The organism is Cellulosimicrobium sp. E-16 (genome assembly GCF_049913115.1).
In the GTDB taxonomy this organism is placed as follows: Bacteria; Actinomycetota; Actinomycetes; order Actinomycetales; family Cellulomonadaceae; genus Cellulosimicrobium.
Window position 1 is genome coordinate 57,076 of the sequence record NZ_CP183974.1, and the last position, 225,380, is coordinate 282,455.

The following is a 225,380-nucleotide window of genomic DNA, read 5'->3' on the forward strand; positions in this document are numbered from 1 at the left end:
CACACGACCGAGACGCCCCTCCACCTGGCCTTCTCCTGCTACGTCCTGGACGACGCGGGCCGCCTCCTGCTCACGCGGCGCGCGCTCGCGAAGCGTACGTGGCCGGGCGTGTGGACCAACTCGTTCTGCGGGCACCCGCGCTGGACCGAGACCACCGAGGAGTCGATCGTCCGGCACGCGCGCCACGAGCTCGGGCTCGAGATCGCGGGCCTCGAGGTCGCGGTGCCGGGGTTCCGCTACCGCGCCGTCGACGCGTCCGGCGTCGTCGAGAACGAGATCTGCCCGGTCTACGCGGCGCGCGCGGTGGGCACGGTCGAGGCGAACCCCGACGAGGTCATGGAGACCGCCTGGGCGGACCCGCGCGACGTCGCGCGCGCGGTCGCCGCGACCCCGTGGGCGTTCAGCCCGTGGATGGTGCTCCAGGTCGCCGCCCTCGGGGCCGCGAGCACGGAGGGCGACGGTCCGACGGCGCGACTCGCCGCGGCGTTCGGACCCACCTCGGCCTGACGCCGGCGGTCGACCCTCCGCGAGCCGCTCAGCGCGTCGTCTGGGGGTGCCGCGCCCGGGCGCTGCGCAGGCGCTCCGGGACCGCGAGACGGTCCGCGCCCTGCGGCGAGACCTGCACGGGCTGCGCGGGCAGGGCGAGGGCCTCGACCTGCTCCGCGCCGGGCACCCCGGCCGCGCGCGCGGCGTCTCCCAGCGCGCGGACGACGTGCTCCTGGCGACGCGGGTCGCGGGCGGAGAAGACCCAGAGGTCGACGGCGGTCGCGGTCGAGAGGTCGACGTGCAGCCCCCGAGCGCGCGCCTGCCGGAGCTGGCTCGGCGCGACCCCGACGAAGGTCACGGCGCGGCGCGACCAGAGCACGGTGCGCGACGCCGTCGACACGCCGCGGTCGGTGAGCAGCAGGCCGAGCGTGCGCGGGCTCGCGACGGCGGCCCGCACGGTCCGGACGTCGAGCGCCGCGAACGGCACCGCGACCGGGCGCAGGAACGGGGCGAACGAGCCGACGAGGATCCCGTGGTCGAGCACGACCAGCTTCTCGGAGCCGAGGAACCAGAGGATGACGGCGGCGATCGCCGCGAACGACGGCAGGAGGTAGCCGATCGCGGCGGCGCCCGCGTTCCCCACGAGCGCCGGCCCGACGGAGAACACCAGCACCACGACGACGGTCACCGCCCACGCGGGACCGTTCGGCGTCGACGCCGACACGTGCCGGACCGCACCGAGGCCGGACCGCTCGGCGTGGTGCCGCACCTTGCGCGTCGCGCGCGCGCCGGTCGCCGGCGTCGGCCCGCTCATCGACCGAGCAGCTCGAGCGGGAGACGGCGGACCGTGGCCGCCCCGACCTCGGAGAGCGTGAGCGTCGTCGGGGCACCGTCGGCCCCGTGCTCGCCGCCGCGGACCGTGTACACGCCGTCGGGCGTCGCGTAGACGCTCACCTGCTCCAGGACGTCGGAGCCGGCGCGCACCGCGCCGATCGTCGTCACGGCCAGCGCCCCGGCCAGCTCGGGCAGGGTCGGCGCCTGGGCCGCGAGCTCGTCGGGCGTGAACGTCTGGGAGCGCCCGTCGAGCAGCGCCTTGGCGCCCGGGTCGACGAACACCGCGAGCCGGCCCGCGAGCTCGGCCAGCGGGTAGACGCTGAACGCGTGGTGGCCGCTGGGCGCGACCTCCTCCTCGAGCACGCGGTCGTCCTCGTGGAGGTAGACGTACACCCAGTGCCGGCCGAGCGACGTCGTGCGCTCGACGGACAGGATCGCGTTCGCCGTGCGGCGCAGCACGAGGGGACCTGTGATCTCCGGGACGGCCTCGATGCCGACGGCCGGGCGACCGTCCACGGGCTCCGCCGCGGCCGCGTCCTCGGTCGGCACGACCATGCCGCGGGCCAGGAGCGAGCGGAGCGCGACGCGGCCCACGAGCGCGCGGTCCGCGCCCTCCTGCGCGTCGAGCCACGGGACCGCCACGAGCTGGGGGTTCTGCAGGCCGTCGAGGATGACGATCTCCTCGTCGGTGAGCGTCACGACGTGCGTGACCTCGCCCGCGGTGGCTCGTGCCAGCGTGCGCTCGGCCGCGGCGATGTCCGACGTGGACCACCGCATGGTCTGCTGGGTCACGAGAAGAGCCCTCCGACGAAGTCACCGGCGGCGGAGAGCCCGTCGCCGATCGCGTCCCCGACGTCGGACGCGACGTCCCCGATCGTATCGACCGCGTCGCCCGCGAAGTCGGTCACGTTGTCCCACCCGTCCGCGAGGTACGGGCCGGGGTTGGTGGCGAAGCCCGAGATCGCGTCCCAGTTGTCGACGACGAGGTTCCCCAGCGCCCAGGCGCCTGCGACGACGCCGGCGCCGACCACGATCCCGATGCCCACCGGGTTGGTGAGCATGCCCGCCATCATGAGCATCGTCCCCGCGCCGCCCACGACGGACAGGCCGCCCATGACCCGGTCGACGCCGCCCCGGACGCCGTCGTACTCGGTGTTGAACATCTGGTTGACGCCGCCGATGACGCCGAACAGGCCGCCGACGCCGCCCGCGAGCCGGCCCGCCGTCCCGAGGCCGCCCAGCAGCCCCATGGCGTCGTCGAGGACCATGCCGCGCGCGAAGACCGACGCGCTCGCGGCGGCGTCGGACAGGTCGGCGAGGCGGCTGGCCTGCAGGAACGCGGTGAGCGACTGGCCCACCTTCCAGGTCTTCCACCCGGCGAGGCCGAACGAGATCGCGCCCCACGCCGTCTCGCCGACGTCCCAGATCGACCCGTCGAGCGGGGTGCCGCCGCCGAGCGGCCCGCCGCCGGGACCCGTGGGCACGCCCGGTCCGGGCACGCCGGGGGACGGGATCGCGCCGCCCTCGGTGCTCGTCAGGTACTGCTCGTCGGCGTTGCGCAGGACCGCCTGCGACGCCTCGGCGAGCGTCTGGCTCACCCCCCGCAGCAGCGCCACCGAGGACCCGGTCCACTCGCCCCGGAACTGGTCGGCGTCGCCGCCCTGCCACCTGCCGGCGGCCTCCACGAGGCCGCTGACCTCGGACGTCGTGCTCACGAGCTGGTCGGAGGCGGAGCGCAGCGACTGCGCGAGCCTCCTCAGCTCGGTGACGTCGGCGCCCCACATCCCGCTCACGTCGTCCTCGTCCCCTCGTCGGTCGGTAGGTCGCCCGTCGCGGCCCCGGGGTCCCGGAGCGCACGAAACGGGCATCCGGGAGGCTATCGCCTGCACCCGCCCCGAGGCGATGGGGAGGACTCCCCGTCTCCTCCGCGCAGGCTCGGCGCGCGTGTTCGGTGACGGCGTCCCCGCGGGTGACAATCGAGGCATGCCTGCCGCGGTCCCCGACACCCCCGCCACCTCCGACCGGGCGACCGACGTGCCCGTCCCCGCCCGGGACGCCTCGTTCGAGGAGCACGTCTCCTGGGCCCGCGCGGTGCCCGTGGTCGGGTTCGACCTCTCGCCCGTTGCGGAGCGCGTGGTCGAGGACCCGTTGCCGTGGGACTACGCCGCGCTCGCGCGCGAGCTGGTCGGCAGCGGCCGCGGCGCGGTGCTCGACCTGGGGACGGGCGGCGGGGAGCTCCTCTCGACGCTCGGACCGTTCCCCGCCGGGTCCGCGGCGACGGAGGGCTGGGCGCCCAACCTGCCGGTGGCCCGACGCCGGCTCGAGCCCCTGGGCGTCGAGGTGCGGACCGTGGAGGGGGACGAGGAGCAGCTCCTGCCGTTCTTCGACGGCCAGTTCGCGGTCGTGCTGGACCGGCACGAGGAGTTCGACCCCGACGAGGTGCTGCGCGTGCTCGAGCCGGGCGGGGTGTTCCTCACCCAGCAGGTCGACACCCGCGACGGCCTGCGCCTCAGCACCGCGCTCGGCACGGAGCTCCCGTGGGACCCGGACTCCGTGACGCTCGAGGCCGCGGTCGAGGTGCTGCGCGACGCGGGCTTCGTCGTCGACGTCGCGCGCGAGCACGAGGGACTGCGGCGGTTCCGTGACCTGTCCTCGGTGCTCTGGTACCTCAAGCTCATGGCGTGGCAGGTGCCGGACCTGGCGTCCCTGGCCCCCGAGGCCGTCGCCCGGTACGAGGCCCCGCTGCGCGCCCTGCACCTGCACCTCGCCGCGGGCCACGAGTTCGTCGACGAGGCCCCGCGCTTCCTCGTCGTGGCCCGCAAGCCCTTCTGACGCGCGCCCACCGCCCACCCGCTGAGTGCATGAAATAGCCGCGTCCCGACGCCGGCGGCGCGACTATTTCATGCACCCACCGGGGTGTCCGGGCGGGGTGGGGCCGTGGAGTCGCGGACCACGAGCTCGTGGTCGGTGCGCTTGCGGCGCGGCCGGCCCGACGGCGGCCGGAGCGCCAGCTCGAACGCCGTCGCTCCCATCTCGCTCATCGGGAGGCGCACCGTGGTCAGCGCGGGCGCGAGGTCCTGCGCGACCTGGATGTCGTCGAACCCGGTGACGGACATGTCGCGCGGCACGACGACGCCGCGCTCGCGCAGGAGCGAGAGCACCCCGGTGGCCATGGCGTCGTTGAGCGCGAGGATCGCCGTGGTGTCCGGGCGCTGCGCGAGGATGCGCTGCGTGGCGTCGCGCCCGCCCTCGCGCGTGAAGGGTGCGTGCACGACGAACAGGTCGTCCGGGTCGAGGCCGTGGGCCGCGACGGCGCTCCGGATGCCGGCGGTGCGGTCGGCGACGGTCGTGAGCCGCTCGGGCCCCGCGGCGATGGCGAGACGTCGGTGGCCCAGGCCGAGGACGTGGTCCGTGAGGCTCGCGGCCGCTGCCTCGCTGTCCGGGAGCACCGCGTCGCTGTGCAGGTGGTGCCGCCCGATGACGACGACCCGGCCCCCGGCCTCCTGGAACGCCGCGAGCTCGCGCGCGGCGTCGGCCTCCATCGCGGGGTCGACGTAGCCGGAACCAGCGACGAGGATCGCGCCGACGCGGTGCGCGCGCATGAGCCGGATCTGCGTGACCTCGGCGCTGGGCTCGCGCTCGGTGTGGCTGATCTGGACGCTCCACCCGTGCTCGGTCGCGACCCGGACGACGCCGCTCGCGATCTCGGAGAAGTACGGGTCGCCGATCTCGTAGACGAGCAGGCCGGCGACGGAGGTCGTGCCCCCGGCAAGCGTGCGCGCGTGCGGGTTGGCGATGTAGCCCATCTCCGTCGCGACCTCGCGGACGTGCTCCGCGAGCACCTCGGAGACGCCGTCGCTGCCCGACAGCGCGCGCGACGCGGTCGCGAGCGACACGCCCGCCCGCTCGGCGACGTCGACCAGCCGCAGCGCGCTCCTACCCTTCGTGGTCCGACCCTCTCGACGCACCCCTGCTCCGCTCGTCCGTGCGTCGCCCGGTCGGTGGCCGAAGAGCCCTCCCCGACGTGACGCTTGCCACATCCGCTGTCCGCACCGTACTCTAGCGGAAGCGCTTACGAAAGCGCTTTCGTAAACAAGCGGTCTCGTACGGAGCAGTACGGCCTCAGGTCTTCACTACGACGAAGTAGGGAGAGTCACGTCCATGCATTCTCGGTCGACTCCACGGATGTCCACCCGCCCCCGCTCACGCCGCGCGCTCGCCCTCGCGGCCGGCGTGTCCGCGACGGCGCTCGTCCTCACGGCGTGCTCCGGCGGGTCCGACGGCGAGGGCGGAGGCGGCGGGTCCGACGACCCGATCGTCATCGGTATCTCCCTCCCGCTCACCGGCGACTTCTCCGAGCCCGGCAAGGGCGTCCAGCGCGGCTACGAGGCCTGGGCGCAGTTCGTCAACGAGGACGGGGGCCTCCTCGGGCGACAGGTCGAGCTCAAGATCCTCGACGACCAGTCCAACGCGGACCGCGTCGTGCAGGACTACGAGGCGCTCATCGCCCAGGACGAGGTCGACCTCGTGTTCGGGCCGTTCTCCACGCGGCTCGTCGTGCCGAGCGCCCGCGTCGCCGAGGAGTACGGGATGCTCTTCGTCGAGCCGGCCGGCGCCGCGAACGAGGTCTTCGAGCAGGGCTTCGAGAACCTGTTCTACGCCGCCCCCGCCGTCGCCGACGACCACTACAACTACCTCGCGGACCACATCCTCGACATGCCCGAGGGCGAGCGTCCGCAGACGGTCGCGGTGGCCTCGATGGACGACCCCTTCGCCCAGGGCACGGCCTACGGCCTGCGCGACAAGCTCGCCGACGCCGGGCTCGAGATCGTCGTCGACGAGGTCTACCCGCCCAACACGACCGACTTCTCCTCGATCGCCGCGAAGATCAACGACTCGGGCGCGGACATGGTCATCGGCGGCACGCAGTACCAGGACGCGGTGAACCTCATCGTCGCGCTGCAGCAGCTCAACTACCAGCCGCAGCTCGCCGCGTTCTCCACCGCGCCGACCAACCCCGAGTTCTCGGCGGCGATCGGCGCCAAGACCGAGGGCATCCTCTCCCCCACGGGCTACACCGAGACCGCGAGCTGGCCGTCGAACGTCGACTTCGTCGAGCGGTACACGGAGCTGCACGGCAACCCGCCCGGCGAGGACGAGGCCAACGCGTACACGACCGGCCAGGTCGTCGCCGCCGCGGTCGAGGCCGTCGGGTGCGCCGAGCAGGGCGAGTGCCAGCAGGAGCTCATCTCGTGGCTGCGCAGCAACGAGGTCGAGACCGTCGTCGGGCCGCTGACCTGGGACGAGACGGGCAAGCCGCAGGGCGCCCACCTCATCCAGCAGTACGTGGACGGCGAGATCCAGATCGTCCTGCCGCAGGACGCCAAGGAAGCCGAGTTCGTCTTCCCCAAGCCGGCCTGGTGATCACCTCGTGACAGGAACGCTCCTCTTCCAGAGCCTCGTGCTCGGCGTGCTGCTGGGAGGGCTCTACGCCCTCCTGGCAGCGGGCCTCACCCTGTACTTCGGCGTGATGCGCGTCGTGATGATCGCCCACTCGGCGTTCCTCATCCTCGCCGCCTACCTCGCCTGGTTCTTCAACCAGCAGACCGGCATGGACCCGCTGCTGTCGCTCGTCATCACGGTGCCGCTGTTCTTCCTCGTCGGCGTGGGCATGCAGCGCCTGCTCATCACGCGCCTGCGACCCGCGACGCTCACGATGATGTCCGTCCTCCTCACGTTCGCCGTCGCGCTCTTCATCGAGGGCATGATCGGCTTCGTCTGGAGCGGCACCCAGCGACGGATCCAGCTCCCGTACTCCGGGGCGAGCATCGAGTTCTTCGGTGCCCGGATCGCCGTCGTGAAGCTCGTGGCCTTCGGGCTCGCGGCGCTCTCCCTCGCGCTGCTGTACCTGCTCATGAAGCACAGCCGGTTCGGCCAGGCCCTGCGCGCGACGATCCAGCACCGCGAGGCCGCGCAGCTCGTCGGCATCAAGACCGACCGCGTCGCGGGCTATGGCTTCGGCCTCGGCCTCGCGACCGCCGCGATCGGCGGGACCGCGCTGTCGCTCGACGCGACGATCTACCCGTCGCTGCACTGGCACTGGATCGGCCCGCTCATGGCGATCATCGTCGTCGGCGGCCTGGGGTCCATCCCGGGCGCCGCGATCGCCGCCATGGTGCTCGGCATCGGCCAGAGCCTGCTCCAGGTGCCGCTCGGCACCACGTGGGCGCAGACCATCTTCTACGTCGCCCTCTTCGCGACGCTGATGCTGCGGCCCCAGGGATTCTTCGGAGGTCGCCTTGCCCAACGCTTCTGACACCCGTCCCGCGAGCCGCCGCGGTGCGGCCGCCCGCCCGGTGCCCGACGGCGCAGGCACGGCCGCCGCTCCCGCCGCACCTCCCGCACGTCGCCCCTGGGGCCGCGTCGTCCGCCTCGCCGCGCTCGTCGTCCTCGCCGTGCTCGTCCTGGCCTTCCCGACGATGGCGCCCAACGCGTACATCCTGTCGGCCGGCATCGTCGTCCTTAGCTACGCGTGCACCGCGACCGCCTGGAACTTCATGGGCGGCTTCACGGGGTACGTCTCGCTCGGGCACGCCGCGTTCTTCGGGCTCGGTGCCTACGGCACGGGCCTGCTGATCCGCGACCTCGGGCTCCCGAGCTTCGTCGCGTGGCTCGTCGCGGGCGCGCTCGTCCTGCTCATCACCATCCCCGTGGGGATCGCCGCGCTGCGCGTGCGCGGCGCGTCGTTCGTCATCGTGTCGATCTCGTTCGTCCTCATCCTGCTGCTGGTCTTCCAGGCGTGGGGGTCCTTCACCGGTGGGTCCGACGGCCTCGTCGTCCCGCGCCCGTTCCCGGACCTGCTGCGGCCCGAGCACCACCGCACGTTCTTCTACCTGTTCGCCGCGCTGCTCGTCGTCATGCTCGTCGCGTGGTGGGCGATCGACCGCTCGCGCTTCGGCACCGGGCTCAAGGCGATCCGCGAGGACGAGGACAAGGCCCAGGCGCTCGGCGTCCCGACGCGCAACTACAAGCTCGTCGCCTACGTCGTCTCGGCGACGTTCACCGGCCTCGCGGGCGGCATGTACGCCCTGTGGTTCGGCGACCTCGACCCGATCTTCCAGTTCTCCATCATGCTCGGCTCCTACATGGTGCTCATGGCGCTGTTCGGCGGCGTCCGGCACCTCTTCGGCCCGCTCCTCGGCGCCGTCGTCGTCGGCACGGGCCTGGAGTACTTCAAGCTCGAGTTCGGCGACACCCAGTTCCACCTCGTCGCCACCGCCCTGCTGCTCGGCGTCGTCGTCCTCTTCATGCCGGACGGGATCATCCCCGCGGCCCAGGCCCTCTTCAAGCGCTTCGGCCCGCAGGACTCCTCGATCCGCGAGATGACCGCGGCAGAGCTCCTCGAGCGCAACCGCGCGGCCGCTGCCCCGGCAGAGGGTGAGCCGACCGCAGGACCCACCACCGCCGTCGTCCCGCAGGACGGCGACGGCGACGCGGCCCCTCGTCCTCGGACGGGCCAGGAGGAGGACCGATGACGACGACGACCACCGCACAGACGACACGCAACCTCGAGACCGTCGGCCTCACCAAGTCGTTCGGGGGCGTCCACGCCGTCCGCGACGCGACGGTCACGTTCCACCACGGCAAGATCAACGCGCTCATCGGCCCGAACGGGTCCGGCAAGACGACGTTCTTCAACTGCGTGACGGGCATGATCAAGCCGGACTCCGGCACGGTCACGTTCCGCGGCGAGGACATCACGCGGCGCGCGCCGCACAAGATCGCGCGCGCCGGGATCGGGCGCAGCTTCCAGCTCTGCCGCGTGTTCCCGCGCATGACCGTCCTCGAGAACATGCTCGTCGCGGTCCGGCGCACGAAGGTGCGCGAGCTGCTCGCCGGGGCGCGCAACCCCGAGGAGATCGACAAGGCGCGCGCGCTGCTCGTGCGCGTCGGCATCGACCACCTGGAGAACGTCGAGGCGCGCAACCTGTCCTACGGGCAGCAGAAGCTGCTCGAGCTCGCGGGCGTCCTCATGGGCGACCCCGACACGATCATGCTCGACGAGCCGGCGGGCGGCGTGAACCCGGCGCTCATCGGGCGCATCGGGACGCTCGTGCAGGAGCTCAACGCCGAGGGCAAGACGTTCCTCGTCGTCGAGCACAACATGGACATGGTCATGAGCCTGTCCCACCACGTCATCGTGTTCGACCGGGGCCGGCCGATCGCCGAGGGCACCCCCGCCGTCGTGCAAGCCGACCCGCGAGTGCTGGAGGCCTATCTTGGTGTCTGACCCGACCCCCGGGACGGGGGCGAAGCAGGAGTACCTCCTCGAGCTGGACGACGTCCAGGCCGGGTACGGCCGCGCCGCGATGGTGCTGCGCGGGCTGACGATCAAGGTCCCCGCGGCCACGGTCGTGTGCCTCGTCGGGCCGAACGGGGCGGGCAAGTCGACGGTGCTCAAGGTCGCGAGCGGGCTGCTCAAGCCGCGCTCGGGCCGCATCCTCGTCGGCGGTCGCGACGTCACGGGCCAGGGACCGCAGGAGATGCTGCAGTCCGGCCTGGCGCACGTGCTCCAGGGCCACAGCGTGTTCCGCGAGATGACGGTCGCCGAGAACGTGCTCCTCGGCGCGTACACCCTGCGCGACAAGCAGAAGATCGCGGAGCGCGTGGCGTTCGTGCAGAACCTCTTCCCCATCGTGGGCGAGCGGTGGAAGCAGCTCGCGGGCCTGCTGTCCGGCGGGCAGCAGAAGCAGGTCGAGTTCGCGCGGTCGCTCATGGTGAGCCCTGAGGTGGTGCTGCTCGACGAGCCGTCGATGGGCCTCGACCCGAAGACGACGTCGACGGTGTTCGAGCAGGTCGTGCGCATGCGCGACGCCGGCGTCGCGGTGCTGCTCGTCGAGCAGAACGCGCGCCGCGCGCTCGAGACGGCCGACATCGGGTGCGTGCTCGACCTCGGCCGCGTCCACATCACCGGCCCCGCGCCCGAGCTCCTCGCCGACCCCCAGCTCTCCGAGCTCTACCTCGGCGGCCGGCCCGCCGAGCGCTCGCTCTCGCAGAACGGATGACCGCCAGCATGACCAGCCAGACCACGGACGCCGCAGGGGGCGACCGACCGACCACCCGCACCGTGCGCATCGTCATGAACGGCGTGACGGGTCGCATGGGGTACCGCCAGCACCTCGTGCGCTCGATCCTCGCGATCCGGGACGACGGCGGCGTCGAGCTCGACGACGGCACCCGCCTCCAGGTGGAGCCCGTGCTCGTGGGCCGCAACCGCGCCAAGCTCGCGGAGCTCGCCGCGCGCCACGGCGTCGCCGAGTACACGACCGACCTCGACGCGGCGCTCGCGGACCCGACGGCCACGATCTACTTCGACGCGCAGGTCACGTCGGAGCGGACCAAGGCGATCCTCAAGGCGCTCGCGGCCGGCAAGCACGTCTACACGGAGAAGCCCATCGCGGAGTCCGTCGCCGAGGGCGAGGAGCTCGCCGAGGCGGCGCGCGCGGCAGGGGTGATCCACGGCGTCGTGCACGACAAGCTGTACCTGCCCGGCCTGCTCAAGCTCAAGCGGCTCATCGACGGCGGGTTCTTCGGCCGCATCCTGTCCGTCCGCGGCGAGTTCGGGTACTGGGTGTTCGAGGGCGACTGGCAGCCCGCGCAGCGCCCGAGCTGGAACTACCGCGCCGAGGACGGCGGCGGGATGGTCCTCGACATGTTCTGCCACTGGAACTACGTGCTGGAGAACCTGTTCGGACCGGTCGAGGCGGTTATGGCGAAGGCCGTGACCCATATCCCCGAGCGCTGGGACGAGCACGGCGAGCCCTACGCCGCGACGGCCGACGACGCGGCGTACGGGATCTTCGAGCTCGCCGGGACCGACGGACCGATCCTCGCGCAGGTGAACTCGTCGTGGGCCGTGCGCGTGGACCGGGGCGAGCTCGTCGAGTTCCAGGTCGACGGGACCCACGGGTCTGCGGTCGCCGGGCTGTTCGGGTGCCGCATCCAGTCGCGCGCCCGCACGCCCAAGCCCGTGTGGAACCCGGACCTCCCCACCGACCAGGACTTCCGCGCCCAGTGGGAGCAGATCCCGGACAACCAGGAGTTCGTCAACGGGTTCCGCGCGCAGTGGGAGGAGTTCCTGCGCGACGTCCACGCCGGGCGCCCGCACCCCTACGACTTCGACGCCGGCGTGCGCGGCCTGCGCCTCGTGGACGCGGGCTACACGTCGTCGCGCGAGGGACGGCGGGTCGAGCTCGGCGCCTCGCCGTACCCCGGGTCCGAGGCCCTGGGGGGCTCGGCGTCCGGGGCGGGGGCGTGAGCGGCGCGGACGGGGTGCGGATCCCGCTGCCCGACGGCGGCACGCGCCTCGTCGAGCTGCGCGCGCCTCGTCAGTGGGCGGACCACCCGGGCCCGTACGCGTCGCGCGTCGCGTTCGCGGCGGCGCACGTCGTCGCGGACCCGCGGGGCGAGAACGTGCCCGGCGCGCCGGCCGTCGTGGACTGGGACTCGACCCTCGCGTTCCGGCGGCACCTGTTCCGGTACGGGCTGGGCGTCGCCGAGGCGATGGACACCGCGCAGCGGAACATGGGTCTCGACTGGCCCGCGGTCCAGGAGCTCGTGTCGCGCAGCGCGGCGCAGGCCCACGAGCTCGGGGCGCGCATCGCGTCGGGCGCGGGGACGGACCACCGGTCGCCCGACGAGCTGCGGACCGTGGACGACGTGATCGGGGCGTACGCCGAGCAGGTCGAGTTCGTCGAGGGCACGGGGTCGCAGGTCATCCTCATGGCGTCGCGACACCTCGCGCGCGTCGCGACGTCCGCCGACGACTACGTGCGCGTGTACGACGCGATCCTGTCCCAGGTGCGCGAGCCGGTCGTGCTGCACTGGCTCGGCGAGGCGTTCGACCCGAACCTGCGCGGGTACTGGGGCTCCGGCGACGTCGACACCGCGACCGCGACGTTCGTCGACCTCGTACGGGCGCACGCCGACCGGGTCGACGGGGTGAAGGTGTCGCTGCTCTCGGCGGCGCACGAGGTCGGGTTGCGCGCGGTACTTCCCGACGGCGTCCGGTTGTACACGGGCGACGACTTCCACTACCCCGAGCTCATCCGGGGTGACGGGGAGCGGTACTCCGACGCGTTGCTCGGCGCGTTCGCGGCCGTGGCGCCCGCCGCCTCGGCGGCGCTGACGGCGCTCGACGACGGCGACCTCGACCGCTACGACGCCGAGATGGCACCGACGCTCGCGCTCTCGCGCCACGTGTTCGAGGCGCCGACGTACTACTACAAGACCGGGATCGCGTTCCTCGCGTGGCTCGCGGGTCACCAGCCCGGCTTCACGATGGTGGGCGGCCTCCAGTCGGCCCGGAGCGTCGTGCACCTCGCGCGCGCGTTCGAGCTCGCCAACGAGGCTCAGCTCCTACCGGACCCGGACCTCGCCGCGCACCGCCTCGGGCTCGTGCTCGCGGCCGCCGGGATCGAGGCGGGCGCCGACGCGGACGTCGCGGACGTCGTCGGGCTGGGGGCCGCATGAGCACCGAGATCTCGGAGTTCCCGTCCGGGGCGTCGCGGGCGAACTCGCCGGCCGACGAGGCGATCCTGCCGGCCGAGCAGGCCGTCCCGGCTCGTCCGGGTGGCGGGACGGACCAGGACCGCCTGACCGGCGGGGAGGTGGCGGGGGTGGACGTCCCGAGCGGGCTGCCTGCCCGGGTGCCGACGCCGCAGCCGGGCGACCCGCGGCTCGCGCGGCTCTCCCTGAACCAGCGCACGACGGCGCACTGGTCGCTGCGCGAGGCGATCGACGGCTGTGTCGCCGCGGGGCTCCCGGCGATCGGCGTCTGGCGCGAGCCCGTCGCGGAGGTCGGGCTCGACACCGCGGTGCGGTGGGTGCGCGACGCCGGTCTGCGGGTCTCGTCGGTGTGCCGCGGCGGCTTCTTCACCGCGAGCGACCCCGACGCGCGCGCGGCGGCCCACGCGAGCAACCTCGCCGCGATCGCCGAGGCGGCCGCGCTCGGGGCGCCGACGCTCGTCCTCGTCCCGGGCGGCCTGCCCGACGGCGACCGCGACCTCGTGGGGGCTCGGGAACGGGCGGCCGACGCGATCGCCGCGCTCGTCCCGGCCGCGCGAGACGCGGGCGTGACGCTCGGGATCGAGCCCATGAACCCGATCTTCGCGGCGGACCGCGGCGTGGTCTCGACGCTCGAGCAGGCCCTCGACCTGGCCGAGCCGTTCGCGCCCGAGGAGGTGGGCGTCGTCGTCGACACGTACCACCTGTGGTGGGAGCCGAAGGTCCACGAGCAGATCGCCCGAGCAGGTGCGGCGGGCAGGATCGTCAGCTACCAGGTGTGCGACTGGATCACGCCGCTGCCCGCCGACACCCTGCTCGGCCGCGGCATGATGGGCGACGGCCACGTCGACTTCACCGCGTTCACGCGCTCGGTCGCCCGAGCGGGCTACACAGGCGACGTGGAGGTAGAGATCTTCCACGCCGACGTCTGGGCCGCCCCCGGAACGGACGTCGTGGCCACCCTCGCCCGCCGTTACGTCGAGCTCGTGGAGCCCCACCTCACCACCCCGTGAGTGCATGGAATAGTCGCGATCCGGGCGTCCGGACGCGACTATTTCATGCACTCAGCGGTGGGGTCAGAGGTCCTGGAGCTCCGCCTCGCGCTCGTCGTAGGCGCTGCGCGCGGCGGCGATGCGCTCCTGGTGCGCTTCCGTCCACACCACCAGCGCCTTCGTCGTGGCGTGGAGCGAGCGGCCCATCTCGGTGAGGGCGTAGTCGACGCGGGGCGGGACGGTCGGGTAGACCGTGCGCTCGACGATGCCGTCACGCTCGAGCTGACGTAGCGTGCGCGACAGCATGCGCTGGCTGATCCCGTCGATCTCGCGCTTGAGCTCGGTGAACCGCATGACCCGGCGGTCGAGCAGAGCGATGGCGAGCAGCGACCACTTGTCCGCGATGCGGTCGAGGATCTGTCGCACCTCGCAGTCCTCGCGGGAGTCCCACTGCCAGACCTCGACGTCCGACTCCCACTTGGACGGCGTGCAGCCGTGGCGGTCCTCGGCCGGCGGGGGCGCGTCGCCCCGCTCCGCGGGGCCACCTCGCGCCGCCACGGTATCCGCGGTGATACCAGGTGCGCCGAATGTGCCGTCTTCCATGCCTCCTGATCCTGTCCCACGATGGGCTCGGTATCAAGAGGTAACCGAGTGCCGGATGGTGCTCAGGAAAGGGGACGCCATGACCGACCTGCCCACCACCCGGACCAGCGGGGGCGCACGGGCCGCCGCGCGCTTCACGCTGCGCGACTGGGGGCTGCTGCTCGTGCTGTGCGGGGCGATCTTCCTGGAGGGCAGCGACATCGCGATGCTGTCGGTCGCGCTCCCGGGCATCCGCGCCGACCTGGGGCTCGCGACGGGCGAGCTCGGCGGCGTCGTGACGGCCTACGTCGTCGGGTACGGCGGGTTCATGCTCCTCGGCGGGCGCGCGGCCGACCTCTACGGACGGCGTCGGATGTTCGTCCTCTGGCTGCTCGTCTTCCTCGTGTTCTCCGGGCTCGGCGGCTTCGCGACCGACGGATGGATGCTCCTCCTGTCGCGCTTCGTCACGGGCGTCGCGGCCGGGTTCCTCACGCCGGCCGGGATGTCGCTCATCACCACGTCGTTCGCCGAGGGCCCGCGCCGCAACCGTGCGCTGGTCATCTACGGCGCCGCGGGAGCGGCGGGCTTCTCGCTCGGCCTCGTCGTCGGGGGTCTGCTCGCCGCGATCCACTGGCGATGGGTCTTCTTCGCGCCGGTGATCCTCGCCATCGTGCTCCTCGTGCTCGCCCTGGCGACGGTCCCGCGCGACGCGGCGACCCGCGACCGCGGCAGGCTCGACGTGCTCGGTGCCGTCCTGGCGACGGGCGCCATGGTCCTGCTCGCCGTCGGCATCGTGCGGCTCGAGCACCCGGGCGAGGGGGTCGCGTGGACGGTCGCCGCGACCGGGGGCGGGGCCGTGCTCCTCGCGGCGTTCGTCGCCCGCCAGCGCCGGGCCCCGCACCCGCTCCTGCCGCTGCGGCTCTTCCGCTCGACCGAGCTCGTGCGGGCGAACGTCACGGCCGTGCTCTTCGCGGGCGGGTTCTACGGGTTCCAGGTGCTCCTCACGCTCTACCTCCAGGAGCTCCGCGGCTGGACGCCGCTCCAGACCGGGCTCGCGATGCTCCTCATGGCGATCGACGTCGTGCTGGCGCCCGTCCTCACGCCGCGCCTCGTGGAGCGCTTCGGCGTGCCGCGCGTGATCGTCGGGGGTCTCGTCGCCGGGACGCTCGCCGCAGCGTGGTTCCTCGCGTCCGGGCTCGACTGGACGTACGCCGTCATGGTCCCGTCGATGGCGCTCGTCGGGGTCGCGTTCGCGCTGGTCTACGGGCCGATCGCCATCGCCGCGACCACAGGCGTGACCGACGCGGAGCAGGGCGTCGCCGGCGGGGTGCTCAACACGGCGTTCCAGCTCGGCGCGGCGATCGGCATCTCCGCCGCGACGGCGGTCAGCGTCCTCGCGCTCGGGGACGGCACCGGTCCCGAGGCGGGCCTCGCCGCGTTCCACACCGCGCTCTGGGTGCCCGTCGCGGCGTTCGCCCTCGCCGCGGTGGCGATGGGCGCGCCGCGCCGCCGGCGCGTCCTGCAGGATCCGGCCTCGCCCGCCGTTCCGGTCGCCGCCGTCCCGGCCGCCGAGTCCGACCTCGCGGACCCCGAGCCGACCCCCGCCACCCGCTGAGTGCATGAAATAGTCGCGTCCGCCACGTCCGGACGCGACTATTTCACGCACTCAGCGCGGGGGTGGGCAGCAGGAAGCCCGCGGGCTGGAGGGTTCCTCCTGTCGTGCTGGACGAGGGCACGACACCCGCGGGCTCCGGTGGTTGCGTGGTACTCGCTCGCCGTCGGGCGCCTCCCCTCGGGAGACCCCGCCCGGTTCACGGGCTCACCGCATCCGGTCCGTTGCTGGATCGGTTGCGCGACGACTAGCGCGCAACCACCTCACGAGTCCGAAGAATCTTCACTTCCAGGACCACCTCCTTTCGCGTGTACGACGACGGTACGTCCGCCCCCGCGGACCGCGCCAGGGGTTTTCGCGCACGGCGTGGACCCACCGAGATCGGCCCGCCCGTCACCAGGTCGACCCACCGAAGGTCGATCTCGGACGCACGGGTCGATCTCGCGGGGTGCGCCGAGCGGCGGCGCGCCAGGTTCAGGCGGGACGCAGGTGCGCCCACTCCTCGGGGTAGTCGTCGAGCCACGCGGCGAACGACTGCGCGGGGCGCTCGACGAGCCGGGCGACGGTGTCGCTCACGTGCGCGAGCTCGCCCGCGGCGATCGCCGTGTACGACGACACCCAGCCGTCGACCTCGAACCGCGGCACCCCGTAGCGCTCGCGCGACGCGTACGCCTCCTCGAGAGTCTCGGCGTGGTAGGTGATCTCGCGACCCGTCGCGGCGGTCAGGGCCTCCGCGACCTCGCCGAGCGTCTGGGCCTCGGGCCCCGTGACGTCGTAGGTGGCGCCGTCGTGGCGGTGCGCGTCGGCGTCGAGCAGGACGACGGTCGCGACGTCCGCGATGTCGTCGTGCGACACGGACGCGACCCGGCCGTCGCCCGCGGGCCCGCGGATCACGCCGTCGTCGCCGACCATGAGCGCGAGCCCGCGGTGGTAGAGGTTGTCGCGCAGGAACGTGTGGCGCACCCCCGTCGCGCGGATGTACTCCTCGGTGCGCCAGTGGTCGCGCGCGAACGTGAAGACGGCGTCCGGCGCCGCGCCGACGAACGACACGTAGACGATGTGCCCGACCCCGGCGGCGATAGCGGCGTCGACCGCCGCGCGGTGCTGCGCGACGCGGTCGAGGTCCTCGCGGGCGGACACGAGGAACACGGTGTCGACGTCGGTGAACGCCGCGACCATGCCGCGCGTGTCGGTGTACCCGCCGACGACGGCGACGTCCGACTCCGGGAGCGGGTCGTCGCCGAGGCTGGGCGCCCGCGCGGCGTCGCGCACGACGAGGCGCTGCGTCGCGCCCTCGGCGGCGAGGCGGAACGCGAGCTTCGAACCCAGGAGCCCGCTCGCGCCCGTCACGGCGATCCGCCCCGACCCCGCCCCGATCATCATGTCCTCACGGTAGACGCGGCGGTCGCGGGGCGCCCGGCGACCGACCGCACGTGAGGACCGTGCGCGCCTCGCGCAGAATGGGCCCATGACCAGTGCCGAGGCCCCCGCGCCCTACCGCGTCATGACCGTCTGCACCGGCAACATCTGCCGGTCCCCCATGGCCGAGGTGGTCCTGCGCGACCGCTTCGAGGCGGCCGGGCTCGGCGACCGCGTGGTCGTCGACTCGACGGGGATCAGCGACGAGGAGCGGGGGAACCCGATCGACCGCCGGGCGCGCAGCGTCCTCGCCGAGCACGGGTACGTCGTCGACGGGACGCACCGTGCCCGCCAGGTGCGCGCGGGCGACCTCGCCGCGCGGGACCTCGTGCTCGCGATGACGTCCCAGCACGCCCGCGCTCTGCGCAGGCTCGACGCCGCCGGCCCGGTGCGGATGTACCGATCCTTCGACCCGGCCGCACCGCGCGTCGCACCGGGCGAGCCCGAGCACGTGCTCGACATCGCCGACCCCTGGTACGGCGGTCAGCAGGACTTCGAGGACTGCCTCGCCGAGGTGGAGGCCGCCGCGGACGGGATCGTGGACTTCGTGCGGGCGCAGCTCGAGGAGTGATCCTCACCGGGGTCCGTCGCCCGCGGTGTCCGGCTCAGTGCCGGTTCAGTGCCGCCGCGAGCCGTGGAGGCGTCGCTCTCCGCGCAGCCGCGAGCCCGGGTACCAGCGGAAGCGGTCGACGGCGGCCTCCACGACGGGCACGCGTGCGAGCACGGTGACCAGGGCGAAGCCGACCGCGCCGCCGACGACGTTGAAGACCAGGTCGTTGACGTCCGCGACGTGGCCGCCGCCCAGCAGGTGCGCGGTGACGAGCTGGGTCACCTCGATCGCCAGGCTGAAGGCCGCCGCCGCGGCGACGGCACCCCACCACGACACCTTCGCCGTCAGGAGCGGCACGAGCATCCCCAGCGGCACGAACACGAGGATGTTCATCATCGCGTCGGCGACCTCGTAGTCCCGCAGGGGCACGAGGGCCAGGTGGGCGCTCCAGGGAGCGCTGATCACCGGCTTGTCGAGGAAGATCGGGAACACCGTGTTCGCGACGACACCGCCGGTGTAGACCGCGAGCGCGAGCGCGACGGCGGCCCGTGGCACCGAGAGCCGGCTCGTGCGGTGCAGACGCCACAGCAGCGTCCCGAGCAGGGCAGCAGCCAGGGGGACCACGACGGGCAGGACCGGGACCTCGCGAAACACTCGTACCGCTCCTTCTGCTGGGCACCTCGCGCACGACGTCGCCGACGGTAGTGCCGGCCCGCCGTCGGGGTATCCACCGACGGGGCGAGCCCCGACCCGGCGCCCTCCCCCTGCGGTGGTAGACGACGTGTGCGCGACGCCCGGGGTGCGGCTGCCCTCAGTTGATGATCTCGCCCCGCTCGTCGGACCGGAGAGCCGCCAGCCGCGCGCGCCAGGCCGCCAGGGCTTCGACGCTCAGCCGGGGCCAGTCGGTGACCTCGCCGACGACCCGCAGCGGTGCGCTGCTCCGGTACGACCGCGTCGGGTTGCCCGGGAACTTCTTGTCGGTGACGTTGGGGTCGTCCTCGAACGGACCCGTCGGCTCGACCTGGTAGACCCGAGGTGTCGCGTCGCCGGCTGCGAGCTCGGCAGCGAGGCCGGCGCCGTCGACGAGGGCGGTGAAGTACACGTGGTTCATGGTGACCTCGGGGCGGTAGTTCGACCGGAAGCCCGCGGTCAGCAGGTCGCCCGCCCGGAGGTCGGCCTTGGTGCCGTGGAAGAAGGGCCCCTCGTCCAGCGTCTGGCTCACCTGCTCACCGTAAGGCCACAGGTGCGCGCGGCCCCGGGCCGGGTGCGGCGTCGTGAGCCGGTCACGTCAGCGCTCTGCTCCCCGGCGGTCGGCCCTCGTGCCCCGCAGCGTCCCGACGACGGAGCCGACCGTGCGCGCGACGGCCCGCCCCGCGCGGTGGGCGCCCGCGCCGAGGCGGGAGAGCAGCGGGACCAGGCCGCCCGACGCCGGTGGTGCGCCGCCCGGCGCGGGTGCCCGGTCGTCGTCGGGCACGACGGGCGCGGGGCGCGGGAGGTAGGCACCGACCCACTGCGCGATGCGCCCGTACGCGAGCGCGCGCACGGGCCGGGCCGAGAGGACGACGTCGTGCAGGGCGCCGTCGAGGCGCGCGACCGTGACGAGGTCGCCGAGCTGGACGGATCGCTGCGCGACGCCGTCCACGTCGATCGCCGTGTCCGTGTGCATCATCTCCGGTGTCCAGCGCGGGAGCAGCGTGCTGCGCGCGGAGAGCAGCACGAGCACCGGCGCCCCGATGGACAGGCCGCGCGCGACGGTCTGCTGCCCGCGGAAGACGGCGGACAGCCAGGCGGGCGTGGTCCGGAACCCGTGCTGGGGGCGCCACGCGAGTTCGTAGGTCCACTCGCCGTCGAAGTCCTTGCTCACCGAGCGCGTGTAGAAGCCGAGGTCGACGTTGGGCAGCGGCCGCGTCGGCGTGAGACGCGCCCGGGCCCCGATCACGGGCTCGAGCAGCAGTCGCCCCACCTCGCGCGTCTGGAACTCCAGCCACGGGCTGTTGAGGACGAGCGCGGCCGCCCGGCCGGGGTTCCGGGCGAGCCAGAGGCTGAGCGTCAGGCCGCCCGTCGAGTGGCCCATGAGCACGAGCTCGCGCGGCGAGCGCCCGTCGCCGTGGTGCCCCAGCGCGGCCAGCGCGGCCTCGATGTCCTCGTCGTACGTCGCGAGGTCGGTGACGTATCCCGGTGTCTGGCCGGGGCGCAGGCTGCGCCCGTACTTGCGCAGGTCGAGCGCGTGGAAGCGCGCGCCGTGCGCCTCCCAGAAGTCGGCGAGCTCGGTCTGGAAGAAGTAGTCGGACCACCCGTGGACGTACAGGACGTCGAGGTGCTGGCCGGTCCCGTCTTCGTCGTCTCCCCCGGCCCGACGGCGGCGCACGAGCGTGGCGACGACGTCGCCCTCGCCGTCGGGGGCGAGCGGCAGCGTGAGCTGCTCGTAGTCGTCCCCGAGGACGTCGGGCTGCCAGTCGACCATGCCGCCGACCCTAGGCGCGCGCGCCGAAGGCCGCTCGGTGCGGGCGGGGCGGCGACGTGCCCCGAGCCCGGCTCCGCGCGCGCCAGGAGGTCCGGGACCACCCGTACGCGGCGCGGCTCCGCGCCCCGGCGAGCGGTGCGGATCGTGTGGTTCCCCCTCATGCGCGACGCCGTCGAGCGCTTGCAGACTGGCGGGATCATCGGCCGACGGCGACCGCCTCGGCCGCCGCGCGACCGAACCCGAGGTGCCCCGTGAGATCTCGTCCGACCCCGCTGCTCGCCGGAGCGGCCACCGTCGCCCTGGCGGCGGCCCTCGTGGGCGGCGCCGCCGTCGTCCCGGGTGCACTCGCCCCCGCGGCCGCGGCCCAGTGCTCGACCGCCGTGTGGGCCGAGGGCTCGACGTACGCCGCCGGCGCCCAGGTCACGTACGGCGGGCGCACGTACACCGCGCGCGTCACGCACACGGCCTACGTCGGCACCGGCTGGAACCCCCCGTCGACCCCGACGCTGTGGACCGACGGCGGGGCGTGCGATCCCACGGACCCGACGGATCCCACGGACCCGACGGATCCCACCGATCCCACGGACCCGACGGACTGCGCGGTGCAGGGCAAGCCGACGGGCAAGGTGCTCCAGGGGTACTGGGAGAGCTGGGACGGCGCGTCCAACGGCGTGCACCCCGGCCTCGGGCACATCCCGGTCGACGACGCCCGGATCTCCGCGCACGGCTACAACGTCGTCACCCTCGCGTTCCCGGTGATCCGCGCCGACGGCACCGTGCTGTGGGAGGACGGCATGGACGTCGGGGTCGACGTGCCCACTCCCGCCGAGATGTGCGCCGCGAAGCAGGACGGTACGCGCCTGCTGCTCTCGATCGGCGGCGCGACAGCAGGGATCGACCTGTCCAGCCCGGCCGTCGCGGACCGCTTCGTGGAGACGGTCGTGCCGATCCTCCGCGACAACCACTTCGACGGCATCGACATCGACATCGAGACGGGGCTCTCGGGCAGCGGGAGCATCAGCACGTTGTCGACGTCGCAGTCGAACCTGGTCCGCATCATCGACGGCGTCCTCGCCGAGATGCCGGGCGGCTTCGGCCTCACCATGGCGCCCGAGACCGCGTACGTCACGGGAGGCAGCGTCGTGTACGGCTCGATCTGGGGCTCGTACCTGCCGATCATCAAGAAGTACGTCGACAACGGCCGCCTGTGGTGGCTCAACATGCAGTACTACAACGGTTCGATGTACGGGTGCAGCGGCGACTCGTACGGCGCCGGGACGGTCCAGGGCTTCCAGAAGCAGACCGACTGCCTGAACGCCGGCCTGACGATCCAGGGCGTCACGGTGAAGGTGCCCTACGACAAGCAGGTCCCGGGGCTCCCCGCCCAGGCGGGCGCGGGCGGCGGCTACATGGCACCGGCGCTGGTCACGCAGGCGTACCAGCCGTACGCGTCGCGCCTCAAGGGCCTCATGACGTGGTCGATCAACTGGGACGGCTCCCAGGGCTGGACGTTCGGCGACAACGTCCGCGCGCTCCAGGGCCGCTAGCGGGGGCGCAGGTCGCAGGGCCGGGCCTGGGGCTACGGGGTTCGCCCGCGCCGTGCGCGCCAGCGCGCGACCTCGTGGTCGACGTCGCGCGTCGGCGTGACCACGGGCGGCCCGCCCAGGAGCTGGCGGCGGGCGTCGACGACGCGCGCGTTGAAGTCCGTGAGGATCTCGCGGACGGTCGTCTCGTCGAGCTCGCGGTCGAGCCGGTCGTCGAGCTCCCGGTCCTCCTGCTTGAGCAGCATCGCCGGAGGGCCGAGACCCGTGAGCTGCTCGCGCTCGATGACCGACTTGAGCCACCAGTCCGGGTCGTGCGTCCCCGTGAGCCCGGGGATCGGCCTGCCCGCGAGCGGGAGGTCGTCGAACTCTCCTCGTCGGATGGCCTGCTCGATCACGGTGTCGACGTACATCGCGCGGTCCTCGGGTCGTACACGGCGTGGGCCGCGCGGAGCGGCCTCGTCGTCGGGGGCCGGGGACCCGGCGGCGGGCGCCTCGTACCCGGCAGGACCGGGCACGTCCGCGCGTCCCAGGTCGTCGCGCTCCGACTCCTCGCGTGCGGTCTCGCGGTCGACCCGGTACTGCGCGGCGCGCCGGACCGGGTCGTCGTCCGGGGCGCTGCGGGACCGTCGTCGGAACACGAGAACCTCCTCTGTCGGCGCTCCTCCACCCTAGGCATGCGCAGCGGCGCGGGACGAGCGGGCGGTCAACCGTCCAGGAGCGGGTGGTAGCGGCGACGCAGCCCGCGGTCGACGGCGGCGACCACCCCGGCCACGGACAGCACGGTGTTCACGGAGGCGGGCAGGTCGGGCACGAACGGCGGCGTCCAGCCGGTGAACCCGGAGACGAGGTCGAGAAGCTGGGGAACCTGGGTCACGAGCGCGACCACGAGCACGACCCACGCGGCGACGCCGACGGCGCGGCTCGCCGTCGGGCGCTCGCGGTCCATGCGGTCCCGCCACGCCTCGGCCGTCCCGGGCATCGGCGGGACGTCCCGGACGTCTCCCACGGCGTCGACGACGCGCACGTACCGCATCCCGTAGAGGCTCATCCGTGCTTCGATACGCGCACCGGGGAGGTCGAAGCGCGCCCGGGACCGCTGCTCGTCGACGAGGCGGCGGTCGCGGTAGAGCCGGATGCGCTCGTCCCAGTCGAGGAAGTCCACGTCCACGACGTACTCGTGCCCGCCGTGCCACAGCACGAACGCGCTGCGCCACAGGACGCCCCACCCCCGGACCGGCCGGAACGCCTCGGCGCGGCCGTCGCGCCCGTGACCGTCCCGTGCCTGGTCGTCCCGAGCGTGATCGTCCCCCGCCCGGTCGTCGGCGCCGTCGTCCCGCACGTCCTCGGTCATGCCGTCCATCCGACCCCGTCGCCCGACGACGGCGCGTCGCCCGGACGACCGACCCCGCGCGGTGAGGATCGCCAACATCCTTCGAACGGATGACCCGACGGGCGTCCAACCCGTGGTTGTGGGCACCTCGGCTGTCGAGTCCGGCCGCAACCCCGGGTTCGGCACCGTGGGGCGGCGGTCGAGCCCGGTCGACCCGGCATGATGGCTTCATGTCTGGGTCGATGAAGGTCTCGCGCCGCTCGCACGTGCCGCCGTTCGCGGTGATGGAGGTGCTCGCGGAGGCGAACCGCCTGCGCGACGCCGGGGCGTCCGTCCTCAACCTGTGCGCGGGCGAGCCGTCGACGGGAGCGTCCGACGTCGTCCGCCGCCGGGCGATCGAGCTGCTGGAGCACGGCGACCTCGGCTACACGGAGTCGCTCGGCGTCCCCGCCCTGCGACGGGCGATCGCGGAGCACTACGACCGCTGGTACGGCGTCGAGGTCGACCCGGCGCGCGTCGCGGTGACGACCGGGTCCTCGGGGGGGTTCCTCCTCGCGTTCCTCGCGGCGTTCGACGTCGGCGACCGCGTCGCGCTGGCCCGCCCCGGCTACCCCGCGTACAAGAACATCCTGCGCGCGCTGGGCTGCGAGGTCGTCGAGCTCGACTGCGGACCCGAGACGCGCTACCAGCCCACGGTGTCGCAGCTCATGGAGGCGTACTACGACGGCGGCCTCGACGGCCTGGTCGTCGCGAGCCCGGCGAACCCGACGGGGACGATGATCCTGCCCGCCGAGCTCGACGCCGTCGCGGCGTGGTGCGCCGACCACGACGTCCGGCTCGTGAGCGACGAGATCTACCACGGCATCACGTACGGCGACGCGTCCGACGCCACCCCTGCAGCGCTCCCGACCGCGGCGCGGTACGTCGGCGAGGGCGCCGTCGTCGTCAACTCGTTCTCCAAGTACTGGGCGATGACGGGCTGGCGCCTGGGGTGGCTCGTGCTGCCCGACGAGCTCGTCGGGCCGGTCGACGCGCTCGCGGGCAACGTCGCGCTGTCCCCGCCCGCGCTCGCGCAGCACGCGGGCGTCGCGGCCTTCTCGCCCGAGGGGTACGCGGCCGCGGCCGAGAACGTCGCGCGCTACGCGGCGTCGCGCGAGCTCGTGCTGTCGCGGCTCGACGACCTCGGGTGGTCGCGCGTCGCCCCGGCGGACGGCGCGTTCTACGTCTACGCGGACGTCTCCGGGGACGGGCTCGACTCCGTGACGTGGTGCGAGCGGCTGCTCGCCGAGGCAGGCGTCGCGCTCACCCCGGGCACCGACTTCGACGGCGTCCGGGGCGGCGACTGGGTGCGGCTCTCCTTCGCGGCGGCCCCGGCGACGGTCGCCGAGGCCGTGGAGCGCGTCGTCGCCTGGCGGAGCACCCTCTGACGCGCCTGGTCGCGACCGTCTCCCGCTCACGCGAGGATCGTGCGGTGCCGACCGACCCCACCGCTCCCGGACTGCTCCCGCGACCCGCCGGCGCACTGCGCCTCGCGACCTTCAACGCCCTGCACGGCGCCGCGCTCGACGGCACGGTCGACGTCGAGCGGTTCGCGCGCGCCGTCGCCCACCTCGACGCGGACGTGCTCGCGCTGCAGGAGGTCGAGCGCGACTCGCCGCGCTCGCAGCGCGCCGACCTCGTCGCCGTCGCGGCAGAGGCGCTCCGCGCCGACCACCGACACTTCTCCCCCACCCTGCGCGGCGTCTCCGGCGCGTGGGTGCGCGCAGGCCGACCCGGATCGGGGGTGCGGCGCGTGCCCGGCGTCGCGTCCTACGGGATCGGGCTGGTCAGCCGCTTCCCGGTCGCACGGTGGTCGCGGCTCGAGCTCGACCGGATGCCGTGGCGCTCGCGCGTCCGTCGGCGGACACCGCGGCCGACCAGCGGGGCCGCGCGCCTCGTCCCGTTCCGCGTCGTCCCGGACGAACCGCGCGCGGCGCTCGCCGCCGCCGTCGTGACGCCGTGGGGCCGGCTCACGGTGGTGACGACCCACACCACGTCCCGGCCCGAGTTCACGGCCGACCAGCTCGGGTCCTTCGCGGAGGCGTGCGCGCCGCTCCCCCGCCCGCTCGTGCTGCTGGGCGACCTCAACCTGCGGGCGCCCGAGCCCGCGGAGATCACCGGGTTCACGTCGCTCGCCGACGTGCTGACCCACCCCGTCGACCGGCCCGCCCGGCAGATCGACCACGTGCTCGTCGACGCGGCTCCCGGGACTGCGACGATCCGCGCGGTCGGCCCCGCGACCGCCGTCGACACGGGCCTGTCCGACCACCGCGCGGTCGTCGTGGACGTGGTCGTCGAACCGCAGGCGCACGCCACCGCCTGAGCGCTACGCTCCGAGCGACGGCGTCGACGCGAGGGAGCGGTCCGATGGTTCCGGAGATCAACTACTGGGCGGTGCTGGCCGCGACCGTGTCCAGCATGATCGTGGGCTCGGTCTGGTACACGCCGAAGGTGTTCGGCACCTACTGGATGCGCGTCGCGAAGGTCGACCCGTCCGGGGAGGGGCGCGACGCGGTCGTGCCGATCGTCGTGACGCTCGTGGTCAGCTTCGTCACCGCGTGGGTGCTCGCGGGCGCGACCTATCTCGCGTGGTCCTTCTACGGCGGCGGCTACCTCGGCAACGCGCTGCTGACCGCCGTCGTGCTGTGGGCGGGCTTCACGGCCGCGCGGTTCGTCACGCACGACGCGTTCGAGGGCCGGCCGGCCGGGCTCACGGTCCTCAACGCCGCGCACGAGCTGGTCACGGTGCTGGTGATGGGCCTGCTCGTCGGGCTCATCACGCCCGCCGGGGTGTAGGAGCGCGCGGCGTCGGACGCGCTCACTCCGGTGCGCCTCGGGCGGATGTCTCCTACCGTGGTGGTCGTGCGACCGCAGCGACGCGTCACCGGCTTCGCGACCCGCCTCGCCGGCGGCGTCGCGACGCTCCTGCTGCTCCTCGTCACCGCGACGGTCCTGGCGGCACCCCCCGCGACGGCCGTCACGACCGCCGGCTGGGGGGCCTGGGACCCGCTCGCCGGGACCGCTGGCGCGTTCACGACGACGGTCCGGCTCCCCGCCGGCGGCTTCCCCGCCGCGACGGTGACCTCCGACTCGCGCGGTGGACAGGTCGGCGTCCAGACCGGGGCGAGCACGTGGCTCAGCGCCGCGACGCCGCCCGGGGCGGTGTTCGGGTCGAGCCAGGGACAGGGATACCTCAACCTCCGGCCCCGCGCCGACAACGCGACCTCGCCGTCGGTGACGACGTACACGTTCGAGTGCCCGACTCCCGCGGGCGGTTGGGCGTTCGTGCTGGGCGACGTCGACGCCGACCGCGCGGTCGTCGTCGCGCGCGGCACCGACGGGCAGCTCCTCACCGGCGCGGAGCTCGGCTGGCAGGGCGGCTTCAACTACTGCGCGGCGTCGCCCGGGCCGTCGTGCGCAGGGTCGGCGGACGACGTCGCGACGTGGAACCCGGTCACGGGTGAGGTCCTGGGCAACGCGGCCGGTCTCGACACGTCCGGGGCCGCAGGGTGGTTCCGCCCGACCGTCCCGGTCACGAGCCTGACGGTGTACTTCTTCCAGCGCTCGGGCTTCCCCGTCTACCAGACGTGGTTCGCCTCGCTCGCCCGCGACGTCATGGGCACGGCCCGGCTCCAGGACCCCGACGACCCGGCGGTCGCCGGGCCGGTCGCGGGTGCGACACTCACGCTCTTCGGCCCGGACGGGGCGGCCCTGGCCACGACGACGTCCGCCGCCGACGGCACGTACGCGTTCCCGGGTTACGCGGCCGCCGACGGCTATACCGTCGAGGTCGTCGCCCCACCGGCCCCGTCCCCCGACCACCCGGGGTACGTCGTCGAGGGCCCCGCGCGCCAGCCGGTCGACCTGTCGGCGTACGACGCGACCGACGTCGACGTCCTCGTGCGGGTGATCGTCCCGGTACCGGTGAGCGGGTCCGTCCGCACGCCCGACGGCACGCCCGTGCCCGGCGCGGTCGTGACCCTCGACGGGCCGGGTGGACCGCGCAGCGCGACCACCGACTCGACGGGTGCGTACCTGCTCGACGACGTCCCCGTCGGGACGCACACCTTCTCGGTCGTGCCGCCGCCGGGGTACACCGTGTCGTCGGTGCCGGAGGCGGTCGAGGTCCCGGCGGGCAGCGAGGTGCCGATCGCCGGTCAGGACTTCGTCGTCCAGGCGCCGGCGGGGGTGTCCGGGGCTGTGACGGCGGGCGCCGCGGGCGTGCCCGGCGCCGTCGTGACGGTCTCCGGTCCCGGGGGCACCCTGACCGTCCCGACGGCTGCCGACGGGTCGTACACGGTCGAAGGCCTCGCGCCCGGCGAGTGGATCGTCAGCGTCGAGGTCCCGTTCGGCTACGTGGCCGACGGCCCGACGACCCGCACCGTCACCGTCGCCGCGGACGACGTGACCGGGGTCGACTTCCAGGTCCGACGGCCGGGGTCGGTCGGCGGCACCGTCCTCGACGCCGGCGGGACGCCGGTCGCCGGTGTGACCGTGGTCGTGTCCGGGCCCGGGGGTGACACGGCGCTCACCACCGACGCGGACGGGGTCTACGCCACCGGTGCGCTCCCCGCGGGCGCCTACACGGTGACGCTCACCGTGCCCGACGGGTACGCCGCCGGGGTGACCGAGCGCTCCACGACGATCACCGCGGCGGGCGAGAACCGCCTCGACCAGGACTTCCTCGTCGTGGCGGTCCCGGCGTCGCAGACCGTCGGCGGCACGGTCTCGGACGACGCAGGCGACCCGGTCCCGGGTGTCACGGTGACCATCCGGGACGCGGCTGGCGACGTCGTCGGCACCTCGACGAGCGGGGACGACGGCGTGTGGAGCGTCGACGTCCCGCCCGGTACGGGGTACAGGGCCGAGGTCGTCCCGCCGGACGGCTACGCGCTCGACGGCGAGGCGAGCGTGACGTTCGACGTGACGGACGGGGCGGTCACCGGCCTCGACTTCACCCTTGTCGCGACCGGCACGACGACCCCCGGTCCGTCGCCGTCGCCGTCGCCGTCGCCGGACCCGACCGGCCCGTCCGCTCCCGGTACGACCAAGGGATCCGGGGGCGGTCTCGCCGTGACCGGCGTGGACGCTGCGGCCGCGCTCGTGGCGGCAGGACTCCTGGTCGTCGCGGGCGTCGGCGCGCTCGGCGCACGACGGCGTCGCGCCTGAGCCTGAAGGGCGGCACCGGGGGGCGGCGTCGATTGACGTCCCCGACCTGAGAGCTGGTCGCGTCAGGCGGCGAGCCCGACCTCTCGGGGCGAGGGCTCGGCGTCGGGCACCGACGACGTGCCGACGACGTCGCTCAGACCGTCCGGCGCGACCGGGACCGCGACGGGCGCGGCGGCCGCGACCTCGGTGCCCGCGCGGCGGCGCGCCCGCGCGCGGACGATGACGACGATCGCCTGCACGCCGATGAGGATCCACACGATGTTGGCGGCCACCGACGGCCACACCCCGTTCGCGGCGGCGACCATGCCCATGAGGCCGGCGGCCGTGAGGTTGGTGAGCTGGAACGGGGCAGACGACGCGGCCCAGCGGCCGCGGCTGACCATCGCGTAGGCGACGACGCCGGCGGCGGCGCCGATCCAGCCGAGGAACATGACGAACGCGTCGAGGGTGACGGGCACAGCGGTACTCCGGTGACGAAGAGGGGTGGAGGGGGGTACCGCGACGCTGCGGTGGCTGTGCGCTCCGGGCCGGTGGCTGGTGGCGCGGGTGGTGCGGAAGCTCGGGCGCCGACCCGTAAGGAGGAGGAGGTAACCGACCGGCGCCACGACAAGTGTGAGGGTTCTCGGGCTTCAGCACAATCGAAGGATTCTGCACCGGCCGTTTAGCATCTCTACATGGCGACGGACCCACGCAGACTTGGTTTTCTCCTTGCCGTGCACCGCGGCGGGGGCATTCTCGCGGCAGCAGATCTCCTGCACGTCACCCCGTCCGCGGTCTCCCAGCAGATCCAGCGGCTCGAGGCGGAGGAGGGCGTCGTCGTGCTCGACCGCGGCCCGCGCGGCGTGACCCTCACGCCTGCCGGGCGCGTGCTCGCGGAGACGGCCGAGCGCATCGAGACCGAGCTGGTCGAGGCGCGCAAGGCGCTCGCGGCGCTCGGCGACGAGGTGAGCGGGCGCGTCGCCGTCGGCTCCTTCCAGACGGCGATCCGCGCCGTCGTCGCACCTGTCGCGGGGCGTCTGGCGGAGACGGCGCCCGGCATCGAGCTCGACGTGCAGGAGCGCGAGCCCACCGAGGCGCTGCGCCTGCTGCGCGCGGGCGAGCTCGACGTCGTCCTCCTGGAGCGCGACTACGAGGCCGACTCCCCCGCGCCGCGCGGGACGCGCGAGATCGTGCTGCTCGACGAGCCGTGGCGGCTCGTCGTCCCGGCCAGCATGCCCACCCCGACCCGCCTCGACGACGTGCGCGACGTCGTCTGGCTGGGACCCGAGCCCGGCACCGCCGCGGCACGCGCCCTGCGCCGACTGTCCCGCGGTCTCGGCGGGACCGTGCGCACACGGCACAACTACTACGACTTCGACGTCGCGCTCTCGCTCGTCGCGGCCGGGCTCGGGGTCGCGATGCTCCCGGCGCTCGCGGTCGAGGGCGGCGCGTCGGACGAGGTGCCCGACGGCGTCACGGTGGTCGGACTCCCCGGCCTCGGCTCTCGGCGGCTCGTGGCGCGCCACCGCGCGACTCGCCACGAGCCCCGGCCCGTCGTCTCCGCGGTCCTCGACGAGATGGTCGCCGCCGCCGCGGAGATCGCCTTCGCCTGACGCCGAGGTCTATCTCGGCGCGAGGTCGAAGCGCGTGGCGCCGTAGGGCTCGGCCGTGCCGAACGCGAACACCCGCTCGGGGAGCAGGCGGTAGACGGCCCACGGCGGCGGGCCGGCGGACGGTGCGCTGAACTCCGCGGTGAGCGCGTCGCCGTCGACGGTCGCGGGCCACCCGTCGGCGCGGAAGCCGGCCGCCGCGCGTTCCAGGGTCTCGGGGTCCGTGACGCGCTCGGCCCGCCCCTCGACGGTGAGGTCGAACGGCTCCGTCGCGACGGTGAGCGTGCACCGGGGGTCGCGGTGCAGGTTGCGGTTCTTGCGCGTGCCCTCGCCGGAGCAGAGGAAGATCTCCTCGTCGAGCACGAGCGCGCCGAACGGCACGACGTGCGGCTTCCCGTCGGGGTCGGTCGTCGCGAGCCAGGTCGTGTGCCGGTTCGGGCCGCCGGCACCGGGCTCCTGGGGGAGCCGGCCGAACAGCGTGTCGTGCACGCGCGCCCACTCGATCGGCGGCGTCCCGTAGCCGTCGAGGTTCTTCACCGTCGGGTCGGCGGTCGTCATCGTCCTGCTCCTCTCGTCCCCGCTGCGTCGCGATGGTCCACCCGTCCTCACCGGTCATGACCCGCCTCGGCGCCCGGACTCATCGGACGGGACGTAGCCTGCCGGGGTGGACGTAGCGGTGGTGGGGGCGACGGGAGACGTCGGCCGGCAGGTGTGCACGCAGATCGTCGAGCGACGGGTGCTCCCGCCGACGGCCCGGCTCCAGCTCGTGGGACGCGCGGGCGGGGCGTCGGGCCGGGCGGTGCACGGGCTGCGCGCCGACCTCGTGGACGCGTACGACGAGCACGCGCCCCTGCTCGACGTCGCGCACTCCCCCGAGGACGTCACGGCCGACGTGATCGTGGTCGCCGCGGGCCTGACGCCCCCGGCCCGGACGGGAGCCGACCCCGACCGTCGGGTCCTCGCCGCCACGAACGGCGCCGTGCTCGCCGAGTACGCCGACGCGATCGCGCGGCACGGCTCGGGGCACGAGGTGGTCGTCGTGGTGACGAACCCCGTGGAGCTCGGGGTCGCCGTCATGGCGGAGCGGCTCGGGCGGCACCGCGTGCTCGGGATGGGCGCGTGGCTCGACACGCTGCGGTTCCGGCGCGAGCTCGCGGTGGAGCTGGGCGTGCGGCGGCACCGTGTCGGCGGGTTCGTCGGGGGCCAGCACGGCGAGGACGCCGTGCCGCTGTGGTCGACGGTCCGGGTGAGCGGGCTCGACGCCGACGAGCGCGCGCGGGCCGTCGCGGCGCTGCGGCGGGGCCGCACGCTCGACGCGCTGCCCGACGAGATCGCCGCGGCGAAGACCGAGCTGGCGCGCGTCGCCGCCGAGGACATGGGGGCCGCCTTCGACCTCATCGACACGTGGCCGGCCGACCTGCGCCTCGTCACGCGGCCCTGGATGACGCACCAGTCCGGCGCCAAGACGCCCGCCGGGACGGCCAGCGCGACGGTGGACCTGCTCGAGGTCATCCTCGACGGTCGCGAGATCGTCGTCGCCGGGCAGGTGGCCCTCGACGGCGAGCTCGACGGACGGTTCGACGGGAAGCTCTCGGGGCCCGACGGCGCCCCGCACCGCGGCGTGCTGGGGGTCCCCGTGGTCCTCGGACCGGGCGGGTGGACGCGCGTGCTCCTCGACGACCTGCCTGACGACGAGGCGAGCGGTCTTGCGCACGCGGCGGACGGCGTCGGGCGGATGGTCGCGGCGAGCACGGTGCCGCGGGACGACGACCGGCCGGCCGGCCGGGAGCGGGCCGGGACCGGTGCGCCCGTCCCGGGTGCGTCGACCGCGACCGGCGACCGGGCGCCGTCGGGCCGGGCCGGTGCGGAGGCCGCGTGGGTCGCGACCGTGCACGGCCTCGACCAGCCGGGCACGCTCACGGCGCTGACCGGCGTGTTCTCGACGCGTGGGGTGAGCTTCGACTCGCTCGCGACGGAGCCGGTGGACGACGACGGCCGGGCCGGGCGGATCGTCGTGACCTTCCGCGCGACGCCGCGCCGCACGCGGGCCCTCGAGCGCGCGGTCCGGCGTCTCGCGACGGTCCGGTCCGTCACGGTCGAGCCCGCGCCGGGTACCGAGTTCTCACAGGGCGGCCCCGCGCGCTGAGCGACCCCGGTAACGAGGTCGCTCCCCCGCGGGAACGCGGTCGAAACCGCGGGTTCCTAGCGTGGGACGCGCCGTCGGGCGCTCCCCTGCCGCGACGTCGCCTCAGAGACCGGAGCCCGCCCATGTCCTACGTCAAGCCCGCCGAGCTCGTCCCGACGATCATCGACGCCGGCGCCAGCAAGGTCCTGCTGTCCACGCGCGACACGCTCGTGCGCTCGACGATGGGCGGCGCGATCCTCGCGATCGCCGCCGCGTTCGCGGTGACGGTCACGGTCACCACGGGCCACGCGATCCTCGGCGCCGTCCTCTTCCCGGTCGGGTTCATCCTGCTGTACCTGCTCGGGTACGACCTCCTCACCGGGATGTTCGTCCTCGGCCCGCTGGCCTGGCTCGACAAGCGGCCCGGGATCACGGTGCGTGGCGTCCTGCGCAACTGGGGCCTCGTGTTCGTGGGCAACTTCCTCGGCGCGTTCGCCGTCGCCGTGATGATGGCGATCGTCGTCACGTACGGGTTCGACACCCCGCCCAACGAGGTCGGTCAGGCGATCGGGCACATCGGCGAGGGCCGCACGGTCGGGTACGCGGAGCACGGGGCGTCGGGCATGCTCACGCTGTTCGTGCGCGGCATGCTGTGCAACTGGATGGTGTCCATGGGCGTCATCGGCGCGATGGTCGCGAAGGACGTGCCCGGCAAGGCCATCGCGATGTGGATGCCCGTGATGCTCTTCTTCTTCATGGCGTTCGAGCACTCGATCGTCAACATGTTCCTGTTCCCGTCCGGGCTGCTGCTCGGGGGCGAGTTCACGATCATGGACTACCTCGTCTGGAACGAGATCCCCACCGTCCTCGGCAACCTCGTCGGCGGCCTGCTCCTCACCGGCCTCCCGCTCTACCTCACCTACGGTCGCCCGGCGTCGCGCCGCGCGGCCCAGGAGCCCCAGCCCGGCCCGACGGCGGAGCGCGAGCTGGTCTCCGAGCCCGCCTGACCGGCGGCCGGGTCAGCGGCTGCGGTCGGCCTCGCGCTGCACGGCGCGGGTCCCGACGACGAGCCCGCCGACCGTGAGGGCGAGCGTCATGCCCGTCGCGACCAGCACGACGACGAGACCCGCGTCGTCGCCGACGAGGAACAGCACCGGCGCGGCGGCGACGAGCACCCAGCCCGCGGCCTCGCTCAGCGGCCGCGCCGCACGGTGGGCGGTCTGCCACGCCTCGTCGCTCGCGAGCGTCGTCGCTGTGCGGATCCCGGCGACCTGGTTGCGTCCCAGACGCCCGGACGCCGTCGCCCGGGCGCACCAGACGAGCAGGACCCCGGCGCCCGCGAGCACGAGCAGGAGTACGACGTCGGCGATCGTGTCGGCGGTCATGGCTCCACCCTGTCAGACGGCCGTCACCGGTAGGCGCGGGCCTGGAGCGCGTACATCTCGGCGTAGGCCCCGCCCGCGGCGGCGAGCTCGTCGTGGGTGCCGAGCTCGGCGACGCGGCCGCCGTCGAGCACGACGATGAGGTCGGCGTCGCGCACGGTCGAGAAGCGGTGCGAGACGAACAGCGTGACGCCGCCGGACGTCGTGCCGGTCCGCCGTGCCGTCTCGGTGAACCGCTCGAACAGCGCGTGCTCGGCGGTCGCGTCGAGCGCGGACGCGGGCTCGTCGAGCGCGAGCAGGAGCGGGTCGGGGCGCAGGAGCGTGCGGGCCAGCCCGAGCGTCTGCCACTGCCCGCCCGAGAGCTGGGCGCCGTCGGCGTAGCCCGTGCCGAGGACCTGGTCCAGTCCGTCGGACGAGCGCTCGACGATCGGGCGGGCGCGGGCCTCGTCGAGCGCGGCCCACAGGACGTCGTCGTCGTGGAGCGCGTCCACGCGCCCGATCCCGACGTCCTCGCGCAGCGAGAGCTCGAGGCGCGCGAAGTCCTGGAACAGCGTCGCGACGCGTGACCGCCACGCGCCGGGCGCCACCCCGGAGAGGTCGACGCCGTCCGCGAGGATGCGGCCCGACGTCGGCCGGTACAGCCCGCACAGGAGCTTGACCAGGGTGGACTTCCCCGCGCCGTTCTCCCCCACGAGCGCGACCGTCGCGCCCGCGGGCAGGTCGAGGCTGACACCGTCGAGGACGGGACGGTCCGCACCGGGATAGGCGAAGGTGAGGTTCTCGACGCGCAGGCCGTGCGCGAGGCGCGCGGGAAGCGTCATGACAAACGGCGTGACCTCGGCGGGCGCCGGGCCCGCGGCGCCGACCCGGCCCGGCGTCGTCGAGGTCCCGCGCAGCTCGAGGAGCTTCTCGACCGTACGCCCGGCGTCCTGGAGGTTGCCGAACAGCGACAGCGCGCCCGCGACCTGGGTGCTGACCTGGATGGCGAGCGTGACGACGAGGACGACCTGGCCGATGGCCGCCGTGCCGGACGCGGCGCTGCGGATCACGAGGAGGACCGCGGCCCCGTAGGCGAGCGCGAACCACACCTGGCCCGCCGCGCGCAGCAGCGCGGAGCGCCGGTGCGCGCTCCACAGGACCGCCGTCGTACGGTCCCACGCCGCGCGCTGCCGGTCCGCGACGAGGTGGCGCGCGCCGAAGAGCCGGATCTCCTTGGCCGACGAACCCGTCGTCCCGGCGGTGACGAGGTGCCGGGAGAGGCGCACGTCGTCGGCGGTGACGTCGCGCGCCGCGTCGAGCACCCGCTGCGCGCGGTCGGCGAGCCAGACGGGCGGGAGTGCCGCGAGGGGCAGCAGGAGCAGCCACGGCTCGACGAGACCGAGGATGACCGTGGTGACCAGGACCTGGAGCACCATGCCGCCGAGCTGGAGCGTGCCCTCGAGGGCCAGCCGGACCCGTTGCAGGCCCTCCGTCACCGCGGTGAGGAGGCGGACGCGGTCCGGGTCGTCGAGCGCGGCGAGGTCCGCCGAGCCGTGCGTGAGCTGGGCGACCTCGTCCATCAGGTGGAGCTGCTGGAGGTCCGCGACCTCGAAGTACGACAGGTGAGCGAAGTGGCCCAGCATGAGCTCGGCGATGACGAGGGCCGCGACCGCGCACGCGAGCCCGACGGCGCGCGCGACGTCCTGGTCGACCAGCGCGTCGGTGAAGAGCCCCAGCCCGACACCGACCAGGGGACCGGCGAGGAACCCGATCGTGAGCAGCACGACCGCGACCAGGAGGCGGCGCCGGTCCGTCCGCCAGCCGTGGGCGAGCATGAACCGGGCGGCGAGCGCGACGCGCCTCATCGGGCACCTCCGGAGGTCAGGGCCGTCGCGGGACTGGTCGCGTCGGGGTCGGGGCCCGGGTCGTCGGGCGAGTCGCTGCGGAACCGGCGGGCCTGGAGGACGAAGAGCTCGGCATAGCGGCCCTCGGCGGCGAGGAGCTCGTCGTGGGTGCCCTGCTCGACGACGCGGCCCTCCGCGAGGACGACGATCTGGTCGGCCGGGCGGACGGTCGAGAACCGGTGCGAGATGACGACGGACGTCACCGCACGCTCGCGCGCCACCGCCGCGACCGCGCCGTGGGCGAGGAAGCGCTCGAAGAACTCGGCCTCGGCGCGGACGTCCAGCTGCGCCGTCGGCTCGTCGAGGACGAGGACGTCCGCGCCGCCCGAGACCGCGAGCAGGGCGCGTGCGAGCGCGACGCGCTGCCACTGCCCGCCCGACAGGTCGCGACCGCCCGCGTACCCGCCCGAGAGCACGGTGTCGAGCCCGTCGGCGAGGCCCTCCACGACGCCGTCCGCACCCGCGGCGGCGACCGCCTCGCGCAGGCGCTCGGCGTCGTCGCGCAGCTCGGGCGCGCCGAGCGCGACGTTGTCCGCGACGGAGAGCTCGAGGCGCACGTAGTCCTGGAAGATCAGGGCGAGGCGGCGCCGCCACGCCTCGAGGGGGAGCTCGCGCACGTCGACGCCGTCGACGGTGATGCGCCCCCGCGTCGGCTCGTACAGGCGCGCGAGGAGCTTGATCGTCGTCGTCTTTCCCGCGCCGTTGAGCCCGACGATCGCCGTCGACGTCCCCGGGACGAGCGTGAGGTCGAGCCCCTGCAGGACCCACGCACCGCCGTCGGCGTAGCGGAACCACACGTCCTCGAAGCGGATCACGCCGCGCGGGACCGGCCCGGCGTCGTCCGCTCCGGCGGCCTCGGCCGTGGCGGACCGCAGGCGCTGCTCGAACCGCTCCAGGGCGTCGAACGACAGCAGGCCGAACTGCGTGCGGACGTCGCACTCGGGGAAGTACACCCCGAACCGCAGGGGGATGAGCACCGCCTGGATCGCGACGCCGAGCGCGAAGAGGTCGAGCGTGTCGTCGAGGGCGACCAGGACCAGCACGATCGTGCCGCCGACCAGGCCGATCGCCGAGAACCCCACGAACGGCCAGAGCTGGAGCCGACGGTTGACCGCCCACTGCGGCTCGAGGTAGGCCATCGTCTCCCGGCGCAGGCGCTCGCGCAGCCACCCGAGGACGCCGAGGATGCGCACCTCCTTGGTGATCCCGGGCGTGGTCGCGAGCTCCCGCAGGTAGTACATCCGGCGCCGCTGGGGGTGGAGGGTCTTCCATATCGGGGTGAGCTTGCTGAACGTGCCCCGCACCCCCGCGCGCATGGCGAGCGCCGTCGCGAGGATCACGGCACCCGCGAGGGGCGAGACGACGACCGCGACGAGCGCGGCCGCGCCGACGAGCTGCACGTAGCGGCCGACGAGCGGGACGAGCGCCCCGGCCGCGTCGCCGGGGCTCATGCTCTGCCGCGCGAACGCCGCGCGGGCGTCGGCGACGACGTCCAGCACCTCGGAGTCGTCCAGGAGCGCGAGCGGGGCGTCGGACAGGGCCGCGCCGAGGAGCCGGTCGATGCAGCGCTGGTCGACCCGCCGCCCGACCGTCTCGACGATGCCGGTCTGGAACGGCGCGAGGAGCTGCTGCACGGCGAGCGCCCCGACCGCGACGCCGAGCACCGCGAGCAGGTCGCCCCACCCGGCGCTCGCCGCGCCGTCGGTCATGCTCGGGAGGAGGAAGAGCACGCGGCCCAGGGCGACGATCGACACGAGCGGCAGGAGGGCGAGGAGGACGCTCAGCGCGAGGCCCACCGCCACGAGGGGGACGCCCGCGTGCCGCAGCAGCCCCCACATGGTCGTCCAGCGTCGGACCCGCTCCCCCAGCGGCGGCTGCGAGGCCGCACCTTCGGTCGTCATGTCTCCCCCACCCACGTCGCGTCGTCGCTTCGTCCGCCGTGACGCTAGCGTGGATCGTTCGGGGTCCGTAGTTATTACCTCCCAGGTGAGGCGACGGCGGGAGGGGCGCGGCGGCGCGCGCCGCGCCTCGACCGGTAGGATCGAGGCACAACTGCAGTACTGCCGCCCGAACCACGACGGGAGAGCTCGGCGCCTGGTCTCAGCGGACCGGCGCCGGCGCCGAAGGAGCAAACCCTCCCCGGGAATCTCTCAGGCCCCCGTACCGTCGAGGTGAGGCAACTCTGGAAAGCGGCCGTGCGCTCGTCGGACCTCCGGCGGCCTCGGCCCACCGACGGTGCAAGTCGGCGCGCCCCGGCCCTCGTGGCACGGCGGACCGGCAAAACTCTCAGGTCGACGCGTGCGTCCGATGACAGAGCGGGGAGGGACCCGCCGTCGTCCCCTCCACCGGGAGTCCCTCGTGACCCAGCCGTCCTTCGACCCCAGCTCACGGCACAACGCCGCGACCGGCGCGTTCGCGCCGCGCCACCTCGGCCCGCGCGGGCGCGAGGTCGGCGTGATGCTCGACCAGCTCGGCTACGCCTCGCTCGACGCGCTCGTCGACGCAGCCGTCCCGGCGTCGATCCGCACCGAGCGCCCGCTCGACCTGCCCGCGGCGCGCACCGAGACCGAGGTGCTGGACCACCTGCGCGCGCTCGCCGGCAAGAACGTCGTCAAGACGCAGATGATCGGGCTCGGCTACTACGGCACCGTCACTCCCCCGGTGATCCGCCGCAACGTCCTCGAGTCCCCCGCCTGGTACACCGCGTACACGCCGTACCAGCCGGAGATCTCGCAGGGCCGCCTCGAGGCGCTCCTCAACTTCCAGCAGGTCGTCGAGGACCTCACGGGCCTCGACGTCGCGAACGCGTCGCTCCTCGACGAGGCCACCGCGGTGGCCGAGGCGGTCGCGCTCATGTGGCGCGCGTCGCGCGCGAAGAGCGGCTACTTGGCCCTCGACGCCGACCTCTTCCCGCAGACCCTCGCGGTGACGCTGGGTCGCGCGCACGCCGTCGGACTGCCCGTGGTGGTGGCGGACCTGTCGGGCGGCCTGGACGCCGGCCTCGCCGCAGCCCGGGCCGCGGGGGCCTTCCCCGCCGGGGTGGACGACGACGCGCAGCTCGTGGGCGTCGTCGTCCAGCAGTCCGGGGCGTCGGGACGCGTCGTGGACTGGCGCCCCGTGGTCGCGGAGGCCAAGGCCGCGGGTGCGCTGGTGACGGTCGCGAGCGACCTGCTGGCCCTGACGCTGCTGGTCTCCCCCGGCGAGCTCGGCGCCGACGTGGCCGTGGGCTCGGCCCAGCGGTTCGGCGTCCCGCTGTTCTACGGCGGCCCGCACGCCGCGTTCATGGCGGTGCGCAAGGGTCTGGAGCGCTCGCTCCCCGGCCGCCTCGTGGGCGTCTCGATCGACGCCGACGGCGACACCGCCTACCGGCTGGCGCTCCAGACGCGCGAGCAGCACATCCGCCGCGAGAAGGCCACGAGCAACATCTGCACCGCGCAGGCGCTCCTCGCCATCGTGGCGTCGATGTACGCCATCTACCACGGCCCCGACGGCCTCCGCGCGATCGCCGAACGTACCCACGCGCACGCCACGGCCCTCGCCGACGCGCTGCGAGCGGGCGGCGTGACCGTCGAGCACGACGCCTTCTTCGACACCGTCCGCACCGTCGTCCCCGGCCGGGCGGACGCCGTCGTGGCAGAAGCTGCGGCCGCAGGCGTGAACCTGTACAACCCTGACTCGGATCATGTACAGATCGCCTGCGACGAGACCACCACTCCCGGGACCCTCGCCGCGGTGCTGAAGGCCTTCGGTATCCCCGACGGGGCCGCCCCCACCGCCGGGACCCCGGTCGCTCTGCCGGCCGAGCTCCGACGGGAGACGACCTACCTGCAGCACCCGATCTTCCACCTGCACCGCTCCGAGACCTCGATGCTGCGCTACCTGCGCCGGCTCTCGGACAAGGACCTCGCGCTGGACCGCACGATGATCCCGCTGGGCTCGTGCACGATGAAGCTCAACGCGACGGCGGAGATGGAGGCGATCTCCTGGCCGGAGCTCGCGGACCTCCACCCGTTCGTGCCCGCTGATCAGGCGCTCGGCTACGCGGAGCTCATCGGCGGCCTGGAGTCCGCGCTCGCGGAGATCACGGGCTACGCGGGGGTCTCGGTGCAGCCGAACGCGGGGTCGCAGGGCGAGTTCGCGGGCCTGCTCGCGATCCGCGACTACCACGTGTCGCGCGGCGACACCGAGCGCGACGTGTGCCTCATCCCGGCGTCGGCGCACGGGACGAACGCGGCGTCGGCGGCCCTCGCCGGCCTGAAGGTCGACGTGGTGCGGACGGCCGAGAGCGGCGAGGTGGACCTCGACGACCTGCGCGCCAAGCTGGCCGACCACGGCCCGCGGGTCGCCGCGATCATGATCACCTACCCGTCGACGCACGGCGTCTACGAGGAGCACGTGCGCGAGGTCTGTGATCTAGTACACCAGGCTGGTGGTCAGGTGTACATCGACGGCGCCAACCTCAACGCGCTCGTCGGTCTCGCGCGGCCGGGCGAGTTCGGGGGCGACGTCTCGCACCTGAACCTCCACAAGACGTTCTGCATCCCGCACGGCGGGGGAGGGCCCGGGGTCGGCCCGGTCGCCGTCGCCGAGCACCTCGTCCCGTTCCTCCCCGGCGACCCGCTCGCTCCGGACGCGTCCGCCGCGACCCCCGTCTCGGCGACGCGGTACGGGTCGGCCGGGATCCTGCCGATCTCGTACGCGTACGTCGCGCTCATGGGTCCCGACGGGCTCACCGAGGCCACGAAGACCGCGGTCCTCACCGCGAACTACGTCGCGAGCCGCCTCGCCGACCACTACCCGGTGCTCTACACCGGGCCGAACGGGCTCGTCGCGCACGAGTGCATCCTCGACCTGCGCCCGATCACGGCGGAGACCGGCGTGACGGCGGAGGACGTCGCGAAGCGACTCATGGACTACGGGTTCCACGCGCCGACGCTGTCGTTCCCGGTCGCCGGCACGCTCATGGTCGAGCCGACCGAGAGCGAGGACCTGGCCGAGCTCGACCGGTTCGTCGACGCCCTCGTCGCGATCCGCGGCGAGATCGACGCCGTCTCCTCGGGCCGCTGGAGCGTGGAGGAGTCGCCGCTGCGCGGCGCCCCGCACACGGCAGCTGCGCTCGTCGCGGAGACGTGGGACAAGCCGTACTCGCGCGAGCTCGCGGCGTACCCGGTCGCGAGCCTGCGCGCCGGGAAGTACTGGCCGCCGGTGCGCCGCATCGACGGTGCGCGGGGCGACCGCAACCTGGTGTGCTCGTGCCCGCCTGTGGAGTCCTACGTGACGGGAGACCTCGCATGACCGACCAGCCGACCGACCCGATCGACCAGCCGACCGGCAGGCCGACGGACAGGCACAGCCCGCTGCACGACGAGCACGTCGCGCTGGGCGCGAACCTCACGAGCTTCGGCGGCTGGCTCATGCCGCTGCGCTACACGTCCGACCTCGCGGAGCACCGCGCGGTCCGGGAGGCCGCGGGCCTGTTCGACCTCTCGCACATGGGCGAGATCGAGGTCGCCGGTCCGCAGGCGGCGGCCGCGCTGGACCACGCGCTCGTCGGCAACCTCTCGGCGGTCGCGCCGGGGCGGGCGCGCTACACGATGATCTGCCAGGAGGACGGGGCGGTCCTCGACGACCTCGTCGTGTACCGGCTGGGTGACGAGCGATTCCTCGTCGTCGCGAACGCAGGGAACGCGGACCTCGTCGCTCGCGAGCTCGTGGCCCGCGCCGCGGGGTTCGACGCCACCGTCACGGACCAGGGTGCGGACACGGCCCTCGTCGCGGTGCAGGGCCCCCGCGCGGAGGAGATCGTCGCGGGCTTGACGGACGCCGCCGACCCCACCGCGGCGCAGGCTGTGCGCGACCTCAAGTACTACGCCGCCGTGCCCCTGGCGCTGCGGACCGACGCCGGACAGGTCGACGCGCTCGTCGCGCGCACCGGGTACACGGGGGAGGACGGCTTCGAGCTGTTCGTGCCCGCGGAGCGTGCCGCGGACCTGTGGCGCACGGTGCTCGCGGCCGGTGCGCCGCTGGGCCTCGTGCCGGCAGGCCTGTCCGCGCGCGACTCGCTGCGCCTGGAGGCGGGCATGCCGCTGTACGGGCACGAGCTCGACACGACGACCACGCCGTACGAGGCGGGACTCGGTCGCGTGGTGAAGCTCGACAAGGTCGCCGAGGACGGCACGCCGCTCGAGTTCGTCGGTCGGGCCGCGCTCGCGGCGCGCCGGGCGTCCGCGCCCGCGCGCGTGCTCGTCGGCCTGAAGGGCCTGGGGCGCCGTCCCGCCCGGGCGGGCTACGCCGTCGTGCTCACCGACGCCGAGCCCGGGGGAGCGGTGGGGGAGTCCGCGCGCCGGGTCGGCACCGTGACCTCGGGGGCGCCCTCGCCGACGCTGGGCCACCCGATCGCGCTCGCGTACGTGACGCCCGAGCTCTCGGCGGAGGGCACCGGGCTCGCGGTCGACGTGCGAGGCCGCGCAGAGCCCGTGGTGGTCGTGCCGCTCCCGTTCTACCGTCGTCCCCAGCAGTCCTGACCTTGCCGTCACCCCGAAGAGCTCGAAGGAGAAACCCATGACCGAGGCCCAGTTCCCGGCCCACCTGCAGTACACGGCGGAGCACGAGTGGATCGACGGCTCGGCCCCGGCCGTCGTCGGCATCACGGCGACGGCCGCCGAGGCGCTCGGCGACATCGTCTACCTGGAGCTGCCGGAGGTGGGATCCGAGGTGACCGCGGGCAGCGTCATCGGCGAGGTGGAGTCCACCAAGTCCGTGTCGGAGCTCTTCTCGCCCGTCACGGGCACCGTCGTCGAGGTGAACCAGGCCGCGATCGACGACCCGGCGGTCGTCAACTCCGACCCGTACACCGGCGGCTGGCTGTTCAAGGTCGACGTCGTGGAGACGGGCGACCTGCTGACCCCGGACCAGTACGCGGCGCACGTCGGGAGCTGACCCGATCCACCAGAGTGTGACGTAGATCACACCACCGAACCGGCGTCAGACGGCGCGTGGAGCCCCTCCACGGCGCTGTCCGGCGCCGGTTCCGTCTGTCCGGAAAAGCCCTCTGACCTGCGAAGACCTGCCCACGCGAGACTCGCCCGACCGGCTTCTGACGTTCGGTCAGATCTCGGGGTGAAAACTCGCGTCATGAACGGGACGTTGGTCCATCTCTTCTTGTAGCAACACACCGGAACTCGCCACGTGGGGATGACGTGACCGGAGAGCATCTGGAGGAGAACATGAGCACCATCGAGCTGGTCCGCCCCATGGCGGCCCCGTCGGAGCTGATCGCCACGCCGATCGCCCCGCTGACCCGCCGCGAGCGGGTCGTCCTGTCGAACCTGTCTGAGGACGTCACGCTCGAGCAGATCGCCACCAAGCTCTTCGTCACGCGCAACACGGTCAAGTCCCAGGTCCGCAGCCTCTACCGCAAGCTCGGGGTCTCGACCCGTGCCGAGGCCGTGGCCTGGGCGCGCGCGGCCGGCCTGCGCTGACACCGACGGCCCGGCGGCCCCGCCGGGCCGTCGGCGTGACCGCGTCACCCGCACGACACACCGTCGTGCGACACTCCGCGTATGACTCTGCGCAGACTGGTGGTGGCCGCGGCGATCGTCGACGATCTCGTCGCTCCGCGGCTCCTGCTCAGCGCGCGCCGGTCCCGACCGCTCCATCTCGCAGGTCGCTGGGAGTTCCCCGGGGGCAAGGTCGACCCCGGGGAGACCCCGACCGAGGCGCTGCACCGCGAGCTGCGTGAGGAGCTGGGCGTCGAGGTCGAGCTCGGCGACGAGCTCGTGGGTCCCGACCACGGGACGTGGATCATCACGGACCGCCACGTCATGCGCCTGTGGTTCGCCCGGATCACCGCCGGGGACCCGCAGCCGCTCGTGGAGCACGACGCGCTGACCTGGCTCGAGGCCGGGGGCTGGCTGACCGTGCCGTGGCTCGACGCCGACGTCCGGATCGTCGAGGAGCTCGCGCGCCAGGTGGCGGCCGAGGCGGTCTGACAGCGGTCTGACCGGTACCCCGTGCCGGCGTCGTGAGGTGTCGTCAGGCGCCGTCGACGACGGGGAGAGCGGCGAGCCAGCGCTCGACCTCGCGCCGCGACCGCAGCCGGACGACGAGCACGTCCGGGGCGTCCCGCGCGACCTCTTCCGGCAGGTCGCGGTACTTGTGGCGCGTCGTCCAGGCCCAGCGGACGATGTTCTCCTCGGGTGCCTGGTACCAGGTGCGCCACAGGGGTGGCTCGACGTTCCCGTTCCACAGCACCTCGCGTCGGACCGACCGGCGCAGCGTCCGCGCGACGACCTGCCGCATCGTGACGCGCGTGGGCAGGTCGAGCCAGACGACGACCTCCGCCCGCGCGAGGAGGAGCGGCCGAGCGGCCGCGTACTGCCACTCCGTGACGAACGCGTCCTGCGCGGCGAGCGCGCGCACGTCGTCGAGGAACGCGGGCCGTGGCGTCCACGCGGGCCCGTGGTGGAGCGCGTCGAGCTCGGTGAACGGGATCCCGAGCCGCTCGCCGAGCCGGCCCGCGAGCGTCGTCTTCCCGGCGCCGGACACCCCGGCCACCGCGATCCGCCGCGGCACCTGCCCGAGGCGCGCGACGACGTCGTCGTCCGGTCCGAGGATCACCGGGGGACCCTACCGGCCCGCCCACCGCGTGAGTGCATGAAATAGTCGCGGCCGAATCGATCCGACCGCGACTATTTCATGCACTCAGCGGGGTGGGGTCAGCCGACCGGCTGGACCCAGGGAGACGGGGCCGGGGGAGCGACGACCGGCGGGCGGTCGTTGCAGCTCGGCGCGCTGGGCACGAACCGGCCGAGCCAGTTCACGGTGCCCGGCTCCCACGGGCTGAGCGACGTGCCGTCGTTGCCGCCGAGGTCGGTGAGCGTGAACTCGGTGCCGCCGTCCGGGAAGTTGAAGGCGCCGCAGTTGTTGACGCCCGCCCAGCCGACGTTGCGTGCGTCGACGTTCTCGAACGACGCCCCGCCGCGCACGCGCGCGCTCACGACCGACGTCCCGGTGCCGTCGACCCGCACGTCCTGGAAGGCGACGCCCTCGATCGCGACCTGGTCCTTCACGCCCCAGTCGGAGACCAGCATGATCGCGTTGTACGTGCTGTCGAGGTAGTGGTCGCCGGTGACGCGGACGTCGGCGTCGATGTCGCGGTCGAGCGCGTAGAACCAGATCGCGCCGAGACCGATGTTCCAGTTGAGCTCGTACGTGCCCGCCCGGACCGCCGTGTTGTCGGTGAGGTGGAGGTAGCCCGCGAACGGCTCCGCCCCGAACCGCGACCCGACGTGCAGCCCGCTGCCCTCGCGCACGGGGTCGGCGACGAGGTTCGCGCGGACGGTGTTGTCCGTGCCGCCGTAGATCGCGATGCCGTTGGCGAGGGTGTTGGACTGGATCGTGTTGTTCTCGAACACGTTGCCGGTGTTCGCCAGCTTCTCGGACCACATGGCGAGGCCGTCGTCGCCGGTGTTCCGGACGAAGACGTTCCGCACGACCGAGTTCGTCACGCCCCCGTGGAAGTTCAGCGCGTCGGCGATCTGGTCGACGATCACGGTGTTCTCCACGCGCAGGTTGTCCATCGGCCCGTCGAACCACAGGCCGACCTTGGTGTGCTGGAGGTGCAGGCCGGAGATCGACGAGTTGCTGAGCGCGCCGCCGATGCCGTTGACCTGGTCGGTGTCGACGCGCTCGCGCACGTCCCCGACGATCGCGAAGTCGCGCAGGTGCACGTTCGAGCTGCCGCCCTCGTCGGCGTACCGCCCGTAGAACCCGACCCCGGTGTGCACGGACCCGTCGGGGGCGGGCGTGTCGAGCGCGACCTCCTTGCCCCGGAAGACGGTGTACCAGCTCCCGGCGCCCTGGATCGTCACGCCGTCGACGAGGACGTGCCGGTTCACCTGGTAGACGCCCGGCGGGACGTACACCTCGAGCCGGTGCTTCTTGGCGAACGCGATCGCCTTGTCGAGCGCGTCGGCGGAGTCGCGCCGGCCGGTGGGGTCGGCCCCGAAGAGCACCGCGTTCGCGGCGAGCAGGCGCACCTTCGGCGGCGCGACCTTCTCGGAGTCGAGGAGGTCGATCACGGTCCACTCGGCGGCTCCGCGCGCCGGGACCGTGAGGCGGACGACGTCGCCCTTCTTGTACGTCTGGCCGAGCAGCAGCCGTTGCTCGTCGTAGAACTTCATGGGGCGGAACGGCTTCTCGAACGTCGGCGTCGGCGTCGTCTCCGCGGGGACGCACGCGCACTCGGTGACCCACCAGCCGGGCTGGAGGAGGCCCGCCGCCGGGTCGTTGGTGAACGGGTACTGGTTGTACAGGTAGGAGTACGCCGACGTGAGCGTTATGCGCCGGTCCAGGCCGACCTTCTTGCCCTGGCGCAGGACCGATACGTCGAGCGGCGACGTGATCCCGCCGCCCGTGGGGGAGTCGGGGATCGAGTACCGGACCGTGATCGCGTTCGCGTCCGCGGGGAGCGTGAACTCCACGTTCTGCCCCGCCGCGAGACGGACGGCCGAGCGACCCGACGCCTCGGCCTCGATCGTGTAGGCGTCACGGCCGGGCCCGATCACGGTCCCCGTCGTCACGGCGTTCTCCGCCTCCTGCTCGAGGAACGGGACGGCGGCGCCGCGGCCCTCGACGAGCGCGGGGTCGACGGCTGCCCGTGTCACCACGGCCGGGGCCGGCGGCTGGGGCTTGCCGTGCGCGAGGGCCGTCGACGCGGTGCCCGCCACGAGCGTGAGGGCGACGGCCGCGGCGGCCGCGACCCGGGCGCGTCGCCGCGCCCCGAGGTGGTTCGTGCTGCGAATCATCGTTGACCCGTCTTCTCTCGGGAGGCGGTCCGCCTCCGTGCTCACCGGAGGGCGTGCTGACCCTCCGGCCCGCTGCGCGGTCGCACCTCCGCGCAGGGTCGTTCGTGCCGAACACTAGAACGCCGTCGATGCGAGCGCAAGGCTCTGTAATGATATTGCGATCGTTAGTTGAGTTCTTGCGTGCTGGGACCCGGTCGTCGCTCAGGCGGCGCGCGCCACGCCCATCGGCGCGCGGGTGCATCTACCCTGGGTAGACGAACGGTGCTGCCGCGGTAGAAAGGTGCCCATGAGCCTCAACATCAAGAACGAGCGCACGCACGCGCTGGTGCGCCGGCTCGCGGAGACGACGGGCCAGTCGCAGACGAGCGCGATCGAGGAGGCGGTCCAGCACCGTCTCGACGAGGTGCTCGAGTCCCGGTCGAGGGGCGACGAGGCCGTCGCCGCCCGACGCGCCGAGATCGCCCGGCTCCTCGACGAGATCCGCGTCGACCTCGACGTCGAGAGCGTGCGTGCCGCCGAGGCGTCGCTCTACGACGAGAGCGGTCTCCCTCGGTGATCGTGGACACCTCGGCGATCGTCGCGGTCGTCCTGGGCGAGCCGGGTGCCGACACGCTCTCCGAGATCCTGCTCGCGGCCAGCCGTCCGCGCATGGCCGCACCGTCCCTCGTCGAGCTCTACGCAGTCCTGGACAACCGGTCGTCCCCGGCGCAACGCCGCCGGCTCGACGCCCTCCTCGAGCTGTACGGGATCGAGGTCGAGCCGTTCACGGCCGAGCACGCCGAGATCGCCCGCGAGGCGTACCGCGAGTTCGGGCGGGGGAGCGGCCACCCCGCGCGGCTGAACCTCGGCGACTGCTTCGCGTACGCGCTGGCCGCCGCGACGCGCGACCGGCTCCTCTTCGTGGGCGACGACTTCTCGCGCACCGACCTGCGCCCCGCGCACGAGGCCGCACCGCCGGCCTGAGCCGGGCTCGCGCGCCGCATTCGACCTCGGTCGACGCGCGGACCGGCACCGCGCCCGATACGTTCGCCGCGTGAGCCGCCTCGGAGCCAGGATGCGTGCGTCCGCCGCCGCCGCGGGGGAGAGGATCCCGCCGTGGCTCTCCGTCACGCTCGGCGTCGTGTGCACGGTCGTCGGCGCGGTCCTCGTCCTGCGCCCCTTCGCGTCGCTCGCGCTGCTGGTGGTCGCGGTCGTCGTCGGAGCCGTCGTCCTCGGCGTCACGGAGCTCGTCGGCGGCCGGTCGCCCGACCGGGGCGACGGCCGCGGCGCGCCGCGCGCCCCGCGCTGGCCGCACGTCGCGCGCGGCCTGGTGTTCCTGGCGCTCGCGGTCGCGGTCGTCGTGTGGCCTGCGCCGTCGATCGTCGTCGTCGCGGTCCTCGTCGGCGTCGGGCTCGTCGTCGCGGGCGTCCTCGACGGGGTCGAGGGGGTGCGGTCGTCCGGTGCCGACCGCTGGACGCGCCTCGCGCTCGGCGTGGCCTCGGTGGTGCTGGGCGTGCTGGCCCTCGTGTGGCCGGACGTCACGGTGCTCGTCGTCGCGGTGGTCTTCGGCGTCCGCGTCGTGATCCTCGGTGTCCGACTTGTCGTTGCCGGGGTCCGGCGTGCCCGCGCGCGGTCGGGGTCGGCGCGCGCCCTGTCCGTCGGCGCGGGCGGTGCGCCCGCAGCACCCGACCCGTCCGGGCCTCGACGCCACGGCCGGGTCGCGCTCGTCGGCGCGGTCCTCGCGGTCGTCGCGGCCGGGGCGCTCGCGGTCGTGAGCGTCGGGCTGCATCGTGCGGCGCCGCAGGTCGACGCGTTCTACGACCCGCCCGCGTCGGTCCCGGGCGAGCCCGGCCGGCTCCTGCGCGCCGAGCTGTTCACCCGCGAGATCCCCGACGGCGCGACGGCGTGGCGCATCCTCTACACGACCACCCGCGACGAGGGCGAGCCCGCGGTGGCGAGCGGGATCGTCGTCTTGCCGGACGCCCTCCGGGACGACGCTGCTCCGCCCGTGATCGCGTGGGCCCACGGCACGACGGGCTCCGCGCGCGGCTGCGCGCCGTCGGTCCTCGCCGAGCCGTTCGAGTCCGGCGCGTTCTTCCTGCTCGACGACGTCCTCGCGCACGGCTGGGCGCTCGTCGCCACGGACTACGTGGGCCTGGGGACCGACGGCCCGCACCCGTACCTCGTCGGCCAGGGCGAGGCGCGGTCCGTCCTCGACGCCGTGCGAGCCGCGCGCGAGCTGGACGGGGCGACGCTCGGCGAGCAGACCGTCGTCTGGGGTCACTCGCAGGGCGGCCACGCCGCCCTGTGGACCGGGGCCGTCGCCCCGGAGTACGCGCCCGACGTCCCCCTCGCGGGCGTCGCCGCGCTCGCGAGGGGGAGCGACCTCACCGGCCTCGTGTCCCACCTGGAGAACGTCGCGGGCGGCAGCATCTTCGCGTCGTTCGTCGTCGAGGCGTACGACGCGATCTACCCGGACAGCGACGCGGCGGGGTACGTCCGGCCCGGTGCGCGGTTCGTCGTGCGGGAGATGGCGTCGCGCTGCCTGTCGGAGCCCGGTGCGCTCGTCTCGGTCGCCGAGGCCCTGTCGATGGACCAGCCGCTGTGGACGACCGACCCGACGACCGGCCCGCTGGGCGAGCGCCTGGCCGAGAACGTGCCGACGGGTCCGGTCGCCGCGCCGCTGCTCGTCGCGCAGGGGGCCTCCGACACGCTGATCCTCCCCACGGCGCAGGAGGCGTACGTCGGCGCGCGGTGCGCCGCCGGGCAGCCGGTCGACTACCGCACGTACCAGGAGCGGGACCACGTCGGGCTCGTGCAGGCCGACTCCCCGCTCGCCCCGGACCTCGTGCGGTGGACCGAGGCGCGCCTGGCGGGCGAGGCGCCGACCCCCACGTGCGCCGCCGGGTGACCCGCCCTCAGGGGGCGACCAGGCCGCCGTCGGGCGCGCGGACCCCTGCGGCCCACGCGTCGTGGCCCGCGAGGTCAGCCGGGTAGCGCGCCGCGGCGCGCTCGTCGAGGTCGACGCCGAAGCCCGGCGCGTCGTGCGGGCGCAGCCAGCCGTCGACGATCCGCAGCGTGCCGGGGAAGACCTCGTGCACGGCGTCGGAGTACACGTGTCCCTCCTGGATGCCGAACGCGGTCGAGGTGACGTCGAGCGCGACGTTGGCCGCGGCTCCCACCGGTGACGTGTCGCCCGGGGCGTGCCAGGCCGTGCGCACCCCGACCAGCTCGGCCGCCGTCGCGAGCGACCGGCCCGCGCTGAGCCCGCCGATCGCGCTGATGTGGCACCGGATCAGGTCGACGCCGCCACCGAGGACGAGCCGCGCGGCGTCGGTGAACGACGTCGCGAGCTCCCCCACCGCGAGGGGCACCGGCGAGGCGGCGCGCACCTCGGGCAGGCGGTCCCAGTGCTCGGGCGCGAGGACGTCCTCGAGGAAGAACGGACGGTACGGCTCGAGCGCCCGGGCCAGCATCACGGCCTGCTTGGGCGTGAGGCGCGAGTGGACGTCGTGCAGCAGCTCGACCTGCTCGCCCAGCGCCTCGCGCGCGGCGGCGAAGAGCCGCGGCGTGCGGCGCAGGTACTCCTCGACGCTCCAGCCGCGGGGGTTGGGCGCGGCGGGGTACCCCGGCTCGGGGTCCTGGGCCGTGCCGTAGTGGCCGATGCCCGGCTGGCCGGTCTGGATCCGCACGTGCCGCCACCCGGCCTCGACGATGCGGGCGGCGTCGTCGATCGTCTCCTCGACGGTCCGTCCGCTCGCGTGGAGGTAGGTGTCGGCGGCATCGCGCACCTTGCCGCCGAGCAGCTCGTGCACCGGCATGCCCGCGCGCTTGCCGGCGATATCCCACAGCGCCATGTCGAGGCCGGAGATCGCGTTGTTCCCCACGGGCCCCTCGCGCCAGTAGGGCGCCAGTCGCGCGAGGCGCACGAGGTCGCCGATGTCGCCGGGGTAGCGGCCGACGACGATCCGCTCGAGGTGCTGCTCGACATACGCGGCCACGGCGTGCCACCGCTGCGTGTACGTCGCGCACCCGAGCCCGTAGAGGCCGGGCACGTTCGTGTCGACGCGCACGACGACGAGCGGGATGCCGTCCGGCGCGGTGACGATCGCGCGCACGCCGGTGATGCGCGTGCCGTCGCGCGCGGGCCACGGGTTCGCGAACGCCGGGTCCACGGGGTCGACGGTGGGCAGCGGGGCGGGCGGGACGTCGGTCACGGGGTCTCCGGGGTGGGTCGGGCGTCGGGGCGGTGGATCGAGTGCCGTGGGCGGAAGCCGAGCAGCTCGCGCGCGCGGCGCGTGTCGACGAGGCCGTCGTGCGGTCCGATGGCGCGGGTGAGGGGGATCTCGGGCGCGTACCGGGCGAGGAGCTCCGGGGTCGGGGCGTCCAGGAGCGTGTCGTCGGCGGCGAGCCCGACGACGTGCGCGCCCGTGAAGCGCGCCGTCAGCCCGGCCTCGATCGCCCCGGCCGCGTCGCGCAGGTCCAGGTAGGCCCAGCCCTCGCGCGCCATGACGCGCGGGTCGCGCGCGACGGCGACCGCGGTCTCCCGGAGGCCGGCGGCGTCGCGCACGTGCGGGAAGCGCAGCGCGACGACGTCGAGACCCCAGCGCCGCCACGCGGCCCGGGCCGCGGCCTCGTCCGCCTGCTTCGAGAGCGAGTAGGCGTCGGCGACGTCGGCGGGCACGTCCTCGTCGAGCGGGTAGTAGGCGGGACGGACGTCGTGCGGGTTCATGGGCACGCCGAACGCGTTGATGCTGCTCGCGATCACCGCGCGCCGCACGCCCCGCTCGCCCGCGAGCGAGAGCACGGCCCAGGTCGCGGTCGTGTTGGTCGCGTACACCTCGAGCGGGGTGCCCAGGTTCGGGTGCGGGATCGCCGCGAGGTGCACGACGGCGTCCGCGTCCTCGAGCCCGCGGCTCACGTCCTCGGGGGAGCGTGCGTCGCCGACAACGAGCCGGTCGGCGGGGGACGGGTGCTCGAACGCGGTGGACAGCGCCGTGACGTCGTACCCCCGGTCCAGGAGGTGGCGCACCGTCGCGCGGCCGATGCCGCCGTCGGCGCCGGTGACGAGGACGCGCGTCATGCCCCCACCCTATGCCCCGGTCAGACGTGCTCGTCGCGTTCTTGCGGGTCTTCTGTCGAGGTCTTGCTCTCCGAGACGGTCGCGGTCGCTCGCGCGCGCAGCATGCTCGCGACGTCCGCGAGCGTGCTGCCCACCGCGCGCGGCGCACGCTCGGGGCGGAGGTAGCGGGAGTCGTCGTCCTGGTCGTCGGCCTCGCGGGGCGGCGCGCCGGCGCCGGTCGAGGCTCGCGGTGCGTCGGCCGGGACCGGCGCGGGCGTCGCCGTCGCGCCCGGCACCACGCGGCCGCCGCCCGCACGCCACGCGAGCGTCGCGTCGACGAGGCGTCGGTACACGCCCGCGTCGAGCGGGTCGCGGAGCCACGCGTCCGCCGCCTCGGCGACGTGCCGCGCGAGCCGCGCGTCCTGGTTCGTCACGTCGCCTCCTGCGGTGTGGTCGTCGGCCTGCGCACCCACCCATCCTCCCGCGCCCGGTGCCGACCTGCTTGCGAGCGTCCGCGCGCCGCGCGACGGTGGCGAGCGGAGGTGGTCGCCGTGGCCGAGGTGTTCCCCCGGATCGCCCAGGTCGTGCTCGACACGACCGACGCTCGTGCGCTCGCGGAGTTCTACCGCGCGCTGTTCGGGCTCGAGTACCGCGCGGGCGACGAGCCGCCACCGGCGGGCGACCAGGACCTGGCGGGTGCGGACTGGCTCGTGCTGCGTGCCGCGCCGGGCGGGGTCCAGCTCGCGTTCCAGCAGGTCGGCACGCTCCCGCCGTCGACGTGGCCGGACGACGGCGTGCCGCAGCAGCTCCACCTCGACTGCACCGTGCCGGACGTCGCGGAGCTCGACCGGCAGCACGAGCGTGCCCTCGCGCTCGGTGCGCGCCTGCTCCACGACCGGTCGGACGACCCGGAGGAGCCGCTGCGCGTCTACGCCGACCCGGCAGGCCACCCCTTCTGCGTCTTCGTCGGCTGACGGCGCCCCTCTTGGGGCGTGACCCGGGACTTCCGTGGCGTCGTGCGACCACGGGCCCGAGTTCGCCCCCGGCGACCGGCCGCGCGATCATGCGTGCATGACCGCGACCCCGCTCACGACCGCCGAGCTCACCGACGTCTACACCGACCTCCACCGGCACCCCGAGCTCGCGTTCGCCGAGCACCGCACCGCCGGCATCGTCGCGGAGCGGCTGCGCGGGTGGGGCTACGAGGTCCACGAGGGTCTGGGCGGGACGGGCGTCGCGGGCGCCCTCGCGAACGGCGCCGGCCCGCGCGTCCTGCTCCGCGCGGACATGGACGGCCTTCCCGTCACCGAGCGCACCGGACTGCCGTACGCGTCCACGGACACCGCGACCACTCCCGACGGGCACGAGTCCGGGACGATGCACGCGTGCGGGCACGACGTGCACGTCACGTGCCTGCTCGGCGCCGCCGCGGAGCTCGCCGCCCATCGCGACACCTGGAGCGGCACCCTCGTCGTCGTGTTCCAGCCCGCCGAGGAGGTGGGCGGGGGAGCGCGCGCGATGGTCGCCGACGGACTGTTCGACCGCACCGGCGGGCGGCCCGACGTGGTCCTGGGCCAGCACGTCATGCCGCTCCCGGTCGGCGTCGTCAACCTCACGGCCGGGCCCGCGATGGCCGCCACCGACTCGTTCCGCGTCACCCTGCACGGCAAGGGCGGGCACGGGTCGAGCCCGGAGTCGACGGTCGACCCCGTCATCATGGCGGCCGCGACCGTCATGCGGCTCCAGGGGGTCGTGTCCCGGGAGGTGGGGGCGGGGGAGTCCGCCGTCGTCACCGTCGGGGCTCTGCGCGCGGGCACCCAGGCGAACATCATCCCCGGCTCCGCCGAGCTCCTGGTCAACGTGCGGTCGTTCACGCCGGACGTCCGCCGCCGCGTGCTCGCCGCGATCCACCGCATCGTCGACGCCGAGGCCGCGGCCTCCGGCGCGCCCGCGGCGCCCGAGTTCGAGGAGGTCTCGACGTTCGACCTCATGGTGAACGACCCCGTCGCCGCCGAGCGGACGCGGGTCGTCCTCGCGCGCACGCTCGACGGGCAGCGCGAGCGCATCGAGGCCGCCGGCGGCCGGCCCGCCGTCGTCGCGCTGCCCCCGCTGCCGGGCTCCGAGGACGTCGGCGACCTCGCCACCGCGGCGGACGTCCCGCTCGTCTACTGGAACCTCGGCGGGTTCGACCCGGCGCTCTTCGCCGCGTTCGACCTCGCGACCGCGACGGGCATGGGCAACCTGCCCGACGGCGTCGCGCCGAACCACTCCCCGTTCTTCGCCCCCGTCCCCGAGCCGACGCTCGACCTGGGGGTCGCGCTGCTCGCCGCCGCGGCGCGCGAGTGGCTGGCGGGCGACGACCGCGACGTCCGCGCGTGAGCGCGGTCGGGCCGGTCCCGGACGGTGCGCCCGAGCAGGGATCCTGGGTGCCCGACGGCGACCGCCCCTTGATCCTGCCCCTCGCCCAGCGGCGGCCGTTCCTCCTCGTCGTCGGGCTCGCGCTGATCGCCGCGGCGGTCCTCGTCGTGCGCCAGGTCGTGCTCTACCCGGAGTCGGTGCAGGTTCCGGTCCCGGTCGCGGTCGTGCTCCTCACGCTCGTCATCGCCTTCCTCGGGGGGCTCGGCGGCGCCACCGTGCTGGCCTACGTCCGGGCACCCCGGCACTCCGTGACGATCGGCCCCGAGGGTCTGGTGCTCGGCGCCGGAACGCTGCGGCTCGACTGGGCCGACCTGGACGCCGTGGCAGTCCACGTCACCGCCGTCCGGCCCGCGAGCACGCACCTCATGCCGAAGGGCCCGGCGAGCTCCGTCACCGTCTCGCTCCTGTGGCGCCCGCGCGACGGCTCTGACGCCGCCGACGACCCGTCGCCCCTCGCACGCCTCGTGCTGCCCGAGCCGTTCACGCACGAGCGCCTGCTGTCGACCGTCCCGTTCACGGCCGACCTCGACGTGCCCGTCGCACGCGACCTCGACGCCGCCCTGCGCCACTTCGCCGGCCCGGCCTACCGGCCCCCGGCGCTGCCGAGGTAGACCCGTGGTCGCGCGAGGTAGAACCGTGGTTGCGCGGAGCGACTACTGGGTCGCGACGAACACCTCGTCGGCGAACAGTCCTGGCGTCACGCGGATCAGACCGGCGTCGCCCGCGGGGACGGCGATGACGACGTTGCCGGTCGTCGTGCCACCGTTGTACAGCTCGTCGAGACCGAGCTCAGGCTCCGGCGGGACGGCGAACGAGTCGTACGAGGCGAGGACCTCGCCCGTGCTGGTGACGTAGTCGATGGTGACCTCCAGCGCGAACCCCGACTCCTCGCCGGTGTACGTGATGGTCGCGTTGACCAGGGCGTAGGTGGATCCCTCCGGCGGCGCCTCGTTGAACTGGTTGGCGGCCATCACGGCGTCGGTCGCGTCGAGCTGGACCGAGTTGATCGTGACGTCGAAGTCGTCGCCGCTCACGACCGTGCCCAGCGGGACCGGGTTCTCGCGGCTCCCGGCGTCGTCGGCGGCCTCCTCCTGCTCGGGTTCGGGCGCCTCGGCGGACTCGGTGCTCTCGCCGTCCGCGGCCGGCTCCTCGGAGTCGGGAGGGGAGACCGTGACGTCGGAGTCGCCGAACGCCTCGTCGACGGAGTCGCTCACGACCGTGAGGAACACGACGAACCCCACGACCGTCCCGACGACGGAGAGCACGAGCGCCGTGATGACCGGCCACTTCTTCCCCCGCAGGAAGAAGCCGACGATCGCGAGGACGAACGCGATGGGAAGCAGCACCCACCCGACGATGAGCGCGCCGGGGATGCACGCGAACACGAAGCCGACCACGGCGACGGCGAGGGCGACCCAGCCCAGCGGGTGCGGTTTCGTCGCGGGGGGCTCCACCGCCACCTGTGGGGGAGCGGAAAAGGGCGCCGTCCCGCCGGTGCCTCCGGGCGCCGTCGCACCACCGGTCCCGCCCGGCGGCGAACCGGCTGCGGAGGCGGTCTGCTCGGTCCAGGCCGAGCCGTCCCAGTATCGGTTCGTGCCGGTGCCCGTCCCGTCGTCGTACCACCCCGGCGCCGGGGTCCCCCCAGGTGTGCTCATCCTTCGATGATCGGCACCTCGTCAGGTTCCGTCGCGTCGAGGCGCACTATTCACCCCTTCGGGGCCGGGCGGGCCCGGCGGACCACGGTTCTCCCTCGGCGGGTTGCGGGTCAGGCGGACTTCTCGCGCGGGGTACGGCTGCGCGCCGTGGAGGTGCGCGGCACGATCGTGGGGTTCACGTTGTCCAGCACGACCTCACGCGTGATCACGACCCGCTCCACGTCATCCCGCGACGGCACGTCGAACATCACCTGCTGCAACACCTCCTCCATGATCGCCCGCAACCCCCGCGCCCCCGTCCCACGCAACAACGCCTGCTCCGCGACCGCCTCCACCGCACCGGAGGTGAACTCCAGCTCCACCCCGTCGATCGCGAACATCCGCTGATACTGCTTCACCAACGCATTCCTCGGCTGCGTCAAGATCCGCACCAACGCCTCAGAGTCCAACGCCGACACCGACGCGATCACCGGCAACCGCCCGATGAACTCCGGGATCAACCCGAACCGGTGCAGATCCTCCGGACGCACCTGCGCGAACAGATCCTCCCCCGCACCCGTCTCGATCGGCGCACCAAAACCCACACCCCGCTTGCGCGCCCGCGCCGCCACGATGTCGTCCAACCCCGCAAAAGCCCCCGCCACGATGAACAACACGTTCGACGTGTCCACCTGGATGAACTCCTGATGCGGATGCTTCCGACCACCCTGCGGCGGCACCGACGCGCTCGTGCCCTCGATGATCTTCAACAACGCCTGCTGCACACCCTCACCCGACACGTCACGCGTGATCGACGGGTTCTCCGCCTTGCGAGCCACCTTGTCGATCTCGTCGATATAGATGATCCCCGTCTCAGCCTTCTTCACGTCGAAGTCCGCCGCCTGCACCAGCTTCAACAGGATGTTCTCCACGTCCTCACCGACATACCCCGCCTCGGTGAGCGCCGTCGCGTCCGCGATCGCGAACGGCACGTTCAACATCCGCGCCAACGTCTGCGCCAGATACGTCTTACCCGTCCCCGTCGGACCGATCAGAAGAATGTTCGACTTCGCCAGCTCCACGTAGTCCGGGTCGTCGGTCGCGGGGGCGTCACCGGCCTCCTCGGCGGCAGCGGCGGCGCGGACGCGCTTGTAGTGGTTGTGCACCGCGACGGCCAGGGCCCGCTTGGCGCCGTCCTGCCCCACCACGTAGCGGCTGAGGTGCGCGAAGATCTCGTGCGGCGTCGGGAGGGGCCCGTCACCGGTCACGACGTCCTGCGACGCGCTCTCGGCCTCGCGGTCCTCCTCGACCATCTCGAGGCACAGCGCCACGCACTCGTCGCAGATGAAGACGCCCGCGGGCCCGGCGATGAGCCTCTTCACCTGGCGCTGGGACTTGCCGCAGAACGAGCACGTGAGGGCGTCCGCCGCGCGCGGACCGCGCTGCCCGCGCGTGTCGTCGGTGCCGTCGGTGCGTGCCACCGGGTGCCTCCAGTCCAGTCGGTTGCGGCCGATCGTAGCTGCCGCCCACGACACGCCGGGCCGCTCTCCCGGCTCCGGGCGTGCCGGGGTTCAGCCGCGCGGGGTGCCCGCGGACGGGCGAGGACCGTGCACGGCCTCGGCCAGGAGCTGGAGCCGGCTGGCGGTCCGGAAGGCGTCGGGCCGGTCCGGCATCGTCGTGCGGAAGGCGTCGAGGGCGTGGTGCGACGTGACGAGGAGCTCGACGTCGGCGTCCACGAGCACGTCCACGACCGCGATGAACCGCTGCTGCGCCTCGCGGTCCACGTCGGTGAGGAGCGGGACGTCGGTCACGACCCAGCGGCGGAAGCGCGCGGCCCAGTCGAGGTACTCGAGGGTCGACGTCGGACGGCCCGCCAGGTCGTCGAACGTCACCCACAGCTCGGAGCCGCCATCGCGGTTCTCGCCGTCGACCCGTGCGGCGGTCACCTCGAACGACCGCGTCCCGGTGCGGACGACCGCCCGGGACCCCCGGGCGGGGGCGACGAGCCCGCGAGCGGCGAGCTGCGCCGTCGTGCCGGGGCGGAGCCACGCGCCCGCGGCGAACCCTCCGCGTCCGCGACCCCCCAACGTCCGGTAGTCGGTCGGGCCGGCGAGCTCGACCACGTCGAGGTGCGCCCGCAGCAGCGCGATCCCGGGCTCGGCGACGTGGTGCCACAGCGGGTTCGGCAGCAGCGTGCCCGGCTCGTCGTTCGACGTCGCGAGCACGACGACGCCCGACGCGAACGCCCGGCGCAGGAGCCGGGTGAGCAGGGTCGCGTCGCCGGTGTCGTGCAGGTGGAGCTCGTCGAGGTAGAGCAGCCTCGTCCCGCGCAGGAGGTCGTCGATCGCGGCGTCGACGGCGCCGGGGAGTGGCTCCGGTGACTCCTCCGGCGGCCCGGGCGGTCCCGGCTCCGCGACCGGCGCGGTCGGCCGGGTGCGCCACCCGCGCGTCGGGCCACCCTGCCCGACGGCGGAGCGCGGCCCGGCGAGGGCGCTCACCCGCCGGGCGTGGATCGCCGCGTGCAGCGCGCGGAACAGGTCGTACACGTGGACCCGCCTGGTCGCGCCGGCGGGGAGCCCGGCCGCCATGGCGGCGAAGAACGCCCCCGCGAGCCACGACTTCCCGCGCCCCGCGGGCCCCCACACGTACAGCCCGCGGACGGGGCGCCGTCGGGTCCCGGCGAGCTCGTCGCCGAGCCGGGCGAGCCGGTCGAGGAGCGCGGACTGGTCCGCGTCGAGCGCGAACCCCTCACGCGCGGCCGCCGCCTCGACCGCGCGTCGGACGCGGTCGAGGCGGCGGTTGGTCACCGGGTCAGCCTAGGCGCGGCGCCCGCGCAGGGTCTTGACCCAGACGTCGATGACGTCCCAGGCCGCGATGACGACGGTCGCCGCGATGATCCCGTTCGAGAGCCACGCGAGCGAGTCGCCGCCCGTGACCTCGAGGAACGCCGGGTTCACGAGGCGGTCGGTGCTCGCGAGCCAGACGACGGCACCGGCGAAGAGCACCCCGGTGACCGTGTTGACGGCGGCGAGACCGACGGTCCACCGGCCGCGGGCGTACACGAGGATCGTGAGCACGATCTCGGCCGCGACGAGCGCGACGAGCACGCCGGTCCAGACGGGCCACAGGTCGGGGTGCAGCACGGGGACCGCGGTGCCGTCAGGCCCCCGGTAGGTCGCGACGTTCTGGAGCAGCAGCACGGCGGCGACCAGCACGAGCAGGCCGACCGACACGACGGTGTCGACGAGCGTGACCTCGCGCGGCGCGCGCTCCGTCGGGAGACGGTCGACGGTCCACGGTCCGGTGAGCTCGTCCTGGCTCCGCGGGGTGCCGTAGCGCTCCAGCAGGACGAAGACGAGGGTCGTCCAGAACGTGATCTGGAGGGCGACCGAGGCGGTCGTCCAGATGCCGCTCCAGATGGCCGACCCGACGGGGCCGCCGTCGACGAGGTCCGTCGTGAGCACGATCGCCCCGGGGATGAGGCTGACCCAGAGCAGCACCTTGAGGAGGCGTAGCCAGTCGAGGTAGAGCGTGGGCCCGATGAGGTACAGCGGGCGACCGGCGAGGTCGGCCGCCAGGCGGTCGGGATCGCCGAGGTCGTTGAGGACGTCGGTCTCGGCGCGGGCCGGGTCGGTGCCGGCCTCGACCTTGGCCTCGACGGCGTCGGCCACCGACGCGCGGAGCTCCTGCTCGAGGTCGGCGTGCTGGTCCGCGGGGACGCGGCGCAGCGTGGCGGCGACGTAGCGGTCGGTGAGCGTCATGGCGTGCCTTCCTGGGAGTCGATGGTCCGGAGGCTCCGCGCGATCGCGAGCCACTCGTCGAGCAGGTCGCGGGCGAAGCGCTCGCCCGCGGGGGAGGTCCGGTAGAACTTGCGCGGCCGCGCCTCGTCGGTGTTCCACTCGCTCACGAGCAGGCCCTGCTTCTCGAGCCGGCGCAGGAGCGGGTAGAGCGTGTTGGCGTCGACGGGGACGCCCGCCGCGGCGAGCGCCTCGAGGAGCCCGTAGCCGTAGCCGGGCGTGCGCAGCAGCAGGAGGCTCGCGACGACGACGGAGCCGCGACGCACCTCCTGGCTGTGCCCGGCGAAGATCTCGGGATCGGTCATGTGTCACACCATAGTGTGTGGCACACAGTATGCGCAAGAGACACATCATCGTGTCGGCCGTAGAGCGCTAGACTGGAACGGTTCCAGAGAAGAGTGCGTACCTGCCGCGGGAGGCCGAGTGACCGACCTGATCGACACCACCGAGATGTACCTGAAGTCGATCTACGAGCTGCAGGAGGAGGGGATCCCTCCGTTGCGCGCGCGGATCGCCGAGCGCCTCGGGCACTCGGGGCCGACCGTCTCCCAGACCGTCGCGCGCATGGAGCGCGACGGCCTCGTCGTCGTCGGCGGCGACCGCCAGCTCGAGCTCACGCCGCTCGGGCAGCAGACGGCGGTGCGCGTCATGCGCAAGCACCGCCTCGCCGAGCGGCTGCTCACCGACGTCATCAAGCTCGACTGGGAGCAGGTGCACACCGAGGCCTGCCGCTGGGAGCACGTGATGAGCGACCTCGTCGAGCAGCGCCTCGTCGCGCTCCTCGACCACCCCGCGCACGACCCGTACGGCAACCCGATCCCGGGCCTGCGCGAGCTGGGCGAGGACCTGCCCGAGGTCGAGTACCTCGACGGCGTCGTCTCCCTCCCGGTGCACCTCGCAGCGCGCGGCGCGACCGACGGGGACGAGGTGCGCGTCCTCCTCCAGCGCATCGCCGAGCCGGTCCAGGTCGACGTGGAGCTCCTCGCGCGCTTCGCCGAGGCGGGCGTCTTCCCGCGCCAGACCCTCGTCGTCGCGGTGAACGACGGCGTCGTCACCGTGTCGGGCGACGGCGCCGAGACCGTGCTCGACCTGCCCGACGACGTCGCGCGGCACCTCTTCGTGACCGCGGACTGAGGTTGGTGCGGTTCCGGCGAGCCGCCGAGAACGAGGTCGGTCCCGTCATCCGGTGGATGACGGGACCGACCTCGTCGTGGTGGGGGAGCTGGCTCGTGCTCGCCCCGGGGTGTCGTCCTGCGGGGCTCGTCAGGCGGGGACGATGAGCCCGGCGGTCTGGGTCTTGGCGCGCTGGAGGCGGGCCTCGGCGTCGGACCAGTTGACGAGGTTCCACCAGGCGGTGACGTAGTCGGCGCGCACGTTCTGGTAGTCGAGGTAGTAGGCGTGCTCCCAGACGTCGAGCAGGACGATCGGGGTCAGGCCGAGGGTGAGGTTGCCCTGCTGGTCGTAGAGCTGGACGGTGACGAGCTTGGAGCCGATGGAGTCCCAGGCGAGGATGGCCCAGCCCGAGCCCTGGACGCCGGCGGCGACTGCGGCGAACTGCTTCTTGAAGGCGTCGAAGGAGCCGAAGTGCTCGTCGATCGCGGCGCCGATCTCGCCGGTGGGCTCGCCGCCGCCCTCGGGGGAGAGGTTGGTCCAGAACGCGGAGTGGTTGACGTGGCCGCCGAGGTTGAACGCGAGGTTCTTCTCGTGCAGGTTGATCGCGGCGAAGTCGCCGGTCTCGCGGGCCTCGGCGAGCTTCTCCAGGGCGGTGTTCGCGCCGGTGACGTAGGCCTGGTGGTGCTTGGAGTGGTGCAGCTCCATGATCCGCCCGGAGATGTGCGGCTCGAGCGCACCGTAGTCGTAGGACAGCTCGGGGAGAGTGTAGACAGGCATGGTTCCTCAGGTTCCTTCCGTCGGTATGCAGCCACGCTAGGACCTCGACCACGGTTGAGGTCAAGGTGGGCGCACTGTGATCTTGCAGGTCGGACGGACCGTCCCGCTCGCCGAGCGGTCCGCCGCAGGCGGCGGGACGATGTCCCGATGGGGACCGTCACGGACTATCTGGCCGGCGTCGACGAGCCGGACCGCGCGACGCTCGCGCGCGTCGTCGAGGTCGCGCGCGACGTCGTGCCCGACGCCACGGAGGGCACGAGCTACGGCATGCCCGCGCTGGTCTACCGCGGCAAGGCGCTGCTCAGCGCCATGGCGTCGGCGAAGCACCTCGCGGTCTACCCGTTCAGCCCGGCCGCCGTGACCGCCGTCGAGTCGCGGCTCGACGGCTTCTCGCACGCCAAGGGGACCGTCCGGTTCTCGAGCGACGACCCGCTGCCCGACGACGTCGTCCGCGACCTCGTCGCGGCTCGCGTCGCGGAGATCGACGCGCAGCTCGACCGCTGAGGGCGCCGAGCGGGCGGAGCCCCCGCCACCCGTGCCGTACGGCAGGCCGCGAATCCCCTGGGCCGCGCGGGCGCCGTCGGGCACGATGGACGGATGCCCGACGACGCCCGCCCCGGCCTGCGCGTGACGACCACCCTGGTCGTCCCCGAGGCAGAGCTGTCGTGGCGGTTCTCGCGCTCGTCCGGGCCGGGCGGGCAGGGCGTCAACACGACCGACTCGCGCGTCGAGCTCTCGTGGGACGTCGCACGGTCGGTGGTGCTCACGGAGTCCCAGCGCGCACGCGTGCTGGACCGGCTGGGCCGGCGGGTCGTGGACGGCGTCGTCACGGTCACGGCGTCCGAGCACCGCGAGCAGCGGCGCAACCGGGACGCCGCGCGGACCCGGCTCGCCGCCCTGCTCGCCGACGCCGTCGCCCCGCCGGGGCCGCCGCGCCGCGCGACCCGGCCCACACGCGGGTCGGTCGAGCGCCGGATCGGCGCCAAGAAGCGGCGCACCGAGGTCAAGCGCCTGCGCCGCCCGCCGCAGGACTGACCGAGGCTGCCTCCGCTCGCCGAGCACGACCCCGCGCGCGGTCGAGCACGAGGTTGACGTCGTTCTCGGCGCCAGAACGACAGCGACGTCGTGTTCGGCGGGGGCCGGGTGGTCAGCGGCGGCGGGCTAGGTGCGGGTAGTCCAGCACCAGGCCGTCGGTGTCGACCGTGAGGTCTGCCGTGAAGTCGCGCGTGGCGCTCGTGTACGTGACGACGCCCTGACCGGTCATGGGGTCGAGCGGCTCGCGCGCGGCGTAGACCTGATCGCTGCGCAGGACCGCGAGGGACGGCAGGTCGACCCACGCCATGACCAGGCGCGTCTCGCCCGACGGCGGGCGGTCGCCGAGCAGCCCGAGGCGCAGGATCGGCATCGTGTTGGTGACCGGGCACAGCGCGACGTCGCAGTCGAGCGCGCCGTCGAGCGACGCCGGGTCGGCGATCCCCGGCGCGGCGAGGCCCGACGGCGGCGTCCCCGACTCGCGCACGTCGGCGCGCCACGCGCCGTCGGGCGACCGGACGAGGTCGAGGTGGCGCGACCACCCGAGCCCGCGCACGGAGACGTCGAGGTGCTCGGTCACCCAGCCGGGACCGGTGCGCAGCGCCCACGCGGTCGCGTACGACGTCGCGCGCGACGTGCCCAGCGCCGCGAGCCGGTCGTCGCGCACGGCGACGGTCGCGGCCTCCAGGCGGTCCGGGTCGTCGTCCCACCCGGTCCACGCGACGTGCCTCGTCGATGCGCTCACGCGCGCCAGTCTCGGGCGAAAAGGCGGTGCCCGCGCGGCGAGGGCGTGGCAGGGTCGCGCCCATGACCTCTCGCATCTCCCACACCACGTTCGACGCGCGCGACTCCTACGCGCAGTCCGTCTTCTGGGCCCAGGTCCTCGGGTACACCGACGTGCCCGGCGACCCCAACCTCCCCGGCCACGAGGAGTGCATGATCATCCCGCCCGCCGACGCCGCGACGCCCGTCGAGAGCCGCGGCCACGTCCTGTTCGTCGAGGTGCCCGACGGCAAGGAGCTGAAGAACCGTGTCCACCTCGACCTGCGGCCCACGGACCGCACGCGCGAGGAGGAGGTCGAGCGCGTGCTCGCGCTCGGGGCGACGCAGGTCGCGGACCGGCGCACGCCCGACGGCGGCGGCTGGGTCGTGCTCGCCGACCCGGAGGGCAACGAGTTCTGCATCCTGCGCAGCGACGCCGAGCTGGCGGCGGCGGCCGCCCGTTAGCGGTCGGTGATCCGGATCCAGCCGCGCTGGGCGGCCCGCGCCCCGGCCTCGAACCGGCTCGTCGCGCCGAGCCGCCCCATGAGCCCCGCGGCGTGACGCCGGACCGTCCGCGGCGAGACCCCGAGCCGCGCGGCGACGGCGGTGTCTGTCTTGCCCTCGGCGAGGAGCCGCAGCAGCGTGTCCTCGCTCGGGGCGAGCGCGTCGTCGGCCGCCCGTGCCCGGCCCCACTCGGACTCGGCGAGGGCCCGCAGCGCGAGGACGGCGTCCCGGTCGGTCACGGCGCGCGTGCGGTCCGGCCGGGCGACGAGGACGACCGTGTCGTCGAGGGCGACGAGCGACAGGGGCAGCGCGGGTGCCACGCGGTGCTCGACTGCCGGACCGGCGCCGGGCGCGTCGTCGGGGATGCCGGGGCGGCGGTCGGCTGCGGGTGACGCGGCGTCGAGCGGACCGTCGCCGAGGGTGTCGTCCTCGGGCGGAACGTCGTCGGTCGGCCCGACGCGGGGCGGCCCTGCCGGCTCGACCGTCACGATCCGCACGCGCGCCTCGCGGCGCGTCTGCTCGCGCACCCGTGCCCACAGGGGGTCCGGGTCGTGACTGCTGCCGTCGTCGAGCACGAGGACGTCGCGCGCTCGACGCAGCGCGACGGCCCGCGCGGAGCGCCTGGCGCCGAGGACCGGGTCTCGCTCCGACGACGTCACGCGGTGTGACTCTAGTCGACCCCCGCGCGGCGCTCCCGGGCCGTCCCGGCGGGCGGACCGATGTGACGAACGCGGAGGTCAGCGGGCATTTGTCCTCTTCCGGACACGTCGGATTTGTTTACACCGCGTCCGTCCGCTGCCAGGCTTCCCCCGGACCGCCGGGTCGGGCTTCGTGCTGCCCGGCGTCCAACGTGCCGGGACGGACCCGGTGCCGGTGACGGAGGGGGCCCCATGGGCGCGCAGCCCGACGACCTGACCCTCGTGGACCTCGTCCACGAGCACGCACGCGAGCGGCCGGACCACGCGGCCGTCGTCGTCGTGCCGGAGGTGGGCGAGCGGCGCACGCTGACCTACGCCGAGCTCGACGCGCAGGCGGCGGTGCTCGCGGCCGACCTCGCCGCGCGCCACGAGCCGGGCGACCGGGCCCTGGTCCTCTACTCGGCGACCGCCTCGTTCGTCGTCGGGATCGTGGCCTGCTTCTACGCGGGCCTCATCCCCGTCCCGTCCCCGCTCCCGGGCGGCCAGGCCTATCAGCGCGAGCGCGTGCGCGGCATGCTCGTCGACTGCGACGCGGCCGTCGTGCTCGTCGACCCGACCGCCGCGACCGAGACGACGGAGTGGGCGGAGCCGCTGCGGCGCGCCGACGGCGGTCCCGTCGTCGTGACCGTGGTCGACGGCGCCACGGACGGCCCGGCCCGGCGCGGCCGCCCGGGCCCGCAGGACGTCGCGTTCCTCCAGTACACCTCCGGGTCCACGAGCAGCCCCAAGGGCGTCGTCGTCACGCACGCGAACGTCCTGCACCACCACGACGCCTTCTCGACGACCCTCGGCCTCGTCCCGGAGGACGTCTTCTGCAGCTGGCTGCCGGGGTACCACGACTTCGGCCTCGTCGGGATGCTGCTCGTCCCCCTGGGTCTCGGCGCGACGGCCGTCATCGTCCCCTCCACGTCGTTCCTCAAGCGCCCCGTCCGCTGGCTCTCCGCGATCACGGAGACCGGGGCGACCGTCACGGCGTCGCCGAACTTCGGCTACGACCAGTGCGCGCGGCGCGTGCGCGACGACCAGCTCGCCGAGCTCGACCTCTCCCGCCTGCGCTGGGCGCTCGGCGGGGCCGAGCCGGTGGACCCCGCCGTCCTCGACGCCTTCACGCGCCGGTTCGAGCCCGTCGGGTTCCGCGGGTCGGCCCACGGCCCGGGGTACGGCCTCGCGGAGGCGACGCTGACGGCCACGTACCCGGACCGCCGGCTCCCGCTCGTCATCACCGCGGACGAGGCGGCGCTCGCTGACGGCCGCCTGGTCGTGCTCGAGGAGGCGTCGTTCCTGTCCGCCCTCCCGGACGCCGCGGCGCAGGGCCGGGGCAGCGTCCCGGGCGCGCGGCTCGTGTGCTGCGGCCCGCCGAGCGGGGTGGAGCTGCGCCTCGTCGACGACCAGGGCGTCGAGGTGCCCGACGGCGCGGTCGGGGAGGTCTGGCTGCGCGGCGGCACCGTCGCGGCCGGGTACTGGGGAGACGCCGCGGCGGGCGCGACGGCCGAGACGTTCGGCGCCGTCGCCGCCGACGGGACGGGCCCGTGGCTCCGCACCGGGGACCTGGGGGCGCTGCACGGCGGCCAGCTCGTCGTCACGGGCCGCATCAAGGAGCTCCTCATCGTCGCGGGGCGCAACCTGTACCCCTACGACCTCGAGCGCGAGCTGCGCCGCCTGCACCCCGGGGCCGAGGGCCGTCCGGGCGCGGTGTTCGAGGCGGAGGGCCTGCCGGGCACGCTGTGCGCGGTCCAGGAGTTCCGGCCCACGCCCGGCGCGCGGCTCGGCGCGAGCGCCGACGACGAGCTGGACGCGGTCGTGCGCCAGATGGCCTCCCACCTGGCCTCCGTGTCGGGCGCCCCGGTGCACGACGTCGTCCTCGTGCGCCCCGGCCAGGTGCCGCGGACCACGAGCGGCAAGATCCAGCGCGGTCGGGCGCGCGACCTGCACGGCCAGGGTGACCTCGCCGAGCTCCACTCCCTGCGCGCGTCCCGAGACCGCGCGCGCACCGAGCTCGCAGGGACCCGATCATGACCGCACCGCTGCCCGGAACGCTCGACGACCTCGTGCTCCGCCACGTCGCCGCCGCCCTGGGGGTCACCCCGGCCGACGTCGACCCGGCGGGCGACCTCGCCGGGCTCGGCCTCGGCTCGGTCCAGGTGCTGGCCCTGCTGGGCGACCTGGAGGACGCGCTCGGCGTCGACCTGGACCCGGAGGCCGTCGTCGACAACCCGACGCCCCGCGCGCTCGCGGAGCACCTGCGCAGCGTCGTCGACGTCCCCGGGACGGCGGCATGACGACCCTCGTCGACGTCGGCGCGCACGTCCCCGCGACGCGCGTGCCCATCCGCGACCTCGCGGACGAGCTGGGCCTCGACCACCTCGAGCTCGGCGTGTTCGAGCGCTTCTTCGGGCTCCGTGAGGTGTGCACGGCGCCGGACGAGAGCCTCACCGACCTGCTCGTCGCCGCGGCGCGCGCCGTGCCCGGCCTCGCCGGGAACGAGCACCGCGTCCGGTACGTGCTCGGCGCGCGGACGATCGCGACCGTCGCCCCCGTCGGGGTCAACCCCCTGCACGACGCCGCGGACCGCCTCGGGCTCGACCACGCGGTCGTGTGGACCCTCACCCAGCACGCGTGCGCGTCCGCGCTGCTCGCCGTGGACGTCGCGGGGCGCCTGCTGGCCGCCGACGGCGACCCCGACGCGCTCGCGCTCGTCCTCACCGGCGAGAAGGCGTTCAGCCCCGGGTCCCGCCTCATCGAGGGCACGACGATCATGGGCGAGGGCACGGCAGCCGTCCTCGTGGCGGCGGAGACCACCGCTGGGGTCTCGGCGCGGGTGGGCAGCCCCGTGCTGTCCTACGCGACGCGCACCCTGGGCGAGTACCACCAGGTCCCGCTCCCGGAGGACCTCGCCGGACCGTTCGGCGTCGCGTACACCGAGGTGCTCGCGCAGGTCGTGCTCGAGGCCGTCGAGCGCGCGGGCCTGACGCTGGACGACCTCGCGCTCGTCCTGCCGCACAACGTGAACCGCGTGTCGTGGCGGCGCCTGTGCTCGCGCCTCGGGCTGCCGATCGCGCGCGTCCGGCTCGACGACGTGCCCGTGACCGGGCACTGCTTCGGCGCCGACTCGTTCATCGGCTACGCCGCCGCGCGCGCCGAGGGCCGGCTGCAGCCCGGCGACCCGTTCCTCATGGTGGCGGTGGGGCTGGGTGCCACGTTCTCCGCCATGGTCCTGCGCTACGCGCCCCACGAGACGGAGGAGCCCGCATGACGGTCGAGCAGGTGGCGGAGGCCGCCGCCCCGGACGCTGCCCCGGATGCCATGACGGGGGCCGCTCGCGAGCCGTTCCTCGCGCGGACCAAGCGCGCGCTCGCGGGCGCCCCCGACGCGCCGCTGGTGCTGCTCGGGAACTTCGAGGTCGAGGACGCGTGGGCGGTCGGGGAGGTCGGCCTGCCCTCGGTCGGCGGCGCGTCGGCGACGGCCGCGCTCGTCAACCGCATGGACGAGCTCGCGCTGCTCCTCGCCGGCCCGGACGACCACGTCGTGCTCAAGGCCGAGCCCGACCCGGACCACCTCGCCCACCTGGACGCGCTCGGCGTCGGGCTCCCGACCGTGCACGTCGCCGAGTCGAGCGACCCCCTGCGCACCGTCACCCTCGACGCGCTCGACTCGCCCGCGCTGCTCGCGCGCCTGCGCGACCTGGCGGCAGACGGGGTGCGCCTCCTCGCGCACGGGACGTCGGCGGCGGAGGAGGACCTCGCGGTCGCGACCGGGCTGCCCTCGGTGCTCACCGACGCCGCGACGACCAAGGCCGTCAACAGCAAGGTCTACAGCCGCGGGCTGTGCGACGAGCTCGGGATCGAGCAGGCCCGCGGCTGGGCGTGCCGGACCGTCGAGGACTTCGAGCGCGCGTGCGCCGAGGCGGCGCGGCTCGTCGCGGACGGCGCGACCGTGGGCGTCAAGGACGCGTACGGCGTCTCCGGCAAGGGGATCCTCGTCGTCGACGACCCGCGCCGCCTCGACCAGCTCGTGCGCATGGTCACGCGCCGGGCCGCGCGCTCGGGCGACGACCGCCTCGCCGTGGTCGTGGAGGTCTGGGCCGACAAGGCGACCGACCTGAACTACCACTTCACGGTCGCGCAGGACGGCTCGGTCGCGTTCGACTTCGTCAAGGAGGCGATCACCGAGGGCGGGGTCCACAAGGGCCACCGCATCCCGTCGCGCCTGCCGGCGGTGCAGGTGGACGCGCTGGCCGAGCTCTCCGGACGCCTCGGTGCGCGGCTCGCCGCCGACGGCTTCCACGGCCTCGTCGGGGTCGACGCGCTCGTGCGCACGGACGGCTCGCTGCTGCCGGTCCTGGAGATCAACGCGCGCAGCAACATGTCCACGTACACCGTCCCCCTCCAGGAGCGGTTCCAGCCGGACGGGTGGGTCGCGCTCGCGCGGCAGTACCCGCTCGTGCTCGACGCCCCGCTGTCGTACGCAGCGCTCCACGACGTCCTCGGCGACCTGCTCCCCGGCGCGGCCGGGCAGGCGGGCCTCGTCGTCCAGGGGACGGGCACCGTCAACGCGGGCGCGTCGTCCCCGACCCCGGGCGGCACGTTCGCCGGCCGGCTCCACGGCCTCCTCGTCGCGCCCGACGAGGAGGCGCTGACCCGCCTCGACCGCGCCGTGGCGGAGCGGCTGGCCGGGCGCACCACCGCAGGACCGACCGGGCGCACGACCGCGGACCCGACCGAAGGAGACCCCCGATGACCGCGACGCCGAGCCGGCCGACGCCCGGGAGCGCGGACCTCACCGCGGTCGCGGAGGAGTTCGGCACGCCCGTGTACGTGTACGACGGCGACGTGCTCGCCGCGAACTACCGCGCCCTGCGCGAGCGGCTGCACCCCGCGCTGGGGATCTTCTACTCGCTCAAGGCGAACCCGAACGTCAGCATCTGCGGGCTGCTGCACTCGCTCGGCGCGAACGCCGAGGTGTCGTCGCTCGCCGAGCTGCGCACGGCGCTCGCGGCGGGCGTCGAGCCGCAGGACGTCCTGTTCCTCGGGCCCGGCAAGAGCCGGGACGAGCTCGTCGCGTGCCTCAACTCGGGCGTGCGCGCGATCATCGTCGAGTCGCTGCCGGAGCTGGCGCTGGTGGACGAGCTCGCACGCGCGACCGGGCGGCCCGCGCGCGTCGTGCTGCGCGTCAACCCGTCGTTCTCCGTCAAGGGCTCCGGGCTGACGATGGGCGGCAAGCCGCGCCAGTTCGGCATCGACGAGCAGCAGCTCCTCGACGCGCCGGACCTGTGCGCCGGGCTCACGACGGCCCGCGTCGTCGGGGTCCAGGTGTACATGGGCACGCGCATCCTCGACGAGGGGACGATCGTCGAGAACACGACGCGCATCTTCGAGCTCGCGGAGCGGCTCGCGGACCGCCTCCGCTTCCCGCTCGAGCTCGTCGACGTCGGCGGGGGCCTGGGCGTGGCGTACTTCGAGCGCGAGCGCGACCTCGACGTCGAGGTCCTCACCGCGGCGCTCAACCCGGTGGTCGAGGCGTTCGTGCAGCGGCACCCCGCGACGGACCTCGTCATGGAGCTCGGCCGCTACCTCGTGGCGCTGTGCGGCACGTACGTCGCGCGCGTGCGCTACGTGAAGGAGTCGATGGGCGAGCGGTTCGCCGTCGCCGACGGCGGGACCAACCACCACATGGCGGCGGTCGGCATCGGGTCGTTCGTCAAGCGCAACTTCCCGATGCGCAAGGTGGGCCCCACGTCCGGCGCCGAGGACGTGCCGTGGAACGTCACCGGCCCGCTGTGCACGCCCAACGACACGATCGGCAAGGCCGTCCCGCTCCCGGCGGACCTCGCGGCCGGCGACCTCGTCGCCGTCGACCGGTCCGGCGCGTACGGCGCGACGGCGTCGCCCGTGCACTTCCTCAGCCACGGCTACCCCGCGGAGGTGCTGACGCTGGGCGACGAGTCGTTCCTCGTGCGGCACGCGGACACGCCCGACGACCTCCTGTCCCGCCAGGTCTTCCACGACCTCGGCGCGCGCGTCGCCCCGGCCGAGGCCGTCGCCGCACCCTGACCCGCCGGCCGGCCCGGCCGGCACCCAGCCGCCGCCCGCACCGCGGGCGCCCGACCCACCCGGAGGAACCATCGTGAGCATCGGTACCGGCACGAACACCGAGTCCCAGGAGGCCCTCGGCCGCGAGCGCGTCGTCGGCGCCGTCGTCGAGGCGCTGTCGAGCGTCCTCGGTCGCCCGCTGCCCGACGTCACGGACGCGACCCGTCTGTTCGACGACCTCGACCTCGACTCGACGAGCGTCCTCGGCCTGCTCATGGCCCTCGAGGACTCGCTCGACATGGAGGTCGACCCGGAGTCGCTCGAGCAGCACCACCTCGAGAGCGTGGGCTCGCTGACGGACTTCGTCGTCGAGCACTCGACCCGGAACTGACGTGACGGTCGGGGGCGGGAGCAGGGCGGCGTCCTGGGCAGAGCCCGGCGGAGCCGTCCTGCGGGTGCGGGGCGTCGTGGACGTCCCGGTCGACGACCTCGTCCCCGTCGGGGACGGCACGCGCCGGTCGGTCGCCGAGGACCTGCGGTACGTGTACGGGGAGGACCAGCCGACCGACTGGCTGGAGACCGGCCCGGGCCGGGACTACCCGACGATGATCCGCGCGGCGCGCTCCGCGCTCGCGGAGCGCGGCCTGCTCGACCACGTGCGCCTCGTCGTCCTCGTCGTCACGACCCCCGACCTCCAGCACGAGCGCCTGCTCGGCGGGTTCGTCGCCGACCTGTTCGACGACCGGCCGTACACGTTCTGCGTGACCGAGCAGGGGCTGGCCGGACCGTTCACCGCGCTCCGGCTCGCGCACGAGGAGCTCGCTCACGGCGGCCCGCAGGGTGTCGGGCTCGGGGGCGACGCCCTCGTCCTCGTCCTGGAGCAGTGCACGCTGCCCCCGACGTCGACACGCGTCCCCGCGCGCGACCGCGTCGTCGCGCTCGTCGTCGGGCACGACGGCGCAGGACGGCCGGTCGAGTCGCTGTCGGTCGCGCGCGCGCCCCGCGGCCCCCGGCCGGACGGGGTGCACGCGAGCGGAGCCGTGGCCTGGTGGGGGCCCGTCCCGGACGACGCCCGCCGGATCGTCCTCGGCGTCGACGTCGACCCGGGCGAGGTGCCCGACGTCGACGGCGACGTCGTCCTGCACGCCGACCCGGGCGCGGCGGCGACGGGCGTCTGGGAGGTCCTGGCCGCGTGCGACGACGTCCCGGACGCGCCGGTCGTCCTGCACGAGCGGTGCCTCGAGCTGGGCTACCGCTGCTCGCTCGTCCTCGGCCCACGCGCTGTCGCGGCGACCTCCCCGGACGCCGACGACCTGTCCCGAGAGGCGGTGCTCGCATGAGCACGGACGTCGTCGCCCCCGCCCCCGTCGCGGCCGGCGGGGTGCTGCCTGAGGACGAGGAGGTCCGCGTGGACGGCCCCGCCGACCTCCGCGCCGTCGCGCGCGAGCTCGGCGCGGTCGCGGCGCTCACCGCGCTCGGGCGCCTGCTGCCCGTCGCGGCGCTGCCGGGCGAGTGCGTCCTGCTGCCCGACGACGTCCCGCCGCCGGACGGGTGGGCGCGGGTCGGCGAGGTGGCGTCGGACGTCGGCACGCTGCTCGTGTGGCGCGCGCCCCGTGCCGCCGAGGCACCCGGAGCTGCCGCACCCGCCGCCGACGCGGGCGTCGCGACCAGCGCGGCCGACGCCGCCTGGCGCGTCGGGGTCGCCTGGGTCCGGACCGGGTTGTGCGAGCGTCTGACCGACCGGGCCGTCGAGCGGCTGCGCGGCCGGACGGTCGGCGGCACGACGACGGTGAACCTGCCGCCCGTCCGCCTCGTCCTCGCCGACGCGGCGCTCGCCCACCTCGAGGCGCAGGCGCTCCTGGGCGGGGTCGCCTCGCGGGACGAGGCCCCGGCTGCCGGGTCGCCGGATCGACGCCCCGTGGTCTCCGGGACCTCGCTCGCGCGCGTCACCGCGGTCCTCGACCGCTCGTCGCGCGCCGTCCACAACCTCTTCGGCGCGTCGGGGTACGTCGACGGCGACGCCGCGCGGCTCGCGCGCACGATCGACCTGCTCGGCCACGCGAGCGGGACGCTGCCGGGTCGCGGCTCCGAGACACACCACGGCCGGGAGGGGCAGGACGCATGACCACCGTCGACCTCGTCGCGCTGCGCGACCACCTGCGGCCCGTCGGCGCGGCGCTCCGCGAGCACGCCCTCGCGATCGACGCCGACCCCGCCGCGCTCCAGGTGCTCCTGGACTCCGGCGCCCTCCCGTACCGACAGCTCGGCGGGTTCCCGCCGGGCTACCTCGACGACCCGCTGCGCGTGCGGGGCGTGCCGGTGCACGTGCGCACGTGCGTGGAGCGCGTCGTCGTCGCCGAGGCGCTCGCGTGGGGCGACGCGTCCGTCGTCGTCGGGGCGCCCGGGCCGTCCATGTCCGGGGTCGTCGTGGACGACCTCGCGGACGAGGAGCAGCGCGACCGCTTCTACCGTCGCGTGGCGCAGCCGGCCACGTGGACGTTCTTCGGCCTCACCGAGCCCGAGCGCGGCTCGGACGCCGCGGCGCTGGAGACGGCGGTCGTCGAGGCCGACGGCGCTCCCGTGCTGCGGGGGCACAAGAAGTACGTGGGCAACGTCGCGCGCGCGAGCCTGGGCGTCGTGTTCGCGCGGCACCGCCCGGGCCCGCTGGGCGTCGGCGTGCACCTCGTCGACACCGACCGCCCGGGGTTCGACGCCGCGCCGCTCGTGACGAACGGGATGCGCGCGGTGCAGCTCGGCGAGGTGCGGCTGCGCGACGTGCCCCTGCTGGCGCAGGACACGCTCGGGCGGCACCTGTCGCCGTCGCGCCGCGGCCTCCTCGGGGCCGTGCGCACCTTCAACCGGCTGCGACCCGTCGTCGCGTCGCTCGGGGTGGGCGTCACGCAGGCGGCGCTCGACTACGTGCGCGCCGAGCGGTCGTCGTTCACCGCCGACGAGCGGTGGCGCCTGGAGACCTTCGACGACCGGCTCCACGCCGCGCGCGCCCTCGTGCACCAGGCCGCACGCGCCGCCGACGCGGACCCGGCGGACGGGACGCTGCCGGCGGCGGCCAAGGCCACCGCGCTCGACCTCGCGGAGGAGGTCACGCACGCGGTGCCCGCGCTGCTCGGCCCCGGCACGCGGTGGGAGCACCCGTACCTCGACAAGCTGGTCCGCGACGTGCCCGGCCTGGAGATGATGGAGGGCACGCGGACCGTCCAGCGGCTCACCCTCGCGCAGGGCTGGTTGCAGGGCAGGGCACGGCATGCCGAGCTCGTCTAGGGAGGCGGCCGCGACCCCGGTCGCGACCGCCTCGCCGCGACCGGAGGCGCCGCCGCCCGTGCCGCCGCCACCGGTCGCGGGGCCGACGGTCCGGGCGCTGCGCCGCCGCGTCGTGCGCCTCGCCGCCCCGATCTGCGCGGCGCTCGTCGTGGGGGCGCTCGCGCAGCTCGTCATCGCGGCGCTGCTGGGGCACATGGGCGACGACGCGCTCTACGTCCGGTCGCTCTTCATCCCTGTGACGTTCCTCGTGCTCGCGGTCCAGGAGGGCCTCGACGTCTCGACGCAGGTCGGCTTCGCGCGCCTGCACGGCTCTCGCGCTCGGGTCTCGGGCGACGACACCGGGGACGGTGCAGGGGACGACGACGGCGCGACCGGCGTCCCGACGTCGGCCACCACGGCGCTGCTGGGGCGGTTCGTGGGCGGCGGTACGGCGGTGCTCGGCGGGGTCGCGCTGCTCGTGGTCCTCGCCGCGCCGGCGCTCGCCGGCGTGCTGTCCGTGCCCGGGCCGCTCGTCGCGGAGTTCGTCGCGTTCGCGCGCTGGACCGTGGTCGCGAGCGTGCTGTCGGTCCCGACGGCGGTCGCGGCCGCCGCGCTGCGCGGATGGGCGCGCACGGGCGCGTCCGCGACGGTGGCCCTGCTCGTGGCGGGGCTCCAGGTGCTCGTCGTGTGGCTCGTCGGGCTCCTGGCCGGGTTCGGCGTGCTCGCGGTCCCGGTCGCGATCACGGGCTCCACGCTCGTCGGCGCGGCCGTCGCCTGGGCGCTCCTCGTGCGGGCCCGGCTCCTTCCGCGGCCGGGTCACGTCCCCGGGCTGCGGCGCCTGCTCGCGCTGCGTCACCACCCCGCGCCGCAGCGGCTCGCCGCGGCGTGGCGACGGGTGCTCCGCGCGCTCCCCGCGGGCTCGTGGACCACGCCCGCCCCGCCGCCTCCGTCCTCCACGACGCCCCCGGTCGCGGCACCGTCTGCCCCGGCGGGTGCTGCGCCGTCCGACCCGCTCTCCGTCCCGCCGGCCGCCGAGCCGACGACGTCGGACGTTCCTCCCGAGGGTGTCGTGGTCGAGCGGGTCGACGTGCGCGGGCTGCTCCTCGGCGTCGGCCTGCCGGTCGGCCTGTCCTACCTCCTGCTCACCGTGACGAACCTCGTCATGGTGTGGGTCCTCGGGCCGTCGGGCACGGACGTCGTCGCGGGGTTCGGCGGCGCCGCGACGGTCCAGACGCTCGTGATCGTGCCGGCGATCGGGCTCGCCGCAGCGGTGAGCATCGTCATGAACCAGCAGTGGGGCGCTGGGGAGCTCGGCCTGCTGCCGCGCACGCTGCGCGCGGGCACGGTCGTCGTCGCGGGCGTGTACGTGGCGGTGGGGGCGCTCGTCCTGCTGACCGCGCCGGTCGTCGCGGGCCAGCTCTCCGCGGACCCGGACGTCGCCGCGCAGGCGGCGCTCTACCTGCGCGTGGTCGGGCCGTCGTACGCGGGCGTCGGGCTCGTGCTCTTCCTCCTGACCCTGCTCGAGCAGCTCGGGTACGGGCGCGTCGCCGTGACGCTCAACGTGCTCTACCACGCCGTCTCGCTCGGCGTCGGCGGCATCCTCGCGCGCGCCGGCGGGGGCCCCACCGCGCTGTACACGACGATCGCCGTGGCGAACGTCGTCGGGCTGGTCGTCATGCTCCCCGTCGCGGTGCGCCTCGTCCGGCGGCGGGCCACCGACGCGCCGGCCGAGACGGCCGAGACGGCCGGTTCGGCCGTGGAGGCCGCGCCGTGACCGCGCGGGGGACGACGCCGCCGGTCCAGGACGTACCGGGAGCGGGCGCGGTCCCGCGTGCGGCGGCCGGTCCGGGCTCGGGCGCCCCCGAGCCCGTGCTCAGCGTCGTCGTCATGCACCACCCGGCGCGGGGCGACGTCTCGGACCTGGTCGCGGCGTGCGCGCCGCTCGACGTGCGGGTCGTCGAGGACCCCGACCCCGACGGCCCGCCCAGCCCGCTGCGCACCGCGAAGCGCGCCTGGGCCGCCGTCGCGCCGGGCGCGACGCACCACCTCGTGCTGCAGGACGACGTGACGCCCGTCCCGGGGTTCGCCGACCTGGTCCTGCGGGCCGTGCGCGCCCGGGACCGGCACGCCGTCGCGCTCTACTCGAACTGGAACAGCCCGCGCAACGCCTACCTCGTGCGCGCGGCGGCCGCCGCCGGGCAGGCGTGGGCGCCGCTCGGCCACGACGAGTGGGTGCCCACGCTCGGCCTCGTCCTCCCCGCGGACGGCGCGCTGCGCCTCGCCGCCCATCTCGCGGCCCTGCCCGACGACGAGCGGGACGACGACGAGGCCGTCGTGACGTTCTGCGCGCGCGAGGGCTACCCGGTCGTCGCGACGCTGCCGCACCTGCTGGAGCACGGCGACGGCCCGAGCCTCGCGGGCAACGACGCGCACGGGGCCCGGCACGCGACGGTCCCGGCGGGCGACGCCGTCGACCCGGACGCGTGGGACCGGCCCGGCCTCGACCACGAGCCGACCCGCTCGCCCGCCACCGCGCGGCCGGTCGCGGTCACGCTCGAACGGTCGCGCTGCACGCTGCGCGTGCTCCGCCCCGGCGTCGGCGAACCGCTCGAGCACCCGTTCGGCTGGGGTTGGGACGCGTGGTCGTGGTGGCTCGGCGTCGACCCGGAAGCCGTCGCGCACGACGTGACAGTGCTCGTCGCGGGTGCGTCCCCGGAGCTCGGCCACGTCTCGCGCGACGCGCTCGGCGAGCTCGGCGCGGCGTGCTGGCTGCTGGGTCACGACGTCGCCCGCACGGCCTGGCCCCCGCCCGCCGGCCCCGACGCCCCGGCGCACCGCGCCGCCGCCGTCCGGACGTGGGTGCTCTCCGGCCTCCTCCCCGCCGACCGCCCGGAGTACGTGGTCGACGAGCTCGTAGCGTTCGGCCTCGACGCGCTGACTGCGGGCGAGACGTCGACCCGCACCGCGCCGAACCCGGGGTTACGGGCGGGCTCGACGACGGGGTCGCCCACAACCCCGGGTTCGGCACCGGTCGTCGGGGTTCGGGTGGGCGACGGTGCGGCCCGTGTCGGCCTCGAACGGGTCGCGCTCGCCGCCGCGCGGGTCCTCGGGGAGCGCGACGCCGAGGTCGTGTGCCGGGCGGCGGGACCCGCGGTGCCGGTGCGCGTCGTCGTGCACGACTGCCCGGCGTGCGGTGCGCGCGCCGAGGGCGCGGTGCGCCGCCTCACCGCGCAGGTCGAGCTCGACGGCGCCGCCGAGCACCGGGCCGCCGGGGCCGACGCGAATGACGCACCCGAGGCAGCCGCCGGGCAGAGCCGCCGGGCCGTGGTCGAGATCCTCGCGTGCGAGCAGGTCGAGCCGCGGGGGCTCCTTGGCGTCGAGCCCGGCGGCCGTCACGTCTCGCGCGGACTGTGGGCGTCGCGCAGGACGGCGGCCGCACCCCCGCGCGCGACGACGGGCGAGTCGCACCGCGCGACGACGGGTCGCGTCGACGCTCGGGACCTCACCGCGGCGGACCTCCTGGTGGCGCTCGCGGGCTCCGGCACCGCGCACGTGCTCCCGGTCGTGACGCGCGCGGTCGGGGACGCGCCCGGCCGGCCGAGCCCGGCCGCGCTGGGGCTGCAGCACACGCCCGGGCTTGCGCAGCGGTACGCGGACGTCTACGCGGAGGCGCGGCTCGCGCGGGCGGAGACGCTGCTGTGAACGCGACCCCGACCGGCCCGTCGGTCCACGCGTCGACGGGTGCGTGGGTATGGCGCGGCGCGGCCCTGCTGCTCGATCTCGACGGGACGCTCGTCGACTCGTCCGCCGCGATCGAGCGGCACACGCTCGCGTGGGCGGCCCGGCTCGGGCTCGAGGGCGACGCCGTGGTCACGGCGTCGCACGGCCGTCGCGACGTCGAGGTGGTCCGCCTCGTCGCGCCGGGCGCCGACGTCGCGCGCGAGGTCGAGTGGCTGCACCGCATCTCGTGCGACGACACCGAGGGCGTCGTGGCCGTGCCGGGTGCCGCAGAACTGCTGGACGGTCTGGACCCGCGGGCCTGGACGGTGGTGACCTCAGCGGCGCGCGAGGTCGCGCTCGCGCGCCTGACGGCCGCCGACCTGCCCGTGCCGGCGCGGTTCGTGTGCGCGGAGGACGTGGCGCGCGGCAAGCCCGACCCGGAGGGTTTCCTCGCGGGGGCGCTGCTGCTCGGTGTCGACCCGCGGCGGTGCCTCGTCCTGGAGGATTCCGCCGCGGGGGTCGCTGCGGGCCGGGGCGCGACGGCGACCGTGCTCGCCGTCGGCCCGGACGACGTCCCGGGAGCGCACCACGGCGTCGCGGACCTGCGCCCGGTCGTCGCCCGTGCGGTCGACGGCCAGGTGGAGGTCGTGGTGACCGCGCGGGACGCGGGTGCTGTCGAGGTCCCGGTCGAGCTCCTGCCGGCAGGGCAGCTCGACGGGCTCGACGACGGCCTGCCGGAGTTCGTCGCATGAGCGCGGTCGATCCGGAGCCCGAGGTCGAGCTGTGGTTCGTCGACACGACCCCGGCACCCGCCGACCACGACCCGAGGGTCGCCGTGGGCGCCCTGCCGGACGCCGAGTCGTCGAGGACGGAGACCGGTGTCGCGCTCGGCGCGGACGAGCCCGGTGCCGAGGTGCTGGACGCGGCGGAGCACGATCGTGCCCGCCGCTTCGCCTCGCCGGCGGACGCCGCCAGGTACGTGCGCGCCCACGTCGCCGCGCGCGAGATCCTCGCGGCGCGCACGGGCCTGCCGCCCGCGGACGTGCGCTGGGAGGTGGGGACGCACGGGAAGCCGGGTCCCGTCGTCGGGCAGCGGTGGAACCTCAGCCGCAGCGGCGACCACGCGCTCGTCGCGCTCGCCCAGACGGACGTGGGCGTCGACGTGCAGGTGCGCGACCCGCGCGTGGACGTCCACCGCCTCGCCGCGCGGTTCCTCGCCCCGCGGGACGCGCGGTCGGACGCGGACGGGGACCTGTGGCGGCGGTTCTCGCGGCTGGAGGCCTGCGCCAAGGCGGTCGGGGGGCGGCTGCTCGACGTGCTCGGGCTCGACGTCCGGGCGACCGGGATCGTGCGGGCCGACGTCGGCCCGTGGCGCGGTCAGGAGTGGTGGGTGAGCGACGTGGCTGCGCCCGTCGGCGCCGTCGCGGCCTGCGCGACGCCGGGGCCGCGGCCGCACGCGCTCCGCACCCGGGTCTGGGACGCGGAGCCGCCGTCGCCCACGGCGCGGTGCGGTGCGGGAGGTGCGCGGTGAGGGTCGTGCACCATCTCGAGGTCGGCGGGCGCGCTGGCGAGGCGCCCGCGACGTGGGGCCAGACGGCGATCCGGCGCGCGCTCGCCGCGCTGGAGCCGCTGGACCACCAGTTCAACCTCGTGTGGGGCGGCCCGCTCGACGCGGCGGTGCCGACCGAGGCCGCGACCGCCGTCGTGCGTGCGCTCGTCGAGCAGCACGACTCGCTGCGGACGCGGATCCACCCGCGCGACGACGGGTTCGTCCAGGAGCTCTGCGGTGTGGGGGAGGTCGAGGTCGTCGAGGAGCGGGTCGCCGACGTCGGCGAGGTCGCGGCGTGCGGCGCGCGGCTCCGCGACGAGCTCTGGGGCCGCGCGTTCGACTACCCGACCGAGCTGCCCGTGCGGGCCGGCCTCGTGACGGTGGACGGCGCGGTGCACCACACGACGCTCGTCGTCGCGCACACCGCGCTCGACGGCTGGGGGCTCCCCGTCCTCGACGGCGACCTCACGGCCCTCGCCGCGGGCGGCCCGCTGCCGGACCGCGGGGCGTGGACGCCGCTCGACGAGGCGGCCTGGCAGACGTCGGACGAGGGACGACGGCACGACGCCGCAGCGCGCGCACGCACCCTGCGCACCATGCGCGCCGCCCCGGCGCAGGTCTTCGCGCCGCGCCCCGCCGAGGCGCCCGACGGCGGGCCGCGGTACCGGCAGACGGTCCTGCGCTCGCGACGTCTGGGGCCGGCGGCCGAGCGCGTGGCCGCCCGCTGGCGGACGAGCACGTCCGGCGTGCTGCTCGCGGCGTCGTGCCGGGCGCTCGCCCTCTCCGCGGGCCGTGACGACCTCGCGCTCCAGGTCATGGTGAGCAACCGCTTCCGCCGGGAGCTCGCCGAGGCCGTCGTCACGACGGCCATGGAGGGCCTCGTGCACGTGGACGGCCTCGACGCGCCGTTCGACGAGGTGGGCACGCGGGTCTGGCGCGCGGCGATGACGGCGTACCGGTCGGCGTACTACGACAAGGACCGGCTCCAGGCGGAGGCCGCGGCCGACCCGTCGACCGCCCACGACGGCACCTGCTGGTACAACGACCGCCGCGGCACCGGTCCCGACCGGACGCTGCGCGCCCGCCCCTCGCGGTCACGCCGGCTCGCACGCGCCGACGCGTCCGACGAGCAGGGCGGCGTCACCCTCACGCTGCACCTCGTCGACGCCCCGGGCGGGGGCATCGACGTCGTCCTCACCGCCGACACGACGCGCCTGGACGACGCGACGGCGGAGCAGGTCGTCCGGGACCTCGAGCTCTGCGTGCTCGACGCGTCGCGCGCGGGGAGCCCCGGCGGGGAGGTCACGCGCCGGTAGGTGCGCCCGCGTTAGCGGCCAGCGAGCGGACGACGAGGGACTGGGCGAGCGCCCCGAACGGTCCGTCCTCGTCGTGCAGCGTCGCGTGCGTGACGCCCGTGCCAGACGCCCCGAACACGACGGTGGTGTCGAGGCCGACCCAGCCGCCCAGCGGGGCCCGGAACAGGTGGGCGGTGAGGTCGACGTTGGGGAACGCGACCTCCCGCGGGTCCGCGCGCACGGCCATGCCGTTGGCGGCGTCGAGCAGGCCTGCGGTGCGCGCGAGCGGCCCGACCTCCTCGTCGGCGACGAGCGGGACGTCGGTGCGCACCCAGACCGTCGCACGTCCCGGCTCGACCGCGGTGCGGCGGACCTCGATGGAGTCGATGAAGCCGCCGGGCCAGACGGTCGCGGGGTCCCAAGGCGGCGTCCGGTCCGGGCCGGGCACGGGTGCCGGCGCACCGCCGGCGAGGTCGGAGGTGTCACTCGTCCGCGCGAGCCACGCCCGGAGCGAGACGGCGCAGCGGCCCGCGCACCAGAGCGTCGCCTCGACGAGCTCCACGCCTCGCCCGGGGCGGAGCACCTGGACCCGCGTCTCCACGTCGCCGATCGGGAAGACGCCCCAGATGTCGTAGGAGAGGCGCGACACCGCGAGGTCGTCGCGCCCGCGGGCGACGCGGTCGGTCTCGACGACGTGCGCGAGCAGGCCGAGCGCGGGCGCGACGTGCTGCTCGTCGGTGCGCCACGCCCCGCCGACGTGCGTGGTCGCGCGGAACGTGGCCGCGCCGGTACGGACGAAGTACGCCATCGTGCCCCTCGGGTGGTGGGTGGTCGCCCGTCCGGGGGACGAGCGGGACGAGCACGAGTGTGCCCGATCCCGGGGGTCACGGTCGTCGCTGCGCCCCGTCCGTGGCCTGTGGCCCGTGGTCCGTGACCGAGGCGAGTCAGGGGGAGCCGAGCGCCGCGCGGGCCGCCCGCGAGACGGCGGACGCGAGGCGGTCGAGCGACGTCGAGTGCAGGCGCCACTGCTGCCAGTGCTGCGGCACGTCCACGGCCCGGGCGTCGTCGAAGCCCACGAGGCGCCCCGCGCGCTCGGCCCGGGCGCTCTGGAGGTCGGGGAGCATGCCCCAGCCCATGCCGAGCTCGATCGCGCGGCGGAACTCGTTGGACGCGGGGACGAGGTGGCGGGGCGGGTCGATCACTGTCCCCGTCGCTGTCCCCGCTCCTGTCCCCGCCGCACCCTGCGCGCGCAGCCGCAGGTAGCGCTCCTGGAGGTCGTCCTTGCGGTCGAACGCGAGGACGGGTGCGCGCGAGAGCGCGGCGAGGGTCGGGCCGTCCGGGAACCAGCGCGCCACGAACGCGGGGCTCGCCATGGGGCGGTAGCGCATCTGGCCGAGCAGGGTCGAGCGGCAGCCCGGGACGGCCTCGGCGACCGAGGTCACCGCCGCGACCGCCGTCCCGTCGCGCAGCAGCCCGATGGAGTGCTCCTCGTCCTCGCGCAGCACCTCGAGCCGGGCCCACCCCGACGCCTCCACGAGGGCCGGCAGTGCCCACGTGGTCATCGCGTCGCCGGAGACGACGAGCGTGATCTCCGGGAGTGGCGCCGCGCCGTCGTCGTCCGCGGCCGGGTCGCCCGCGGGCCGTTCCATGGCCCCGATCCCCAGCTCCGCGAGCACGTCCGCCTGCTGGAGCGCGAGGTGGCACGCGTGCCGGACGAGCACCTGGCCCGGGGGCGTGAGCTCGGCGGGCTTCCCGCGTCGTACGAGCACCTGGCCCACGGCTGACTCGAGCGCGCGCACGCGCTGGCTCACGGCGGACGGGGTGACCCCGAGCCGGTGCGCGGCGGCCTCGAACGTCCCGGCGGCGGCGATCGCGGCGAGCGTGCGGAGCTGGTCGGGCTGGAGGTCCACCATGAAGCAGATCTTAGGGAAGTGCAGGATCTTTCGCTGTACTTCACACTGCCCGGTGCCTACCGTCGAGGGCGTGCTCGCCGCTCTCTCGCCCGCCGCCGCCGGTCTCGCCGCCGGGCTGTCCCTCATCGTCGCGATCGGGGCGCAGAACGCGTTCGTGCTGCGCCAGGGACTGCGCCGCGAGCACGTCCTGCCCGTCGTGCTCGTCTGCGCGCTCTCTGACCTCGTCCTCATCGCCGCCGGGACGGCCGGGCTCGGCGCGCTCGTGACCGGCGCGCCCGCGCTGCTCACCGCGGTGCGCTGGGGCGGCGCCGCGTTCCTCCTCACGCTCGCGGCCCTCGCCGCCCGGCGCGCCCTGCGGCCCGGTGGGCTCGACCCGGCCTCGGGTGCCGGCGCGACGAGCGCCCGCTCCGCAGTCGGGACGTCGCTCGCCCTCACGTGGCTCAACCCGCACGTCTACCTCGACACGGTGCTGCTCCTCGGGTCGCTCGCGGCGGGCTACGCCGCCGCGCACGGCGGGGCAGCGGGCGACCCCGACGCCGTGCGGTGGCTCTTCGGGGCGGGCGCGATGGTCGCGAGCGTCCTGTGGTTCACCGCGCTCGGCTTCGGAGCACGCCTGCTCGCGCCCGTGTTCGCCCGCCCCGGCGCGTGGCGCGTGCTCGACGGCGCGATCGCCGTCGTCATGGCGACGATCGGGGTGTCGCTCCTGCTCGACGGCTGACGCGGCGTCGTCCTCAGGACGTCGCCCAGACCCCCAGCTCGTTGCCGCTCGGGTCGAGGAAGTGGAACCGTCGGCCGCCGGGGAACTCGTACGGTCCCTCCGCCACCTGGCCGCCCGCGCCCTGCACGGCGGCGAGCGTCGCGTCGAGGTCCGCGGAGAACAGCAGGACGAACGGACCGCCGCGCGACACGTCGCCCGCCTCCGCGAGGCGCAGACCGCCCGCCCCGTCCCCACCCGACTCCGCGGCCGTGCGGATCCCCGCGTACCCGGGGCCGTAGGGGACGAACTCCCAGCCGAAGGCCGCACCGTAGAACGCCTGCGCCGCCACAAGGTCGGTCACGGGGAGCTCGACGTAGTCGATCGAGTGGTGGACGCCGTGCACGTGGCTGCTCATGCGGTCATCGTCGCGCGGGCCACCCACAGAGGGAGTGTCCGATGAACGGTGGGCGGGCCACGGCGTTCCTTAGTTGCTCGAGGGGTTGATGCGCCCCTCGAAGGTGATCGCGAACGCGTTCAGCGCGGCCTTCCACCGGATGACCCATCGTGCCCGACCGCGGCCGGTCGGGTCCAGGGACCGGGTCACGAGGTAGAGACACTTCAGCGCTGCGGCATCGTTCGGGAAGTGCCCACGGGCGCGGACCGCGCGCCGGTAGCGGGCGTTCAACGACTCGATCGCGTTCGTCGTGCAGATGATCTTGCGGATCTCCACGTCGTAGTCCAAGAACGGGATGAACTCGCCCCATGCGGACCGCCACAGCTTGACCGCGGCCGGATACTTGCCGACCCACTCGTCTGCGAACTCGTCCATCCGGACCTCGGCCTGCTCGGCGTTCACGGCTGTGTAGATCGGCTTGAGGTCGCGGGCCATCTTGTCCCAGTCCTGTCGGGCGGCGTAGCGGAACGTGTTGCGGATCAGGTGGATCACGCAGGTCTGCACCTGCGCCAGCTCCCACACGGTCGTGATCGCGTCCGGCAAGCCCTTGAGACCGTCGCAGACCGCGATGCACACGTCGCCCACGCCGCGGTTCTTGATCTCGGTGAGCACGTTCAGCCAGAACTTCGCGCCCTCCCCGCCGTCGCCGGCCCAGATCCCGAGGATGTCGCGTTCCCCGCGGGTCGTGACACCGATGACGACGTAGAACGGCTTGTTCGTGACCTGCCCGTCGCGAACCTTGACCACGAGGGCGTCGATGAAGATCACGGGGTAGACCTCGTCCAGCGGCCGGGTCTGCCATTCGGCCATCTCGGCGACGACCTTGTCAGTGATCCGCGAGACGGTGTCCTTGGAAACGCTGGCACCGTAGACCTCGGCGAAGTGCGCGCTGATCTCCCCGGTCGTGAGCCCCCGTGCGGTGAGGGACAGCACCAGCTCGTCGACACCGTTCAGGCGCCGCTGCCGCTTGCGAACGATCGTCGGCTCGAACGACCCGTCACGGTCGCGAGGCACGTCGAGCTCCACCGGACCGATCTCCGTCAGGACCGTCTTGGACCGGGTGCCGTTGCGCTCGTTCGACCCGGTCTTGGCGGCACGCTCACCGGGCGGGTAGCCCAGATGCTCGGTCAGCTCCTCGTCCAGCGCGGTCTCCAAGACCTGCTTCGTCAGGCCGGTCAACAGCCCGTCCGGGCCGACCAGATCGATCCCCGCCGCCTTCGCCTGCGCCACCAGCTGCTGCGCCAGCGCCTGCTTCTCGTCCCCGTCGAGCGTCACGGGCTCGATGATCTCGGTCATCCTGCCTACTTCCCGCCAAGCCTGTGCTCGGCGTGTCAGGCCGAGACCCACCCACCGTTAATCAGACAGACCCAGCTTGGGAGAGCCGTTGGTACCCATTTCCGCAATAACTGGAGAACGTACGCACAAGCGGGCATCATCATCGTTGGGGTGGTAGCTGCTGGCGCTTGCGCGGTTGCAACTGCTGGCGTCTGCGCGGGTGCGAGTGGCATTATTATGTCGGCGGCGATCGGTGCCGCCTCCGGGGTTGCTGCATATCATGTCGGAACCCCGAAGAAGAGCAGAACACGGAGCGGATACCTGCAGGCGGCGGCCTTTGGGGCGATTCCCGGAGGGGTTGGAAAGTGGCTGGGCGCCCGGCAGATGGGTAGATGGGTCCAGCCTAGGTGGTTCACAAGTAGGCTATTTGGTCCGAACGGCGGCAAGCACACCCGGCCCATCATCAATCGAGGGTCAGGTGCGAGGAGGTAAACGGTGAGACCCAAGACATACTGGGAATATATGGCTAGGTTGGCCTTGGCGGGGCTTGCCTTCTTTATGGTTGGGGTTTCGAACCTATTGGGCTTGGATGGTCCGATTCGCTGGGTCGTGACGACGTGTTTGGGTTGCGTCTTTGCGGTTTGCCTGTCGCAAACTCCACGATCGAACACCCCGGGGAACTGAAACTCTCATACCTGCGGCGCGTCGCCGTCCGCTGCCGACTTCAAGGCGATCGTCGAGGACGAACTTGACCTCCGGGCTGAGGGCTGAGAAACCCCTTCCGACCAGCGAGAAACGCAACGCCGATAAGATGCCTTATGTCAAAGCGCCTCGTCTATCGCTTGACGACCAGGTCCTCCGTCCGTTCTCCGTGGTCCCGCCTAGAGTCGAGAGTCGGTGCCCCGTTCGGGGCGAGCGACCGGTCAGGTGAGGTGGTCGAAGTCGCCGCGCACCCAGGCGGCGTGACGCTCCGCGGAGCGGAGCACGACTCCGCGTGCGTCGGCCGGGATCACGCCCTCGAAGTTGTTGTAGAGCCGCTCGAACGGGCGGCGCGCGACGCGCTCGGCGACGCGCAGCACGACGGCGGCGGACAGCGGGATGCGGTTGGGGTAGGACCGCATGAAGCTCACGGACGTGCGGTCGGGGTTCGCGAAGATCGTGTCGCCGGACAGCAGCACCCCCCGGCCCTCGGCGCCGGCCGCCCAGTGCACGACGGCGCTGCCGGGGAAGTGGCCGCCCGGCTGTGACAGGACGACGCCGGGCAGCACCTCGCGCTCGCCGGTCCAGGTCTCGATGACCGGGTCGGGGCGCGCGACCCAGTGCGCGTCGGCCTCGGCGACGAGCACGGGTACGCCACCGAGAGCGCGGCTCCACGCGACCTGGACGCCGAACATGTGCGGGTGGCTCGCCGCGATCGCGACGACCGGGCCGAGCGCGCGCACCCGGGCGACGGCGTCGTCGTCGACGTAGCCGGGCGGGTCCCAGAGCAGGTTGCCCGCGGGGGTGCGCACGATCTTGGCCTGCTGCCCGATGCCGACGCTCGGCTCGCTCGTCAGGCCGAACAGGTCGGGCTCGAGCTCTTCCAGCACGAGGCGCTCGCCTGCCGCGGCGAGCTCGGCGAGCGTGGTCCACGCCTGCCCGCTCGCGGGGACCCACTGGCGCTCGTCGGCGCAGATGGCGCACACGCCGGGTCGTTCGGCGTGCTCGACCGCGCACGTGCGGCAGATCCACCATTCCTCGAGGGAGGCAGCGGCGTCGGGCGCGAGGGGCTCGGGGGACGGCGTCGTCGTCATGGGCACAGGTCTACCGTCACCCGCCGACACGCGTCACCCGAACCCCTCGACCTGCGAGACTGGCGCCCCCATGATCTCCACGCTCCTCGTCGCGCACCCCTGGCTGTCGCCGCTCGCCCTCCTCGTCCTCGTCGTCGCGGGCCCCCTCGTGGGCGCGTGGCTGGCCGGCCGCCGCCCGCTCGCGTGGGTGCTGTTCGGCGTCTCCCTGCTGCCCGTGCTCCTGCTGACGCTCGTGCCCGTCGACCGCGAGCTCTTCGCCGTCTGCACCGTGAGCTGGTCGCTGCCGACGCCGGGACGCGTCGAGCTTCTGGCGAACGTCGTGCTGTTCGTGCCGCCGGTGCTGCTCGCCGCGGTCGCGCTGGGCAGGCCGCTCGTCGCGCTCCTCGGCGGAATCGCCGCCTCCGCGCTCATCGAGGTGGTCCAGGCGCTGGCCCCGGCGCTCGGTCGGTCGTGCGACACGAACGACTGGCTCTCCAACTCGATCGGCGCGCTGCTCGGCGCGGGCCTCGCCGTAGTGGCTCTGCGGCTAGCGGCCCGCCGAGGACGCGCGACGAACCCGGGCTCGGTCCCCACCGTGCGGCGGTCCTGAGGAGCGATCCCGGGTTCGGCGACGACCCGCGCGTCGACACGGGTGTGGGAACGCTTCCACGATCCGCCCTCCGCGGGTTAGCGTGGTGCTCCGGGCGCCGCCCGTCACCGCCGACAGGACTCGCCCAGGAGATCGCCATGCCGCCCACCACGCTCGACGACGTCGCCGCGGCGGCCCGCGTCTCGCGGTCCACGGCCTCGCGCGTCGTGCGGGGCACGGGTCCCGTGTCCGACGCGGCGCGCCGCGCCGTCCTCGCCGCCGTCGAGGAGCTCGGGTACGTGCCGCACCCCGGGGCGCGGTCGCTCGCGAGCGGGCGCGGCGAGCGCGTCGTGGTCGCGGTGGGGTCGCCGTCGGCCGAACTGCTGGGCGACCCCTACGTCGCGCGCGTCGTCGCGGCGGCCAGCCGCGCGGCCGACACCCAGGGCGTCGGCGTGGCGCTGCGCTGGCTCGGGCGCGACCCGCGCGACGAGCTGGCCCGGCTCGCGCGCGACCCGGGCGTGGGCGGCGTGCTCCTCGTCGACTACTCGGCCGAGGTGCTCGCGAGCGTCCCGCGCACGCTGCTCTCCCGCGTCGCGGCGATCGGTCCCGCCGACGGCCGCGTGCCCTCGTACGACGTCGACGCCGCGGCCGGGATCGCCGCCCTCGTCGAGCACGTGCTCGCCGACGGGCGGCGCGACGTCGTCATGCTCACCGGGCCGGGCTGGCTCCCCGGCGCGCAGCGGGCCGTCGAGGCGTACGACGCGGTCGTGCGCGCCGCCGGCGTCCCGCGCCGCGTCGTGGCCGCCGACCTCACGGCCCTCGCGGGCGCGGAGGCGGCCCGCGAGGCGCGCCGGCGCTGGCCCGGCGTGGACGCGCTCGTCGCGATGAGCGACACGCTCGCCGTCGGAGCGATGCGGGCCCTCGCGGAGGACGGCGTCCGCGTGCCCGACGACGTCGCCGTCACCGGGTTCGACGACCAGCCCTTCGCGGAGCAGGCCGGTCCCGGCCTGACCACCGCGACCCACCCCGTGGAGCGGATCGCGGCTGCGGCGACGGCCGCACTGCTCGACCGCCGTCGGCGCGACGACGAGCGCACGTTCCCGTCCGTCGTCGTCCGCCGCACGAGCGCCTGAGGCACGGGCGGGCTCGCGCGACCGGCCGCCACCCGCCACCCGCGCCCCGGGCCGCGGTCCGGGACGGACGGTTGGACCCGCACCGGCGCCGCGCGGACACGGTCCGCCTGCGTCCGCCTCGTCCTGCGCCCCGCGGGGGGACGTGGCAGCATCGCGCGTGGTCGTCTCGGACGATCCGGACGGAGGGGACGGGATGGGTCTGGACGTCGACGGCGTCGAGCAGGAGGTCGCGACCGGGTCGCTCCCGGGCTGGGACCGCGTCGAGGAGCACGTCCGCGCGGCGCACGAGCGCTACCGCGGGAACGACGACGGCGCGGTCGCCGACTACATCCCCGTCCTCGCGGAGGCCGACCGGTCGCTGTTCGGCGTGTGCGTCGCCGAGTCGGGCGGCGCGGTCCACGCCGTGGGCGACGCCGACGTCGAGTTCTCCGTCCAGTCGATCTCCAAGGCGTTCGTCTATGCGCTCGTGTGCGAGGCCTACGGGCACGAGGGCGTGCTCGAACGGGTCGGTGTGGACAGCACGGGCCTCCCCTTCAACTCCGTGATGGCGGTCGAGCTCCACGACGGGCACCCGCGCAACCCCATGGTCAACGCGGGCGCGCTCGCCACGACCGCCCTCGTGCCCGGCGCGTCCTTCGCCGAGCAGTGGGAGAACGTGCGCACCGGGCTGTCACGGTTCGCCGGTCGGTCGCTCGAGCTCGACGGCGAGGTGTACCGCTCGGAGTCCGCGACGAACATGCGCAACAAGGCGATCGCGCGGCTCCTGGAGAGCTACGGGCGCATCGAGGTGGACCCGCTCGAGGTCGTCGACGTCTACACCCGGCAGTGCGCGCTGCGCGTGAGCGCGCGCGACCTCGCGGTCATGGGGGCGACGCTCGCGGACGGCGGGGTCAACCCGGTCACGGGCGAGCGTGTCGTCTCGGCGCAGGTGTGCCGGGACACGCTCGCGGTGCTCGCCTCGACCGGGATGTACGAGCGCTCGGGGGAGTGGTTGTTCGAGATCGGCCTTCCTGCCAAGTCCGGCGTGGCAGGAGGGATCGTGGCCGTCGCGCCCGGCAAGGGGGCGATCGGCACGTACTCCCCGCCCCTCGACCCGGCCGGTAACAGCGTGCGCGGGCAGCGCGCGACCGCGTACCTCTCGCGGACCCTCGGCCTCAACCTGTTCGCGTCGTCCGCCCAGGTCCCCGTGACGCCCACCCGCCCGACCGAGAGAAGGGACCCGGCCTCGTGAGCACCCGAGACGCCGTCGATGCCACCGCCGTACCGGCGACCGAGGACCGCCGGTCGTGGGTGCCGATGGTCGGCCTGTTCCTCGCGCAGGTCCTCATGTCCTTCAACGTCGCCGCCCTGCCGGTGTCGCTGGGCGGCATGGTGGAGGACTTCGGCGTCCCGCCGACGGTCGCGAGCACGACGATCGTCGTCTACGGCCTCGCCGTCGCCGCGCTCGTCATGACCGGGGCGAAGCTCGGGCAGCGGATCGGCTGGGTGTCGATCTTCCGCGTCGTCGTCGCGACGTTCGCCGGGTCGGCGCTGCTCATGATCCTCTCGCCGACCGTCGCGTGGGCCATCACGGGCCAGGCCGTCGCCGGTGCCTCGGCCGCGATCATCGTCCCCGCGCTCGTCGCCCTCATCGCGGAGAACTACCGCGGACCCCAGCAGGCGACGGCGATCGGCTCGCTGGGCTCGGCCCGCGCGGTCTCGGGCATGAGCGCGTTCTTCATCGGCGGCGCGCTCGGGACGCTCATCGGCTGGCGGCCCACCTTCGCGATCGTCCTGGCGCTCGCCGTCGCCGTCTTCGTCCTCAGCTTCCGGCTGCGCTCCGACGCCGGCGACCCCGGCATCCGGATCGACCTCGTGGCAGCGGTCCTCATCGGCGCGGCGGTCGTCGCGCTCACCCTCGGCTTCAACAACCTCAACGCCTGGGGCCTGTTCTTCGCGTCGCCGGGGGCGCCGTTCGACCTCGTCGGGGTCTCGCCCGCGCCCCTGCTCGTGCTGCTCGGCGTCGTGCTCGGGCAGACGTTCTTCTGGTGGACGCGGCGCCGGACCGCCGCCGGCAAGGTGCCGCTCGTCGACCTGTCCGTCCTCGCGCGCCCGAGCGAGCGGGCGGCGGTGTACGCGATGTTCGTCGTGGTCGCGCTCGAGGCGGCGCTGAACTTCACCGTCCCGCTCTACATCCAGATCGTGCAGGGCCGCACCCCGTTCGACACGGCGCTCGCGATGATGCCGTTCAACCTCACCGTGTTCGTCACCGCGACGCTCGTCGTGCGCTTCTACCGGCGCTACCCGCCGCGCACGATCGGGGTCTTCGGCTTCACGCTGACCACCGTCGCGCTGCTCTGGCTGTCGCTCGTCGTCACCAACAACTGGGAGACGCTGCCCACGATCCTCGGTCTCGTCGTCTTCGGGATCGGCCAGGGCGCCCTGGTGACGCTGGTGTTCAACGTGCTGGTCACCGCGGCGCCCAAGACCCTCGCGGGCGACGTCGGCTCGATCCGCGGCACGACGCAGAACCTCGCGTCGGCGGTCGGCACCGCGCTCGCGGGCGCGCTGCTCGTGACGATCCTGTCGTTCAGCGTCGGGCGCGCCGTCGTCGAGCACCCCGCGCTGCCGCCGTCGCTCGTCGCCCAGGTCGACCTGGACACCGTCAACTTCGTGAGCAACGACGACCTGCGCACGGTCCTCGCGGGCACCGACGCCACGCCCGCCCAGGTGGACGCGGCCGTCGCGCTCAACGAGGAGGCGCGCCTCGGCACGCTGCGGATCGGGCTCCTCATCCTCGCCGGGGTCAGCGCCACGGCGATCCTCCCCGCGAGCCGCCTGCCGCGCTACCGGCCCGACGAGATCCCGGACCCCGCGCCTGCCCGGTAGCCCTGCCTACGCCTCGCGGTGGCCGGCGTCGCCGTGCTCGCCGTCGGGTCGGCCGGACCCACGCTCGGTGTCCCGGCCGGGGCCGTCGTCCCGGGTGTCGGCGTCGGCGGAGCGCCCGCCGCTCTGGCGCAGCGCGCGCGCCTGCTCGACGGCCTCCTCGCGCTTGGCCGCCTTCTTGTCGCTCGCGCGCGTGTCCCGCGGCGGGAGCTGGAGGCGCTCCTCGGCCTCGAGCCCGCCCTGGAGCTCCCGGCTGCGCTCGACCTCGGCGTCGAGCTCCGCCCCGAGCAGCAGCGCGAGGTTCGTGAGCCAGAGCCACAGCAGGAAGACGATGACGCCGGCGAGCGTGCCGTAGGTCGCGCCGTAGCTGCTGAACCCGCTGCCGAGGTACAGCCCGAAGGCCGCCGACGCGAGGATCCAGACGAGGATCGCGAGGATCGCACCCGGGCTGATCCAGCGGAACCTCGGTTGCTTGACGTTGGGCGTGAGGTGGTAGAGCAGCGCGACGAGGATCACCACGAGCAGGAGCGCGACGGGCCACTTCGCGACCTGCCAGACGGCGATCGCGGTGTCGCCGAGGCCGACGAGCTCGCCCACCTGGCGCGCGATCGGTCCGGAGAGCACGAGGCTCGCGACGACCAGGCCCGCGAGGATCACGGTGATCACCGTGACGCCGAGCATCACGGGGCGCAGCTTCCAGATGGGGCGCCCCTCCTCGACCTCATAGATGCGGTTCATCGACCGCGCGAACGCGCCGACGTACCCCGACGCGGACCACAGCGCCAGCACGACACCGATGACGAGCGCGAACCCGGCCTTGTCGGTGTTCGCGGCCTGCTCGACGAGCGGCTCGATCATGTCCAGCGTCGTCTGTGGGACGACGCCCTCGACGCTCGTGAGCACCGAGTCGACGGCCTTCTCCCCGTCGCCCACGAGGCCCAGCAGGGAGACGAGCGCCAGGAGCGCGGGCGCGGAGGCGAGCACGGCGTAGTACGTGAGGGCCGCGGCGAGGTCGGTGCACTGGTCGTCCATGAACTCGCGCACCGCACCCTTGAGCGCGAACCCCCACGACGGCTTGTGCAGGTCGGTGGGGGAGTCGGGCTTGCGCTCGGCGTCAGGGGCAGGCCTGGCCTCGGCGTCCGCCGCGGTCTCGGACGCGCGTCGTCCCCTGCTGCTCTCGGTCATGGCGGCCTCCTCGGTGGGCGTCGCCTCGGCGCACGACGCTCGCGTCGGCGGACCGGCCTCGCGGCCCGTCCCGGACCCTCACCACGCTCGGGGCGGTCAGCTCCGCCCGCAAGCCGGGGCCGGTCAGCGCGACGCGCCCGCACGCTCGGCGAACGGAGCGAGGACCAGGTCCCAGCCGTCGTCGTACCGCGCACGGGCCCCGGCGCCGTCGTGCCGGGCGGACCAGCCGGAGTGCGTGAGCACGACGTCGGTCCCCTCCCCGGCGGGTGAGAACGTCACCTCGACGTCCGTCGCGGCGTCGGCGCGCTCCCCGGGGTGCCAGGTGAAGGCGACGGCGTGCGGAGGGTCCCAGCGCGTGACGCGGCCCCAGTCGGCGGACGTGCCGTCGGCGAGCGTCTCGACGAGTCGCGCGGCCCGGCCGTCCGCGTCGCGCTCGAACGCGGCGGTCGAGGTCTCGCCGCCCACGGAGAACGCGCCGAGCGGCCACCACGTCGCGAGCTCGTCGACGAAGACGGCGAACGCGTGCTCCGGCGGGGCGGGGACGTCGAGGGTCTTGACGAGCGGTGCGGTCACGGCGGCCATGGGGTCCTCCCGACGGGTACGTCCCCTCGACCGTGACCCCGATGCCGGGAGCCGGCAACCGGGGCGACGACCGGGGCTACGGTGCGGCTGCGGTCGACCGTCGCTCGACCAGCGCGACGTCGATGCGCGTGACGCCGGTCGGCCCCTCGCCGCTCGGCTCGGGCTCCGAGCGTCTGGGTCGCGACGCGCCGTCGTCCAGCGCGTCGAGGAGCAGGTCGGCCGCCGTGCGTCCCTTGCGCGCGGTGTCCTGCGCGACCGTCGTGAGCGGCGGGTCGACGTACCGCGCGATCTCGGCGTCGTCGAACCCGACGACCGACACCGCGTCCGGCACACGGACCCCGGCCTGCGCCAGCCCGCGCGAGATCCCCGCGGCGAGGACGTCCGCCGTGGCGAACACCGCCGTCGCGCCGGGATGCTCGGCCGCGACGCGTGCGGCGGCGTCGAGGCCGTCGTCGTACGTCGTGTTCGCCGGCACGACGTGCAGCACGACGCCGTCCTGCGCCTCGCCCGGGACCACGTCCAGCGCCGCTCCGGCCGCCGGGGTGCGACGGTCGGTCGCGTCCGGTTCCGCCGCGTCGGCCGGATCGAGCCCGAGCCCCACGCGGAAGCCCGCGAGGCGCTCGCGGACGACCTGGCTGGTGGTGCCCACGGGCCCGCACAGCACGACCTCGCGGTGACCCAGGGCGCGCAGGTGCTCGCCCGCGAGGCGGCCGCCCTCGAAGTCGTCGGCGCGCACGGTCGCGGCGCCGGGCGCGTCCACGTAGGTGTCGACGACGACGGCGGGCACGCCCCGCGGCAGGTCGAGCGCCGCGAGCTCGTCGTCGGTGAACCCCATGACGACGATCCCGTCGAGGTTCCAGCGCTGCACGGAGTCGAGCACGTCGCGGTGGTGCGTGACCCCGCGCAGCATGAGGTGGTGGTCGCGCTCGCGCAGGCGCGCCTCGACGGCTCCGGCGACGGCGACGTCGTGCGGGCTGCCGAGCAGGCTGCCGCCGTCGGCGCGGTCGGGCAGCAGGAGCCCGACGAGGCGGGTGCGGCGCGCGGCGAGGCTCTGCGCCGGGCCGTTCGGCACGTACCCCCGCGCGGCGACGATGCGCTCGACCTCGCGCGCGGTGGCAGGGGAGACGCGGCCGAGGTTGCCGTTCACCACGTTGGAGACGGTCATGACGGACACGCCCGCCTCGCGGGCGATGTCCTTGAGCGTGACGCGGGCCATCCTCGGCGCGGCTCCTTCGGTCGGGTGAGGGCCCTGGTCCGGCCCGGGGTCGACGGTAGTCGCGACCACGACCGGCCGTCGTGACCAACTCGTGACCCTTCTGCTGCTTGACGCACGATCCTAGACGCGTTTAGCGTTAAACGTATAGCGCTAAACCTGCACTGCTCACGGTGGGGACGGCAGCCGACGGGACGATCCGGCGGAACCGAGGGGCAGCGCGGTCCCGACACCCAGCAGACGCGGGCATCATGGCCCGGAGTCCTCAGCGAGGAGAGACGATGAAGTCAGCAACCACGGCGGGCGCGGTCGCGCTCACCGGCGCCCTTGTCCTCACCCTGACCGCGTGCAGCTCCGGCGAGCAGGCGGAGGGCGGCGACGCCACGAGCGGCGGGGCGGTCGAGATCGAGGTGTCGATCGACGCCGGCCTCGACGAGGCGGCACGCGCCAAGTTCGACGAGCGCGTCGCCCAGTTCGAGGACGAGCACCCGGACATCACCGTCACGGCGCGCGAGTACACGTGGGAGGGCACGACGTTCGCGACGGAGCTCGCCGGCGGCACGCTCCCCGACGTCTTCACCATCCCGTTCACCGACGGCCGCGGCCTCATCGAGCGCGAACAGCTCGCCGACATCAGCGACCTCGTCGCCGAGCTCCCGTACGCGGAGGACTTCAACCCGAACGTCGCGCAGGCCGGTCAGGCCGCCGACGGCTCGATGTGGGCCGTGCCCATCGCCGCCTACAGCCAGGGCCTGCACTACAACCGCACGCTGTTCGAGCAGGCCGGGCTCGACCCCGACGACCCGCCGACCACGTGGGAGGAGGTCCGCGAGGACGCGAAGACCATCGCGGACGCCACCGGCGTCGCGGGCTACGCGACCATGACGTCGGGCAACACCGGAGGCTGGATCCTCACGACGCTCACCAACGCGTTCGGCGGCTCGGTCCAGGAGTTCGACGGCGAGACCGCGACGTCGACGATCGACACGCCGGAGCTCACCGAGGTGCTCGAGTACCTGCACGCGCTGCGGTGGGAGGACGACTCGATGGGCGCGAACTTCCTCTACGACTGGGGCAGCATCAACCAGGACTTCGCCGCGGGCCAGATCGGGATGTACGTCTCGGGAGGCGGCAACTACGGCAACCTCTTCACGCAGAACGCGATGAACCCGGACGACTACGGGCTCACGGTCATCCCTCTGGTCGGCGACGGCGGCGTCCTCGGCGGCGGCACGCTCGCCGCGGTGAGCGCGAAGGCCTCGCCCGAGGAGCAGGCGGCCGGCGTCGAGTGGATCGACTTCTACTACATGGAGAAGCTCACGGACGAGGCGGCGGCGAAGCTCGACGCGGAGACCGCCGTCGCGAACGACCAGCCGGTCGGCGCCCCGGAGCTCCCGGTCTTCGACGAGCAGACCTACCTCGAGTCGCGCGCCTGGACCGCGGAGTACGTCAACGTGCCCGTGGACCAGATGAGCTCGTACACCGAGAACATCTTCGACCAGCCGGTCGTCCCCGAGCCCGCGCGCTCGACGCAGGAGATCTACGCGCTGCTCGACCCGGTCGTCCAGGCCGTGCTCACCGACGAGGACGCGGACATCGACGCGCTCGTCGCCCAGGTGCAGGAGGAAGCCCAGGCGCTCCTCGACGCCGCCCAGGGCTGACCGCCCCGCTCCGCGGCTCTCGCGCCGCTCGCCGAACCCGGGGTTGCCGCGCCCTCGGGCGCCGAACCCACCCGTATCCCCGGGTTCGGCACCGTGCCGGCCCATGACCCCGGGTTCGGCACGCCCGTCGGGACCGCTCCGACGTCCGTGCCACCATCCGCCGCACCTGAAGGACCGCCGCACATGACCTTCCCGCCCCGTATCCCGACCAGCCCCGTCGCCCACCCGGAGGCGACGATCCGGGGCGACGGGTACCGGATCACGGTGCTCGCCGACGGGCTCGTGCGGCTCGAGCGCGCGGAGGACGGCGTGTTCGAGGACCGCGCGTCGGCGTTCGCGCTCCACCGCGACCTGCCGGTGCCGGACTTCCGGGTGACCCGGTCCGGCACGTGGTCCGGCACCTGGGCCGCCACCGGGTCCGCGGACGGGGTCGAGGTCGTCACGGACCGCCTGCGCCTGCGGTACGACGGGAGGCCGTTCAGCGCGAGCGGGCTGAGCGTCGAGGTGCTCGGCGCGCACTCGGCCTACCACGGGGTGTGGCGGTACGGGCAGCGCGGGCCGGGAGTCCCGGCGACGGCCGTCGCCCTGGAGCCGGACGCCGTCGGGAACGGACCGGGCAACCTCGGCGGGACGGCGCGCACGCTCGACGAGGCGGACGGTCCGGTCCCGCTGGGCCCCGGGGTGGTCTCGCGCGACGGCTGGGCCGTGATCGACGACTCGGCCGGCCTCGTCCTGGACGACGACGGCTGGGTCGCCCCGCGCGACGGGTCGCGCCAGGACCTGTACGTCTTCGCGTACGGGCACGACTACCGGGCCGCGCTGCGGGCGCTCTACGCGCTGTCCGGGCCGCAGCCGGTGCTGCCCCGGTACGCGCTCGGCACGTGGTGGAGCCGCTTCCACCGGTACTCGGCCGACTCGTACGCCGAGCTCGCGCGGCGCTTCCGTCGCGAGGGCGTCCCGCTGTCGGTCGCGGTGCTGGACATGGACTGGCACGTGACCGACGTCGACCCCCGGCACGGGAGCGGCTGGACCGGGTACTCGTGGAACCGCGACCTGTTCCCCGACCCGGTGGCGTTCCTGCGGTCCCTGCACGACGACGGCCTGCGCGTCACGCTCAACGTGCACCCCGCGGACGGGGTCCGCGCGTTCGAGGACGCCTACCCGGCGATGGCCGCCGCGCTCGGTCGCGACCCGGAGAGCGGCGAGCCGATCGCGTTCGACGTCACGGACCGCGACTTCCTGCGTGCGTACGCCGAGGTGCTGCACCGCGGGCTCGAGCGCGACGGCGTCGACTTCTGGTGGGTCGACTGGCAGCAGGGCGGGGTCTCGCGCGTGCCCGGGGTCGACCCGCTGTGGATGCTCAACCACGTGCACTACCTCGACAACGCGGGCGCGGCGTCGCGCGCCGCCGCGGGCCGCGCGACGCGGGCCCTGACCTTCTCCCGGTACGCCGGGCCGGGCAGCCACCGCTACCCGGTCGGGTTCTCCGGGGACTCCGTGATCTCGTGGGAGTCGCTCGACTTCCAGCCGTACTTCACCGCGACCGCGAGCAACGTCGGCTACGGGTGGTGGAGCCACGACGTGGGCGGTCACATGCACGGCACCAAGGACGACGAGCTCGCGACGCGGTGGGTGCAGCTCGGCGTCTTCTCGCCGATCCTGCGCCTGCACTCGGCGGGGAACCCGTTCACGCGCAAGGAGCCGTGGACGTTCGGTCCCGAGGCCCGCGACGCGCAGGTCGCGGCCCTGCGCCTGCGCCACCGCCTGCTGCCCTACCTCCACACGATGAACGTCCGGGCCGCGCGCGAGGGCGTGCCGCTCGTCCAGCCGCTCTACCACGAGTGGCCCGAGGCTCCCGAGGCCTACGCGGCGCGCAACCAGTACCTCTTCGGGTCCGAGCTCGTCGTCGCGCCGATCACCGCGCCGGCGGAGGGCGCGGCCGGGGTCGCCGCAGTCCGCGCATGGCTGCCCGAGGGGATGTGGGTCGACCTGCTCGCCGGGCTCGTCTACGACGGCGGCCGCGAGACCTGGCTGCACCGCGACCTGTCGAGCATCCCCGTCCTCGCGAGGTCCGGCGCGGTCGTGCCGCTCGACGGCGCGACGGTCCCGGGCAACGGCGTCACCCACCCGGAGCACGTCGAGGTGCTCGTGGTCGTCGGCGCCGACGGCGCGCTCGACCTCGTCGAGGACGCGGAGGGCCTCCCGTTGGGAGCCGACGTCGGAGCGTGGGCCACGGCGGACGGGTCGCCCTCGCCCGCGGAGGCGCGTACTCCGCTCACGTTCGACCAGGCGAGCGGACGGGCCGTCGTCGGCCCGGTCGAGGGAGACCGGTGCGTCGTGCCCGCCCGGCGGCGCTGGACCCTGACGTTCCCGGCGCTCGCGGCCGACGGCGACGAACCGGTCGTGACGGTCGACGGCGCTCGGGCGGACGCGCTCGTCGAGCGCGACGACCGCGGGCTGCACGTCACGGTCGAGGCGGTCGCACCGGCGTCCCGCCTCCTCGTCGACCTCGGTCCCGACCCGCGCCTCGCGGACAACGACGTCGACGCCCGCGTGCTCGCCGCGCTCGACCGTGCGCGAGTCCCCTACGACGACAAGGAGCGCGCCCAACGGGTGCTCACGGCGGACCGGCCCCTGTCGGTGCGCGTGTCGCACCTGCACGCGCTCGGACTTCCGCGCGCGCTCGAGTCCGCGCTCACCGAGATCCTCCTGGCCCGCGCGCCAGGTCAGCACGTCACCGGCGGGGACGTCCTCACCGGCCTGTCGGAAGCCGTCCGACCGGCCTGAGGGTCCATCGGGGTGCCGCGCCGTTCGTGCTGGGGCTGCGCGGCACCCGGACGAGCGCCGGCCAGCCCCGTCGTGGTCGTCATGCGTTCTGCGTGACGACCGCGCGCCGTGCCGTCGTCATGCTGGCGGGGAGGGGCGATCGGGCAGGGGACGGGCTCGGGGCGGCCGGCCCCGGCCGGGCCCGCGTCGGAAGGGTGGGTGGTCGGCGTGGACCATGCGGAGGTGCTCCGGCGGCTCACGATCAACGACGAGCGCGTCGCCGACGGCGCCGGGCTGGGGGACGACGCGCTCACCGGGCGCGACCGGGCTCTGGTGCGGATCGCGGCCGCCGTCGCCGTCGGTGCGTCGGTCCCCACGTACGGGGCCGAGATCGACGGGGCGGTCGAGGCCGGGGTCGACGCGGCGGAGGTGGTGGGGGTCCTCGCGGCGGTCGTGCCGGTCGTCGGGCTGCCGACGGTCGTGGCCGCCGCGCCACGGGTCGCGCTCGCCCTGGGTCTCGAGCCCGTCGAGGGATGGGGCGACGCCGACGCGGCCGCGGAGGACGGCGCGTCGTCGGACGGCGCGCGGCGTCCCGGGTGATTTACCCCGCTCCGGTTGAGGGCCCCCGGGGCCGCTCCTAGGCTGCTCGCGTGTCCGACGGGAGCCGTCAGGCGGTCACCGCGCGACCGGATCTGAGCACGGCGCTGCTCGCGGGCAAGGTCGAGCCGCCGGCGCCGCGCCGCGGTGCGGTCTCCCGGCGCGCGCTCGTCGACCGGGCCCGGCGCGACGGCGCACGGGTCGTCGTGGTGACGGCCCCGCCGGGCTACGGCAAGACGACGATGCTCGCCGAGTGGGCGAGCGTCGAGGACCGCGCGGTCGCGTGGGCCAGCCTCGACCGGCTCGACGACGACCCCGGCGCCCTCCTCACGCTCCTCGCGCTCGCGTGCGCGCCCGTCTCGCCCGAGGTCGCCGCCGTGGCGGCGGAGATGCGCGGCACGGGCGCCGCGATGCTCGGCCGCTCGGCCCCGCTGCTCGCGTCCGCGCTCGCGCGGACCGGCACACCGTTCGTCCTGTTCGTCGACGACCTGCACGAAGCGGGCTCGGCGGCCTGCCGGGACGCGCTCGAGGTCGTGCTCGGCGGCGTCCCGCCGGGGTCGCAGGTCGTGGTCGCGAGCCGCCGCGCGCCCGGTCACGACGCTCGGCGGCGCGTGGAGGGCGACCTCGTCGAGATCGGTCCCGACGACCTGCGGGTCGACGTGGCCGGCGCGCGAGAGATCTTCCGCGCGGCGGGGGTCGAGCCGGGCGAGGGGCTGGACCGTGTGGTCGAGCGGTGCGAGGGCTGGCCGACGGGCGTCTTCCTCTGCGCGCTGCTCGTGCGCGACGGCGAGGACCCGTCGTCTCTCACGGGCACGGACCGGTTCGTCGCCGACTACCTGTACCGCGAGTGCATGGCCCTCCTCCCCGCGCCGACCCAGCACTTCCTGCGGGCCACGGCCGTCCTCGACCAGCTCTCGGCGGCGACGTGCGACGCCCTGCTCGGCACCACCGACGCCGCGGAGCGGCTGCGCGAGCTGGAGGACGCGAGCCTGTTCCTCGTCCCGCTCGACCACCACCGCGGGTGGTTCCGCTACCACGCGCTGTTCCGCGAGTTCCTGCTCGCGGAGCTCCACCGGGTCGAGCCCGACGTCGTCGCGCCGCTCCACCGTCGCGCCGCCGCCTGGCACGTCGAGGAAGGGCTCGAGGCCCGGGCGGTCGAGCACCTCCTCGCGGCGGGCGACGTCGAGGAGGCGGCCGTCCTCGTCGCGCGCCTCGCGCTGTCGACGTACCAGGACGGCGGGGTCGCCGTCGTGACGCGCTGGCTGGACACCCTCGGCGACGCCGTCGTCGAGGCATTCCCCGAGCTCACCGTCGTCGCCGCGTGGCGTGCGCTGCTGCTCGGCGAGTCCCCGACGGCAGAACGGTGGGCGGCCGTGCTGGAGGGCTTCGATGCCGCACTCCTTCCCGAGGAGGACCGCGTCGCGCTCGAGTCCGCCCGGTGCCAGGTCCGGGCCGCCATGTGCGTCGACGGCCCGGAGGCGTCGCTCGCGTGCGCGCTCTACGCCGTCGAGCACGAGCCCGCGTGGAGCCCCTGGCGGGACCAGGCGCTCCACCTCCTGGGCTCGGCCCACCTGCTGGTGGGTGACCGGGACGCGGCGCGCGAGGCGTTCGTCGAGGCCGTGGCCTGCGGGACCGAGGCGGGGAACCCGGACTCCGTGCTGCTCAGCGAGGCGGAGCTGGGGATCCTCGCGCTCGACGACGGGCGGTGGGACGACGCCGAGCGGCACGCGCGCGCCGCGGTCGACACGGTCGACGCCCACCACATGGAGGGCTACTCGACCACCGCGATCGCCTTCGCCGTCCGGGCCCGCGTCGCCGCGCACCGGGGCGAGCACACCGCGGCGGAGCGGTTCGTCGCCCGCGGGATGCGCGCCCGCGTGCCGTGCACGTACGTCATGCCGTACCTCGCGCTGCGCGTGAGGCTCCAGCTCGGGTACGCGTGCCTGGCCCTCGGCGACCGCACGACGGCGTCGCACCTCGCCGCCGAGGCCGCGGAGGTGCTGCGCCGCCGCCCGCGCGTCGGGCTCCTCGCGGGCGAGGTCGCCGCCTTCCGCGCCCGGCTCGAGACGGTCGCCGCGACGCACGGTGCCCCGCCGCTCACCCCGGCCGAGCTCCGGCTGCTGCCATACCTGCAGACTCACCTCACCATGGCGGAGATCGGGCGGCGGCTGTTCGTCTCCCGCAACACGGTGAGCACGCAGGTCGGTGCGATCTACCGCAAGCTCGGCGCGACGACGCGCGGCGCCGCGGTCGAGCGCGCCGTGACCCTCGGTCTGCTCGGGAGCTGAGCGACGCCGCGGTCCGGGGGCACCGCACCGTCGTTCGCGCGATCTGCGTGATGCCCTCCCCGTCGCGGCGGACCTACGGTCGACGCGTCGTCGGCGAGGACGCGCCCACGCCGTCCGTGAGGTCCTGGACAGACAGGAGAGGCACATGAGTGACGAGCCACGCCGGACGGTCGTCGGACCGCCGCTGCCCGCCGAGCGGTCCCTGCCGTTCCCACCCCGCCGGTCCGGGAGCGTCGCCGGGAGGACGATCCAGGAGTCCACGTACTCCCCGCGTCCGCCGGAGCGGCACCTGCCGCCGGACGCACCGAACGTCGTCGTGATCCTCATCGACGACGCCGGCCCCGCCCTCCCGACGACGCTGGGCGGCGCGGTCCGGACCCCCACTCTCGACCGGGTGCGCGCGCAGGGCGTCGGCTACAACCGGTTCCACACCACGGCGATGTGCTCCCCGACGCGCGCGTCGCTGCTCACCGGGCGCAACCACCACCGGGTCGGCAACGGGCAGATCGCGGAGCTCGCGAACGACTGGGACGGGTACTCGGGGCACATCCCCAAGAGCAGCGCGACGATCGCGGAGGTGCTGCGCCAGTACGGGTACGCGACCGGCGCGTGGGGCAAGTGGCACAACACGCCGGCGGAGGAGACGACGGCGTCGGGGCCGTTCGACCGCTGGCCCACCGGGTACGGGTTCGAGTACTTCTACGGGTTCCTCGCGGGCGAGGCGTCGCAGTACGAGCCGCACCTGGTGCGCAACACGACCCCGACGCTCCCGCCGAAGACCCCGGAGGAGGGGTACCACCTCAGCGAGGACATCGCCGACGACGCGATGCGCTGGCTGCGCGACCACAAGGCGAACGCGCCGGACAAGCCGTTCTTCGTCTACTGGGCCACCGGCGCCCTGCACGGACCGCACCACATCATGAAGGAGTGGGCGGACAAGTACGCCGGGGCGTTCGACGACGGCTGGGACGTCTACCGCGAGCGGGCGCTCGCGGGCGCGAAGGCCGCGGGCTGGGTGCCGGAGGACGCCGAGCTCACGCCCCGGCCCGAGAGCCTCGCCGGGTGGGACGAGATCCCCGACGACCAGAAGGCGTTCCAGGCGCGGCTCATGGAGGTCGCCGCGGGTTTCGGCGAGCACGCGGACGTGCAGGCCGGGCGCCTGCTCGACGAGGTCGAGCGGCTCGGCTTCGCCGACAACACGATCGTCGTCTACATCTGGGGCGACAACGGCTCGTCGGGCGAGGGGCAGAACGGGACGATCAGCGAGCTGCTCGCGCAGAACGGCATCCCGTCGACGGTCGAGCAGCACATCGCCGCGCTCGACGAGCTCGGCGGGCTCGACGCGCTCGGCACCCCGGCGACGGACAACCAGTACCACGCCGCGTGGGCCTGGGCCGGCTCGTCGCCGTACCAGGGCATGAAGCTGCTCGCGTCCCACCTCGGCGGCACGCGGAACCCGATGTTCGTGAGCTGGCCCGGGCGCATCGAACCCGAACGGGTGCCGCGCACCCAGTTCCACCACGTCGTCGACCTCGTGCCGACGATCTACGAGATCGTCGGCATCTCCCACCCCGAGACCGTGAACGGCATCCCGCAGGACCCGATCGACGGGACGAGCTTCGCCTACTCGATCGACGACGCCGGGGCCGAGGGCCGCCGTCTGACGCAGTACTTCGAGATCATGGGCAGCCGGTCCATCTACGCCGACGGCTGGATGGCCTCGGCGACCGGTCCACGGCTCCCGTGGGTGCAGGGGATGCCACCGGGGATCCAGACCTGGACCCCGGACCACGACCCGTGGGAGCTGTACCACCTCGACGAGGACTGGAGCCAGGCCCACGACCTCGCCGCCGAGCACCCCGAGAAGCTGGCCGAGCTCAGGGAGCTCTTCGCGATCGAGGCGGCCCGCAACGACGTCCTGCCCGTGGGCGGTGGTCTCTGGGTGGTCGCGATGCACCCCGAGGACCGGATCAGCCCGCCGTACACGGCGTGGGACCTGTCGGGCGACACCGTGCGCGTGCCGGAGTTCTGCGCCCCAGCACTCGGCAACCGCCCCAACCGGGTCGAGATCCGGCTGTCCGTCCCCGACGCCGCGAACGGCGTGCTCTACAAGCTCGGGGGAGCGGGCGGCGGGCTCACGTGCTTCCTGCTCGACGGCGTCCTCACGTACGAGTACAACCTGTTCCTGATCCAGCGAAGCGTGGTTCGGTCGAGCGTGCCGCTCGCGGCCGGCGACCACACGGTGGAGGTCGTGACGACGTACGTCGAGCCGCGGCCGGGCGGGCCGCTCGAGGTCGTCCTCCGGGTCGACGGCGACGACGTGGGGTCGGGCACGGTCCCCGTGAGCGCGCCGCTGCTCTTCTCCGCGAACGACTGCCTCGACGTCGGGCGCGCGTACGGCGGCGCGGTGTCGCGCGCGTACGCCGACCGCATGCCGTTCGCGCTCGACGGGCGCATCGACGCCGTGCACGTGGAGTACCTGCTGCCCGCGACCGACGGAGCGGACCGGTAGCCGCCGGGTGTCGTCGTCGGCCGCGAGTTCACTCGTTCTGGGTGAGGACGCGACCGCTGGCGACGGCAAGCCTGAGGGCAGACCCGCGCGCGCCGCGCGGGACGGAGGCGGAGAGGACGCGACGATGACGCAGGAACTCAGCGACGGGGTCGGGGGCGGGCTCGGCGACCTCGAGGAGAGCGGGCCGATCGACTTCCTGGTGATCGAGCTGCCGACGGACCGGGCGACGGGGGACGCGGCCTTCCCGTACCTCGTCGACCTCGTGGAGCGCGGCATCATCCGGGTGCTCGACCTCGTGGTCGTGCGCCGGGAGGACGACGGCAGCGTCGTCGGCATCGGGCTCGAGGAGCTCGACGACGGGTCGACCGAGCTCGCGGTGTTCGAGGGATCGAGGTCGGGCCTGCTCGGCGACGACGACCTCGACGAGGCCGCGAGCGCCGTCGAGCCCGGCATGACGGCCGTCGTGCTGGTCTACGAGAACGTCTGGGCGGCGCCCTTCGCGACCGCCCTGCGCCGCAACGGCGCCCAGCTCGTCGCGAGCGGGCGCATCCCGGTCCAGGCGCTCATCGCGGCGCTGGACGCCACCGAGCCGGACGCCTGATCCGGCCGCCTGAAGGAGGATCCCGTGCCTGGACTGATCCGCGGTGTCGCGCGCACCGCCGTCGTCGCCGGAACTGCGACCGCGGTCTCCAACCGTGTCTCCCGCCGTCAGGCGGGTCGCTGGGCCGCTCAGGAGAGCGCGCCGGAGCCGCAGTACGCCGCGCCCCCGCAGCAGTACGCGGCCCCGCAGCCGACCTACTCGCCGCCCCCGGCGCCCGCGCCCGCGGCGTCGCCCGACATGGACGCCCGCATCGCGCAGCTCACGCAGCTCGCCGCCCTGCGTGACCAGGGGGTGCTCAGCCCCGCCGAGTTCGAGGCGCAGAAGGCCCGCATCCTCGCGGACTGAGACGCGCCGTCCGCCGTCCCGGGAACGACGTCCGGGACGGCGGACCCACCCGTCGACCGCGCCGGACCTCCGGCGTGTCGGAAGGAACCAGCATGACCGACGAGCAGCACGTCCTGCGTCCGACCTACACGCGAGCGGGCGTGCGGGCGGTCGCGCCACGCTTCACGATGCCGGACGCGGAGATGGAGCCGACGTCCGCCTACCAGGTCGTCCACGACGAGGTGATGCTCGACGGCAACTCGCGCCTCAACCTCGCGACGTTCGTCGCGACGTGGATGGGCGACGAGGCGGACCGCCTCTACGCCGAGGTCTACGACAAGAACATGGTCGACAAGGACGAGTACCCGCGCACCGCGGCGGTCGAGGAGAACTGCTGGCGCATCCTCGCGTCGCTGTGGAACGTGCCTGACGTGAAGGCGTGCATCGGCACGTCGACCATCGGGTCGTCCGAGGCGTGCATGCTCGGGGGCCTCGCGCTCAAGCGGCGGTGGCAGCTCGCGCGTCGGGCCGCGGGCAAGCCGGCGGACCGGCCGAACCTCATCATGAGCTCGGCCGTGCAGGTGTGCTGGGAGAAGTTCTGCAACTACTTCGAGGTCGAGGCGCGGTACGTGCCCATCTCGGAGGAGCACCCGTGCCTCGACGGCACCGACCTCGAGAAGTACGTCGACGAGAACACGATCGGCGTCGTCGCGATCATGGGCGTGACGTACACGGGCATGTACGAGCCCGTGCAGGAGATCGCCGCGGCGCTCGACGCGCTCCAGGAGCGCACGGGCCTCGACGTCCCGATCCACGTCGACGGCGCCTCGGGCGCCATGATCGCGCCGTTCCTCCAGCCGGAGATCGAGTGGGACTTCCGCCTGGAGCGCGTGCACTCGATCAGCACGTCGGGCCACAAGTACGGGCTCGTGTACCCCGGGGTGGGCTGGGTCGTGTGGCGCACGCTCGACGCCCTGCCGGAGGAGCTCGTCTTCCGGGTGAGCTACCTCGGCGGGGACATGCCGACGCTCGCGCTCAACTTCTCCCGGCCGGGCGCCCAGGTGCTGCTGCAGTACTACCAGTTCCTGCGGCTGGGCCGGGAGGGCTACACCGCGATCCAGCAGGAGTGCCAGGACGTCGCGAAGTACCTCGCGCACGGGATCGAGGACATCGGCGCGTTCGACCTGTGGAACGACGGGTCCGACATCCCCGTGTTCGCGTGGCGCCTCAAGCCCGGGCACACCGAGAACTGGGACCTGTACCACCTCTCGGACCGGCTGCGCATGAAGGGCTGGCTGGTCCCGGCCTACCCCATGCCCGACGACCTCGCGGACCTCACCGTCCAGCGGATCGTCGTGCGCAACGGCGTGAGCCGCGACCTCGCGGACGACCTCCTCGAGGACATCCGGGTCGAGACGGAGTGGCTCGACGGGCTCACGTCCCCCATGCCCGCCGAGGGTCGGCGCTCGGGCTTCCACCACTGACGGTCGTGGACCGGCGGGAGCGTCGTCTGCGGCGCGAGGCGTGGGGGTTCGCGGTCGGGTCGCTGTGCTTCCTCGTCGGGGCGCTCCCGCCGTACGCCGACGCCGTCGGCGCGGTGGCCACGAACGTCACGTTCGTCGTCGGCGCGGTGTTCTTCACCGCCGCCGCGTTCGTGCAGCTCGGCCTCAGCGGGCGGCGGCCGCCGCGTGCCGGCACGCACCCGGCCGACCGGTGGGACTGGTGGGCCGCGGCCGTGCAGCTCGTCGGGACGCTGTGCTTCAACGTGAGCACGACGGCGGCGCTCGTCGCGGCGGTCGCCGACCCGACCCGACTCGGGGTGGGTTGGAGGCCCGACGCCTACGGCTCCGTCGCGTTCCTCGTGTCGTCCGCGTTCGCCATCCTCGCGACGCGCGACCGCGGGCACCTGTGGGACACGGACGCCCGGACGTGGCACGGCACGTGGCTCAACCTGGTCGGGTCCGTCGCGTTCGGCGCGTCCGCGGTCGGGGCGTACGTCTCGCCCGCCACGGGCACGTACGTGAGCGCGTGGTGGGACGACGCCGGCACGCTCGTCGGGGCGGTGTGCTTCCTCGTCGCGGCGCTGCTGTCGCGGCGCACGGTCGACGCGCCCGCGCGGAGCGACGCGCTCCCGGCCGGGTGACGCACGTCGGGGTGCGTCGCTCGGCCGGGAGCGCGTCGCCCGGTCAGGCGCAGGTCGACGCTGCGTAGCCCGCGTCGACCGACCCGGACCCGGCCGCGGCGTTCGCGGTCCCCGCGTCGACCGACGCCGTGCGGACCGCGAACGACTGGTAGGCCGAGCTGCCCGGCGCGACGCCGGCGACGGTGCGCTCGCCGAACGGCGTGCGCAGCGTGACGTCGGCCGGGGCGTCACCGGTGTTGCGCGCGGTGACGGCGACGTACGCCCGTCCCGCGAGGCAGCGGCTCGCCGCCTGCACGTCGAGGGAGACCGCGCTGCCGAGCTCGACCGTCGGACCGTCGAGCTCGACGACGGTCACGCTCGACCCCGACGTGGAGGTCCACGTCGTGTCCGGCGTGAACGACCCGCGGCCCAGGTCGGCCTGGGTCACCACGTGGTGCGCGAACGTGCACGTGTACGACCCCTCGGCCGGCAGGGTGCGGTAGCGGCAGTTCTGGGCCGCGTTCGCGGGGTCGAGGCCGGCGAGGTTCCCGGTCGGGACCACCGAGGTCGCCGCCGTCGAGAGGTTGCGGACCGTGTAGGTGAAGCGCAGGACGTCGCCCACGACGTACGTCTCCTGCGGGTTCGCGTGCGCGCCCTGCACCGAGACGTTCCCGGGCGCCCCGAAGTAGACGCCGGGACCCTCGTGCTCGACCGTCGTGACGGTCGCGCCGGAGGTCGAGGTCCAGGTCGTGCTCGGCGCGAAGAACCCGGCGTCGAGGTCGGCCTGCGTGACCGTGTGCCGCGCGGAGGTGCACGTGTACGCGGCGCGCGGGGCGAGGTCCCGGTAGCGGCAGTTCGGCGCGCCCTGGGCCGGGTCGAACCGCTCGAGGTCCCCGGTCGGGGAGACCGTCGTGACGGCGTCGGACAGGTTCGTCACGGTGAACGAGTACGTGACGACGTCGCCGACGGCGTACCCGCCCGCGGGGGCCGTGCTCGTCACGCTCGCACGCGTGACCTCGATGTCGCCCGGCGTGCTGCTGGGCGCAGCCAGGAGCCAGTCGTGGTCGAGCTTCGCGAACCGGATGCCGCCGCTCCCGCCGTCGGGCTCGTAGAGCAGGCCGACCGTGCCGTCGGGGAGCGTCGCGAGCGTCGAGTACGCCATGCCTCCCGGCTGGAACACGCGCGCGACGGGCCACGTCTCGCCGTCGTCGTAGCTGACGCGGACCGTGCCGTTGACGCGGCCGGACTGCGACGCCGCGTTCGAGAAGAGGAGCACCTTGGCCTGGGCGGAGTCCTGCGGCGCGTTCGGGTACGCGCGCACGATCGCGGCGTTGTTCGTCGGGTCGGGGAGCTCGCGGTCCAGGGTCACCGGCCCGTACGTGACGCCGCCGTCGGTCGAGTAGGCCACCTTGCGGAAGCCCGAGCGCGCCGAGTCGCGCGAGTTGAGCATGACGCGCCCGTCCGAGAGCTCGACGGTCTTGTTCTCGTCCATGCCGGTGCCGACGGGCGTCCCGACCTGCCAGGTCGCGCCGTGGTCGTCGGAGTACACGGACACGGCCTGGAACTGCCCCGAGCCGTTGATGATCGTGTACTGCTGCACCAGGCGCCCCGCGTGCTCGCCGTAGCGGAGCTGGATCCCCTGGCCCGAGGCGGCGAAGCGCGACCGCCAGCCCAGGTCGGCCGTGACGTCCGCGGTGATCGTGCGGTGCGTCCACGTGCGCCCGTCGTCCGTCGAGGCGGACACGTTCGCGTGGATGACGTTGCGCGCGGTCGGGTCGACCCCGGGCTGGGAGCCGCCGAAGCCCTGGTCGTACGACTTCACGTGGAAGTTGAGGACGGTCCCCGTCTCTCGGTCGACGACGTAGCTCGGGTCCGAGTAGCCCTCGATCGGCGCGGTGGTCCTCCCGGCCGCGACGACCTCCTGCGGACCCCACGTGGCGCCCGAGTCGGTGGAGCGGCGCTGGAGGATCGAGTTCGGACCGGGGGAGTCGGCCGCGGTGGGGCGGCCGTCGTAGGACGCGAGGACGTCGCCGTTGGGCGCCACGGTGAGCGCCGGGATCCGGTAGTTGGGGAAGCCGCCCTGGCCGTTGGTCGCGAGCTGCTGCTCGGTGTAGGTGCCCGGGCCACCGGTCGCGGGGCCGAGGTCGTGGTCGGGCGCGAGGGCGGTGTGGTGGGCCGCCGCCGTCGTGACGGGGACGACGGCGCCGCCCACCCCGAGCGCGAGCGCGGTGGCGAGGGTCAGCGCGCGGCGCGCGGGTCTGCGGAGGTGTCCGATCATGCCGTTCCTTCCGGTCGGTGCTCGGCGCGGCGGTGGTACGGCGTGGAACGCGGCGACGCTGCCGAGGACGCTTGAACAGATGACGTCAGATGTCTGACGTCAGGAAGGTAGCCCGGAAGGATGGAGGGGTCAAGGGGTGGGGGCAGCGCGACGCCCGCCGGCCGCAGGGGGTCTGCGGCCGACGGGCGTCGGGAACGGTGGCGCGGAGGCGGATCAGCCCCGGCGCGCGCGACGGGACAGGAGCACGATCGCGGCGCCCACCGCGGCGAGCCCGGCGGCGAGGGCCGCGTACAGCCCGACTGTCGCACCGGTCTCTGCGAGGCTCGGGGCCTGCGCGGACGCGCTCACCTCGTTCGACACGGGGACGGCGCCGGCCGGGTCGTCGTGCCCGGGAGGGTTCGTCGCGCAGTCCGGCGACGACGGCGGGTAGACCGTGGTCACCAGGGCGTGCGGGTTGACCTCGAAGCTCACGTCGACGGCCGGGCGCACCCAGTCGTACTCGTCGCCCTCGACCCACTCGCCGTCCTCGAGGCGCCACCCCGGCCAGTCGACGCCCTTGCCCTGGTCGTCCACGACGGCGCCCGGCCACAGCAGGCGACCCTGGAGCGGCAGCCCCGAGCGGACGACGCTCTCGCCGTCGGGGTTGATCCACGTGACCGTCACGGTGTCGTGGTCCGTGCCCTCGACCTCGATCGCGTAGTCGAGGTAGGCGGCGTCCTGCTCGCACGCCGAGACGAGCGTCGTGAGGCGCATCGACGGCTGGGACGGCACGTAGGTGTCGTCCTCGGCGGCGTGGGCGGCCGGGCCGGCGAGGAGCGCGGCGGAGGCGGCGAGGGCGGCTGCGGTGGTGACCCGCACCAGGGTGCGGCGTCCGGTCGAGGTGCTCATGGTCGTTCCCGTCGGGTCGTGGTCGGTCGAGCGCGACGGGTACCGTCCTGAGGGCGCGACCGTGCCACCGCCGGACGGGCGGTTCGGGGCAGCAAGGGCGCGGGCGTGTCGGACGCGTGAGGCGGCACCGCCGTGGTCGCCGGTGCCCGCGCTGGCAGGGGGCTGATCGCGCGGGCACCGGCTGGCCCCCACGCTAGACAGCCAACTGGACGGGCGTCCAGTTCGATGCCGGGTGAATGTCGCCGCCGAGAACGACACGGCTGTCGTTATCGGGGCGAAAGCGACAGCAGGGTCGTGCGCGACGGCGAGCGGGGTCGTTCTCGGGCGCCGCCGGCCCTGCCTACAGGCCTGCCTACAGGCCTGCCTACAGGCCTGCCTACAGGCCCTGCCAGTCCGGCTTGGACGCGTACGTCTGGCGGTAGTAGTCCCCGAGCTGCAGGCGCGAGGCCGCCGCGTCGTCGACCAGCACCGTGGCGTGCGGGTGCATCTGCATGATCGTCGCGGGCCACAACGCGCTGATCGGGCCCTCCACGAGCTGGTGCACCGCCTCCGCCTTGCCCTTGCCCGTGGCCAGCAGCACCAGGTGCCGCGCCGACATGATCGTGGCCAGCCCCTGCGTCAGGCAGTGCCGCGGCACCTGGTCCACGTCGTCCCCGAAGAACCGCGCGTTGTCCTCGCGCGTCTGCGCCGTCAACGTCTTGATCCGCGTGCGCGACGCCAGCGACGATCCCGGCTCGTTGAACGCGATGTGCCCGTCCGTGCCGATCCCCAGGACCTGCACGTCCACACCCCCGGCCCCCGCGATCGCCTCCTCGTAGGCCGCGCACGCCGCGACCAGGTCCGCCGCGTTGCCGTCCGGGCCCTGGACCGCGCCCGGGGCGAAGTCCACCCGCGAGGCGATCTCCGTCTCGATCACGTTCCGGTACCGCTCGGGGTGCTCCGCGGGCAGGCCCACGTACTCGTCGAGCATGAACGCCTTGGCCCCCGCGAACGACAACCCGTCCTCACGGTGACGCCGAGCCAGCTCGTCGTACACCTTCAACGGCGACGAGCCCGTCGCCAACCCCAGCACCGCCTCCGGCCGCGACCGCACCACCTTCTCGACCGCGTCCGCAGCCAGCACCGCCAACCGCTCCGCAGGAGCGATCACGACCTCCATCAGACCCTTGCCTCCTCGTGCACCGTCCGGTGCTCCACCGCGACGACGTCGCCCACCTCGACCGAGCGGTACGCCGCGTCGATCACGGCGAGCGTCGCGCGCGCCTCCTCGATGCCGTAGTCCGGTTGCTCGCCCGCCAGGACCGCGCCGACCACGTGCCGCAGGTACGCCGCGGCGGCCACCTGGCCGGCGTCGGCGGCGATCGTCGTGCGCCCGTCGGGGCCGAACCGCGCGACGGCCGGTGCGTCGTCGTCCGCGACGGCGTGGCCGTGCGACCCGAGCAGCCGCACGGACGACGTGGTCGGCGTCCCGCCGGGCGCGAACGGGACCCGCCCGAGGGTGACCGTCGCGGTCACGCCGCGCTCGAGCCCGAGCGTGACGACGGCCGTGTCCTCGACCCCGGCCTCGCGGTGGGGATCGAGGAAGAGCGAGCCGGTGAAGGCGTGCACCTCGACCGTGCGGAGCCCGGTGAGGTGGTGCGCCGCGTCGGCGCAGTAGCCGAGGAAGTTGAGCAGCTCGCCGCCGCCCGACAGCGCGCGGTCCACGACGAGCGCGGGCCGCTCGACCGAGGTCGCGAGGTGCGCGCCGGAGGCGAAGAACTCGAGGTCGAGGTGGCGCGGCAGGCCCACGTGCCCGGCGTCGACCCAGGCGCGCAGGCGGCGCAGCGCGGGCGCGTGCGTGCGGTTCACGACGGCGCACGTGCGGCCCGTACGCGCGGCCACCGCGGCGAGGCGGTCGGCGTCGGCGAGCGTCGTCGCGACGGGCTTGTCGACGAGCACGTCGAGTCCCGCGTCCAGCAGCCCCGCCGCGAGGCGCGCGTGCCGCGTCGGCTCGGCGCACACGACGACGAGGTCGACGGCGGATCCCAGGGCGTCCGCGACCGAGGCCACGTCGGCGACCTCCGCGTACGGCACGCCGGCGCGCTCGGCGACGGTGCGCGAGTCCTCGCGCACCCAGGCGGGTGCCGACGCCTCCTCGACGACGCCGACGAGCTCGACGCGCTCGTCCGCCGCGAGGATCCGCAGGTAGTCGGCCGCGTGGCGGACGGCCGACGCGAACGCGACGCGCAGGACGTCGCTCATGCGGCCACCCCCGCGGGGCGGGCCGGCACGCCGGGGTGCGTGCCGCCGTCGGGCACGGGCGTGTACCCGGGCACGTCGGCGACGCGCTCACGACGGCCGGAGACGAGCGAACGCTGCGCGGCGAGCGCCGTCGCGAGCGCGGCGCGGACCTGCGGCGTCGTGACGACCGGCGCCGCCTCGCCGCGCACGACGTCGAGCCAGTGCGCGAGCTGGAGGCCCAACGCTCCCTCGACGGAGACCGGCGGGGCGGTCGTCGCGTCGGAGTGCAGGCCGTCCTCCTCGATCGTCGAGTGGGCGAGCGTGCCCTCGGTGCCGACGAGCACGAGGCGCCGCACGAGCTCGCCGCGACGGCGCAGCGCGTAGCAGAGCTCGAGCGTCGCGAGCGCTCCGGACGCGGTCCGGAGCTGGACGTGGAACGAGTCGGGCGACTCCATCTCGGGCGAGAACGTGCGGAAGCCGCGTGCGAAGACCTCGACGGGCTCGTCGTCGAGCAGCCACGTCGCGACGTCCATGATGTGCGTGCCGTTGTGCACGGGGTGGCCGCCCGAGAGCTCGGGGTCGAGCTGCCAGCCGCGCCACCCGCCCGGCCACGCGTGGCCCGTGTACCACGAGACGTGCGCGAGACGCGGGGTGCCGATCTCGCCGCGCCGGGCGGCCGCGGCGAGCGCCGCCACCGCCGGCTGGAACCGCACGGTCTGCCCGACGACGAGCGTCGTGCCGCGGCCCTCCGTCGCCGCGACCATCGCGTCGAGCCTGTCGAGCGACAGGGCAGCCGGCTTCTCGACCTGCACGTGCTTGCCCGCCGCGCCGGCCGCGATCGTGTCGCGCGCGTGGGCGGGCGTCGCGGTGACGACGTCGACCGCGTGGACCGCGTCGTCGTCGAGCGCGTCGTCGAGGGACGTCGTGGCGCGGGCGCCGGGCACGAGCGCGGCCAGCGCCCGGGCGCGGGCGAGGTCGTGCCCGACGACCCACCGCACGTCCGCGCCGGGCAGGGCGGCGAGCGCAACGAGGTGCTCGCGCGCGAACGCGCCGATGCCGACGACGGCGATCCCGACGGGCGTGCGGACGGGAGCCGTGGTGCTGGGTGGGTCAGGGCGTAGTGCGGGGTTCACGCGGTGGTCACCCCGAGGGCCCGGTCGATCGGCTCGTAGTGCGAGACGACGGCGGCGCGGAACGCGTCGACGTCGCCGGCCTCGGCGGCGACGAGCATGGCGCCGTGCGCGCGGGCGGTCTGGTCGAGGTCGGCCGCGACCGAGATGCCGAGCTTGGGGACGACCGCGGTGTGCACGTCCCAGAACGCGGCGACGAGCTGGCCGACGAGCGAGTTGTCGAGGCGAGCGAGCAGGCCGGTGTGGAACGCGCGGTCCTGCTTGGGGAAGCTCAGGCCCTCGGCCGCGGCGGCGACCATCTCGTCCACGAGCGCGTGCAGCTCGGGGTTCGAGGTCCCGGCCAGGCTCGCGACGATGACGTCCGCCATGGCGAGGTCGAGCGCCTGGCGGATCTCGACGACGTCACGCAGCGCCCGCAGGTCGTCGCCGGGGGAGAGGACGCCGCGGAACACGAGCGCCTCGACGAGCGCGTCCAGGGACATGTTGCCGACGAACGTGCCGTGCCCGTGGCGCACCTCGACGATGTCGAGGGTCGACAGGGTGCGGATCGCCTCGCGCACGCTCGACCGGGACACGCCCAGGTGCTCGCACAGCTCCGCCTCGGTGGGCAGCGGGTCTCCGGGGCGCAGCCCCTCGCCGAGGATGAAGTCCTTGATCCGGTCGGCGGTGGTGGTGCGCCGGGGAGCGGTCGCGCCGGGTCCGCCGTCGCGGGACGCGTCGAGCGTGCTGAAGCTCCTGCGCCGTGGTGTCGCCATCTTGACCCCTTCGGTTTCTGGTCCTAGTGTCATGCTACACAACGTCAGACATCAGACATCTTCTCTCCGGAACGATGTCGGTCTCATGTCAGGAGAACCAATGAAGCTTCACGTCAGCTCACCTCCCCGCAGGGGAGTCGCTGCGGTCGCCGCGGGCGTCGTGCTCGCGCTCGGCCTCGCGGCGTGCTCCGGCGGCGGTGCTGCGAAGGACGACCCGACCGAGGGCAGCGCAGCCCAGGGCGAGATCGACCCGGACGCCGTGATCGAGGCGGGCATCTCGTACTCCCTCTCCGGTGGCTTCGACCCGATGATCACCACCGGTGCCGTGACAGTAGCGGCCAACTGGCACGTGTTCGAGGGACTCACCGAGCTCGACCCCGCGACGCGCGAGGTCTACCCCGCCCTCGGCACCGAGCTCCCCGCGCAGGTCGACGACACGCACTACGAGGTGGACCTCCGCGAGGGCGCGGTCTTCCACGACGGCACGCCCGTCACCGTGGACGACGTCGTCTACAGCTTCGACCGCGTGCTCGACCCGGCGAACGAGTCGCTCTACGCCGGTTTCATCGACTTCCTCGAGTCCGTCACCCCCGTCGACGACGACACGGTCTCGATCAACCTCAAGTACCCCTTCAGCCTCGTGCCCGAGCGGCTCTCCGTCGTCAAGATCGTGCCGAAGGCCCTCGTCGAGGCCGACTACGAGGCGTTCAACGCGCTGCCCGTCGGCACCGGCCCGTTCAAGATGACCCAGGCCACGCCGGACGACAAGATCACGTTCGAGCGCTTCGACGACTACACGGGCACCCGCCCCGCGCTGGCCGCGGGCCTCGTGTGGAACCTGCTCTCCGACCCGGCGGCGCGCGTCACCGCGATGAGCTCGGGCACCGTCAGCGCGATCGAGGACGTCCCCTACATCGACGTCCCCACGCTCGAGGGCGCCGTGGACGTCGAGTCCGTCCAGTCGTTCGGCACGCTCTTCATGATGTTCAACACGGACCTGCCCCCGTTCGACGACGTCCGCGTGCGCCAGGCGTTCTTCTACGCGCTCGACATGGACAAGATCATCGACAACGGGCTGCTCGGCAACGGCGCGGCGGCGACGAGCTTCCTCCCGCAGGGCCACCCGAACTACCACGAGGCGTCGACGGTCTACTCCTACGACCCGGAGAAGGCGAAGGACCTCCTCGCCGAGGCCGGCGTGAGCGACCTGTCCATCACGCTCATGACGACCGACACCGGCTGGGTCGCGGACATCGCGCCGCTCCTCAAGGAGAACCTCGACGCGATCGGCGTCGACACGACGCTCGACATCGGCCAGTCCGGCGGCCAGTACACCAAGGTCGACAACGGCGACCTCCAGGTCATGGTCGCACCGGGCGACCCGTCGGTCTTCGGCAACGACCCCGACCTGCTCATGCGCTGGTGGTACGGCGACAACGTGTGGTCGCAGTCGCGCTACCGCTGGAACGACGACCCGAAGTTCGCCGAGCTCCAGACGATCCTCGACGCCGCCGTGCGCACGTCCGGCGACGAGCAGCAGGAGCTGTGGGACCAGGCGTTCGACCTGATCTCCGACGAGGTGCCGCTCTACCCGCTGCTGCACCGTCAGCTCCCGACCGCGTGGGACGGCACCACGCTCTCCGGATTCTCGCCCCTGCCGATCACCGGCCTGTCGTTCCTCGACGCCGGCCTCGTCAAGTAGCCGCGGGCTCGTAGCCCTCGGCGCCGACCGACCACCGGGCCTCTCGCCCGCCCCCTCGGGCGAGAGGCCCGGTACCCGCCCGGCACCCAGAACGGACAGACCATGCACCGCACCCCCGACGCACCGGGAGGCCGACCGTGAGCGCACTGCTGCGACTCGTCGGACGCCGCCTCCTGCAGCTGCCGATCATGATCCTCGGCATCACGTTCCTCGTGTTCCTCGTGATGTCGTTCTCGCAGGTCGACCCGGCGATCCAGGCCCTCGGCGAGGGCGCGTCCGTCGAGGCGCGCGAGGCGTACCGCGAGGCCAACGGCCTGAACGACCCGCTCCTCGTCCGGTACGTCGCGTTCCTCGGCGGTCTGCTGCACGGCGACCTCGGCACGTTCAGCGCGCGCCAGGTGCCCGTCGCCGACGAGGTCGCGCGCGCCCTGCCCATCACGCTCCAGCTCACGCTCATGGGCCTCGTCATCGCCGTCGTGCTCGCGCTCGTCATGGGCATCCTCGCGGCGCTCTACCGCGACCGCTGGCCGGACAAGGCGATCCGCGTGGTGTCCGTCGCGTCGCTCGCGACGCCGTCGTTCTGGCTCGCCGTGCTGCTCATCCAGGTCGTCACCCTCGGGGCCGGCTGGCTCCCCGCGAGCGGGCCGCTGCCCGACCCGTCCGAGGACCTCGGCGGCTACCTCGCCCGCATGGCGCTGCCCGCGATCGCGCTCGCGATCCCCGTCGTCGGCCAGCTCACGCGCGTCGTGCGCACCTCCGTCGTCGAGGAGCTCGACAAGGACTACGTCCGCACCGCGATCGGCGCCGGCATCCCGCGCCACGTCGTCGTCGGGCGCAACGTGCTGCGCAACGCGCTCATCACGCCCATCACGGTGCTCGGCCTGCGCGTCGGCTACCTCATCGGCGGCGCCGTCGTCATCGAGATCATCTTCGCGCTGCCCGGCATGGGCACGCTCATCCTCAACGGCGTCACCAACAACGAGCCCAACCTCGTGCAGGGCGTGACCCTCACCGTGGCGCTCGCCTTCGTGCTCATCAACATCGTGGTCGACATGCTCTACGTGCTCGTCAACCCGCGGATCAGGACGGTGTGACGTGCGCCGACAGCTCACCGAACGACTCTCGACCCCCGGGCTGCGCCTGCGCGCGCTGCCCCTCGGGTCCAAGATCTCCCTCGCGTTCGTGCTCCTCGTGGCGCTCGCAGCGGTCTTCGCGCCGCTCGTCGCGAGCCACGACCCGCTCGCTACCGGTACGCCGGTCCAGCCGCCGAGCGCGGAGAACTGGTTCGGCACCGACCGCCAGGGGCGCGACATCTTCTCCCGCGTCGTCTACGGCGCGCGGTACTCGCTCGTCATCGGCCTCGGGGCGACGGCGATCGCGCTCGCCGCGGCGGCCGTGCTCGGCTCGGTCGCGGCGACCGCGCGCAAGAGCGTCTCCGAGACCCTCATGCGCGTCCTCGACATCATCATGTCGTTCCCCGGCATCGCGCTCGCCGCCGTGTTCGTCTCCGTCTTCGGCCGCTCGCTGCCGGTGCTCGTCCTGACGATCGCGTTCCTCTACACGCCGCAGCTCACGCGCGTCGTGCGGGCCAACATCCTCGACCAGTACGGCGAGGACTACGTCGCGGCGACCCGGGTCATGGGCGCGCGCACCGCGTGGATCCTCGCCAAGCACGTCGCGCGCAACTGCGCGGCGCCCGTGCTCGTGTTCACCACGGTCCTCGTGGCCGACGCGATCGTCTTCGAGGCGTCGCTCTCCTTCATCCAGGCGGGCGTGCCCGACCCGGAGCCCTCGTGGGGCAACATCATCGCTGCGGGCCGCGACCTCGTCATGGGCGGCTACTGGTGGGCGACGTTCTTCCCGGGCCTCGCGATCATGCTCACGGTCCTGTGCCTGAACATCCTCTCCGAGGGCATGACCGACGCGATGGTCGCGGCTCCGCGGGCGACCCGTGCGACCCCGGCGAAGGCCGTCGCGACGGACTCGGACGACGCGGCAGTCGCCGCCGAGCTCACGGCGATGGACGCCGACGAGCCGGTCGAGACCGCGGACGAGGACCGCCTCGTCGAGTCGGAGCCGGTCGTGCAGGACGTCGAGCCGGAGGTCCGGCACGTCGGCCGCGAGGTCCCGCTCGCCGCGCGCCTCGCGACGCTCCGCACGGCCGAGGTCGCGCGCACCGACCGCCCCGTCTACGACGGCGACGCCGCGCCCCTGCTCGAGGTGCGGAACCTGTCGATCCGCTTCCCCGCCCGCCACGGCGACGTCGCGGTCGTCGACGACGTGTCGTTCTCCGTGCGCCCGGGCGAGACGATGGCCCTCGTCGGTGAGTCCGGCTGCGGCAAGTCGATCACGTCGCTCGCGGTCATGGGCCTGCTCGACGCGTCCGCCGAGATCAGCGGGGAGATCCGCTACGACGGCAAGGACCTGCTCGCGATGGGCGGCCGCGAGCGCGCCTCCCTGCGCGGCCGGGACATCGCGATGATCTACCAGGACGCGCTGAGCTCGCTCAACCCGTCGATGCTCATCCGGTCGCAGATGAAGCAGCTCACGCGACGCGGCGGGACCCGCACGGCCGAGGAGCTGCTCGAGCTCGTGGGCCTCGACCCGCAGCGCACGCTCAAGAGCTACCCGCACGAGCTGTCCGGCGGGCAGCGCCAGCGCGTGCTCATCGCCATGGCGCTCACGCGCGACCCGAAGCTGGTCATCGCCGACGAGCCCACCACGGCGCTCGACGTCACCGTCCAGGCCCAGGTCGTCGCACTGCTGGACGAGCTGCGCCAGAAGCTCGGCTTCGCGATGGTCTTCGTGAGCCACGACCTCGCGCTCGTCGCCGAGATCGCGCACCGCATCACGGTCATGTACGCGGGCCAGGTCGTGGAGCAGGCCCCGACGCGCGAGCTGCTCGCCGACCCGCGCCACGAGTACACGCAGGGCCTGCTCGGCGCGGTGCTCTCGATCGAGCAGCGCTCGACGCGCCTGCACCAGATCCCCGGCACCGTCCCGTCGCCCCGCGACTTCCCGACGGGCGACCGGTTCGCGCCGCGCTCGTCGCGGCCCGACCGCGGCCTCGAGGTGCGCCCCGTGCTGCGCGCGGTGGACGCCGACGGCCAGCACCTCGTCGCGACGCCGCCGGACGAGCCGGTCGACGCCGCCGCGGGCGGCCGCACCGCCGCCCCGATCACCACCGGAGGGACGCGATGAGCGCCACCGACCAGACCCCGCCCGCCGCGGAGCGGGGGTCCGCGACCGACCGCGACACGCCCGTCGTCGAGCTGCGCGGCGTGCACGTCGTCTTCAAGGCCCGCACGGGCACGCTGTTCAAGGCCCAGCGGGTGCACGCCGTGAACGACGTGAGCGTCGCGGTCCGCCGGGGCAGCACGCTCGGGATCGTCGGCGAGTCCGGCTCGGGCAAGTCGACCATGGCGAAGGTGCTCGTCGGGCTCCAGGCGCCGACGTCGGGCGAGATCCGCTTTCGCGGGCAGCCGGTGCAGAGCTACACGACGCGCGTGCGGCGCGACGTCGGCCGGGTCGTGTCCGTCGTCTTCCAGGACCCGGCCACCGCGCTCAACGCGCGCATGCGCGTGCGGGACGCGCTGCGCGACCCGCTCGACGTGCACCGCGTGGGCGACGCCTCGTCGCGCGAGGCGCGCGTCCGCGAGCTCGTGCACCTCGTCGGGCTGCCCGAGTCGGCGCTCGACGCGCTGCCCGGCCAGCTCTCGGGCGGGCAGCGCCAGCGCGTCGCCATCGCGCGCGCCCTCGCGCTCGCACCGGACGTCATCGTCGCCGACGAGCCGACGTCGGCCCTCGACGTCTCCGTGCGCGCCCAGATCCTCAACCTGCTCGCCGACCTCAAGGCCGAGCTCGACCTGGGGATGGTCTTCATCTCGCACGACATCCAGACCGTGCGGCACGTCTCGGACGAGATCGTCGTGATGCAGGGCGGTCGCATCGTCGAGTCCGGACCGGCCGCCCGCGTCCTCGACGACCCCCAGGACGACTACACCCGCACGCTGCTCGCCGCGGCGCCCGCGCTGCTGTGAGCCGGGGCCGCGCCACGCGGCCCCGCACCGACCGAACCACCGCTGAACCAGAACCGGAGCACCTCGTGACCACCCCCACCTTCCACGGGATCGTCCCGCCCGTCCTCACCCCGCTCACGACCGACGGGGAGGTCGACGTCGCGTCGCTCGAGCGCCTCGTGGACCACCTCGTCACCGAGGGCGTGCACGGCGTGTTCGTGCTCGGGTCGACCGGCGAGGTCGCGTACCTCACCGACGCGCAGCGCGACCTCGTGGTGCGCACGGTCGTGCGCGCGGCCGCCGGCCGGGTGCCCGTCATGGGCGGGGCGATCGACCTGACGACCCCGCGCGTCGTCGAGCAGGCGAAGGCCGTCGTGGCCGCCGGGGCGGACGCGGTCGTCGCGACCGCGCCCGTCTACGCGCTCAACGACCTCGACGAGATCGAGCGTCACCTGCGCACCGTCGCGGCCGCCGTGGACGTCCCGCTCTTCGCCTACGACATCCCGGTGCGCGTGCGCACCAAGCTCCCGGCCGACCTGCTCGTGCGCCTCGGCACCGAGGGCGTGCTCGCGGGCGTCAAGGACTCGTCGGGCGACGACGTCGCGTTCCGCCGCCTGGTCGCCGCCAACGCGGCGGCCGGCTCGCCGCTCGCGCTGTTCACGGGCCACGAGGTCGTGGTCGACGGGATGCTCCTGCTCGGGGCCGACGGCGTGGTCCCGGGCCTCGCGAACGTCGACGCCGGCGGCTACGTGCGCCTGTGGGACCTCGCGCAGGCGGGCAAGTGGGACGATGCCCGGGTGGAGCAGGACCGCATCGCCGCACTCTTCGAGATCGTCTTCCAGGCGCGCGGACGCTCGGGCGACGCCGCGGGCGTCGGCGCGTTCAAGGTCGCCGCGCAGCGCCAGGGCCTCATCGACACCGCGACCATGGCGTTCCCCGTCGAGGCGCTCGACGGCGAGGTCGCGGACCGCGTCGAGGAGCTCACGCGCGCGGCAGGGCTCCTGCGTGGCTGAGGCCTCCCCGGACGCCGCGGCGCGCTCGGTCGTCGTCGGGGTCGACCTCGGTGGCACCAAGATCGCCGCGGCGACGGTCGCGGCCGACGGGACCCTCGGGCCCGTGCGCGCCGTGCCGACGCCGGCCGCGGCCGGCCCCGACGCGGTGCTCGACGCCGTCGCGGGGCTCGTGCGCGAGGTCGTCGCCGCGCTGCCGGGCGGTGCGCTCCTGCGCGCGCTCGGCGTGGGCACCGCCGGGGTGGTCGACGTCGGTCGCGGCGTCATCGTCTCGGCGACCGACACCCTGCCCGGCTGGCCCGGGACCGACGTCGCAGGCGGCCTGCGCCGTCGGCTCGCCGACCTCGCGTCCGACGCGCCGTCCGGGGACGCGCCCGCGGTGCCGGTGTTCGTCGAGAACGACGTCGACGCGCACGCCGCCGGCGAGGTCTGGCTCGGCGCGGCGGCCGGGGCGCGCAGCGCGCTGCTCGTCGCGGTCGGGACGGGCGTGGGCGCCGCCGTCGTGCTCGACGGTCGTCCCCTGCGCGGGGCGCACCACGTCGCCGGGGAGCTGGGCCACATGCCGGTCCCCGGGGCGGAGCTGCTGCGCTGCCCGTGCGGGCGCACGGGTCACCTCGAGGCGATCGGTGCGGGGCCGGCGATCCACCGCCGCTACCTCGCGCTCGGCGGCGACGCGGCGAGCCCGGACACGCGCGACGTCGTCGCACGAGCAGGTGCGGGCGACGAGCTCGCGGCGACGGTCGTGCGGGACGCGGCGCAGGCCGTGGGCCGTGCCGTGGCGGGCGTCGTGACCGTGCTCGACCCGGAGGTCGTCGTGGTCGGCGGAGGACTGGCGGGCGCGGGCGACCTCTGGTGGGCGGCGCTCGAGGGCGCGCTGCGTGCGGAGGTCGTCGACGTCCTCGCCGACCTGCCGCTGCGCCGTGCGGCGCTCGGCAACGAGGCGGCGATCGTCGGGGCGGCGCGCGGAGCGTGGAGCCTCGTCGGCCCGCCCGGTGACCAACCCGGGGCGCGACCCGGCGGGCTGGGCGAGGAGACCCACCGAGAGAGGACGACGACATGACCGGACCGCAGGAGACGCGGACGACCTGGACGCGCGAACGCGTGCTCGACGCGATGCGCGGCCGGCTCACCGTGTCGTGCCAGGCCTACCCGGGCGAGCCGCTGCGCGACCCGCGCACGACCGCGCAGATGGCGCGCGCCGTCGTCGCCGGGGGAGCGGCCGCGGTGCGCGCGCAGGGCCTGGACGACGTCGCGGCGGTCGTCGACGCGGTGGACGTGCCGGTCGTCGGGCTGTGGAAGGACGGCGACGGCGGGGTGTTCATCACCCCGACGCTGCGGCACGCCCGCGCCGTCGCTGACGCGGGAGCCCACGTGGTCGCGCTCGACGGCACGCGCCGCCCCCGCCCCGACGGGCTCACGCTGGCCGAGACCGTGGCGCGCCTGCGCGAGACGACGGGCGCACTCGTCATGGCGGACTGCGGGTCGCTCGGCGACGCGCTCGCCGCGCAGGACGCAGGCGTGGACCTGCTCGGCACGACGCTCGCCGGGTACACGGGCGAGCGGCCGAAGACGTCCGGACCGGACCTCGAGCTCGTCGACGAGGTGGTCGCGGCGTGCGCGCTGCCCGTCGTCGTCGAGGGGCGTGTGCACACGCCCGCGCAGGCGGCCGAGGCGATGGCGCGCGGCGCGTTCAGCGTGTGCGTCGGGACGGCGATCACCCACCCCACGACCCTCACGTCATGGTTCGTGGAGGCGTTCCCGACGCCCGGCTGAGTCGTCCGCACGACCCCTTGACAGCGCAAAGTCGCGATGGCCTACGGTCTGGCGCGACGCGCCGGGCGGGCGCGCCGAGCCGTCAGGGGGACACGACATGGCATCACCGCACGACGACCTCGAGCCGGCGGGTTACGCCGAGCTGCTGACCGATCTCAAGGCGCGCGTGCGCGCCACGCAGTTCCGTGCCGCGCGTGCCGCGAACACCGAGGTGCTGCGGCTGTACTGGTCGATCGGCCACGACATCCTCGAGCGCCAGCGCACCGCGGGCTGGGGCGCGAAGGTCGTGACCCGACTTGCCGCTGACCTTCAGCGGGAGTTCCGGGAACAGCGCGGCTGGTCGCCCTCGAACCTGAAGAACATGCGCAGGGTCGCCGAGGTCTGGCCGACCCTCGAGGAGTTCGGCCAACGTCCCGTTGGCCGATTGCCCTGGGGGCACGTGATCACCCTCCTCGAGCGGCTCACCACCCGTGACGAGCGTGACTGGTACGCCGCGGAGGCCGCGGAGAACGGCTGGACCCGACCCGTGCTCGAGTACCAGATCAAGTTCCGCCGGCGCCATGTTCTCGGAGCCGCGCCGACGAACTTCACCGCGGCGCTCGACGCCGCGGATTCTGAGCTGGCACAGGCAATGGTCAAGGATCCGTACGTCTTCGAGCACCTCGGCCTCGTCGAGAAGCGCGCCGAGCGCGACGTCGAGCAGGCGCTCATGGACCGGCTCCAGGACACGTTGCTCGAGCTCGGGCGCGGGATGGCGTTCGTCGGGCGGCAGGTGCGGCTCACCGTCCCGGACGACGAGAGCGATGCCGTCGACGAGTTCTTCGTCGACCTGCTGTCCTTCCACGTCGAGCAGCTGCGCTACGTCGTCGTCGAGCTGAAGATCGGGAAGTTCGAACCTGCCCACCTCGGTCAGCTCGGTACGTACGTCGCGATCGTCGACGGCCAGTACCGCCGGCACGAGATCCACGCCCCGACCGTCGGGATCCTCCTGTGCACGGGCCGGAGCGGCGCCGTCGTGCGCTACTCGCTGGCCAGCACGAACGCGCCCGTCGCCGTCGCGGACCTCCAGGGGCTCCCCGACGAGGCGCGCGGCGCCCTGCCGAGCGTGGCGGAGCTCCAGGCGGTGGTCGCGGAGGAGCTCGAGCAACGATCGTGAGCGGGACCGCGCGGGCGTGCGTCGGCCGGGACGCGTCGTCAGGCGCGACCCGTGCGCTCAAGGACGCCGCGCACGTAGGCGGCCTGGCCTGCGTGCTGGAGGCTGTCCACCGCGACGCTCACGAGCCGGACCCCGAGCGTGACCGGCGGGTCCCACGCCTCGTCGACGACGCGGTCGAGGTCCTCGTCGGTCAGCGCGGCGAGCACGTCCTGGGACTCGACCTGGACGGCGTGCACGTAGCCGAGCAGGAGGTCGTCGCTCGCCCGGACGCGGGCGACGTCCTGGGCCGACTGTCCGTAGCCCGTCGCCCCGTCGTCGAACGGCAGGTCGAACCGGCGTGCCCAGCCGTCGCGCGTCCACACCTGCTCGCGCCCGACGGCCGCGGCGACCTGCGCGTCCTGACCGCGCGCGAGGTGCCACGCGAGCCAGGCGATCGTGTTGGCGCGCGGGTCCAGGCGCGCGGTCAGCGCGTCCTCCCCGAGCCCGTCGACGGCGCGCGTCGCCGTCGGTCCGATCCGGCCGAACAGGTCCTCCAGCAGCGTGCGGGCGTCCACGAGTCTCCCTCTCGTCGTCGGGCACCGTTCCCAGCAGCCTCCGACGACCTGTGCGCGGGCGCGACCCGAACGATGCCTCAGCCGAGGGCGACGACGACGGTCCCGGCCTTGTGCCCGCGCTCGACGTGGCGGTGCGCGTCAGAGATCCGGTCGAGCGGGTACTCGTGGTCGACGACCGCGCGCAGCGCGCCGGACGCCCCGAGCGCGAGCGCCTCCCGCAGGGTGGCGCGCGTACGGTCCTCTGGGTCCGCGCCGCGCCGCTCAGGGAGCGGTCAGGGCGACGACCAGGGCGTTCCCGGATCCGTCGGGGGAGCCGTCGTGGTTCGGTGCCGTCATGACCGCCACCCGGCTCGTCCGCCCCGCGCCCGTCGCCCGTCGCGCCCGCGGCGCTCGTGCTGTCGTCGCGACGCTGACGCTCACGTCGCTCGCCGTCGTCGCGTTCGCCGTCCTGCCCTACCTCACGGCGTCCCTCCCCGCGCTGGCCCGCGACGACGTCGGACTCGCCGCCGCGTACGCCGGGGCGCCGGGGTTCGTCCTCGGCGCGTTCTACGCCCACGTCGTCGCGGGTGGGGTCGCGCTCGTGTGCGCCCCGCTCCAGCTCTGGGCGGGACTGCGCCGCCGGCGCCCGGGCGTGCACCGCTGGACGGGTCGCGTCTACGTCGCGGCGGTCGCGGTCGGCGGCGTCGCCGGGCTCGTCCTCGTGCCCGTCAACCAGGCCGGGCTCGTCGGCACGCTCGGCTTCGGGGCGCTCGCCGTCCTGTGGCTGTGGACGACGTGGCGCGGCTACCGCGCCGTCCGCGGCGGCGACGTCGCCACGCACCAGGACTGGATGACGCGCAGCTTCGCGCTCACCTTTGCCGGCGTGACGCTGCGGCTGTGGACGACGGTGCTCGTCGTCGCCCAGACGCTCGCCCTCGGCGACACGGTCGACCCCGACGTCGCCTTCGACCGTGCGTACGCGCTCGCGCCGTTCCTCTCCTGGGTGCCCAACCTCGTCGTCGCGGAGCTGCTCGTCCGACGCCGGCGTCAGCGAACGAGCCCCGACTCGTAGGCCGCGACGGCGCGCGCGGGGCGACGTCCGACGTCGGGCCGGGGGAGGCCGTTCACGCCGCCGATCCTCGCGCGCCCGACCAGGCGGAGGCCACCGTCCTGAGGAGGAGCCTCCGTCGGCGGTACACAGGGTGCCGAACCCGGGGTCCCTCCCCACGATCGGCCTACCGTGAGGAGCGATCCCGGGTTCGGCACGGTGAGGTGACACGCAACCTGGGCCGTTAGCGTGGTCCCGTCCCCGCGCGCCGAGCCGCGCGCTGCCGCGGCCGCCGGAGGTGCCGATGGAGTTCCCGTTCAGCCTCACCGAGGAGCAGATCCTCTCGCTCATCGTCGTGGGCACGCTCGCCGTCGTCGCGATCGTCGGCGTGAACATCCTCGCGCCCAAGGCAGGGGTGGCGGCGCCGCTGGTCCTCGTCGCGGTGGGCGTCGCGGTGAGCTTCGTCCCCGCGGTGCCGGAGATCGAGTTCGAGCCCGAGTGGATCCTCGCGGGCATCCTGCCGCCGCTCCTCTACTCGGCCGCGGTTGGTCTGCCGACGATGGACTTCCGGCGCGACTTCACCGCCATCAGCGGGCTCTCCGTCGTGCTCGTCCTGCTCAGCACGGTGCTGCTCGGGTACCTCTTCACGTGGCTGATCCCCGGCATCCCGCTCGCGGCGGGCTTCGCGCTCGGCGCCATCGTCAGCCCGACGGACGCCGTCGCGACGTCGATCGTCAAACGGCTCGGGGCGTCGCCACGCGTCGTCACGCTGCTGGAGGGCGAGAGCCTGCTCAACGACGCCTCCGCGCTCGTGCTCCTGCGCTCGGCGATCGCCGCCATCGCGCTCACGGTGGCCAGCGACGGGGTCGCCCCCGCGTTCTCGCTGTGGGCGGTCGCGGGCGACTTCGTCTTCGCCGTCGTCGTCGCGGTGCTCGTGGGGTCCCTCGTCGGGTTCCTCGGCCTCACCGTCCGGCGCCGGCTCGCCAACCCGGCGCTGAGCACCGCCGTCTCGTTCGTCGTCCCCTTCATCGCGTACCTCCCCACGGAGGAGCTCGGTGCGTCGGGCCTCGTCGCGGTCGTGACGGCCGGGCTCGTCACGGGCAATGGCGCCGCCAAGTACCTACGTCCCCAGCACCGGCTCGCCGAGGAGTCGAACTGGCGCACGGTCGAGCTGCTCCTCGAGGGCACGGTCTTCCTCCTCATGGGCCTGGAGCTGTTCGCCCTCGTCACCGACGTGCGGGAGGCGCACGGGAGCCTGTGGCGGGCCGTCGGCATCGCGGCGCTCGCGGCGGTCGTCATCCTGGTGGTGCGCTCGGCGTACGTCGCGACGCTCCTGCGCTCGCTCGCCCGCCGTGCGCGCCGCGGCGAGTCGATGCGCGGGGTCATCGAGGGTATGCAGGAGAAGCTCGACGCGCGCTTCGCGGCCGACGGGACGCCCGTCGCGCCCGTCGCGCCCGTCGTGGGAGAGAAGCCGGCGCCCGGGACCCCGGAGCGCCGTGGTGCCGCGATGGTCGCCAAGGCGCCCCCGGAGCGAGTAGGCCGACTGCGGTCGTCGCTGCGCCGACGCGCGGCCGACATCGACTACCTCACGGCGGAGCCGTTGGGGTGGCGCGAGGGCGCGCTCCTCGTCTGGGCCGGCATGCGCGGCGTCGTGACGCTGGCCGCGGCGCAGACCCTGCCCACCGACACCCCGCAGCGGTCGTTCCTCGTGCTCGTCGCGTTCGGCGTCGCCGCGGGCACGCTCGTGGTCCAGGGCGGCACGCTGCCGTGGGTCGTGCGCCGGCTAGGGCTCGCCGGCGGGTCGTCCCGGGCCGACGAGGACCGCGGCGCGGTCCGCGTCGAGCTCGACGCCGCCGCCGTGGCCGTCATCGACGCGCCCGACCTGCGGCGGCCCGACGGGAGCACGTACGACGGCGACGTCGTCGCCCGCGTGCGCCGCGACGTCGTGCGCGAGCTGGAGAACCGCGACACCGACGCCGCGACGTCGGCCGACCTGTTCGCCCAGTACAAGGAGCTGCGCCTGCGCGCGATCGCCGCGCAGCGCGTCGCGCTGCTCGCCGCGCGGACCTCTGGCGCGTACAGCTCGCAGGCCCTGCGGCACGCGCTCGACCTGCTGGACGCCGAGCAGATCGACCTCGAGCTGCGCCGCGGCCCCTACGTCCCGGGCGACGACGACTGACCGGTCGGCCCCGAGCACCCCGACGCTTGCGCCTTCCCCTGGGGAAGGACCTAGCGTCGCGAACATGGACATGCACACGACGGGCCAGGTGGCCCGCGCCACGGGACTGAGCGAGAAGGCGGTCCGCCTGTACGTGGACCGGGGGCTGCTCACCGCCCGGCGGGACACGGTCGGCGGGCCGCGCCTGCTCGACGACGGTCAGGTGGCGCGGGCCCGGCAGGTACGGCTCCTGCGGGAGGTCGACCTGTCCCTCGCCGAGGTCGAGGAGGTGCTGTGCGCACCGGACGCCGTCGCGGCCTTCGACACGGTGTGGGGCGCGCGGCGGTCCTCCGTCCCGGGGTCGCTCGCGGCCGGGGAGTACGTCCGGTCCGTGCTCGCCGGGGCGCCGCGCCTCGACGTCGAGGTACGACGTCGCGCGGTGGCGGAGCGGCTCGTGCTCGGTACCGCGCGCCGCGCGACCCTCGCAGAGCTCCCGCGCGTGCTCCCGGAGGCCACCGCGGCCGTGTTCGACGTCCTGCGCACGGCCGACGTGCCGCTCGCCGGGCACCCGTACGTCGAGTACCACGAGCGCGCGACCGAGGAGTTCGCCGCGCGCGTCACCGTGCAGGTCCCCGTGGTCGACGCCGTGCGGCCGCCCCAGGGGTTCGTCCTCACCACGGACGGCCCGCACGACGAGGCGTACGTCGCGCTGACCGCCGCGGAGGCGGACGACCAGGCCCGGCTCGTCCTGGTCCACGACCACCTGTCGTCGGGGCACGCGCTGACCGACGGCGCGCCCGCGGGGGACAACCGGGAGATCTACCTCCCCACGTGGGCGGCGGGCGGCCCCGGCCCGGTCCTGGAGGTCGCGGTCCCGGTGGCCTGACGCGCCGCCGGTGGATCAGACGTCGGCGGCGGCCAGCGCGCCGTCCACGCCCACGACCCCGAGCTCGAGGCGCGCGATCCCGTCGACCGGGACGGCGGACGACGCGCCGAGCCCGTCGGAGCTCCCCGCCTCCGTGGACGACCACGTGGCGACGACCTCCCGGGCGCCGGCGTCGTCCACGAGGACGAGCTGGTACGTCGCGCCGTCCTCCCACTCCCCGACGGGGTACGAGCACGACCAGTCGAGGCGCGTGCCCCACGCTGCCGAGGTGAGCGTGAGGTCGGCGCGCACGTCGGTCGCGCCGACCGGCTCCAGCGCGACCTCCGTCGTCCCGGCCGCGACCGGCGGCGGGGCATCCTCGGGCCGCGTGACCGCGACGCCGCCTGCGACGCCCGCCACGACCAGCCCGACGGCGGCCGCCCCGAGCAGCGCCCGGCGTCGGACCTGACGGCGCCGCGCACCGGCCGCGACGACCGCGAGCGGGACGACGACGCCGCCCACGGACCCGTCCGGTGCGGTGCCCGGGGCGCTCGCGTCGCCCGTGCCGTCCACGAGCGCGTCGGCGTGCTCCGCGGTGAGCATGCCGAGGATCCCCGGCATGCCGGCGAGCTCGCCGACGGCCTCGCGGCACGCGGGGCACGTGGCCAGGTGCTGCTCGAACGCGCGCCGGTCGCGCGGGCTCAGTGCGCCCAGCACGTAGGCCGCGTCCCACTCGCGGTACGGGTCCGGGGGAGGGGTGGCGGTCATGACGAGACTCCCTTCTCCTGCAGCGCGAGCCTCAGCGCGCGGAGCGCGTAGTGCATGCGGGACTTCACCGTCCCGGGCGGGACGCCGTGCGCCGACGCCATCTCGGCCACGGAACGCCCGTGGTAGTACGCGTCGACGACGACGGCCCGGTGCTCGGGGGACAGCGACACGAGCGCGTCCGCGACGAGCCACGCGTCGAGGACGGCCTGCGTCGCGTCCGCCTCGCCGTGGTCGGGCACGTCGGCGCTCGCGAGCTCGCGCCGGTGGTGCGCGCTGCGCAGCTCGTCGACGACGAGGTTGCGCGCGACCGTGAAGAGCCATGCGCGCACCGAGCCCTCCGGGCGCTCCAGCACCTCGGGGTGGCGCCACGCGCGCAGCAGCGTCTCCTGGACCACGTCCTGCGCCTGCGCCGGGTCGTCGGTGAGGCGCGCGACGTAGCGCTCCAGCGCGGGACCGTGCGCGGCGTGGACCGCCCGCAGCAGGTCGTCGGCGTCGGCGCGCACGCGCGGCACCTCCCCGTCCGTCACGACCCGGACGACGGTACGAGGTCGAGGCCGAACTCGACGCTGCCCGCGTCGTCGACCGTGACGAACCCGAGGCTCGGCGCCGTGACGTCGTAGTCGGAGAACGTGATCGGCACGCTGCCGACCACCTGGACGCCGTCGGCCGTCGTGCCGACCTGCGCCTCGACCGTGACGGCCTGCGTCACGCCGTGGATCGTCAGGTCGCCCGCGAGCTCGACGTCCGCCGAGCCGGCGGGGAGCTCGACGGGGGACGTGAGCGCGAACGTCGCGGTCGGGTAGGTCCCGACCTCGAGCGCGTCGCCCCGGAAGTACGCGTCGCGCGGCGGCTCGTCGGTCGCGACGCTCGCCATGTCGACCTCGATCGTCGCCTCGGTGAGCGCGCCGTCGGCGACGGTGAACGACCCGGTAACCTCGTCGGTCCGGCCGGTCACCGTGACGTCCTCGCCCTGCAGCACCTCGTGGACCCGGTATCCGGCGTAGGAGCCGTCGGCCACGGTCCAGTCGCCCGCGAGGCTCGTCGGGTCCAGCGCTCCCGCGTCGCCCGACGACGCGTCGAGCGTCGGCTCCTCGGCCGCCGCACGGTTGTTCCAGTCCGCGTACAAGCCGGGGCCGAACGCGACCACCGCTCCGCCCAGCACCACGACGCCGAGCCCGACCCCCACCAGCACCTTCGTCCTCCTGCGCACGTCCGCTCCTTCCGATCATCCTCCGTCGACCCCGTCACCCAGGGAGACGAGGCAGCCGCCCGATCGGTTCAGTCGAGTCTCGCCGTGCGACCCGATGAACCGCACGGCGAGCCGCGCCGTCGTGAGAGTAGGGGCCGTGCTCGCGACCCCGACCGTCCTCTCGAGGAGCCGACATGCGACGCACCCTGACCATCACCGCCCCGGCCCGGACCGCCCGCGCCGCCCCCGCCGTCGTGCTCGTCGCCGCGCTGGTCGGCGTGCTCGGCGGGTGCTCCGGCGGGGGAGGCGGCCTCTACGGCGGAGGCGGGAGCAGCCCGTCCACGGACTCCGGCACGACGAGCGACGGCGCGACCGGCGACGGCACGGGATCCGGCCCGGCCCTCGGGACGGCAGACTCCTCGCTCGGCACCATCGTGGTCGACGGTCAGGGAATGACCGTCTACTACTACGACAAGGACACGAAGGGCTCCGGGACGAGCGCGTGCGAGGGCGAGTGCGCCGCCGCGTGGCCCGCGGTCCACGCGGCGAGCGCGGAGCCCGAGGTCGACGGCGTCACGGCCGAGGTCGGCACGATCACCGGCGTCGACGGCGAGCTCCAGGTCACGGTCGACGGCCGCCCGGTCTACACGTACGCGGCCGACCAGGCCGCGGGCGACGTGTCCGGTCAGGGCGTCAACGGCGTCTGGTACGTCGTCGCGCCGGACGGCACCGAGATCATGGACGCCGCCCCCGCAACCGGGTCGGGTTATTGACCCGCCGCCCGGGCGCGGGCGAGCCGCGTCCCTCCCGCTACCGTCCGGTCGTCGAGAAGTGCTGGTAGTCCACGGGGCTCTCCCAGGCCCCGCCCCACGACCAGCCGGCAGCGGCGAACGCCCGCACCACGACGTCGTCGGGCAGGATGACGCCGGGCGCGGGCTCGCGCGCGACGAAGGCGGCACCGGCGGGCGGCGCGACCGCCGTGCCCCGGACCCACGGGTTCTCGACGGGGTTGACGTCGATCGCGCGCCCGAAGGAGTGCTCGGACCACCGGTCCGTGCCCGCGACGGGGCGGCAGTTGAAGGCCGACGTGTTGTCCGCCGCCATGCTCGCGTCGTCGTCCCCGCCGAAGTCGTCGACGAGTCGCATCGACCGGATCGGGTACCCGACGTCGAACAGCGTGCGGAACACGGTCACCACCCCGTCCGCGACGTCCGCGTGGACGACGAGCTCGCCCGTCGCGACGCCACCCTCGAACGTGCGGTGGCTCAGCGTCAGGTACCGCAGGTCGGAGAGGGGCACCGGGCAGCCCTCGCGCCAGGAGGACGGTGTCATGCGCGCCGCGAGGCCGGCGTCGATCTCGGAGACGGTGCCCTCGAAGACGGGTGCCTGCGGGACCGCGGGCGCCGCCGACGCGGGAACGTCCTGCGCCGCGGGGCCGCCCCGGTCCGGTGCCGCCGCGGCGGCGGGAGCGGATGCCGCCGGCTCGGGCGGTGCCGAGCGGTCGGACGGGCCGGTTGCGCCCGCAGCCGAGGAGTCCCCCGGGGGCGCCGGGCTCGCGCCGGGACCGGACGAGCAGGCGACCAGCAGGCTCGCGCTCAGCAGCAGCCCGAGCGTCGCGACGGTGCGCGCGGCGCGGGAACCTGACGACGAGGCCATGGGGACAGTCTCCGCCCGGTGCGGGGTGCGGGCTCGCGCTGACCCGGCTCCGCGGCGTCGGGGTCAGGCGTGGTCGAGCGGCGGCGAGCTCAGGCAGAACGGGTGGCCCTCGGGGTCGGCGTAGACGCGGAAGAGGTCGTCGGGGTGACCCTCCTCCTCCGGCGTCCCCGTGAGCGGGCGCGCGCCGCACGCGACGGCGTGCTCGTGCGCCGCGGCGAGGTCGGGCACGTCCAGGTCGACGTGCACCCGGGCGCCGCCGGGCCACGACGGGACGTCGGCGTCGGACCGCTGGAAGGCGAGGCGCGACGCGCCGCCGGGGATCTGGAGCGAGAGCCAGTCGTCGCCGGCCGGGTCGGTGCTCTCGTGGCCGGGGGTGTACTCCCAGCCGGTGAGGCGGCGGTAGAACTCGGCGAGCGCGCGCGGGTCGCGCGCGTCGACGGTCGCGTTGCGGAGCCGCATCGGCCGCGGGTCGGCCACGGTCAGCCGAGCTGCTCGCGCAGCCACGCGACGTCGGCGGGGACGTCCGCGTGCGTCTCGCAGACGACCGACGTCCCGGCGGCGCGCACGACCCCGAGCAGGAGCTCCGGCTCGATCGTGCCGGCGGTGAGGCCCGCGTGGCGGTCGGCGCCGGAACCGGCGGTGTCGCGGCTGTTGTTGAGGTGCACGAGGTCGACGCGACCGGTGATTGCGCGGACCTGGTCGACTGCCGTCGTGAGGTCGATGCCGCCGGCCCATGCGTGGCACGTGTCGAGGCAGAAGCCGACGTTCGCGGCGCCGTCGGCCTGCTGGATCGCCGCCCACAGGCCCTCGATGCGCTCGAGGCGGCGGGCCATGGAGAAGTCTCCGCCCGCGGTGTTCTCGACGTAGACCGTGACGTCCGTCTGGAGCGCGTCGATCGCCTTGCGCCAGTTGTCGAACCCCTTCTCCGGGTCCTCCTTCGCGGTGACGTGCCCGCCGTGGACCACGACGCCCGTCGCCCCGACCGCCGCCGCGCCGTCGACGATCTGCTGGAGCAGCTTGCGGCTCGGGATGCGGATGCGGTTGTTGGGGCTCGCGACGTTGATGACGTACGGCGCGTGCACCACGAGCTCGAGGTCCGCCGCCGCGGCGGCGTCCTTCAGGGCGTCCGCGCCGCCCGGGAAGGTGAACTCCGGTCCCTTCCAGGACTGAGGGTCGCCGAGGAAGATCTGGGCGACGTCCGCGCCGATGCTCGCTGCCTGCGCGACGACGTCCGACTGGTCGAGGTGGGCTCCGATCCGCATGGGGACCAACCTACGCGGACCCGCCCACGAGCGCGGAGCGGGTTGCGTCACGGGCGGCCCAGCACCACAGGGCAGAAAATCCATCAGTTTGATTTATACTCGTCCCCACGGCGCGATCGCGTCGAGCGCCGTGCGTCGGCACGTTGCGCGCACCCGACGAGGAGGACGAGTGGCCGAGCCGATCACCCTGCACGCGAGCGCGACGGAGGCGGGGCGACCCCTGACCCACTTCTGGAGCACGGTCGTCGGCGCCGGGCGCGCGAACGAGGGGCTGCGCGCCGACTGGCAGCGCCACCTCGCCGCGGTGCGGTCCGAGTGCGGGTTCGAGTACGTGCGGTTCCACGGCCTCCTGCACGACGACATGTTCGTCTACACCGAGCGCGAGGACGGCACGCCCGTCCTCAACTTCCAGTACGTCGACGCGCTCTTCGACGCGCTGCTCGACGCCGGGGTGCGGCCGTTCGTCGAGCTCGGCTTCAGCCCGCGCGCGCTCGCCCGGGAGACGGAGACCGTGTTCTGGTGGGGTGCGCACGGCGCGCCGCCCGTCGACCTCGACCGGTGGTCGTTCCTCGTGCGCTCGCTCGTCGAGCACTGGGTCGCGCGCTACGGCCTCGCCGAGGTCCGCGCGTGGTACTTCGAGGTGTGGAACGAGGCCAACCTGCGCGGCTTCTTCCGCGGCACGCGCAGCGAGTACCTCGCGCTCTACGCGGCCTCGGCCCGCGCCGTGAAGGCGGTCGACGAGCGCCTGCGCGTCGGCGGCCCCGCGACGTCGAACTTCGTGCCCGACGCCCGCTTCGACGGCGAGACCGAGGACTTCCAGGTGCACGAGGCGACGCTCGGCGCCGACCTCGACTCCCTCGACTGGAAGCCGGTCTGGCTCGAGGCGTTCCTCGACTTCTGTGAGCGTGAACACCTGCCCGTCGACTTCGTCTCGACCCACCCGTACCCCACGGACTGGGCGCTCGACGAGCACGGCCAGGGCGCGCGCCTGACGCGCGAGGTCGACGCGACCCCCCAGGACCTCGCGCTCCTGCGCCGCCTCGTGGACGCGAGCGCGTTCCCCGACGCGGAGATCCACCTCACCGAGTGGAACTCGTCGTCGTCCCCGCGCGACTTCACGCACGACTCGGTCCCCGCCGCCGTGTACGTCGTCCGGTCCGTGCTCCGCTCGATCGGCACCGTCGACTCGCTCGCGTACTGGACGTTCACCGACGTCTTCGAGGAGGGTGGGGCGGGCGACGAGATGTTCCACGGCGGGTTCGGCATGATCACGCTCCAGGGCGTGCCGAAGCCGACGTTCCACGCCTACCGCATGCTGCACGCGCTCGGCGGCACCCTCCTCGCGACGGCCGACGACGGCGTCGTGACGCGCGACGACGCGACCGGCCGCGTCACGGCCCTCGTGCACCACTACCCGGCCGAGGTCACGCGCTCGGTCCCCGCCTCGTTCGACGACCGCACCGTCGCGGACGCGACGGAGGCGGCCGGCTCGCCGCGCGACGTCGCGCTCGTCGTCGAGGGGCTCGCACCCGGCGCGGTCGTCGAGCTCGAGACGCTCGACCCCGAGCACGCGAACCCGGTCGCCGCGTGGCGCGCGATGGGCGCGCCGTCGTCCCCGACGCGCGAGCAGACCGCGCTCCTCGACGCCGCGGCCCGCGCGACGCGGCGCGAGTCCGTCGTCGTCCCGGCCGACGGCGTCCTGCGGGTCGAGCGCGCGCTCGCGCCCTGGTCGCTCCTCCTCGCCCGACAGGTCGCGTGAGGGGCCCGATCGTGCGCGCCGGTGGGAAGATGTGGCGGGGCGGGCGCCCGGCCCGGTCGTCGTCGACCGGGCGCGAGCAAGGAGGCAGGGCGTGACGATCGACCAGGCGGACCAGCAGGCGGCCGCGCAGTCCGCGGTGCGCCGCGGGACCAACCTGCCGCGCATGGGGGACTTCAACGAGTCGGTCATCCTCGACGCGATCCGCCGCGCGCCCGAGGGGCTGAGCCGCGTCGAGCTCGCCGGTGCGACGGGTCTGTCGGCCCAGACCGTGTCGAACATCTGCCGCCGCCTCCTGGAGGCCGGGCTGGTCACCGAGGCGGGCAAGAAGAGCGGCCGCGCCGGCAAGCCGCGCACCGTGCTCCAGATCGTGCCCGGCGGCCGGTACGCGCTCGGCGTCCACCTCGACCCGGCGGTCGTCACGTACGTCGTGCTCGACCTCGCGGGGCGCGTCGTCCACAGCCTCCGGCGGCCCACGCCGGCCGTGGTCGACCAGGAGTCGACCATCGCCGCGATGGCCGAGACGATCGACGCCGTCATCGACGCGTCCGGCGCGGACCGGGACCGCATCCTCGGTCTCGGCATCGCGGTGCCCGGCCCGATCGACCTCGCGACCGGGTCCGTCGTCGACCCGCCCCGGCTGGTCGGGTGGGGGCGCGTCCCGCTGCGCGACCGCCTCGCCGAGGCGACCGGGCTCCCTGTTCTCATGGACAAGGACGTCATCGCGGCCGCCGTCGCCGAGCGGTGGGCGGGGGCTGCGACCCACTCCGGCAACTTCCTGTTCTTCTACCTCGGCGCCGGGTCGGGCATGGGCGTGGTCGTGGACGACGTCGTGCTGCGCGGCGCGTCGGGCAACGCCGGGGAGGTCGGCGGCCTCGACGCGAACTGCACCACGCGCGCCCTGGTCAACGAGGCCGTCTCGGCAGGCGTGCTCGACGCCGTCCCGGGACGCGGCCCGAGCGTCGAGGGCGAGCAGCTCGCCCGGCTCGTCGACCTCGCCGCGGCGGGGGAGCGCGGCGCGCAGGGCATCATCGACCGCTGGGCGCGCCGCGTCGGCACGGGAGTCGCCGCCGCCGCGGCCCTCCTCGACTCCGAGCTCGTCGTCTTCGGCGGTCCCAACTGGCCCCTGCTCTCGCGGCGGTTCTTCGCGACCGTCGAGCCGATGATCTCCAGCTCGCCGTTCGTCGACAAGATGCACGACATCCGCGTCGTGAGCACGCACCTCGGCGAGGACGTCGGTGCCGTCGGTGCCGCCTGCCTCGTGCTCGACCAGACCCTCTCGCCCCAGCCCCAGGCCCTCCTCCTCGGCTGAGGGCGAGGTCCCGCCGACCGGGGTCAGCGGTCCTTCGCGAGGTCCGTCGGGCGCCGGAGCGCGAGGTCCGCGGTCGCGGCGAGGGTGACGACGGCCCAGGTCCCGGCGAGGACCAGCCCCCACAGGACGGGCGTCGTCGGATCGAGGTACCGGGCGTGGAGCGCGACGGCGGCCAGCGTCGCCGCCGTCGCGGCGACGCCCGTGACGAGCAGGGTCTCGAGCGCGACGAGGACCAGCAGCGAGCGCGCGGACGTACCGAGAGCCGGTATACGGCGAGCTCGCTCGCGCGCAGCCGGTACGTGACGGCGGTGGTGACGGCACCCAGGAGCCCCAGGAGCACGGGCAGGAAGCGGCTCGGCCGGTCGAGGAACGCCTGCACCGGGTCGCTCGTCGCCCGCAGCGCCTCGGTGCCGACCACGGCGTTGCCGCTCACGTGCAGCGCGGCGATCTGGGTCGCGGCGACGTCGTCGAGGGCCACGAGGGGATCGAGCACGACGACACAGCGCTCGACGAGGGCGTCGTCGGGCCGGAGCGGCACGGTCAGGGAGCGCCCCGCCCCGACACCCTCGCGCAGGTCCGGGGTCCGCGCGGAGTCGAGCGTCTCGGCGCCGACGCGCACGCGCTGGTCCGCCGGTCCGGCGCGGTCGAGCAGGCCCGCGTCGACGAGCGTGTCGACGTCGGCGAGCCCGGGGACCAGGGTGGTCGACGCACGTTGCACGGGGACGTCCGGGCCGACCGGCACGACCTCCGCGCTGCCGCCCGGCACGACGGCGCCCGCGGCCTCGACCCCCGGCGCTCCCGCGAGCGCCTCGCACGAGGAGCGCGAGACGAGGGCGGGCTGGTCCGGGTTGGCCTGCATGTAGCTCACGACGCCCCGCCCGCGCCCGGCGAGGTCGTCCAGCTCGCCCCGGAGCGACGCGGTCTCGAGCGCGACGAAGGCGGCGGTGCCCGACCCGAGGATGACGGCCAGCGCGACCACGGGAAGCAGCCGTGCGGAGCGACCGACGGTGTTGCGCAGGGCCTCGCGCGCGAGGTCGGCGACGCGCCAGCCGTCACGCACGGACGACCGCCTCGCGCCGGAGCGGGACGGTCGCGTCGGCGGCGGCGACGAGCACGGGGTCGTGGGTCGCGACGACGATCGTCGCGTGCGAGACGAGGCCGGCGAGGATCCGGGCGACGAGCTCGGTGTTGGCGGCGTCGAGGTTCGCCGACGGCTCGTCGGCGAGGATGAGCTCCTTGCCCGACGCGAGGGCGCGCGCGAGCGCGACGCGCTGGAGCTCGCCGCCGGACAGGCGTCGGGCCTGCTCGCCGGCCCGGTCCGCGAGCCCGACCTGGTCGAGCGCGGCGCGCGCGGTCTCCCGGGCCTCCGGTCCGGGGCGGCCCGCCGCGAGCGGCGCGACGAGGACGTTGTCGAGGACCGAGCGGCGTCCCAGCGCGTTGGACCCCTGGGGTACCCAGGCGACGACGCCGGGCGAGGGTGGTCGGGGCGCTCCGTCGATCCCGTGGAGCTCGATCCGCCCGGTCGCGAGCGGCTGGTACCCCGCGACCGCGGCGAGCAGCGACGACTTGCCGCTCCCCGACGGTCCGACGAGCGCGGTGACGCGCGCGGGCTCGAACGTCGCGGTCAGCCCGGCGAACACCGGGACGGGCCCGAACGCGATGGCGGCATCGATCACGTCCACGCGCACGGCGCTACCCGCACCCTGACGTGCCGGTGGCCTGCGTCGCGTCGCGCAGCACGCGGGAGCCGACGAGGTCGGCGTCGACGAGCACCGTGGCGAGCTCGTTCCCGGGTTCCGCGACCTCGAGCCGGCGGGGCTGCGCCGCGGTCGTGGAGCCGTCGCTCAGCAGGACGCACGTCGTGCCGTCGTGGTCCACGCGCACGGCCGTCGAGGGGACGGCACCGCGCTCCGCCGGGTCCTGGAGCGCGAGGACCGCCCCCCGGTAGCGCACCATCGACGTCGGCTCGCCGGCGATCCGCTCGAGCGTGCCCGCGGCAGCGGCCTCCTCGAGCGCCGCCACGACGCCGTCCAGCTCGGCGCCCTGGGGCGACGCGCTCGACATCGGCACCTCGACCTCGCCCAGGCGCAGCACGACCGGCTCCCGGGCGAGCCGGCCGAGGCCGCCGCCCTCGGCGATCGAGGCCACGGTCAGCGCCTCCACGGGCTGCGAGCCCGCCAGCACCGCGTCGCCGGCCTCGACCCGGTCGCCCAGGGCGACGAGCGGACCGGTGACCGCCGGCACGGCGTCGTCGACGCGTACCACGTACGAGAGGCGGAACTCCCCGTCCCGGGGCACCCCGAGGCGATCCTGGAGCGCCCGGACGGCCTCGCGCGTCGCCGGGCCGAACCGGTCGTCGACGCCGTCCGCGTCCAGGTACCCGAGCGACACGAGGTAGTCCCCGAGCGCGCGCACGTCCGGTCCGCGGTCACCCGGGCGCAGGTCGCGCCACAGCGGCTCGCCGCGGTACGCGAGCACGTCGACGCCGTCGACGGCGAACAGCGCCTGCCCGGCCACGACGGGACCCGCCTCGGTGAGCGCGGTGACGACTCCCCCCGCGGGAGCGCGGACCTCGGGAGCCACGGCGCGCACCGTCGCGACCTCGACCGCGGTCCGTCCGTCGTCGGAACGGGCGCCGACCTCGACGACCGTCGGCGCCGGCACCGCGACGCTCCGCTCCTCCGCGGCGTCGACGAGCGGGAACGCCACGGCGACGGCGACCACGGGCACGGCCCACAGCGCCACCAACGGCACCAGGCGCACCCAGCCACGGGACCGGTCGCTCCTCACAGGGCGTCGTACTCCGCGACGCACGACGCCTCGTCCAGCCCGGCGCCGGCCACGGCGCTCTGCGCCTCCGCGAGCGTCGACGGGACGCCCAGCCCGCGCTCCTGCAGGCAGTACCTCAGGGCGTCCAGCAGCGACGTCTCCTCCTGGTTCGAGGTCTGCCAGACGACGTCGACGAACTTGAGGTCGCGGTCGTAGCAGGTCTTCTCGACGCCGGAGTCGACGGCCTCGGCCGGGATCCCGCCCTGCCACACCACCCCGACGAGCTCGACGTCACGCAGCTCGTAGCCCTCAGCGCGCAGACACGCCCGAAACCGCTCGAACCCCGCCGTGTACTCGTCCTGGGACACCTCGCCGTCCATCAGGGCCTCGCGCTGCTCCGGACCGGCCGAGGAGAGGTCCTCGTCGGCATTGATCGCGTCGAAGTGTGGGATGTCGTCGGAGCCGGTGCCGCCGCAACCGGCCAGCAACAGCGTCCCCACGAGGACTCCGACGAAGGCACCCGCACGACGGGAGGGGCACACCATCACACCGCGGCGGGCACCGAGGCCCGCGTCGTTCCGGGACGAGTCACTGCTTCCCCTCAACGTTCGTCGTCGAACATCGGACAGTGGGGCTCAAGGTAGGGGCTCGCACCATATTGCACAACCCGCAAAACAAAACGTCGAGCTCTCCCGCGGGCGCGACGCAGCGGCCAGAGCCCCGCGCTCGACGTGCGCCGGGCAGTCCGACGGGACCCGGCTGGCGGGCACCGGGTCCCGTCGTCGCGTCAGGCGCGGTGGGCGCTGCCGTCGGTGGCGCGCAGGAGCGCCCAGCGGTCGTGCTCGAGCGGGGCGCCGACGGGGTAGCGGCGGGCCGCGGCCTCGTCGAAGTCGACGCCGAGGCCGGGCGCCTCGGGCGCGAGCAGGTGGCCGCCGGTCGGGACGGGGGCGCCGGGGAAGACCTCGAGCGTCGCGTCGCGGAAGGTCGCGGCCTCCTGGACGCCGAACGCGGGGGAGGAGATGTTGAGCGCCATGTTGGCCGCCATCCCGACGGGCGTGACGTCGCCCGGCCCGTGCGGCGCGGTGCGCACCCCGAACATCTCGCACACGGCGACGAGCTTGCGCGTGGGGGTGAGCCCGCCGAGCGTGGGGATGCGGATGCGGGCGAAGTCGATCGACCGGCCCGCGACCAGCGGGAGGTAGGCGCGGGGGTCGTGGTAGAGCTCGCCGACCGCGAGAGGGGTGGTGCCCGCGGCGCGCAGCTCGGGGAAGTGGGCGGCGTCCTCGGGCGCGAGCGCGTCCTCGAGGAAGAACAGGTGGGCGTCCTCGACGGCGCGCACGAACTGCCGGGCCTCGGCGGGGGTCATGCGCTCGTGGGCGTCGTGGAGCAGCTCGACGTCCGGCCCGACGCGGTCGCGCACGTCGGCGAGGATGCCGGGCACGTGGCGCAGGTAGGCGAGCGTGTCCCAGCGGTCGGTGCGGGCCCGACGGCGCGCGGCCTCGGCCTCGTCGCGCGGTGCCGTGCCGTAGGTGTCGCGGCCGGGGACGGCGACCTGGACGCGCACGTGCCGGTAGCCGCGCTCGACGGCGGCGAGGACCTTCTCGGCGACCTCGGCGGCGTCGGCGCCGTCGACGTGCGTGTACGCGTCGGCGTAGGCGCGGGCCTTCCCGCCGAGGAGCTGGTGGACGGGGAGGCCGGCGACCTTGCCCTTGAGGTCCCAGAGCGCGACGTCGACGGCCGCGAGCGCGTTGTGCTCGATCGAGCCGCCGCGCCAGTAGCCGCTGTTGAGCAGCAGGCGGTGGAGGTCCTCGATGTCGGAGGGGTCGCGTCCGACGAGCATCGGGCCGAGGTACTCGTCGATCACGGTGCGCGTCGCGAGCGGACGCTGCGGGTCGCTGCCGTCGCCGAGCCCGTAGAGGCCGGGCTGGTTGGTCTCGACCCGCACCACGACGTACGGGCAGCCCTGCGGGCCCGTGAGGAACGTGCGCACCGCGGTGATCCGCAGGCCCTGGTCCCCGGAGCCCGAGCGCTCGGGAGCCCACGGCGCAGGGGCGAGAACCTCCCGGGCGACCTCGCGGGCTACCTCGGTCCCGACCTCGGGGAGGTCGGCTCCGGTGCCGTCCGTGCCGGGCTGCTGCGCTGCTGTCATCGGTGACCTCGTTCCGCGGGGTTCGGGAGTGCGCGGGACGGTCCGCGCGACGGTGGACGGGGCCGGGACAACAGGGTGTCCGGTCGCCGTCGTTGACACTGTACATCGAATTGATTTATGTTTCCGGAACCGCGACGCTGCCCCGGCGTCGCCCGTGGACCGAGAGGCATCCCGTGAACCGACACCGACGTCGTCCGTTCCCCGCCCGCATCACCGCGACCATCGCCACCTCCGCCCTGCTCGCCGGCGCGCTCGCCGCGTGCAGCGGGCCGGCCGGTGGCGGCGGCAACGGCGGCGGCTCCGGCGAGGGCGACCCCGACAGCCTGACCATGTGGACCTTCAAGCAGTCCCACGTCGAGCCCCTGCAGAACGCCGCGAAGACGTTCGAGGAGGAGACCGGGATCTCGGTCGACGTGCAGGCGTACACCCCCGACGACGCGTTCATCACCAAGGTCCAGGCGGCCGCGCAGACGGGCGACCTGCCCGACGTCATGGAGGTCCACACGCACGGCGACGACTTCACGTTCGGGGGCGCCGGGCTGCTCGAGGACCTGTCCGACGACGTCGACGACGACTGGAGCTCGCGCTTCCTGCCCGCCGTCGCGGAGGACGGGACCGTCACCCCGGCGTACTACGAGCAGTCGCTCGCCGAGGGCTCCAAGACCGCGGGGATCGAGGAGGGCCAGCGGTTCTCCGTGCCCTTCACGATCGGCACGTTCGGCATCGTCTACGCCAACAAGGAGCGCCTCGAGGCGGCGGGGGTCACCGAGGCCCCCAAGACGTGGGAGGAGTTCGTCGCGGCGCTCGACGCCGTCAAGAAGACGAACCCCGACGACGGCGGCGTGAGCATCGGCTTCCAGTCGTCCACGACGGGCCTCGAGTGGCTCATGCAGCCGATGGCCTACGGCCAGCTCGGCAAGGACGACTTCGGCGCCCTGTTCGGCCAGGACCCGGCCAAGAACTTCGCGTCGCCCAACGGCGTCAAGGTGCTGGAGACGTACAACCAGATCCAGCCCTACTGGATGCCGGGCACGCAGTCGCTGACGATCGACGACGCGGACATCGCGTTCGCGCAGGGCAAGTCGACGTTCGACATCGGCGGCACGTTCACCCTCGCCTTCCTCGCCCAGAACGGCATGGACGCCGAGAACATCGTGACCTTCCCGGTCCCGGCCCCCGAGGGCGGCGCGATCGACGACCTCCAGCTCGCCCCGTTCGGCCTCACCGGCCTGTCGGTCTCCGCGACCACGGGCAACAAGGACGGCGCGCTCCAGTGGATCAAGTACCTGTCCGAGCAGGACGTGGCGGCCACGTTCGCCAAGGACGCGCTCGACGTCCCGCCGGTCGACCTCGGTGACGACCCGTCCTCGACGGTCGGCCCGGTCCTCGGCGCGATGATCGGCGCGTTCGGCGAGGGCGAGAACGCCTACAACCCGGGTGACACGTCGTACCGCCCCGCCGCGTACGACGCGGCCCAGGTGGGCGACGCCGTCATGGAGCTGACGCCGCTCGCGACGCAGGACGTCGCGGCCGTCTCGACCACCGTGGCCACGCTCATCGACACGTTCTGGTCGCAGTCGAAGTGACCACCCCCGCGACGATCGCCGCCGACGCTCCCGCCCACGGGAGCGTCGGCGGCGGCCGGCGCCGCGGCCGGCAGAAGATGCGCTACCGCGGCAAGGAGGTGGCGTGGGGCTACGTCTTCATCGCTCCCGCGCTCCTGCTGTTCCTCGTCATGGGCGTGTACACGCTCTTCTTCGGCGCCCAGCTCTCGTTCGTGCGCTGGAACGGCCTCACGCCCACGTGGGAGTGGGTCGGGCTGAAGAACTACGCCGACCTGCTGTGGGCGAGCCCGATCTACGCCCCGGTCGTGCACCGCGCCGCGCTCAACACGCTCGTCGTGATGATCGCCGTGCCGATCCTCATCCTCGCGGTCGCGTTCCCGCTCGCGATCGTGCTCAACCAGGCGCGCCGGTTCGCCGGTGTCCTGCGGTCCGTCTACTTCGTCCCGTACGTCACGGCGGGCATCGCGGTCTACATGGCCTGGCAGTACGTGCTCGAGCCCAACGGCGCGATCAACCTCCTGCTGCGCGCGCTCGGCCTCGGCAGCCTCGCGCAGCCGCAGGGCTGGCTCGGCAACCCGTCCACGGCGCTGCCGACGCTCATCGTCATCATGGTCTGGTCCGGGGTCCCGGTCGCGATGCTCCTGTACCTGACGGGTCTCCAGTCGATCGACTCGTCCGTGCTTGAGGCGGCCCAGCTCGACGGCGCCGGGTGGTGGCGCACCAACTTCTCCGTGGTGCTGCCGCTCCTCAAGGGCACGACCGCCGTCATCATGCTGCTCAACGTGCGCGACGCGCTCCAGGGCTTCCAGATCTTCCTCATCATGACGAACGGCGGCCCGGCAGGTCGCACCAACGTGCTCGGCCTGGAGACGTACGACCTCGCGTTCCAGCAGCAGCTCGCCCCGACCCTCGGCCTCGCGAGCGCGCTCGGCTGGCTCCTGTTCTTCGCCGCGCTCGCCGTCGCGATCGTCAACCAGCGCGTCACGAGGGAGAAGTGATGACCACCGTCGCCGACCGCACGCAGCTCCCGGACGCGCCCGCCCTCACCCCGCGCCGTCGCGGCACCCCCGCCAAGGTGGTCGTCGCGCGCGTCGTGGTGGGCGTGCTCCTCGTCGGGTACGCCGTCGTGAGCCTGTACCCGTTCCTGTGGATGGTCTCGGCCGCGTTCAAGACGCAGCAGGAGATCGTCATGGGCGGGGGCAACCTCATCCCCGCCGAGCCGACCCTGTCGACCCTGGTCGACACCTGGAGCCGGCTGCACTTCTTCGACTACTTCCTCAACAGCGTCAAGGTGACGGGCCTGACGACGCTCGGCGTCGTCGTCGTGTACTCGGCCGCGTCGTACGCGTTCGCGGTGCTGCGCTTCCCGGGGCGGCAGGCGTTCTTCCGCCTGTTCCTCGTGCTGCTGTTCGTGCCGGGCGTCGTGACGCTCCTGCCGATCGTGCTGCTCGAGAACCAGCTCGGGATCCTCGGCACGCACCTGGGGCTCATCCTGCCGTTCGTCAACGGCACCGCGCCGCTGTCGATCCTGCTGCTGACCAACGCGTTCCGGTCCGTGCCCGGGGAGCTGCGGGACGCCGCGCGGGTCGACGGCGCGGGCGAGCTGCGCATCTTCGCGCGCGTCTACGTGCCGCTCGCGCGGCCCGCGATCATCACGATCGCGCTGCTCACCGCGATCCCCACGTGGAACGAGTACCTGCTGTCGCGGGTGTCGCTCAACGACCCGTCGACGTTCACGCTCCCCATCGCGCTCCAGCAGCTCCAGTCGTCGAACGTCGTCCAGTACAACCAGCTCATGGCGGGCGCGCTGATCGTCGTGATCCCGGTGATCATCCTCTTCCTCGCGACGCAGCGGTACTTCGTCAACGGCCTGGTGGGTGCCGTGAAGGGGTGACCCCGGGGGCCCCCGGCCCCGACCGCGCAGCACGCACCACCGCACAGATCGGAACCACGCCATGAACTCCACCACGTCCACCGACGTGCCCATCGGGCCCGCCCTCCTGCCCGGGGCCACGCTCCTCGTCACGGGGGCCGCCGGGGTCATCGGGCGGGTCGCCGTCCCACGCCTTGCCGCCGCGGGGTACCGCGTCGTCGCCACCGACCGCGCGCCGTTCGACGCGCCCGCCGCCGTCGTGAGCCTCGTCGGCGACACGCGCGACGCGGCCTTCGTCGACTCCGCGCTCCGTGCGGGGCAGGGTCCGGACGCGCCCGCCGTCGACGGCGTCGTGCACCTCGCGGCGATCGCCTCGCCGGGCCAGGTGCCCGACGACGAGACGGTCGCTCAGAACGTGCAGGGCGCGTTCTGCGTGCTCGACGGCGCGGGCCGGGCGGGCGTGCGGGTCGCCGTCGCGGCGTCGTCGTTCTCCGCCTACGGCTACCCGTGGGCCGGCCGCCACCTCTCGCCCGCGTACGTCCCGGTCGACGAGGCGCAGGAGTCGGTCGCCGTGGACGCGTACGCGCTGTCGAAGCTCCTGTCCGAGCAGGTGGGGGAGTACGTCACGCGCCGCTACGACCTGCCGACGACGATGCTGCGCATGCCGTTCGTCGGGTCGGGCGACCGGCTGCGCGAGTGGGTCGACCTCGCGCATCGCGACCCGGGCGCGATCCGGCAGGAGCTGTGGACGTGGCTCGACACGCGCGACGCGGTGGACGTGGTCCGCGCGATCCTCGAGTCGGGCGTCACCGGCCACCACGTGGTCAACGTCGCCGCGCCCGACACGACGAGCGACGTCCCGACGGCCGAGCTCCTCGAGCGGTTCCACCCGGGCTCGCGCGTGACGCGGCCCCTCGACGGGTTCGCGTCCGTCATCGACACGACCGCGGTGCGCGAGCTGTTCGGGTTCGTCCCGCGCCACGACTGGCGCACGGGCGACGCGCTCGACCCCGCGACCGAGGCGCCGGCCGAGGGGGTGAGCGCCTGACCCCCTGAGCACGCACGCGTCAGTCAGTCCGAGAACAAGGGTGTTGAGGATGAGCATGCATGCTGGAGCAGGACGGGTCGTCGCCACCGGCGCGGCCCTCGTCATGGCGGTGACGGGGCTCGTGGCCCCGGCCGCCGCGAGCCCGGTGGTCGACGTCGACCGCTACCCGGTCGGGGTGGGCGCCGACCTGTCGACGACCCCGCGCACGCACGGGATCGCCGTCGCGACCGCGCCGACGGCCGGGGCGCAGGACACGGGCGAGGAGGGCGGCCGCGCCTTCTGGCGCACCGACGCCGCGGCGGGCGCCGAGCGGATCGCGCTCGACGTCGCGGACGCGTACGTCGGGCGCCTCGCCGACGTGCCCGGGTACCTCGTGGTGGACCACCGCGCGGGCGAGCAGGTGGTCGCGACCGCGGCCGACGGCTCGGTGGTCGGTGCGGGCGCGGGCGCGCCGGAGGCGGACGCCGACGGCGACGGCTGGACGTCGACCGTCGTCGCGCTCCCCGCCGGGGCGCTGGGACCGGGCACGCAGGCGGGCGGCGAGCCCGAGGTGTCGCTCGCCGCCGCCGAGGGCGAGCTCTCCGTCGCGTCCGTGCGCGTCGTCGCGCAGGGCACGAGCGTCGACCTCGGCCCGACCGTCGCCGAGCGCGGGATCTCCGTGCGCGCCGGCGACGCCACGGCGGGCCTCGTCACGGGCACGGCCGACGGTCGCGGGTACTGGCAGACCGGCCGGGCCCAGGGCACGAACTTCGTGTACGCCAACGTGTCGGACGCGTACGCGCTCGACACGCGCGACCGCGTGCTCGTCGACGCGACCGTGCAGCAGGGCGGCGGCGACATGTTCCTCCAGTACGACTCGCCGGGCGACACGATCCCGCACATGTTCAAGCCGTCCCCGCGCCTCGCGCTCGGCACCGACGGCTCGTGGGTCTCGCGCTCGTGGCTGCTCGACGACGCGATCCTCACCAACCGCTCCAACGGCTCCGACTTCCGGCTGTCGGTCGAGGGGTCGGCGCAGGACGTGCGGATCGACTCCCTCGCGGTGACGGTCGTCCCGCGCGAGGTCGACCCGGCGATCGCGCTGCGCCGCCTCGTCGAGCGGGCCGACGTCACGTACGCCGCCGCCCGCGAGGGCGAGCGCGACGGCCAGTACCCGGCGGGATCGCGCGCCGACCTGCGCACCGCGATCGACGCGGCGGACGCCGTCGCGCAGGACCCGGGCGCGAACGGCGACGCGGTGGACGCCGCGACGACGGCGCTCGAGGACGCTCTCGAGGACTTCCTCGGGTCGCAGGTCACGACCGACCTCGCGCGCGGCAAGCCCGTGACCGTGAGCTCGGGCGGCCCCGCCGCGGCGGCGACGGACGGCGACCGCGGCACCGCGTGGGTCTCCGCGCGCGACGGCGACGACGAGTGGGTCCAGGTCGACCTGGGCGCCGTCAGCGAGATCGACGAGGTGCTGGTGCGCTGGACCCCGGACTACGCGCACGTCTACCGCGTAGAGGTGTCGACGGACGGCACGACCTACGACGAGGTCGCGAGCGCCGGCGCGATCGACGCGACGGGGGTGCGCACCCGGTTCGAGCCCGTCGACGCGCGCTACGTGCGCCTCGCGCTCGACGAGCGGGCGACGCAGCGCGCGACGTTCGCGCTGACCGACCTCGAGGTGCGCCGGGCCCCGGCCGTCCCGGTCGACCCCCGCCTCGTCGAGACCGTGTTCCCGACGGAGGACGTCGTGGTCGCGGACCAGGTGGTCACGGACTTCGGCGCCGACCCCACGGGCGAGGCCGACTCCACCGCCGCGATCCAGGCGGCGCTGTACGCGTGCCAGGACGCGACGGGCGGCACGGTGTGGCTCCCCGCGGGCACGTACCGCGTGACGGGCACGCTCGAGGTGCTCCCGCACTGCACGCTGCGCGGCGACCACCCCGACCGCGCGATCTCGCCGGACGCCGACCCGCTCGACGGGACGGTGGTCGTCGCGGACCTGCCGTCGGGCGACGACGGCCCGAGCCTGTTCCGCGTGGGCGGGAACGCGGGCGTCGTCGGCGTGACGACGTACTACCCCGGCCAGGACGCCGCGGACCCGGTGCCCTACGGCTTCACGGTCGAGCTCCCGGGGCGCGCGTGGCAGGGCGAGCAGAACTACATGATGAGCAGCGTCGAGCACGTGACGATGCTCAACTCGTACCGCGGCATCGGGATCTCCACGATGGCGCACGACCGCGGCGAGGGCGGCCCGGGTTCCCAGGTGCACGAGATCGCGAACGTGCGCGACGTCGTCGGGACCGCGCTCCTCGAGGGCGTCGTCGCCTACAACGGCGCCGACGTGGGCACGTGGCAGGACGTGACGTTCGACAACGGCGTGTGGGCCGGCGCGGGCGCCGCGTACGACGCCCCGGAGCGTGCCGTCCTCGACGCGTGGACGCGCGAGCACGGCACGGGCCTGGTGCTCGGCGACCTCGAGTGGGACGAGTTCTCCGGGATCTCGGTCGCGGACTACGCGGTCGGCATCCGCATCGTCAAGGGTCAGCGGGCGAGCTTCACTGGCTCGTTCCTCGACACCGACGTGCGCCGCACGGACGTCGCCGTCCAGGTCGAGGTCTCGGACGACCGCTGGGGCACCGCCTTCGCGGGCGGGACCCTGGAGGGCTCGGAGGCCGCGGTCCGCAACACGTCGGGCGGCTACGTCAAGCTCACGGGCACGGACGTGACGGGTGCCCTGGAGGGGACGGTCCACGTCCTCGACGGGCCGGACGGCGGCGTGCCCGCGAGGCCGGAGCCGGTCCTCGCGCCGCGCCCGGCCGAGCGGCTCGTCGACGTGACGAAGGCGCCGTACGACGTGCCCCGCACGCCCGGCCAGTTCTCCGACGTCGACGCGACCGTCGCGATCCAGGCGGCGCTCGACGACACCGCGGCCGCGGGCGGCGGCGTCGTGTACCTGCCCGCGGGCTGGTACACCGTGCGCGGGCACCTCACGGTCCCCGCGGGCGTGGAGCTGCGCGGCTCGGCGGGCGTGGCGAACCGCGACTCGCTCGAGCTGAGCGGCGGCACGGTGCTCCTCGCGTACGAGGGCGGCGTGGCACCGGCGGCACCGGGTGCGCCCGACCCGTCGGTCGGCGAGACCGCGTTCGTCACCCTCGCGGGCGAGGACGCGGGCCTGCGCGGGCTGCGGGTCTTCCACCCCGAGAACAACCCGGCCGGCCCGGACGGCGTCCGGTCCTACCCGTTCGCCGTGCGCGGCGACGCGCCGGGGGCCTACGTCGTGAACGTCGGCCTGACGAACGCGTGGAACGCGATCGACCTGACCGCGGCCGCGGACGGCTTCCTCGTGCGGCGCGCGGTCGGTCTCTTCCTCTCCGAGGGCGTGCACGTCGGCGCCAACGAGGGCGGGACGGTCGAGAACGTGCTGTCGAACGGCAACGTCATCACGCGCCTCGCGTACGGGCTCCCGGGCTGGGTCGAGGGCGCCGACCTGTTCGGCCAGGTCATCGACCCGGTCGCGCGCGAGCGCGAGGTCCTCGTGCGGGCGACCGGGTCGCAGGACCTCACGGTGCTCAACACGTTCGCCTACGGCACGCACGACGGCATCGTCGCGAGCGACGGCGCCACCGTGCGGGCCTTCAACCTCGGGACCGACAACCTCGGGCCGGGCGGGCACACGGTCGACGCGGACGCGTCGAGCGCCGTGACGGTGGTCAACCTCATGCGGTTCAACGGCACGACGAGCCGCGGACCGGTGACGATCGTCAACCCGCTCGCCATCCACATGGCGACGTCGGCGCTCGCGGTCGCGGCGGACCCCGCCGAGGGCGCCGCGGGGACAGTGCGCGTCGAGGGCAACGAGGCGGAGCCGGGCCGGTACGAGACCGGGAGCGCGGTGGCCGCGGTCGCCGAGCCCGCCGACGGGTCGGCGTTCGCCGGCTGGCGGGACGCCTCCGGCGCCGTGGTCTCCCGCGACGCGCGGTACGCGTTCGCGCTCGCGGGCGACGCGTCGCTCACGGCCGCGTTCGTCGTCGCCCCGACGACCGGCGTCGAGGTCGAGGCGACCGGGCGGTGCCTCGCGGGCCGCGCGTACGTCGCGGTCCGTGCCCGCAACGGGGGCGAGGACCCCGTGACGGTGCGCCTGGCGACGCCGTTCGGGGAGCGCACGGTCGACGACGTCGCACCGGGGAAGAGCGCCTACCAGTCGTTCGCGACGCGGGCGACGTCGGCCGAGGCGGGCACCGCGCAGGTCACCGTCACCGCGGGCGGCGGCGACGTCGTCCTCACGGCGCCGTACGACGCCGTGCGCTGCGGCTGACGCACCCGGCCGCGCACCCGCGCGACCGGCACGACGGCGGGGTCCGGGGCGACCCGGACCCCGCCGCCACACGGACGGGCCCGCAGGAGGCCCGCAGGAGAGGACGCACGACATGACGGCAGCCGGCGACGCACCCGGGACGATCCACGGGGCGCACCCCGCCGAGCTCCGGCGCCGGGTCGGGTGGCTCGGCCAGGTCGCGCGCGTCGACCAGGCTCGTCGACGCCGACGGCCCGGCCCGGGGCGCGCGGCGGCTGCGCGTCGTGACGGGCGGCGGGCTGGAGCTCGACGTGCTGCCCGACCGCGCGCTCGACCTCGGCCAGGCCACGGTGCACGGCGTCCCGCTCGCGTGGATGGCTCCCGCGGGGCTCGCCGCGCCCGGGCTCTACCAGGGCGACGACTTCGGCACGACGTTCGGCGGCGGGCTGCTCGTCACGTGCGGCCTCGACCACGTCGGGTCGCCGACCGTGGACGCCGGGCGCCGGTTCCCGCAGCACGGTCGCCTCACGTCGATCCCGGCGAGCGTGGAGCGCGCGGCAATCGTGGGCGACGAGGTCGTGGTCGAGGGCGTCGTCCGCCAGGCGTCGCTCCACGAGGAGCACCTCGTGCTGCGGCGCCGGGTCCGCGCGGGTCTCGGGACGACGTCCGTCACGGTCGAGGACACCGTGACCAACGAGGGGTGGCGCCTCGAGCCGCACCTCGTGCTCTACCACGCGAACCTCGGGTGGCCGCTCGTCTCCGAGTCCGCGGAGCTCGACGTCTCGTCGCAGCACGTCGAGCCCGACGGCCCGGACGCCGTCGGCGACCCCTGGCGCGAGATCACCGCGCCCGCCGACGGCTACCGCCAGCGGGTGCACCGGCACGACCTCGCGCCCGGGACCGGGCGCGCCGTCGTGACGAACCGCGAGCTGGGGCTGCGCCTGACCGTCTCGTTCCCGACCGCGACGCTGCCCGTGCTCTACCAGTGGAAGATGTTCGCGCCCGGGCAGAACGTCCTCGGGCTCGAGCCCATGAACGCGCCCGCGATCGGCGGGCGCGTCGCCGCGCGCGAGGCGGGCGCCCTGCCCGTCCTCGCGCCGGGCGAGTCCGTCTCCTACGCCGTGCGGTTCGACGTCGAGCGCGTCTGACCGCCGCCCACCCACCCAGCCCGCGCCCCGCGCGAGACCGCCCAGGAGGCCGTCGCATGACCGACCGCACGTCCCCGCCCACCGCCCTCGTCGTCCGCGGCGGCTGGTCCGGGCACCGGCCCGAGGAGACGACCGACCTGTTCGTCCCCTTCCTCAGCGCGCAGGGGTACGTCGTGCGCGTCGAGCCGTCGCCCGCCGTGTACGCCGACGTGCGCACCATGGCGCAGGTCGACCTCGTCGTGCAGAGCGTGACCATGAGCGAGATCAGCCCCGAGCAGGTCGCCGGTCTCGTCGCCGCCGTCGAGGCGGGCACGGGGCTCGTCGGCTGGCACGGCGGCATCGTCGACTCCTACCGCGCGAGCAGCGAGTACGCGCACCTCGTCGGCGGCCAGTTCGCCCACCACCCGCGCCGCTCCGCCGGCCCCGGCACCCCGCTCGGGCCGCTGCGCGGCGACGAGACCGACAGCTTCGTCACGCACAGCGTGCGCGTCGTCCCGGAGCAGTCCCACCACCCCGTCGTCGCGGGGCTCGACGACTTCGAGATCACCACCGAGCAGTACTGGGTCCTCACCGACGACTACGACGACGTCCTCGCGACGACGACCGTCGAGGCCCGGCCCGAGGACCCCTGGCACGACCCGTCGACCTCGCCCGCCGTCTGGACCCGCCGGTGGGGCGCGGGCCGGGTGTTCGTGTGCACCGTCGGGCACCGGCCCGAGGACCTCGAGCACCCGACCGTCCGCACGATGGTCGAGCGCGGGATGCTCTGGGCGAGCCGGCAGGAGCACGCGCTGTGAGTGCCGGATCGAACGCCGGCTCGGCCACCGGCCCGACCGCGGACCTGGACCGGCGCCGCCCGGCGGGCGTCGGGATCGTCGGGTGCGGCGCGATCAGCGGGCAGTACCTCGCGACGCTGGCTCGTCTGGACGGCCTGCGTCTCGTCGCCGTCGCCGACCTCGACCCGGTACGCGCCGCGGCCGTCGCGGCCGAGCGCGGAGCGCGTGCGCTGACCGTCGACGCGCTCGTGCGCGACCCCGAGGTCGACGTCGTCCTCAACCTCACCACGCCCGCCGCGCACGAGGAGGTGGCGCTCGCTGCGGTCGCGGCCGGCAAGGACGTGTACGGCGAGAAGCCGCTCGCCGCGGACCGGGCCGCCGCGGCCCGGGTCCTCGCCGCGGCAGGCGCCGCGGGCGTGCGCGTCGGGTGCGCGCCGGACACCGTGCTGGGCACGGGGATCCAGACCGCACGACGTGCGGTGGTCGACGACGGCCTGCTCGGCACGCCCGTCGCGGCGACGGCGACGATGGTCACCGCGGGCCACGAGCGCTGGCACCCGCACCCCGACTTCTACTACCTCCCGGGCGGCGGGCCGCTGCTCGACATGGGTCCGTACTACGTCACGGCGCTCGTGCACCTGCTCGGCCCGGTGACCTCCGTGGTCGGCGCGTCGAGCCGGGCGCGCGCCACGCGCACGATCGGCTCGGGTCTGCGCGCGGGCGAGGAGATCCCGGTCGAGGTGGACACGCACGTCACGGGAGTCCTCACGCACGCGTCCGGCGCGCTCTCGACGCTCGTCATGAGCTTCGACGCCCCCGCGAGCCAGGCGCCCCCGATCGAGGTCCACGGCACGCTGGCCTCGCTCCAGGTGCCCGACCCGAACGGGTTCGACGGCGTCGTCCGGCTCCGGGAGGCCACCGGGGACGTGTGGCGCGAGCTCCCCGTGGGCGCGGGGTTCCCCGGCGCCGGGCGCGGGTACGGCTTCGCTGACCTCGTGGCCACGCCTGACGGCGTCGAGCCGCGCGCGAGCGGCCGGCTCGCCCTGCACGTGCTCGACGTCATGGAGTCGCTGCTCGACGCCGCGGGCACGGGTGCGCGCGTGGAGGTCGGCACTGCCGCCGCCCGCCCGCGTGCCGTCCCGCTCACGACCGTCCCCGACGAGAGGGGGTAGTTCCGAGACGCTCCTGCACGAGACGTGACCGACCGTGCCGGGACCGTGACGACGACGTCGCGCCGGCACCCCCAGAGAAACGGACTTGAGCACATGAGCTTCACCCGACGTTCCTTCCTCGGCCTGACGGCCGCCGCCGCGGCGACCGCCGCCGTCGGCACCTCCGCCTCCGCCGGCCCGGCCGCAGCTGCCCTCCCGGGCGCCGCCGTGGCGGTGAGCCCGCCCGGTGACGTCGTCGGCAAGATCACCGCCGGCTACCAGGGCTGGTTCGCGTGCCGGGGCGACGGCGCCCCCATCGACGCGTGGTGGCACTGGGCCCGCCAGGCCGACCAGGCGCCGTCGACCACCAACACCGTCATCAAGTCGTGGCCCGACGTCCGCGAGTACACGACGACGTACCAGACCGCGTTCCCCGCGCTCGGCGACGGCCGCCCCGCGCGCCTCTTCTCGTCGTACGACCAGCAGACGGTCGACACGCACCTGCGGTGGATGGCCGAGAACGGCATCCACACGGCCGCGCTCCAGCGCTTCAACCCGTTCGGCGGCGAGGGCCCGACGCGGGACGTCATGGCGAGCCGCACCCGCACCGCCGCGGAGCGCGCGGGCGTGAAGTTCTACGTCATGTACGACGTGAGCGACTGGTACGCGATGCGGAACCAGATCACGCAGGACTGGACGACGAAGATGTCGGCCCACGTCGCGTCGCCCGCGTACGCGCGGCAGAACGGCAAGCCCGTCGTCGGCATCTGGGGCTTCGGGTTCGACGACGCCCAGCGCCCCTTCACGCCGCAGGAGTGCCAGGAGGTCGTCGACTGGTTCAAGGCGCAGGGGTGCTACGTCATGGGCGGCGTGCCGACGTGGTGGCGCGAGGGGACGGGCGACTCGCGGCCCGGGTTCGGGGGCGTGTACCGGTCGTTCGACATGATCTCGCCGTGGCTCGTCGGCCGGATCGGGAACGTCGCGGGCGCGGACGACTTCTCCGCCCGGGCCACGGTCCCCGACCTCGCGGAGTGCGTGCGCCTCGGCATCGACTACCAGCCGTGCGTCCTGCCCGGCGACCTCCAGGAGGGCCAGCGCGCGCACGGCGACTTCATGTGGCGCCAGTTCTACAACCACGCCCGGGCGGGCGTCGCGAGCGCCTACATCTCCATGTTCGACGAGTACAACGAGGGCAACCAGATCGCGAAGACGGCCGCGACGGCGGCGGACGTGCCCGCCGGGTCGGGCATGCGCGCCCTCGACGAGGACGGCACGACGTGCTCCCCGGACTACTACCTGCGCCTCACGAACGACGGCGGCCGCCTGCTCCGCGGCGAGATCGCGCTCACGGCCGTGCGCCCGACGCCGCCCGTCGTCGGCGGCGGGCCGGGGCCTGTGACCGGCCTGGTCACCCTTCGGGCACGCGCGAACGCGCAGTACGTCCAGGCCCGGCAGACCGACGGCGGCACGCTCGTCGCGGCCGGACCGACGGTCGGCTCGTGGGAACGGTTCCGGCTGGAGGAGCTGGGCGGCGGGGTCGTGGCGCTGCGTGCCGACGTCAACGGCCGCTACGTGTGCGCCGAGGGCGCGGGCGCCCAGCCGCTCGTCGCGAACCGCGCCGCCGTGGGCGCGTGGGAACGGTTCCGGCTGGAGGAACTCGGCGGCGGCGCGGTCGCGCTGCGCGCCGAGGTCAACGGCCGCTACGTGTGCGCCGAGGGCGGGGGTGCGCAGCCGCTCGTCGCGAACCGGACCGCCGTCGGGCCGTGGGAGACGTTCGACCTCGCCCGGCTCTGACCCGCATCACCACCCGTTGGCGCTCCGGCGGATCACGTCGCGGCGCAGGTCCAGCAGCGCCGCGCGGGCGCGGCGGCGACGGTCGGCCGGGTCCACGGTGAGCTCGTCGCCAGGGTTGGCGCGACGCTGCGGCTCCTCGCGAGGGCGCAGGTCGAGCGTCACCCCGAGGTCGGCGTGGCCGGGGGTCGGCGGGGCGGAGAAGAGCGGGCGGTTGTCCGGCACGGGGGCCTCCTCGGGTCGCGGTCGCGCTGTGCGGCCGCGAGGTCGGGACGGATGCTGGTGCGCCGGGCTCGGGGCCCGGCGCACCTCCATCGTGCGACCGCGACGTTTCACCCGGTCGTCCGAGGCGTTTCGGCAGTGTTGCAGCCGGTCCGCCGCTCCATGAGACGGCCCGCCCCCGGCGCCGAACACGACATGGGGGTCGTTATCCGGCGGATAGCGACCCCCATGTCGTGTTCGACAGCGGGTGAGGTCGTGCTCGTCAGGACGGGCCGCGGCCTCCGCAGGAGGCGACCGTCTCGCCCTCGACCACGACCGAGGCCTCCCAGTTCCACGCCGTCGGGCGCGCGGCGACCGTCGATGCCGGGACGTGGACCGTGTAGAGCCCCGAGCCGGCGGCCGTGGGCGGGACGACCTCCCACTCGCTGCTGCCGTCGGCGCGCTGCTCGACCCGGAACGGCGACTCGAACGTGCCGAGGTCGTCGCCCTGCCCGGTCTCGAGGCGCAGGACGAGCGCGGCGTCGAGAGGCTGGTCGAGCGCGGCGTCCAGGTCGAGGTCGACCGCGAACGACGCGTCGAGGCCCGTCTCGTGCCCGGCCTCGTCGGGGAGCGGGCTCGTCCGGGTCACGCCCCACCGGCTCTCGGTGCCCGGGGTCGACCAGCTGACGACCTGCACGTCGCCGACGGTCAGCGGGGACTCGTCCGATACCTCCGGTGTGCACGTCGCCGTCCACACGTCCCCGCCGGTGTACGAAGCCGGGCCGAGGATGAAGACCGCGCTCCCCACGGACAGGACCGCCGCGGCACCCGTGACGGTGCGCGACGGCGTCGGGCCCCCCAGGCCGGTCCCGGGGCCGAGGAACGGGACGGGCGGTCGGACGCGCCGCAGCACGACCGTGCTGCACACCGAGTCGGCGAACGTCCGGCGCTGCGCGTGCCACAGCGGGCGGAGGAAGCCGATGTACAGGATCGCGTCGAGGAGGTGGGCCAGATGGCGCAGGACGGTGCGGATCAGCCCGGCGGGTCGCCCGGTCGTGTCGTGCACGACGACGATCCCCACCGTCCGCTTGCCGGGCGTCGCTCCGGTCCAGCCCTGGAGGGCGAAGAGCGCGGCCGCGGTCCCGAGAGCCCACCAGGTACCGCCGGGGACCACGGTGCTCGTGGTCACGCCGAAGCTGATCCCGGGGAGCCAGGCCACCTCGTAGGCGGGCCCGACCGCGAGGAACATCACCGTCGCGACGATCGCCGTGTCGAGCAGCGACGCGACGACGCGGCGGGACCAGCTCGCGTACTGCTCGCGCGTCGGCTCCGGACCGAGGCCGGGAAGGGCGGGCTCGAGGTCTCCGGCTCCGACGTCGTGCGTCGGCCCCCTGCCGGTCGGGGCGTCGATGGCCACGCGCCGATCCTGGCAGAGGCCCCGCCCGGCGGGAAGCCCGGCCGGGCTCCCGCCGAGCGGCGGAGCGGTCAGCGGAAGGAGTGCCGCCGCCCTGCGACGACGGTCGCCAGGACCGGCACCATGAGCGCGAGCGAGACCCACGGCAACCCCGCCGGGCCGGCGACGGCGAGCGCCGCGCCGCCGACGGCCCCGCCCAGGGCGACGGACGTGTTCCACACGGTGACGAGCGCGGACTGCGCGACGTCGGCGCCGTCGCCCGCGGCCCGGGCCGCGGCGGTCGTGTAGAGCGTTCCGGCCCCGCCGAACGCGAAGCCCCAGGCCGCGACGGCGACCACGACGACGACCGTCGACGTCGGCGCGAGGCCGAGCACGAGCATCGCCAGAGCGAAGACCACGACCGACCCCAGGGTGAGGGCGCGCAGGCGGTGGTCGATGAGCGCCCCGACGAGCACGAGCGCGCCGGCGGACGCCGCACCGAGCACGAGCAGCAGCACGCTGGTGCGCGAGCCCTGCCCGAGGTGCGCGAGGTGGACCGCGACGTACGTGTACAGCGACGTGTTGGCGAGCACGTTGAGTCCGGTGACCAGCAGCACGGGCCTCAGCCCGGGGCGGGGGAGCACCGCGCGGACCGCGAGCTGGGCGCCGCGCGGGGTGCCCATGGCGGCGGGGACGCCGAGCCGGACCCAGGCGAGCAGTCCGAGGCCGACGAGCGAGAGGACGCCGAACGTCCACCGCCACCCGACGGCGGTGCCGAGCACCGCGCCCGCGGGCACGCCGAGGGTGAGCGCGAGCGGGCCGCCGGCCATGGCGATCGTCATGGCCCGCCCGACGCGGGCGGCCGGCACGATCCGGCGCACGTACCCGGGCAGGAGCGCCCACGTGAGGCCCGCAACGAGCCCCGCGGCGAAGCGGGCGACGAGCGTCAGCGCGAACGACGACGACACGGCGGTGACGGTGTTCGCGACGACGAACCCCGCGACGGTCACGAGGAGCAGCGTGCGACGGTCCCACCGTGCGGTGGCGCGCGTGAGCGGGATCGCGGCGACGATCGCGCCGACCGCGAACGCCGTGACGGTCTGCCCGGCGGCACCGGCTCCGACGCCGAGGTCGGCGGCCATGGCGGGCAGCACGCCCGCGGGGAGGATCTCCGTGAGCAGCGTGAGGAACCCCGACGCCGCGAGCGCGAGGAGCGCGCCGACCGGCAGCGCACCCGGGCTGTGGGCGCCGGTGGCGGTGAGAGGGGCGCCGGCCGACGCGGTGCCGGGGTCCGGGACGGTGGCGGTGATGGGAGTGCTCGTCGTGGACATGGGGTTAGCATCGATGTCTGACATTGATGTGAAGGTCAAGCGCCACGACCAGGTGAGGTGGATCACGTGCGGATCGGCGAGCTGTCCCGGCGCACCGGGACCCCGACGAGGCTCCTGCGGTACTACGAGGAACAAGGGCTGTTCACGCCCGAGCGGGCCGAGAACGGCTACCGCGAGTACGGCGAGCACCTGGTCGACCGCGTGCTCCAGATCCGCGGCCTGCTCGAGGTCGGCTTCACGACCAAGATCATCAAGGAGTTCCTGCCCTGCCTCGGCAACGCCCCCGAGATCCACCTGCACAACGCGTACCCGGACAAGATCGAGCTCCTCGAGACGGAGCTCGGCCGCCTGGAGGACCGCATCCGCATCCTCGAGAAGAACCGCGACGCCATCGCCGACTACCTCGAGCGCATCCGCCCGTACGCCCAGCGCCCCGAGGACCGCCACCCGGCACGGTCTGCCGCGTCCGCACCGGCCGCCGTCGGCGTCTGACCGGCTACTCCGGGCGCGGTGCGTACATGATGACGGCGACGCCGGCGAGGCAGAGCATCGCGCCGACGACGTCCCAGCGGTCCGGTCGGAAGCCGTCCACGACCATGCCCCACGCGAGCGACCCGGCGACGAACACGCCGCCGTACGCGGCGAGGATCCGGCCGAAGTTCGCGTCCGGCTGGAGCGTCGCGACGACGCCGTAGAGTCCGAGCGCGACGACGCCCGCCCCGATCCACAGCCAGCCCCGGTGCTCGCGCAGCCCTTGCCACACGAGCCACGCCCCGCCGATCTCCAGCAGCGCGGCGAGCACGAACAGCGGGATCGAGCGCGCGAGGTCCATGCGCGCCAGCGTAGGGGCCGACGCGCTCGGACCTGCTGGTCCGGCTCGCCGCGCCGGACGGGGTGGGCTCAGCGCAGGGGGTCGAACGACCGGATCTCGTCGGGGGTCTCCCCGGTCGTCACGAGGTGGGCGAGCGCGCGGCCGGTGGCGGGCCCGAGCACCATGCCCCACATGCCGTGGCCGCCCGCGACGTAGACGCCGGGGGTGCGCGTCGCGCCGACGAGCGGCAGACCGTCGGGCGTGACGGGGCGCGACCCGACCCACTCGTCGTGCCGGTCGTCGAGGTCGACGCCCTGGAACAGGTGTCGCACGGACGCGAGGATCGCCTCGATGCGGCGCGGCTGGAGCGGCTCGTCCGGGCCGCGGAACTCCATGGTCCCCGCGATGCGGAACCGTCCCTGGTACGGCGTGCACGCGACGCGCCGCGCGGGCAGGTAGATCGGCGTCTCCACGGCCTCGTCCGTCTTCACGGTGAACGAGTAGCCGCGCCCGGCCTGGACGCGCGTGCGCACGCCGAGCGGCGCGGCCAGCGTCGGCAGCCACGCGCCGGTCGCGAGCACGACGGCGTCGCCGCGCAGCACGACCCCCTCCTCGCGCTCGGTCGGGGACCCGGCCCGGCGGGCTGCCCCGCGGTCGTGCCCGACGCCGTCGCCCGCGCCGGACTCCTGGCTCGCCCCGGTCGCGCCGACGAGCGCGGGGTGCGCGGCGGCGTCGGGGTGCACGGCCCGTGCGAAGACGCACGCGCCGAGGCGGCCGGGCTCGACGTCGAGCACCTCGAGCCCGGTGAGGATCCGCCCGCCGCGGGCGCGCACCGAGTCGGCGAGGGCGTGGACGAACGGTCCCGGCTCGAGGAAGCGCTGGCCCTCGAGGGCGTAGACGGTGGAGACGCTGTCGGTGAGCTGGTGGGCGCGCTCGCCGGCCTCGACGCGCCGGACGGGCACGGTCTGGCCGGCGGCGGCGACCTGCTCGAGCTCCCGCAGGAACGGCCGTGCCTCGCGCACGTGCTCGAACGCGACGGTGAACGGCCCGGGCGTGGTGCCGGCCTCGACGCCGTGCCCGAGGCTCCCGCCGGCGGCGAGCTCGTCGAACGCGTCGAGCGCGACGCGGTCGATCGGGGTGAGGGCCGCCATCGCGTGGTCCCAGCGGCGCTGGGTCGCGTGCGCCATGAAGCGTGCGAAGAACGTCCACAGGCGCGGGTCGAACCGCAGCGGCACGTGCAGGGGTGCGGCGGGGTCGAGGAGGGCGCGCGGGCCGTACGTCCAGAGCGACGGGTCCGCCAGCGGCATCGCCATGCCGGGGGTCAACCACCCGGCGTTGCCCCACGACGACCCGGCGGCGACTCCCTCGCGGTCGACGACGGTGACCTCGACGCCCTGCTCCTGGAGGTGCCAGGCGGTGGCGAGGCCCACCATGCCGGCGCCGACGACGACCGCCGTGCGGGGCGCTCGGCCCGGCGACGCGGACCGGGCGTCGCGGGTGCGGGGACGGGGACGAGAGGTCGTGCTCACGCCGGGCTCCTTCGACCGACGCCCGCCTCGCGGGTGGCGAGGCGGGCGCGTGGCTGGTGTGCGACGGGATGGTGTCGCACGACTCCAGCGTGGTGGATCCTTCGGTGTGCGGCAAGATGTGCCGAAGGATCGTCGTGGCTCCGTGCGGCGATCGACCTGACCTTCGCCGAACCATCTGAGGAGGCTCCTCGTGCCGAAGGATCTTCGACCCGCCGTCCTGGACGACGTGGACCGCCGCATCCTCGACGTCCTCGCGACCGACGCGCGGGCCACGAACGCCGCGATCGCGGCCCGCGTCGGCATCGCCGCGTCGACGTGCCACGCGCGTGTGCGCGCCCTCGTGGACCGCGGCGTGATCCGTGGCTTCCGGGCCGACGTCGACCCGGCCGCGCTCGGCCGCGGGCTCGAGGCGCTCATCGCGATCCGGCTCCAGGCCGGCGCGCGCAAGGGCCTCGAGGCGTTCCGCGACTACCTGCTCACGCTGCCGGACGTCGAGGGCGTCTTCTTCGTCACCGGAGACCGCGACTTCCTCCTGCACGTCGCCGTCGCCGACTCCGACGCCCTGCGCGACCTGGTGTCCAAGACGCTCAGCGTCCGGCCCGAGGTCGCGGGGACGAGCACGACCGTGATCTTCGAGCACGCGCGCCCCTGACGCCCGGCCACGCGGTCGGGTTCAGGGGCGGGCGACGGGTCAGACGGCGGCGTTCTCGCGGACCCGCGAGCGCAGCACGTGCTTGGTGAGCTTGCCCGACGGGTTGCGGGGCAGCTCGGTGACGAGCACGACGTCGCGCGGCACCTTGTAGCGCGCGAGCCGGTCGGCGAGGAAGGCGCGCAGCGAGTCGAGCGAGGGCTCGGCGCCCGGGGCCGGCACGACGAACGCGACGACCGTCTCGCCCCAGTCGGCGTGCGGGCGCCCGACGACGGCGACGTCCGCGACCTCGGGCGACCCGCGCAGCGCCTCCTCGACCTCCTGCGAGTACACGTTCTCGCCGCCGGTGATGATGACGTCCTTGAGCCGATCGACGATGAAGAGGTACCCGTCCTCGTCGACGTGCACGACGTCGCCCGTCCGGTACCAGTCGCCCACGAGGACTGCCTCGGTCGCCTCGGGGTCGTCGAGGTAGCCGACCATGCGCGTGTCCGACCGCAGCCAGACCTCGCCCGTGCCGCCCGGCTCCACGTCGTTCCCGTCGAGGTCGACGACCCGCACGTCGACGCCCGGCATGCCCGCGTGGCCGATCGAGCCCGCCTTGCGCTCCTGGTCGGCCGGGCCGAGCGCGGTGCCGACCGGACCCATCTCGCTCATGCCGTAGACCTGGTGCAGCTCGCCCGGGTAGGCGGCGCGGATCGCCCGGACGGTGTCCGCGCCGACGGGCGCGCCGCCGGCGAGCCAGAGCCGCGCGCTCGACAGGTCGAACGCCGACAGGTCGATGCCCTGCGCGGCCGCGACCTGGAGCGGCGCGACGTACGCGATGGGCGCGCCGAAGAACGCCGTCGTGCGCTCGGCGGCGACCGTCCGGAGCATCTCGATCGGGTGGTACTCGCGCAGCAGCACCGTCGTCCCGCCGAGGAACACCATCGACAGGAACCAGTTGTTGAGCGGCGACGCGTGCCAGATCGGCATCGCGAGGAGGAACCGGTCGTCGGCACGCAGCCCGACGGCGGCCGTCGTGTACGCCGCGACCGAGCTCAGCCCGCGGTGGGTGTGCTCGCACCCCTTGGGGGCCGCCGTCGTGCCGGACGTGTAGAGCACCTGCGCGATCGCGTCCTGGTCCGGCGGGACGCCGTCCCACGGCGTCGCCGCGGCGACGAGGTGGTCGAAGTCGTCGCGCGCGTCGTCCCTCTCGGAGGCGGCTGCGTCCGGCCCGACGGCGTCCGCCTCCGTCCACAGCCACCGCACCCCGGGAGCCGCGGCCGTGGCCACGGGTGCGAGCGAGGCGTCGGCGATGCCCAGCACCGCGCCGCTGTGCGCGACGAGCCGCGCGACCTCCGGCGCCTGGAGCTTGTGGTTGACGGGCACGAGCACGGCGCCCGCGCGCCACAGGCCGAACGCCGCGACGACGAAGCCGGGGGTGTTGAACGTCATCACGGTGACGCGGTCGCCGGGGCGCACCCCGGCGTCGCGGAACACCGCGGCGGCGCGGCGCGCGGCGTCGTCCAGCTCGGCGTAGGTGAGCCGGCGCTCGCCCAGCACGAGCGCCTCCTTGGCGGGGACCTTGCGTGCCGTGCTCTCCAGCATGCTGCCCAGGTGCATGTCGTCCTCCTCGACGTCCTGCCCGGCGTCGTCATCGACGCCGTCTCGGCGGCCCGGCCGAAGCCGGTACCGCGATGAATTGAACCATGGTTCAATTCTTGCTGGGAAGCCGCGACGGGGCGGCGCTCCCTCGACGACGACGGAGGAACCGTGCCCTACCGCGAGACGCCCGCCACGCGGGCCGCCCGCGAGCGCAAGCGTGAGGCGCTGCTCGACGCGGCGCGCACGATCGTCGCCGCGACCGGGTTCGCCGGGGCGAGCGTGCAGGCGCTCGCCGCGCGCGCCGGGGTGAGCACCGGCGGCGTCTACTCCTACTTCCCCACCAAGGCCGACCTGCTCGTGGCCGTGTTCCGGCAGGCGGCCGACGTCGAGCTCGACGCCGTGCGGGCCGCTGCGTCGGCGCGTGCGGACGACCCGCCCGGCGGGACGACCGTCGCGCGCCTCGGCCGCGCCGTCGACACGTTCGCGCGGCGCGCGCTGCGCGGCCCGACGCTCGCGTGGGCGCTGCTGCTCGAGCCGGTCGACCCGGCCGTGGACGCCGCGCGCCTGGAGTACCGGCGCGCGTACGCCGAGACGTTCGCGGACGTCGTGCGCGCCGGCGTCGACGCCGGGGAGATCCCCGACCAGGACGTCGCGGTCGTCGCGACCGCCCTCGTCGGCGCGATCGGCGAGTCGCTCACCGGCCCGCTCTCCCCGCTCGCGGGCGGCCCGTCCGGCCCCGACGGCACGTTCCCGCCGGCGGCGCGGGACGCCGTCGTCGCGACGATCCTGCGCTTCTGCCTGGGCGCCGTCGGCGCCCTGGCCTCCGCGCACGAGTCGACCTGACCACGTCCGAGCCGACCTGAGCACCGGACCCCGCTGTACCACCGCCACAGCGCGGCACCGAACCACCCGCAGAGCCGCAGGAGGACACCGTGACCCCGCCCGACACCACCACGCCCGCCTCGGCCCCTGCCGCGGCCATCGTCTCGCACCCGGCCGCGCCGGCGTCGCACCCGGCGCCCCACGTCACCCACCGGGTGACGAACCAGCCGCCCGAGCGCGAGGGCGTCAACGAGTACCTCGACCACCCCGTGCTGCGCGAGGCGGTGCACGCCTACGGCGGCGTGTGGGGCGAGGACCGGCTCGTCGAGGTCGGCGCGCTCGTCGGGTCGGGGGGCTTCCAGCGCGCGGCCGAGCTCGCGAACGTCCACGAGCCCGTGCTGCGCACGCACGACCGTCGCGGGAACCGCGTCGACGAGGTCGAGTACCACCCGGCGTACCACGAGGTGATCGGGGCGGCCGTCGCGCACGGCGCGCACACGAGCGCGTGGGCGGAGCCAGGGCCGGGGGCGAACGTCGTGCGGGGCGCGGTGTTCTCGCTGTTCGCGCAGGTCGAGCCCGGCCACGCGTGCCCGGTCTCGATGACGCACGCGGCGGTGCCGTCGCTGCGCCACGCGCCGGGGCTCGCCGCGGTCTGGGAGCCGCGCCTGCTCTCCCACGGGTACGACGGCGCCCTCGCGGCCCCGGGGAGCAAGCCCGGCGCGCTCGTCGGCATGGCGATGACGGAGAAGCAGGGCGGCTCGGACGTGCGCGCGAACGCGACGACGGCCGTGCCCGCCGGCGCGGGCGGCGCGTACCTGCTGACCGGGCACAAGTGGTTCTGCTCGGCGCCGATGTCGGACGCGTTCCTCGTGCTCGCGCAGGTCCCGGGTGCGGTGGGCGGGACCGCGCGAGACGGCGCCGCGGCGCCGTCGTGCTTCCTCGTGCCGCGCGTCCTGGAGGACGGCACGCGCAACGTGTTCCGCATCCAGCGGCTCAAGGAGAAGCTGGGCAACCGGTCGAACGCGTCGTCGGAGATCGAGCTCGACGGCACGGTCGGGTTCCTCGTCGGGGAGCCCGGGCGCGGCGTGCGGACGATCATCGAGATGGTGTCGCGCACGCGGCTCGACTGCGTGCACGGGTCCGCCGCGGGGATGCGGCAGGCCGTGACCGAGGCCTTGTGGCACGCCCGGCACCGCAGCGCGTTCGGCGCGGCGCTCGTCGACCAGCCCGCCATGACCGCGGTGCTCGCCGACCTCGCGCTCGAGTCCGAGGCCGCGACGCTCACGTCCGTGCGCCTCGCCGCCGCGCACGACGGCGAGTCCGAGCACGACCGCGCGTTCCGCCGCCTCGCGACGGCCGTGAGCAAGTACTGGGTGTGCAAGCGCGGCCCGCACCACGCGTACGAGGCGATGGAGTGCCTGGGCGGCAACGGGTACACCGAGGCGTACCCCCTCGCGCGCCGCTACCGCGAGCAGCCGGTCATGGCGATCTGGGAGGGCTCGGGAAACGTCATCGCGCTCGACGTGCTGCGCGCCATGGGCCGCGAGCCGGAGTCGGTCGCGGCCTTCGAGGCCGAGCTCGGCACGACGGCGGGCGCGCACCCCGTCCTCGACGCGCACGTCGCGCGCACGCGCCGCCTGGTCGCCGAGGTCGCGGCGTCCGACGCCCGCGCGCAGCAGGCGCAGGCCCGTCGCGTCGTGGAGTCGCTCGCGCTCGCGCTCCAGGGGTCGCTCCTGGTGCGGCACGCGCCGCCGGCCACGGCGGACGCGTTCGTCGCCGCCCGTCTCGGCGAGGACCGCGGCCACGGCTACGGCGTCCTGCCGCGGGGGACCGACGCGCACGCGATCCTCGCCCGGCACGCGGGGGCATGACCGGCGGCTGGCTCGCGTCTGGAACACCACTCTCGTCCCGCTCGGCTACGGTCTCGGAGAGCGGTGGCCCGAGATCGAGGCCGTGATCGGGCCGTACCAGAAGGGGGCCCTCGCGTCGGTGAGCACCCTCGTCGGCGAGGAGGGGCACATGGGTTCGTGGGAGCGGGGCGACGGAGTCATCGAGCTGCCCGCCGGGCGGCGCGTGCGGGGTCGCGGGCTGCGCTCCGGGCCGCCCGGGCCGGGCGACGAGCCGGAGCTCGGCGTGTACCTCACCGGAAGGCGGCCGCCGTCGCAGCCCTGGGAGTCGCGCTGGGTCCGGTGGCCGGACTTCGCGCTGCCGCGGTCCACGCCGGACGCCGTCGCGGTGCTGCGCGAAGCGTACGAGCGGGCGGCCGACGAGCGCGTGGAGGTCGCCTGCGGGGGTGGGACCGGCCGCACCGGCACGGCGCTCGCGCTCCTCGCGGTCTGGGGCGGCGTCCGTCCCGACGACGCTGTCGCCTGGGTCCGCGCGCACTACCGGCCCCGCGCGGTCGAGACGCCGTGGCAGCGCCGCTGGGTCCGCCGCACCGGGGACCGCACGGTCTCGTAGACCCAGGTCCGGACCACCGGCGCCACCGGGGACCAGCGTCTGTGGGTGACCGGTCGTACCGTCCGGGGCATGGATCGAGAGACCTTCTGGGAGATCGTCGACGCCGCGCGTGACCGGGCGGGCGCGGGTGCCGACGACCGCGGCGCCGAGGACGACCCGCTGCCCGACGTCCTGACCGACCTGCTCGTTGAGCGGCTGAGCCCGGACGAGATCCTCGCGTTCGCCGACGTCGCCGGTGCCGTGGCGCGCGACGCCTACGCGTGGCCGGTGTGGGGAGCGGCGTACCTCGTCGAGGGCGGGTGCAGCGACGACGGGTTCATGGACTTCCGCGACGGGCTCGTCCTCGCGGGTCGTGCGACGTTCGAGCGTGCGGTCACCGACCCGGACTCCCTCGCCGACCACCCCGTGGTCGCCGCGATGGCCGACGGCGGCTCGCCGTGGTTCGGGTACGAGTCCCTCGAGTGGCTCGTCGGCGGCGCTTGGGCGCGCGCGACGGGCGAGGACGACGACGCGTACCACGCGGCGCGCGAGCGGACGTCGTCGGGGCACGCCTACCGCGAGCCCGCCGGCGAGCAGTGGGACTTCGACGATGACGAGGAGAACGCGCATCGCCTCCCGCGGCTCACCACGCTCTTCGCGGTGTGACCGGCACGGGCCGGGGCGCCTCCCCCGGGCGCCGGGGGAGGCGGCGAGGTCAGACCCGCCAGGCGAAGAGACCCGTCGGGTCGTAGGCCGACCGCACGGACGCGAGGCGCGCCGCCGTCTCCGGGGACCAGGCCCGCGCGAGCGTCTCGTCCGACCACGGCCCCGGCAGGAAGTTGATGTTCGTCTCCGTCGCGGCCCACGGCTGCGACCACTGCGCGAACGCGGCTGCCGTCTCGATCATGTCCGGCACGCGCGGCGGGTTCACCCCGACCAGGCTGAACAGGAACCCGGCCGTCCGCCCGCCGGCGGCGGACCCGCCGTCGACGTCGCGGGCTCCTGCCGAGCCGACGTGCCGCAGCTCGGCGGCGACGAACGGTGACCCGCTGCCCGGCCCGAGCTCGGCGAGGAAGCGGTCGAGGAACGCCCCGTCCACCGCGCGCAGGCCGGCGCCGTAGACCCACGAGGGGCCGGCGTCCTCGGGGTCGTTGTGGATCGTGGCGACGGCGGTCGTCGGGATCTCGCCGAGCGCGTCGGCCATGACCGGGGCGAGCGCCCGCAGCGGCGCGGCCAGGCGCTCGCCCTCCGCGGCGTCGCCCGGGTAGGCGAAGCGCAGGGTGAGCACCGTGCGACCGCGCAGGTGCTCGGGGATGAACGGCAGGTCCGGGAGGGCGAGCACGACGACCGACGTCGTGACGTCGTCGGGCGCGGTCGCGGTCCAGCCGACCCACCCGCGCAGCACGTCCTCGATGTGCGGGGCGTCGAACGTCAGCGCCCCCGCGTACAGGGTGCGCAGCGGTGCGAGCGCGACGTCGACGCGCGTCACCACGCCCAGTCCGCCCTTGCCGCCGCGCAGGGCCCAGAACAGGTCCGGCTCGGAGTCCGCGCTCGCCTCGACGACCGAGCCGTCGGCCAGCACGACCCGGAAGCCGCGGACCCAGTCCGTCGTGAGCCCGTGGCTGCGCGTGAGCGGGCCGAACCCGCCGCCGAGCGTGTACCCGACGACGCCGACTCCCGTCGAGGACCCGGTGACCGGGGCGAGGCCGTGCTCCGCCGCCGCCTCCACGACGGCCTTCCAGCGCGTCCCTGCCGAGATGCGCGCGATCCGCGTCACGGGGTCGACCTCGACGCCCGCGAGGTCGCCCGTGCCGAGCACGAGCCCGTCCGTGACCGGGGCGGCCGCGCCGTGGCCCGTCGCGTGGGCGCGCACGCGGAGCCCGTGGTGGGCCGCGAACCGGACGGCCTCCACGACGTCGGCCTCCGTCGCGGCGAGCACCGCGAGGTCGGGGTCGTGCGTGACGAGCGTGCTGTGGGCGGCCACGGCCTCCGCGGCGGTCGGGCCGCCGTCGGGCAGGTCGCCCCGGGCGAGGACGCGCCCGGTGAGGCGGTCGCGCAGCGCGGTGACCTCGGTGGGCGGGAGCGTGGTGGCAGAGGTGGTCATGGTGGTGGTCCCCTTCGTCGCGGTGTGCGCGCCTCCCGACAGTAGGTGCGCTCACCCACACGACGACGCGCGGGCACGGTGTGTGACACGTACCCCGAGGGGTAGGGAGGGCGCGACGTCAGGTTCGTGGCGTCCCGGGCAGCGGCAGCCAGTCGAGGACGTCCTGGATCGTGCGGTCCCAGAAGGCCCACTCGTGCGTGCCGGGCGAGAGCTCCGACCGCAGCGCGACGCCGGACTCGCGCGCGACCTGCTCGAACGCCCGGTTGCCGTCGACGAGGAAGTCCTCCGTCCCGCACGCGAGGAACAGGTCCGGCAGGTCCGCGGTGCGCCCCTCGGCAGCGGCCCGACGCAGCAGCGCGAGCAGGTCGTCGTCCGAGCCCGCGATCTCGCGGTCGCCGAACACGCGCTCGATGTCCGGCAGCCGGCGCTCGCGGTACGACTCGTCCGCGAGGTCGAGGACCCCGGACAGGCTCGCGGCCGCCGCGAACCGCTCGGGATGGCGCAGCGCCCACCGGAACGCGCCGTAGCCGCCCATCGACAGGCCCGCGACGAACGAGTCCTCGCGGCGCGACGACACCCGGAAGAACTGGCCGACCAGGCTCGGCAGCTCCTCCGACAGGAACGTCCAGTACCGGTGCCCGTGCACCTCGTCGGCGTAGAAGCTGCGCTCCACGCGCGGCATGACGACGGCGAGCCCCCGGTCGGCGACGTACCGCTCGATCGACGTCCGGCGCGTCCAGATCGTCTCGTCGTCGCTCATGCCGTGCAGCAGGTACAGCACCGGTGCGCCCTCGGCGCGGGCGCTCGCGGAGCCGGCCATCCCGATCTGGGTCGTCGTGGCCTGCGGGAGCACGACGGTCATCGTCGTGCTCACCTCGAGCACGTCGGAGTAGAAGGAGCAGCGGACGAGGGCCACGGTTCGCCTCCCGGCGGGGGTTCGGGGTGGGCCGCGGGGCCCGACGGAGCCCGCCCAGTCTGCCGGACCGCCGTCAGGGCGCGGTGCGCACCGCGTGGTCCGCGCGCCCGCGGGCGAGGAAGGACAGCCGCCGCCCGAGGACCGGCTCGTGCGCGGTGAAGGCCACCGCGAAGAGGAACGTGACGATCACGCTCAGGGCGACGAGCTCGCCGCCGTCCTCGAGCGTCGTGAGGGGCACGTCGAGAGCGGGGACGTCCAGGATCGTGTGGTGGACGGCGTCCAGGACGATCCCGAGCAGCACGAGGACGCCGAACAGCACGACGAGCACCGCGGACACCGCACGGTCCCGGGCAGCGGCGCGCACGTGGGTGAGGGCGACGACCGTCAGCAGGACGAGTCCGACGCCGCCGGTCCAGACGAGCTCGCCCACGTCGTTGGCGAGGGTCCCGAGCGACGGGACCCGCGCGGCGAAGGCCGCACCGAACCGCTCGTGCAGCTGGAACCAGTCGTCCGCGAGCAGGTAGCCGCACACGAGCGCCCAGGCCGCGAGCACCGCGGCCCGACGGCGGACGGCGAGCAGGGCCGCGAGCGCGCCCGCCCAGAGGGACTTCAGGTACTGGACGAGCTCGCCGTAGCCGCGGTCGACACCCAGGTCGAACGTGTAGCCCGACGGCTCCCCGAAGATCTTCAGCGACAGGTGGAGGCCGATGAGGACGAGGTCGGCGAGGAGCAGGAGAGCGAGCAGCCCGCCGACGGGCGCGGCGCCCGTCCCGAGAAGTGCTGCGCCGACGGCGCGTCCGGGTGCGGGCATGGGGTCCTCCTGGTCGTCCTGCGGAGCGCCGGCCGTCGTCACGCGGCGCAGGGTGACGACGATGACGACACCTCATGAACGACGGGTGAACGTGGTGCGGCATCCAGATGGCCGCTGCCGAGGGGAGGTTGCGCGTCGTGTGAGGCATCGCACGGGCCGCGCGCCTCGCGGCACCCGCACATGAGGCTAGCCCGGGCACGCTCAACATCTTCCGGGCGGACGACCCGCGCGTCGCCGAGCTCGACGACTCGCCCGACGACGGCACGTACTTCTGCGGGCTCAGCGAGGAGCGCCTCGGCGAGATCGACACCGACGTGCTCGTCATGTACTTCGGCAGCCCCGACGAGGTCGACGCGTTCACCGCGCTACCGTCCGTCGGCGCGATGGGGCCGGTGCAGCAGGGCCGGTTCGCCCCGATCGTCGGCGAGTCGTTCGTCATGGCGAGCAGCGCCCCGACCGTGCTCTCCATCCCGTGGATGCTCGACCAGTACGTCCCGCGGGATCAGCCGCCCAGGACGTCCAGCAGGCGCCGGACCGACGTCCCGAGACCCCACCGGTCGGTGAGCTCCGCGAGCGCGTCGGGGTCCGCGGGGACGGTCGGGAGCGCGTCGTGGAACTCCCCGACGGGCGCGTCCGGGGCGACGCGCACCACGAGCGGGGCGACCTCCAGGTAGGAGGCCGCCTCCGTGAGCCGACGGCGCTGCGTCGCCGTCAGGCCGGGGTCGCCCGCCTCGCGCGCGGCGAGCACGCCCGCGAGGTCGCCGAACTTCGCGAGCAGCGCGACCGCCGTCTTCTCCCCGATGCCGGGGACGCCCGGCAGGCCGTCGCTCGGGTCGCCGCGCAGCACCGCCATGTCCGCGTACGCCGCGCCGGTCGTGATCCCGTACCGCTCTGCGAGGCGCGCCTGGTCGACGACGTCGAGGTTCCGCACGCCCTTGGTCGGGTAGAGGATCCTGACTCCCGCGGCGTCGTCGACGAGCTGGAACAGGTCACGGTCGCCGGTGACGACCTCGACGGCGGCACGTCCCGAGGGGTCCGGCGCCGCCCCCTCGGCCGCGCGCCGAGCGACCTCGCGCGCGGTGAGCGTGCCGATGACGTCGTCGGCCTCGTAGCCCGCCGCACCGACGCGTGCGATGCCCAGAGCCGCGAGCACGTCGACGATCACCGGGACCTGCGCGACCAGCTTCTCGGGGACCTCCTCGACCCCGGTGGTCCCGGGGACCTTCTCGGCCACCCGGTGGGCCTTGTAGGTCGGGATCGCCTCGACGCGGAACGCCGGGCGCCAGTCGACGTCCCAGCACGCGACGAGGCGCGACGGTCGACGGTCCGTGACGAGCGTCGCGATCATGTCGAGCAGGCCGCGCACCGCGTTGACCGGCGTGCCGTCCGGGGCCTTGATCGAGTCGGGGACCCCGAAGAACGCGCGGAAGTACAGGCTCGCGGTGTCGAGCAGCATGAGCTCGCCGCCCGCCGTCGCGCCGCTGCCTGCCGGGTCGCCCGCCGGGCCGCTCGAGAGGGCGCCGTCGTCCGTGCTCTGCGTCATGCCGCCATCCTGCCGCACGCCTCCCGCACCGTCGCCCGCCGACCGCGGAATCGGTCGCCACGCGTCGTGGTGCGAGGAGGCCGGGTCGTTCAGGTGCGCCAGGCCGGGTCGAAGTCCGGGTGCTGGGCGTAGGGCGTGGCGAGTGCTCGCAGGATGCGGTCGCCGACGAAGGCGATGCCGCTCTCGGCGCGGTCGTTGCTGTCCCGCTCGAGGTCGGCGGTCATGTCGTACCCGGTGGCCTCGTACGCGAGGGTGATGATGCGCCGTTTCACCGCGCACTCGGTCAGCAGCCGCGCCCGTGACCACGGGGCCGGTGGTCCCGACCCGTCCTCCAGGGTCGCGCACGCTGCTTCGTCCTCGTCGATCCGGGCGAGCAGGAACTCGGTCAGCGCCATCTCCCCATCCTCCCACCCGCTGCTCGACGCTCCCCGGCAGACGCAGCGAGCAACCCTCCCCGGTGTAGTGTCGAGGTGTGGTTGATCGCCGGATCGGCCCACGTGACGCCGATCGAGTCGGCTCTCGGACGCAGGGCGAGACCGTCGTCCCGGACGAGGACACCTCGATTGCGCGCTGGGACGACGACGGCGGTCATGAACCCGACCTGGAGGATGAGTCCCCGATCTCCTTGAGTGGGACGCCTGGCGCCTCACCGACTGCCACGACGGCAGCGGACGCGAGCCGGGGGCCCGGCTCCGAGCATCGGACGACGCCATGAGCACCACCACACCTACCCCCACCTCCTTCGGGCGGGTCCAGGACACCGCGCTCCAGCTCCGGGGAGTCTTGGACACCGCGCTGCCGCGCGAGCTGGGCACGGAAGCCGAGCCCCAGCTGTACACCGTGACCGCCGTGTTCTCCCGCCGGGTGTCCGGTCCGGAGCAAGCGCTGCTCGAGCTCCCTGCCGTCACTGCGCTGCTCGCCGATCACGGGTATCCGGGGATCGTGCTCCGGGTGGAGGACCGGCGCCTGCTCGTCGAGAACACGAACCTCGCCATGCTCTCGGGGGGACTGGCCCACGAGATCGCGACGGTTCTGCGTGACGTCGAGGAGACGATCACGAACGAGCGGACGCGCAAGGCCGACGAGCTGGCCGAGTGGCGCGCGGCCGAGGTGCTGCGCACGGCGAGCGTGAAGGCCGAGGCCGACCATGTCCGCTTCGAGTGAGGCGCAGCAGCCCCTGGCGCCGACGGTCCGGACCGCAGCCCGTTCGACGGCTCGGGACTACTCGGTGCTCGCGAAGATCGTGCGGGAGTCCGGCCTGCTGCGCCGGCGGTACGGCTACTACTGGACCCGGCTCGTCCTGACGGTCGTCGCGCTCGGCGCGGTCTGGGTGGGGATCGTCCTCGTGGGCGACTCCTGGTGGCAGCTCCTCCTGGCCGTGGTGCTCGCGCTCGTGCTCGCCCAGCTCGCTTTCCTCGGCCACGACAGCTCCCACCGGCAGGTGTTCCGTTCCCGTGCCTGGAACGACTGGACCGCGCGCATCCTCGCGAACGCGCTCGTCGGGCTCAGCCACGCCTGGTGGACCGCGAAGCACGACGCCCACCACGCCGCCCCGAACCAGGAGGGCCACGACCCCGACATCTCACCGGGCGTGATCGCGTTCACGCCCGCCGTCATGGCGAGCCGCCACGGCTGGCGAGGGTGGCTGGCCCGTCGGCAGGGCTGGTACTTCTTCCCCCTGCTCGCCCTCGAGGGCCTCCACCTGCACGTCGCGAGCGTGCGCAGGGTGCTCGGACGCGGGCCCGTGCCCCATCGTGGCGTGGAGGTCCCCGTCCTGCTCTCGCGGCTCACCCTCTACCTGGTGGCACTGGCCCTCCTGCTCCCCCCGACCGTCGCGGCGGCGTTCCTCGCGGTCCAGCTCGCGGTCTTCGGCATCCTGCTCGGGGGCGCGTTCGCACCGAACCACAAGGGCATGCCGATCGTCCCGGCGACGGCCGACGTCGACTTCCTGCGCCGCCAGGTGCTCATGTCCCGCAACATCCGCGGCGGCGCCGTCGTCGACTTCTTCATGGGCGGTCTCAACCGCCAGGTCGAGCACCACCTGTTCCCGAGCATGCCGCGCCCGAACCTCAGGCGCGTCCAGCCCCTCGTGCGCGAGTACTGCTCCCAGCTCGGCGTGACGTACACCGAGGTCCGGTTCTTCGCCTCCTACCGGATCGTCGTCCAGTACCTCAACGACGTCCCCGGCCGTGCTCGCGAACCGTTCTCCTGCCCGCTGGCCGCCAGCCTCGGTCGGTAGGGAGGTCGTCCGGCACGCGCACAGCGGCTCCCAGGTTCGCTCCCAGGTGCGAGGCGTAGGGTCACGGTATCCGCGGCGAACGTGCCCCGTCTGAGGTGCGCGGGCCCGGAACCACGAGGAGGCCGCCATGGCCACCACCCCGCTCAGCTCCGCGACGAACGGGCAGCCCACCGCTGCCGTGTCGGGCAGCCGCCCCGACTCACGCGTGTCCCGCACGTCGGGCAACCCGACGCGGACTCCTCGGACCCGCACCGGAGCCACGTGGGTCGGCCTGTGCGTCGCCGCCCTCGTCCTGGTCGCGCTCATCGTGTTCATGCTGCAGAACACTCAGTTCGTGCTCGTCTCGTTCCTGGGCTGGCAAGGCTCCGTCCCGCTCGCCCTCGCCCTGCTCATCGCGGGAATCGGCGTCGGGATCGTCGCCCTCGTCGTCGGCACACTCCGCATCCACCAGCTCCGCCGACGCCTCGCGCACCGCGTCTAGCCCTCGCGCGGAGTCGACCGACGGGCGCGCGGAGCCCCGGTGCGAGCCGCGCCGGCCTCGCCGTCGGGCGGCTCTCGCGGTTCACTGGTGCGCGGAGGTGAGCGTCATGTCCACGACGACGCGACGAGGAGCCGTTGCGGCTCTCGCCATCGCAGTGCTCCTGCTCCTGGGGGCCTGCGCCGCCGGGCCGAACGTCGCCGCCAACCCCGGCGGCTACGGTTTCTGGTGGGGCCTGTGGCAGGGGGTGATCCTGCCGATCACGTTCATCGTGTCGCTCTTCACCGACACGGTGAGCATCTACGAGATCGACAACAACGGGAACTGGTACGACGTCGGGTTCATGCTCGGCATCGCGCTGTTCTCGGGGCCCGTGATCGCGCTGCGCGGGCGTCGGTCCTGACGGCCCGCGGCCTCAGGCCTTCGCCGTCGCGGGCTTCCCGACGCGACCCGAGACGAGGAACACCGCGAGGACCGCGAGGGCGACGAAGACGACGTTGAACGTCCCCGCGAAGGCGTTGAGCGCGTCGGACCCGGCGTTCGCGCCGTGGGTGTCGATCCCGCCGGTCGCGAGGATCGTCGTCGGGTCGGTCGCGGCGTGCAGGAGGATCGCGGGCACGATGCTGCCGGTGATGCGCATCGAGAGGTACATCATGGTGCCGAACCCGAACGCGAAGACCACCGTCGTGCCCACGGTCAGGAGGTCCTGCCCCGAGACCAGGTTCGACGCGTGCAGGAGCGCGAAGAGGAGCGACGACAGCACCATCACGACCTTCTCGCCGTAGCCCGCCCGGCGGAGCATCGTCACGGCGACGCCGCGCGTCAGGACCTCCTCGGCGAACCCGATGCACAGGCCGAGCGCGAAGACGGTGAGGATCACCGTGACGTCGTACGACGACCAGTCCGTCGCGACGAGGTGCAGCACGACCGGCACGAGCACGAGGACGACCGCGACCCACATCCACGGGCGGCCCGCGACAGGCTGCGGACCGAACACCTCGCGCCGCCAGCGCATCGTGGACAGGAAGGCGACGAGCAGCAGGCTCATGACGAGGATCGGCAGCAGCAGCCCGAAGAACACGTTGCCGGAGGAGTCGAGGAGCTCCTCGCCGCTGTCCGGGCCCAGCCTGCTGAGTCCCACGAGCTGTCCGAGCCCGAGGTACACCGCGATGTAGAGGACGGCGAAGAGGAACGCGCGCCACCAGCCGCCGCGGTCCCAGAAGCGCTGCCAGCCCGATCGCGGGGTGGCCTGCTCGATCGATCCCGTCACCTCGGTCATGGGCCCTCCTCGTTCGTCGTCGTACGGCCGTCGGCGCCGGCCGATCGGTGCGAACGAGCGCGCCCGACACGCCGAGCGTAGGGAGCGGACGCGACGTGCGCGCGGCGAGGCAGCGAGGCGCGTCCCGGAGGAGAGTCGGCGGTCGTCGGGGCGTCAGGGAGGGCCGGAGGCCCGGCGGCCCGGGCCGGCGTCACGAGTCGGCCTCCGGCGGCGCACCGCCGCGACGACGAGCGGGAGCCCGACGAGCGTGGGCAGGAACCAGAACGACCAGTCCGGGAGGTGCTCCCAGAGCGGCAGGTGGGGACCGTTGTCGACGTAGAACGCGGTGAGCATCGTCACGTACGCGACCGACATGAGCACGAGGTGCGCGGTGTCGCTCCCGTGGCGACGACGGTTGCGCCAGCCGGCGACCCCGGCCGTGACCGCGACCGCGCCGAGCAGGGCGAGGTGGACCGTGGCGGGCCACCGGATCACCGCCATGACGGCCATGGTGACGAACAGCGCGACGAGCCCGCCGAGGAAGGTGCGCCCCGCGCCGACGTGCCAGGTGCCGCCCTTGCGCGACAGCATCGCGACGAGCCCGGCGACCACCGAGGTGATGCCCGCCGCGACGTGCACCAGCAGGGCGGCGCCGAAGAGCGGGCCGGCGTCCGGGACCGGTAACCCGGGGATGTCGATCACGGCCGCCTCCGGGAGGCGAGGGTTCCGCCTGGTCAGCGGGTGCCGGCGGTCTCGGCGAGGGAGGCCGCGAGCCGGGCGAGCGCGCCCGGGACGAGCGAGTAGTACGCCCAGCGGCCGCGCTGCTCGCGGGTGAGCAGACCGGCGTCGACCAGGATCTTCAGGTGGTGGCTCACGGTCGGCTGGGAGAGGCCGACCGGCTCGGTGAGGTCGCACACGCACGCCTCGCTGCCGTCCTGCGCGGCGACGATCGCGAGGAGCTGGACCCGGGTGGGGTCCGCGAGGGCCTTGAAGGTGCGGGCGAGCTCGCGCGCGGCCTCGGGCTCGACGGCCTGCGTGACGGGTCCGCAGCAGCCGGCGCCGTCGCCGACCGGCGCGAGGGTCAGTTCGGTCGTCGTCATGCCCACCATCCTCGCACAGATTGACAACCTTCGATATGTGCTCCACGATGCTCACATCGACAACCTTCAATGCGAGGAGTGGTGATGGTCGAGGTGGTGCGGGACGAGCTCCCGGTCGTGGTGATCGGAGCGGGTCCGGTGGGTCTGGCGGCGGCAGCGCACCTGCTGGAGCGGGGGCTCGAGCCCGTGGTGCTCGAGGCGGGCGAGGGGCCCGGAACGGCCGTGGCGTCGTGGGGCCACGTGCGGCTGTTCTCCCCGTGGCGGTACGACGTCGACCCTGCGGCTCGCCGGCTCCTCGAACCGACGGGTTGGGTCGAGCCGGATCCGGACACCCTGCCGACCGGTGGGGAGCTCGTGGGTCGGTACCTGGCGCCGCTGGCCGCGACGCCGGAGATCGCGGCGCGACTGCGCACCGGGACGCGGGTGCTCGCGGTCGCGCGCGACGGGGCGGACAAGACGCGCTCGCTCGGACGGGACCGCCGCGCCTACCGCGTGCGGACGGTCGGCGCCGACGGCGCGGTGCGCGACGTGCTGGCCCGCGCCGTGGTCGACGCGTCGGGCACGTTCTCGACGTCGAACCCGCTGGGGGCCTCGGGCCTGCCCGCCGTGGGCGAGGCGCAGTCGGCGGAGTTCGTGACCGGTCCGTTGCCGGACGTGCTCGGCGCCCAGCGCGACCGGTTCGCCGGCCGCGACACGCTCGTCGTCGGGATGGGGCACTCCGCGGCGAACACGCTCCTGAGCCTCGTCGAGCTCTCCGAGTCCGAGCCGAGGACCACGATCACCTGGGCGATCCGCGGGGGTTCCGCGCGACGCCTGTTCGGCGGCGGCTCCGACGACGAGCTTCCCGCCCGCGGGCTGCTCGGCACGCGCCTGCGGGCCGCCGTGGAGGCTGGGCGCCTGACGCTGCTCACGCGCGTCTCGATCGAACGGCTCGTGCCCGGTGCCGGGAGCGTCCAGGTGCTGGGGACCGCGCGGGACGGGGCGCTGCACCTCGAGGTGCACCAGATCGTCGACGCGACGGGCTTCCGGCCGGACCTGGACATGCTGCGCGAGGTGCGCCTCGACCTGGACCCGGTCGTGGAGGCGCCCCGGGCGCTGGCCCCGCTCATCGACCCGAACCAGCACTCCTGCGGCACCGTGCCCCCGCACGGGGAGCAGGTGCTCGCCCACCCGGACGACGGGTTCTACCTCGCCGGCATGAAGTCCTACGGGCGCGCGCCGACCTTCCTGCTCGCCACGGGCTACGAGCAGGTGCGTTCGATCGCCGCGGCACTGGCCGGGGACAGGGCCGCGGCGGACGCGGTCGAGCTGAACCTGCCCGCGACCGGTGTCTGCTCGAGCGACCTGGCCCTGGAGGCCGACGGCGCGAGCGCGGCCGGGTCGTGCTGTGGCACCGCCCCGGCCGAGCCGCAGCTGGTCACCCTCGGAGTCGGGGCACCTGCCGGTGTCGGGTTCGCGACCGGCGTCGTGCACGGCCGTTCGGGCGACGCGGACCACGGCTGAGCGCCCGGCCGCGCGTCGGGTCCGGGTGGGACCGGCGCGCGGCCGGCTCCTCAGCCGCGCGGGAGAGCGACCGGGGCGACGCCGAGCTCGTCGAGGAGCGTCAGCACACGGGTGCGGATCTCGTCGCGGATGGGGCGGACGGCGTCGATGCCCTGGCCGGCCGGGTCCTCCAGGGCCCAGTCCTCGTACCGCTTGCCGGGGAAGATCGGGCAGGCGTCGCCGCAGCCCATGGTGACGACGACGTCGGACGCCTGGACCGCCTCGGTCGTGAGGACCTTGGGCTGCTCGGCGCGGAGGTCGATGCCCTCCTCGAGCATGGCCTCGACGGCGACGGGGTTGATCTGGTCCGCCGGGGCCGAGCCGGCGGAGCGGACCTCGACCGCCCCGCCGGACAGGGCGCGCAGGTACCCCGCGGCCATCTGGGAGCGGCCGGCGTTGTGGACGCAGACGAACAGGGCGGACGGCTTCGCGATGGTGCTCTCGGTCATGATGGTCTCCGGTGGTTCAGGGGGTGGCAAGGTCGAGGTCGGGCAGGAGGTCGGTGAGGAGGGCGCGCACGCGGCTGTCGAGCTCGTCGCGGATCGCGGCGACCCCGGCCGGGGACGCCAGGGCGGGGTCGCCGACGAGCCAGTCCTCGTACCGCGTGCCGGGCAGGATCGGGCACACGTCGCCGCAGCCCATCGTGACGACGACGTCCGCGGCGCGGACGGCGTCGTCGGTCAGCGGCTTGGGGTAGGCCTCGCCCTCGGTGGTGCCGAGCGCGGCGAGCTCGGGGCGCACCGCGGGGTGCACGTCCGCGGCCGGGGTCGACCCGGCCGAGCGCACCACCACCCGGTCGCCGGCGTAGCGGCGGACCAGGGCGGCGGCGAGCTGCGAGCGTCCGGCGTTGGCGACGCAGACGAACAGCACCTGCGGACGTGCGCCCGCCTCCCGGGTGAGGTCGGCCAGGCGCTGGCGGGCGAAGCGATCGGTGAGGGTGAGCAGGTGCGCGGAGACCGTGGCTGAGAGGGCAAGTGCCGTGTAGGACTCGCGCACGGTGCGCAGCACGACGCCTGGTTCCAGGGCTGGGTGGCGGACGGCGAGGTCGGTCGCGAGATGGTCGAGCGCGGCGTCGACGTCCTCCGGGCCGGTGAGCTCGTGCGGGCGGCCCAGGGCCTCGAGCGCGGCGGGGGCGAACGACTCCAGCAGGGTGGTGACCGCGGCCCTGTACCCGGGCGCGATGCGGTACCAGACCCAGGTGCCGCGCCGCTCGGAGGCCAGCACCCCCACGTCGCGCAGCACCTTCAGGTGGTGGGAGACCGTGGGCTGGGACACGTCGGTGAGCGCGGCGAGGTCGCACACGCACGCCTCTCCGGACGCGGAGGTCGCGATGAACGAGAGCATCCGCAGGCGCAACGGCTCGGCGAGGGCCTTGAGCGTGGCCGCGACGGCGCCTGCGACCTCGGTGCCGATCGCGTGCGCCTCGACCTGCGCACGGTCGGCGTCACGGACCTTCGAGGAGTCTTGTATCGACATGGCTCTATGTTGACAGGTATCGATACAAGAGCCAAGCGCCGGTCCTGACGTGACAGGGTCTATCGGCTTGAGACCGCCGAGGATCAGGCTGCAGGCTCGTCCCATGACTGCCACCCTGCTCCGTCCCGCACGCCCCGACGACACCCCTGCGCTGGTGGACGTGTGGCGCCGGGCCGTCGAGGCCACGCACCACTTCCTCGCGCCCGACGACGTGCGCGCGCTGGAGGCTGCCGTCCGGGACGAGTACCTGGCCGCCGTCGACGTGACCGTGGCAGAGGTCGACGGTCGGGCGGCGGGGTTCGTCGGGACCGTCGGGCACCGGGTCGAGATGCTGTTCGTCGACCCGGACCTGCACGGACGAGGGATCGGCCGCGTGCTGCTGGCCGAGGCCGGGCGCGACCATGCCGCGCTCGAGCTCGACGTCAACGAGCAGAACCCCGCTGCGCTGGGCTTCTACCGTGCCCAAGGGTTCGTGGTCGTCGGCCGCTCCGCGACCGACGGCCAGGGCCGCCCGTTCCCCTTGCTGCACCTGCGTCGGGAGGCTTGAGGTCTGTCCGCGACCGATGAGCGGGCGCGCCCGCGCCGGTCGACCCTGGGGAGAGCGGGCCGTCCGGCCCGCCCCGACCCCAGGAGGCGACATGCTCGGCAAGGCGTTCAGCGGGTTCTCGGTCGACGACGTCGAGGCGGCGCGGCAGTTCTACCGCGACCGGCTCGGGCTCACCGTCGAGGGCGACGACATGCTGTGGCTCCGGGTGACCGGTGACTCGGGCGTGCTCGTCTACCCGAAGGGCGACGCGCACGAGCCGGCGTCGTTCACCGTCCTCAACTTCCCGGTGGACGACGTCCCTGGGACCGTCGCTGCCTTGCGCGAGCGCGGCGTCGTCTTCGAGAAGTACGCGGGCACCCCGGTCGAGACGGACGACGACTTCGTCTTCCGCGGCGGCGGCCCGCTCATCGCCTGGTTCACCGACCCCGCCGGCAACGTGCTGTCGGTCATCCAGGACGACGACGCCTGAGGACGGGGCTCCCGGTCCAGAGTCGTCCCTCGCGCGACCACGGTTCTGCCTCGTCGGACCGAGGTGCTACCGCTGCTCGCCGAGGCCCTCCTCGCGGGCCCGGACGATCGCGGCGGAGCGGTCGCGGACGGCGAGCTTGGCGAGCACGTTCGCGACGTGGTTGCGCACGGTCTTGGGGCTGAGCACCAGGCGGCGCGAGATGGAGGCGTTGTCGAGCCCGGCCGCGACGAGGTCGAGCACCTCGCGCTCGCGGTCGGTGAGCTGCGGGAACGGCACGCGCGCGGCGGCGCGCCCGCCCACGACGTACGCCATGGCCCGGTCGGCGACGGACGGGGAGAGGATCATCGCGCCGTCGGCCACCGTGCGGACGGCGCGCTCGACCTCCGCGGGGCTCGCGGACTTCACGAGGAACCCGCGCGCCCCGGCGCGGACGGCCGCGACGACGGCGTCCTCGTCCTCGTGCATCGTCACGACGAGCACGCGCGCGCCCGGGGCGGCCCGCACGAGGTCGCGCGTCACGTCCACGCCCGAGCCGTCCCCGAGGTCGAGATCCATGAGCACGACGTCGGGCCCCGCCCCGGGCGGCGCCGGCTCCGCAGCCGGGTCCAGCCCGAGCAGGGCGCGCGCCTCGGCGGCCGACGCTGCCTGCCCGACGACGCGGACGCCGTCGAACGAGTCGAGCAGCGCCGCCATCCCGAGCCGGAACACGGGGTGGTCGTCCACGACCGCGACGCGGATCACGACGCGCCCTCGTGCGCGAGCGACCCGGCCGGGACGAGCGGGAGCGTCGCGCGCACGCGCGTGCCAGGGCGCTCGCCGTCAGGCCGCACGGCGGTGACCTCGAGCCGCCCGCCGAGCTCGTCGGTGCGCTCGCGCAGCGACCGCGAACCGACGCCGTGGGTCGCGTCGGGCGCGATGCCGCGCCCGTCGTCCTCGCACGTGACGACGACGCCGCGGTCGCCGAGCCGGACGGTCAGGCGGCACTCCCCGGCGCCGGAGTGCCGCGCCGCGTTGACCACGCTCTCGCTCGCGATCGCGTAGGCGGCCGCGGCGACGCGCGGATCGAGGCCGTCGCACGGGTCGCACCGCACGTCCACGACGAACCCGCCGAGCGCCTGACGGCCCGCGAGCTCCCCGAGCGCGACCTCGAGCCCGTGCTCGTCGAGCGAGGGCGGGAGGAGGCTGCGGGAGAGCGCGCGGACGTCCTCGACGCGCTGCGCGACCTCGGCACCGAGCGCGTCGAGCACGGCGGCGGCCGCGGCGGGGTCCGTCTCGAGCGTGTTCCGCGCGCCCTGGAGACCCAGCCGCAGGCCGACGAGCCACGGCCCGACGCCGTCGTGCAGCTCGCGGCGGATCACGCGCCGCTCGGCGAGGCGCGCGCGGGTCGTCGCGTCGCGCGCCTCCTCCAGCTCGCGTGCGCCCTGGGCGAGGGCGAGGCCCGCGCCGAGCACGGGGAGGAGCTGGTCCAGCGCGTCGCGCGTCCGGGCGTCGAGCCGCTCGCCGGCCCGGGCGACGACGTGGACACGGCCGAGCACCCGTCCGCCGTGCGTCACGGGCAGCGAGGCAGTCTGCCCGGTCGAGCGGGAGGTCGGCCCGGACCACGTCGGTCCGGACAGGTCCTCGGAGGCGCCGGGCTCCGTCGGACGGTCCGGGGTGCGCTCGATCGTCACGCTCTCCAGGCGCAGCGCCTCGCGCACACCGACGGCGAGGCTCACGACGAGGTCGTCGGCGGTCGACGCCGACGACAGGTGCCTGCCGACGCTCAGCGCCGCCCGTCCCGGGTCGTTGCCCTCGCCGTAGACGAGCGTGCGGACCCGGTGCCGCAGCCACGTGTGCAGGGGCTGCACCGCGAGCGCCACCCCGACCGCAGCGACGACCTGCGCGGCGGGGCCGTCGACGACCGTCGTCGCGAGCACCACGACCACCGCGTAGACGACCGCGAGGCCCACGGCCAGCATCGCGGCGACGGTCGCGCGCGACAGCACGAGGTCGATGCCCCACAGCCGGTTGCGCAGCACGCACACGAGGATCGCGGCGGGGAAGAGCGCCTGGCACGCGAGGTGCGTGAGGGGGAGCGCGAGGATCACGTCGGGGCTCGACCAGGTTCCCAGCAGCGGGAGGAACGACAGCGCCATGAGCGCGGTCCCGAGGGCGAGCAGGCCCAGGCCGCGGCGCTCCTCGACCGGCCCGCGCCGCCAGCGCCAGGCCGTCGCCGCGGCCGTGACGAGCCCCATGACGACGACGCCGAGGATCGCGGGGCGCGGGTCGTCCGGGGGCGCGAGGAAGAAGTAGGCGATCGACGCGACGCCGCCCGCGACCCCGCACCACGCGCCGGCGCCGAGCCGCCCGCCCCGCACGAACCACGGGACGAGGACGAACAGCCCGACCGTCCCGGGGACCCACGCCCACCCGTAGGCGTCCGCGAGCGGCGTCAACGGCGGCATGCCGGGGTGGGTCGAGGTGTAGCTGCGCCACGCGCCGCCCAGGGCGGCGACCCCGCCGCCGATCCCCGCGAGCGCGACGAGCCACCCGACGACGTGCGGCCTGCGCACGAGGATCACCGCCGCGACGGTCCCATAGACGAGCGCGACGGTCGCGTCGACGACGACGAACAGCAGGTCGCCCAGCAGCAGCGGCACCCCGGACGTGAGCTGGAGCGCGAGCGCGGACACGCCGAGCACCCAGGCGAGGACGCCGATCGTCCAGCCCGTGCGGGGCATCCCGGCGCGGCCGGGCCCGGGGTCGGCCACGGGCCCACGGTAGGGCCGCGGCACGCGCGGCGAGAAGGGCCCGGGCGGGAGATCACCCGGTGCCCGACGGCGCCCGGGCAGCGGGCGTCGTCGGGCACCGGGGCGGGGAGTGCCCGGCAGGGTGTCGGCGCTCAGCGCCGGTCCCCGAGGGCGAAGCCGAGCGCGGTGACGAGGAGCCAGATCGGCCCGACGAAGCCCGCCATGTACTGGAGCGGCGACACGCCCGTGAGGAGCGCGAGCCCGCCGAGCACGAACCCGACGACGCCGATCCAGCGCGGCGCGGCCGCGTGCCGCAGGGCGGCGACGCCGAGCGCGACGCCCGCGACGCCCGCGCCGACCCACAGCCACGGGATCGTGGCGACCCAGTCGCTGTAGAACGCGCCCGACTCGGGGACGATGAGCGCGGTGTCGCCGAGGCCGAACAGGAACTGCGTGTCCAGACCCGAGCCGAGCAGCCCGGCGACCGAGACGAGCACGAGGCCCCAGCCCGCGACGGTCGGCAGGAGCGACCCGGCCGGCGCCTGTGCGTCGAGGCGGCGCTTGAGGCCCGCGGCGAACACGAGCACGAGCAGCGCGCACGCGATCGTCGCGGTGTGGAAGAGGATCTGGGTTCCTGTGCGCCCTGCGAGGTCGGCGACGATCGCGTCGGCGTCGCCCGCGGTCTCCTCCCAGTTCACGCCGAGCGCCATCGAGGACTGGATCGAGACCAGGCCGAGCACCCCGGCGACGACGCCGGTCCAGGCCCACGCGCGGGGCGTCGTGCCGCGCGAGCGGCGGGTCGGGTCGCCGGCGAGCGACGACGAGGCGGTGAGCGAGCTGTCCTGCATGAGGGACGACCTTCCGTTCGGGACCGCCCATCCCGCGGCCGGGGACCGCCACGTGCCGCGACGGTCCCCGCAGCGTCGGACGGGAGGCGTCCCGGGTCCCAGGGGCAGGTGTCCCGACCTCCCGGGCAGGTCGGAGGGCTCCGGATGCACGACCCCACCCCCGGTGCCATGCTCCGGACCATGTCGACTCCGAAGCCCGCGACGCCCGCGATCGTCGCGCAGAACTCCGCCCTCCTCCAGACGCTCCCGTTCTCCGACGCCCGAGACTTCGACGACGCGACGCGCGGCCTGGTGGCCCGGCGCGAGCCGAGCGCGGTGACCGCTGACGACGGCCGCGTGGTGTGGGACAACGACACCTACGCGTTCCTCCAGGGCGACGCCCCGGACACGGTGAATCCCAGCCTGTGGCGGCAGTCGCAGCTCGTCGCCGAGCAGGGGCTGTTCGAGGTCACCGACGGCATCTACCAGGCGCGCGGCTTCGACCTCTCCAACGTGACGTTCATCGAGGGCACGACCGGCGTGATCGTCCTCGACCCGCTCATCTCGACCGAGACGGCGGCGGCCGCGCTCGCCCTGTACCGCGAGCACCGCGGCAACAGGCCCGTGACGGGGATCATCTACACCCACTCGCACGTCGACCACTTCGGCGGGGTCAAGGGAGTGACGTCCCAGGAGGACGTCGACGCGGGGCGGGTGCCCGTCGTCGCGCCCGAGGGCTTCACCGAGCACGCGATCGCGGAGAACGTCTACGCGGGGACGGCGATGGCCCGCCGTGCGGGCTACATGTACGGCGCCGCGCTCGCCCGGGGTCCGCAGGGGCAGGTGGGTGCCGGGCTCGGGCAGACGACGTCGACCGGGACGGTCACGCTCATCCCGCCGACCCTGTTCGTCACGACCACCGGCCAGGAGGAGACGGTCGACGGCGTCCGGATGGTCTTCCAGATGGCGCCGGACACCGAGGCGCCGTCGGAGATGCTCATCTGGTTCCCCGACCACAAGGCGCTGTGCGCGGCTGAGGACGCGACCCACACGCTGCACAACCTGCTGACGTTGCGCGGGGCCGTGGTCCGCGACCCGCACGTGTGGTCGCGCTACCTGACGGAGTCGATCGACCTGTTCGGCGCCGAGGCCGAGGTCGTGTTCGCGTCGCACCACTGGCCGACGTGGGGCTCGGAGCGGATCGTCGAGTACCTGTCGCTCCAGCGCGACCTCTACGGGTACCTGCACGACCAGACGCTGCGCCTGCTCAACCAGGGCCTGACGGGACCCGAGATCGCGGAGCAGATCGTGCTGCCGCCCGCCCTCGAGAACGCGTGGCACGCGCGGGGCTACTACGGGTCGGTGAGCCACAACGTCAAGGCGATCTACCAGCGGTACATGGGCTGGTTCGACGGGAACCCGGCTCACCTGTGGGAGCACCCGCCGGTCGAGCGGGCCCGGCGCTACGTCGAGCTCGGTGGTGGTGCGGACGCCGTCGTGGCGACGGCACGGGCGGCGTTCGACGGCGGGGACTACCGCTGGGTCGCCGAGCTGCTCAACCACGTGGTGTTCGCCCAGCCCGACCACGCCGCCGCGCGCGAGCTGCTGGCCGACACCTACGAGCAGCTCGGCTACGGCGCGGAGAACGGCACCTGGCGCAGCTTCTTCCTGTCCGGGGCGACCGAGCTGCGCGACGGCCCGTTCGGCACCCCGACGGCGACGTCCGCCCCCGACATCCTCGCCGCGCTCACCCCGACGCTGCTGTTCGACGCGCTCGCGGTGCAGATCGACGGTCCGCGCGCATGGGACGAGGACCTCTCGATCGACGTCGTGCTCACGGACTCGGGCGAGCGCTACCGCCTGTGGCTGCGCAACGGCGTCCTCTCGTACAGCGCCGCGCCGCAGCGGGGCGACGCGGACGCGACGCTGACGGCCACGAGCACGGCGCTCCCGGCTCTCGCCACGGGCGCGGCCACGCCGGCCGCCCTCGCGGCCGCGGGGATCGAGGTCGCCGGGGAGGCGGGCGTGCTCGCGCGCCTGACCGCCGTGCTCGACCCGGGCGACCCGGACTTCGCGATCGTCACTCCCTGAGCCGGCCGACGCCCGCGCCGCGGCCCGACGGCCGTGGCGCGGGCGACGTCGTGCCCGGACCGGGACGGCCGTCTCGTTCGCCGCGACGAACCGGAGGCGCTGTGTCAGGGTCGTGACGGCGGGCGTGCGCGGACACGCGCCGCGGGGCTGAGCGTGACCGGAGGGCGACGGCATGGCGAACGGGCAGGCGACGCAGGCGACACGGGTGACGCGAGCACGGGCCGCGCGGCGTTCGAGACGTCTGCGCCGTGCCTGGGCGGCCCTCGGAACGTTCCTCCTCGCGCTGCCGCTGGTCCTCGTGCCCGCCGTCCCGGCCTCGGCCGCCACGTGGAGCATCAGCAAGGAGGCGACGACTCCCGGCCCGTACAGCCCGGGACAGCTCGTCACGTACGAGGTGCAGATCTCGTGCTCCGACCCGAGCACCGCGTGCCAGAACACGGTCTTCACCGACGACCTGCCGGACGGGCTCCAGCTCGTCTCGGCCGAGATCATCAGCCAGCCGAGCGGGACCGCGGGCGACCTCACGGTCGACACCGACGGCGACGTCGTCACGGCCACCTGGCCCTCGTTCACCAACGGCGAGCAGGCGACGATCGACATCACGGTCCAGATCGACCCCGACCTGCCGTTCAGCGCCGACGGCGTGCCGATCACGAACACCGCGTCGGTCGTCGCGGACAACGCGCCGCAGAACTCCGCCGACGCGACGGTCACGCCCGAGGTCGAGCTCGTCCTGGACTCCGAGACGACGAAGACGATCGCGCCCGAGGGGGCGCTCGCCGCCCCGGGGACGCCTGCCACCATGACGATCGGCGCGACGAACACGTCGAACGACCCGGTCGACACGCTCGTGATCCAGGACCCGGTCGACCCGACCGCGGACCCGAACCCGTTCACGTACCTCGAGTACGTGAGCACGGGAGACGTCACGCTGCCGCCGAACGCGACCACGGTCACCGAGGAGTACTGGGACGGCGACTCGTGGGAGCCGCTCGACGACACCGTCGACCCCGCGACGGTCCAGGGCGTGCGGTACACGTTCAGCGGGGACATCCAGCCGGGCGCCACGGCGAGCATCCCGGTGAACGTCCAGCAGTCCGACGCCGTCACCGGGCTCACCGACCCCACGACGATCACCAACGACACGTCGTCGTACGTGACCCACGCCCAGGGCGAGTCCGACCCCACGACCGCGGACGACACGTACGTCGTCACGCCGCCGAACAACAGCGTCACCGCGTCCAAGAGCTTCGACCCCGCGACGGTGAGCGCGGGCGACCCGACGACCGTGACCATCGGCGCGACGAACACGGGCACGCCCGTCGACTCGCTGACCATCACCGAGCCTGCGCCCGGCACCCCCAGCCCGTTCGAGGGCGACGACCCGCTGACCTTCACCGGGTTCGGGCCCACGGGCGACGGCACGGGGGTGCAGTGGCCGAGCGGGGCGACCGGGGCGAGCGTGACGTTCACCTGCGCCGACGGGTCGACGCCCGAGGTCGACGCCTCGGCACCGAACACGCTGCCCAACCCTCCCGACGACTGCGTCGTCCTCGGCTTCACGGTCGTCTTCACCGGCGACCTGCCCAACGGCGCGGCGGCGTCGATCCCGTTCACGGCCGACACGGACCCCGACCAGGAGGCCGACGACGTCACGCACCCCAACACCGTCGAGGCGACGGTGCCGAGCGCGGACCCGGCCGACTCCACAGCGAACCTGGTGACGCTCGTCGACCGGCTCGCGACGCAGACGGACAAGCTGATCTCGCCCTCGGAGATCCCCGCGATCCCCGGGCAGAGCGTCATCGTCCAGCTCCCGACGACGCTCCTCCCCTTCGGTCCCGACGGTTCGACGACGAACGCGGACCAGGTGGTCGTCCAGGACCCGACCGACCCCGCGAACCCCGGCGACTTCTGGGACCACTTCGAGGCGTCGTCGGTGCGCTCCACCGACGTCCCGGCGGGCTCGACGCTCACCGTCAACTACTGGGACGGCTCCGCGTGGGTCGAGGCACCGGACTGCGGCAGCCCCGTCGCCGGTGCCGCGACCGTGAGCTGCGACCTGCCCGAGGACGCGCAGGGCGTGCAGTTCGTGTACGACTCGACGAGCGGCGGCTTCCCGCCGGGGACGAGCTTCCAGCCGAACTTCGTCGCGGACTTCACCGGGCCCACCGGCTGGGACGAGCCGCTCACGAACTGCGGCGGCTCCAGCGCGTCGTCGGGCTCGGTGTCCCCGACCGAGCCCGCCGAGGGGTGCGCGTCGGTCGACCCGTACCCCGTCGACGGCACGGGCGACCTCGACTTCGTCGAGAAGTCGTTCCTCGGCGATGCCCCGGTGAGCGTCCTCGCCCGCTCCGACGACCAGGTGACCGCGCAGATCACGTGGTCGACCAACGGGTTCTCCGGCGTCGACCCGATGGTGATCTCGGACATCGCCGACCCGGAGACGACGGCCGTGGCCGGCTCGTTCTACGACGCGTTCGACCTCGTCCGCATCGAGGCGATCGACGGCTCGGTCGACCCGCTCATCACGTACGACGCGATCGTCGGGGTCGAGCTGTACGACGGCACGACCTGGACCCAGGCGGCGAACGCCACGTGCACGACGGCGACGCCCTGCGCGGGCGGCATGCCCGCCGTCGACCTCACGGCGGACGAGCAGGCGTCCACGACGTCCGTCCGGCTCGTCTACACGGAGAGCCCGGACCGTGGCACGAGCGACCCGCTCGCCCCGCAGCCGGGCGACGGGGTCGCTCGCTCGACGCTGGCGGACGGGCGCCACCTCGACCTCACGTTCGAGGTCCGGGACTACAAGCGCTCCGACCCCTCGGCGCCGGTGCTCGGCTCGACCAACGGGACCCTGTACAACACGGCCGACCCCGGCCTGGTCAACGACACCGCGCGGGCGACGGGCACGTTCGACGGCACCGACTACACGGACACCGACGACGACGACGTCCTCATCATCGACCAGCCGCTGAACGTGACCGTCGCGAAGGACTGGACGGGCGGGCCCATCTCGGTTCCTCCGACCGGCACCCCGGCCGAGTTCTACCCGACGACGGACGTGGTGGTCACGGCGACGAACGCGTCCGCCGCGAAGGTGGACCAGCTCCGCATCGTGGAGCCGGGCGCCGTCGACTCGAACGACGTCCAGACCGCCGCGGGGACGAAGCCCTTCGACGCGTTCACCCTGCGGGCGATCAGCATCACCCCGCCCGCGGGCGCGACGGGCACGACCGTCCTGCTGACGAACGAGGCGGGGGAGGTCGGCACGTTCACGGAGGCCGAGGCCGAGGCGCTGTCGCTCGGAGAGCTCGCCGGGGTCGTGGGTGTGGTCGTCGAGTTCGACGGCCTCGTCGAGCCCGGGGCGAGCGGGACGCTCGACCTCACGCTCCAGCTCCGCGAGCTCGACCGGTACACGGATGATCCCGTGACCGTCGCGGACTACAGCCCGGTGCCGAACGGCGCCGTCGCCACGATCAGCGACCCGGGCGGCGTCCCGGGCCAGGACGACCGCCACGCGTACGACGACGCCGAGATGGAGCTGCAGGACGCGGCCATCGACATCGCCGTGGGCAAGTCGTTCAGCCCCGGCACGATCGTCGAGCCCGGGACGGGGCCGGTGACGATGACGATCACCGGTCAGCCGCTCGGTCCGTCGCGGACTGTCGAGATGGTGCTCACGGACGACGACCCGCAGTTCTGGAACCAGTACGACTTCGTCGGCTTCGCGGGGGCGAGCCTCGTCCCGCCGATCCAGCAGGTGCGGGTCGACGCGTTCGTCGGGGGCACGTTCTCCGGCGACCCCGGGTCCCCCGACCCCGTGACCGTGACCGGGGGTGCCTGGGTGCTCGGCGAGGAGTCGGCCCAGTTCGCGCTCCCGGACACCGTCGACCCCGCCGACGTGCAGGGGCTCCGGTTCACGTTCAGTCGCACCGACGGCTCGCTCTGGGAGAACCCGGCGACCCCGCTGCAGCCCGTCCCGATGTCCGTGGAGCGACGCGAGGAGATGCGCTCCGGGGGGCCGGTGCTCCCGGACCTCGCAGCGAACCCGCCCGGTCCCGGCGAGACCGCGCCCGGCGTGGCGAGCAACTCGGTGCAGGGCACCACGACGGGGGCCGACCTCGTCGTCGACCCCGGGACCGGCGAGCTCGTCCCGGTGAGCGCGGACGGCTCCGCGGACGCGTCGATCCTCTACGAGCACGCCACGAACGGGGTGCAGATCGTCAAGAACTTCGACGGCGTCGTGTCCGGCAGCCTCAAGCCGCCGAACGCGGTGATCCCGATGAACATCGCCGTCACGAACACGGGTGACCGGCCGATCGTCGACCCCGTCGTGGTCGACGACCCCATGCCCACGGACGCACTGGGCCCTCAGCTCACCCTGGCCGACACGGCGGAGCCGTTCGTGTACGCGCTGAGCGGGGCGGACCCCGACCCGACGACCCCCGACCTGCCGACCGACGCGGCGCAGGTCACGGTCGACCAGACCGGGAGCATCGAGAGCCTGCGGTTCTCGTTCCCGGACGGGTCGGTGCTGGAGCCGAACCAGACGTACACCATCACGGTGCTCGTGAAGTTCCGCGTCGGGATCGCGCCGAACACGCTCGTCGCCAACACGGCGGGCGTGATCGGCGACCGCCCGTGGGACGAGTGCGTGACGCGGCTGGACGCGGAGACGGGTGCGTGCGAGGCGGACTCCGACGTGCGGCCTACGGAGACCGCCGTCATCGCCCAGTCGAAGTTCGTCAAGGCGACGGACGACGACGAGCTCGACGTCTTCGTGGACCCGGACTACACGGGCGCTCCGGTCGTCTGCCAGCCCAACGCCGCCGGCTTCTACTCCTACCCGTGCATCCCCGTCATCGCCCCCGGGCACGACGAGACCTGGCGCGTGCGCATCGACAACGTCGGCAACAACCCGTTCACCAAGGTCGTCGGGTACGACAGGTTCCCGACCCCGGGCGACACGGGCTCGTACGACACCTCGCCCCGCGGGTCGGCGTGGGCGCCCGTCCTCACGGCCGACCCCCCGCCGGCGCTCGTGAACGCGCCGCCGGGGACGCAGGTGCAGTTCTCCTACACGACCGCGGACGACCTCTGCCGCGACGACATCGAGGACCCCCTCGACGAGCCGATCTGCCCGACCGACCCCGCGACCGGGTGGGCGCCGTTCGTCCCGGGCCTGCCCGTGTCGATCTTCGAGGAGATCACCGCGATCAAGTTCGTCCTCACGTTCCCCGAGGACCAGCCGTTCGAGCCGGGCGAGTTCGTGGCGATCGAGGCGACGTCGACCACGCCGCCGGAGGTCCCCGCCGCGGGCGACCGGTCGATCGCGTGGAACTCCGCCGCGGTGTCCGCCGCCTACCAGCGGTCGGACGGCACCATGCACAACCTCCTGCCGACCGAGGGCCAGAAGGTGGGCGTCGCCACGGCGTCCGGGCCGCTCGAGGTGAACAAGCTCGTCACCGGTGAGGGCGCCCAGTACGCGCCCGACTCGTTCGCGATGTTCGTGCAGTGCACCTCGGCCGTCGGTTCGTGGCTCGAGACGCCGCTCGACCCGATCCCGATCACGGTCGTCCCCGGGACGCCGACGGTCGTGCCGGACCTTCCGTACGGCGCCGAGTGCACCATCACCGAGGACGGGACCAACGGGGAGACCGAGCTGATCGTCGGCACGGTGACGATCGACAGCGAGGACCCGGAGGACCCCGTCTCGATCACCGCGACCAACGTCTACGCGCTGTCGAGCATCGAGATCTCGAAGGAGGTCGTCACCGACGCGGTGGACCAGGACGGGAACCCGGTGCCGTTCGGCCCGTTCGCGGTCGACGTCGCGTGCTCGTTCCTGGGCGAGGACGTCTATGCCGACGGCTACGACGCCGAGAACCCGATGACCGACCTCCCGATCGAGGACGGGGAGACCCTCGAGCTCACGGGCCTGCCCGTCGGCTCCGTCTGCACCGTCACCGAGTCGGGCACCGGCAACGCGTCGTCGGTCACGATCACCGTCGACCAGGGCCTCCCGGGCCACCCCGTGACGACGGACGGCCCGACGACGGACGTCACCCTCACCCCCGACGTGCTCGGCGCGAGCACGAACGACGTCACGCTGACCAACACGTACGACGTCGGCGCGATCGGTCTCCAGAAGGTGGTCGACGGTGAGGGCGGGCCCGCGTACGGGAGCGGCCCGTTCACCGTCACGGTCGTCTGCACGTACGACGACGACGGCGACGGGCCGGGCGCTCCGCGCACGGTCTACGACGGCACCGTCGTGCTCGGCGGGGCTGGGCCGCTCGACGCGCAGATCGCCAACCTGCCGACGGGCGCGGTCTGCGACATCGAGGAGGTCGACGACGGCGGCGCCACAGGGTCGGTCGTCGTCCCCGAGACCGTCACGGTCGGCAGCGGCGACGTCGCGAACGTGGTCATCACCAACACGTTCGACGTCGGCACGATCGAGGTCGACAAGGAGCTCGACGGGCTCGGCGCCCTCTACGGCCCGGGACCGTTCGAGGTGACGCTCGACTGCACCTACGAGGACGTCGAGATCCTCGTCCCGGGCGGCGCGGCGCGGACGTTCGTGCCCGGCCAGCCGGCGGTGTACGAGGACCTTCCGGTCGGGTCGCAGTGCACGGTCACCGAGACCGACGACTTCGGGGCCACCGAGGTCACGGTGAGCGTCGACGGCGGCGAGCCGGTGGACGGCGCGTCGGTCGACGTCGTCGTGCCGCCTGCCGCCGAGGACGGGTCGCCGACCACCGTGACCGTCACGGTGACCAACGCGTTCCACACGGCCCCGCTGCTGGTGGAGAAGGTCGTGGACGGCGACGCCGCCGGCTTCGCGCCGTCGATGCCGGACATCCCGCCGCTGCCCGAGCTCCCCGCCGAGCCGGTCACGCCCGAGGAGCTCGCCGCCCTCATCGCGCAGCTCGAGGAGTTCTACGCGCAGTTCCCGCTCGAGGGCATCCCGTACCGGGCGTCCGTCTCCTGCACGTTCCAGGGCGCCGAGATCGAGGTCCCGGGCGGTGCCGTGCGGCCGTTCGGTCCGGGCCTGCCGGGCGTGTACTTCGGCCTCCCCGTGGGCGCGGTGTGCACCGTCACGGAGACCGAGACCGGCGGGGCGACGGCGGTCACGGTCGAGCCGAACCCGGTCCAGGTCGAGGAGCGCGTGCTCCCGGCGCCCGCGCAGGTGGTCACCGTGACCAACACCTACGACGCCGGGTCGATCGAGGTCACCAAGGTCGTGGCCGGTGACGGCGCCGAGGCGTTCGGTGCCGGGCCGTTCACGGTGAGCGCGGCGTGCACGTTCCTGGGCGAGGCCATCGAGGTGCCCGGGGGCGCCGAGCGCACGATCTCCGGGGGCGAGGTCGCCGTCTACGACGGCCTGCCCGTCGGCGCGGAGTGCGTCGTCACGGAGACCGGGACGGGCGGGGCGTCGTCGACGACGGTCTCCGCGTCCGTCGAAGGCGGCGAGCCCGGGGCGGCGACGATCGGACCCGACCCCGCCGAGGTGACGGTGACGAACACGTTCGACACCGGCCGGGTCGTCGTCACGAAGGCCCTCGCCGGGCCGGGCGCGTCGCAGCACCGCGACGACGAGTTCGTCGTCACCCTCGCGTGCACGTGGCAGGTCGACGGCGTCACGACGGACGTCGTGGTCCCGGGCGGCGCCGAGCGCACGCTCTCGGCCGACGACGACTGGACCGCGGTCTACGAGCTGGTCCCCCAGGGGGCGGAGTGCACGCTCGCCGAGACCGACGCGGGCGACGCCGAGGCGGTGACGCTCGCCGTCGCCGGGACCGACGTGACGGTCGACCCCGACGACACGACGCCGACGTCCGACGCGTTCACCGTCCCGACGGGCGACACCGCCGAGGTCGACGCGACCGTGACCAACGCGTTCCGCGCCACCGGCGGGAGCAGCCTCCCGCCGACCGGCGCGAGCGTCGGGGCGGTCGCGGTGCTCGCGATCCTGCTCACGGGTACCGGCGCGCTGCTGGCCGACGCCCGGAGGCGCGGAACCCGGACCGCGGGCCGCGCCTGACACGGCCCCTGGTCAGGCCGCGCCTGCGGTTGCGGAACCTGACCAGGGGCGGGACCGTTACCGCATGATCCGCTTCCTGCTGAGCTTCGCGATCAACGTGGTCCTCGCCGCCGTGGGCCTCCTCGTCGCCTCGAGCCTGTTCGACGGCGTCACCGTGCACGCCTCGGGCTTCGTCGTCGCGGTGCTGATCTTCGCGGTGGCCCAGGCGATCCTCGCGCCGTTCGTGTTCAACGTCGCGCGCAAGTACGCGTCCGCGATCCTGGGCGGGATCGGCCTCGTGTCGACGTTCCTCGCACTGTGGGTCGCGACGCTCATCGGCGACGGCCTCGAGATCTCGGGAGCCTCCACCTGGATCGGCGTGACGGTCGTCGTCTGGCTGATCGGCGCGCTCGGCGGCTGGTTCCTCGGCTGGCTCGTGCTCACGCGCTGGTGGGACCGCCGCCAGGAGCAGAAGCGGATCCGCGAGGCCACCGCCAACGGCTGACGACGGCGGCCTCCGACGAGGCAGGGGCGGCCGTCCGCTCTACCGCAGCAGCGCGTCGATGTGCTCGACGCCGTCGGGACCGCCCCGGACGCCCTCGTGCACGACGAGCCGGGCGAGCTCGCGCAGCGGGACGTTGCGGTTGTTCGACGCGCGCTTGAGGCGTGCGAACGCCTCGTCGGGGTGCACGCCGTAGGCGGTCACGACGACGCCTTTCGCCTGCTCGATCACCCCACGGGTCTCGGCGGCTGCGGCGATGTCGTGCCGCGCGCGCTCCTGGGAGCTCTCGGTCACCGTCCGCGTGACGTCCACGAAGTACCCGACGAGCTCGGTGACCTCGCCGGTCTCGCGGTCGCGACGGCCCTGACCCACCACGACGAGGAAGCGCTCGCCGCCGTGGGCGTCCATGATCCGGTGCACGCTCGAGAACGGCTCTCCGGTGAGCCGCGCCTCGTCGAGGACCTGCCGGACCCGTTCGCGGTCGTCGGGGTGCTTGTGGGCGAGGACGAGGGCGGTCGTCGGTACGACGTCGCCCGGCTCGAAGCCGTGCAGGCGGTACGTCTCGGGCGACCACCACCACACGCCCGTGCTCAGGTCGAGGCGGTACTGGCCGATCTGCTGGTGCGCTCCCCGCGCGAGGGCCTGCTCGATGGCATGGTCGTCGACGGACATTCTGGCCTCCGGGTCTCCGGGTGCATGAGGAGCCAGGTCCAGACTCGACCCTCCGACCCTACCGCGGTTCACCCGTCGTGAGGTCGGTCCTCCGTCCTCCGCTCGCCGCTCTCGGCCGCGACGGCCGCGTCGACGTCCGCGTAGACGGGCGGGCGCTCGTCGCGCTCGACGGCGGCGCGCAGCTCGTCGCGGACCTGCCCGACGTCGCGCGCGAGGACGAGCCTCGCGCCGAGGCGGTCGAGGTCGGTGCGCAGCGTCGCGAGCATCTCGGCGGCGTCGACGTCGATGAACGGGACGGTCTCGGTGTCCAGCACCACGAGGCGCGGGGACGACTCGGCGACGAGGTCGCGGACGTGGTTGCGGACGGCGTCGGCGTTCGCGAAGAAGAGCCCCGACTCGGGGCGCACGACGAGGACCCCGGGAACCGACGTCCCGCCGTCCTTCCGGAGCACGGCCCGCCGGTCGGCGTCGACCCACACGCCGTGCGCGGAGCGCACGAGGACCGCGACGTGCGGCCGGGACGCGCGAGCGAGCAGGAGCAGGAGCGACAGCACGACCCCGATGACCAGGCCGGGCAGGGTGTCGAGGACGAGCACGCCGAGCGTGGTGGCCGCGGCGGCGTAGAAGTCGCTGCGCGCCGCGTTGCCGTACAGGCGGCGCATGGTCTCGGTCCGCAGGCCGTAGAGGCGGCGGAGCGCGCGGACGTCGACGAGCTCGATCACGGCCGCGATGACGACCGCGGCGAGCGTCGCCTCCGGCAGCGACTCGAAGACGGGCGTGAGGAACAGCAGCGTGAGGACCACGAGGACCGCGGCGGTGAGCCCGGAGACCTGGCTCTTGGCTCCGGCGCCGCCGTTGACCGCCGTCTTCGAGAGGCTGCCGTTGACGACCATCCCCGACGCGAGTCCCGACCCGAGGTTGGCGGCGCCCATGCCGATCAGCTCGCGGTTGGCGTCGATGTCGTAGCCCTCGCGCGCCGCGTACGTCTTGGCCGCCCCGAGCGCCTCGGCGAACCCGACGAGCATGACGCCGGCGCACGGACCGACGAGGGCGGTGTAGTCGCCCCAGTCCATGTCCGGGAAGCCGAGCGCGGGGAGCCCCGCGTCGATCGGACCGACGATCTCCACGCCGTCGTCGTCGAGCGAGAACGCGAGAATCGCGACGATCCCGATGAGGACCGCGACGAGCGAGCCGGGGACCTGGGGCGCCCACCGCTTGATCGCGAGGAGCGCGGCGAGCGTGCCCAGGCCCAGCACGACGGTGGGGCCGTTCGCGGTGCCGAGCTCGGTGAGGATCGCCCACGCCTTCTCGAAGAAGTTGCCGTCCCCCTTCTCCACGCCGAGCAGCGCCGGCACCTGGCCGACGATGATGACCAATGCCATGCCGACGATGAAGCCCTTGAGCACGGGCTCGGAGATGAACGACGCGACGAAGCCGAGCCGGGTGATCCCCGCGACGAGGCAGAGGAGGCCGGTGACGAGCGCGACGCCCGTCGTGAGCGCGGTGAAGAACGCGGCGTCCCCGGGCGCGAACACCGCGACGACTCCCGCGGACAGGGCGGCTGTCGCCGACATGGGCCCGACGACGAGGTGGCGCGAGCTGCCGAACGCCGCGTAGAGGATCAGGGACGGGACGGCGGCGTACAGGCCGACGACGGGCGAGACGCCCGCGATCGTCGCGTAGGCGAGCGACTCGGGCACGAGCACCGCCCAGACCGTGAGCCCCGCGACGAGGTCGCCCTGGAGCCATGCCTTCTGGTACCCGCGCAGAGAGCCGAAGAGGAACGGGGTCCGTGCACGCGCCCGTCCCCCCGCCGGTACCGCGGGTGCTCGCGAACCCGTCATCGACCGTCCTCCATCTGTCCGGCGTGCTCCGCGAACGATCATCCCGGGATCGGGCCGAACCGCCACCGGAGTTCCGGGCCGCCGCCGTTCCCCGCGCGGAACCGGACACCCAGGGATACGTTCGACGCGTCCCGGGGCGCAGAGCCGCGCTCCCGTCGTGCGTACGAACGGAACGAGAGGTCTGACGTGGCAACGCTCACCGTGTGGAAGTTCGACACCCCTGAGGGCGCGCAGCGCGCCGAGGACGCGCTGCTCGCGCTCCAGAAGCAGGAGCTCATCCAGGTCCAGGACGCGGCGATCGTGTCCTGGGAGGAGGGCAAGAAGAAGCCGAAGACGCGGCAGGGCAACAGCACGACGGCGGTCGGCGCGCTCGGCGGCACGTTCTGGGGCCTGCTGTTCGGCCTCCTCTTCTTCGTCCCGCTGCTCGGGGCGGCGATCGGCGCGGCGTCCGGCGCGATCGCGGGCGCGCTGACGGACGTCGGTATCGACGACGACTTCATCGACTCCGTGCGCAGCAAGGTCACCCCGGGCACGTCGGCACTGTTCGCGCTGACGTCCGGCGCCGTGATCGACCGTGTGCACGAGGCGCTCCAGGCCGAGGGCGTCCACGGCGAGCTCATCCAGACGAACCTCTCCGCGGACGAGGAGGCCAAGCTCCGCGCGGCCTTCGACGAGAACGCCTGAGCGGTCCTCCGCGGGTGAGGTGCCCGACGGCGGTGCGCACCGCCGTCGGGCACCTCACCCGCTCGTACGCCCCGGCGCCGGTGCCGTAGCCCGCGCAGTCCCCGTCGTCCCGTCCCGGGACCGGACCACGAAGGAGGCCGCCCATGGGCGCGGCGATCGGTCAGTCCCTCCCCGTCGCGGTGGGTGTGCTCATCAGCCCCCTGCCGATCGTCGCGGTCGTGCTCATGCTCGTGAGCGGGCGGGCGAAGGCGAACGCGTTCTCCTTCCTCGTCGCGTGGTTCGTCGCGGTCGGGGCGGTGACGCTGCTCGTCGCGACGCTGGCCGGGGCCGCCACGCCGGACGACGAGGGCCCGCCGCTGTGGGCCGCGATCCTCAAGATCGTCCTGGGTGTCCTGCTGCTCCTCCTCGCGGTCAAGCAGTGGCGCGGCCGTCCCCGAGCGGGGGTCGAGCCGTCGGCGCCGAGGTGGATGGCCGCGATCGACGCGTTCACGCCCGTGAAGGCCGCGGGGCTCGCGGTCCTGCTCGGCGCGGTCAACCCGAAGAACCTGCTGCTGGTCGTCTCGGGCGGGGCGGCGATCGCGTCGGCCGCCCCCGACGACACGAACGCCCAGGTGGTCGCGTCCGTCGTGTTCGCGCTCGTCGCGAGCCTCGGCGTCGCGACGCCGGTCTTCATCTACCTGTTCATGGGGTCCCGCGCCGCCACGATGCTCGACGAGCTCAAGGCCTGGATGATCCACAACAACGCGGTCATCATGGCCGTCCTCCTGCTCGTCCTGGGCGCCAAGATGCTCGGCGACGGCGTCGCGAGCCTGTAGGGGCCGCGAGCAGGGCGGTCGCACGTCCGCTAGTCGATGCCCTCCGCGTGCCGCTCGTCGACCGTGCGCTCGGCCTCCAGGGCGGCCTCCCGGTTCTTGCGACGCCGCCGCGCGGTGCCGCCGTCCCCGTCCCGGCCCTTGCCCTTGCCGTGGGGGTGGTGGCCCTCCGCGCCGGGGTCGTGGAGCATGTGCGACTCGATGAGCTCGTGCCGCTGGAGGTAGGTGTTCGCGACCGCCTGGATCGTCGCGGCGATGGGCAGCGCGAGGAATGCGCCCAGCGCACCGAACACGGCGCCGAACGCGAGCACGACGACGAAGCTCACCGCCGGGTTCATCTCGAGCGCGCGGGCGGAGACCTTGGGCGAGAAGTAGAGGTTCTCGAGCTGCTGGTACCCGATGATGAACGCGAGCACGCCGAGCGCCTGCGGCAGGCCCTGGGACGTGAGCGCGACCGCGACGGGGAGCGCGCCGCCGATGTACGTGCCGATCGTGGGCACGAACTGCGAGACGACGCCGGTGAAGACCGCGAGGGGGAGCGCGTAGGGCGTCTGCAGGATCACCAGGAACACGAACGTGAAGACGCTGGACAGTGCCGCGAGGACGATGCGCGAGTTGATGAAGTCCGAGACCTTGACCTGCGTGATCTCCCACAGGCGCAGCACCTCCTCCTGGCGGTTGGGTGTGAGCCAGCGGCACACGGCCGCCCGGAACTTGGGCCCGGCCGCGAGCAGGTAGTAGGTGACGAGCATGATCGTCAGCGAGGCGAAGATCCCGCCCACGATGGTCGTGGTGACGACGAGGGCACCGGAGGCGACGTCGTCGCCGAAGTCGTTGATGACCTGCTTGAGGAGGTCGTCCGAGTCGGGGATGACCACGTCGAAGCGCTCGGCGACGAAGTCCTGGACGCTCGCGTACAGGGCCGGGAGCGACTGGACGAGCTGGACGAGCTGCTGGACGAACAGGTTCCCGAAGAGCGCGAGCACGACGAGGATCGTCAGGAGCGAGCCGAGCAGGGCCACGGCCGCCGCCGCGCCGCGGCGCCAGCCGTGCCGCACGAGCCACACCACGATCGGCTCCAGGGCGAGCGCGACGAAGAACGCGATGAGGATGTTGACGCCCAGCGCCTTGAGCTGGCCCAGCGCGTACCACGCGAAGACCCCGACGAAGACCGCGACGACGGCCATCGCGAGCACGCGCGGGACCCACCGCGGCGGGCGTCGGGAGTCGTGCTGGACGGGGCGCGTGCCGGCGTCGGGCACGTCCGACCACGGGTCCTCGGCGGGGGTCGGCGTCGTCATGCCCCGAACCTAGTGGCGGCCGTGGGAGCGGGCCCGGCGGGCGCGCCGTCGCTTCCGGATGCCGAACCTCGTGACCGGTGCCACGATCGACGCGCACGCTCGTCCGCTCGTCTCGCACCGATTCCGGTCGGCACCTCAGGAGGACTCGCATGGCACGCTCGTCGCAGGTCTCGGCATGGGTCGGATGGGTCTGGTTCGCGGGGATCGTCCTGGTGACGATCGGCTTCTTCAACGCGATCAGCGGCCTGGTCGCCGTGTTCTCCCCGAACAGCCTCGTCGGCGTGACCGACGCCGGGATCGTCGTCCTCGACGTGTCCACGTGGGGCTGGATCCACCTCGTCATCGGGGTGCTGCTGGTCCTCACCGGCTTCGCGCTGCTCTCGGGCAAGGGCTGGGCGCGCATGGTCGCCATCGTCCTGGTGGTGATCAACGCGATCGCCCAGTTCACGACGTTGCAGGTGACGCCCTGGTGGTCGCTGATCACCATCGTGCTCGACGTCTTCGTCCTCTGGGCGCTCGTCGTCCACGGCGACGAGGCCGAGCGCGCCGCGCGCTGACCGGCCCTCCCGGGGTCTCGGGCTCCCCGGACCCCGCGTCCGCGCCGCAGTCCTCGTCCCTCCAGACTCAGGAGCACCCTCCATGGCAACGTCCACCTTCGGCCCGGTCGAGATCGTCGCGGTCGCGTTCCCCACGGACCGCATCCCTGGTGGTGTCCAGGCCTCCGTCCTCGAGGTGCTCGCGGAGGGCACCGTCACGCTCCTCGACCTCGCGGTCGTGCGGCGCTCCGACGGGGGTGACGTCGAGGTCATCGAGGTGACCGACCTCGGCGACGAGCTGGAGATCACGGACGTCGAGCTCACGGGCGCCGGGCTGGCGGGCGAGGAGGACCTCGACGCCGTCGCCGCCGGGCTCGCGCCGGGCACGTCGGCCCTCGTCCTCGTCGTCGAGCACACGTGGGCCCGCGGCGTGATCGCCGCGACCAGCGCGGCCGACGGCGTCGTGCTGCTCAGCGAACGCATCCCGGCCGAGGTCGTCAACGAGGTCGCCGACCTCGCGCTCGTCGAGGGCTGAGCCGCCGCGCGCCGTACGCAGCGCTCGGAAACACCGCCACCGAACCAGGAGAACCGCATGCCCATCCGTCGTTTCGGTCGTCCCGGGCTCATCGGGACCGCCGCCCGCACCGCCGTCATCGCGGGCACGGCGTCCGCGACGGCGGGTGCCGTCCAGCGTCACCAGGCGAACCGTGCTCAGCAGTCGTGGGAGGCCCAGCAGGCCGAGGCCGCCCAGGAGCAGGCTCGCATCGAGGCGGCGGCCCAGCAGGCCGCCGCCCAGTACGCCCAGCCCGCGCCGGCCGCCCCCGCGGCGGCCCCGCAGGACGACCTGCTCGGCCAGCTCGAGCGGCTCGGTCAGCTCCACGCCTCGGGTGTGCTGAGCGACGCCGAGTTCGCTGCGGCCAAGGCCAAGCTGCTCAGCTGACGAGGAGAAGAGCGATGGCGACGTTCACCGTCTGGAAGTTCGAGTCCCCCGAGGGCGCGGACACCGCGTCCCGGATCCTGCACGACTCCGCCTCGGAGCACGCGATCCGCATCGTCGACACCGCCGTCGTGTCGTGGCCCGAGGGCGCGGCGAAGCCGACGACGCGCCACGGTCACCAGGACGAGTGGCGCGGCACGGGCTGGGGCGCGTTCTGGGGCCTGCTGCTCGGGTCGATCTTCTTCGCACCCATCCTGGGCGCCGCCGCCGGTGCGGCGATCGGGGCGTCGACGAAGGCCATGGCCGCCGTGGGGATCGACAAGGACCAGCTCGACCGCATCCGCGAGGGCGTCACGCCCGGGTCGTCCGCGCTGTTCGTCGTCACCGAGGACGGCGACCTCGACCGCGTGGGCGAGCGGTTCCACGGCGTGCACGGCAAGCTCGTCGCCACGAACCTCACGGAGGCCGAGCGGAGCACGCTCCTCGAGACGTTCGACTGACGGGCCCTCCCCGCGCGCCCTCAGTCGTCGAGGCGCGCGGGGAGGCCGAACAGCGGAAACCACGAGGCCGTGTCGAGGAACGCGTTGATCGCCGTCACCCGCCCGTCCGCGGTCTCGATCACCTGGAGCGCCCACGGCTCGTGCCCGCCGCCCGCCGCACGGCGGTACTGGCCGAACCCGAACGTGCCGTTCACCGCCACCGGGACCATGCGGGAGCCCTCGCACTCGTGGCCGGGGCCGGTCATCCACGTCACGATGTCCGCGGTCCCCTTCATCCACAGGGGGTACGGCGGCATCGACAGCGTCGCGTCCTCATGGAGGATCGCGACGAGCGCGTCCATGTCGTAGCGCTCGAACGCGTCGAGGTAGCGCTCGAGCAGCAGCCGCTCCTCGTCGCCGAGCCCGGCGTTCGACGCCACGGGTGCGGGCTGGGGCTCGGTGTCCTCGCCGAGCCCCGAGCTGTCCCAGTGCGCCCGTGCCGCCAACGTGGCTCGTGCTCGCTGGAGAGCGCTGTTCACCGACGCCACGGAGGTGTCGAGGAGCTCCGCCACCTCGCTCGCCTGCCAGCGCAGCACCTCGCGCAGCAGGAGGACGGCGCGCTGCTTGGGCGGCAGGAACTGCAGCGCGGCGACGAACGCGAGCCGGATGGTCTCGCGGCCCACGGCGACCTGCGCCGGATCACCGTCGTGCGGCAGCACGCGGTCGTCGGGGACCGGCTCGACCCACGTCTCCTCGGGGAGCACCTGGCCCAGGTTCTCGGCCTCCGGCGCCTGCGGGCCGCCGAGCCCCATGGGCCGCTCGCGCCGCTTGCGCGCCCCCAGCGCGTCGAAGCACACGTTCGTCGCGATGCGGTAGAGCCAGGAGCGCAGCGACGAGCGCCCCTCGAACCGGTCGTAGGAGCGCCACGCGCGCAAGAACGTCTCCTGCACGGCGTCGTCCGCCTCGAACGAGGACCCGAGCATGCGGTAGCAGTAGCCCGTGATCTCGCGGCGGTGGCCGTCGAGGACCGCGTCGAGGTCGGCGCGCTCGGGCAGGGGGGCGGTCGCGGTCGCGGGGGCTTCCGGGCGAAGGCTCGTCGGGGTGGCGAGGTCGGTCATGGCGCTGCCTCTCAGGACTCGATGGTCTCGACGGTGTCGAGGGGGTCACGAGGGTTCTCGTGTGGGTCACGAGGTCGCACGGGCCATGGGGGAGTGGCCCACCTCACACACGCTACCTCCGCCCTCCGACACGGCACAGCCCCTGCTGAAAGCGGCGCTCCCGGGCCGGCGTCGCGGTGAGGACGAGCCCGGGGATCGGTGACGGGGCTCAGTCACCGAGGTCGAGCTCGAACCACACGGTCTTGCCCGGGGCGCCGTCGAGGGCGTCGACGCCCCAGCGTGACGCGCAGCGCTCGAGGAACTGCACGCCGCGGCCGCCCGTCTCGTCCGGGCGGGGGGACCGGAGCCGGGGGAGCGTCGCCGAGCCGTCCCGCACCGCGACGCGCAGCACGCGGTGCCCCACCTCGAGCTCGGCCTCGACCGGGGCCGCGCCGTGCTGCACCGCGTTGGTCAGCACCTCGCTCGTGAGGAGCATGGCGATGCGGCGGACCGACGGGGAGACGTCACAGCTCTCGAGGACGTCGTCCACCCAGCGGCGGGCGGGCCCGATCGCCGACGACCCGTGCTCGACCTGCCGCGTCAGGACCGACGGCCGGCCCGGGCCCGGCGGGCGCGCGACCGTGTGCCGCACGCGCAGCGCGAGGACGGCGACGTCGTCGCGCTGGTCGGACACGAGCCGGCGCACGAGCGCGTCGGGCAGCGCGGACGTCGCGGTGGTCGTGTGCTCGGCGAGGGCGGCACGCACGGCGGCGAGCCGCTCCGCGTACGAGATGCCGCGCCGCTCGACGAGGCCGTCGGTGTAGAGGAGGAGCGTGTCGCCGTGCGCGAGGTGGGCGCGGTGGTCGTGCCGCGTGGTCCCCGGCAGCACGCCGAGCATGAGGTCGGCGGGCGCGTCGAGGGACTCGACGCTGCCGTCGGCGCGCAGCACGAGCGGGGCGGGGTGTCCGGCGTTGGACCACGTGACCTCGAAACCGTGCGGGGTGCGATCGAGCCGCACGACGACCGCCGTCCCGCTCGAGTGCAGCGCGAGACCGCGGTTGGCCCGGTCCAGGAGCCGGAGCAGGACGGCGGGCGGCTCGTCCTGGCACCACGCGAACGTGCGCAGCATGGAGCGGAGCTGGCCCATCTGCGCCGCGGCCCGCATGTCGTGGCCGGTGACGTCCCCGATCATGAGCACGCACGCGTCGTCGTCGAGCACCACCGCGTCGTACCAGTCGCCGCCGACCTGGTCGGTGCGGGTCGCCGACGCGTAGGTCGCGGCCAGCTCCGCGTTGCGCACCGACGGGAGCTCGGTGAGCATCGCCGCCTGGAGCGTCGTCGCGACACGGTGGCGCTCCTCCAGGAGCCGGACGCGGTCGAGCGCGTGCGCGACGTACGACGCGATCGCGGTCTTCGTCTGGACCGCGTCGTCGTCGAACTCGCGCGCCGCCTCCCAGGCCAGGGTGACGACGCCGAGCAGCCGTTCTCCAGCGAGCACGGGCAGGAACGCGCGGGCCTCGACGTCGTCGGCCGCGATGAGGGCCGCGGCCTCGGGCAGCCGCGCGGCGTACTGGGCGTGGTCGCGGAAGAACAGGGGCTCGCGCGTGCGGGCGGCGATCGACGCGCCCCGCTCCGCGTCGACGCGCATCCGGCGGAACGATGCCGGGACGCCCGGCTCCAGGTGGTCCAGCGTCGTGTACTCGAGCCGGGTGCCGCTCGCGTCGAGCACGGCGAGGCCCGCGTAGCGCGCCCCGATCCCGGTGCCGACCGCCGAGAGCCGCTCGGCGACGTCACGCACGGAGGTCGCGGCGGCGAACGACTCGGAGAGCTCCAGCAGGAGGCGGGACCGCCGGTTGGCCGCGAGCGCGACGCGCTGCATGCGCTTCGCCCGCGCCCGGGCGAGCCGGAGCCGCAGCTCGGACGTGCACGCGGACGCGAGGTCGGCGAGGGTCGCGAGGTCCTCGTCGGACCAGGGACGCGGCCGCCCGTCGAACGCGCACAGCGACCCGACGGCGCGGCCGTGCGGGTCGAAGATCGGGAAGCCGGCGTAGGACACGACGCCGATGTCGTCGACCGCGCGGAGCGAGGCGAGGTGCGGGACGACCCGTGCGTCCTCGACCACGAGCGGTCGGGCGTCGCTCGTGACGAACTGGCAGAACGTGTGGCTCAGGGGCGTGCGGCGCTCGGACTGGTACGGCTCCGGCAGGCCGAGCGCGCCGGGCAGCACCGCCTCGTCGTCGAGGACCAGCGTGACCAGCGCCGACGGCACCCCGAGCTGTCGCCGCACGAGGCGCGCGAACCGGTCGAACGACTCGTCCGCCACCGGCTCGGCGAGCCCCGCCTGCGCGAGCTCGTGGATCGCCTGGGCGTCGGTCATGGTCCAGTATCACCAGGACGAGGCCGGTCAAACAGTGCAAGCCGCGCCAGCCGGGCGCGCGGACGGGGTGAAATCGGGAAGAAGGGAACGCCCGGTGGGCATGCTGCGTGTACCGCTCGTGAGACCACGAGACGACGGCGGGCGCGGCCCGCGAGGGACGGCGACGTGACGGCGACAGGTTCGGCCGGACCCGTCGGGCGGGCCGGGAGGCTCGAGCTGCTGCTCGACGTCGTAGCCGACCGCGACCGGGACGACGACCGGGACGGTGGTCGGGTCGACGAGCCGGACGACTCGTCCGTGGTCGAGATCGACCTCGTCGCCCGGCGCACGCGCGACGAGGAGTTCTCCGCGTTCATGCGCGAGGCGCGCGACCCCCTGCACCGCATGGCGTACCTGCTGTCCGGGGACCGGCACCGGGCGGAGGAGCTCACGCAGCACGCGCTCGAGCGGACGTACCGCGCGTGGTCGCGGGCCCGCGAGCGCGACCCGCTCGCCTACGCCCGACGCGTGCTGGCGAACCTGCGTGTCGACACGTGGCGCCGCACGCGGCGAGAGGTGCTCGCCGGACCCGACGAGCTCACGCAGGCGGAGGGTGTCCGACGACCGGGCCGTCCCGCCGGCGGGGAGCAGGCGGGCTCCGTCGACGACCGCGACGCCGTCGTGCGGGCGCTCCTGACGCTCCCGGTGAAGCAGCGCCGCGTCGTCGTGCTGCGGCACCTGCTCGATCTCAGCGAGAGCGAGGTCGCCGCCGAGCTCGGCATCCCCGTCGGCACCGTGAAGTCCACGGCCTCCCGTGGCCTCGCCCGCCTCCGCGAGCTGCTCGGCGCGCCCGACGGCGCCGTGCCCGGCCCGACCGCGCCGGACACCCAGACCGCCCCGGACACCCAGACCGCCCCGACCACCCGGACCGCTCCGACCACCCGGACCGCCCCGTCGCCCCAGACCTCCCCGACCGCCCGGACCTCCGGAAGGACACCCCGATGAGCCCCGCGAACGGGAGCCCGGCGCCCACCCCGCCCGAGGACGACTTCCTCGCCCGGCTACGTCGCACGGCCGACGACGCCGTCCCACCCTCGACGCTCGACCTCGACGTGGTCCTCCGGTCGAGCCGTCGTGGCGTGCAGCGGCGCCGGTCGCTCGCCGGTGTCGCGGGCGTCGTCGCGCTGGGGCTCGTCGGCACGGGCGTCGTGACGGCGGGCGGCCCGGACGGGCTCCGCGACCTCGCGCGCGAGGTCGTCACCGGGTCGCCCGGGTACGAGGTCGTCACGGCGGGGGCCACGCTCGTCGACGTCGCGCCGGGCGTCGTCGCGGTCTCCGAGCCCGCGACGTACCTGCGCGACGACGGCACGTACGTGCTCGACCTCGGCCTGCCCGCGTGGGACGGCGACGACCGGTTCCTCGTGGAGGCCCGCGTCGTGAACGACCTGGGCCACCTCACGACCGACGTCACGCTCCGCGCGGGCGACGACGACGACCTCGCCGCGCTGCGCGCCGGGCGGCCCGCGGGCACCGTGATCGACGACGGACGGCGGTCCGTCATCGTCGACCCGGCGAGCGGCCGGACGCTGGCGGTGGGCGTCGAGCCCGGCGACGCCCTCGCCGGCGACCTGACCCGGACGTTCGTCGGCCTGACGGCGGAGGTCGCTGACGGGGCCGGTGGCCGGGCTACGTCGCTCGAGCTCCCCACTGCGCAGGTCGTCGACGGGCCGACCGTCGTCCTCGACGTGTACGCCGCCCTGCTGGACGCCGACGAGCGGACCGCCCAGGTTCGGGGGGTCATGTCGTTCGGCACGAATGAGCAGTGGACCGTCACGTGTGAGGCCCTTCGCCCGGACGAGGCGGACGAGCTGGCGTGCGCGGTGCGGTACGACGCTGCCACCGGGCTCGTCGAGGTCGACCGCGATTACCCCACGCTGGTGGATGACCCGGTGCTCGACATGCTGCGCGTGGAGGCGGTCGGCATCGACCTTCCCTCGGGCGACGTCGGGCTGCTCGACGCGTGCCTCGCGGGCCGCGGTGTGCCCGACGGCTCGGCGACGCTCGACCTCAGACCGTGGAGCGAGGGGCCGCAGGGCGATGCCTGGCGGCGTTGTGCGCTCGACCTCCTGGAGCTGCCGACGTTCATGGAGCGGTGAGGGACCACCGACGTGGTCACGTGCCGCCGCGGGCCCGGAGGTCCGTGATGGCGTGCTCGGCGCCGTGCGCGTCGAGGTAGGTGCCGCCGCGGACCTCGGGGACGAGCGCGGCGCTGGGCCCGACCGTGAAGCGGTGGACGAGCGGGTGGCCGGTGGGCACGTCGAGGTCCTGGACCTCCTCGGGCGTGAGGTCGTCCACGAGCACCGACAGAGCGCGCAGCGAGTTGCCGTGGCCGACGACGAGCAGCGACTCACCCCGGGCGAGCGCGTCGAGGGTCGCGGCCCAGAAGGGGCGCAGCCGCTCGACGACGTCCGCGAGCGACTCGGCGTCGGGGCACAGGGCGGCGCGCGCGGCGTCGGGCAGGCGCAGCAGCGTGTCGTCGACGAGCGGGCGCGCGGGGTCGTCCGCCGCGAGCGGCGGCGGCCGGTGCAGGTACGAGCGGCGGTAGCGCCAGTAGGCGGCCTCGCCGTAGTCGCGCCGGACGACGTCGCGCGGCTTGTCCGTGAACGCGCCGTAGTGGCGCTCGACGAGGCGCCACTCGACGGTCAGTGGGGGCGGGCCGGGCAGCGCGTCAGCGACGATCGCGGCTGTCGTCGAGGCGCGGACGAGCGGGGACGTGACGACCCGGCGCGGCGCCAGGGCGGGCTCGCGTGCGACGGCGTCGGCGAGCAGGCGGGCCGCGCGCCCGGCCTCCGCGACCCCCACGTCCGAGAGTGGCACGTCGAGGAGCCCGGTGAAGCGGTCGCCCGCGTTGAACGTGCTCTGCCCGTGGCGCACGAGCACGAGGGTGCCGGCAGCCCCGCCGTCCGACGGTCCGGGTGACGCCCCCGGCGACCGGTCGGACGACGAGCCCATCGCGTCAGACCTCGAGCAGCCCGCGCTGGTGCGCGAGCGAGACGGCCTCGGCGCGCCCGGACGCGCCGAGCTTGGCCAGGACGTTGGACACGTGCACGCTCACCGTCTTCGCCGAGATGAACAGGCGCTCGCCGATCTGCCGGTTGGTCAGGCCCTGCGCGACGAGCAGCAGGACCTCCTCCTCGCGCTCGGTGAGCACCGCCGTCGTGGACCGCCGGACCCCGGGCAGGTCGAGGCGACCACGGCGCCCGAGCGCGCGCACCGCGTCGCCGAGCGGGGCCGCACCCATCGCCTCGGCCTCCTCGAGCGCCTGCGCCGCCTCGATCTCGGCCGCGTTGCGGTCGCCCGCGCCGAGCAGCGCCTGGGCCCACCGGAAGCGCGAGCGGGCGACCTCGTACCGGTAGCCGTAGTCGAAGAGGCGCGTCGTCTCCTCCCACAGCGCCGGGTCGTCGGAGCCCGTGAGGCGCGAGTGCTCGGCCGCGGCGCGCGCGAGCCAGGCGCGCCCCTCGGGCCCGAGGCGACCGCCGCGGGGGCGGCCGCGCTCCGCCGTCGTGCGCGCCGCCTCCAGCAGCTCGTCGCCGCGTGCGACGAGCGCCGCGACCTGCCCGGTACCGGCCGCGCCCTGGAGGCGCGCCGCGTCCGCGGCGTCGGCGAGCGCGGCGAGCGCGAGCGCCGAGATCCAGATGCGTCCGAGGAAGTAGTCGCTCCACGTGCGGCCCAGGTGGTCCACGAGCTCGACGGCGAGCGCGACCGCCTCCTCGTCGCGCCCCGCCCACGTGAGCGCGTCGATCGAGCAGCCGCCGGAGATGAGCGCGATCTGCCCGTCCCGGAACCAGTCCCGCCGCAGGGCCGTGCCCCGGGCGAGCGCGTCGGCGTCGCCGCGCGCGACCGCCGCGTAGAGCTGGACGCACGAGAGCTGCGGGGCGGACCCCTCCGGCATGGTCTCGCCCGTGGTCTCGGTGGGCGTGAGGTCGCCGAGCACGTAGCGCACGAGGTCGCGGAACAGGCGCAGCTCCACCCCGTACGCGCTCCAGCCGAGCCCGGTCGCGCGCGCCCGGTCGAGGCCGTCGGCCGTCACCTGGAGCGCCTCGTCGATGCGGCCCGCGTAGTAGCGGTTGGCCGCGATGTTGTACCAACAGCGCAGCTCGGTGAGGATGTCGCCCGCCTCGACGGCGCGCTCCCTGGCCTGGGCGAGCAGCACGGCGGCCCGGTCGTCGTCCGCGACCTCGAGGATCGCCATCGTGGTGAGGACATCCGCCTCGACGTCCGGAGCGTCGAGGCGGTGCGCGACGTCCAGGGCCTGGGCCGCGACCTCCGCGGCGAGCTCGTCGAGGTCGGCGTTCATCGCGGCGCGTGCCCGCATCGCGAGCGTCCACGCGCGGTCGAGCGACGGCGGCTCCTCCGGGAGCACGGCCAGAGCAGCCTCCGTGTGGGCGAGGGTCTCCTCGACCTCCTCCGTACCGAGCAGGTAGCGGGAGAGCACGTGGCGCAGCGACGCCTGGCGCATCGGGTCGGCGGCGGTGCCCTCGACGACCTTCCGAGCGAGCGCGACCGCGCGGTCCGGCTCGCCCGCGCGGCTCGCCGCACCGGCCGCGGCGAGCGCGACGGTGACGCGGTCCTCGCCGAGGAGGGCCGCGGCGTCGGGCACCGCCTGCCAGAGCGCGAGCACCTGCTCGAGGTGTCGCAGCTCCTCCGCGGGCGCGAGCACGCGCGCGGCCTTGCGGGCGGCGGCGCGCGACGCCGTGAGCGCGGCCGGGAGGTCGTGCGCGGCGAGCGCGTGGTGGGCGCGCAGCGCCGGGGAGCCGAGCGCGGGGTCGTCGTCGAGCGCGGCGAGGTACGCGCGGTGCACCCCGACGCGCTCGCCCGGCAGCAGGTCGGACGCGACCGCCTCGGCGAGCAGCGCGTGGCGGAACACGACCGTGTCGCGCGCGCCGTCGCCCTCCATCGCGAGGACGTGGTGGGCGATCGCCTCGCGCAGCGCCGCGTCGAACGAGCGCCCGGTGGCCGTCTCGCCGTCCGCGGCGTCGTGCGCGAGCGCGGCGCGCAGGAGCGGCTCGCTCACCTGGCGCCCGGACACCGACGCGACCCGGACGAGGTGCTGCACGGCCGGGTCGAGCACCTCGAGGCGGGCGCGCAGGACGTCCGCAAGGGACCAGGGCAGCTCGTCGTCGAGGCCCGACTCGACGAGCTCCTCGGCGAAGTACGCGTTGCCCTCGGAGCGCGTCCGCACGGACTCGAACGCGTCGGGCAGCAGGGGAGCGCCCGCGAGCGCGGTGGTGAACTCGCGCAGCTCGCCCTCGGTGAAGGGGGAGAGCTGCACGTGCTCGACGCGCGGGTGGCGCAGCAGCTCCGCGAGCACGGGGCGCAGGGGGTGGCGGCGGTGCAGGTCGTCCGCGCGGTAGCTCGCGACGACGAGCACGTGCTCCGCCCGCAGGCGCGCGACCACGAAGCGCAGGACGTCGCGGCTCGACGGGTCCGCCCAGTGCAGGTCCTCGACGACGAGCACGAGCGGGGCCTCGGCCGTCCCCGACGCGGCGAGCGCGGCCGCGACGCTCTCGAAGAGCTGGAGGCGTTCGCCCTGGCTCTGCTCGTCGTCCGCCGGCGTGCCGGCGTCGAGCAGGCGCGCGAGCGCGGGCCGTGCGGCCACGGTCTCGTCGACCGCGGGGTGCTGGCTGCGCAGCGTCGTCAGCGCCTCGGAGAAGGGGAGGTAGGGGAGGCCGACCTCGCCCAGGTCGACGCAGTGGCTCCAGACGACGGTCGCGCCGCTCCCGGCGGCCAGCTCAGCCGCGCGCGTGAGGAGGCGGGTCTTGCCGACCCCGGCGTCGGCGCCCACGAGCACCACCCCGGGCTCGCCCCGGCGCGCGCGCTCGACCGCGGCGGAGAGCGCGTCGAGCTCGGCGGCGCGGGCCACGAAGGGCGCGCGCGAGGAGGGGCGTGGCACGGCTCCCATCCTCGCAGCGTGCACCGACACGTGACCACTGCTTACCTTCCCGGACACGACGACGCCGCCGACGAGAGGGTTCTCGTCGACGGCGTCGGGCGGCGCGGTCACCGCGCCGGGCGGTCGTGGCGCTGACGGCGTCCACGCCACCAGTGCAGCAGCGAGGGCTCGTCGTGCCGGAACTCGTCACGCAGTCGCTGCGTGCGGTAGGTGAGATCCGCCTCGAAGGTCGGATCGAACTGTGCGCTCATGGTCGTCCCCGTCTCTGCAGGCACCCTGCCTGTCCGACACTCACGTTCGTCCTGAGCACCGGGGCGTCGCATCGGACGACCGCGCACGGTTCGGGGGTGGGGGCCTTAGGCGGTGCCCGCCCGCGGTCCTGCGGCGTCTGAGGTGGGTCGTCGCGACTAAGGCACCAGACCCTCCCGTCGACGCCCGCGCCCCGAATTCCGGTGGACGGGGCCGACCCGCGCGGACTATCACCAGGGCATGACGACCCCCGCGCCCTCCTCGTTCGACGTCCGGCCGCTGGAGCAGGAGGACCGCGACCAGGCCCTGGACGTGGTGTGGCGGGCCTTCGGGTGGGGGTACCGGCAGGACTCCGTCGACGACGTCTTCGCCGGCCGGTCGATCGAGGCCGACCGCACCCTCGTCGCCTTCGACGCGTCGAGCGACGTCGTCGGGACCGCGAGCGCGTACTCGCTGCGGATGACCATGCCCGGCGGAGACCTCCAACCCGTCGCCGGGGTGTGGATGGTGACCGTGGCCCCCACGCACCGCCGTCGCGGGGTCATGACGGCGATGATGCGCCGCCAGCTCGCCGACCTCGCGGCCGGGGGCGAGGCCGTGGCCGCGCTCTGGGCGACGGAGGCCGGCGTCTACGGACGCTACGGCTACGGGATCGCGTCGTGGCGGCAGCCGATCGAGGTCGACCTCTCGCGCGCCGCGTTCACGCCGCACGCGCGAGATCTCGCGGCACGGTCGCCGGCCCGCCTGCACCTGATGTCTCTGGACGACGCCCTGCCCCACCTGACCGCGATCCACGACGGCATCCTGGGCGCGCGACCCGGGACCCTCGCGCGCGACGCGGACCGCTGGCAGTTCCTCCTGGGTGGCGGGGACGGGAGGCCGCCGGCGGAGGTCGTCGTCGCGATCGGCCCCGACGGCCCGACCGGGTACGCGGCGTACCGGGTCCGCGAGGGGAAGCCCGGGCTGGTGCCGACGGGCGTCGTCGCCGTCCAGGAGGTGAGCGCCACGGACCCGGCCACCCACGCCCAGCTCTGGCGCTACCTGCTCGACCTCGACCTCCTGAGCACCCTCGTGTGCGAGTCGCGTCCTGTGCCGGACCCGCTGGCCCACCTGCTCGTCGACCACCGGCGGATGCACGCGCGCCTCGACGAGGCACTGTGGGTCCGCGTCGTCGACGTCGAGCGCGCGCTCGGGGCCCGTGCCTTCGCCGCGCCCGTCGACCTCGTCCTCGACGTGACCGACGACGTCGTCCCCGCCAACGCTGGGCGGTGGCACGTGGTCGTCGCCGAGGCGGGCGGCACCGCCGTCGTGCGCCGGACCGACGCGCGGCCCGACCTGTCGCTGGACGTCGGCGATCTCGGCGCGGCCCACCTGGGCGCCACGCCGCTGCACGTCCTCGCGCTCGCGGGGCGCGTCGTCGAGCACACGTCCGGCGCGGTCGCCGCCGCCTCCGCGGCCTGGTCGTGGTCGCCGACCGCGCACACCGCGGAGATCTTCTGAGCCATCCTCGCCGCCCGACGTGACCGGGGTCACTCTTCCCGTTGCCAACGACCCGGCCCCGGCGCAGACTGGACGAAGGACCGGACCCGCCTGTGGGGGTGACCTCGTGACCGACACCTACGACATGCTGCCGATGCTGGGCCGTGGCAAGCACCGCAACCCGAAGAAGGGCGCGTGCTTCATGGAGCTCGCGTCCTACCTCGCGGGGGAGCGGTGGAGCGACCATCCACGGTGCACGCACCCGCTGCTCGCGATGCTGGCGCGCGCGGTGAACGACCTCACGGTCGACCCCGAGCGCCCCAAGCTCGCGCCGCTCATCCCGTCCGTCATCGGGCTGACGAGCGACGACCCCCACTGGGACGTGCGCATCTCGTTGCGCGCCGCCGTGGCGGCGCTGCCGATCGCCCCGGCGGACCGGCAGCAGACGCTCGCCGTCGCGATCATCGGGGCCGAGAAGATGCTCGACGTCCTCGACGACCGCCCCGCGGGTACGCTGAGCGCCGAGTCGGCGGACGCGCTCGCGAGCTGCCCGCGCACGGCGCGCTGGGCGCAGCGGTTCTGCGAGGGCGCGCGGCTGCGGCCGAGCCGGTTCGTGCGCGACGCCGCGCCGAGCATCATCTCCGCGGCGGTGCAGGGCATCGCCGAGGCGTGCGTGCCGGACCCGGACGAGCGTCTGCGCGCGCTGCTCGCCGCGACGATCGACGACTGCCGCGCCTGGGACGACGCCGAGCCCGCGCCGGCGCTCGACCCCGAGTCGTGGGCCCCCGTCGTGCGGCCCTCCGCCGTCGGGACCCGGTGAGCGTCACGGGGGACGGGCTCGACGAGAGCCTGGGCGCCCAGCTCTGGGCCGCAGTCGACCCGGCGGTCCCGCCCAGCGGCACGGGCTGCGCCGAGTGCGACGCGGCCGGCGGGTGGTGGGTCCACCTGCGCCGCTGCGCGACGTGCGGCCACGTCGGGTGCTGCGACACGTCGCCGGCCCAGCACGCGACGGCGCACTTCCAGGAGTCCGGTCACCGCCTCATGCGCTCGTTCGAGCCCGGCGAGGACTGGTACTGGGACTACGAGACGTCGCAGGTGCTCGACGGCCCGCACCTCGCGGCGCCGCTCTCGCGCCCGCCGGAGCAGGGCTCGCCCGCGCCTGCCGACCGCGTGCCGTCCGACTGGACGTCCCTCATCCATCGCTGACGGCGCCGTCGTCCAGGGCCGCGACCAGCTGCGCCGCGCAGAACGTCGGCTGGCAGGCACCAGCCGACGACTCGGCGACCTCCTGAGCCCGCGAGCGTCGCCACCGACCCTCGGGGAGTGAGGGTGGGCGTACTGTCGAGCGATGGACTCTGTATGAGTGTCATCGAGAAGTGGATCAGCGTCGTGTGCCCCGACTGCGGCGGACCCGCCCGCGCCCGTGTCCTGCACATCATCGCCTGGGGCGCGATCCCGACCTCCGCCACCCCGCACCAGGTGAGCATCGTTTGCGAGCACCTGTGCACGATCTCGGGGTTCGACGCGAAGGAAGCCGTCCGGGTGTGCCCGCACTGTCGGGTGTACATGGGTTGACCGCACGCGTGCCGGATCCGCCACGCCCTACGACCGCGCGTGCTCCGTCCGTGGAGACGCCGGACCAGCTGCAGCCAGCCCAGCGCCTCTACGGGCTCACGCGTGAGCCCCGGCAAGGGGCCCGAAGCCTCTTTCTGGACGACGAGACCGTCACCACGACGATCCTTGCACGGAGTGCAGCACCACACCCTGTGATGCGACGACCCCGGGATCGGCGCTTCTCGGGGTCTGCGAGGCCCGTCGATGGGATGTTGCCTGCTGTCACCTGTTGTCTTTTTCTGGTGGAAGTTGTTTGATTCTGGGGAGACGTCGTGCGGTGCGCCAAGGAGGGTGACCGCCGGACACGGGTGCCCGGTATGCCGCCGCGTCGGAGCAGTCCCTGGATTCACTCGACGAGGAGGAAGCACGGATGCAGTCCATGACAGCGGTAGCACCCCCGCGGGGCAGACCGGCGAGGATCGTGGCGGCAGCGCTGGCCGCCGCGCTCACGGTCCCCCTGGCCGTGGCGACGGCGGTCGGGGCGACCGCGACGCCGTCGGCCACCACCGCGGACGAGGCGGGCGCGCAGGACGTCGCGGCCCAGGACCTCGCGCTCGACAACGGCCTCAAGGGCGAGTACTTCCTGTCCGGCGGCCCCGGCTGGCCGCTCACCGACCTCAAGGCCACGATCCCCGACCAGCGGATCGAGTTCCCCAACCTGGTCCCGACGTTCGCCGACCTCACCGGCCGCGGCGAGCGCACGTCCGCACGCTGGACGGGCCAGATCACGCCGGACTTCAGCGAGGCCTACACGTTCTCCGCGATCGGCGACAACGGCTTCCGGCTGTGGATCGACGACCAGCTCGTCATCGACCACTGGGTCGACGACTGGGACGTCGAGCAGACGTCCGCGCCGGTCCAGCTCCAGGCGGGCCAGGAGTACGCGTTCCGCATGGAGATGTTCCAGAACACCGGCGGCGCGCACCTCCGGTTGCGGTGGCAGAGCCCCTCGCAGCAACGTGAGATCGTGCCGACCGACGCGTTCACGTACCCCGACGACTTCGTCGTCTTCCCCGCGCAGGCCGCGCTCGAGAGCGACGGCACGAGCCTCAACGTGACGTTCCAGGGCGCCGCGGGCGGCGTCGACGAGAGCCTCGTCGACCACCTCAAGGTCCAGGTGGACCAGCTCGCGTGGCCCGTCGCGCAGGTTGCGGCGCAGGGTGACGTCCTCGGCATCACGCTCGCCGAGCCCGTCGACCGCGCGTCCACGGCGCGCCTGGTCTACGACGGCGAGGGCGACCTCACCGTCGGCGGAGAGGCTGTCGGCTCGCTCAACCTGCCGGTCACCAACGGGTCCGACTTCCGGATCCAGACCCCCTGGGCCGACGACTTCGACCCCACCAATCCCCTGCCGGAGTACCCGCGCCCGCAGCTCACGCGCGACGCGTGGCAGAACCTCAACGGCGTCTGGCAGTTCGAGGCGGCGGAGTCCGACGACGCCGTGCCGAGCGGCCGCGACCTCGACGAGGAGATCGTCGTCCCGTACGCGGTCGAGTCCGCGCTGTCGGGCATCGAGCGCCGCGAGGACGACATGTTCTACCGCCGGACGTTCGAGGTGCCGCAGGACTGGGCCGTCGGTAGCGACAACCGCCTGAGGATCAACTTCGGCGCGGTCGACTACGTGGCCACCGTGTACGTCAACGGCACCGAGGTCGGCACGCACCGCGGTGGGTACGAGTCCTTCTCCGTCGACGTCACCGACGCGCTCGTCGAGGGCGCCGAGCAGGAGCTCGTGGTGCGCGCCGTCGACACGACGGACGGCAGCAACCAGGCCGTCGGCAAGCAGACGCTCAACCCGGGAGGCATCTTCTACACCCCGACGTCGGGCATCTGGCAGACGGTGTGGATGGAGCCGGTCCCGACCGCGGCGATCGACGCCGTCGTCACGACCCCCGACGTCGAGGCGGGCGTGCTCGCGGTGACCGCGCAGTCGGCCTCCGCGTCCGACGACGCCGAGGTGACCGCCGTCGTGCGCGACGCCGAGGGTGCCGAGGTCGGCACCGTCACCGGAGCCGCGAACGAGCTCCTCGCGGTCGAGATCCCGGACGCGCACCTGTGGTCGCCCGAGGACCCGTACCTCTACGACGTCGACGTCACCCTCACCGACGGCGAGGGCCAGACGACGAGCACCGACACGGTGGCCTCCTACGCGGGCATGCGCTCGATCGAGGTCGCCGAGGTGGACGGCGTCCAGCGCATCCTGCTCAACGGCTCGACGACGTTCCTCATGTCGACGCTCGACCAGGGTTACTGGCCGGACGGCATCTACACACCCGCGTCCGACGAGGCCTACGTGTTCGACCTCCAGGCCCACAAGGACCTCGGGTTCAACACGGTGCGCAAGCACATCAAGGTCGAGCCGGCCCGCTGGTACTACCACGCGGACACGCTGGGCCTCATGGTCTGGCAGGACATCCCCAGCGGCTGGTTCAACAACGGCGACACGAACCCGGCGTCCCGCGTCTTCTGGGAGCAGGAGATGAAGGACATCATCGACCAGCACCGCTCGGTGCCGTCGATCGTCGGCTGGGTCACGTTCAACGAGGGCTGGGGCGAGTGGAACCTCGCCGACACGGCGCGGATCGGCAACGTGATCGACGAGTACGACCCGAGCCGCATCCTCAACACGCACTCCGGCTACAACTGCTGCGCGTCGAAGGGCGACTCCAAGACGGGCGACATCATCGACTGGCACCAGTACACCGGCCCGGCGCTGCCGAAGCCGGACGCCACGCGCGCCGCGATCGACGGCGAGCACGGCGGCTTCTCGATGAGCGTCCCGGGCCACATGTGGCCGGGCGTGTCGGCGAACCCGTACGGCGGCGTCGCGAACAGCGAGGCGCTGACCGACGCGTACGTACAGAACACGGAGAAGCTCGTGCGGCCCGCGCAGTGCTACCTGTCCGGCTCGGTGTACACGGAGATCTCCGACGTCGAGAACGAGCTCAACGGGTTCTACACGTACGACCGCCGCGTGCTCAAGATGGACGCCGCGCGCGTCAAGGACGTCAACGAGCGGGTCGTCGCGGCGGCGAAGCAGGGCTCCGCGCCCGTCGACCCGGGCACCCCGGGCCTCACGGGCACGGGCCGCTGGTCGTTCGACGAGGGCCAGGGCACGACGGCGGCCGACGGCGTCGGCGACCACGCGGCGTCGGGCACGGGCACGTGGGTCGCCGGCCACGGCGACAGCGGGTCCGCGATCAAGCTCAACGGCACGAACCAGTCGTTCACGACCGAGGGGCCCGTCGTCGACACGACCGGCTCGTACACGATCTCGGCCTGGGCGCAGCTCGACAAGACGCCCGGCGGCGCGTGGTCGACGATCGTCGGCCAGGACTCGTCGCTCGGCTCGAGCGCGTTCTACCTCCAGTACGGCGGCGGCGGCCGGTGGGCCTTCTCCTACGAGGGGGAGCCGCGGGCGGAGTACGTCGTGCAGCCCGTGCTGGGTGACTGGTACCACGTCGTGGGCGTCCGCGACGCGGCCGACCAGAAGCTCAAGCTCTACGTCAACGGCGAGCTCGTCGGCCAGTCCGACGTGTGCGGCGGCACCACGCCGTCCGGTCCGCTGACGATCGGGCGCGGGCAGTGGAGCGGCAACCCCGTCGACTACTGGCCGGGCACGATCGACGACGTCCGCGTCTTCGACCGGGCGCTGTCCGACGCCGAGGTCGCCCAGGTCTACGCCGGCGACGACGGCGAGGAGCCGACGCTCGACGTGACCGTCACGGCCGACTCGCGCTGCCTCGCGGGCAAGGTGTACGTGGCGGTGCGCGCGACGAACGGCGAGGACGTCCCTGTGGACGTCACCCTCGCCACGCCGTTCGGGACCAAGGCGTTCACCGCCGTGGCCCCGGGGGCGAACGCGTACCAGTCGTTCGCGGTGCGCGGCACGTCCGTCGAGGCGGGCGAGGCGACGATCACGGCGTCGGCCACGGTCGACGGTGCGCAGGTCTCCACGGAGGTCGTCGCGCCGTACGACGCGACCACCTGCGGCTGACCGGCACGCGCTGACAGCAGACGCCAGGCCCGCCTCGTCCGGTTCTCCGGACGGGGCGGGCCTGGCGTCGTGTCGTGCGGGAAGCCGTCGGTCAGGCGGCGAACGTCGCCCACACGGTCTTGACCGTCTCGGTGCGGTACCACCCGACGTCCAGCGAGAGCTGGCGGGCCATGTGGAGGCCGACGCCGCCGGCACCGGGGATGCGGCGCCCGGCGTAGACCGGCTCGTGCGAGACGTCGTGGTCGGCGACCTCGAGAAGGAACCGGTCGTCGGTGCGGGCGAGCCGCACGATCGTCGGCGGCAGCCCGTGACGCAGTGCGTTGGTCGCGAGCTCCGACGCGATGAGGACGAGCGTGTCGGGGGTGGCGGACAGCCGCCCGGTCGTGGCCACGCCCTCCGCCTCCAGGGCCTGGACCACTCCGGAACGGAGCGCCGAGAGCCCCTCGGTCGTGCTCAGCACCCACTCCCGGACGGGGCGGTAGCCCTCGGGCGGGTGGGAGGTGGTGAGCTCGTCGTCGTCGGTCGGGACGGCGATGGTCGGCAGGTCGTCCATGAAGCCCCGATCGGTCGGTGCCTGTCAGGCGTTGCGTCGGTTCCCCTTGGTGACCGCGCCGTAGATCCCCAGCGTGATCAGCGAGCCGAGGATCGCGAGGAGCCAGGTCCGGAAGTCGCCCAGGTCACCCAGCGGCGTACCGAAGAACACCGAGCCGAGCCACCCACCGAGCAGCGCCCCGAGGATGCCCAGCAGGATCGTGATGATCAGCGAGCCCGTCTGCTTTCCCGGCAGCACCGCACGCGCGATGAGACCGGCGACGAGGCCGAGGACGATGTACGCGAGCCAACCCATGGATTTCTCCCTTTTGTCTGCTGTGCGAGTTTTGCCCCCAGATCCGTCAGCATGGCAGGGACCGGCCGGGCTCGCACGCCGACGGCTCGCTCCGCTACGACGCGTCGGGGAGGCCCGTCGCCACGGGAGGCTGGCCGGCCGTCGTGCGGAGAGAGTCGAGCCAGCGGTCGAACTCCGCCGCGATCTCGTCCGGGTGCATGCGCAGCGTCTCGGCGGGGCTGCGAGACTCGCGCCCGGCGACGTACAGCTGTCGAACCATCTCGGTCGTGGGTGTCCACGCTCTCATCGGGTGTCCTGTCCAGAGGCGGCGGGAGGGGAGACGCGCGGCTCAGCCGGCCGAGCGCTCGTGCGGAGGGTCAGGGTCCGGGACGTCCGCGGCGGTCTCGACGAGCTCGACGAGCTCGAGCGCCCCGCTGAACTCGAGGAGCTGGAGCACGTGCCCGGGCGTGCGCAGGAGCCGGGGCCGGTACCCCGTCCGCGTCCCCATGAGGACGAGGTGGAGGCCGCCGGAGTCCATGAACGTGACCCGCGAGAGGTCGATGGTCCACGGCCGGTGACCGATCGTCGCGGCGAGGCGCTCCTTGACCGCGTGGGCGACGGAGAAGTCGATCTCTCCCCACATCACCCAGTGCCGCGCGTCGTCCTCGATCTGGACGCCTCCGGTCACTCCGTCCTCCATGGTGGAAGGTCTCCCGTCTCGTGAGCGGGACGACGATACGTGCCACTCGTGTCGTTCGCCCCCTGGGGCGCCTGCCGTCCGCCCGACGCCCGGGCGGGCGCTCGCGGACGAGCCACGGGTGCGAGCCGGCGCCCTCGGTGCCACGCTGGGGCGGTCGCCTGCTCGCTCACCCACGACGCCGAGCCGATGGAGCCACGATGGTCACGCAGCGCACGTACCCGCACGGCGTCCCGTGCTGGGTCGAGGTCGAGACGCGCGACGTCGGCGCGACGGCCGCGTTCTACGGGGAGCTCTTCGGGTGGCGGTTCGTCGAGCAGCCCGCGAGCGGGAGCGCGGGGTACGTCGTCGCGTCCCTCGACGGCACCGACGAGACGGCGGTCGCCGCGGTCGCGGGAGCGACCGGCCTCGACACCGCACGCTGGGTCACCTCCGTCGCGGTCGACGACGTCGACGCCACGACCGGTCGCGTCGTCGACCTCGGCGGCGCGGTCCTCGAGCCTCCGGCCGACGTGGGGCCCGCCGACCTGCCCGCCGGTCGCGCCGCGACGGTGCGCGACCCGCAGGGGGTCGAGAGCCGGCTGTGGCAGGCGGGCTCCCGGCTCGGCGCGCAGCGCGTCAACGAGCCCGGCACCTGGAACTTCAGCAACGTCCTCACGCCCGACCCCGCGGCCGCGCTCGCGTTCTACGGCGCGCTGCTCGGCTGGGAGGTCGACCCGGACCTCGCGGCGGGCATGGCCCGCGTGCCGGGGTACGGCGACCATCTCGCGCGGACGTCCGACCCCGAGATCCACGAGCGCCAGGAGGGCTTCGCCCCGCCCGGCTTCGCGGACGCCGTCGCCGGGATCGTGCCCGACGACGGCCCGGCGCGCTGGTCCGTCGCGTTCGCCGTCGCGGACCGGGACGCCGCCGCCGACGAGGCACGGTCCGCGGGCGCGACCGTGCTCGGGACGACGGAGGACCCGTGGGCGCGGCACGCGACCGTGCGCGACCCGCAGGGCGCCGTCCTCGTCCTCTCCGAGTTCGCGCCGCAGTCCTGAGCGCGGCCGAGCGCGGCCCGGGTCAGGTCGTGGTGGGGCCGGAGACGTTCACCAGCCACCCGACCCCGAACCGGTCGGTGAGCATGCCGAACTCGTCGCCCCACGGCGCGGTCTCCATCGCCATGACCTCCTGCGCGCCGTCGGACAGCGCCGTGAACCAGGCGCTCAGGCGCTCGCGGTCCTCCGGTGCGCCGAAGAGCGCCACCGACGCGTGGTCCGTGAGCGTCGTCCCCGGCGGCACGTCGGACGCCATGAGCGTCCCGGCGCCCTCGATCTCGAGCTGGGAGTGCATGACCTTCTTCGCCTGCGCCGGGTCGTCCACCGGGCCGATCGAGTCGTAGGTGCTGATGTCCGGCGCGACGCCGAACACGGTGCCGTAGAACTCGACGGCCGCGCGGGCGTCGCCGTCGAAGTTCAGGTAGGGGCTGAGCTGAACGGCCATGATGGCCTCCTCGTCGAGATGGGACTGACTCCTGTGTGGACGGCCCAGCGCGTGCGGACTGAGCGGTCACCGCCATCGTCGACCTCGGGTCTCGCGTCGCGGAGGCGTCGGCCGGCGGGCGGCGCCCGTCGGCTAGGGTGTGCGCGGCCCGACGGCGCGGCCGCCGGACCGCGGGCTGCTCACCCGCGTGCGGCCCACGGACCGAGGAGCGCGACAGGGGGGCCAGGGCGTGCAGCGCAACCTCGTCCACGTCTTCGACGTGACGGGCGCGGACCCCGCGCTGCTCGACGACGACCCGACCGTCCGCGGGTGCCTCGACGCGATCGTCCGGCACGCGGGCATGACGCCGCTCGGCGAGGCGTCGCACCGGTTCGAGCCGCAGGGCACGAGCGTCGTGATCCTGCTCGCGGAGTCGCACCTCGCCGTGCACACGTGGCCCGAGCACGGGACCGCCTACGTGACCCTCACGACCTGCCGCGCCCCGGCGTCGGCCACCTTCACCGACGACGTGCGCGCCCTGCTCGCCGACGCGCTGGGCGCGGCCGACGTCGCCGTGCGGAGCCTCGTGTGAGCCGGACCCGCCCCAGGCTCGCGCTGCGCGTGGGCGAGGACCTCGTCGGCACGCCGCCCCACCGCGCCACGCCGCGCGCCGTCGCCGTCCTGTCGACCGTGCACGGCGGCACGACGTTCACGTGGGAGGAGTGGCAGCTCCTCGCCCACGACGGCTCGGACGTCTGGATCGAGTACGACCACGACACCCGCGACGTCACGCTCCTGCACCCGACCGAGGCGTGGCCGCCGGTCGTCGACCTCTCGTCGCTGCACACCGGGCGCACCCTCGGTCTGCGCCTCGACGGGCGGCAGTACTCGCTCGTCGTGCGCGAGCGCGGCACCGGCCGGGTCGAGCACGTCGAGGGCCAGTTCGCCGAGCCGTTCGTCGTCGGGCAACAGGTCGAGTACGTCGACCTCTCGGCCCACGGGACGGTCGTCTCGATCGAGCGCACGACCGGCCCGCTCGGTCCCGTGACCGCCGTCTACCGCGGCCGACGCGTCGACGCCGAGGAGCAGCGCCGCCTGTTCGGTCGTCGGGTCGCGCCGCGCACGCTCCCCGGGGGCCGGTTCGTCGCCTTCGCGGTCGCCGCCGTCGTGCTCGTCGGGCTCTTCGCCTCGTGCACCGCGCGCGCCGCCACGGGCGACGGGTCGTGCACGCCCCGCACCGTCGAGACCGTCGCGCCCTCCGGCGAGGTGACCACCACCGAGCAGGACGGCACGTGCGTGCGGCGCTCCGTGTACGGCGGCGGTGGCGGGGGGCTCGGCAAGTGACGCGCCCGACCGTCGGACCCCTCGCAGCACCCGTACGCCCGCCCGCCCGTCCCACGACCTGACCCCGGGAGACACCGTGATCGCAACCGCCGCCCCGCTGGCGTTCCTCTGGTCCTTCTTCTCGACCATCCTGTACTCGGCGCTCGGCATCGTCCTGCTGCTGGTCACGCTCGTGGTCGCGAACAAGGTGTTCCGGCTCAACCTGCACCGCGAGCTCGTCGACGAGCACAACGTCGCGTTCGGCGTGATGATCGCGGGCCTCGCCGTCGCGATCGGCCTCATCATCGCGGGGACGATCAGCTCCTGACCGTGCTCGACCAGCAGGAGCTCCCGCCCGGCCGACCGCCCGAGGCCGCCGCGGACGGCTCGGGCGACGCCGCGCCCCCGGCCGGGCGGTCCGGCCACGCGCGCCGGATGGACCGTCCGACGGTCTTCGCCGCCGCGCTGCTCGTCGCCGTCGGCGGCCTCGTCTACGAGCTCATCCTCGGGACGGCGGCCTCGTACCTGTTCGGCGACTCCGTCGTCGCGTTCTCCGTCGCGACCGGGCTCACGCTGTTCGGCATGGGCCTCGGCGCGCTCCTCGCGCCGCGGCTCCAGCGCACCGCGGGGCTGAGCTTCGTCCGCAACGAGCTCGTGCTCTCGCTCCTCGGCGGGACGTCGGTGCTCGCGCTGTTCTGGGCGTACGCGTCCACCGAGCTCGCGTGGGTCGTGTTCGTCGTGCTGTCGCTCGCGATCGGCACGGCGATCGGCGTCGAGATCCCGCTGCTCGTCGCGGTCCTCAAGGAGCGAGGGAGCGAGGGCTCCGTCTCGCTGCTGTCGAAGGTGCTCGCGCTCGACTACTTCGGGGCGCTCGCGGCCTCGCTCCTGTTCCCGTTCCTCCTGCTCCCGTACCTCGGGCTGGTCCGCACCGCGTTCGCGGTCGCTGTGCTCAACGTCGCCGTCGCGGCGTTCATGCTCGCGCGCATGGGCCACCCGCCGCGGTGGACCGCGCTGGCCGCCGTCACGCTCGTCGTCCTCCTCGCGGGGTTCGCCGCGTCGTCGTGGCTCGAGACGCGCATCAGCGCGGGGATGTACCAGGACCCGGTCGTGGCGCAGGAGCGCAGCGCCTACCAGCAGGTCGTCGTCACCGCGTACCGCGGCGACACCCGCCTCTACCTGGACAACCAGCTCCAGTTCTCGTCCGTCGACGAGGCCCGCTACCACGAGACCCTCGCGCACGCGGCGATGACGTCCGTCGCCGCACCCGCGTCCGTCGCGATCCTCGGCGGGGGCGACGGCCTCCTCGCGCGCGAGGTGCTGCGGTACGACTCGGTGCAGGAGGTCACGCTCGTCGACCTCGACCCCGCGGTGACCGACCTCGCGCGCGAGAACCGGCTCCTCACCGACCTCAACGAGCACGCGCTCGACGACCCGCGCGTGAGCGTCGTCAACGCCGACGCCTTCCGGTGGGTCGAGGACACGTCGCAGACGTTCGACGTCGTGCTGGTCGACCTCGTGGACCCGTCGACCGAGCGCGTCGCCAAGCTGTACTCGCAGGAGTTCTACGGCATGGTCGCCGCGCACCTGCGGCCGGGCGGCGCGTTCGCGACCCAGGCGACGTCCACCTACTTCACGTCTGGCGCGTTCTGGCAGGTCGTGTCCACCGTCCGCGCCGCGGCCCCGGACCGCGCCGTCGTGCCGCTCACGGTCAACGTCCCGTCGTTCGGCGAGTGGGGCTTCGCGCTCTCCCTCCCAGCGGGCGGGGCGGTACCCGGGGCCGGCGAGCCCGACGACGTCCCCGGGCTCTTCGCGCGCACGCCGCTCCCCGAGGGCCTACGGTTCCACGACGCGGCGTCGCTCGCCGCGACCACGCACCTGCCCGCCGACAACCCGCCGCGCGACCTGCCGCCGTCGACCCTGCTGTCCCCGACCGTGCAGCGCACGTACCAGGAGGACATGCGCGCCTGGCGCTACTGACTCCCGAGCTGATGAAGGTGTGCAGATCGAGCACTGAGCGGTGTGCGCAGAGACTAGTACCAGGTGTGCGTATGGACTAGTAGACGATGTGCGTATGGGATGGTAGCGAGCGTCGGTGGTGGATATGCTCTCTCAATGGGATACCGCCGACGCGTGCTCGACGAGTTGCTTGACGAACTCCAGCCCGCTCTTGCCGCGACGTCGATCTACGGCCCCAAGGGCGTCGGCAAGACCGCTACGGCGCAGCGACGGGCGCGCTCTGTTCTTCGCCTGGACGATCCTGGTGACCTTCAGCGTCTTGAGGCCGACCCTCGACTTCTGACCACGCTCGCTGCGCCGCTCCTGATTGACGAGTGGCAGCGCTGGCCGGCCGTCTGGGACCTTGTCCGGCGTGCGGTCGACGAGGGAGCGCCCCGTGGCAAGTTCCTCCTCACCGGCAGTTCTGCGCCCAGGGGCTCTACCGTGCACAGCGGAGCCGGCCGGATCGTGGGGATGCGCATGCGCCCGATGAGTCTTCTGGAACGTGGTGTCACGGTTCCCGCCGTGAGCTTGGCTGCGCTCTTGGAAGGCGACGCGACGATTGATGGAGCGACGGAAGTCGGGCTCCGCGAGTACGCAGAAGAGATTGCAGCCTCAGGCTTTCCGGACATCCGAGCGGAAGCGTCTCCCCGGCTGCGACGCGTGAGGCTCGACGCCTACGTTGACGACATCGTCCAACGCGAGTTCGCGGAACAGGGCTACCCGGTACGCCGGCCAGAGGCGCTACGTGCGTGGCTCGCTGCGTACGCGGCAGCATCTTCGACGACGGCGAAGTACTCCGAGATCCTCGACGCCGCGACGCCCAATCATGGGGACAAGCCGGCGAAAGCCACTACGCTCGGCTATCGCGACGCGCTCTCGGGTCTGTGGCTCCTCGATCCCACTCCCGCGTGGACCCCTGGCGACAACAGGTTGTCGCGTCTGAGCCAGGCCTCCAAGCACCAGCTCGCCGACCCGGCGCTCGCTGCGCGCCTGCTCAACGTCACGGCGGAATCATTGCTCGTGGGTCGAGCTACGGCCGCCTCCCTGAGCCCCGAGCCGC

Annotated in this window: 208 protein-coding genes, 1 pseudogene and 1 riboswitch (2 of these 210 only partly in view); of the genes and pseudogenes, 121 read left to right on the forward strand and 88 right to left on the reverse strand. The window is 74.3% G+C overall.

Going from position 1 to position 225,380, the window contains the following annotated elements; all coding sequences use genetic code 11:
• Window positions 1–507, forward strand: the 3' portion of a protein-coding gene (gene idi, locus ACN9MS_RS00255) for an isopentenyl-diphosphate Delta-isomerase (RefSeq protein WP_426310188.1). The gene continues 90 nt to the left of window position 1, outside the view; only the last 507 of its 597 coding nucleotides appear in the window; the start codon falls outside the window, past its left edge; the stop codon is at window positions 505–507.
• Window positions 508–535: 28 nt separating this feature from the next.
• Here idi and ACN9MS_RS00260 read toward each other — a convergent pair whose 3' ends face one another.
• The 3 genes from ACN9MS_RS00260 to ACN9MS_RS00270 are packed head-to-tail and all read right to left on the reverse strand — an operon-like array spanning window position 536 to window position 3,113.
• Complete coding sequence (locus ACN9MS_RS00260) at window positions 536–1,300, reverse strand: hypothetical protein (protein ID WP_426310189.1); 765 nt, start codon at window positions 1,298–1,300, stop codon at window positions 536–538.
• Complete coding sequence (locus ACN9MS_RS00265; protein ID WP_426310190.1) at window positions 1,297–2,112, reverse strand: hypothetical protein; 816 nt, start codon at window positions 2,110–2,112, stop codon at window positions 1,297–1,299. The genes ACN9MS_RS00260 and ACN9MS_RS00265 overlap by 4 nt, the downstream gene beginning before the upstream one ends.
• Window positions 2,109–3,113 carry a hypothetical protein gene (locus ACN9MS_RS00270; protein ID WP_426310191.1) on the reverse strand — a complete coding sequence of 335 codons (1,005 nt, stop codon included), beginning with the start codon at window positions 3,111–3,113 and terminating at the stop codon, window positions 2,109–2,111. Before ACN9MS_RS00270 ends, ACN9MS_RS00265 begins: the two co-directional genes overlap by 4 nt.
• 190 nt (window positions 3,114–3,303) lie before the next feature.
• Here ACN9MS_RS00270 and ACN9MS_RS00275 point away from each other — a divergent pair, with 190 nt between their 5' ends.
• Entirely contained in the window at window positions 3,304–4,152 is an 849-nt protein-coding gene (locus tag ACN9MS_RS00275) for a class I SAM-dependent methyltransferase (RefSeq protein WP_426310192.1), read from the forward strand.
• A gap of 68 nt (window positions 4,153–4,220) precedes the next feature.
• On the opposite strand, the gene ACN9MS_RS00280 is transcribed toward ACN9MS_RS00275, so the two are convergent.
• Window positions 4,221–5,288, reverse strand: coding sequence for a LacI family DNA-binding transcriptional regulator (locus ACN9MS_RS00280; protein WP_426310193.1), 1,068 nt, complete (start codon window positions 5,286–5,288; stop codon window positions 4,221–4,223).
• Window positions 5,289–5,505: 217 nt separating this feature from the next.
• Between ACN9MS_RS00280 and ACN9MS_RS00285 the strand changes: the two genes are divergently transcribed.
• The 8 genes from ACN9MS_RS00285 to ACN9MS_RS00320 are packed head-to-tail and all read left to right on the forward strand — an operon-like array spanning window position 5,506 to window position 13,898.
• On the forward strand, window positions 5,506–6,744 hold the full coding sequence (locus ACN9MS_RS00285) for an amino acid ABC transporter substrate-binding protein (RefSeq protein WP_426310194.1): 1,239 nt from the start codon (window positions 5,506–5,508) through the stop codon (window positions 6,742–6,744).
• 7 nt (window positions 6,745–6,751) lie between these two features.
• A complete protein-coding gene (locus ACN9MS_RS00290) occupies window positions 6,752–7,636 on the forward strand; it encodes a branched-chain amino acid ABC transporter permease (protein ID WP_024841626.1) in 885 nt (294 codons plus the stop codon).
• The gene (locus ACN9MS_RS00295) at window positions 7,620–8,855 is read left to right on the forward strand and encodes a branched-chain amino acid ABC transporter permease (RefSeq protein ID WP_426310195.1); all 1,236 of its coding nucleotides are present in this window, start codon (window positions 7,620–7,622) and stop codon (window positions 8,853–8,855) included. Before ACN9MS_RS00290 ends, ACN9MS_RS00295 begins: the two co-directional genes overlap by 17 nt.
• Window positions 8,852–9,610, forward strand: a complete 759-nt coding sequence (locus ACN9MS_RS00300; RefSeq protein WP_426310196.1) for an ABC transporter ATP-binding protein — start codon at window positions 8,852–8,854, stop codon at window positions 9,608–9,610. The genes ACN9MS_RS00295 and ACN9MS_RS00300 overlap by 4 nt, the downstream gene beginning before the upstream one ends.
• Window positions 9,603–10,385, forward strand: a complete 783-nt coding sequence (locus ACN9MS_RS00305; protein ID WP_426310197.1) for an ABC transporter ATP-binding protein — start codon at window positions 9,603–9,605, stop codon at window positions 10,383–10,385. The genes ACN9MS_RS00300 and ACN9MS_RS00305 overlap by 8 nt, the downstream gene beginning before the upstream one ends.
• An 8-nt stretch (window positions 10,386–10,393) precedes the next feature.
• A complete protein-coding gene (locus ACN9MS_RS00310) occupies window positions 10,394–11,638 on the forward strand; it encodes a Gfo/Idh/MocA family protein (protein WP_426310198.1) in 1,245 nt (414 codons plus the stop codon).
• Entirely contained in the window at window positions 11,635–12,852 is a 1,218-nt protein-coding gene (locus tag ACN9MS_RS00315; RefSeq protein WP_426310199.1) for a dihydrodipicolinate synthase family protein, read from the forward strand. The genes ACN9MS_RS00310 and ACN9MS_RS00315 overlap by 4 nt, the downstream gene beginning before the upstream one ends.
• Window positions 12,849–13,898, forward strand: a complete 1,050-nt coding sequence (locus ACN9MS_RS00320) for a sugar phosphate isomerase/epimerase family protein (protein ID WP_426310200.1) — start codon at window positions 12,849–12,851, stop codon at window positions 13,896–13,898. Before ACN9MS_RS00315 ends, ACN9MS_RS00320 begins: the two co-directional genes overlap by 4 nt.
• A gap of 63 nt (window positions 13,899–13,961) precedes the next feature.
• Here ACN9MS_RS00320 and ACN9MS_RS00325 read toward each other — a convergent pair whose 3' ends face one another.
• Window positions 13,962–14,480, reverse strand: coding sequence for a winged helix-turn-helix transcriptional regulator (locus tag ACN9MS_RS00325; RefSeq protein WP_426310201.1), 519 nt, complete (start codon window positions 14,478–14,480; stop codon window positions 13,962–13,964).
• A gap of 79 nt (window positions 14,481–14,559) precedes the next feature.
• Here ACN9MS_RS00325 and ACN9MS_RS00330 point away from each other — a divergent pair, with 79 nt between their 5' ends.
• On the forward strand, window positions 14,560–16,074 hold the full coding sequence (locus ACN9MS_RS00330; RefSeq protein WP_426310202.1) for an MFS transporter: 1,515 nt from the start codon (window positions 14,560–14,562) through the stop codon (window positions 16,072–16,074).
• Between the two features lie 471 nt (window positions 16,075–16,545).
• Here the strand turns inward: ACN9MS_RS00330 and ACN9MS_RS00335 are convergent, their stop codons facing one another.
• Window positions 16,546–17,454 (reverse strand): SDR family oxidoreductase, encoded by a 909-nt coding sequence (locus ACN9MS_RS00335; RefSeq protein WP_426310203.1) that lies wholly within the window; start codon window positions 17,452–17,454, stop codon window positions 16,546–16,548.
• A gap of 85 nt (window positions 17,455–17,539) precedes the next feature.
• On the opposite strand from ACN9MS_RS00335, the gene ACN9MS_RS00340 reads away from it, so the two are divergent.
• Window positions 17,540–18,061: a low molecular weight protein-tyrosine-phosphatase gene (locus ACN9MS_RS00340; RefSeq protein WP_426310204.1), complete on the forward strand. Its 522-nt coding sequence runs from the start codon at window positions 17,540–17,542 to the stop codon at window positions 18,059–18,061.
• Window positions 18,062–18,106: 45 nt separating this feature from the next.
• Here the strand turns inward: ACN9MS_RS00340 and ACN9MS_RS00345 are convergent, their stop codons facing one another.
• From ACN9MS_RS00345 to ACN9MS_RS00355, 3 genes are all read right to left on the reverse strand, one after another.
• Window positions 18,107–18,694 carry a VanZ family protein gene (locus tag ACN9MS_RS00345; RefSeq protein ID WP_426310206.1) on the reverse strand — a complete coding sequence of 196 codons (588 nt, stop codon included), beginning with the start codon at window positions 18,692–18,694 and terminating at the stop codon, window positions 18,107–18,109.
• 157 nt (window positions 18,695–18,851) lie between these two features.
• Window positions 18,852–19,262, reverse strand: a complete 411-nt coding sequence (gene arr / locus ACN9MS_RS00350; RefSeq protein WP_426310207.1) for an NAD(+)--rifampin ADP-ribosyltransferase — start codon at window positions 19,260–19,262, stop codon at window positions 18,852–18,854.
• Window positions 19,263–19,328: 66 nt separating this feature from the next.
• Entirely contained in the window at window positions 19,329–20,504 is a 1,176-nt protein-coding gene (locus tag ACN9MS_RS00355) for an alpha/beta hydrolase (RefSeq protein WP_426310208.1), read from the reverse strand.
• Between the two features lie 251 nt (window positions 20,505–20,755).
• Between ACN9MS_RS00355 and ACN9MS_RS00360 the strand changes: the two genes are divergently transcribed.
• A complete protein-coding gene (locus ACN9MS_RS00360) occupies window positions 20,756–22,051 on the forward strand; it encodes a carbohydrate-binding protein (protein ID WP_426310209.1) in 1,296 nt (431 codons plus the stop codon).
• Between the two features lie 32 nt (window positions 22,052–22,083).
• On the opposite strand, the gene ACN9MS_RS00365 is transcribed toward ACN9MS_RS00360, so the two are convergent.
• Window positions 22,084–22,686, reverse strand: a complete 603-nt coding sequence (locus ACN9MS_RS00365; protein ID WP_426310210.1) for a DUF1992 domain-containing protein — start codon at window positions 22,684–22,686, stop codon at window positions 22,084–22,086.
• 65 nt (window positions 22,687–22,751) lie between these two features.
• On the reverse strand, window positions 22,752–23,399 hold the full coding sequence (locus ACN9MS_RS00370; protein ID WP_426310211.1) for a hypothetical protein: 648 nt from the start codon (window positions 23,397–23,399) through the stop codon (window positions 22,752–22,754).
• 221 nt (window positions 23,400–23,620) lie between these two features.
• Here ACN9MS_RS00370 and ACN9MS_RS00375 point away from each other — a divergent pair, with 221 nt between their 5' ends.
• The 4 genes from ACN9MS_RS00375 to ACN9MS_RS00390 all read left to right on the forward strand — a co-directional run bounded on the left by ACN9MS_RS00375 (window position 23,621) and on the right by ACN9MS_RS00390 (window position 28,586).
• Entirely contained in the window at window positions 23,621–24,805 is a 1,185-nt protein-coding gene (locus ACN9MS_RS00375; RefSeq protein WP_426311944.1) for an aminotransferase class I/II-fold pyridoxal phosphate-dependent enzyme, read from the forward strand.
• 44 nt (window positions 24,806–24,849) lie between these two features.
• Window positions 24,850–25,740 (forward strand): endonuclease/exonuclease/phosphatase family protein, encoded by an 891-nt coding sequence (locus ACN9MS_RS00380; RefSeq protein WP_426310212.1) that lies wholly within the window; start codon window positions 24,850–24,852, stop codon window positions 25,738–25,740.
• 44 nt (window positions 25,741–25,784) lie between these two features.
• Window positions 25,785–26,213 (forward strand): DUF1761 domain-containing protein, encoded by a 429-nt coding sequence (locus ACN9MS_RS00385; RefSeq protein WP_426310213.1) that lies wholly within the window; start codon window positions 25,785–25,787, stop codon window positions 26,211–26,213.
• 66 nt (window positions 26,214–26,279) lie between these two features.
• Complete coding sequence (locus ACN9MS_RS00390; RefSeq protein ID WP_426310214.1) at window positions 26,280–28,586, forward strand: MSCRAMM family protein; 2,307 nt, start codon at window positions 26,280–26,282, stop codon at window positions 28,584–28,586.
• A gap of 62 nt (window positions 28,587–28,648) precedes the next feature.
• Here ACN9MS_RS00390 and ACN9MS_RS00395 read toward each other — a convergent pair whose 3' ends face one another.
• Window positions 28,649–29,044 (reverse strand): CBU_0592 family membrane protein, encoded by a 396-nt coding sequence (locus ACN9MS_RS00395; RefSeq protein ID WP_426310215.1) that lies wholly within the window; start codon window positions 29,042–29,044, stop codon window positions 28,649–28,651.
• 216 nt (window positions 29,045–29,260) lie between these two features.
• Between ACN9MS_RS00395 and ACN9MS_RS00400 the strand changes: the two genes are divergently transcribed.
• Window positions 29,261–30,178, forward strand: a complete 918-nt coding sequence (locus ACN9MS_RS00400) for a LysR family transcriptional regulator (RefSeq protein WP_426310216.1) — start codon at window positions 29,261–29,263, stop codon at window positions 30,176–30,178.
• A 9-nt stretch (window positions 30,179–30,187) separates the two neighbouring features.
• On the opposite strand, the gene ACN9MS_RS00405 is transcribed toward ACN9MS_RS00400, so the two are convergent.
• Window positions 30,188–30,733 carry a pyridoxamine 5'-phosphate oxidase family protein gene (locus ACN9MS_RS00405; protein ID WP_426310217.1) on the reverse strand — a complete coding sequence of 182 codons (546 nt, stop codon included), beginning with the start codon at window positions 30,731–30,733 and terminating at the stop codon, window positions 30,188–30,190.
• A gap of 106 nt (window positions 30,734–30,839) precedes the next feature.
• Between ACN9MS_RS00405 and ACN9MS_RS00410 the strand changes: the two genes are divergently transcribed.
• Window positions 30,840–32,321: a lactate/malate family dehydrogenase gene (locus ACN9MS_RS00410; RefSeq protein WP_426310218.1), complete on the forward strand. Its 1,482-nt coding sequence runs from the start codon at window positions 30,840–30,842 to the stop codon at window positions 32,319–32,321.
• Between the two features lie 122 nt (window positions 32,322–32,443).
• Window positions 32,444–33,307, forward strand: coding sequence for a formate/nitrite transporter family protein (locus ACN9MS_RS00415; protein WP_426310219.1), 864 nt, complete (start codon window positions 32,444–32,446; stop codon window positions 33,305–33,307).
• A 12-nt stretch (window positions 33,308–33,319) separates the two neighbouring features.
• Here ACN9MS_RS00415 and ACN9MS_RS00420 read toward each other — a convergent pair whose 3' ends face one another.
• Genes ACN9MS_RS00420 through ACN9MS_RS00430 form a run of 3 tightly spaced genes read right to left on the reverse strand, consistent with a single transcriptional unit; the run spans window position 33,320 to window position 37,466 of the window.
• A complete protein-coding gene (locus ACN9MS_RS00420; protein ID WP_426310220.1) occupies window positions 33,320–33,685 on the reverse strand; it encodes an SdpI family protein in 366 nt (121 codons plus the stop codon).
• 23 nt (window positions 33,686–33,708) lie between these two features.
• Window positions 33,709–35,526, reverse strand: coding sequence for an ABC transporter ATP-binding protein (locus tag ACN9MS_RS00425; protein WP_426310221.1), 1,818 nt, complete (start codon window positions 35,524–35,526; stop codon window positions 33,709–33,711).
• Entirely contained in the window at window positions 35,523–37,466 is a 1,944-nt protein-coding gene (locus tag ACN9MS_RS00430; RefSeq protein ID WP_426310222.1) for an ABC transporter ATP-binding protein, read from the reverse strand. The genes ACN9MS_RS00425 and ACN9MS_RS00430 overlap by 4 nt, the downstream gene beginning before the upstream one ends.
• A 167-nt stretch (window positions 37,467–37,633) precedes the next feature.
• Window positions 37,634–37,741: riboswitch (glycine riboswitch) on the forward strand.
• A gap of 131 nt (window positions 37,742–37,872) precedes the next feature.
• On the opposite strand from ACN9MS_RS00430, the gene gcvP reads away from it, so the two are divergent.
• The 5 genes from gcvP to ACN9MS_RS00455 all read left to right on the forward strand — a co-directional run bounded on the left by gcvP (window position 37,873) and on the right by ACN9MS_RS00455 (window position 43,556).
• Complete coding sequence (gene gcvP, locus ACN9MS_RS00435; protein ID WP_426310223.1) at window positions 37,873–40,860, forward strand: aminomethyl-transferring glycine dehydrogenase; 2,988 nt, start codon at window positions 37,873–37,875, stop codon at window positions 40,858–40,860.
• Entirely contained in the window at window positions 40,857–42,089 is a 1,233-nt protein-coding gene (gcvT, locus tag ACN9MS_RS00440) for a glycine cleavage system aminomethyltransferase GcvT (RefSeq protein ID WP_426310224.1), read from the forward strand. Before gcvP ends, gcvT begins: the two co-directional genes overlap by 4 nt.
• A 37-nt stretch (window positions 42,090–42,126) precedes the next feature.
• Window positions 42,127–42,504: a glycine cleavage system protein GcvH gene (gcvH, locus tag ACN9MS_RS00445; protein ID WP_426310225.1), complete on the forward strand. Its 378-nt coding sequence runs from the start codon at window positions 42,127–42,129 to the stop codon at window positions 42,502–42,504.
• A 287-nt stretch (window positions 42,505–42,791) separates the two neighbouring features.
• Entirely contained in the window at window positions 42,792–43,046 is a 255-nt protein-coding gene (locus tag ACN9MS_RS00450) for a helix-turn-helix domain-containing protein (protein WP_082140876.1), read from the forward strand.
• Window positions 43,047–43,127: 81 nt separating this feature from the next.
• Window positions 43,128–43,556, forward strand: a complete 429-nt coding sequence (locus ACN9MS_RS00455) for a (deoxy)nucleoside triphosphate pyrophosphohydrolase (RefSeq protein WP_426310226.1) — start codon at window positions 43,128–43,130, stop codon at window positions 43,554–43,556.
• Between the two features lie 43 nt (window positions 43,557–43,599).
• On the opposite strand, the gene ACN9MS_RS00460 is transcribed toward ACN9MS_RS00455, so the two are convergent.
• Both ACN9MS_RS00460 and ACN9MS_RS00465 read right to left on the reverse strand, forming a co-directional pair.
• On the reverse strand, window positions 43,600–44,184 hold the full coding sequence (locus ACN9MS_RS00460; protein WP_426310227.1) for an AAA family ATPase: 585 nt from the start codon (window positions 44,182–44,184) through the stop codon (window positions 43,600–43,602).
• A gap of 98 nt (window positions 44,185–44,282) precedes the next feature.
• Window positions 44,283–46,373: a glycosyl hydrolase family 28-related protein gene (locus tag ACN9MS_RS00465; protein WP_426310228.1), complete on the reverse strand. Its 2,091-nt coding sequence runs from the start codon at window positions 46,371–46,373 to the stop codon at window positions 44,283–44,285.
• Between the two features lie 286 nt (window positions 46,374–46,659).
• On the opposite strand from ACN9MS_RS00465, the gene ACN9MS_RS00470 reads away from it, so the two are divergent.
• The 3 genes from ACN9MS_RS00470 (at window position 46,660) to ACN9MS_RS00480 (ending at window position 49,263) form a co-directional block, all read left to right on the forward strand.
• Window positions 46,660–46,929: a type II toxin-antitoxin system VapB family antitoxin gene (locus ACN9MS_RS00470; RefSeq protein WP_378215585.1), complete on the forward strand. Its 270-nt coding sequence runs from the start codon at window positions 46,660–46,662 to the stop codon at window positions 46,927–46,929.
• Window positions 46,926–47,336: a type II toxin-antitoxin system VapC family toxin gene (locus ACN9MS_RS00475; RefSeq protein WP_426310229.1), complete on the forward strand. Its 411-nt coding sequence runs from the start codon at window positions 46,926–46,928 to the stop codon at window positions 47,334–47,336. The genes ACN9MS_RS00470 and ACN9MS_RS00475 overlap by 4 nt, the downstream gene beginning before the upstream one ends.
• A gap of 70 nt (window positions 47,337–47,406) precedes the next feature.
• Entirely contained in the window at window positions 47,407–49,263 is a 1,857-nt protein-coding gene (locus tag ACN9MS_RS00480) for a lipase family protein (RefSeq protein ID WP_426310230.1), read from the forward strand.
• 7 nt (window positions 49,264–49,270) lie between these two features.
• Here the strand turns inward: ACN9MS_RS00480 and ACN9MS_RS00485 are convergent, their stop codons facing one another.
• From ACN9MS_RS00485 to ACN9MS_RS00495, 3 genes are read right to left on the reverse strand one after another with little or no spacing between them, the layout of a single operon-like run.
• Entirely contained in the window at window positions 49,271–50,569 is a 1,299-nt protein-coding gene (locus tag ACN9MS_RS00485; protein ID WP_426310231.1) for an enolase C-terminal domain-like protein, read from the reverse strand.
• Window positions 50,566–51,435 carry an NAD-dependent epimerase/dehydratase family protein gene (locus ACN9MS_RS00490; protein ID WP_426310232.1) on the reverse strand — a complete coding sequence of 290 codons (870 nt, stop codon included), beginning with the start codon at window positions 51,433–51,435 and terminating at the stop codon, window positions 50,566–50,568. The genes ACN9MS_RS00485 and ACN9MS_RS00490 overlap by 4 nt, the downstream gene beginning before the upstream one ends.
• A 20-nt stretch (window positions 51,436–51,455) precedes the next feature.
• On the reverse strand, window positions 51,456–51,848 hold the full coding sequence (locus ACN9MS_RS00495) for a hypothetical protein (protein ID WP_426310233.1): 393 nt from the start codon (window positions 51,846–51,848) through the stop codon (window positions 51,456–51,458).
• Window positions 51,849–51,965: 117 nt separating this feature from the next.
• Here ACN9MS_RS00495 and ACN9MS_RS00500 point away from each other — a divergent pair, with 117 nt between their 5' ends.
• From ACN9MS_RS00500 to ACN9MS_RS00510, 3 genes are all read left to right on the forward strand, one after another.
• The gene (locus ACN9MS_RS00500; RefSeq protein ID WP_426310234.1) at window positions 51,966–52,388 is read left to right on the forward strand and encodes a VOC family protein; all 423 of its coding nucleotides are present in this window, start codon (window positions 51,966–51,968) and stop codon (window positions 52,386–52,388) included.
• Window positions 52,389–52,485: 97 nt separating this feature from the next.
• On the forward strand, window positions 52,486–53,793 hold the full coding sequence (locus ACN9MS_RS00505; protein ID WP_426310235.1) for an amidohydrolase: 1,308 nt from the start codon (window positions 52,486–52,488) through the stop codon (window positions 53,791–53,793).
• The gene (locus ACN9MS_RS00510) at window positions 53,790–54,443 is read left to right on the forward strand and encodes a hypothetical protein (protein ID WP_426310236.1); all 654 of its coding nucleotides are present in this window, start codon (window positions 53,790–53,792) and stop codon (window positions 54,441–54,443) included. Before ACN9MS_RS00505 ends, ACN9MS_RS00510 begins: the two co-directional genes overlap by 4 nt.
• 42 nt (window positions 54,444–54,485) lie before the next feature.
• Here the strand turns inward: ACN9MS_RS00510 and ACN9MS_RS00515 are convergent, their stop codons facing one another.
• The 6 genes and pseudogenes from ACN9MS_RS00515 to ACN9MS_RS00540 all read right to left on the reverse strand — a co-directional run bounded on the left by ACN9MS_RS00515 (window position 54,486) and on the right by ACN9MS_RS00540 (window position 59,568).
• Window positions 54,486–55,292, reverse strand: coding sequence for a hypothetical protein (locus tag ACN9MS_RS00515; RefSeq protein ID WP_426311789.1), 807 nt, complete (start codon window positions 55,290–55,292; stop codon window positions 54,486–54,488).
• A gap of 114 nt (window positions 55,293–55,406) precedes the next feature.
• Window positions 55,407–55,487, reverse strand: a pseudogene (locus tag ACN9MS_RS00520) (hypothetical protein); the annotation flags it as partial.
• 110 nt (window positions 55,488–55,597) lie between these two features.
• Complete coding sequence (clpX, locus tag ACN9MS_RS00525; RefSeq protein WP_426310237.1) at window positions 55,598–56,947, reverse strand: ATP-dependent Clp protease ATP-binding subunit ClpX; 1,350 nt, start codon at window positions 56,945–56,947, stop codon at window positions 55,598–55,600.
• 90 nt (window positions 56,948–57,037) lie between these two features.
• Window positions 57,038–58,273 (reverse strand): cell division protein ZapE, encoded by a 1,236-nt coding sequence (gene zapE, locus ACN9MS_RS00530; RefSeq protein WP_426310238.1) that lies wholly within the window; start codon window positions 58,271–58,273, stop codon window positions 57,038–57,040.
• A 9-nt stretch (window positions 58,274–58,282) separates the two neighbouring features.
• Window positions 58,283–59,227 (reverse strand): permease prefix domain 1-containing protein, encoded by a 945-nt coding sequence (locus ACN9MS_RS00535; RefSeq protein WP_426310239.1) that lies wholly within the window; start codon window positions 59,225–59,227, stop codon window positions 58,283–58,285.
• A complete protein-coding gene (locus ACN9MS_RS00540; protein WP_426310240.1) occupies window positions 59,224–59,568 on the reverse strand; it encodes a PadR family transcriptional regulator in 345 nt (114 codons plus the stop codon). Before ACN9MS_RS00540 ends, ACN9MS_RS00535 begins: the two co-directional genes overlap by 4 nt.
• Before the next feature lie 118 nt (window positions 59,569–59,686).
• Between ACN9MS_RS00540 and ACN9MS_RS00545 the strand changes: the two genes are divergently transcribed.
• Entirely contained in the window at window positions 59,687–60,397 is a 711-nt protein-coding gene (locus ACN9MS_RS00545; RefSeq protein ID WP_426310241.1) for an iron dependent repressor, metal binding and dimerization domain protein, read from the forward strand.
• A gap of 129 nt (window positions 60,398–60,526) precedes the next feature.
• On the opposite strand, the gene ACN9MS_RS00550 is transcribed toward ACN9MS_RS00545, so the two are convergent.
• A complete protein-coding gene (locus ACN9MS_RS00550) occupies window positions 60,527–61,153 on the reverse strand; it encodes a superoxide dismutase (protein WP_053369073.1) in 627 nt (208 codons plus the stop codon).
• 147 nt (window positions 61,154–61,300) lie between these two features.
• On the opposite strand from ACN9MS_RS00550, the gene ACN9MS_RS00555 reads away from it, so the two are divergent.
• Complete coding sequence (locus ACN9MS_RS00555; protein WP_426310242.1) at window positions 61,301–61,657, forward strand: iron chaperone; 357 nt, start codon at window positions 61,301–61,303, stop codon at window positions 61,655–61,657.
• A 93-nt stretch (window positions 61,658–61,750) separates the two neighbouring features.
• Window positions 61,751–62,188: an alternative ribosome rescue aminoacyl-tRNA hydrolase ArfB gene (gene arfB / locus ACN9MS_RS00560; RefSeq protein ID WP_426310243.1), complete on the forward strand. Its 438-nt coding sequence runs from the start codon at window positions 61,751–61,753 to the stop codon at window positions 62,186–62,188.
• 112 nt (window positions 62,189–62,300) lie between these two features.
• Here arfB and ACN9MS_RS00565 read toward each other — a convergent pair whose 3' ends face one another.
• Window positions 62,301–62,930, reverse strand: coding sequence for a putative glycolipid-binding domain-containing protein (locus tag ACN9MS_RS00565; protein WP_426310244.1), 630 nt, complete (start codon window positions 62,928–62,930; stop codon window positions 62,301–62,303).
• Window positions 62,931–62,992: 62 nt separating this feature from the next.
• Here ACN9MS_RS00565 and ACN9MS_RS00570 point away from each other — a divergent pair, with 62 nt between their 5' ends.
• Window positions 62,993–63,412: a VOC family protein gene (locus ACN9MS_RS00570; protein ID WP_426310245.1), complete on the forward strand. Its 420-nt coding sequence runs from the start codon at window positions 62,993–62,995 to the stop codon at window positions 63,410–63,412.
• Here ACN9MS_RS00570 and ACN9MS_RS00575 read toward each other — a convergent pair.
• A complete protein-coding gene (locus ACN9MS_RS00575; RefSeq protein ID WP_426310246.1) occupies window positions 63,409–64,110 on the reverse strand; it encodes a helix-turn-helix transcriptional regulator in 702 nt (233 codons plus the stop codon). The genes ACN9MS_RS00570 and ACN9MS_RS00575 overlap by 4 nt on opposite strands.
• A 231-nt stretch (window positions 64,111–64,341) precedes the next feature.
• Here ACN9MS_RS00575 and ACN9MS_RS00580 point away from each other — a divergent pair, with 231 nt between their 5' ends.
• The 14 genes from ACN9MS_RS00580 (at window position 64,342) to ACN9MS_RS00645 (ending at window position 80,021) form a co-directional block, all read left to right on the forward strand.
• On the forward strand, window positions 64,342–66,165 hold the full coding sequence (locus ACN9MS_RS00580; protein WP_426310247.1) for a fatty acyl-AMP ligase: 1,824 nt from the start codon (window positions 64,342–64,344) through the stop codon (window positions 66,163–66,165).
• Window positions 66,162–66,428 carry an acyl carrier protein gene (locus tag ACN9MS_RS00585; protein WP_426310248.1) on the forward strand — a complete coding sequence of 89 codons (267 nt, stop codon included), beginning with the start codon at window positions 66,162–66,164 and terminating at the stop codon, window positions 66,426–66,428. The genes ACN9MS_RS00580 and ACN9MS_RS00585 overlap by 4 nt, the downstream gene beginning before the upstream one ends.
• Window positions 66,425–67,402, forward strand: coding sequence for a 3-oxoacyl-[acyl-carrier-protein] synthase III C-terminal domain-containing protein (locus tag ACN9MS_RS00590; RefSeq protein WP_426310249.1), 978 nt, complete (start codon window positions 66,425–66,427; stop codon window positions 67,400–67,402). The genes ACN9MS_RS00585 and ACN9MS_RS00590 overlap by 4 nt, the downstream gene beginning before the upstream one ends.
• Window positions 67,399–68,886 (forward strand): hypothetical protein, encoded by a 1,488-nt coding sequence (locus ACN9MS_RS00595; RefSeq protein ID WP_426310250.1) that lies wholly within the window; start codon window positions 67,399–67,401, stop codon window positions 68,884–68,886. The genes ACN9MS_RS00590 and ACN9MS_RS00595 overlap by 4 nt, the downstream gene beginning before the upstream one ends.
• Complete coding sequence (locus ACN9MS_RS00600) at window positions 68,883–70,199, forward strand: type III PLP-dependent enzyme (protein WP_426310251.1); 1,317 nt, start codon at window positions 68,883–68,885, stop codon at window positions 70,197–70,199. Before ACN9MS_RS00595 ends, ACN9MS_RS00600 begins: the two co-directional genes overlap by 4 nt.
• Before the next feature lie 73 nt (window positions 70,200–70,272).
• Window positions 70,273–70,569, forward strand: a complete 297-nt coding sequence (locus ACN9MS_RS00605) for an acyl carrier protein (RefSeq protein WP_426310252.1) — start codon at window positions 70,273–70,275, stop codon at window positions 70,567–70,569.
• 1 nt (window position 70,570) lies between these two features.
• Window positions 70,571–71,518, forward strand: coding sequence for a hypothetical protein (locus ACN9MS_RS00610; protein ID WP_426310253.1), 948 nt, complete (start codon window positions 70,571–70,573; stop codon window positions 71,516–71,518).
• A complete protein-coding gene (locus ACN9MS_RS00615; protein WP_426310254.1) occupies window positions 71,515–72,303 on the forward strand; it encodes an acyl-CoA dehydrogenase family protein in 789 nt (262 codons plus the stop codon). Before ACN9MS_RS00610 ends, ACN9MS_RS00615 begins: the two co-directional genes overlap by 4 nt.
• Entirely contained in the window at window positions 72,300–73,457 is a 1,158-nt protein-coding gene (locus tag ACN9MS_RS00620; protein WP_426310255.1) for an acyl-CoA dehydrogenase family protein, read from the forward strand. The genes ACN9MS_RS00615 and ACN9MS_RS00620 overlap by 4 nt, the downstream gene beginning before the upstream one ends.
• Window positions 73,441–75,210, forward strand: coding sequence for an MATE family efflux transporter (locus ACN9MS_RS00625; RefSeq protein ID WP_426310256.1), 1,770 nt, complete (start codon window positions 73,441–73,443; stop codon window positions 75,208–75,210). Before ACN9MS_RS00620 ends, ACN9MS_RS00625 begins: the two co-directional genes overlap by 17 nt.
• Window positions 75,207–77,138, forward strand: a complete 1,932-nt coding sequence (locus ACN9MS_RS00630; protein ID WP_426310257.1) for a hypothetical protein — start codon at window positions 75,207–75,209, stop codon at window positions 77,136–77,138. Before ACN9MS_RS00625 ends, ACN9MS_RS00630 begins: the two co-directional genes overlap by 4 nt.
• Window positions 77,135–77,908, forward strand: coding sequence for an HAD-IA family hydrolase (locus ACN9MS_RS00635; protein ID WP_426310258.1), 774 nt, complete (start codon window positions 77,135–77,137; stop codon window positions 77,906–77,908). Before ACN9MS_RS00630 ends, ACN9MS_RS00635 begins: the two co-directional genes overlap by 4 nt.
• On the forward strand, window positions 77,905–78,687 hold the full coding sequence (locus tag ACN9MS_RS00640) for a 4'-phosphopantetheinyl transferase family protein (RefSeq protein WP_426310259.1): 783 nt from the start codon (window positions 77,905–77,907) through the stop codon (window positions 78,685–78,687). Before ACN9MS_RS00635 ends, ACN9MS_RS00640 begins: the two co-directional genes overlap by 4 nt.
• Window positions 78,688–78,692: 5 nt before the next feature.
• The gene (locus tag ACN9MS_RS00645; RefSeq protein WP_426310260.1) at window positions 78,693–80,021 is read left to right on the forward strand and encodes a condensation domain-containing protein; all 1,329 of its coding nucleotides are present in this window, start codon (window positions 78,693–78,695) and stop codon (window positions 80,019–80,021) included.
• On the opposite strand, the gene ACN9MS_RS00650 is transcribed toward ACN9MS_RS00645, so the two are convergent.
• Both ACN9MS_RS00650 and ACN9MS_RS00655 read right to left on the reverse strand, forming a co-directional pair.
• Window positions 80,008–80,808 (reverse strand): thioesterase family protein, encoded by an 801-nt coding sequence (locus ACN9MS_RS00650; protein ID WP_426310261.1) that lies wholly within the window; start codon window positions 80,806–80,808, stop codon window positions 80,008–80,010. The genes ACN9MS_RS00645 and ACN9MS_RS00650 overlap by 14 nt on opposite strands.
• Window positions 80,809–80,944: 136 nt before the next feature.
• Window positions 80,945–81,913 (reverse strand): ArgP/LysG family DNA-binding transcriptional regulator, encoded by a 969-nt coding sequence (locus ACN9MS_RS00655; protein WP_426310262.1) that lies wholly within the window; start codon window positions 81,911–81,913, stop codon window positions 80,945–80,947.
• A gap of 52 nt (window positions 81,914–81,965) precedes the next feature.
• Between ACN9MS_RS00655 and ACN9MS_RS00660 the strand changes: the two genes are divergently transcribed.
• Window positions 81,966–82,631, forward strand: coding sequence for a LysE/ArgO family amino acid transporter (locus ACN9MS_RS00660; protein WP_426310263.1), 666 nt, complete (start codon window positions 81,966–81,968; stop codon window positions 82,629–82,631).
• A 13-nt stretch (window positions 82,632–82,644) separates the two neighbouring features.
• On the opposite strand, the gene ACN9MS_RS00665 is transcribed toward ACN9MS_RS00660, so the two are convergent.
• From ACN9MS_RS00665 to ACN9MS_RS00675, 3 genes are all read right to left on the reverse strand, one after another.
• The gene (locus ACN9MS_RS00665; protein WP_426310264.1) at window positions 82,645–83,025 is read right to left on the reverse strand and encodes a VOC family protein; all 381 of its coding nucleotides are present in this window, start codon (window positions 83,023–83,025) and stop codon (window positions 82,645–82,647) included.
• Window positions 83,026–83,094: 69 nt separating this feature from the next.
• Window positions 83,095–84,360 carry an IS256 family transposase gene (locus ACN9MS_RS00670; RefSeq protein WP_155100305.1) on the reverse strand — a complete coding sequence of 422 codons (1,266 nt, stop codon included), beginning with the start codon at window positions 84,358–84,360 and terminating at the stop codon, window positions 83,095–83,097.
• Between the two features lie 902 nt (window positions 84,361–85,262).
• Window positions 85,263–86,132: an MBL fold metallo-hydrolase gene (locus ACN9MS_RS00675; RefSeq protein WP_426310265.1), complete on the reverse strand. Its 870-nt coding sequence runs from the start codon at window positions 86,130–86,132 to the stop codon at window positions 85,263–85,265.
• A 70-nt stretch (window positions 86,133–86,202) separates the two neighbouring features.
• On the opposite strand from ACN9MS_RS00675, the gene ACN9MS_RS00680 reads away from it, so the two are divergent.
• The 4 genes from ACN9MS_RS00680 to ACN9MS_RS00695 all read left to right on the forward strand — a co-directional run bounded on the left by ACN9MS_RS00680 (window position 86,203) and on the right by ACN9MS_RS00695 (window position 90,701).
• The gene (locus ACN9MS_RS00680; RefSeq protein WP_426310266.1) at window positions 86,203–86,721 is read left to right on the forward strand and encodes a VanZ family protein; all 519 of its coding nucleotides are present in this window, start codon (window positions 86,203–86,205) and stop codon (window positions 86,719–86,721) included.
• A gap of 137 nt (window positions 86,722–86,858) precedes the next feature.
• Window positions 86,859–87,833: a LacI family DNA-binding transcriptional regulator gene (locus ACN9MS_RS00685; RefSeq protein ID WP_426310267.1), complete on the forward strand. Its 975-nt coding sequence runs from the start codon at window positions 86,859–86,861 to the stop codon at window positions 87,831–87,833.
• Between the two features lie 193 nt (window positions 87,834–88,026).
• A complete protein-coding gene (glsA, locus tag ACN9MS_RS00690; protein WP_426310268.1) occupies window positions 88,027–89,064 on the forward strand; it encodes a glutaminase A in 1,038 nt (345 codons plus the stop codon).
• On the forward strand, window positions 89,061–90,701 hold the full coding sequence (locus ACN9MS_RS00695; RefSeq protein ID WP_426310269.1) for an MFS transporter: 1,641 nt from the start codon (window positions 89,061–89,063) through the stop codon (window positions 90,699–90,701). Before glsA ends, ACN9MS_RS00695 begins: the two co-directional genes overlap by 4 nt.
• 6 nt (window positions 90,702–90,707) lie before the next feature.
• Here ACN9MS_RS00695 and ACN9MS_RS00700 read toward each other — a convergent pair whose 3' ends face one another.
• The 3 genes from ACN9MS_RS00700 to ACN9MS_RS00710 all read right to left on the reverse strand — a co-directional run bounded on the left by ACN9MS_RS00700 (window position 90,708) and on the right by ACN9MS_RS00710 (window position 93,681).
• Complete coding sequence (locus ACN9MS_RS00700) at window positions 90,708–91,883, reverse strand: YihY/virulence factor BrkB family protein (protein WP_426310270.1); 1,176 nt, start codon at window positions 91,881–91,883, stop codon at window positions 90,708–90,710.
• 123 nt (window positions 91,884–92,006) lie between these two features.
• On the reverse strand, window positions 92,007–92,465 hold the full coding sequence (locus ACN9MS_RS00705; RefSeq protein WP_426310271.1) for an SRPBCC domain-containing protein: 459 nt from the start codon (window positions 92,463–92,465) through the stop codon (window positions 92,007–92,009).
• A gap of 76 nt (window positions 92,466–92,541) precedes the next feature.
• The gene (locus ACN9MS_RS00710; RefSeq protein ID WP_426310272.1) at window positions 92,542–93,681 is read right to left on the reverse strand and encodes a LacI family DNA-binding transcriptional regulator; all 1,140 of its coding nucleotides are present in this window, start codon (window positions 93,679–93,681) and stop codon (window positions 92,542–92,544) included.
• A gap of 278 nt (window positions 93,682–93,959) precedes the next feature.
• Between ACN9MS_RS00710 and ACN9MS_RS00715 the strand changes: the two genes are divergently transcribed.
• The 9 genes from ACN9MS_RS00715 (at window position 93,960) to ACN9MS_RS00755 (ending at window position 106,570) form a co-directional block, all read left to right on the forward strand.
• Entirely contained in the window at window positions 93,960–95,339 is a 1,380-nt protein-coding gene (locus tag ACN9MS_RS00715) for an ABC transporter substrate-binding protein (RefSeq protein ID WP_426310273.1), read from the forward strand.
• Window positions 95,340–95,522: 183 nt separating this feature from the next.
• Window positions 95,523–98,126 (forward strand): TIM-barrel domain-containing protein, encoded by a 2,604-nt coding sequence (locus ACN9MS_RS00720; RefSeq protein ID WP_426310274.1) that lies wholly within the window; start codon window positions 95,523–95,525, stop codon window positions 98,124–98,126.
• Between the two features lie 207 nt (window positions 98,127–98,333).
• Window positions 98,334–98,705: a carboxymuconolactone decarboxylase family protein gene (locus ACN9MS_RS00725; RefSeq protein WP_426310275.1), complete on the forward strand. Its 372-nt coding sequence runs from the start codon at window positions 98,334–98,336 to the stop codon at window positions 98,703–98,705.
• Window positions 98,706–98,755: 50 nt separating this feature from the next.
• A complete protein-coding gene (locus ACN9MS_RS00730; protein ID WP_426310276.1) occupies window positions 98,756–100,990 on the forward strand; it encodes an AAA family ATPase in 2,235 nt (744 codons plus the stop codon).
• 145 nt (window positions 100,991–101,135) lie between these two features.
• A complete protein-coding gene (locus ACN9MS_RS00735) occupies window positions 101,136–103,502 on the forward strand; it encodes an arylsulfatase (protein WP_426310277.1) in 2,367 nt (788 codons plus the stop codon).
• A gap of 124 nt (window positions 103,503–103,626) precedes the next feature.
• The gene (locus ACN9MS_RS00740) at window positions 103,627–104,103 is read left to right on the forward strand and encodes a DUF6325 family protein (protein WP_426310278.1); all 477 of its coding nucleotides are present in this window, start codon (window positions 103,627–103,629) and stop codon (window positions 104,101–104,103) included.
• Between the two features lie 24 nt (window positions 104,104–104,127).
• Complete coding sequence (locus tag ACN9MS_RS00745) at window positions 104,128–104,448, forward strand: SHOCT domain-containing protein (protein WP_426310279.1); 321 nt, start codon at window positions 104,128–104,130, stop codon at window positions 104,446–104,448.
• A gap of 92 nt (window positions 104,449–104,540) precedes the next feature.
• Window positions 104,541–105,911: a glutamate decarboxylase gene (locus ACN9MS_RS00750; protein ID WP_426310280.1), complete on the forward strand. Its 1,371-nt coding sequence runs from the start codon at window positions 104,541–104,543 to the stop codon at window positions 105,909–105,911.
• Window positions 105,912–105,916: 5 nt separating this feature from the next.
• Window positions 105,917–106,570, forward strand: a complete 654-nt coding sequence (locus ACN9MS_RS00755; protein WP_426310281.1) for a hypothetical protein — start codon at window positions 105,917–105,919, stop codon at window positions 106,568–106,570.
• A 43-nt stretch (window positions 106,571–106,613) separates the two neighbouring features.
• On the opposite strand, the gene ACN9MS_RS00760 is transcribed toward ACN9MS_RS00755, so the two are convergent.
• The 6 genes from ACN9MS_RS00760 to ACN9MS_RS00785 form a co-directional block, all read right to left on the reverse strand.
• Window positions 106,614–108,827 carry a sialidase family protein gene (locus ACN9MS_RS00760; protein ID WP_426310282.1) on the reverse strand — a complete coding sequence of 738 codons (2,214 nt, stop codon included), beginning with the start codon at window positions 108,825–108,827 and terminating at the stop codon, window positions 106,614–106,616.
• A gap of 213 nt (window positions 108,828–109,040) precedes the next feature.
• Window positions 109,041–109,715, reverse strand: coding sequence for a peptidase (locus ACN9MS_RS00765; protein ID WP_426310283.1), 675 nt, complete (start codon window positions 109,713–109,715; stop codon window positions 109,041–109,043).
• Between the two features lie 376 nt (window positions 109,716–110,091).
• The gene (nagB, locus tag ACN9MS_RS00770) at window positions 110,092–110,874 is read right to left on the reverse strand and encodes a glucosamine-6-phosphate deaminase (protein ID WP_426310284.1); all 783 of its coding nucleotides are present in this window, start codon (window positions 110,872–110,874) and stop codon (window positions 110,092–110,094) included.
• Window positions 110,874–111,956 (reverse strand): Gfo/Idh/MocA family protein, encoded by a 1,083-nt coding sequence (locus ACN9MS_RS00775; protein WP_426310285.1) that lies wholly within the window; start codon window positions 111,954–111,956, stop codon window positions 110,874–110,876. Before ACN9MS_RS00775 ends, nagB begins: the two co-directional genes overlap by 1 nt.
• Window positions 111,953–113,068: a Gfo/Idh/MocA family protein gene (locus ACN9MS_RS00780; protein ID WP_426310286.1), complete on the reverse strand. Its 1,116-nt coding sequence runs from the start codon at window positions 113,066–113,068 to the stop codon at window positions 111,953–111,955. Before ACN9MS_RS00780 ends, ACN9MS_RS00775 begins: the two co-directional genes overlap by 4 nt.
• Window positions 113,065–113,820 (reverse strand): FadR/GntR family transcriptional regulator, encoded by a 756-nt coding sequence (locus tag ACN9MS_RS00785; protein WP_378233097.1) that lies wholly within the window; start codon window positions 113,818–113,820, stop codon window positions 113,065–113,067. The genes ACN9MS_RS00780 and ACN9MS_RS00785 overlap by 4 nt, the downstream gene beginning before the upstream one ends.
• Before the next feature lie 100 nt (window positions 113,821–113,920).
• On the opposite strand from ACN9MS_RS00785, the gene ACN9MS_RS00790 reads away from it, so the two are divergent.
• The 8 genes from ACN9MS_RS00790 to ACN9MS_RS00825 all read left to right on the forward strand — a co-directional run bounded on the left by ACN9MS_RS00790 (window position 113,921) and on the right by ACN9MS_RS00825 (window position 123,480).
• The gene (locus ACN9MS_RS00790; protein ID WP_426310287.1) at window positions 113,921–115,522 is read left to right on the forward strand and encodes an ABC transporter substrate-binding protein; all 1,602 of its coding nucleotides are present in this window, start codon (window positions 113,921–113,923) and stop codon (window positions 115,520–115,522) included.
• A 137-nt stretch (window positions 115,523–115,659) separates the two neighbouring features.
• On the forward strand, window positions 115,660–116,616 hold the full coding sequence (locus ACN9MS_RS00795) for an ABC transporter permease (RefSeq protein ID WP_064316380.1): 957 nt from the start codon (window positions 115,660–115,662) through the stop codon (window positions 116,614–116,616).
• 1 nt (window position 116,617) lies between these two features.
• Window positions 116,618–118,723, forward strand: a complete 2,106-nt coding sequence (locus ACN9MS_RS00800; protein WP_426310288.1) for a dipeptide/oligopeptide/nickel ABC transporter permease/ATP-binding protein — start codon at window positions 116,618–116,620, stop codon at window positions 118,721–118,723.
• A complete protein-coding gene (locus tag ACN9MS_RS00805) occupies window positions 118,720–119,562 on the forward strand; it encodes an ABC transporter ATP-binding protein (protein ID WP_426310289.1) in 843 nt (280 codons plus the stop codon). The genes ACN9MS_RS00800 and ACN9MS_RS00805 overlap by 4 nt, the downstream gene beginning before the upstream one ends.
• Window positions 119,563–119,627: 65 nt before the next feature.
• Entirely contained in the window at window positions 119,628–120,554 is a 927-nt protein-coding gene (locus ACN9MS_RS00810; protein ID WP_426310290.1) for a dihydrodipicolinate synthase family protein, read from the forward strand.
• A complete protein-coding gene (locus tag ACN9MS_RS00815) occupies window positions 120,547–121,611 on the forward strand; it encodes an ROK family protein (protein WP_426310291.1) in 1,065 nt (354 codons plus the stop codon). Before ACN9MS_RS00810 ends, ACN9MS_RS00815 begins: the two co-directional genes overlap by 8 nt.
• Window positions 121,608–122,324: an N-acetylmannosamine-6-phosphate 2-epimerase gene (locus ACN9MS_RS00820; protein ID WP_426310292.1), complete on the forward strand. Its 717-nt coding sequence runs from the start codon at window positions 121,608–121,610 to the stop codon at window positions 122,322–122,324. The genes ACN9MS_RS00815 and ACN9MS_RS00820 overlap by 4 nt, the downstream gene beginning before the upstream one ends.
• Window positions 122,325–122,421: 97 nt before the next feature.
• On the forward strand, window positions 122,422–123,480 hold the full coding sequence (locus ACN9MS_RS00825) for a PDDEXK nuclease domain-containing protein (RefSeq protein WP_426310293.1): 1,059 nt from the start codon (window positions 122,422–122,424) through the stop codon (window positions 123,478–123,480).
• A gap of 38 nt (window positions 123,481–123,518) precedes the next feature.
• On the opposite strand, the gene ACN9MS_RS00830 is transcribed toward ACN9MS_RS00825, so the two are convergent.
• Both ACN9MS_RS00830 and ACN9MS_RS00835 read right to left on the reverse strand, forming a co-directional pair.
• On the reverse strand, window positions 123,519–124,034 hold the full coding sequence (locus ACN9MS_RS00830; protein WP_426310294.1) for a mycothiol transferase: 516 nt from the start codon (window positions 124,032–124,034) through the stop codon (window positions 123,519–123,521).
• A 77-nt stretch (window positions 124,035–124,111) separates the two neighbouring features.
• Window positions 124,112–124,255 carry a zinc-binding dehydrogenase gene (locus ACN9MS_RS00835; protein ID WP_426311790.1) on the reverse strand — a complete coding sequence of 48 codons (144 nt, stop codon included), beginning with the start codon at window positions 124,253–124,255 and terminating at the stop codon, window positions 124,112–124,114.
• Window positions 124,256–124,368: 113 nt separating this feature from the next.
• On the opposite strand from ACN9MS_RS00835, the gene ACN9MS_RS00840 reads away from it, so the two are divergent.
• The 3 genes from ACN9MS_RS00840 to ACN9MS_RS00850 all read left to right on the forward strand — a co-directional run bounded on the left by ACN9MS_RS00840 (window position 124,369) and on the right by ACN9MS_RS00850 (window position 128,105).
• On the forward strand, window positions 124,369–125,085 hold the full coding sequence (locus tag ACN9MS_RS00840) for a DUF2306 domain-containing protein (RefSeq protein ID WP_426310295.1): 717 nt from the start codon (window positions 124,369–124,371) through the stop codon (window positions 125,083–125,085).
• Window positions 125,086–125,365: 280 nt separating this feature from the next.
• Window positions 125,366–127,240: a cation:proton antiporter gene (locus ACN9MS_RS00845; RefSeq protein WP_426310296.1), complete on the forward strand. Its 1,875-nt coding sequence runs from the start codon at window positions 125,366–125,368 to the stop codon at window positions 127,238–127,240.
• Window positions 127,241–127,304: 64 nt separating this feature from the next.
• Window positions 127,305–128,105: a MerR family transcriptional regulator gene (locus ACN9MS_RS00850; protein WP_426310297.1), complete on the forward strand. Its 801-nt coding sequence runs from the start codon at window positions 127,305–127,307 to the stop codon at window positions 128,103–128,105.
• Window positions 128,106–128,120: 15 nt separating this feature from the next.
• Here the strand turns inward: ACN9MS_RS00850 and ACN9MS_RS00855 are convergent, their stop codons facing one another.
• Genes ACN9MS_RS00855 through ACN9MS_RS00865 form a run of 3 tightly spaced genes read right to left on the reverse strand, consistent with a single transcriptional unit; the run spans window position 128,121 to window position 130,062 of the window.
• Complete coding sequence (locus tag ACN9MS_RS00855) at window positions 128,121–128,852, reverse strand: zf-HC2 domain-containing protein (RefSeq protein ID WP_426310298.1); 732 nt, start codon at window positions 128,850–128,852, stop codon at window positions 128,121–128,123.
• On the reverse strand, window positions 128,849–129,379 hold the full coding sequence (locus tag ACN9MS_RS00860; RefSeq protein WP_318783053.1) for a sigma-70 family RNA polymerase sigma factor: 531 nt from the start codon (window positions 129,377–129,379) through the stop codon (window positions 128,849–128,851). Before ACN9MS_RS00860 ends, ACN9MS_RS00855 begins: the two co-directional genes overlap by 4 nt.
• Window positions 129,376–130,062, reverse strand: a complete 687-nt coding sequence (locus ACN9MS_RS00865) for a YceI family protein (protein ID WP_426310299.1) — start codon at window positions 130,060–130,062, stop codon at window positions 129,376–129,378. Before ACN9MS_RS00865 ends, ACN9MS_RS00860 begins: the two co-directional genes overlap by 4 nt.
• A 173-nt stretch (window positions 130,063–130,235) precedes the next feature.
• Here ACN9MS_RS00865 and ACN9MS_RS00870 point away from each other — a divergent pair, with 173 nt between their 5' ends.
• Window positions 130,236–130,814, forward strand: a complete 579-nt coding sequence (locus ACN9MS_RS00870) for a COG4315 family predicted lipoprotein (protein ID WP_426310300.1) — start codon at window positions 130,236–130,238, stop codon at window positions 130,812–130,814.
• A gap of 37 nt (window positions 130,815–130,851) precedes the next feature.
• Here the strand turns inward: ACN9MS_RS00870 and ACN9MS_RS00875 are convergent, their stop codons facing one another.
• The 3 genes from ACN9MS_RS00875 to ACN9MS_RS00885 all read right to left on the reverse strand — a co-directional run bounded on the left by ACN9MS_RS00875 (window position 130,852) and on the right by ACN9MS_RS00885 (window position 132,959).
• Window positions 130,852–131,697, reverse strand: a complete 846-nt coding sequence (locus ACN9MS_RS00875) for a M15 family metallopeptidase (protein WP_426310301.1) — start codon at window positions 131,695–131,697, stop codon at window positions 130,852–130,854.
• A 63-nt stretch (window positions 131,698–131,760) separates the two neighbouring features.
• Entirely contained in the window at window positions 131,761–132,174 is a 414-nt protein-coding gene (locus ACN9MS_RS00880) for a VOC family protein (protein WP_426310302.1), read from the reverse strand.
• A gap of 2 nt (window positions 132,175–132,176) precedes the next feature.
• Entirely contained in the window at window positions 132,177–132,959 is a 783-nt protein-coding gene (locus ACN9MS_RS00885; protein WP_426310303.1) for a deoxyribonuclease IV, read from the reverse strand.
• A gap of 169 nt (window positions 132,960–133,128) precedes the next feature.
• Here ACN9MS_RS00885 and ACN9MS_RS00890 point away from each other — a divergent pair, with 169 nt between their 5' ends.
• On the forward strand, window positions 133,129–134,718 hold the full coding sequence (locus ACN9MS_RS00890; protein WP_426310304.1) for a GH39 family glycosyl hydrolase: 1,590 nt from the start codon (window positions 133,129–133,131) through the stop codon (window positions 134,716–134,718).
• 163 nt (window positions 134,719–134,881) lie between these two features.
• Window positions 134,882–136,027: an ROK family transcriptional regulator gene (locus tag ACN9MS_RS00895; protein WP_378233159.1), complete on the forward strand. Its 1,146-nt coding sequence runs from the start codon at window positions 134,882–134,884 to the stop codon at window positions 136,025–136,027.
• Between the two features lie 1,052 nt (window positions 136,028–137,079).
• On the opposite strand, the gene ACN9MS_RS00900 is transcribed toward ACN9MS_RS00895, so the two are convergent.
• From ACN9MS_RS00900 to ACN9MS_RS00915, 4 genes are all read right to left on the reverse strand, one after another.
• The gene (locus tag ACN9MS_RS00900) at window positions 137,080–137,709 is read right to left on the reverse strand and encodes an ABC transporter ATP-binding protein (protein ID WP_426310305.1); all 630 of its coding nucleotides are present in this window, start codon (window positions 137,707–137,709) and stop codon (window positions 137,080–137,082) included.
• Between the two features lie 10 nt (window positions 137,710–137,719).
• Entirely contained in the window at window positions 137,720–138,817 is a 1,098-nt protein-coding gene (locus ACN9MS_RS00905; protein ID WP_426310306.1) for a peptidoglycan-binding domain-containing protein, read from the reverse strand.
• Window positions 138,814–139,296, reverse strand: coding sequence for a hypothetical protein (locus tag ACN9MS_RS00910; RefSeq protein ID WP_426310307.1), 483 nt, complete (start codon window positions 139,294–139,296; stop codon window positions 138,814–138,816). The genes ACN9MS_RS00905 and ACN9MS_RS00910 overlap by 4 nt, the downstream gene beginning before the upstream one ends.
• 287 nt (window positions 139,297–139,583) lie before the next feature.
• The gene (locus ACN9MS_RS00915) at window positions 139,584–140,945 is read right to left on the reverse strand and encodes an enolase C-terminal domain-like protein (RefSeq protein ID WP_426310308.1); all 1,362 of its coding nucleotides are present in this window, start codon (window positions 140,943–140,945) and stop codon (window positions 139,584–139,586) included.
• Between the two features lie 173 nt (window positions 140,946–141,118).
• Here ACN9MS_RS00915 and ACN9MS_RS00920 point away from each other — a divergent pair, with 173 nt between their 5' ends.
• The 9 genes from ACN9MS_RS00920 (at window position 141,119) to ACN9MS_RS00960 (ending at window position 154,582) form a co-directional block, all read left to right on the forward strand.
• The gene (locus ACN9MS_RS00920; protein WP_389275624.1) at window positions 141,119–142,531 is read left to right on the forward strand and encodes an ABC transporter substrate-binding protein; all 1,413 of its coding nucleotides are present in this window, start codon (window positions 141,119–141,121) and stop codon (window positions 142,529–142,531) included.
• Window positions 142,528–143,508: a carbohydrate ABC transporter permease gene (locus ACN9MS_RS00925; protein WP_197088843.1), complete on the forward strand. Its 981-nt coding sequence runs from the start codon at window positions 142,528–142,530 to the stop codon at window positions 143,506–143,508. The genes ACN9MS_RS00920 and ACN9MS_RS00925 overlap by 4 nt, the downstream gene beginning before the upstream one ends.
• The gene (locus ACN9MS_RS00930; RefSeq protein WP_426310309.1) at window positions 143,508–144,404 is read left to right on the forward strand and encodes a carbohydrate ABC transporter permease; all 897 of its coding nucleotides are present in this window, start codon (window positions 143,508–143,510) and stop codon (window positions 144,402–144,404) included. The genes ACN9MS_RS00925 and ACN9MS_RS00930 overlap by 1 nt, the downstream gene beginning before the upstream one ends.
• 61 nt (window positions 144,405–144,465) lie before the next feature.
• The gene (locus ACN9MS_RS00935; protein WP_426310310.1) at window positions 144,466–145,431 is read left to right on the forward strand and encodes an NAD-dependent epimerase/dehydratase family protein; all 966 of its coding nucleotides are present in this window, start codon (window positions 144,466–144,468) and stop codon (window positions 145,429–145,431) included.
• A gap of 55 nt (window positions 145,432–145,486) precedes the next feature.
• On the forward strand, window positions 145,487–149,734 hold the full coding sequence (locus tag ACN9MS_RS00940; RefSeq protein ID WP_426310311.1) for a glycosyl hydrolase family 28-related protein: 4,248 nt from the start codon (window positions 145,487–145,489) through the stop codon (window positions 149,732–149,734).
• A gap of 263 nt (window positions 149,735–149,997) precedes the next feature.
• Complete coding sequence (locus tag ACN9MS_RS00945; RefSeq protein WP_426310312.1) at window positions 149,998–150,861, forward strand: aldose 1-epimerase family protein; 864 nt, start codon at window positions 149,998–150,000, stop codon at window positions 150,859–150,861.
• Window positions 150,862–150,917: 56 nt separating this feature from the next.
• Window positions 150,918–151,658: a ThuA domain-containing protein gene (locus ACN9MS_RS00950; protein ID WP_426310313.1), complete on the forward strand. Its 741-nt coding sequence runs from the start codon at window positions 150,918–150,920 to the stop codon at window positions 151,656–151,658.
• Complete coding sequence (locus ACN9MS_RS00955) at window positions 151,655–152,809, forward strand: Gfo/Idh/MocA family protein (protein ID WP_426310314.1); 1,155 nt, start codon at window positions 151,655–151,657, stop codon at window positions 152,807–152,809. Before ACN9MS_RS00950 ends, ACN9MS_RS00955 begins: the two co-directional genes overlap by 4 nt.
• 93 nt (window positions 152,810–152,902) lie before the next feature.
• On the forward strand, window positions 152,903–154,582 hold the full coding sequence (locus ACN9MS_RS00960; RefSeq protein ID WP_426310315.1) for a hypothetical protein: 1,680 nt from the start codon (window positions 152,903–152,905) through the stop codon (window positions 154,580–154,582).
• Between the two features lie 6 nt (window positions 154,583–154,588).
• On the opposite strand, the gene ACN9MS_RS00965 is transcribed toward ACN9MS_RS00960, so the two are convergent.
• The 3 genes from ACN9MS_RS00965 to ACN9MS_RS00975 all read right to left on the reverse strand — a co-directional run bounded on the left by ACN9MS_RS00965 (window position 154,589) and on the right by ACN9MS_RS00975 (window position 157,504).
• Complete coding sequence (locus ACN9MS_RS00965; protein WP_426310316.1) at window positions 154,589–154,804, reverse strand: hypothetical protein; 216 nt, start codon at window positions 154,802–154,804, stop codon at window positions 154,589–154,591.
• Between the two features lie 259 nt (window positions 154,805–155,063).
• Window positions 155,064–156,197, reverse strand: coding sequence for an RDD family protein (locus tag ACN9MS_RS00970; RefSeq protein ID WP_426310317.1), 1,134 nt, complete (start codon window positions 156,195–156,197; stop codon window positions 155,064–155,066).
• A gap of 68 nt (window positions 156,198–156,265) precedes the next feature.
• Complete coding sequence (locus ACN9MS_RS00975) at window positions 156,266–157,504, reverse strand: MFS transporter (protein ID WP_426310318.1); 1,239 nt, start codon at window positions 157,502–157,504, stop codon at window positions 156,266–156,268.
• Between the two features lie 66 nt (window positions 157,505–157,570).
• Between ACN9MS_RS00975 and ACN9MS_RS00980 the strand changes: the two genes are divergently transcribed.
• On the forward strand, window positions 157,571–157,996 hold the full coding sequence (locus ACN9MS_RS00980) for a MerR family transcriptional regulator (RefSeq protein WP_426310319.1): 426 nt from the start codon (window positions 157,571–157,573) through the stop codon (window positions 157,994–157,996).
• Window positions 157,997–158,000: 4 nt separating this feature from the next.
• Here the strand turns inward: ACN9MS_RS00980 and ACN9MS_RS00985 are convergent, their stop codons facing one another.
• Together ACN9MS_RS00985 and ACN9MS_RS00990 are read right to left on the reverse strand one after the other, a co-directional pair.
• Complete coding sequence (locus ACN9MS_RS00985; RefSeq protein WP_426310320.1) at window positions 158,001–158,336, reverse strand: YnfA family protein; 336 nt, start codon at window positions 158,334–158,336, stop codon at window positions 158,001–158,003.
• Window positions 158,337–158,404: 68 nt separating this feature from the next.
• Window positions 158,405–159,844 (reverse strand): NAD(P)/FAD-dependent oxidoreductase, encoded by a 1,440-nt coding sequence (locus tag ACN9MS_RS00990; RefSeq protein ID WP_426310321.1) that lies wholly within the window; start codon window positions 159,842–159,844, stop codon window positions 158,405–158,407.
• A gap of 190 nt (window positions 159,845–160,034) precedes the next feature.
• On the opposite strand from ACN9MS_RS00990, the gene ACN9MS_RS00995 reads away from it, so the two are divergent.
• Window positions 160,035–160,496, forward strand: coding sequence for an Lrp/AsnC family transcriptional regulator (locus ACN9MS_RS00995; RefSeq protein WP_400553702.1), 462 nt, complete (start codon window positions 160,035–160,037; stop codon window positions 160,494–160,496).
• A 39-nt stretch (window positions 160,497–160,535) separates the two neighbouring features.
• On the opposite strand, the gene ACN9MS_RS01000 is transcribed toward ACN9MS_RS00995, so the two are convergent.
• Window positions 160,536–162,098, reverse strand: a complete 1,563-nt coding sequence (locus tag ACN9MS_RS01000) for a class I adenylate-forming enzyme family protein (RefSeq protein ID WP_426310322.1) — start codon at window positions 162,096–162,098, stop codon at window positions 160,536–160,538.
• Between the two features lie 150 nt (window positions 162,099–162,248).
• Between ACN9MS_RS01000 and ACN9MS_RS01005 the strand changes: the two genes are divergently transcribed.
• From ACN9MS_RS01005 to ACN9MS_RS01020, 4 genes are all read left to right on the forward strand, one after another.
• The gene (locus tag ACN9MS_RS01005) at window positions 162,249–162,923 is read left to right on the forward strand and encodes a TetR/AcrR family transcriptional regulator (protein WP_426310323.1); all 675 of its coding nucleotides are present in this window, start codon (window positions 162,249–162,251) and stop codon (window positions 162,921–162,923) included.
• Window positions 162,924–163,012: 89 nt separating this feature from the next.
• Complete coding sequence (locus ACN9MS_RS01010) at window positions 163,013–164,773, forward strand: acyl-CoA dehydrogenase family protein (protein ID WP_426310324.1); 1,761 nt, start codon at window positions 163,013–163,015, stop codon at window positions 164,771–164,773.
• Window positions 164,774–164,891: 118 nt separating this feature from the next.
• Window positions 164,892–165,362 carry a protein-tyrosine phosphatase family protein gene (locus ACN9MS_RS01015; protein WP_426310325.1) on the forward strand — a complete coding sequence of 157 codons (471 nt, stop codon included), beginning with the start codon at window positions 164,892–164,894 and terminating at the stop codon, window positions 165,360–165,362.
• Between the two features lie 69 nt (window positions 165,363–165,431).
• Window positions 165,432–166,007 carry a DUF4240 domain-containing protein gene (locus ACN9MS_RS01020; protein WP_426310326.1) on the forward strand — a complete coding sequence of 192 codons (576 nt, stop codon included), beginning with the start codon at window positions 165,432–165,434 and terminating at the stop codon, window positions 166,005–166,007.
• A gap of 49 nt (window positions 166,008–166,056) precedes the next feature.
• Here the strand turns inward: ACN9MS_RS01020 and ACN9MS_RS01025 are convergent, their stop codons facing one another.
• From ACN9MS_RS01025 to ACN9MS_RS01045, 5 genes are all read right to left on the reverse strand, one after another.
• On the reverse strand, window positions 166,057–167,445 hold the full coding sequence (locus ACN9MS_RS01025; protein WP_426310327.1) for an FAD-binding oxidoreductase: 1,389 nt from the start codon (window positions 167,443–167,445) through the stop codon (window positions 166,057–166,059).
• Between the two features lie 118 nt (window positions 167,446–167,563).
• Window positions 167,564–168,361, reverse strand: coding sequence for an alpha/beta hydrolase (locus tag ACN9MS_RS01030; protein WP_426310328.1), 798 nt, complete (start codon window positions 168,359–168,361; stop codon window positions 167,564–167,566).
• A 73-nt stretch (window positions 168,362–168,434) separates the two neighbouring features.
• Window positions 168,435–169,214: a hypothetical protein gene (locus tag ACN9MS_RS01035; protein ID WP_426310329.1), complete on the reverse strand. Its 780-nt coding sequence runs from the start codon at window positions 169,212–169,214 to the stop codon at window positions 168,435–168,437.
• Window positions 169,215–169,674: 460 nt separating this feature from the next.
• Window positions 169,675–170,628: a 5'-3' exonuclease gene (locus tag ACN9MS_RS01040; RefSeq protein ID WP_426311791.1), complete on the reverse strand. Its 954-nt coding sequence runs from the start codon at window positions 170,626–170,628 to the stop codon at window positions 169,675–169,677.
• A gap of 176 nt (window positions 170,629–170,804) precedes the next feature.
• Window positions 170,805–171,110: a DUF6221 family protein gene (locus tag ACN9MS_RS01045; protein WP_426310330.1), complete on the reverse strand. Its 306-nt coding sequence runs from the start codon at window positions 171,108–171,110 to the stop codon at window positions 170,805–170,807.
• A 316-nt stretch (window positions 171,111–171,426) separates the two neighbouring features.
• Here ACN9MS_RS01045 and ACN9MS_RS01050 point away from each other — a divergent pair, with 316 nt between their 5' ends.
• The 4 genes from ACN9MS_RS01050 to ACN9MS_RS01065 all read left to right on the forward strand — a co-directional run bounded on the left by ACN9MS_RS01050 (window position 171,427) and on the right by ACN9MS_RS01065 (window position 173,835).
• A complete protein-coding gene (locus ACN9MS_RS01050) occupies window positions 171,427–171,879 on the forward strand; it encodes a hypothetical protein (RefSeq protein WP_426310331.1) in 453 nt (150 codons plus the stop codon).
• Window positions 171,863–172,954 (forward strand): fatty acid desaturase family protein, encoded by a 1,092-nt coding sequence (locus ACN9MS_RS01055; protein WP_426310332.1) that lies wholly within the window; start codon window positions 171,863–171,865, stop codon window positions 172,952–172,954. The genes ACN9MS_RS01050 and ACN9MS_RS01055 overlap by 17 nt, the downstream gene beginning before the upstream one ends.
• Window positions 172,955–173,081: 127 nt before the next feature.
• Window positions 173,082–173,435 carry a LapA family protein gene (locus ACN9MS_RS01060; protein WP_426310333.1) on the forward strand — a complete coding sequence of 118 codons (354 nt, stop codon included), beginning with the start codon at window positions 173,082–173,084 and terminating at the stop codon, window positions 173,433–173,435.
• 106 nt (window positions 173,436–173,541) lie between these two features.
• Window positions 173,542–173,835 (forward strand): hypothetical protein, encoded by a 294-nt coding sequence (locus ACN9MS_RS01065; protein WP_426310334.1) that lies wholly within the window; start codon window positions 173,542–173,544, stop codon window positions 173,833–173,835.
• A 12-nt stretch (window positions 173,836–173,847) separates the two neighbouring features.
• On the opposite strand, the gene ACN9MS_RS01070 is transcribed toward ACN9MS_RS01065, so the two are convergent.
• The 3 genes from ACN9MS_RS01070 to ACN9MS_RS01080 form a co-directional block, all read right to left on the reverse strand.
• Window positions 173,848–174,711, reverse strand: coding sequence for a CPBP family intramembrane glutamic endopeptidase (locus ACN9MS_RS01070; protein ID WP_426310335.1), 864 nt, complete (start codon window positions 174,709–174,711; stop codon window positions 173,848–173,850).
• Between the two features lie 153 nt (window positions 174,712–174,864).
• Window positions 174,865–175,392, reverse strand: coding sequence for a hypothetical protein (locus ACN9MS_RS01075; protein WP_426310336.1), 528 nt, complete (start codon window positions 175,390–175,392; stop codon window positions 174,865–174,867).
• Between the two features lie 32 nt (window positions 175,393–175,424).
• Window positions 175,425–175,790, reverse strand: coding sequence for an ArsR/SmtB family transcription factor (locus tag ACN9MS_RS01080; RefSeq protein WP_426310337.1), 366 nt, complete (start codon window positions 175,788–175,790; stop codon window positions 175,425–175,427).
• Window positions 175,791–175,874: 84 nt separating this feature from the next.
• Here ACN9MS_RS01080 and ACN9MS_RS01085 point away from each other — a divergent pair, with 84 nt between their 5' ends.
• Window positions 175,875–177,293, forward strand: a complete 1,419-nt coding sequence (locus ACN9MS_RS01085; protein ID WP_426310338.1) for an FAD-dependent oxidoreductase — start codon at window positions 175,875–175,877, stop codon at window positions 177,291–177,293.
• A 50-nt stretch (window positions 177,294–177,343) separates the two neighbouring features.
• Here the strand turns inward: ACN9MS_RS01085 and ACN9MS_RS01090 are convergent, their stop codons facing one another.
• Both ACN9MS_RS01090 and ACN9MS_RS01095 read right to left on the reverse strand, forming a co-directional pair.
• Complete coding sequence (locus tag ACN9MS_RS01090; protein WP_426310339.1) at window positions 177,344–177,781, reverse strand: arsenate reductase ArsC; 438 nt, start codon at window positions 177,779–177,781, stop codon at window positions 177,344–177,346.
• Window positions 177,782–177,797: 16 nt separating this feature from the next.
• Window positions 177,798–178,808 (reverse strand): metalloregulator ArsR/SmtB family transcription factor, encoded by a 1,011-nt coding sequence (locus ACN9MS_RS01095; protein WP_426310340.1) that lies wholly within the window; start codon window positions 178,806–178,808, stop codon window positions 177,798–177,800.
• Window positions 178,809–178,911: 103 nt separating this feature from the next.
• Between ACN9MS_RS01095 and ACN9MS_RS01100 the strand changes: the two genes are divergently transcribed.
• Both ACN9MS_RS01100 and ACN9MS_RS01105 read left to right on the forward strand, forming a co-directional pair.
• A complete protein-coding gene (locus ACN9MS_RS01100; protein WP_426310341.1) occupies window positions 178,912–179,355 on the forward strand; it encodes an acetyltransferase in 444 nt (147 codons plus the stop codon).
• Between the two features lie 91 nt (window positions 179,356–179,446).
• On the forward strand, window positions 179,447–179,824 hold the full coding sequence (locus ACN9MS_RS01105) for a VOC family protein (protein ID WP_426310342.1): 378 nt from the start codon (window positions 179,447–179,449) through the stop codon (window positions 179,822–179,824).
• 66 nt (window positions 179,825–179,890) lie between these two features.
• Here ACN9MS_RS01105 and ACN9MS_RS01110 read toward each other — a convergent pair whose 3' ends face one another.
• The 3 genes from ACN9MS_RS01110 to ACN9MS_RS01120 all read right to left on the reverse strand — a co-directional run bounded on the left by ACN9MS_RS01110 (window position 179,891) and on the right by ACN9MS_RS01120 (window position 183,401).
• Window positions 179,891–180,565, reverse strand: coding sequence for a response regulator (locus ACN9MS_RS01110; RefSeq protein ID WP_426310343.1), 675 nt, complete (start codon window positions 180,563–180,565; stop codon window positions 179,891–179,893).
• Window positions 180,562–182,574 carry a sensor histidine kinase gene (locus ACN9MS_RS01115; protein ID WP_426310344.1) on the reverse strand — a complete coding sequence of 671 codons (2,013 nt, stop codon included), beginning with the start codon at window positions 182,572–182,574 and terminating at the stop codon, window positions 180,562–180,564. Before ACN9MS_RS01115 ends, ACN9MS_RS01110 begins: the two co-directional genes overlap by 4 nt.
• A 131-nt stretch (window positions 182,575–182,705) precedes the next feature.
• Complete coding sequence (locus tag ACN9MS_RS01120; protein ID WP_264030890.1) at window positions 182,706–183,401, reverse strand: hypothetical protein; 696 nt, start codon at window positions 183,399–183,401, stop codon at window positions 182,706–182,708.
• A gap of 180 nt (window positions 183,402–183,581) precedes the next feature.
• On the opposite strand from ACN9MS_RS01120, the gene ACN9MS_RS01125 reads away from it, so the two are divergent.
• The 3 genes from ACN9MS_RS01125 to ACN9MS_RS01135 all read left to right on the forward strand — a co-directional run bounded on the left by ACN9MS_RS01125 (window position 183,582) and on the right by ACN9MS_RS01135 (window position 194,008).
• Complete coding sequence (locus ACN9MS_RS01125; protein ID WP_426310345.1) at window positions 183,582–185,471, forward strand: alkyl/aryl-sulfatase; 1,890 nt, start codon at window positions 183,582–183,584, stop codon at window positions 185,469–185,471.
• 205 nt (window positions 185,472–185,676) lie between these two features.
• Window positions 185,677–193,524, forward strand: coding sequence for a DUF5979 domain-containing protein (locus ACN9MS_RS01130; RefSeq protein WP_426310346.1), 7,848 nt, complete (start codon window positions 185,677–185,679; stop codon window positions 193,522–193,524).
• Window positions 193,525–193,588: 64 nt separating this feature from the next.
• Window positions 193,589–194,008, forward strand: a complete 420-nt coding sequence (locus ACN9MS_RS01135; RefSeq protein ID WP_426310347.1) for a phage holin family protein — start codon at window positions 193,589–193,591, stop codon at window positions 194,006–194,008.
• A 39-nt stretch (window positions 194,009–194,047) separates the two neighbouring features.
• Here ACN9MS_RS01135 and ACN9MS_RS01140 read toward each other — a convergent pair whose 3' ends face one another.
• Window positions 194,048–194,677, reverse strand: a complete 630-nt coding sequence (locus ACN9MS_RS01140; RefSeq protein ID WP_426310348.1) for a PAS and ANTAR domain-containing protein — start codon at window positions 194,675–194,677, stop codon at window positions 194,048–194,050.
• Window positions 194,678–194,745: 68 nt separating this feature from the next.
• Window positions 194,746–196,521: a SulP family inorganic anion transporter gene (locus ACN9MS_RS01145; RefSeq protein ID WP_426310349.1), complete on the reverse strand. Its 1,776-nt coding sequence runs from the start codon at window positions 196,519–196,521 to the stop codon at window positions 194,746–194,748.
• A gap of 186 nt (window positions 196,522–196,707) precedes the next feature.
• Between ACN9MS_RS01145 and ACN9MS_RS01150 the strand changes: the two genes are divergently transcribed.
• Complete coding sequence (locus ACN9MS_RS01150; protein ID WP_313662609.1) at window positions 196,708–197,205, forward strand: DUF1269 domain-containing protein; 498 nt, start codon at window positions 196,708–196,710, stop codon at window positions 197,203–197,205.
• Window positions 197,206–197,348: 143 nt separating this feature from the next.
• Window positions 197,349–198,020 (forward strand): GAP family protein, encoded by a 672-nt coding sequence (locus tag ACN9MS_RS01155; RefSeq protein WP_426310350.1) that lies wholly within the window; start codon window positions 197,349–197,351, stop codon window positions 198,018–198,020.
• Window positions 198,021–198,049: 29 nt separating this feature from the next.
• Here the strand turns inward: ACN9MS_RS01155 and ACN9MS_RS01160 are convergent, their stop codons facing one another.
• Window positions 198,050–199,318 (reverse strand): AI-2E family transporter, encoded by a 1,269-nt coding sequence (locus tag ACN9MS_RS01160; RefSeq protein ID WP_426310351.1) that lies wholly within the window; start codon window positions 199,316–199,318, stop codon window positions 198,050–198,052.
• A 149-nt stretch (window positions 199,319–199,467) separates the two neighbouring features.
• Between ACN9MS_RS01160 and ACN9MS_RS01165 the strand changes: the two genes are divergently transcribed.
• From ACN9MS_RS01165 to ACN9MS_RS01180, 4 genes are all read left to right on the forward strand, one after another.
• The gene (locus ACN9MS_RS01165; RefSeq protein WP_426310352.1) at window positions 199,468–199,875 is read left to right on the forward strand and encodes a DUF7144 family membrane protein; all 408 of its coding nucleotides are present in this window, start codon (window positions 199,468–199,470) and stop codon (window positions 199,873–199,875) included.
• Window positions 199,876–199,957: 82 nt separating this feature from the next.
• Complete coding sequence (locus tag ACN9MS_RS01170; RefSeq protein WP_426310353.1) at window positions 199,958–200,389, forward strand: DUF6325 family protein; 432 nt, start codon at window positions 199,958–199,960, stop codon at window positions 200,387–200,389.
• Between the two features lie 57 nt (window positions 200,390–200,446).
• Complete coding sequence (locus ACN9MS_RS01175; protein WP_426310354.1) at window positions 200,447–200,794, forward strand: SHOCT domain-containing protein; 348 nt, start codon at window positions 200,447–200,449, stop codon at window positions 200,792–200,794.
• A 14-nt stretch (window positions 200,795–200,808) separates the two neighbouring features.
• The gene (locus tag ACN9MS_RS01180; RefSeq protein WP_426310355.1) at window positions 200,809–201,291 is read left to right on the forward strand and encodes a DUF1269 domain-containing protein; all 483 of its coding nucleotides are present in this window, start codon (window positions 200,809–200,811) and stop codon (window positions 201,289–201,291) included.
• Between the two features lie 20 nt (window positions 201,292–201,311).
• On the opposite strand, the gene ACN9MS_RS01185 is transcribed toward ACN9MS_RS01180, so the two are convergent.
• Both ACN9MS_RS01185 and ACN9MS_RS01190 read right to left on the reverse strand, forming a co-directional pair.
• Window positions 201,312–202,388: a sigma-70 family RNA polymerase sigma factor gene (locus ACN9MS_RS01185; protein WP_426310356.1), complete on the reverse strand. Its 1,077-nt coding sequence runs from the start codon at window positions 202,386–202,388 to the stop codon at window positions 201,312–201,314.
• Between the two features lie 208 nt (window positions 202,389–202,596).
• Window positions 202,597–204,744 carry a SpoIIE family protein phosphatase gene (locus ACN9MS_RS01190; protein ID WP_426310357.1) on the reverse strand — a complete coding sequence of 716 codons (2,148 nt, stop codon included), beginning with the start codon at window positions 204,742–204,744 and terminating at the stop codon, window positions 202,597–202,599.
• 165 nt (window positions 204,745–204,909) lie between these two features.
• On the opposite strand from ACN9MS_RS01190, the gene ACN9MS_RS01195 reads away from it, so the two are divergent.
• Window positions 204,910–205,728: a SigE family RNA polymerase sigma factor gene (locus ACN9MS_RS01195; RefSeq protein ID WP_426310358.1), complete on the forward strand. Its 819-nt coding sequence runs from the start codon at window positions 204,910–204,912 to the stop codon at window positions 205,726–205,728.
• Window positions 205,725–206,879, forward strand: a complete 1,155-nt coding sequence (locus tag ACN9MS_RS01200; protein WP_426310359.1) for a hypothetical protein — start codon at window positions 205,725–205,727, stop codon at window positions 206,877–206,879. The genes ACN9MS_RS01195 and ACN9MS_RS01200 overlap by 4 nt, the downstream gene beginning before the upstream one ends.
• A gap of 16 nt (window positions 206,880–206,895) precedes the next feature.
• On the opposite strand, the gene ACN9MS_RS01205 is transcribed toward ACN9MS_RS01200, so the two are convergent.
• From ACN9MS_RS01205 to ACN9MS_RS01215, 3 genes are all read right to left on the reverse strand, one after another.
• On the reverse strand, window positions 206,896–207,657 hold the full coding sequence (locus tag ACN9MS_RS01205) for a 2,3-bisphosphoglycerate-dependent phosphoglycerate mutase (protein WP_426310360.1): 762 nt from the start codon (window positions 207,655–207,657) through the stop codon (window positions 206,896–206,898).
• 82 nt (window positions 207,658–207,739) lie between these two features.
• Window positions 207,740–210,676 (reverse strand): helix-turn-helix transcriptional regulator, encoded by a 2,937-nt coding sequence (locus ACN9MS_RS01210; RefSeq protein ID WP_426310361.1) that lies wholly within the window; start codon window positions 210,674–210,676, stop codon window positions 207,740–207,742.
• Between the two features lie 107 nt (window positions 210,677–210,783).
• Complete coding sequence (locus ACN9MS_RS01215) at window positions 210,784–210,927, reverse strand: hypothetical protein (protein WP_154797219.1); 144 nt, start codon at window positions 210,925–210,927, stop codon at window positions 210,784–210,786.
• Between the two features lie 238 nt (window positions 210,928–211,165).
• Between ACN9MS_RS01215 and ACN9MS_RS01220 the strand changes: the two genes are divergently transcribed.
• The 5 genes from ACN9MS_RS01220 (at window position 211,166) to ACN9MS_RS01240 (ending at window position 218,015) form a co-directional block, all read left to right on the forward strand.
• On the forward strand, window positions 211,166–212,425 hold the full coding sequence (locus ACN9MS_RS01220; protein ID WP_426310362.1) for a GNAT family N-acetyltransferase: 1,260 nt from the start codon (window positions 211,166–211,168) through the stop codon (window positions 212,423–212,425).
• A gap of 106 nt (window positions 212,426–212,531) precedes the next feature.
• The gene (locus tag ACN9MS_RS01225) at window positions 212,532–213,224 is read left to right on the forward strand and encodes a hypothetical protein (RefSeq protein WP_253691315.1); all 693 of its coding nucleotides are present in this window, start codon (window positions 212,532–212,534) and stop codon (window positions 213,222–213,224) included.
• A complete protein-coding gene (locus ACN9MS_RS01230; RefSeq protein ID WP_426310363.1) occupies window positions 213,221–213,610 on the forward strand; it encodes a UBP-type zinc finger domain-containing protein in 390 nt (129 codons plus the stop codon). Before ACN9MS_RS01225 ends, ACN9MS_RS01230 begins: the two co-directional genes overlap by 4 nt.
• Before the next feature lie 153 nt (window positions 213,611–213,763).
• Entirely contained in the window at window positions 213,764–213,979 is a 216-nt protein-coding gene (locus ACN9MS_RS01235; RefSeq protein ID WP_426310364.1) for a hypothetical protein, read from the forward strand.
• Window positions 213,980–214,439: 460 nt separating this feature from the next.
• Window positions 214,440–218,015: a LamG-like jellyroll fold domain-containing protein gene (locus ACN9MS_RS01240; protein WP_426310365.1), complete on the forward strand. Its 3,576-nt coding sequence runs from the start codon at window positions 214,440–214,442 to the stop codon at window positions 218,013–218,015.
• Window positions 218,016–218,106: 91 nt separating this feature from the next.
• Here ACN9MS_RS01240 and ACN9MS_RS01245 read toward each other — a convergent pair whose 3' ends face one another.
• The 4 genes from ACN9MS_RS01245 to ACN9MS_RS01260 form a co-directional block, all read right to left on the reverse strand.
• On the reverse strand, window positions 218,107–218,568 hold the full coding sequence (locus tag ACN9MS_RS01245) for an ATP-binding protein (protein ID WP_378233015.1): 462 nt from the start codon (window positions 218,566–218,568) through the stop codon (window positions 218,107–218,109).
• Window positions 218,569–218,592: 24 nt separating this feature from the next.
• Window positions 218,593–218,862 carry a GlsB/YeaQ/YmgE family stress response membrane protein gene (locus ACN9MS_RS01250; protein WP_047231751.1) on the reverse strand — a complete coding sequence of 90 codons (270 nt, stop codon included), beginning with the start codon at window positions 218,860–218,862 and terminating at the stop codon, window positions 218,593–218,595.
• 94 nt (window positions 218,863–218,956) lie between these two features.
• Window positions 218,957–219,121: a hypothetical protein gene (locus ACN9MS_RS01255; RefSeq protein WP_426310366.1), complete on the reverse strand. Its 165-nt coding sequence runs from the start codon at window positions 219,119–219,121 to the stop codon at window positions 218,957–218,959.
• 69 nt (window positions 219,122–219,190) lie between these two features.
• Window positions 219,191–219,541 (reverse strand): STAS domain-containing protein, encoded by a 351-nt coding sequence (locus ACN9MS_RS01260; protein ID WP_426310367.1) that lies wholly within the window; start codon window positions 219,539–219,541, stop codon window positions 219,191–219,193.
• A gap of 197 nt (window positions 219,542–219,738) precedes the next feature.
• Here ACN9MS_RS01260 and ACN9MS_RS01265 point away from each other — a divergent pair, with 197 nt between their 5' ends.
• Window positions 219,739–220,578, forward strand: a complete 840-nt coding sequence (locus ACN9MS_RS01265; protein ID WP_426310368.1) for a VOC family protein — start codon at window positions 219,739–219,741, stop codon at window positions 220,576–220,578.
• A 22-nt stretch (window positions 220,579–220,600) separates the two neighbouring features.
• Here the strand turns inward: ACN9MS_RS01265 and ACN9MS_RS01270 are convergent, their stop codons facing one another.
• Complete coding sequence (locus ACN9MS_RS01270; RefSeq protein WP_426310369.1) at window positions 220,601–221,020, reverse strand: VOC family protein; 420 nt, start codon at window positions 221,018–221,020, stop codon at window positions 220,601–220,603.
• A 229-nt stretch (window positions 221,021–221,249) separates the two neighbouring features.
• Between ACN9MS_RS01270 and ACN9MS_RS01275 the strand changes: the two genes are divergently transcribed.
• The 5 genes from ACN9MS_RS01275 to ACN9MS_RS01295 all read left to right on the forward strand — a co-directional run.
• Window positions 221,250–221,591: an S-adenosylmethionine decarboxylase family protein gene (locus ACN9MS_RS01275; RefSeq protein ID WP_313662585.1), complete on the forward strand. Its 342-nt coding sequence runs from the start codon at window positions 221,250–221,252 to the stop codon at window positions 221,589–221,591.
• Window positions 221,588–222,343, forward strand: coding sequence for a DUF4178 domain-containing protein (locus ACN9MS_RS01280; RefSeq protein WP_426310370.1), 756 nt, complete (start codon window positions 221,588–221,590; stop codon window positions 222,341–222,343). The genes ACN9MS_RS01275 and ACN9MS_RS01280 overlap by 4 nt, the downstream gene beginning before the upstream one ends.
• A gap of 76 nt (window positions 222,344–222,419) precedes the next feature.
• A complete protein-coding gene (locus ACN9MS_RS01285; RefSeq protein ID WP_087470639.1) occupies window positions 222,420–222,650 on the forward strand; it encodes a DUF350 domain-containing protein in 231 nt (76 codons plus the stop codon).
• A gap of 2 nt (window positions 222,651–222,652) precedes the next feature.
• Window positions 222,653–224,299: a polyamine aminopropyltransferase gene (locus tag ACN9MS_RS01290; protein WP_426310371.1), complete on the forward strand. Its 1,647-nt coding sequence runs from the start codon at window positions 222,653–222,655 to the stop codon at window positions 224,297–224,299.
• Between the two features lie 153 nt (window positions 224,300–224,452).
• Window positions 224,453–225,380 carry the 5' portion of an ATP-binding protein gene (locus ACN9MS_RS01295; protein ID WP_426310372.1) on the forward strand. It continues 323 nt past the right edge of the window, so 928 of the gene's 1,251 nt are visible here — the first part of the coding sequence; it begins with the start codon at window positions 224,453–224,455; the stop codon falls past the right edge of the window.

Bases quoted from the DNA above. Each gene is read 5' to 3' on its own strand.
- ACN9MS_RS00420 (WP_426310220.1), bottom strand. From the start codon at position 33,685: ATGACCGCCGACACGATCGCCGACGTCGTACTCCTGCTCGTGCTCGCG.
- ACN9MS_RS00260 (WP_426310189.1), bottom strand. From the start codon at position 1,300: ATGAGCGGGCCGACGCCGGCGACCGGCGCGCGCGCGACGCGCAAGGTG.
- ACN9MS_RS00850 (WP_426310297.1), top strand. From the start codon at position 127,305: ATGGACATGCACACGACGGGCCAGGTGGCCCGCGCCACGGGACTGAGC.
- ACN9MS_RS01085 (WP_426310338.1), top strand. From the start codon at position 175,875: ATGGTCGAGGTGGTGCGGGACGAGCTCCCGGTCGTGGTGATCGGAGCG.
- ACN9MS_RS00640 (WP_426310259.1), top strand. From the start codon at position 77,905: ATGAGCGCGGTCGATCCGGAGCCCGAGGTCGAGCTGTGGTTCGTCGAC.
- ACN9MS_RS00895 (WP_378233159.1), top strand. From the start codon at position 134,882: ATGGGGGACTTCAACGAGTCGGTCATCCTCGACGCGATCCGCCGCGCG.
- ACN9MS_RS00775 (WP_426310285.1), bottom strand. From the start codon at position 111,956: ATGAGCGACGTCCTGCGCGTCGCGTTCGCGTCGGCCGTCCGCCACGCG.
- ACN9MS_RS00785 (WP_378233097.1), bottom strand. From the start codon at position 113,820: ATGGCGACACCACGGCGCAGGAGCTTCAGCACGCTCGACGCGTCCCGC.
- ACN9MS_RS00595 (WP_426310250.1), top strand. From the start codon at position 67,399: ATGACGGTCGAGCAGGTGGCGGAGGCCGCCGCCCCGGACGCTGCCCCG.
- ACN9MS_RS01090 (WP_426310339.1), bottom strand. From the start codon at position 177,781: ATGACCGAGAGCACCATCGCGAAGCCGTCCGCCCTGTTCGTCTGCGTC.
- ACN9MS_RS00275 (WP_426310192.1), top strand. From the start codon at position 3,304: ATGCCTGCCGCGGTCCCCGACACCCCCGCCACCTCCGACCGGGCGACC.
- ACN9MS_RS00550 (WP_053369073.1), bottom strand. From the start codon at position 61,153: ATGCCTGTCTACACTCTCCCCGAGCTGTCCTACGACTACGGTGCGCTC.
- ACN9MS_RS00700 (WP_426310270.1), bottom strand. From the start codon at position 91,883: ATGACCGAGAGCAGCAGGGGACGACGCGCGTCCGAGACCGCGGCGGAC.
- ACN9MS_RS00620 (WP_426310255.1), top strand. From the start codon at position 72,300: ATGACCACCGTCGACCTCGTCGCGCTGCGCGACCACCTGCGGCCCGTC.
- ACN9MS_RS00875 (WP_426310301.1), bottom strand. From the start codon at position 131,697: ATGGCCTCGTCGTCAGGTTCCCGCGCCGCGCGCACCGTCGCGACGCTC.
- ACN9MS_RS00535 (WP_426310239.1), bottom strand. From the start codon at position 59,227: ATGACGCTCACCGACCGCTACGTCGCCGCCACGCTGCGCCGCGTCCCC.
- ACN9MS_RS00915 (WP_426310308.1), bottom strand. From the start codon at position 140,945: ATGACAGCAGCGCAGCAGCCCGGCACGGACGGCACCGGAGCCGACCTC.
- ACN9MS_RS00840 (WP_426310295.1), top strand. From the start codon at position 124,369: ATGACCGCCACCCGGCTCGTCCGCCCCGCGCCCGTCGCCCGTCGCGCC.
- ACN9MS_RS01140 (WP_426310348.1), bottom strand. From the start codon at position 194,677: ATGTCCGTCGACGACCATGCCATCGAGCAGGCCCTCGCGCGGGGAGCG.
- ACN9MS_RS00805 (WP_426310289.1), top strand. From the start codon at position 118,720: ATGAGCGCCACCGACCAGACCCCGCCCGCCGCGGAGCGGGGGTCCGCG.
- arfB (WP_426310243.1), top strand. From the start codon at position 61,751: ATGCCCGACGACGCCCGCCCCGGCCTGCGCGTGACGACCACCCTGGTC.
- ACN9MS_RS01105 (WP_426310342.1), top strand. From the start codon at position 179,447: ATGCTCGGCAAGGCGTTCAGCGGGTTCTCGGTCGACGACGTCGAGGCG.
- ACN9MS_RS00765 (WP_426310283.1), bottom strand. From the start codon at position 109,715: ATGAGCACCTCGACCGGACGCCGCACCCTGGTGCGGGTCACCACCGCA.
- ACN9MS_RS00340 (WP_426310204.1), top strand. From the start codon at position 17,540: ATGACCAGTGCCGAGGCCCCCGCGCCCTACCGCGTCATGACCGTCTGC.
- ACN9MS_RS00855 (WP_426310298.1), bottom strand. From the start codon at position 128,852: ATGACCGCCACCCCTCCCCCGGACCCGTACCGCGAGTGGGACGCGGCC.
- ACN9MS_RS00750 (WP_426310280.1), top strand. From the start codon at position 104,541: ATGACCGACGAGCAGCACGTCCTGCGTCCGACCTACACGCGAGCGGGC.
- ACN9MS_RS01045 (WP_426310330.1), bottom strand. From the start codon at position 171,110: ATGGCGCTGACCGAGTTCCTGCTCGCCCGGATCGACGAGGACGAAGCA.
- ACN9MS_RS00960 (WP_426310315.1), top strand. From the start codon at position 152,903: ATGAGCTTCACCCGACGTTCCTTCCTCGGCCTGACGGCCGCCGCCGCG.
- ACN9MS_RS01155 (WP_426310350.1), top strand. From the start codon at position 197,349: ATGGGCGCGGCGATCGGTCAGTCCCTCCCCGTCGCGGTGGGTGTGCTC.
- ACN9MS_RS00790 (WP_426310287.1), top strand. From the start codon at position 113,921: ATGAAGCTTCACGTCAGCTCACCTCCCCGCAGGGGAGTCGCTGCGGTC.
- ACN9MS_RS00665 (WP_426310264.1), bottom strand. From the start codon at position 83,025: ATGAGCAGCCACGTGCACGGCGTCCACCACTCGATCGACTACGTCGAG.
- ACN9MS_RS01020 (WP_426310326.1), top strand. From the start codon at position 165,432: ATGGATCGAGAGACCTTCTGGGAGATCGTCGACGCCGCGCGTGACCGG.
- ACN9MS_RS00655 (WP_426310262.1), bottom strand. From the start codon at position 81,913: ATGGTGGACCTCCAGCCCGACCAGCTCCGCACGCTCGCCGCGATCGCC.
- ACN9MS_RS00760 (WP_426310282.1), bottom strand. From the start codon at position 108,827: ATGATCGGACACCTCCGCAGACCCGCGCGCCGCGCGCTGACCCTCGCC.
- ACN9MS_RS00385 (WP_426310213.1), top strand. From the start codon at position 25,785: ATGGTTCCGGAGATCAACTACTGGGCGGTGCTGGCCGCGACCGTGTCC.
- ACN9MS_RS01190 (WP_426310357.1), bottom strand. From the start codon at position 204,744: ATGACCGACGCCCAGGCGATCCACGAGCTCGCGCAGGCGGGGCTCGCC.
- ACN9MS_RS00625 (WP_426310256.1), top strand. From the start codon at position 73,441: ATGCCGAGCTCGTCTAGGGAGGCGGCCGCGACCCCGGTCGCGACCGCC.
- ACN9MS_RS00355 (WP_426310208.1), bottom strand. From the start codon at position 20,504: ATGGTCGACTGGCAGCCCGACGTCCTCGGGGACGACTACGAGCAGCTC.
- ACN9MS_RS00820 (WP_426310292.1), top strand. From the start codon at position 121,608: ATGACCGGACCGCAGGAGACGCGGACGACCTGGACGCGCGAACGCGTG.
- ACN9MS_RS01120 (WP_264030890.1), bottom strand. From the start codon at position 183,401: ATGCAGGACAGCTCGCTCACCGCCTCGTCGTCGCTCGCCGGCGACCCG.
- ACN9MS_RS01175 (WP_426310354.1), top strand. From the start codon at position 200,447: ATGCCCATCCGTCGTTTCGGTCGTCCCGGGCTCATCGGGACCGCCGCC.
- ACN9MS_RS01180 (WP_426310355.1), top strand. From the start codon at position 200,809: ATGGCGACGTTCACCGTCTGGAAGTTCGAGTCCCCCGAGGGCGCGGAC.
- ACN9MS_RS00505 (WP_426310235.1), top strand. From the start codon at position 52,486: ATGACCGCGACCCCGCTCACGACCGCCGAGCTCACCGACGTCTACACC.
- ACN9MS_RS00430 (WP_426310222.1), bottom strand. From the start codon at position 37,466: ATGACGACCGAAGGTGCGGCCTCGCAGCCGCCGCTGGGGGAGCGGGTC.
- ACN9MS_RS00335 (WP_426310203.1), bottom strand. From the start codon at position 17,454: ATGATGATCGGGGCGGGGTCGGGGCGGATCGCCGTGACGGGCGCGAGC.
- ACN9MS_RS00940 (WP_426310311.1), top strand. From the start codon at position 145,487: ATGCATGCTGGAGCAGGACGGGTCGTCGCCACCGGCGCGGCCCTCGTC.
- ACN9MS_RS01260 (WP_426310367.1), bottom strand. From the start codon at position 219,541: ATGGAGGACGGAGTGACCGGAGGCGTCCAGATCGAGGACGACGCGCGG.
- nagB (WP_426310284.1), bottom strand. From the start codon at position 110,874: ATGGAGGTCGTGATCGCTCCTGCGGAGCGGTTGGCGGTGCTGGCTGCG.
- ACN9MS_RS00320 (WP_426310200.1), top strand. From the start codon at position 12,849: ATGAGCACCGAGATCTCGGAGTTCCCGTCCGGGGCGTCGCGGGCGAAC.
- ACN9MS_RS01215 (WP_154797219.1), bottom strand. From the start codon at position 210,927: ATGAGCGCACAGTTCGATCCGACCTTCGAGGCGGATCTCACCTACCGC.
- ACN9MS_RS01060 (WP_426310333.1), top strand. From the start codon at position 173,082: ATGGCCACCACCCCGCTCAGCTCCGCGACGAACGGGCAGCCCACCGCT.
- ACN9MS_RS00325 (WP_426310201.1), bottom strand. From the start codon at position 14,480: ATGGAAGACGGCACATTCGGCGCACCTGGTATCACCGCGGATACCGTG.
- ACN9MS_RS00650 (WP_426310261.1), bottom strand. From the start codon at position 80,808: ATGGCGTACTTCGTCCGTACCGGCGCGGCCACGTTCCGCGCGACCACG.
- ACN9MS_RS00670 (WP_155100305.1), bottom strand. From the start codon at position 84,360: ATGACCGAGATCATCGAGCCCGTGACGCTCGACGGGGACGAGAAGCAG.
- ACN9MS_RS01095 (WP_426310340.1), bottom strand. From the start codon at position 178,808: ATGTCGATACAAGACTCCTCGAAGGTCCGTGACGCCGACCGTGCGCAG.
- ACN9MS_RS01070 (WP_426310335.1), bottom strand. From the start codon at position 174,711: ATGACCGAGGTGACGGGATCGATCGAGCAGGCCACCCCGCGATCGGGC.
- ACN9MS_RS00580 (WP_426310247.1), top strand. From the start codon at position 64,342: ATGGGCGCGCAGCCCGACGACCTGACCCTCGTGGACCTCGTCCACGAG.
- ACN9MS_RS00375 (WP_426311944.1), top strand. From the start codon at position 23,621: ATGAAGGTCTCGCGCCGCTCGCACGTGCCGCCGTTCGCGGTGATGGAG.
- ACN9MS_RS01255 (WP_426310366.1), bottom strand. From the start codon at position 219,121: ATGGTTCGACAGCTGTACGTCGCCGGGCGCGAGTCTCGCAGCCCCGCC.
- ACN9MS_RS01125 (WP_426310345.1), top strand. From the start codon at position 183,582: ATGTCGACTCCGAAGCCCGCGACGCCCGCGATCGTCGCGCAGAACTCC.
- ACN9MS_RS00310 (WP_426310198.1), top strand. From the start codon at position 10,394: ATGACCAGCCAGACCACGGACGCCGCAGGGGGCGACCGACCGACCACC.
- ACN9MS_RS01270 (WP_426310369.1), bottom strand. From the start codon at position 221,020: ATGGCCGTTCAGCTCAGCCCCTACCTGAACTTCGACGGCGACGCCCGC.
- ACN9MS_RS00975 (WP_426310318.1), bottom strand. From the start codon at position 157,504: ATGTCCACGACGAGCACTCCCATCACCGCCACCGTCCCGGACCCCGGC.
- ACN9MS_RS00490 (WP_426310232.1), bottom strand. From the start codon at position 51,435: ATGACGCGCGTCCTCGTCACCGGCGCCGACGGCGGCATCGGCCGCGCG.
- gcvT (WP_426310224.1), top strand. From the start codon at position 40,857: ATGACCGACCAGCCGACCGACCCGATCGACCAGCCGACCGGCAGGCCG.
- ACN9MS_RS00400 (WP_426310216.1), top strand. From the start codon at position 29,261: ATGGCGACGGACCCACGCAGACTTGGTTTTCTCCTTGCCGTGCACCGC.
- ACN9MS_RS01235 (WP_426310364.1), top strand. From the start codon at position 213,764: ATGAGTGTCATCGAGAAGTGGATCAGCGTCGTGTGCCCCGACTGCGGC.
- ACN9MS_RS00710 (WP_426310272.1), bottom strand. From the start codon at position 93,681: ATGGCCCGCGTCACGCTCAAGGACATCGCCCGCGAGGCGGGCGTGTCC.
- ACN9MS_RS00680 (WP_426310266.1), top strand. From the start codon at position 86,203: ATGATCTCCACGCTCCTCGTCGCGCACCCCTGGCTGTCGCCGCTCGCC.
- ACN9MS_RS00870 (WP_426310300.1), top strand. From the start codon at position 130,236: ATGCGACGCACCCTGACCATCACCGCCCCGGCCCGGACCGCCCGCGCC.
- ACN9MS_RS00585 (WP_426310248.1), top strand. From the start codon at position 66,162: ATGACCGCACCGCTGCCCGGAACGCTCGACGACCTCGTGCTCCGCCAC.
- ACN9MS_RS01145 (WP_426310349.1), bottom strand. From the start codon at position 196,521: ATGACGGGTTCGCGAGCACCCGCGGTACCGGCGGGGGGACGGGCGCGT.
- ACN9MS_RS00715 (WP_426310273.1), top strand. From the start codon at position 93,960: ATGAAGTCAGCAACCACGGCGGGCGCGGTCGCGCTCACCGGCGCCCTT.
- ACN9MS_RS00825 (WP_426310293.1), top strand. From the start codon at position 122,422: ATGGCATCACCGCACGACGACCTCGAGCCGGCGGGTTACGCCGAGCTG.
- ACN9MS_RS00405 (WP_426310217.1), bottom strand. From the start codon at position 30,733: ATGACGACCGCCGACCCGACGGTGAAGAACCTCGACGGCTACGGGACG.
- ACN9MS_RS01040 (WP_426311791.1), bottom strand. From the start codon at position 170,628: ATGCTGCTCGACACCGCGAGCCTGTACTTCCGCGCGTTCTTCGGGGTC.
- ACN9MS_RS01080 (WP_426310337.1), bottom strand. From the start codon at position 175,790: ATGACGACGACCGAACTGACCCTCGCGCCGGTCGGCGACGGCGCCGGC.
- ACN9MS_RS00465 (WP_426310228.1), bottom strand. From the start codon at position 46,373: ATGATTCGCAGCACGAACCACCTCGGGGCGCGGCGACGCGCCCGGGTC.
- ACN9MS_RS01055 (WP_426310332.1), top strand. From the start codon at position 171,863: ATGTCCGCTTCGAGTGAGGCGCAGCAGCCCCTGGCGCCGACGGTCCGG.
- ACN9MS_RS00555 (WP_426310242.1), top strand. From the start codon at position 61,301: ATGGGGACCGTCACGGACTATCTGGCCGGCGTCGACGAGCCGGACCGC.
- ACN9MS_RS00705 (WP_426310271.1), bottom strand. From the start codon at position 92,465: ATGGCCGCCGTGACCGCACCGCTCGTCAAGACCCTCGACGTCCCCGCC.
- ACN9MS_RS01160 (WP_426310351.1), bottom strand. From the start codon at position 199,318: ATGACGACGCCGACCCCCGCCGAGGACCCGTGGTCGGACGTGCCCGAC.
- ACN9MS_RS00675 (WP_426310265.1), bottom strand. From the start codon at position 86,132: ATGACGACGACGCCGTCCCCCGAGCCCCTCGCGCCCGACGCCGCTGCC.
- ACN9MS_RS00930 (WP_426310309.1), top strand. From the start codon at position 143,508: ATGACCACCGTCGCCGACCGCACGCAGCTCCCGGACGCGCCCGCCCTC.
- ACN9MS_RS01250 (WP_047231751.1), bottom strand. From the start codon at position 218,862: ATGGGTTGGCTCGCGTACATCGTCCTCGGCCTCGTCGCCGGTCTCATC.
- ACN9MS_RS00590 (WP_426310249.1), top strand. From the start codon at position 66,425: ATGACGACCCTCGTCGACGTCGGCGCGCACGTCCCCGCGACGCGCGTG.
- ACN9MS_RS00600 (WP_426310251.1), top strand. From the start codon at position 68,883: ATGACCGCGACGCCGAGCCGGCCGACGCCCGGGAGCGCGGACCTCACC.
- ACN9MS_RS01200 (WP_426310359.1), top strand. From the start codon at position 205,725: ATGAGCCCCGCGAACGGGAGCCCGGCGCCCACCCCGCCCGAGGACGAC.
- gcvP (WP_426310223.1), top strand. From the start codon at position 37,873: ATGACAGAGCGGGGAGGGACCCGCCGTCGTCCCCTCCACCGGGAGTCC.
- ACN9MS_RS00470 (WP_378215585.1), top strand. From the start codon at position 46,660: ATGAGCCTCAACATCAAGAACGAGCGCACGCACGCGCTGGTGCGCCGG.
- ACN9MS_RS00735 (WP_426310277.1), top strand. From the start codon at position 101,136: ATGAGTGACGAGCCACGCCGGACGGTCGTCGGACCGCCGCTGCCCGCC.
- ACN9MS_RS00740 (WP_426310278.1), top strand. From the start codon at position 103,627: ATGACGCAGGAACTCAGCGACGGGGTCGGGGGCGGGCTCGGCGACCTC.
- ACN9MS_RS00845 (WP_426310296.1), top strand. From the start codon at position 125,366: ATGGAGTTCCCGTTCAGCCTCACCGAGGAGCAGATCCTCTCGCTCATC.
- gcvH (WP_426310225.1), top strand. From the start codon at position 42,127: ATGACCGAGGCCCAGTTCCCGGCCCACCTGCAGTACACGGCGGAGCAC.
- ACN9MS_RS01000 (WP_426310322.1), bottom strand. From the start codon at position 162,098: ATGCACCTGGGCAGCATGCTGGAGAGCACGGCACGCAAGGTCCCCGCC.
- ACN9MS_RS01100 (WP_426310341.1), top strand. From the start codon at position 178,912: ATGACTGCCACCCTGCTCCGTCCCGCACGCCCCGACGACACCCCTGCG.
- ACN9MS_RS00415 (WP_426310219.1), top strand. From the start codon at position 32,444: ATGTCCTACGTCAAGCCCGCCGAGCTCGTCCCGACGATCATCGACGCC.
- ACN9MS_RS01170 (WP_426310353.1), top strand. From the start codon at position 199,958: ATGGCAACGTCCACCTTCGGCCCGGTCGAGATCGTCGCGGTCGCGTTC.
- ACN9MS_RS01025 (WP_426310327.1), bottom strand. From the start codon at position 167,445: ATGACCACCTCTGCCACCACGCTCCCGCCCACCGAGGTCACCGCGCTG.
- ACN9MS_RS00615 (WP_426310254.1), top strand. From the start codon at position 71,515: ATGAGCACGGACGTCGTCGCCCCCGCCCCCGTCGCGGCCGGCGGGGTG.
- ACN9MS_RS00570 (WP_426310245.1), top strand. From the start codon at position 62,993: ATGACCTCTCGCATCTCCCACACCACGTTCGACGCGCGCGACTCCTAC.
- ACN9MS_RS00455 (WP_426310226.1), top strand. From the start codon at position 43,128: ATGACTCTGCGCAGACTGGTGGTGGCCGCGGCGATCGTCGACGATCTC.
- ACN9MS_RS01135 (WP_426310347.1), top strand. From the start codon at position 193,589: ATGATCCGCTTCCTGCTGAGCTTCGCGATCAACGTGGTCCTCGCCGCC.
- ACN9MS_RS01185 (WP_426310356.1), bottom strand. From the start codon at position 202,388: ATGACCGACCTCGCCACCCCGACGAGCCTTCGCCCGGAAGCCCCCGCG.
- ACN9MS_RS00425 (WP_426310221.1), bottom strand. From the start codon at position 35,526: ATGAGGCGCGTCGCGCTCGCCGCCCGGTTCATGCTCGCCCACGGCTGG.
- ACN9MS_RS00540 (WP_426310240.1), bottom strand. From the start codon at position 59,568: ATGACCGATCCCGAGATCTTCGCCGGGCACAGCCAGGAGGTGCGTCGC.
- ACN9MS_RS01245 (WP_378233015.1), bottom strand. From the start codon at position 218,568: ATGGACGACCTGCCGACCATCGCCGTCCCGACCGACGACGACGAGCTC.
- ACN9MS_RS00370 (WP_426310211.1), bottom strand. From the start codon at position 23,399: ATGACCGAGGACGTGCGGGACGACGGCGCCGACGACCGGGCGGGGGAC.
- ACN9MS_RS00720 (WP_426310274.1), top strand. From the start codon at position 95,523: ATGACCTTCCCGCCCCGTATCCCGACCAGCCCCGTCGCCCACCCGGAG.
- ACN9MS_RS01220 (WP_426310362.1), top strand. From the start codon at position 211,166: ATGACGACCCCCGCGCCCTCCTCGTTCGACGTCCGGCCGCTGGAGCAG.
- ACN9MS_RS00985 (WP_426310320.1), bottom strand. From the start codon at position 158,336: ATGGACCTCGCGCGCTCGATCCCGCTGTTCGTGCTCGCCGCGCTGCTG.
- ACN9MS_RS00685 (WP_426310267.1), top strand. From the start codon at position 86,859: ATGCCGCCCACCACGCTCGACGACGTCGCCGCGGCGGCCCGCGTCTCG.
- ACN9MS_RS01065 (WP_426310334.1), top strand. From the start codon at position 173,542: ATGTCCACGACGACGCGACGAGGAGCCGTTGCGGCTCTCGCCATCGCA.
- ACN9MS_RS01265 (WP_426310368.1), top strand. From the start codon at position 219,739: ATGGTCACGCAGCGCACGTACCCGCACGGCGTCCCGTGCTGGGTCGAG.
- ACN9MS_RS01165 (WP_426310352.1), top strand. From the start codon at position 199,468: ATGGCACGCTCGTCGCAGGTCTCGGCATGGGTCGGATGGGTCTGGTTC.
- ACN9MS_RS00300 (WP_426310196.1), top strand. From the start codon at position 8,852: ATGACGACGACGACCACCGCACAGACGACACGCAACCTCGAGACCGTC.
- ACN9MS_RS00285 (WP_426310194.1), top strand. From the start codon at position 5,506: ATGTCCACCCGCCCCCGCTCACGCCGCGCGCTCGCCCTCGCGGCCGGC.
- ACN9MS_RS00935 (WP_426310310.1), top strand. From the start codon at position 144,466: ATGAACTCCACCACGTCCACCGACGTGCCCATCGGGCCCGCCCTCCTG.
- glsA (WP_426310268.1), top strand. From the start codon at position 88,027: ATGGGTCTGGACGTCGACGGCGTCGAGCAGGAGGTCGCGACCGGGTCG.
- ACN9MS_RS00330 (WP_426310202.1), top strand. From the start codon at position 14,560: ATGACCGACCTGCCCACCACCCGGACCAGCGGGGGCGCACGGGCCGCC.
- ACN9MS_RS00885 (WP_426310303.1), bottom strand. From the start codon at position 132,959: ATGCGGATCGGAGCCCACCTCGACCAGTCGGACGTCGTCGCGCAGGCA.
- ACN9MS_RS00950 (WP_426310313.1), top strand. From the start codon at position 150,918: ATGACCGACCGCACGTCCCCGCCCACCGCCCTCGTCGTCCGCGGCGGC.
- ACN9MS_RS01050 (WP_426310331.1), top strand. From the start codon at position 171,427: ATGAGCACCACCACACCTACCCCCACCTCCTTCGGGCGGGTCCAGGAC.
- ACN9MS_RS00450 (WP_082140876.1), top strand. From the start codon at position 42,792: ATGAGCACCATCGAGCTGGTCCGCCCCATGGCGGCCCCGTCGGAGCTG.